This is a genomic window from Enterobacter sp. 5-4 (genome assembly GCF_000612205.1).
In the GTDB taxonomy this organism is placed as follows: domain Bacteria; phylum Pseudomonadota; class Gammaproteobacteria; order Enterobacterales; family Enterobacteriaceae; genus Enterobacter; species Enterobacter roggenkampii.
In genome coordinates, this window is record NZ_JFHW01000019.1 from 402520 (window position 1) to 633205 (window position 230686).

The following is a 230686-nucleotide window of genomic DNA, read 5'->3' on the forward strand; positions in this document are numbered from 1 at the left end:
AGAAAAAGGGCCGCTTATGCGGCCCTTTTCGGGTTATTTGTTCAGCTTAATGACCTGCTTCACGTCGATTTCAAAATCGTTCCACTCTTTATCGACCTTGCCCTGGATTTCCACTTTATCCTGCGGGGTGACGGTCACGCCGTTCCAGCGCTTGTGGTCAATTTCCACGTTCACCGTGCCGGTCTCATCGCGGAAGGTGTAGCGGTCATCGGACAGGCGCTGGGTGATGTTCCCGCGCAGCTTCACCCAGCTGTCGTCCTTCATCTCTTTTACCTTCACCGCGGTGGTGAGGTTGGCTTCGTTATCGACAAAACCGCCTGCCTGCGTCTGGGTCTGGGTTTGCGTGGCCGACGGACCGTTAAATCCGCCCTGCGCGGCAAAAACGGGGGCAGTGGCCATCATCATGATGGCGGCAATGGCAGCGAATTTTTTCATATTAACTCTCCCTTTAATCTGGTTTCGCAGTCCATTAAACAGGGTAATCCTTAACAACTTCTTAAGGGAAAAATTTATTTATTATTGCTGTACAGCAGGCGCTTACAGAGGGTTTACTGACGGCATCAAGGAGGGAATATGCGCATTTTACTGGTAGAAGACGACACGTTAATCGGCGACGGTATCAGGGCGGGTTTAAGCAAAATGGGCTTTAGCGTGGACTGGTTTACCGACGGTAAAACCGGTCAGGCCGCGCTCGCGTCTGCGCCCTATGATGCCGTGGTGCTGGATCTGACGCTGCCGGAAATCGACGGTCTGGACATCCTGCGCGCGTGGCGCGAAAGCGGGCGCAGCGAGCCGGTATTGATCCTGACCGCGCGGGATGCGCTTAACCAGCGCGTGGAAGGGCTGCGTCTTGGCGCGGATGATTATCTCTGCAAGCCGTTCGCGCTGATTGAAGTGGGTGCCCGCCTCGAGGCGCTGGTCCGCCGCAGCCACGGCCAGACGCATAGCGAGCTACGCCACGGCAAGGTCACGCTCGATCCGACCCGTCTCGTCGCCACGCAGGACGGTGAACCGCTGACGCTGAAGCCGAAAGAGTTCGCGCTGCTGGAACTGCTGATGCGCAATGCAGGCCGCGTGCTCCCTCGCAAGACGATTGAGGAAAAACTGTATACCTGGGACGACGACGTCTCCAGCAACGCGGTAGAAGTCCACGTTCATCATCTGCGCCGCAAGCTTGGCAGCGAGTTTATCCGCACCGTGCACGGCATCGGCTATACCCTGGGTGACGCATGAAGCTGACGCAACGCCTGAGCCTGAAGCTGCGCCTGACGCTCCTCTTTTTAGCGCTCTCCCTGACGGCATGGTTTGCCGCCAGCCTGGTGGCCTGGCAGCAGACCACCCACAAGCTGGATAAGCTCTTTGACACGCAGCAGATGCTGTTTGCCAAACGGCTGCTGACGATGGAGCTGGACGAGATCCGCGCCCCCGAGCGGATGCGCGAGATCCCGAAAAAAGTGAAGCATGGCCGTCTCGATGACGACGCGCTGGCTTTCGCCATTTACAGCGTCGAGGGCAAAATGCTCCTGAACGACGGCGAGAACGGGCGCGATATTCCGTACCACTATCGCCGCGACGGGTTTGCTAACGGACAGCTCCAGGACGACAACGACGAATGGCGTTTCCTGTGGCTGACCTCACCCGACGGGAAATACCGCGTGGTGGTCGGTCAGGAGTGGGAGTACCGCCAGGATATGGCGCTGGACGTGGTCAGCTCGCAGCTCACGCCCTGGCTGGTGGCGCTGCCGGTGATGCTGCTTTTGCTGGTTCTCCTCCTGAGCCGGGAGCTGAGGCCGCTCAAAAAGCTGGCGCAGACCCTGCGCTCCCGCTCGCCGGATGCGACCGATGCGCTTGTGCTTCAGGGTGTGCCCACGGAAGTGCGCCCCCTGCTCGACGCGCTGAATCACCTCTTCGCACGTACCCAGGAGATGATGACCCGCGAGCGCCGCTTTACGTCCGATGCCGCCCACGAGCTGCGCAGCCCGCTGGCGGCCCTGAAGGTGCAAACTGACGTGGCGCAGCTCTCGCAGGACGATCCGCAGGCGCGGGAAAAAGCGCTGGCACAGCTGCATGCGGGAATCGACCGCGCTTCGCGGCTGGTGGATCAGCTCCTCACCCTGTCGCGTCTGGACTCGCTGGATAACCTTGACGATGTCGAACCGATCACGCTTGCCGATTTACTGCAGTCGGCGGTGCTGGATATCTGGCATCCGGCGCAGCAGGCAGGGATTGATATTCGCCTCATCAACCATGCCCCGCAGGTCAAACGTCAGGGGCAGCCCCTGCTGCTCAGCCTGCTGGTGCGCAACCTGTTGGACAACGCCATCCGCTACAGCCCACGCGGCAGCGTGGTGGACGTGACGCTGGACGCGCGTAGCTTTAGCGTGCGCGACAACGGTCCCGGCGTTGACCCCGAGGTGCTGGCGCGCATCGGCGAGCGTTTTTATCGTCCACCGGGCCAGAACGCCACGGGCAGCGGGCTGGGGCTTTCTATCGTCAGGCGCATTGCCGCGCTGCACGGGATGCACGTCTCGCTGAGCAATGCGGCGGAAGGCGGCTTTGAGGTGAAGGTCAGCTGGTAGCGGATTATTGCATCTCCAGCAAAAGACTTTGCACATTTTGCTCATTTTTCCGCTCCGTCCTCGCGCGTAGAATACCCGGCATACTCTCATCGTCGAGGACAAAAAATGAGCAACATTCTGATTATTAACGGTGCAAAAGAATTTGCGCACTCTAAAGGCCAGCTGAATGACACCCTGACCGAGGTCGCGGACGGTTTCCTGCGCGACGCCGGGCATGATGTTAAGGTCGTGCGCGCGGACAGCGACTACGACGTGAAGGCCGAAGTACAGAACTTCCTGTGGGCTGACGTGGTGATCTGGCAGATGCCAGGCTGGTGGATGGGCGCGCCGTGGACCGTGAAAAAATACATGGACGACGTGTTCACGGAAGGTCATGGCTCGCTGTATGCCAGCGATGGCCGCACCCGCTCTGACGCGTCCAAAAAATACGGTTCAGGCGGCCTGATTCAGGGCAAAAAATATATGCTGTCACTGACCTGGAACGCCCCGCTGGAAGCCTTCACCGAGAAAGATCAGTTCTTCGAAGGCGTGGGCGTGGACGGCGCGTACCTGCCGTTCCACAAGGCTAATCAGTTCCTGGGCATGGATCCGCTGCCGACCTTTATCGTCAACGACGTGATTAAAATGCCTGATGTCCCGAGCTATATCGCAGAATATCGCAAGCATCTCGCGAAAATTTTTGCTTAACTGGTAGCCTGGAATTAAAGGAGTAGTAAACATGCTTACCGTTATCGCAGAAATCCGTACTCGTCCAGGTCAACATCACCGCCAGGCGGTGCTGGATCAGTTCGCGAAAATTATCCCGACCGTACTGAAAGAAGAAGGCTGCCACGGCTACGCGCCGATGGTGGATGCCGCCACTGATGCCAGCTTCCAGGCTACCGCGCCGGACTCGATCATCATGGTTGAGCAGTGGGAAACCGTCGCGCATCTTGAAGCGCATCTGCAGACCGCGCACATGAAAGCGTGGAGCGACGCGGTGAAGGGCGACGTGCTGGAAACCCACATCCGCATCCTGGAGCAAGGGGTTTAAGTTCGTGGAATTTGCCGGGTGGCACTGCGTTTACCCGGCCTACAAAACCTGAACCGTAGGCCCGGTAAGCGCTAGCGCCACCGGGCTTTGTTGTTTTTAGCTGCTTTTCTTCCCCGGCTTTAACCCGCGATGGAGTTCGTTGATGCGCTTCATTGACTTGATGGTGCGCTGCGGTTCGGTGGCGGCGACGGACAAAATGATCATCTCCAGACAGAGCAGCACCGTGCCGTGGAGCGGGATTTTACCCTTTTCACCGCCGCGCGGAACGTGGATCACCACGCTGGCCTCCTTACTGAAACGCGAATCAAGGGCGTTGGTCAGCAGGATGGTGGGAATGCCCAGACGTTTTGCTTCACGCAGGGTGGTTTGCCCTTCCCGGTGCGCGGATTTCTGCGCCATCATCACCAGCACGTCACCGCGCTGAAGCGCAATCAGCTGTTCGGCAAGCCCGATCCCGGTACGGTTGAGCGGCGTGGCGGGTAACCCCATACGGCTGAACAGCCTGGCAGTGTACTCGGCCAGAATGCCGGAGGCGCCAATGCCAAATATGGCAACCTGCCTTGCCTGCGCCAGCAGTGAGACCGCCTGCGCCATCGCGTAGCGGTTGTGGGGCTCGGATAACACCTCGCAGGTGTGCTGATGTCCCTCCAGCACGAAATCAATGCTCGCGTTGACGTCGCTGGCGAGCGTGTTCACCGTGGTGGACATCTTTTCGCTGGAGGTGACCACCGGGCCAAACCACTGCTCCAGCGTCTGCTTGAGATCGCGCAGCCCGGCGAACCCCAGCGCCTGTATGGCGCGGACCACCGTGGCATCCGAGGTTTTCACTACGGCGGCAATCTCCATGGCGGTCTGCTCCATCACCGCTTCGCGGTTGTCATGGATATAGCGTGCGACCTGCAGCAGACGCGGCGTCAGCTGATGCGCCCGCGCGCGAAAGCGGTCGCCATAGACATCCATGCGCCCCTTCTCTTTGCGGATCACCGTGAGGCCTCCGGCAGCGGACGCCCGGCAATCTGCGACTGCACCTGCGCGGCCATCAGCCCTAAAGACGCGAACGAATTCGAGATCGCCTCTTCACGCGAGATCAGCACATAATGCCCGGTTCGGCAGGCAGTCAGGAACTGACACCAGCCCGGCATCACCGCCTCCATCGCGGCCAGCTCGTCCTGCGGTTTACCGCCCGTATCCCCGCGCCAGGTAGCAAAGACGAAATCGGCATCCAGCTCCGGCAGGCGCTCGGCGCTGACGTCGATGCGCCCCCCTTCCGGGATGGACTCAATCAGCGGCGGGAATTTGAATCCGGCGTCGCGCAGAACGCGGCCCAGCGAGTGGTAGCTGTGCATGGCGTTGATTTTCCCCTGATTGGCCTGAATCACCGATACGGTGATTTTGCGCGTGTCGATGGTCGCCTTCAGCGCCTTGATTTGCTCCTGATATCGCCGCTCCAGAACCTTGAGCCGCGCCTGCGTTCCTGTCAGCTGAGCCAGCTTGCGGTAGATTTCCGGCGCGCCGCCGTCGAGATGATCGATGCTCACCGTCGGGGCAATTTTCGCTAATTGTTCCACCGGCGTGTTGCGGGTCGGCTCGGTAACGATCAGGTCAGGTTTGGCGGCGGCGATGGCTTCGATGTCAATATCCGCCGTGCCGATAAATTTGATATCGGAATTATCGAAGTCGACGCCGGTTAACATGCCGCTGGAGCGCAGAAAATGGCTGCCGTCCGGCCGCGTGCGGCCATGGCTCGCCACCGGCGGCACGCCAAGCTCAATCAGCGGAATGGTGATGTCCAGATCGTGTAAGGAGACAATCCGTTTCGGGTGCACCGGCACCACCACCTTGCGGTTCAGATCGTCGGTAAAGACCTGCGTCGGCTCCGCCGCGCTCACCGCGAACCCCACCAGCAACAGCATCGAAAACAGTACGCGCATCATAATCCCCTAAAATCTGTCCCGGCGCTGCCAGAGCAGCAGCAGGAAAAACGGTCCGCCAATCAATGAAATGACAATTCCCGCCGGCAGCTGCAGCGGGAGGAATGCCAGACGTCCGACGTTATCCGCCAGCAGCACCAGCAGCGCGCCCAGCACGGCGCTTCCCGTCAGGAGCGCGGTCTGACCACCGCGCAGCAGCAGGCGCGCCATATGTGGGGCAATCAGCCCCACGAAGCCAATGCTGCCCACGCAGGAGACGCAGGCCGCCGTCAGCACTACCGGGGCGAGAACCCGCAGCAGTGCCAGCCGGGTTGTGCGCACGCCAAGGCCCGCGGCGGCCTGATTGCCGAGCAGCGCCACGTCCGCTGCCCGCGCGGTAAAGAGCAGCAGCGCAAACGCGGGGGCAGCCCAGAGCGCGGCCAGCCCCACCAGCGTCCAGTTTGCCGCGTGCAGGCTGCCCGCCAGCCACAGCATCGCCGTCTGCACGTCGCGCACGTCGGCGGTGGTGATAAAAACGCCCATCGCCGCGGCAAACGCCCACGACACGCCGATGCCGATCAGAATGAACCGCGGGCGCGAGATATCGCGCGCGAGGACGATCACCAGCAGCGCGGTGAGCAGCCCACCGGCCATGCCAACCAGCGGACGCCAGGCCAGGCTCAGCGCCGGGAACTGAAAAATCAGCAGCAGTACCGCCGCGCTACAGCCCTCCTTCACGCCGATAAGCCCCGGGTCAGCCAGACCGTTGCGGGTGATGGACTGCATCGCCGCCCCCGCCATCCCGAGCATCGCGCCGCACAGCACCGCCATCAGCAGGCGCGGCAGGCGGATATCCATCACGACGTAGCGCGTCTCCGCCGTCAAAGTTTCAGGCGAAAACAGCGCCCGCCCGATGGCAGAGGCGGGAATGGGTAGAGAACCGTGCGTCAGGCCAAAGCCCAGCAGGCCTAGCGCCATCAGCGCGAAAAGCGACAGGTACGCCAGCGCCTTCGGGCGAACCAGCGCCGACAGGCGACCAACACGGATCGCGCGGAGCCCGGCCCGGTTCATTTGAACATCCTCGAGGCCATAAGGATGAACACGGGCGCGCCGACCAGGGCCGTCATGATGCCGGTTGCCAGCTCCCAGGGGGTAAACAGCGTGCGGGCAGCGATATCCGCCAGCAGCAGCACCAGCGCACCGCAGAGGGCCGACAGCGGCACCATCGCGCGTAAATCGACCGACACCAGACGGCGAATGAGCTGCGGTACCACAAGGCCGATAAAGCCAATCGGTCCGGCGAGGGAGACGGCCGCGCCGCAGAGCAGCGCGATGGCCAGCAGGGCAAGGAGGCGGGTTTTCAGCAGCGACACGCCAAGCCCCTGCGCCATTCTGTCGCCCAGCGCCAGCATGTTGAGCGAGGGCGACAGCCCGATAGCAAGAACAAAACCAGCGGCTGCAGCCCACAGGGCGCTCTGGAGCATCTGCGCGTTGATCCCGGCGATATCACCCGCCAGCCAGGTGCGCAGAGAGAGCAGCGTCTGTTCATCCAGGATTAACACCGCGGCGGTAATCGACGAGGCAAACGCCGACATCGCCACGCCGCACAGGGTGACCTTCATCGGCGTGAGCCCGGTGCGACCGGTCGAGGAGAACATCAGCACCAGCAGAAACAGCGCGGCGGCACCAGCGGCGGCAATCAGCGGGCGACCAAACGGCAGCGACAGCCCAAGTGCGCTGGCGATCACCACCGCCAGCGCTGCCCCGGCGTTGAGTCCCAGAATATGCGGCTCGCCGAGCGGGTTGCGGATCACGGACTGCAGCAGCACGCCCGCCACGCCGAGCGCGGCGCCTGTCACCATTGCGGCGCAGAGGCGCAGCAGCCGTAGTCTGATGATGATGTTATGGTCGAAATTGCGCGGTTCGAAGTGAAAGAATGCCTCCACTACCGTTCGGGGAGGGATAAACCGCGCCCCGATACCGAGATGCACAATCGCGCCCAGCGCCAGCAGCAATGTAAACATCAGGAAGGCGAGAGAAGCGCGCATCATGGCTGTTCAAGGCTCCGGCGAAACGGCATAAAGAACGGTTTGCCGGTCAAGGGGTTGATGGACATATGCACGTCCACATCAAACACCGTTTTGATCAGCTCCGGCGTGCAGGCGTCGCCTTCATGTAACACCCCCTCGACTTTTCCCTGGCGTAAAAAGACCAGGGAATCACCGTAGTTCACGGCAAAGTTAAGATCGTGCAGCACCACCACCACGGTACGCCCGTGCTGGCGGGTCAGGGCGTGCAGCAGTTCCAGGATCTCCACCTGGTAGCGAAGATCGAGGAACGTGGTGGGTTCATCCAGCAGGATATACGGCGTTTGCTGCGCCAGCGCCATGGCGATCCAGCAGCGCTGACGCTGGCCGCCGGATAAGCTTTCCACCGGCATATGGGCAAACGCTGCCGTGCCGGTCAGGCGCAGGGCCTCTTCCACCGCCAGTTCGTCCTCGTCGCTCCACTGGCGCATAACGTTTTGCCAGGGAAAGCGCCCGCGCGAGACCAGCTCAAAAACGGTTAACCCTTCCGGGAGCAGCGGGGACTGCGGGAGAATACCAAGCTGGCGGGCGACGGCTTTGGTCGGCTGCTCGTGGATCGCCTTGCCGTCGAGAACCGCCGCGCCGCCAAGCGGCTGGAGCAGCCGCGCAATGGTGCTCAACAGCGTGGATTTCCCGCAGCCGTTTGCGCCCACCAGAACGGTTATTTTCTGCTGGGGGATCGCAAGAGAGATATCATCAACGATGATTTTTTTCTGATAGCCCGCAGAGAGGTTCTCCAGAACCAGTCCCGGTTGTTTTGAGTTGTGAGCCACGTGAACGCCAACGTAATAAAAAAGCGCAACAAATATAAATAAAAATCATTCTCTTTTGAGAGTTTGACGCCACGCCATGTAGTAGTCAAGAGAAGAAACACCCTGAAAAAACCAGGGGTAACGGAGCGTTACCGTGCAGACCACAAAATTAACAAATCATTATTTTTCAATTAAATAATTCATTACCCTTGTACTTTCCCGTTGCGTTTCATGCATGTAGCCGATTTTTATCATTTTTCATTTACTACTACATTCCCGCATGATTGAATGATTCTCAATTACATGTTCGATGCCGGTTCTGGCTAACGAGCAGAGCATAAAAGGGCAATGACTCACACATTCTTCCGTGAAGGTGATTCACGGATATTTTGGGATAACAGATGTAATGGCTACGTTCACACCTTCACTCTCTGGGGTAAAAGGGCGCGCGCTCTTTTCACTGCTGTTTATGGCGCCGCTGGCCCAGGCGGCGGACACCACCGCGGCTAAAGACGGCGAAACGCTTACCGTCACTGCCGATCCAAATACGCCGGCGGAAGCCACCAACGGCTACCAGCCGCTGAACACCTCCACCGCAACGCTGACCAACATGCCGATGCTGGATATCCCGCAGGTGGTGAATACCGTCAGCGATAAAGTGCTGGAGGATCAGCACGCCACCACGCTGGATGAGGCGCTCTACAACGTTAGCAACGTGGTCCAGACGAATACCCTCGGCGGTACGCAGGATGCCTTCGTGCGCCGCGGGTTTGGCGCGAACCGGGACGGCTCGATCATGACCAACGGCCTGCGCACCGTCCTGCCGCGCAGCTTTAACGCCGCCACCGAGCGCGTGGAGGTGCTTAAAGGCCCGGCCTCAACGCTGTATGGCATTCTCGATCCGGGCGGCCTGATTAACGTCGTCACCAAACGCCCGGAGAGAACCTTCGGTGGTTCTCTGTCCGCCACCTCCTCCAGCTTTGGCGGCGGCACCGGACAGGTCGATGTGACCGGCCCGATCGACGGCACGCGTCTGGCGTATCGCCTCACGGGTGAGTATCAGGACGAGGATTACTGGCGTAATTTTGGCAACGAACGCAGCACCTTTATCGCCCCGTCGCTCACCTGGTTCGGCGATGATGCCACCGTGACCGTGCTCTATTCGCATCGCGACTATAAAACGCCGTTCGATCGCGGAACGATCTTCGATCTCAACACTAAAAAAGCCGTTGATGTCGATCGCAAAACCCGCTTTGACGAGCCGTTTAACGTGACCGATGGTCAGTCCGATCTGGCGCAGCTGAACGCGGAATACCGTCTTAACAGCCAGTGGACCGCGAAGTTCGACTACAGCTACAGCCAGGACAAATACAGCGATAACCAGGCCCGCGTGATGGCCTACGATGCAAAAACCGGCAACCTGACCCGCCGCGTGGATGCGACCCAGGGCTCGACCCAGCGCATGCACAGCACCCGCGCGGATCTGCAGGGGAATGTGGATATTGCAGGCTTTTACAATGAGATCCTAACCGGCGTGTCGTATGAGAATTACGATTTGCTGCGTACGGACATGATGCGCTGTAAGAACGTCAAAGGTTTCAACATCTACCATCCGGTTTACGGCAAACTCAACAAGTGTACAACCGTCTCCGCCGCAGACAGCGACCAGACGCTCAAACAGGAGAGTTATTCGGCCTACGCGCAGGATGCCCTGTACCTGACGGATAAGTGGATCGCCGTCGCCGGGATGCGCTATCAGTATTACACCCAGTACGCGGGTAAAGGTCGTCCGTTCAACGTCAACACCAACAGCCGCGACGAACAGTGGACGCCGAAGCTGGGGCTGGTCTATAAGCTCACGCCAGCGGTCTCGCTGTTTGCCAACTACTCGCAAACGTTTATGCCGCAGTCGTCCATTGCGAGCTACATCGGCGATCTGCCTCCGGAAACGTCGAATGCTTACGAAGTGGGCGCCAAGTTTGACCTGTTTAACGGCATTACCGCCAATATCGCGCTGTTTGATATTCACAAGCGCAACGTGCTGTACAACGAAAGCGTGGGAGGTGAAACCATCGCCAAAACGGCGGGCCGCGTGCGATCCCAGGGCGTGGAGGTGGATCTTGCCGGGTCACTGACCGAGAACACCAATATTATCGCCAGCTACGGCTATACCGACGCGAAGGTGCTGGAAGACCCGGACTACGCGGGCAAACCGCTGCCGAATGTGCCGCGCCACACCGGCTCCCTGTTCCTGACGTACGACATTCATAATGCGTTTGCCGGGAATACCCTGACGTTGGGCGGCGGCGGACACGGCGTGAGCCGTCGTTCAGCAACCAACGGCGCGGATTATTATCTGCCGGGCTATTTTGTGGCGGATGCCTTTGCGGCCTATAAGATGAAGCTGCAGTATCCGGTGACGCTGCAGGTCAACGTGAAGAACCTGTTTGATAAGACCTACTACACCTCGTCCATTGCGACCAACAACCTGGGCAACCAGATTGGCGACCCTCGCGAAGTGCAGTTTACGGTGAAGATGGAGTTTTGATGTAAAAAAGCCCGGTGGCGCTAGCGCTTACCGGGCCTACGATCCATTCCCTCTCCCTGTGGGAGAGGGTTAGGGTGAGGGCATCAAGCCTCAATATCCGCCATATCGCCTTTCTCCTGCAGCCAGTTACGACGGTCTTCCGAACGTTTTTTGGCAAGGAGCATATCCATCATGGCGTTGGTCTGCTGTTCGTCTTCATCGCTGATCGTCAGCTGCACCAGACGGCGCGTGTTCGGATCCAGCGTCGTTTCGCGCAGCTGCATCGGGTTCATCTCGCCCAGCCCTTTAAAGCGCTGCACGTTCGGCTTGCCCTTCTTGCGCTTCAGCTGTTCCAGCACGCCCGCTTTCTCTTCTTCCGTCAGGGCGTAGTAAACCTCTTTGCCGAGGTCGATACGGTACAGCGGCGGCAGCGCCACGTAGACGTGACCGTTTTTCACCAGCGTGCGGAAGTGCTTCACAAACAGCGCGCACAGCAGCGTGGCGATGTGCAGACCATCGGAGTCCGCATCCGCGAGAATGCAGATCTTGCCGTAGCGCAGCTGGCTCAGATCGTCGCTGTCCGGATCGATGCCGATCGCGACCGAGATATCGTGGACTTCCTGCGAGGCCAGCACTTCATCAGACGAGACTTCCCAGGTGTTCAGGATCTTACCCTTGAGCGGCATGATCGCCTGATATTCACGATCGCGCGCCTGCTTGGCCGACCCGCCCGCCGAGTCCCCTTCCACGAGGAACAGCTCGGTGCGGTTGAGATCCTGCGCGGTACAGTCTGCCAGCTTGCCCGGCAGCGCAGGGCCGCTGGTCAACTTTTTACGCACCACTTTTTTCGCCGCACGCAGACGACGCTGGGCGCTGGAGATGGCCATTTCAGCCAGCATTTCTGCCGCCTGAACGTTCTGGTTCAGCCACAGGGTAAACGCATCTTTCACCACGCCGGAAACGAACGCCGCACACTGGCGTGACGACAGACGTTCTTTGGTCTGACCGGCAAACTGCGGATCCTGCATCTTCACGGAGAGCACGTAGGCGCAGCGGTCCCAGATATCTTCCGCCGACAGCTTCACGCCGCGCGGCAGGATATTACGGTATTCGCAGAATTCGCGCATCGCGTCCAGCAGCCCCTGACGCAGGCCGTTGACGTGGGTCCCGCCGAGCATAGTGGGGATCAGGTTAACGTAGCTTTCGGTCAGCAGCTCGCCGCCTTCCGGCAGCCACAGCAGCGCCCAGTCCACCGCTTCGGTATCGCCGCTAAAGTTGCCGACGAACGGTTTTTCCGGCAGCGTTGGCAGGCCGTTTACCGCTTCGCACAGGTAGTCGTTCAGGCCATCGGCGTAGCACCAGGTCTGCTCGGTATTGTTAACGTGATCTTTAAAGGTGATTTCCACGCCCGGGCAAAGCACCGCTTTGGCTTTCAGCAGGTGCGTCAGGCGGGATACGGAAAAGCGCGGGCTGTCGAAGAAACTCTCGTCAGGCCAGAAGTGGACGCTTGTGCCGGTGTTGCGTTTGCCGCACGTGCCGACAACCTGCAGATCCTGCACCTTCTCGCCGTTTTCAAACGCGATGTTGTAGACCTGACCATCGCGACGGACGTTCACTTCCACGCGTTTGGACAGGGCGTTGACGACGGAAATCCCCACGCCGTGCAGGCCACCGGAGAACTGGTAGTTTTTGTTGGAGAACTTACCGCCCGCATGCAGACGACAGAGGATCAGCTCAACGGCCGGGACGCCCTCTTCCGGGTGGATATCCACCGGCATGCCGCGCCCGTCGTCAATGACTTCCAGCGACTGATCGGCATGCAGAATGACGTCAACGCGTTTGGCATGGCCCGCCAGCGCTTCGTCCACACTGTTATCAATAACTTCCTGGCCCAGATGGTTTGGGCGCGTCGTATCGGTGTACATCCCCGGGCGGCGGCGAACCGGCTCAAGCCCGGTGAGGACCTCAATGGCATCAGCGTTATAGGTTTGCGTCATGATTTAAACTAGCAATTCGCATTGATTGTCAGTGGCTGTGCAGTCCAAGAAAATCGACAATCTGGGTGAAATGATTCTCAAAGCCCGTGAAAGCATGGTTTCCGCCCTCTTCTATAGTCTGGCGGCAGGAGGCGTAATACGCCACTGCCTGGCGGTAATCCAGCACTTCATCACCCGTCTGCTGCAGCAGCCAGATGAGATCCGGCGCCTCGAGCGGGTCGACCTGCATAACTTTGAGATCGTAAATATGGCGTGACTCTAGCACATATTGCTGGCCGGTGTAGGGGTTCTCGTTTTCGCCAAGAAAGTCCCGCAGCAGCTCAAATGGCCGTACCGCCGGATTAACCACCACGGCGGGCAGCATAAAGCATTGCGAGAGCCAGGTAGCGTAATATCCCCCCAGCGATGAACCGACCACACCAAAGGTTTCGCCGCCGTGCGCAAGCACGATGGATTCCAGCATTTCCGCGGCTTCTGCCGGGTAAGGCGGCAGCTGTGGGATAATCATCTCAACGTCAGGGTGATGCTCGCTCAGCCACTGGCGAAACTGTGTCGCTTTTGCGGAGCGCGGCGAACTGTTGAATCCGTGCAGATAAAGGAGCGTAGACATCAATAGCCTTCTGAAGCGGTGTCCGGGCGGAACTGTGCGCCGGTCAAACGGCAGACTTCCGTGGTCAGCGTGCCGTCGGGATGCAGTTCCAGCCAGCGCCAGCCTGGCGCGATGGTATCCAGCGTAAAGTTGGCGCAGTGCGGCTTAAACTGAACGCAGGTCGACGGCGTCGCCAGCATGCGGCGTCCGTTCCAGTCGAGATCCTGCTCCTGGTGAATATGCCCACACAGCAGATTTTTCACCCGTGGGAACTTCGCCAGCACGCGATCCAGCGCCGCGGAGTTGCGCAGGCTGTGCTGATCGAGCCAGCTGCAGCCCGCTGGCAGAGGATGATGATGAAGCAACAGCAGCGTGTGGCGTTCAGGTTCAGCAGCCAGTTTGGTCTCCAGCCAGTCGAGCTGAAACTCACTGAGTTCACCGTGCGGGACGCCGAACACCTGGCTGTCCAGCAGGAGGATCTGCCACTGTTCACCCGCAAAAACACATTTCGCCGGAGAAATCCCCGCATCCTGGAGAGAACTGTACATTGCGGGCTGAAAATCGTGGTTACCCGGCAGCCAGACGCAGGGCGCGCTAAAGCTCGCGATGCCTTCAGCAAAATGCTGGTAGGCCGCGGAAGATTGGTCCTGCGCCAGATCGCCCGTTGCGACAATCAGATCGCATGCACGGTTTTCAGCGTGAATGGCGCTCAGTACCGCCTGATAACTCTCCCAGGTATTCACCCCCAGCAGCGTTTCATGCTTTTCGGCAAAAAGGTGGGTATCGGTGATTTGTAATATCCTGACTGGCGCCCCACCAGCAACAGTCAGGTTCAACAGGCTTTCCAAATGGTGTCCTTAGGTAGGTTTATGACGCTAACAAACCGGAATCGCCATTGCTCCATGTGCTAAACAATACCTTAGCCAGTCGGCTAAAAACTGGTTAATTTGATGCTTTTCGTCGCGTTGATGCAACTTTTTATTCGGGTAATCATACCGCGCCTTGAAGCGAAAGATCTGCTGGCTTGAACACACTTCAGCGACCATCGCGTCGTGATAGAGGCGTACCGTCATCGACGGCAGGCTCCAGTAGCTAATGCTGGGTGCCGTTTGCTCAATCTCCACCAGCGTAGTGTAGCGCGTTGATTCTGTTATCGTTAATCGATACTGCGCGTTGCTCACCTGATAGCTTACCGTTTCGCCGGGTGCGTCGTTTCTCGGCAGCAGGCGGCGCAATTGTGCGAAATTGGTTTCGCACAGGCGCATCATTTCTGGGAAGTCAGGCGTATAGCGCTTCATTTTTTCCACTCGTTTCGTAATGTCTGATAATGCAGCTGCAGCCATTGCAGGGCGATGACAGACGCTGCGTTGTCGATTTTCCCCTCTTCTACCCACTGATAAGCCTGTTCCCGGCTCACCACATGAACCCGAATATCTTCGTTTTCATCAGCCAGACCGTGAATGCCTTCTGCGGTCGTGGCGTCCACTTCGCCCACCATAATGGATAAGCGTTCGCTGGTGCCACCCGGACTCGCCAGATAGCTCAACACCGATTTGGTGCGGCCCACCACCAGCCCCGCCTCTTCCAGCGCCTCGCGCCGGGCGACGTCTTCAACCGTCTCGCCTTCTTCGATCATCCCGGCCACCATCTCCAGCAGCCACGGGCTCTCACTGACGTCATAAGCGGCGATGCGGATCTGTTCCACCAGCACGACTTCGTCACGCACTGGGTCAAAGGGTAGCAAGACTGCCGCATGCCCGCGCTCAAAAATTTCGCGTCTGATTTCGCCGCTCATTTCACCGTTAAACAGGCGATGCCTGAAACGGTAAAGATCCATTGAAAAAAAACCGCTATAAAGCGTTTCTCGTGCAATAATTTCTACATCGTTTTTGGCGAATGTCACGGGCAACTTTTCTGGTTTTTGCATGAGTCGAGTCCTGGTAGCAATGGTGATGAAATTGTGAATTTCAAGGCTGTTTGGCTGCCGTTTGTAAGGCTATATGATAGATTGGTGCAAATTACCGCCAGATGGCACGTAACGCCAACCTTTTGGTGTGGATGATTCTGTTAGAATCGGCAATTATTTTTTAATTAGATCAGCGCTAATACTGCTTCACAACAAGGAATGCAAATGAAGAAATTGCTCCCCATCCTTATCGGCCTGAGCCTGACGGGCTTCAGTGCAATGAGCCAGGCGGAAAACCTGTTACAGGTCTACCAGCAGGCACGTCTGGGCAACCCTGATTTACGTAAATCAGCGGCCGATCGTGATGCTGCGTTTGAAAAGATTAACGAAGCGCGTAGCCCCTTGCTGCCACAGTTAGGGTTAGGTGCAGATTATACCTACAGCAACGGTTTCCGCGACGCTAACGGCGTAAACTCCAATGCTACCAGTGCCTCACTGCAATTAACACAGACGCTGTTTGATATGTCCAAATGGCGTGCCCTGACCCTGCAGGAAAAAAGCGCGGGCATCCAGGATGTGACCTATCAGACCGACCAGCAGACGCTGATCCTGAATACAGCTACGGCGTACTTCAATGTGCTGAGCGCCATTGACGCGCTCTCCTACACCGAAGCGCAGAAACAGGCCATTTACCGTCAGTTAGATCAAACCACCCAGCGCTTTAACGTGGGTCTGGTGGCGATCACCGACGTGCAGAACGCCCGTTCACAGTACGACACCGTGCTGGCTAACGAAGTGACCGCGCGTAACAACCTCGACAACGCGCTGGAATCCCTGCGCCAGGTGACCGGGAACTACTATCCTGAGCTGGCCTCCCTGAACGTCGACAGCTTCAAAACGGATAAGCCGCAGGCCGTTAACGCCCTGCTGAAAGAGGCGGAAAACCGCAACCTGACGTTGCTGCAGGCGCGTCTGAACCAGGACCTGGCCCGCGAGCAAATTCGTCAGGCGCAGGACGGCCATCTGCCAACCCTGAGCCTGAGCGCCTCTACCGGCGTTTCTGACACCACCTACAGTGGCTCTAAAACCAATTCTGCCCAGTATGACGACAGCAATATGGGTCAGAACAAAGTGGGCCTGAGCTTCTCCCTGCCGCTGTATCAGGGCGGTCAGGTTAACTCCCAGGTGAAACAGGCGCAGTACAACTTTGTTGGCGCGAGCGAGCAGCTGGAAAGCGCCCATCGTAACGTGGTGCAGACCGTACGTTCATCCTTCAACAACGTGAACGCCTCAATCAGCAGCATCAACGCCTATAAACAGGCCGTTGTGTCTGCACAGAGCTCCCTGGACGCGATGGAAGCGGGTTACTCGGTCGGTACACGTACTATCGTTGACGTGCTCGACGCCACCACCACGCTGTACAACGCGAAGCAGCAGCTCTCCAGCGCGCGTTATCAGTACCTGATTAACCAGCTGAACATTAAGCAGGCTCTGGGTACGCTGAACGAGCAAGACCTGCAGATGCTGAACAGCGCACTGGGCAAGCCGGTCTCCACCTCTCCGGACAGCGTTGCACCGGAGAACCCGGAGCAGGTTGCCGCGGTTGATAACTTCAACGCTAACGGCACTCCCCCTGCTGCACAGCCTGCTGCCGCGCGCACCACAGCGCCTGCCAGCAAGGGCAACAATCCGTTCCGTAACTAAGCATTGCCCGATAGCGCTTCGCTTATCGGGCCTACTGAATCATAGGCCGGGTAAGCGCAGCGCCACCCGGCGCAAAATCCCCCTCGAACGTAAGCCAACGTAAAGATCCCCCTGATTCCGCCCCTCTTCGCTTCATTTTCAACCACTCATCCTCTATCCTGAGCGTTATTACCACTGGGTCCTGGAAGACAAACATGAAACGGACAAAAACGATCAATCACGCGTCGTTCCGCAAGAGCTGGAATGCACGTCACCTCACCCCTGTTGCGCTGGCGGTTACCGCTGTCTTTATGCTGGCAGGCTGTGAGAAAAACGATGAAACGGTTTCGCTGTATCAAAACGCGGACGACTGCTCCGCCGCCACCGGTAAAGCGGCCGAATGTAAAACGGCCTACACCAACGCGCTGAAAGAAGCGGAACGCACCGCGCCGAAATATGCCTCACGCGAAGACTGCGTAGCGGAATTTGGTGAAGGTCAGTGCCAGCAAGCACCGGCTCAGGCAGGCACGGCACCTGAAAATCAGGCACAGGCGCAGTCCAGCGGCAGCTTCTGGATGCCGCTGATGGCAGGCTACATGATGGGCCGTCTTATGGGCGGCGGTGCGGGCTACCAGCAGCAGCCGCTGTTTAGCTCGAAAAACCCGGCCAGCCCGGCTTACGGTCAATATACCGATGCCAGCGGTAAAGGCTACGGCGCAGCGACTCCGGGCCGCACCGTAACCGTACCGAAAACCGCGATGGCGCCGAAGCCTGCGACCACCAGCACCATCACCCGCGGCGGGTTCGGTGAGTCTGTGGCGAAACAGACCAGTATGCAGCGCAGTGCATCAGGCACCTCTACTCGCTCAATGGGCGGCTGATCATGGAACGAGTCAGTATTACCGAGCGCCCGGACTGGCGCGAAAAAGCCACCGAGTACGGCTTTAACTTCCACACCATGTACGGCGAGCCGTACTGGTGTGAGGACGCTTACTACAAGCTCACCCTGGCCCAGGTTGAGAAGCTGGAAGAGGTCACGGCTGAGCTGCACCAGATGTGCCTCAAGGTGGTGGAAAAAGTCATCGACAGCGACGAGCTGATGGCCAAGTTTCGCATTCCAAAGCACACCTGGAGCTTTGTCCGCCAGTCGTGGAAAACGAATCAGCCTTCGCTTTACTCTCGCCTGGATCTGGCGTGGGACGGCGTGGGTGAACCGAAGCTTTTAGAAAACAACGCCGATACGCCAACCTCCCTTTATGAAGCGGCATTCTTCCAGTGGATCTGGCTGGAAGACCAGATGAACGCCGGAAACCTGCCGGAAGGCAGCGACCAGTTCAACAGCCTGCAGGAGAAGCTGATCGAGCGCTTTGCCGAGCTGCGCGAGCAGTTTGGCTTCAACCTGCTGCATCTGGCCTGCTGCCGCGACACGGAAGAAGATCGTGGCACGGTTCAGTATCTGCAGGACTGCGCCGCCGAAGCGGAAGTGGCGACCGAGTTCCTCTATATCGAGGATATCGGCCTGGGTGAAAAAGGTCAGTTTACGGACATGCAGGATCAGGTCATCAGCAACCTGTTCAAGCTCTACCCGTGGGAGTACATGCTGCGCGAGATGTTCTCCACCAAGCTGGAAGATGCGGGCGTGCGCTGGCTGGAACCGGCCTGGAAAAGCATTATCTCCAACAAGGCCCTGCTGCCGATGCTGTGGGAGATGTTCCCGAATCACCCTAACCTACTGCCAGCGTACTTTGCGGAAGATGATTACCCGCAGATGGAGAAATACGTCGTTAAGCCGATCTTCTCCCGCGAAGGCGCTAACGTGTCGATCATCGAAAACGGTAAAACGCTGGAAGCGGTTGAAGGGCCTTACGGCGAGGAAGGGATGATCGTCCAGGCGTTCTATCAACTGCCGAAATTTGGCGACAGCTATACGCTAATTGGCAGCTGGCTCATTAACGATCAACCTGCCGGAATTGGCATTCGCGAAGATCGCGCGCTGATCACGCAGGATCTGTCGCGGTTCTACCCGCATATTTTTGTGGAGTAAGACTTGCCCGGTGGCGCTACGCTTACCGGGCCTACGCGCGACATGTAGGCCGGGTAAGGCGAAGCCGCCACCCGGCATGTTTTCACCCTACCTGCACCGACAGCATACTCAGGCTTCCCATCTCTAATCCATCGACCGGGATCGTAACCGGCTCCTCACCGTCCCACGCGCCAAGCACGTACAGCAGCGGCAGGAAATGCTCCGGCGTCGGGTTAGAGAGCGAACCGCCCTCGTGCTCCAGATAGTTCACCAGCGGATGCGCCTCAGCCGGGCCTTGCCAGGTCAGGTTCGCTTTAACGTAGTCGTTAAAAGCGGTCGCCCACGGATATGGCGTGTTTTCGCCATGCCAGCGCGCCGTACGCAGGTTGTGCACCACGTTGCCGCTTGCCACCAGCATGATGCCTTCATCACGAAGCGTCGCCAGCTTGCGCCCCATCTCCAGATGCCAGGCAGCCGGTTTGGTGCTGTCGATGCTCAGCTGCACCATCGGGATATCCGCATCAGGATACATTTTGATCAGCACGCCCCATGAGCCATGGTCAAAGCCCCAGGCTTCTTTATCCAGAGCAACCGGAACAGGCGACAGCAGATCCACCAGCCTTTGTGCCAGCTCAGGCGAGCCGGGGGCCGGATAGTGCGTGTCATACAGCGCCTGCGGGAAGCCACCAAAATCATGAATGGTTTTTGGCGCTTCCATGGCGGTCACGCCCGTGCCGCGGGTGAACCAGTGCGCAGATACCACCACAATCGCTTTTGGACGCGGCAGCGTCTCGCCCAGATGACGCCATGCGCGGGTATAGACGTTATCTTCCAGAACGTTCATTGGGCTGCCGTGGCCTAAAAACAGGGCTGGCATACGGGAAGAAGTCATGATGATATCCTTACAGAAGGTGTCAATTTAATGGTGCTACATTACGCGCAATCGGACAAAGATGAACGCTGATAAGCGTGAAGATCATCATCAGGAATTTTGAATGTAAGGAATGTGTAAAGCCGGGGGTCGCCCCTCGCTTTGCCAGAAATGAATCATTTATATTAATGATAATCATTATCATAAGGAGCAATCCATGTCAGTCCCTCTGATCCTGACCATACTGGCGGGCGCCGCGACCTTTATCGGCGCAATCCTCGGCGTGCTTGGTCAGAAGCCGTCAAACCGCGTGCTGGCCTTCTCGCTGGGCTTTGCTGCCGGGATCATGCTGCTTATCTCCCTGATGGAGATGCTCCCTGCTGCGCTGGGCACCGACGGGATGTCTCCCCTGCTGGGCTACGGCATGTTTGTCGTTGGCCTGCTGGGTTACTTTGCCCTCGACCGGATGCTACCCCACGCGCATCCCCAGGATTTAATGCAGAAAAACGTAACGCCTGTGCCGCGGAATATTAAGCGAACGGCGGTTCTGCTCACGCTGGGGATTAGCCTGCATAACTTCCCGGAAGGGGTCGCGACCTACGTGACGGCCAGCAGCAATCTGGAAATGGGCTTTGGCATCGCGCTGGCGGTGGCCTTACACAATATTCCTGAAGGACTGGCGGTCGCCGGACCGGTGTATGCCGCCACGGGCTCGAAACGTACCGCGGTATTCTGGGCAGGAATTTCCGGGATGGCTGAAATCCTCGGCGGTGTCCTGGCCTGGTTGATTCTCGGAAGCCTGGTCTCCCCTGTCGTGATGGCCGCCATTATGGCCGCTGTTGCCGGGATTATGGTGGCGCTTTCCGTCGATGAATTAATGCCGCTGGCGAAAGAGATCGATCCCAATAACAACCCAAGCTATGGCGTGCTGTGCGGAATGTCAGTCATGGGCTTAAGCCTGGTGTTATTGCAATCTGCAGGTATCGGTTAGGATTAGTCTGCCTCCGTATAATACGGAGGCAGACTTTCGAAACGTTAAGATATAGATAGAAATGATACGTTATTTTGTTGCCTACAAAGCCCTTGCAAAATATATAGCTCATAGAAATAGAATGATGAAACTTTATCAGTCAATTATCTGAGTTACTGCATATATTATGAATGTTAGCCGATGCTTACAATCAACATTAATTATATATTAATATAATCTTAAAATAGCTTTAAGATGCAGTAATCGCATCTCCCCTTCGTCCTCCCATATACTCCATTTGCGTTTTGAAACTTATATTCAGAGTATGAATTCGTTTGAAAAAGGATATTTTCATGTATATGGGTAAAAAAATTCTATTAGCTGTAACTATCGCTGCCGCAGTATCGGGTTCCGCCTTTGCTGCCGAGCAGGGGTCGGGAAAAATCAAATTCAAAGGCGTTGTGATTGATGCGCCTTGCAGCATTGCACCAGACAGCGTTGATAAAGAAGTCGATCTCGGTGAAGTGACCACAGCCGTGATCAATGCCAACAAGAAGTCTTCCGCAGTTCCGGTTGATATCAATCTGGAAAACTGCCAGCTTGACGATCCGGCCGACGAGACTGACACACCAGTGACCAAAGTCGATGTCACGTTTACCAGCTCAGCGACAGACGCGACCGACACCAGTCTGATGACCAATACCTATGCAAGTGGTGCACAGAACGTGGGCGTTCGTCTTTTAAATAACGCCGAAGCCAACATTACGCTGGGTGCTGCTAATGAGGTTGCTCTGCTGGCAGGTTCAACGACTCAAACGCTGCACTTCAAAGCATTAATGGAAGTGGTAACGGGTAAAACGGCAACTGCTGGCCAGGTGGAAGCTACGGCCAACTATATTCTGGCGTATAAATAACTACGCCATGTTTCAAATTAAACCGGCTGGCATTTAATGTCAGCCGGCGTTGAATGTGTTTATTTGAGTAACAGGGCAATGACATATAAATTACAATGCATAATTATTATGACGTCCCTGTTTATGGCGGAACTTGGCTCCGCCACCGAATTTAACATCAATGCTATCGATAAAGATCAGCGTAGCAGCGTTGATTTATCTCTTTTTAAAGATCAAATATCGATCACACCCGGCGACTATTTTGTTACCGTTTCAATTAATGATATCCCGCTGGCAAATGGCTGGCAGCTCCGCTGGCAGGAGATAGACAAGAGCGTACAAGTCTGTATTCCACCTGAACTGGCCGATACATTTGCTCTGCAGGACAATATCCGTAGCGCATTGGCGGAAAAAGACGGGTGCGTCGACTTTGCATCAAAACCGGATATTAAATTTAATTTTGAGCAATCCAGCCAGACGCTGAAGGTCACGATACCTCAGGCCTGGTTACAGTACCGTGCCGCAGACTGGATGCCCCCTTCAACCTGGGACAACGGCGTGCCGGGCGTACTACTGGATTACAATCTTTTTGCCAGTCATTACCAGCCGAACGATGGCAGCAGCACGGATAACGTCAACACTTATGGCACTGCCGGCGCGAATATAGGCGCGTGGCGACTGCGCGGTGATTATCAGTATACTCAAACCCATACCGACGCAGGTTCAGAGAATGACGGACGCTTTTCACGCCTCTATATGTTCCGTCCTCTCCCCTCGCTCGGAGCCAAACTCACACTGGGTGAAACGGATTTCCAGTCCGCTATTTTTGATGCCTTCACCTATACCGGTGCCTCCCTGATTAGCGATGAGCGCATGCTGCCATGGTCGCTGCGCGGCTACGCGCCACAAATTACCGGCCTCGCGCAAACTAACGCCACGGTAACGGTTAGCCTGGCTGACCGTGTCATTTACCAAAGCAACGTTCCGCCAGGGCCGTTTGTTATTCAGGATCTAAACCAGTCTGTACAGGGTACGCTGGACGTCAAAGTGACAGAAGAAGATGGGCGCGTAAGCACCTTCCAGGTTTCTGCGGAATCGGTGCCTTTTTTAACCCGCAAAGGTCAGGTTCGCTATAAGCTGGCGGCAGGAAAAGCGCGCAAAGACGCCTCGCATGACGTTGAAGATAACGCGTTTATGAGCGGCGAATTCTCCTGGGGGATGCTGTCACAAACCTCACTCTATGGCGGTACGCTCGCCGATGGCGATCGCTACCGGTCCGTTGCCGCCGGAATAGGTCAAAACATGGAGTACCTGGGCGCGCTCTCTTTTGACGTGACGCAGGCAACCAGCCAGTTGCCCAATCAGAATAGCCAGACAGGTTACAGCTACCGTTTCAACTACAGTAAGCGTTTCGATACCACCGGCAGCCAGCTTACGCTCGCCAGTTATCGCTATTCCGACCCGCAGTTTCTCAGCTACGCCCGTTTTCTGGATGATGACAATAACGATCGGCAGTCAGAAAAACAGACGCTCAGCGTGACGGCAAGCCAGTACATTTCGGCGCTATCGCTCAACCTCTATGTGAACATGCTGCGTCAAACCTGGTGGAACGATTCCTCCTCCACGACGGGCAGCGTGACCGCAGGCTATAACTTTGATATCGGTCGCTGGAAAAATCTGGGCGTCACCGTGTCGTGGAGTAAAACCCACTATGAAGACGAAGACGACGATACGCAGTTCTATCTCTCACTGAGCGTACCGCTCGATCCCGATCATCGTCTGAATTACGACCTGCGCAACAGCGACAGTCTGAGCCAGAACGTATCGTGGTATGACACATCAGACCGCAACAACACCTGGGGCGTTTCGGCAGGTACCGAAAGCGAGAAGTCAGATGCCGGCGCGCAGGTGAGCGGCAACTATCAACATTATTCTCCTTATGGCGACCTGAATCTCTCCGGGAGCGTTAAGGCTAACGAATACAATTCCCTGAGTGCCAGTTGGACCGGTTCATTCACCTCGACGGCTAAAGGCGCTGCGCTGCACCGCCGAAGCTACGGTAACGAGCCGCGCGTGATGGTCAGTACCGATGGCGTAGGCAACATCCCACTGAACATGTCGCGGGATGAAACCAATCGCTTCGGGATTGGCGTTTTACCGTCCATCTCCAGCTATTCGCCTTCCAGCGTGCAGGTCAATATGAACAACCTGCCCGATGGCGTAGACGTTGACACCCGCGTCGTCACCTCAACCTGGACGGAAGGCGCCATCGGGTACCGTCAGATCGCGACGCGTGCAGGCAATGATATCGCAGGCATCTTACGAACTGCCTCTGGCACGCCGCCGCTGGGCGCCATTGTTCGCCAGCTTGAAGACGATCGGCAGATTGCTATGGTCGCCGATGACGGCCACGTCTGGCTCGGCGCCGTAGAGCCAGAACAACAGTTTCGCGTGACGTGGGGAGACAATCAGCAGTGCCGCTTCACGTTACCTTCACACCTTGAAAACAGTATGCAGTTGATACTGCCATGTCAGTAAGAAATCATGATGAAATTAACCTTACTCAAAAGCCTGTGCCTGATGCTGGTCGGCACAGCATTCACCACTCACGCGGCCGTAAACCTGGACCGCACGCGCATTGTCTTTCCGGAAAGCGACAAGGCCAGCAGCCTGAAGATTGAAAACCAGAGTAAAGCGCTGCCCTATCTGGCGCTCTCCTGGATTGAAGATGAGAAAGGCCGTAAAGAAGACAGGCATTTCATGGCGCTGCCTCCGATTCAACGCATTGAAGCGGGTTCCGCATCGCAGGTCAGGATCGTTAAGCAAGCGGCCACCAGTCAGTTACCGAAAGACAGAGAATCCCTGTTTTATTTCAACCTGCGCGAAGTGCCCCCGAAAAGCACCAGCGCCAGCGATGAACGCAGCGTCATGCAGGTGGCGATGCAGAGCAGGATCAAGCTGTTCTGGCGCCCTAAAGCGATTACCAAAAAACCCGGCGAGCAGGCGGAAATGCGGATGGAAATTTCAGCTACTGCGAAAGGGCTGACCATACATAACCCGACGCCGTACTACATCACGCTGGCGTGGCTCAGTAAGAATGCCAGAACCATGCTTCCGGGCTTCGACAGCCTGATGCTTGCGCCTTTCGCGACAGCAACAACCTCTACCGGTGACTACCACGGTAACTATTACAGCATCGGTTATATCGACGATTACGGCGCGCTGAAAAAGGTCGACGTGCAGTGCGCGGGAACGGCGCAGTGCTCGCTCACCGAACGGAAGATCGAAAAAGATGCGAAATCTCGCTAACGTATTGTTCATAGTGCTGCTCTCAGTGCTGCCTTTAAGAGAAGCGCTGGCGCTCGACTGCTACCTGGGCGGTTCGGGCGGCCCCGTAGAAGAAACTAAAACGATCTCGCCGTTTGCTATCCCCAGTAATGCACAGGCAGGTGAGAAAATTTGGGAATCGGATGACATCAAAATCCCGGTGACATGCAACCACAATGTCACAAGCAGCTTTCAACCGGAGGATATTTTTGGCTGGGTGAATCCTTATCCTTCAACCTCCGATCCCTATTATGAACTGGGCGTAACCTATGAAGGGATAGACTACGATGCAAAAGGCCAGCCTAACGGCGTCGATACCCGACAGTGTCTGGACAACCAAAACATCACGATTTATACCCCCGAGCAGATCCGACAAATGGGATGGGAAAATCGTATCTGTTCCGGTAACCCAGATGATATCCACACTTCACGAACCTTCATTGCTCGTCTGCGCTTATACGTAAAAATTAAAGCCATGCCGCCTCACGGCTACGTCAGCTCGCTGAGCGATTACATCGTTGTCCAGTTTGACGGAAAAGGCGGCGTGAACCAGATGTCGGATGCGAAAAACCTCAAATATCACATCAACGGGCTGCAAAATATTACCGTTCTGGACTGCGGGGCAACGTTCAGTATTTACCCTGAGAACCAGGAGATTGATTTCGGCACCTTTAGCGCACGCGATATTGTGAATCAACAGACGCGTAAACGGACCTTTTCGGTGAAGACGACGAAAGTGCAGGATGCCCAATGTTCAGATGGCTTCAAAATGGACTCGTCGTTCTATACAAATGAAGCGCTTACCGCCAACGATACCGCACTGCTGATAGGCAATGGCCTGAAGCTGAGGATCCTTAACGGAACCGAGCCCTACACCTTTAACCACTACAACGAATACGTGGATTTTACGGGCAGCACGCTTGAGCATGAGCAGCAATACACCGCAGAGCTGTCGCCGGTCGAAGGAAAAGCGATCCAGTCCGGGCCGTTCGAAACGGTGGTGCTGTTCAAAATTAACTACCACTAGAGACAAAAAAGCCGGGTTTCCCCGGCTTTTTCACATCAGCCATTTCAGCTGGCTTTGCGCTCGTGCGCCTGGCGATACTCAATCAGATCTTCAATCGTTACCACCGGCATGTTGTGCAGACGCGCGAAGGTGATGCACTCTGGCGCACGCGCCATGGTGCCGTCATCGTTGGTCAGTTCACACAGCACGCCCGCAGGTTTGAAGCCTGCCAGCGTCACCAGGTCGATCGTCGCTTCGGTGTGACCGCCGCGGGTCAGCACGCCACCCGCCTGCGCGCGCAGTGGGAAGACGTGGCCTGGACGATGCAGATCGGATGGCTTCGCATCATCAGCAATCGCGGCACGTACGGTGGTCAGACGGTCAGCCGCAGACACACCGGTGGTCACGCCATGCGCCGCTTCAATGGTCACGGTAAATCCGGTACCAAAGGCGCTGGTGTTGTTTTCGACCATCATCGGCAGCTCGAGCTGCTTACGACGATCTTCGGTAATACACAGGCATACGATGCCGCTGCCGTGACGGATGGTCAACGCCATCTGTTCAACGGTCATGTTTTCGGCGGCGAAAATCATGTCGCCTTCGTTTTCACGGTTTTCATCGTCAAGCACCATCACACCGCGGCCTTCGCGCAGTGCATCCAGTGCATGTTCAACACGTTGAGTTGAAGTGCCAAAAGAGGAAAGTAGCGTCTGATTCATGGTAAAAAAACCTCATTAACATTATGGTTACCAGAATCAGGGCAGTCTTAGGAGCGCCGTATAAGCGGCAAAAAGATAACGTGAGCGGGCCCATGCCCGACTGGATCGTTACTCTCTCCCATCCGGACTCTAACCGTCGGCCCCGGAATTACACCGGATCTGCTGACCTTTGAGAATTCACCCAAAGCGCTCGCGGGCTTTCAGCGTTAAGCTGATTTACCGCCGGTGGGGAATTTCGCCCCGCCCTGAGAATAAGCGAGATAACTATAACGCTATTGATTATCCTGGGCAATGCATAAGCATCAAACAATTTTGTTTACCCCGGGCATGACGCGCTACAATGGACACTAACACCTTTTCATCAAGGGAAACGACAATGATTGACCCGAAGAAAATTGAGCAAATTGCGCGTCAGGTTCACGAGTCTATGCCAAAAGGCATTCGTGAATTTGGTGATGACGTTGAGAAGAAAATCCGCCAGACGCTGCAGGCGCAGTTGGTTCGCCTTGATCTCGTCAGCCGCGAAGAGTTTGACGTGCAGACCCAGGTTCTGCTGCGCACCCGCGAGAAGCTGGCACTGCTGGAACAGCGTCTGACCGAGCTGGAAAACCGCAATGCGCCGGAAGAAATGAAGCCAGCGCCAGCCATTCCGCCGGTGGATAACCAGGAGTAAGTGCGGCCTGTGAGCCCGGTGGCGGCTACGCCTTACCGGGCCTGAATGAACGCGTAGGTCGGGTAAGGCGCAGCCGCCACCCGACATAAAAAAACGGGCCAATAGGCCCGTTTTTTACTGACTGTCTTTCTGGATCTTCTTGATGATGTTGGTGGTGGAACACCCATCCTCAAAGTTAAGCACCATCACCTCGCCGCCGTTGGCCCAGACCTCTTCGCTGCCCGCGATTTGCTCCGGCTTGTAATCGCCGCCCTTCACCAGCAGGTCCGGCAGAATACCGGCAATCAGGCGCTGCGGCGTGTCTTCTTCAAACGACACCACCCAGTCCACGGCTTCCAGCGCGCCGAGCACGATCATACGCTGCTCCAGCGGGTTCACCGGACGCGTTTCACCCTTCAGGCGCTTCGTCGACGCATCGCTGTTCACCGCCACAATCAGGCGATCGCCCAGCTTACGCGCATTCGCCAGATACGACACGTGGCCCGCGTGCAGGATGTCGAACACACCGTTGGTCATCACCACTTTTTCACCGCGCTTGCGCGCGGCAGCAACGGCCACTTTCAGCTCCTCTTCGGTCATGACGCCAAAGCCGGTATCCGCACGGCCGCGCACCGCGTTTTCCAGCTCGATTGGGGACACGGTTGAGGTACCGAGTTTACCGACGACCACACCTGCCGCGGCGTTCGCGAAGTAGCACGCTTCTTCCAGGGAGTTCCCCGCCGCCAGCGTCGCCGCCAGCACGCCGATCACCGTATCACCGGCACCGGTCACGTCATACACTTCCTGCGCCTGGGTTGGCATATGCAGCGGCGCCTTGCCCGGCTGCAGCAGCGTCATCCCCTGCTCGGAGCGGGTCACCAGCAGCGCAGATAATTCGAAGTCAGCAATGATCTTCATGCCGCGCTCAACCAGCTCTTCCTCGGTTTTGCATTTGCCCGCCACCGCTTCAAACTCGGAGAGGTTTGGCGTCAGGAGGGTTGCGCCGCGATAGCGCTCAAAGTCGGTGCCCTTAGGATCGATCAGCACCGGTACGCTGGCCTTACGCGCCAGCTGGATCATCGTCTGCACGCTGGCCAGCGCGCCTTTCGCGTAGTCGGACAGCACCAGCGCGCCGATATTGCCTAACGCCTGGTTAATGCGCTCGTGCAGCGGCTCCGGATCAACGCCTTCGAACCCTTCTTCAAAGTCAAGGCGGATCAGCTGCTGGTTACGTGACAGCACGCGCAGCTTGGTGATGGTCGGGTGGGTCGGAACAGAAACGAAGTCACACTTCACGTTCACGTCCGCCAGCGACTTGCTCAGCGCGCGCGCCGCATCGTCGATACCGGTCAGGCCAACCAGACGCGAGTGCGCGCCCAGAGAGGCTATGTTCATCGCCACGTTTGCCGCGCCGCCGGGACGCTCTTCAATGGTGTCGACCTTAACCACCGGTACCGGTGCTTCCGGAGAGATGCGGCTGGTCGGCCCATACCAGTAGCGATCCAGCATCACATCCCCAACAACCATTACTCCAGCACGTTCAAACTCTGGCAGTGTTACTTTCATTCCTGACTCCAGAAAGATTCACAATTTGCGCGCGATAATATCACACTTGATTTGTTACGCACGGTTCCACCAGCCACTTCTGCCAGCTGGCCGTTACCTGAGCGCGCTCTGCGACAAAACAGTCCAGCGCCACGTGCCCCGGCTGCTCCTGTAGCGCCAGGTGATGCAGCTCGTCGCGCAGCGTGGTGTAGGCGCGGGTTAAGGCCTGCGCCTCCTGCTCGTCCATGATGTCGTTTTGCGCCAGCAGCTCCAGAATGCGCACGTTATCCGACCAGCGGGTCAGCTTCGGCTTGTCGTGCGCGTGGAGCAGCACCAGATACTGAGTAATGAACTCAATATCGGTAATCCCGCCCTCGTCGGCTTTGATATCAAAGCGATCGCGGTGTTTATTACCCAGGTGCGCGCGCATTTTCTCGCGCATCTCGCGCACTTCGGTCTGCAGCGTACTGCCCTCGCGCGGGGTGGTCATCACATCCTTACGGACGGCATCGAACTGCGTTTTGAGCTGCGGATCGCCATACACCACGCGGGCGCGCACCAGCGCCTGATGCTCCCAGGTCCAGGCTTCATTCTTCTGATAATCGGCGAAGGACTCCGTTGAGGTGACCAGCATACCCGCCGCGCCGGACGGACGCAGGCGGGCATCCACTTCATACAAAATGCCCGACGAAGTGCGGGTGCTGAACAGGTGCATGATGCGCTGGGCCAGGCGCAGATAGAACTGACGCCCGTCAATCTCGCGCTCGCCGTCGGTCATCACGTCAACCGGGCAGTCGTGCAGGAAAATTAAATCCAGATCGGAACTGTATCCCAGCTCCCAGCCTCCGAGCTTGCCATAACCGACCACGGCAAAGCCCCGCCCCTCACGGTCAGCAAGGTGCTTCGGCTGGCCATAGCGGGCCACCATCTGCACCCACGCCTGCTGCACCACCGCATCGATGATCGCTTCCGCGAGCCATGTTAAGTGATCGCTCACTTTCATTACCGGCAGCGTTCCGGCGATATCCGCCGCCGCCACGCGCAGCATCTGGGCCTGCTTAAACTGTCGCAGCGCCTCCAGCTGCTGCTCTTCGTCCTCTTCCGGCACGCGCAGCAGATACTGACGCAGCTCGTCACGGTAGGCATCCGTCGCCGTGGGTTGATACAGGGTGTTTGGGTCGAGCAGTTCATCCAGCAGCAGAGGGTAGCGCGCCAGCTTGTTGGCCACCATCGGGGAGGCGGCGCAGAGCGTAATCAGGTGCTTGAGTGCCCCCGGAAACTCGCTCAAAAGTTCAAGGTACGTGGTGCGCGTGATGATCCCGCTCAGCAGCGGCATCATGCGCGACAGCGGCACCGGCGCATCCGCCCGCGAGCAGACCTCGCTCAGCAGGTGCGGCATCAGGTGATCCAGCACCTGACGGCCGCGCGGGCCAATGGCGCGCTTGTTCAGCTCAAGACGGAAATCGGCAATCAGCGCCACCACGCGATGGCGCGCGTCGTCGGTTAGGTGCGACAGCACCGGGGTGGTGTCATCTTCCTGGAGCGCGTCCTGCCACAGCTCACGCCAGTGCTCGGAAAGGGCATCGTCCTGCGATTCACTTTCGTCATCACCGATCAGCTCGTTGAAGATGCGGCGCACGCCTGCCATATGGGCATCGAGCCGTTCGGTCAGCGTTGACCAGTCATCCACGCGCATCCCCCAGGCCAGACGCGCCCGGTTAAGGTCATCCCCCGGCAGGGTCTGGGTCTGTTCGTCGTTGATGCTTTGCAGCAGGTTTTCCAGACGGCGCAGGAAAAGATAGGCCTCGCGCAGGGTTTGCGCGTCGCCGTCCGGCAGCAGGTGAAGCTGCTCAATAGCGCTCAGCGTCGGCAGCAGCGAGCGGGACTGTAGCGACGGCTCGCGTCCGCCGCGAATCAGCTGGAAGACCTGGACGATAAATTCGATTTCGCGAATGCCGCCCGCGCCGAGCTTGATGTTGTCCTTCAGACCGCGACGGCGCACCTCACGGGCGATCATCCCTTTCATATTACGCAGGGACTGGATGACGCTGAAGTCGATATAGCGACGGAACACGAACGGGCGCAGCATGGCGCGCAGCTCGTTGGCGTAGGCGTCATCGCTGTCGCCCATGATCCGTGCCTTGACCATCGCGTAACGCTCCCAGTCGCGCCCCTGCTCCTGGTAGTAGTCTTCCAGCGCGGCAAAGCTCAGCACCAGCGGCCCGCTATCGCCGAACGGACGCAGGCGCATGTCCACGCGGTAGACAAAGCCGTCCTGCGTCGGCTGATCCAGCGCCTTAATCAGACGCTGACCGAGGCGGGTAAAGAACTGGGCGTTGTCCAGCTCGCGACGGCCGCCGCGCGTGGAGCCGTTCTCAGGCCAGGCGAAAATCAGGTCGATATCGGAGGAGAAGTTCAGCTCGCAGCCGCCCAGCTTGCCCATCCCCAGGATCAACAGCGGCTGAGGAACCCCTTCCTCGCTGCACGGCGTGCCCCACTCTTTACAGCAGGCGGCGTAGAGCCAGTCGCGCGCGGCGACAATCAACGTCTGCGCCAGCTCGCTTAACTGCTGCAGCGTACTCTCTTCACTCACCAGTTCCAGCGCCTGCGCCCAGGCAATGCGCACCATCACACGACGGCGGAACTGACGCAGGACGCGCATCAGCGTCGCCTCATCCGCGACGTCTTCAAGCGCGGCCTGCAGCCAGCCGGCATAGTGCCGCCACTCGTCCGCCTGCGGCGGTGCGTTCTCAAGCTCCGCCAGCCAGTCCGGGTAGACGGCTATGCTTTCCTGCACAAAATCACTGAAGACGAGCACGCTTTTCGCCTGCTCGCTTAACGATGACGCCGGTAATGACTCAGGCAGACGTTCGCAAACGGTCTGCCACTGCTGCTGTAACGGTGAAGAAAGCGGCATTCTAGGGGTTCCTTGCCAGAGTTAACGTTTTCCGCTGTGCAGCCAGTACGGCTCCTGCGAAATGGCCTCATTACGGAAATGCTCAATTTCAATATGCTGACGGGTTTCGATGGCATGCTTCAGCCCCTGCCAGTTTTCCAGCCATGCCTGCGCCTGTGGCCCGTCGTAGGCACCGGAAAGGAGCAGCATGCTGTCGATGTTGCGCGAAAGACGGGGAAGCTGATCGCCATACTTATCGCCGAGCGGATACGCAAAGGTGCTCTTCAGTTCAGCGGCATGACGGGAAAGATGAATGTCTGCGAAACGCTTAAAGTTTTCCGCGATTTTGGCCTCGGCTTTCGCATCCAGGAAGGCGCGCCAGCCGCGCGTCACCAGAAACTCGGTCAGCGCCAGTTTTGCCGAAGCGGCTTGCGGACTGTAGATCGCCGTTTGCGCAGATACGTCCGAGAGCATCAGCGTTTCGGTTTGCGTCAGCAGATCACGTAAGTGAGCGCTCGCTTTGCGAGGAACAATACCGCCGAAGAGCGTCAGGGTATGGCGCACCAGGGCAATGGCCGCCAGCACGTGGGATTTGGCGTTTTTCACATTTCGTACCCACAGCTCTTCATGGAACTGCCACTGAGAAAGCGCCAGCTCCAGCGCGGCTTCCAGCCCCTGCTCAACGCTGGCTTTCGGCGCAACGCGCAAAATGGTCGTCTCTTTCAGCACGCGCGGCGCATTTCCGGCGGCCAGATGGTAACCCCGCGCGGCTTTGCTCAGGCTCCCCTGGCGCAATCCGGACTGGTTCACCAGCTTGCGCGCCAGCTTCAGCACGTCATTTGCATCCCCTTCCAGCAGCTCAAGCTCCAGTTCGCAGATCGGCTCCTGGTACTCACCCGCCTTCACCTCACCCAGATCGAGGGCGATTTCGATGCGGCTTTTACCTTCCGTCACCAGCCATTTCTCGCGCCAGAAATCGGTGCTGAACAGCGGCTGCACCTGCTCCGCCAGCGTGGCAGGCAGCTCGCCTTCCGGCCAGACTTCCGCCGGAAAACGTTCCAGCTCAAGTTCTGGCTGACTGATGTCGATATTGTATTCCGGACGCTGATGTAACCCGCCGACCACGCGGCCGGCAATTTTCATCGTCATCTCGTAGCGCCCACTCGCGCCACGGATGCGCAGCCCCATATCGTGGCGGCGTAGCCAGTTATCCGGCGTTTCGTAATAAATATTAAGCAGTTGTACCGGTGCATGGTGTTCGCCGGAGAGCGTATGCAGATGCTGGCGGAGTGCGTCAACGCTGTCTTTTTCGACGATAAATTTTAATTCGATTTCCTGAGCCATAGCCTTGTACTTTTGCGGGCGTCACAGACGCGTCAATGAGGGCGAACTTCCTCGCCATTTGTTTGTCAGTACATAGTATTTTGCGCCAAATTGCCATGCAATGAGCAATTTGACGGGCGTAAATGTGTAGAGTCGTGACACAGATGATTCTGATTGCTGATGAATGCTTTGCGTAGAGACACTGTTGCCACTACTATCGTTCCACTATTTATGAAAATAACGACTAATGATGCTTAAATTACGCCTGATTGGACTTACTTTACTCGCTTTTAGCGCCGCAACCGCAGTGCACGCTGAAGAGAAGCGTTACGTTTCTGACGAACTGAACACCTGGGTACGCAGTGGCCCCGGAGATAATTATCGCCTCGTGGGTACGGTGAATGCCGGCGAGGAAGTCACCCTGTTACAGACCAACGCGGACACCAACTACGGTCAGGTTCGCGACAGTTCTGGCCGCACGTCCTGGATCCCACTGAAAGAGCTGAGCACCGTGCCAAGCCTGCGCACCCGCGTACCAGATCTGGAAAATCAGGTGAAAACCCTGACCGACAAGCTGAACAATATCGACGGAACCTGGAACCAGCGTACCGCCGAGATGCAGCAGAAAGTGGCGCAGAGCGACGGCGTGATTAACGGCCTGAAAGAAGAGAACCAGAAGCTGAAAAACGAGCTGATTGTCGCGCAGAAGAAAGTGAATGCCGCCAACCTGCAGCTCGATGACAAACAGCGCACCATCATCATGCAGTGGTTTATGTATGGCGGCGGCGTGCTGGGCGTCGGTCTGGTGCTGGGTCTGGTTCTGCCGCACCTGATCCCAAGCCGTAAACGTAAAGATCGCTGGATGAACTAATTCGTCTTCTCTGCCAGACTTACGTATCATTCTGGAAAAGAGAAAACGGGAGTGTCAGGCGTGAAGAGTTATCTGGTCGGTGGTGCGGTACGTGATGCGTTGTTAGGTCTGCCGGTCAAAGATAAAGACTGGGTGGTGGTTGGCGCCACCCCGGAAGAGATGCTCGACGCGGGCTACCAGCAGGTAGGCCGCGATTTTCCCGTCTTTTTACACCCGAAAAGCCGCGAAGAGTATGCCCTGGCGCGTACCGAGCGGAAGTCAGGTTCGGGCTATACGGGCTTCACCTGCTATGCCGCGCCGGACGTCACGCTGGAGGACGATCTCCTGCGTCGCGATCTGACCATTAACGCGCTGGCGCAGGACGAGCACGGCCAGATTATTGACGCTTATGGCGGCCAGGACGATCTGCGCAACCGTCTCTTACGTCACGTCTCCCCGGCGTTTTCTGAAGATCCGCTCCGCGTGCTGCGCGTGGCGCGTTTTGCCGCGCGTTACGCCCATCTCAGCTTCCGAATTGCCGATGAGACCATGGCGCTGATGACCGCCATGACCGAGGCGGGCGAGCTTGAACACCTGACGCCAGAGCGCGTCTGGAAAGAGACCGAGAATGCGCTCACCACGCGTAACCCGCAGGTCTTTTTCCAGGTGCTGCGCGACTGCGGCGCCCTGAAGGTGCTGTTCCCGGAAATAGACGCGCTGTTTGGCGTACCGGCTCCGGCGAAATGGCATCCGGAGATTGACACCGGCGTGCACACGCTGATGACCCTGAGCATGGCGGCCATGCTCAGCCCTGACGTGGACGTGCGCTTTTCCACCCTGTGCCACGATCTCGGCAAAGGCTTAACGCCAAAAGAGCTCTGGCCTCGGCACCACGGGCACGGTCCGGCAGGGGTGAAGCTCGTCGAAGGGCTGTGCCAGCGCCTGCGAGTGCCGAACGAAATCCGCGATCTGGCGAAACTGGTGGCCGAATTCCACGACCTGATCCACACCTTCCCGATCCTGAAACCGGCCACCATCGTTAAGCTGTTCGATAACATCGACGCCTGGCGCAAACCCCAGCGCGTGGAGCAGATCGCGCTCACCAGCGAGGCTGACGTGCGCGGGCGTACCGGGTTTGAAGCCTGTGACTACCCGCAGGGACGTTTACTGCGTAAAGCCTGGGAGGTAGCCAAAGCGGTGCCGACGAAGGACGTTGTCGAGGCGGGATTCAAAGGCCCGGACATTCGCGAAGAGCTGACGAAACGGCGGATTCAGGCGGTATCAGAGTGGAAGGAAAAGCATTGCCCTCAGCCAAAAGACTGAGGGCAGTCGGTCAGAAGAAGACCACGTAAACCGCAGCGGCAACGATAAAGCGGTAGATCGCGAACGGAATGAACGAGATACGCTTAATCAGCTGCAGGAAGGTTTTGATGGCAATCAGCGCCACGATAAACGCGGTGATGAAGCCGACGGCGAACATCGGAATGTCGCCCGTGGTGAGGAAACCGATGCTTTTATAGAGGTCAAGCGCGGTGGCCCCCATCATCATCGGCACCGCCAGCAGGAACGAGAACTCTGACGCGGCGTAACGGCTTACGCCCATCAGCATCCCACCGGAGATGGTTGCGCCTGAACGGGAAAAGCCCGGCCACAGCGCCAGACACTGGAAGCAGCCAATGATAAACGCCTGACGATACGTCATATCGTCCAGCCCTTCCGCGCGCGGCGTTTTTGGCTTCAGCACTTCCGCGGCGATCAGCAGGAAGCCGCCCACCACCAGCGCGTACATCACGTTAATCGGGTTAAACAGCGATTTGATGGCGTCGTGGAAAACCAGCCCCAGCACCACCGCCGGGATCATCCCGAGCAGAATATGGATCAGCGACAGGCGGCCTTTACTCATCCCTTCGTGCTGCGGCGGACGGCCAAAATGGATACCGATCAGGCCAAACAGACGGCGCCAGAACATCACCACCACCGCCAGAATCGAACCCAGCTGGATCACCACTTCAAACGTTTTTGCAGTATCGCCTTCAAAGCCCAGCAGATGACCAACAATGATCATATGGCCGGTACTGGAAACCGGTAAAAACTCCGTCAATCCTTCGACCACACCCAGTATTGCCGCCACCAGCAGCGAGTGCATATCGCTCATCTATAAACCCCTAAAAAAATATAAAAAAAACGGTCGCCCCAACGGCTACCGTGAAAGATACAGCTTTAAGACCGGTATAACCTAAAATGGTTTAGCTATTATGACGTTAAATCTTCCCTTTCAGATTTGTGCCACGCTCGATAATGACGCCCACGTTGGCCGCGCGCGCCACCGCGCCCGGTTTGCTCAGCTTGATGCGCACCCACGGTGAGTTGAATTTTTTCAGCAGCAATTCTGCGACCTCTTCCGCCACCCGTTCGACCAGCGCAAAACGTTGCCCTTCCACGTGGCCGATGACCGTTTCACTGATGTCGGCGTAGCTAAGACAGTCGTTCACGTCATCGCTTTTTGCCGACTTGCGGTTATCCCAGCCCATTTCGATATCGAACACCAGCTTCTGCTCGATGGTCTGTTCCCAGTCGTAAACACCAATAGTGGTGATTACCGAAAGTTGCTCTATAAATACAATATCCATCACGACCTGCCTGCTTTTTGGCTAAACCGGATACCACTTCCGGCGAATTATGCGTATTATCCACAGATGCTGAGAATACAGATACATTTTCAAAACGGAACAGCGTTATGAGTGCAATCGCGCCTGGAATGATCCTCCTCGCCTATCTTTGCGGCTCAATCTCCAGCGCCATTCTGGTCTGCCGCATCGCCGGGTTACCTGACCCGCGTGAAAGTGGTTCCGGGAATCCGGGAGCGACCAACGTACTACGAATTGGCGGCAAGGGAGCAGCCGTAGCGGTTTTGATTTTTGATGTTCTGAAAGGGATGCTACCCGTATGGGGCGCGTATGCGCTGGGCGTCACGCCGTTCTGGCTGGGCCTCATTGCCATTGCTGCCTGTGTCGGCCACATCTGGCCCGTATTCTTCGGTTTTAAAGGCGGTAAAGGCGTGGCAACCGCCTTTGGTGCCATTGCGCCTATCGGCTGGGATTTAACCGGCGTGATGGCTGGCACCTGGCTGCTCACCATTCTGCTGAGCGGCTATTCGTCGCTGGGCGCGATCGTCAGCGCGCTGATTGCCCCGTTCTACGTCTGGTGGTTCAAACCTCAGTTCACCTTCCCGGTATCAATGCTCTCCTGCCTTATCCTGCTGCGTCATCACGACAATATTCAGCGCCTGTGGCGTCGTCAGGAGACCAAAATCTGGACGAAGCTCAAGAGGAAGAAAAAAGACGCTCCGTAAGGTTAGTTATGCCTTATAGCCAAATGTGATTTTGGTCACCTTCTGCCTGTGGTAACTGTTAATGACACAATACAACCATATAAGAAGAAAATGGCAGAAATCACAGAAACAACTCCCCTTTCAACGGCAGGAAAACGTTCCGATGGCGACATCCAGTGGGTGCGCAGCGCATCGGATGTTTCACGCCTCGTTAATGATGGTTCTCAGGGCCGGGCCAATGCTCGCATCGTGATCGGTATCGCGCTGGGCGGGATTTTCCTCGATGCCTACGATCTGGGCGCGCTGGCCTTCGGCATAAAAGATATCACCCGCGAATTTAACCTGACGCCCGCCGGTACCGGCATGGTGGCGTCCGCCATTACGTTTGGCGCGATTGTCGGGGCGCTGCTAGGGGGTTATCTCACGGATAAAATCGGGCGCTATCGCGTCTTTATGGCCGACATGCTCTTCTTCGTGGTGGCCGCCATCGCCTGTGCGCTGGCCCCGAACGAATATGTGCTGGCGGGTGCCCGCTTTGTCATGGGGCTTGGCGTCGGGATCGACCTTCCCGTAGCGATGGCATTTTTAAGCGAGTTCGCCAGGCTAAAAGGCCCCGGCAATAAGGCCTCCAGCGTCGCCATGTGGTGCCCCACCTGGTATGCCGCCATCAGTATCTCCTACCTGCTGGTGCTCTTCTTCTACGCCGTGCTGCCGGAAAGCCACAGCGACTGGCTGTGGCGCCTGATCCTTGGCTTCGGCGCGGTACCCGCGCTGGTGATTATCGCCATCCGCAGCCGCTATATGAGCGAATCGCCGGTCTGGGCGGCAAATCAGGGCAACCTGAAGGAGGCGGCGTCCATTTTACGTCAGTCGTATAACATCAATGCCCACGTGCCGCAGGATGCGCTCAGCCAGCCAGCTCCCGTCGTGAATAAAACGAAATGGTCCAACTATCTGAACCTGTTCCGCGGCGTCTACTTACGCCGCACGACGCTCGCCACGCTGCTGTCCGTCGTCTCTTCGTTCGCCTATAACGCGGTGGCGTTTGGTCTGCCGGTGATCATCTCCAGCTTCTTTGTCCAGTCGATGCTGACCACCATCCTGATTTCTCTGGTGCTTAACCTGCTGTTTGCCTTCGTCGGCGGACTGCTGGCGGTACGCTACGTGCCGCGCTTCGGCGCCTGGCGGATGTCGCTGGCGGGTTACGCCTGCCAGCTGGTCGCGCTGCTGGGCCTGGGGCTGATTGGTCGTCCGGAAGGCGCCACCGAAGGCGTGCTTGCCGTGGCGATGCTGGCGCTATTCCTGTTCGGCCAGGGCTTCGGCCCGGGCGCGCATACCATGACGTTTGCCTCGCTGAGCTACCCGACCTCGCTGCGCGGCGTTGGCGTCGGCCTTAACCAGACGCTGATGCGCAGCAGCTCGACGCTGTCGCTGTTCCTGTTCCCGCTGCTGGTCGCCTCGCTGGATACCGCCGTGTTCTGGGTGATTGCGCTGGCGCCATTTATCGGCCTGGCCTCGCTGCTGGCGATCCGCTGGGAGCCGTCGGGGTATGATGTGGATGCGGAGGATTACCGCTAGCCTTTCCTGCCGGGTGGCGCTGCGCTTACCCGGCCTACATTGCGCATTCTCTTGTAGGCCCGTGCAAGCGTAGCGCCGCCGGGCGATTATCAAAAGTTTGAAACCGGCTCATATGAGCCGTTTTTTTATCCATAAGCGACTCATATGACAGCCTTCAATTCTGCCAGGGCATACTGAAACGACCCCGATGATGAGCAGATGGATGCAGCATGTTAGCAGCTCAGGTCACTGATAATTCGTACAAAGGCTGGCAGGCGTCGCTTGCCCTGCAGTTTTGTCACACCCCTGAGAAAACCCTCCTGCACTCCGCTCATCACGTCGGGCCGCTTACCGTTCAGCGTCCGTTTTACCCTGAAGGCGTGACCTGCCACCTTTACCTGCTGCACCCGCCGGGCGGGGTTGTGGGCGGCGATACGCTGGACATTTCCGTTCGGCTGGACGCCAAAAGCCACACGCTTATCACCATGCCCGGCGCCAGCAAGTTCTATCGCAGCAGCGGCCCGCAGGCTCGCCTGCATCAGCACTTTTATCTCGATGAGGGATCCACGCTGGAGTGGCTACCGCAGGACACCATTATCTTCCCTGGGGCGAATGCCGCGCTGCGCTCCGTCTTCCACCTGAAGGCCTCCAGCACGCTGCTGGCGTGGGAGCTGTACTGCCTGGGACAACCGGTAATCAATGAGACCTTCAGCCACGGCACGCTGGAGAGCCGCCTTGAGGTGTGGGTGGATGACGAACCGCGCCTGATTGAGCGTCAGCACCTCGGCGACGGCGATCTCACGCCCGTTGCCGGACACCCGTGGATCGGCACGCTGCTGTTCTATCCGGCCAATGAAGAACATCTCGACGCGGTTCGCGCGCTGCTCGCGCCTCTGGGCCATTTTGCGGGGGCAACGCTCACCGACGAGCTGCTGTCGGTGCGTTTTCTCTCCCACGATAACCTGATTTGCCAGCGGGCGATGCGCGACATCTGGCAGTCGCTTCGCCCGCTCCTCACCACCAAAACCGCCTGTTCGCCGCGTATCTGGCAGACATAAGAGAAACGTTATGGAACTGACCCCCAGAGAAAAAGACAAGCTGTTGCTGTTTACCGCCGCGCTGGTTGCCGAACGCCGCCTTGCGCGCGGGGTAAAGCTCAATTACCCGGAATCGGTCGCGCTGATCAGCGCCTTCATCATGGAAGGCGCGCGCGATGGCGAAACCGTCGCCTCGCTGATGGAGGCGGGCCGCCACGTCCTGACGCGCGACCAGGTAATGGAGGGCGTGCCGGAGATGATCCCGGATATCCAGGTGGAAGCCACCTTCCCGGACGGGTCCAAGCTCGTCACCGTCCACAACCCGATCGTCTAAGGAGCGCGTGATGATCCCAGGCGAATACCAGATCCAGCCCGGCGCGATTGCGATCAACGTCGGGCGCGAAACCCAAACCGTGATTGTCGAAAATCACGGCGACAGGCCGATCCAGGTCGGATCGCACTATCACTTTTACGAGGTCAACCCGGCGCTGAAGTTTGACCGTGAGGTCACCCGGGGCTACCGGCTGAACATCCCGGCAGGCACCGCCGTGCGCTTTGAGCCCGGCCAGAAGCGCGAAGTGACGCTGGTTCAGGTCACGGGTGCGCAGCGCATTGTCGGCTTTCGTGGCGAGGTAATGGGTGAGGTGAAACATGGCTGAGATTTCGCGCCAGGCCTATGCCGATATGTTCGGCCCCACCACCGGCGATAAAGTGCGGCTGGCCGACAGCGAGCTGTGGATTGAAGTGGAAGACGATCTCACGATCTACGGCGAAGAGGTCAAGTTCGGCGGCGGGAAGGTGATCCGCGACGGCATGGGTCAGGGGCAGATGACCGCAGACGACTGCGTGGATCTGGTGCTGACCAACGCGCTGATCGTCGATCACTGGGGGATCGTGAAAGCCGATATCGGCGTCAAGAACGGGCGGATCTTTGCCGTCGGCAAAGCCGGCAACCCGGACATTCAGCCCGGCGTGACGATCCCGATTGGTGCCGCAACCGAAGTCATCGCCGCCGAAGGGAAGATCGTCACCGCAGGTGGGATCGACACCCACATCCACTGGATCTGCCCGCAGCAGGCGGAAGAGGCGCTGGTCTCCGGCGTCACCACCATGATCGGCGGCGGCACCGGTCCGGCGGCGGGCACCAACGCCACCACCTGCACGCCGGGGCCGTGGTATATCGCCCGCATGCTGCAGGCTGCCGATACGCTTCCGGTGAATATCGGCCTGCTCGGCAAGGGGAACGGCTCCAACCCGGATGCCCTGCGCGAGCAGATTGCCGCGGGCGCCATCGGGCTGAAGATCCACGAAGACTGGGGCGCCACGCCTGCGGCGATCAACTGCTCGCTGGAGGTGGCCGAAGAGATGGACATTCAGGTGGCGCTGCACAGCGACACGCTGAACGAGTCCGGGTTTGTCGAAGATACGCTGGCCGCCATTGGCGGGCGCACCATCCACACCTTCCACACCGAAGGCGCGGGCGGCGGCCACGCGCCGGATATCATCACCGCCTGCGCGCACCCGAATATTCTGCCCTCTTCCACCAACCCGACCTTGCCCTACACGGTGAACACCATCGACGAGCATCTCGACATGCTGATGGTTTGTCATCACCTCGACCCGGATATCGCCGAGGACGTGGCGTTTGCCGAATCCCGCATTCGTCGGGAGACCATCGCCGCGGAAGACGTGCTGCACGATATCGGCGCGTTTTCGCTCACCTCGTCAGATTCGCAGGCCATGGGCCGCGTCGGGGAAGTGATTATCCGCACCTGGCAGGTCGCGCACCGCATGAAGGTTCAGCGCGGCGCGCTGCCGGAAGAGACCGGCGAGAACGACAACTTCCGCGTGAAGCGCTATGTCGCCAAGTACACCATTAACCCGGCGCTGACCCACGGTATCGCCCATGAAGTGGGCTCGATTGAGGCGGGCAAGCTGGCAGATCTGGTGGTCTGGTCCCCGGCGTTCTTCGGCGTCAAGCCCGCCACCATCGTCAAGGGCGGGATGATCGCCTGCGCGCCGATGGGCGACATCAACGCTTCAATCCCCACGCCGCAGCCGGTGCATTACCGTCCGATGTTTGGATCGCTGGGCGCCGCGCGCCACGCCACACGGCTGACGTTTATCTCGCAGGCCGCCAGTGCGAACGGCATCCCGCAGCAGCTCAACCTGCAGAGCGCCACCGCGGTGGTGAAAGGCTGCCGGACGGTGAAAAAGGCCGACATGATCCATAACGCTCTGCAGCCGAACATCACCGTCGACTCGCAAACCTACGAGGTGCGCGTCGACGGCGAACTGATAACCAGCGAACCGGCTGACGTTCTGCCGATGGCGCAACGCTATTTCCTGTTTTGAGGAGTGATGATGATTTATCTGACCCAACGTCTGGACCACGCGCACCCGACTACCGCCAGCGTCACGCTGCCGATTGACGTGCGGGTGAAAAGCCGCGCCCGCGTAGCGCTGAACGACGGGCGCGAAGCCGGGCTGATGCTGCCGCGCGGCCTGCTGCTGCGCGGGGGGGACCTGCTGACCACCGACGACGGCAGCGAAGTGATCGAAGTGATCGCCGCGGCTGAGTCCGTCTCCGTGGTGCGCTGCGCCGATCCATTCCTGCTGGCCCGCGCCTGCTACCACCTGGGCAACCGCCACGTGCCGCTGCAGGTGATGCCCGGCGAGTTGCGCTATCACCACGATCACGTTCTCGACGACATGCTGCGCCAGTTTGGGCTGGAGGTGACCTACGCCAGCCTGCCGTTTGAACCGGAAGCGGGCGCGTATGCCAGCGATGCCCACAGCCATAGCCACGCTCACGCCCATTCACATTAAGGATCCATCATGCGCAAGTTACTCCCCCTGTTACTGCTGGCTTTTTCCGTTCCCGCGCTCGCGCATCCCGGCCACGGTGCCGACAGCTTTCAGGCTGGTTTTTTCCATCCGCTGACCGGGCTCGATCACCTGCTAATGCTAGCGGGCGCTGGCGTGCTCTCGGCGCTGAGCGGCCGCAAGCTCCTGCTGCCGTTTGCCACCCTCGGGATGATGCTTGTCGGCGCCGTTGCGGGCAGCCTGCTCGGCGGCTTTAGCGGCATGGAGATGCTGATTATCGCCTCGCTGGCGGTCAGCGGCGTGATGATGTTTAAGACTGAAAACCGTCTGCTGCTGGCGGTGCCTGCCCTGGCGATGTTCCACGGCTGGGCGCACGGCGTGGAGATGTCCGGCCATAGCTTCTGGCTGTTCACCAGCGGGTTTATGTTCGCCAGCGCGACGGTGCTGTGCGCCAGTTTCGCCGCAGGCTTGCTGCTGCGCCGTCACGACGGCCTGCGTAAAACCTTCGGCGGCGGGCTGATCGTCTCCGCCCTGCTGGCGCTGATGAGCTGATGGAGCACTCCCGCCAGTGGCTGCGCCTGATGCAGCTCTCCAGCAGCAGCCTGCCGGTCGGATCGTTTACCTGGTCGCAGGGGCTGGAGTGGGCCGTGGAGGCGGGCTGGGTCACGGACGCCGACGCCTTTAAACGCTGGCAGATCCAGCAGATGGAGCAGAGTTTTTTCTGCGTCGATCTGCCGCTGTTTCACCGTCTCTGCCAGGCCTGCAATCGGAACGACCTGGCGACGGCCAGACGCTGGACGGCATACCTGCTCGCCTGTCGGGAAACGCGCGAGCTGCGCGAAGAAGAACGCAACCGCGGAGCGGCCTTTACGCGTCTCATCAAAAGCTGGGAGCCGGACTGCTCGACAGAATGGCTGGCGCTGTGCAGGCAAAGCCAGCTCTGCGGCATGGCGTGGCTCGGCGTGCGCTGGGGCATTGACGTGCGCGAGCTGGCGCTGAGCCTCGGTTACAGCTGGATTGAGAGCGCGGTCATGGCGGGCGTCAAGCTGGTGCCGTTTGGGCAGCAGGCGGCGCAGCAGCTGATTATCGAGCTGAGCGACCATTTTGCCGCCGGGCTTGAACAGGCCTTTTTACGTCGCGACGACGCGCTGGGAGCAGCTACGCCGCTGTCCGCCATCGCCTCCGCGCGCCACGAAACCCAATATTCACGACTATTCCGTTCCTGAGGAGTCAACATGGCTGATTACAAACATCCCCTGCGCGTGGGCGTGGGTGGCCCGGTAGGGTCGGGCAAAACCGCGCTGCTGGAAGCGCTCTGCAAGGCAATGCGCGACACATATCACCTGGCGGTGGTGACCAACGATATCTACACCAAAGAGGATCAGCGCATCCTGACCGAGGCGGGCGCGCTGGCGCCGGAGCGCATCGTGGGCGTGGAGACCGGCGGCTGCCCGCATACCGCCATCCGCGAGGACGCCTCGATGAACCTGGCGGCGGTGGAAGCGCTCAGCGAGAAGTTCGGCAATCTGGATCTGATCTTCGTGGAAAGCGGCGGGGACAACCTGAGCGCGACCTTCAGCCCGGAGCTGGCGGATCTGACCATCTACGTGATCGACGTGGCCGAAGGGGAAAAAATCCCGCGCAAGGGCGGGCCGGGGATCACCAAGTCCGATTTTTTGGTGATTAACAAAACCGATCTCGCGCCGTACGTGGGGGCGTCGCTGGAGGTGATGGAGCGCGACACCAACCGCATGCGTGGCGAGCGTCCATGGACCTTTACCAACCTGAAAGCGGGAGACGGTCTGGGGACGATTATTGCGTTTCTGGAAGAGAAAGGGATGCTGCGGGTGTAGTGCGGGTTATTGCCGGGTGGCGGCTTCGCCTGACCCGGCCTACGGTTTTGTAGGTCCGGTAAGCGCAGCGCCACCGGGCAAAAAAACTCACGCCTCAGGCAGTTCCGCCAGCGGCCAGCGCGGACGCACGGACACGCTCAGGTCAGACGTTGCGCCAGCGTTCAGGCGCACCATACCGGCGTAGGCAATCATCGCCCCGTTATCGGTACAGAATTCCGGACGGGCGTAGAACACTTCCCCACGACGCTTTTGCATCATCTCGGCGAGCTTCGCGCGCAGCGTGCGGTTGGCGCTGACGCCGCCCGCCATCACCAGACGCTTGAAGCCGGTCTGATCCAGCGCGCGCTTGCACTTGATCATCAGCGTATCCACCACCGCATCTTCAAACGCGCGGGCGATATCGGCGCGGGTCTGCTCGCTGTCGTCGTTATTGCGGATCGTGTTGGCCGCGAAGGTTTTCAGCCCGGAGAAGCTGAAGTCCAGCCCCGGACGGTCGGTCATCGGACGCGGGAAGACAAAGCGCCCTTCCGTTCCCTGCGCCGCCATTTTGGACAGCATCGGGCCGCCTGGGTAATCGAGTCCCAGCAGCTTGGCGGTTTTGTCGAACGCTTCACCGGCAGCGTCGTCGATTGACTCGCCCAGCAGCTCGTACTTGCCAATGCCCGTGACGCTAATCAGCTGCGTATGGCCGCCGGAGACCAGCAGCGCCACAAACGGAAATTCAGGCGGATTCTCTTCCAGCATCGGTGCCAGAAGGTGCCCTTCCATATGGTGAACCGGGATGGCTGGCACATCCCACGCGAAGGCCAGCGAACGGCCAACCGTCGCGCCGACCAGCAGCGCGCCGACCAGGCCCGGACCCGCGGTATAGGCCACGGCATCAATATCGGTTGAACTCAACCCGGCCTCTTTCAGCGCCGCCTGAATCAGGGGAACCGTTTTACGCACGTGGTCACGAGAGGCCAGTTCAGGCACGACGCCGCCGTAGTCAGCGTGCAATTTCACCTGACTATACAGTTGGTTGGCCAGAAGCCCTTTTTCGTCGTCGTAAATGGCGATGCCGGTTTCATCGCAGGATGTTTCAATACCCAGTACACGCATGACTTGTTTTACCTCGTTTCAATACCGCGCAGTGTAGAGCCTGGGCGGGTTGATGTAAAACTTTGTTCGCCCCAGGAAGAAGGCTCGTGTATACTCCTCCCCCTTATTAAAGTCCCTTTCAAAATCGCATCGGTGCTTTACAAAGCAGCAGCATTTGCAGTAAAATTCCGCACCATTTTGAAATAAGCTGGCGTTGATGCCAGCGGCAAACCGAATTTATTAAAGGTGAGAGTTACATGCCGGTAATTAAAGTACGTGAAAACGAGCCGTTCGACGTAGCACTGCGTCGCTTCAAACGTTCATGCGAGAAAGCAGGTGTTCTGGCTGAAGTTCGTCGTCGTGAGTTTTATGAAAAACCAACGACCGAACGTAAGCGCGCTAAAGCTTCCGCTGTGAAACGTCACGCGAAGAAACTGGCTCGCGAAAACGCACGCCGTACTCGTCTGTACTAATTGGTTGAGGGCCTCAGCCCTCAATTGACAGACAGAGTAGTAGTCGTAAGGCCGTGCTTCCGGAAGGAATGCGCGGCTTGTTTTCGTTTATAAGTCGCTTAAATTTTGGGGCATATGGCCGGAAGAATCCCACGCGTTTTCATCAATGACCTGCTCGCCAGAACCGACATCGTCGATCTCATCGACGCGCGGGTAAAGCTGAAGAAGCAGGGCAAGAATTACCATGCGTGCTGTCCGTTCCATAACGAAAAAACCCCCTCCTTTACCGTAAACGGTGAAAAGCAGTTTTACCATTGCTTCGGCTGTGGTGCTCACGGTAATGCCGTCGATTTTTTAATGAACTACGACAAGCTCGAGTTCGTTGAAACCGTCGAAGAGCTGGCGGCAATGCATAACCTTGAAGTGCCGTATGAAGCTGGCAGTGGGCCAAGTCAGATCGAGCGCCATCAACGGCAAACGCTGTATCAACTGATGGATGGCCTGAATTCGTTTTACCAACAGTCTCTTAAGCACTCTGCGGCTGAGCCTGCGCGTCAGTATCTGAACAAGCGCGGACTGAGCGACGATGTCATTGCGCGTTTCGCTATTGGCTACGCCCCGCCCGGCTGGGACAACGTGTTAAAGCGTTTTGGCGGCAATAGCGAAGATCGTAAGTCTCTCATCGATGCAGGCATGCTGGTCACCAACGACCAGGGACGAAGCTACGACCGCTTCCGCGAACGGGTAATGTTCCCAATCCGCGACAAGCGAGGCCGGGTAATTGGTTTTGGTGGTCGCGTGCTGGGTGATGCCCTGCCGAAGTACCTCAACTCCCCGGAAACCGATATTTTCCATAAGGGCCGCCAGCTTTACGGCCTTTATGAGGCGCAGCAGGATAACGCGGAACCTCCGCGTCTTCTGGTCGTCGAAGGCTATATGGACGTCGTTGCGCTGGCGCAGTACGACATTAACTACGCGGTTGCGTCGTTAGGAACGTCCACGACGGCGGATCACATCCAGCTGCTGTTCCGCGTGACCAACAACGTGATTTGTTGTTACGACGGAGACCGCGCCGGACGCGATGCCGCCTGGCGCGCGCTGGAAACCGCGCTACCCTATATGACCGACGGGCGTCAGTTGCGCTTTATGTTCCTGCCCGACGGTGAAGACCCGGATACGCTGGTGCGTAAAGAGGGCAAAGCGGCGTTTGAAGCGCGGATGGAGCAGGCTCAGCCGCTCTCCACGTTTTTGTTTAACAGCCTGATGCCGCAGGTTGATTTGAGTACCCCTGACGGGCGCGCGCAGCTCAGCACGCTGGCGCTGCCGTTAATCAGTCAGGTGCCCGGCGAAACGCTGCGCATCTACCTGCGTCAGGAGCTAGGCAACAAGCTCGGCATTCTGGATGACAGCCAGCTTGAACGTTTAATGCCTAAACAGGCTGAAAACGGTGCGGTTCGCCCCGCGCCTCAGCTAAAACGCACAACCATGCGTATACTGATAGGGTTACTGGTACAAAACCCCGAGCTGGCGCCACAGGTGCCGTCGCTGGCGGGTTTGAACCACGAAAAATTGCCCGGGCTTGGCTTATTTTCAGAACTGGTCAACACCTGTTTGTCTCAGCCAGGTCTGACCACCGGACAACTTTTAGAGCATTATCGCGGCACAAAAGAGGCCGCTACCCTTGAAAAATTGTCGATGTGGGACGATATAGCAGATAAGGACATTGCAGAAAAAACGTTCACCGACTCACTCAACCATATGTTTGATTCGATGCTTGAGCTGCGCCAGGAAGAGTTGATAGCTCGCGAGCGCACACACGGTTTGAGCAGCGAAGAACGCCGGGAGCTCTGGATGATTAACCAGGAACTGGCGAAGAAATAAATAAATTTAACGGCTTAAGTGCCGAATATCGATCGGGAAGCCCCCGGCAGCCGCACTGAGAGGCAGCGGCAAAAATATAAGTACGCCCTCGCTTTAAAGGTTGGCAGCCCCATCGCCGACACCAATCAAACGAATTAAGTGTGGATACCGTCTTATGGAGCAAAACCCGCAGTCACAGCTGAAACTTCTTGTCCAACGTGGTAAGGAGCAAGGCTATCTGACCTATGCCGAGGTCAATGACCATCTGCCGGAAGATATCGTCGATTCAGATCAAATCGAAGACATCATCCAAATGATCAATGACATGGGCATTCAGGTGATGGAAGAAGCACCGGATGCCGATGATCTGTTGCTGGCTGAAACCTCCAACAACACTGACGAAGATGCGGAAGAAGCTGCTGCACAGGTACTGTCCAGCGTGGAATCTGAAATCGGGCGTACCACTGACCCGGTCCGCATGTACATGCGCGAAATGGGTACCGTTGAACTGTTGACCCGCGAAGGCGAAATTGACATCGCAAAACGCATCGAAGATGGGATCAACCAGGTTCAGTGCTCTGTTGCCGAGTACCCGGAAGCGATCACCTATCTGCTGGAGCAGTACGATCGCGTTGAAGCGGAAGAAGCGCGCCTGTCTGACCTGATCACCGGTTTTGTCGACCCGAACGCTGAAGAAGATATGGCACCTACCGCCACTCACGTCGGTTCTGAACTGTCTCAGGAAGAGATGGATGATGACGAAGACGAAGATGAGGAAGAGAGCGACGACGACAGCGCCGATGATGACAACAGCATCGACCCGGAACTGGCGCGCGAGAAGTTTGCCGAGCTGCGTACTCAGTACGAAGTGACGCGTGACACCATCAAAGCGAAAGGCCGCAGCCACGCAGCCGCTCAGGAAGAGATCCTGAAACTGTCTGAAGTGTTCAAACAGTTCCGCCTGGTGCCAAAACAGTTCGACTACCTGGTGAACAGCATGCGCGTGATGATGGATCGCGTACGTACCCAGGAACGCATCATCATGAAGCTGTGCGTTGAGCAGTGCAAAATGCCGAAGAAGAACTTCATCACCCTCTTCACCGGCAACGAAACCAGCGAAACCTGGTTCAACGCGGCTATCGCGATGAACAAGCCGTGGTCTGAAAAACTGCACGACGTGAAAGAAGACGTGTATCGCGGCCTGCAGAAGCTGCAGCAGATTGAAGAAGAGACCGGCCTGACCATCGAGCAGGTTAAAGATATCAACCGTCGCATGTCCATCGGTGAAGCGAAAGCCCGCCGTGCGAAGAAAGAGATGGTTGAAGCGAACCTGCGTCTGGTTATCTCTATCGCCAAGAAATACACCAACCGCGGTCTGCAGTTCCTGGATCTGATTCAGGAAGGCAACATCGGTCTGATGAAAGCGGTAGATAAGTTTGAATACCGTCGTGGTTACAAGTTCTCCACCTACGCAACCTGGTGGATCCGTCAGGCTATCACCCGCTCTATCGCGGATCAGGCGCGCACCATCCGTATTCCGGTGCATATGATTGAGACCATCAACAAGCTCAACCGTATTTCCCGCCAGATGCTGCAGGAGATGGGTCGCGAGCCGACGCCGGAAGAGCTGGCCGAGCGCATGCTGATGCCGGAAGACAAGATCCGTAAGGTGCTGAAGATCGCCAAAGAGCCAATCTCCATGGAAACACCAATTGGTGATGATGAAGATTCGCATCTGGGTGATTTCATCGAGGATACCACCCTCGAGCTGCCGCTTGACTCTGCCACCACCGAGAGCCTGCGTGCCGCAACGCACGATGTTCTGGCTGGCCTGACCGCCCGTGAAGCGAAAGTGCTGCGTATGCGTTTCGGTATCGATATGAACACCGACCACACGCTGGAAGAAGTGGGTAAACAGTTCGACGTTACCCGCGAACGTATCCGTCAGATCGAAGCGAAGGCGCTGCGTAAGCTGCGTCACCCAAGCCGCTCTGAAGTGCTGCGTAGCTTCCTGGACGACTAATCTGTTCTGACAGTGAAAAAGCTCCCAATCGGGAGCTTTTTTTTGTTTATTCCCTCGACCTGTGGGTGAGGGCATCAGACCGCAAAGGAGCTAAAGCCCCCGCACCATCAGCGCCTCATCAAGTTCCCTGTAGGCCTCCACCAGCTTATCCAGCGTCGCCCTGTTGAGCCCGCTCGGGTTCGGCAACACCCACACCTGCGTAACGCCAATCATGATGCTCTGCTTACCCCACTTAGCCCCGCGCTGGCTGAATGCCTGCTCGTAGGCCTGCTTGCCGAGGATCGCCAGTGCGGCCGGCTGGTAGTCTTCAATCTTCTTCACCAGCTCCCGCCCGCCGCTGCGCAGTTCATGCAGGTTGACCTCGCTTGCCTGTACCGTCGGCCGCTCGACCAGCATGGTAATTCCGCAGCGCGTGTCCAGCAGATGCTGCTCCTCTTCGGGCTTGAGTAACCTGTCGGTAAACCCGGCCTGGTAGATCACCTTCCAGAAGCGATTGCCCGGATGGGCAAAGTGAAAACCGGTGTGCGCCGAGGACTTACCCGGGTTGATTCCGCAGAACACCACCCGCAGGCCAGGGGCCAGAATGTCGTTGATCATCTTTACTCCCGCTGATACATCGTTATGGAAGTATAAAGGATTGATAATGCGTTGTTTATAAAAACAGCATGCAGGTGTGAATGGCTGGATTGCTGCGGGGAGTTACTTTATAATTCACCGCCACGGCCCCTTAGCTCAGTGGTTAGAGCAGGCGACTCATAATCGCTTGGTCGCTGGTTCAAGTCCAGCAGGGGCCACCAAATTTTCCCTTTAGTATCAGCAAAATATCCATCTCAAATCCTTGTAAAACTAGCTGTTCTCTTCCGTTGTGTCGCAAAAGTGTCGCACGACTTAGCCACTGCGAGCCAACGCACCAACATTTCAAACGACGAGTTAGAGGAAAATGGAAAGAAAAATTCCGCAGCCTTTAGTGTCAGTTGTAGCCGATCACATATCATCCGTAGAAACCCACGCTAGTTTAGATAGTCTTTTTTTCTATGCCGATGCTCCGGGAGATGCTCCCGAAGGTTCAAAGCATGTAAAAGCTTTAGAATGGTTACGTAGAATTAATAAAGTATGCGAAGACCCTTTATCGGTACTCGGCAAGTTGATCGAGGGATACATGGAGAGTGAGGAATCTTACCCTACACCATCGCCGTTCAGCTTTCTTGCAGATAACAAAAACGAGCCAACCTTCAAAGAAAACGTAAATAAAATGTTGGCTAAATACGGTTTTTCTTACATGACAGGCGGCTTTATTGCTTCTGGTGGATCGAAGCCATCGCTATCATTGCAAGAGGCAATTGTAGGTAGAAACATGCCCGCGATTGAAATGGAATTCAATCGAGCCCTGGAGCACATTCAAAAAGAGCCAAAAGAATCAGTTTCGGCTGCATGTAACATTCTTGAATCTGTATGCAAAATTTATATTACAGACGAAGGTTTACAAATGCCCGCCAAACAAGACCTTCAGAGCGTCTGGAAGGTAGTGAAAGATAGTTTAGGTATGAATCCACAAGTCATTGAGGATAATGATCTGCGCAGAATCCTCACAGGATTGTTCTCTATAGTAGATGGTATTGGCGCTTTTCGTACACATGCCAGCACAGCACACGGCGCAGGAAGAAAGTCCTATAAGGTTCTGCCTCGCCATGCAAGGCTTGCAATTAACTCAGCTCATACGCTTGTTTTGTATATTCTTGAGTCATGGGACGAGAGGAAAAAGAAAGAATAGATTTCAGTTTTTATATAACAGATTACTGTCCACAAACCCGCACCCTACTTGGTTTCGCGGGTTTCTATTTCCCTCCTCGCACCAACATAACTTGATCCATTCAACTCACAAGAATCAAAAAATATTCATATTTTTCTGGATGTTAAGCTCACAATCAGATCCTGTTAAGATCCACTAAACTGAAAAATACTGAAATTCTTTTCACTCTTTTCAGTTCTGGTTTTACGCAAAAGCGCCAGCACTGGCGCGGTCTGGCGGTCTGGTTTGAAGAAAAATAAAACTGAAAAATTTTTATGATCCAAAAACCGCAGGCGGCTGCGGTAATGTTTGGGGCGCACTCACGCCGGTTGCAGCTAGTGGAGCAAACTGCATAAACCACAACAATTAAAATGATATTATGTTCTGCGCCCGGCGTGTCCATCATCACATTTTAGAGATTCATGCTGTGAACTGTTATTTGTGACGAGCGCCAGAACCTTAGCAAAACTTAACATTTCAAATTGCGAATTCGTAATTTTGACGGATCCGCGTGTCGGTTTCGTTTTTTAACGGTAATTTTCTGCGAATTCGCAGATCGTATGTGGGGGATTCTGGCTGTAATTTTTGCAGGGAAGTTCTTCCCTGACAATATCAACCGGATCTCCCCCTCGCCCCAGCCATTAACCTGCATGGGTAATACCCGGCGGGCAATCACAATGTACTTTTGATCCATGAACCGCTACGGGTACGCCGTGAAACTTACACGCGGCTCATCGAGTCATTGACACGACCGCAGGGGATTTTTAAATAAATAATTATCTATCGACTAAATTTCCCCTTGCCCCAGCCCTCGCCACGGGCCGTTAAGTCGATTGACGGCGCGGCAGCTATTCCCTCAGCATCATAAAAAAATGCGGACGTTGTAAAGCTGTACACGGTGCCATAAACAGTAAATGAGATATTGTTGCCTATGCCGTCAACTTTCGCACGGGCGGTGTTCGCGGTAAGCGTTGGGGCGATATGTTGTTTTTCGAGAGCCGCCAGCGGATCGCCGTCAATCTTGCTTGCTAAAAAATAACGATATACTTCCCCTGTGGTCATGTTCGAGCCGTCATATTCAGTTATATATAACCACGTACGGGGCGTGAGTTGGCGAACCTCATAAAGTTTGTCACTCACCGTTAAGCGCTGGATATGCTGAAAATAACAGTATCCCGCAATCACGATAGCCATGGTGAATGTAGCCACCCAATGCAACGCCTTAAACGCCTTAATAGTGGTGCTGCTTAACATAGTCTATGCCTTGCTTTATCCAAAATTGGTCCATCGGATCATCACCAAACGGCGGGGCTCCCGTAAAATTGCCCCATTCCGGCCTTGATGTGCCGGCCTTCCACTGCGCCGCGCCAGCGGCAATAAGCAAAATCTTTTCAGGGATGCACGCTGCATAACCCACAGCGCCGTAATGAAAATTTCCGAAGTCAGCGTAAGCCCGTTTTTGTTGTTTGTAATCCCACGGTCCGCCGTTCCTTACTCGCTCATAAAACCACGTATACGTAAGCGGGGTGGCCATGTCCTGAACTCCGTGACGCGCCCGCGCAAGCCTGATGTGTTCGCGCAATATCTCCAGCCCGCGGGGCGGGTAAATCGGTATACATGCCATCGTTATTCCCTTTTACCTGGCAAAACCAGCAACATAAGAGCAACAGCACGGCGCGATACTGTTTGAGATCAATCTATTAATTTTATTTGCAACATCAATAAGTAACCCGATTAAATAACACGAATCTATAACACAATTTGTATCACCTGCGATCGGTTTTTAGCCGTTAATGAGGGTTTATTCTCTTTACATAAAATGGAGTTTTAAAAATGGCTATTCCTGCTTACCTGTGGCTTAGAGACGATGGCGGCAACCCGATTTATGGATCTGTGGATGTTCAAAACCGCGAGGGAAGCATTGAGGTGCTTTCTTTTAGTCACGGCCTGTTAGTTCCTACCGATAACAACACGGGCAAAATCACCGGTACACGCTTACATGCGCCGCTCGTAATAGAAAAGGAGTTTGATAGCTCCAGCCCATATCTTTATAAGGCCGTAGCTACCGGGCAGACGCTGAAAAGCGCGGAAATTAAGTGGTATAAAATCAACGATGCGGGGCAAGAGGTAGAGTATTTCAACATGCTGTTGGAAAACGTCCGGATAGTCAGCATTAACCCCGTTATGCATAACTGCAAAGAGCCAGGTTTACAGATGCATAATCATAATGAGGGCGTACAGCTGCGCTATGAGCGGATCACCTGGAAGTATTGCGATGGGAACGTCCAATATTCAGACGCGTGGAACGAGCGTGTAACAGCGTAAAAAAAGGGCGGTTAATCCGCCCTATATTGTTTTTAGTGCCAATTCTTTCGCACCTTGGGTTTGCCAGCACGTAGCCTCCCTCGATGGCAATACCTCGCGCGATCACCCGGTGCCGGCTCTCCGCACTTCTTACACGTTTGGGGTATTTTAATCATGCTTAATGCTGTTAAGCATTCTCTGGCAGTTACCGCCTCTGATTTTTGCTGCACCCTATGCAAGCACATACGGAATCAATCACACGTAGTCCGGCCTGCCGCTCACCCTCACAAACCCTAAAAACTAAAGAAATCCCCCATCGCGCCGATCATCATCCGTGTGTATTATTTCCTGTAGCTTTTACAACAACTAACCTTAACTCAAATACTTAAGCGCCAAAGCGAAAGGCATCATGAGCACACCGATCAAACGGCTAGAAATCATTAAAAATGCCATTGAACTGGAAGATGACGACATCATCCAGAGCCAGCTGACACGCCTGAAAAATGAAGCGTTTGACGATGAGCTGCAGGCAATCGTCGTGGCGCTTGAGGAGAAGAACTATACCGCGGCCATGGCGGCCATTACCGCCTGGCTGCAGGGCCAGCGCGCCGTGACGCCGTGGCGCGATCCGCAGGTGGCGGCCAGCAAGCTGGAGCTGAAGGCGCTGGAAGAGCGTCTGCGCGATCTGATTGACCGCCGCAACGCGCGGGTGCAGCAGCTTGATGAGTTCAACGATCTCTATTTCTCCCGCCTCGGGCCGCTGATGCAGCAGATCCTCGCCCTGCGTAAAACGCTGGCGGAGCTGAACCTGCGTCGTCAGCAGGCGGAAGCGCGTCGGCGCGAGGAGGATTACCGTCGCTGCCAGCACTATATGGCGCAGGCGGTAGAGGTGCTGGCGACGCTGACCCAGCGCTGGCGCGATCTCCCGGCGGACTCCGTGCAGGCCGCCGAGGCGCGTAAGCATCTGGAGCAGCAAAGCAATCTGATTGCCAACCTGCTGGCCGAAGCGCTGGAGCTGGAGAGCGGCTTAACGCGCGAAGAGGAGCCTGCGCGTCAGGCGCGCGACGAGGCGAACGAAGAGTACGAGAAGTATCGCGAACAGCATCACGATGCCGAAGTGCGGCTGCGCAAAGGTAAGCATCTTTCACAAGAGGACCAGAACGAGCTCAAGCGTCTCTGGCGGCAGGCGAGCAAGCTCTGCCACCCGGATCTGGTGGCGGACGATTTGAAAGAAGAAGCCAACAGCATGATGGTACAGCTTAACCAGGCGAAGCAGCGCGGCGATGTGAAAGCCATTCGTTCGCTGGTGGCCCGCCTGCAGCAGGGCTTCGAGCCATTGATGGCAAGCGACAGGCTGAACGATCTGGAACGTATCCGCAAAAAAATGGCGCAGGTTCGCGAGCAAATCGACATTTTAGTGAACGAGCTGGCGGAGCTGGAGAAAGAGGAGTCCTGGCTGCTGGTCTCGTCGTTGAGCAATATGGAAGCGTATTTTGCTCAGCAGGAGAAAGCGCTGCACGAGGTCCGCGCCTCGCTCGAACATCAGGTGAGCGAAGCGCAGCTGGATTCCGCCGCCTGATTATTTGGCGTGCCAGTATGCGCTGGCACGCACCAGCTGTGGGTCAATCGCGTCGGTTTCAAACTGACGGCTCAGGCGTTTCACCACCTTCCCTTCCCCGGTCAGCCAGATAAAGTAATCGTTCTCCGGAACGGTCAGCGCCGCCAGATGGTCAGCGACTGCCTGCGCGTTGTGGCCCACCACCCAGGTGATGTCGAACCCGCTCAGGTGCGCCAGATAGTCCTTATACGATTCATCCCCAACCGTCACGACCGCATGCACGTCCGGGCGAACCGGCAGTTGAGCAATGCTCTCTAAGCGTCGGCGCAGCGCGGGCATGCCGGATTCATCGCACACGTACAGCTGCCAGGCGTAATCCTCCGGCACAACCAGCGAACCGCGCGGGCCGCCAATGGTCAGCGTGTCTCCCGCTTTCGCCTCAACCGCCCAGCTGCTGGCAATGCCGCCGTCATGAATGAAGAAATCGAGCATCAGCTCATGACGGACCTCATCATAGAGCGGCGTATAGTCGCGCGCCTGCGGACGCACGCCGTCACCCCAGTCGATGCCTTCATCGGTGACCACCGGCGGCGTAAACGTTGTCCCGGGTGCCGGGAAAAAGACTTTGGTATGGTCGTCGAAACCGCGGGAGCTAAAGCCCTCCAGCGCCTCGCCGCCTAAAACAATGCGCTGGAAACCCGCGCTTACGCGCTCAACGCGGAGCACCGTCAGCTCGCGAAAACGCAGGTCATTACGAACACGCTGTGGATAACGAGTAGATGCCATTTTTAGACCCTTTTCTGGTGAATACGATATATCTAAATCAATTTTCAAATGATAATGATTACTAATAAGGAAAAATGCAAGATCTTTTAGATTGCATCTGAATATATCTTAGATATAGTTTAGATATATCAAAAAAAAAGGGAATACTATGCGACACGAACACGAGGGCGGTGGACGTCGGCCGCGCTTTTTCGGCCACGGCGATTTGCGGCTGGTGATTCTGGATATCCTGACCCGCAACGCGAGCCACGGCTATGAGCTGATTAAAGAGATCGAGAACCTGACCCAGGGGAACTACACCCCGAGCCCGGGCGTCATCTATCCAACCCTGGATTATTTGCAGGATCAGGCGTTTATCACCATTACAGAAGAAGAGAACGGGCGTAAGCGCATTGCGATTACCGCTGAAGGACAACGCTGGCTGGACGAAAACCGGGAACAGCTGGAACAGATCCAGGTGCGTATCAAAGCGCGCAGCGTCGGCTTTCAGCTGCGCAAAAACCCGCAGATGAAGCGGGCGCTAGATAACTTCAAGGCGGTATTAGACCTGAAGGTGAATCAGGGAGAGCTCAGCGACGCGCAGCTTAAGCAGATTATCGGCGTAATCGACCGCGCGGCGCTGGAGATCTCCCAGCTGGATTAAGCCGGTGCGTGCTCGCTCACGCGGAAGACGCGTACCAGCTCTTTCAGGTGCATCGCCTGTTCGTTAAGTGATGCCGCCGCCGCGACGGATTCCTCCACCAGCGCGGAGTTTTGCTGGGTAGTGGCATCAATCAGGCCAATCGCGCTGTTGATCTGCGAGATCCCCTCCGTCTGCTCATGGCTGGCCTGACGGATCTCGCGCAGGATCGCATCCATCTCCTCCACGTTGCCAACCATGCCGTTGATCAGCCCACTCGCTTTTTCGACCAGGTTCATCCCGTCCTGGGTCTGGCTGGTGGAGCTCTCAATCAGCTCGCGGATTTCGCTGGCAGACGACGCGCTCTTCTGGGCAAGCTGGCGCACCTCTCCGGCCACCACCGCAAAGCCGCGGCCGTGCTCACCGGCGCGCGCCGCTTCCACCGCCGCGTTCAGCGCCAGAATATTGGTCTGGAACGCAATAGCGTCGATCAGGTCGATAATGTCGGACATCCGGTTGGAGGTCTCGTTAATCAGGCGCATTTTGCTGGTCACCTGCTTCATCATCTCACCGTTGTTTTTGACCACCGTGGCGGCATCGGCAGAAAGGTTGGTCGCTTCACCGGTATGCGAGGCGGTATTTTTCACCGTCGCGGTGATCTGCTCCATCGAGGCGGCAGTCTGTTCAACGGAGCTGGCCTGCTCTTCCGTGCGTGCGGCCAGATCCTGGTTCCCGGCGACAATCTGCGCGGCAGCGCTGGAGATATTCTCCGAGCCGGTTTGCACCTGCTGCACAATGTCCAGCAGACGCGTCTTCATCTCCATCAGGGCATGCAGCAGCAGGCCCGTTTCGTCTTTGCCGTGTGGCGTAATGCTGCCCGTCAGATCGCCCTCTGCAATGGCCTTTGCAAAATTCACCGCCTCACCGAGCGGGCGGGTGATGGCGCGCACGATAAACCAGCCAATCAGGCTGCCTGCCGCAACGCTAAAGAGCGTGAGCAGGATCAGCAGCAGACGGTTAGACCTGAAATCTCCTTCCACCTGCGTGCCCGCACGCTGCATCTCGCTGTTCTGAATGGCGATCAGCTCCTTCACCTTCGCTTTATAAGCCTGCTGCACGGCGAGGGTGGTAGTCATCATTTCCTGTATGGCGCCCGCACGGTTGTTGTTCTGCACCGCCTGCAGAATGCGGTAGCGTGAATCCAGGTACTGCTGGCGCACGCTTCGGATATCCGCCAGCACCTGCTGAGACTGTTGATCCTGCAACGCGGTGTTCAGCTCGCCCAGAATCACCGTGATATGCTCGCTGATCTCTTTGAGGCGCTGCTGAGATTGCCCCGTGTAGGTACCCTGCTCGTCCAGCAGCATCAGCTGTTGAGTGCTAATAAATTCCTGGAAGTTATCAATTAACTGGTTCGCTTTTACCGTGGTCGGATAGTCATGGGTAACAATGGACTGCATCCCATTATTTGCCCGGTTCAGGCTCAGCAAAGACACACTTGCGCTGATCGCCATCAGGACAATAAAGAACCCAAACGCCAGAAATAATTTCGTGCCGATCTTTACGTCATGAAAGAACATATTTTCTCCATCGATGTGATTATTTCTCAGACGATCGCTGTTATCGGTAACGATTTCGCTAACTTTATGAGTTTGATCGTTTTTTTATTTCATAATCCTCACAATACATAGGTGCAGGCTATTAATATGGCCTCATCGATCGTTACCAGACCGCCAAACGGGGTATTTTCGAAATAGCATTCTGAAGAACTGACTTAGGCAGGAATAAATAACTGACGCACTTTCTTTAGTTATTTAATATTAAATTAACAACAAACCCCATTAATAGTCACAATCAGAAAAATAAAAAACCGTTTATTCCCTACGGTATAAACGGTTTTTTTGGAACATGACTGACTCAATGGAGCACGGTCACCGCATCCTTAAGGCGTCCGGCGCGGTGCTTCACCATGGCCGAAATGTGCGCGCTCTCCTCGACCAGATCGGCGTTTTTCTGCGTGATGCTGTCGAGTTCAGCTACCGCGCGGGTTAGCTCTGATAAGCCGGTTGCCTGCTCGGAGGTCGCGTGGCTGATCTGGGCGATAAGCTGGGTCACGTTTTTCACCTGCACAACGATATCATCCATCGTACGGCCCGCGGCGTGAACCTGCTCAGAGCCGGACTGCACCTTGCTGGCGCTGGCATCAATGAGTTTACGAATATCGTTAGCGGCACTGGCGCTGCGGCTGGCGAGATGACGGACTTCGCCCGCGACCACGGCAAACCCTTTGCCCTGCTCCCCTGCCCTTGCCGCTTCAACCGCCGCGTTCAGCGCCAGAATGTTGGTCTGGAACGCGATATCGTTAATCAGGGAAGTGATCGAGCCAATGCGCTGCGTGCTGTCGGCAATGTCATCCATCGTTTTAACGACGGTCTGCATCGCGTTGCCCCCTTTCGTCGCCGCGCTGCTGGCGGCCACGGAGAGTTTGTCCACCTCGGCGGCGGTTTCGGAGTTACTCTGAACGGACGCGGCCATCTGGTTCATTGTCGCGACGGTCTGCTGCACGTTCGCGACGGTCTGACGGGTCCGATCGTTCAAATCTTCATTCCCCTGCGCCAGCCTGTCGCTGCCGTCACGGACGCTCACCACCTGGCTCGACACGTCATTGATCAACCAGCGGCACATCAGGCCAAGTTGTCCTACCGCGCGCAGCGTCAGGCCCAGCTCATCGCTGCGGCTAAGATGCTGCACGCTGTTGCGCTCGCCGGTGGCGACCTTCAGCGCCTGTCGCGCCACATTCTCTATCGGGCGGACAATCTGTTGCTCAAACAGCAGCGTTCCCATCAGCATCACCACCGCAGCGGCGGCAAGCGGTAACCAGCCTGCGGAGGTGGCGGCCAGCGTGGCGGCGAGCCCAGCAAAGAGCACCGCCATCACGCTGCGCACGCGCCAGCGCAGCGGCATGGCCGGCAGCTTGCCCAGCCAGCCCTTTCCCACCACCAGCCCTTTGTGAATACGTTTTTTACAGCGCCCGTCGTTCAGCGCCCGGTAGAGCGGCTCCACGGCGGCGATCTCTTCCGCTGTGGCTCTGGTGCGAATCGACATATAGCCCGTCACCTGCCCGCGGCGCACCATCGGCACCGCGTTAGCACGCACCCAGTAGTGGTCACCGTTTTTGCGCCGGTTTTTGACAATCCCGCTCCACGGCTCGCCCTGCTGCAGCGTGTACCACATATCGGCAAACGCAGCTTTTGGCATATCGGGATGGCGCACCATATTGTGCGGCTGGCCCGTCAGCTCATCGAGCTGATAGCCGCTCACCTGCACAAAGGTGTCGTTGGCGTGGGTGATGTAGCTGTGGACGTCTGTGGTAGACATTAAGGTGGTGTCATCGTCCAGAGGATATTCATTCTGGGTGACATAGGTTGGAGAGGACATCGTGAGCATCCCTTGCAGGTTATTTGAATGTTAATTTTGTGGGTCAATGTTTTTTCGGCGGTAAACAATTTATCTTTAGTTGTTAAACTTGATGAAGATCGCAGATTTGACTTAAACCATACTTTTTGTACGATATTTTAATTCATTGATTTCAAATACTTTCGCAAAGAAATTACCGACAAAGTATGACCTGTTAATGCCCGCTTAAGTTGCAGCGTATGCACCTCTTTAGTGCAGCGACGCTCTTCCCCCCTTTCTTTATACTTGCTGCCCCGTACCGCTAAATCCCGTTTGGCTTCTTTCGGCATGATTAAATATTGTGCAACATTATTTTAACCTGGCGTTTATCCCGATTTTCGTTAAGGCCTCTGAAGTGGCGTAATCCCTGCAATACTTAAACCAGTATCATGTGATACGCGATCCCCGGGAGCACATTTTGAACAGGTTACCTTCCAGCGCCTCGGCTCTTGCCTGTACCGCGCACGCACTGAATCTCATTGAGAAGCGAACGCTTGATCATGAGGAGATGAAACAACTTAACCGTGAGGTCATCGATTACTTTAAAGAGCACGTCAATCCAGGGTTTCTGGAGTATCGCAAATCTGTTACCGCCGGCGGGGATTACGGAGCCGTAGAGTGGCAAGCGGGAAGTCTCAACACGCTTGTCGACACCCAGGGACAGGAGTTTATCGATTGCCTGGGAGGTTTTGGAATTTTCAACGTGGGGCACCGTAATCCAGTTGTGGTTTCCGCCGTACAGAATCAACTTGCGAAACAACCTCTCCATAGCCAGGAACTGCTCGACCCGCTTCGCGCCATGCTCGCGAAAACGCTGGCGGCCTTAACGCCCGGCAAACTGAAATACAGCTTCTTCAGCAACAGCGGCACAGAATCGGTCGAAGCGGCGATTAAGCTCGCCAAAGCGTACCAGTCGCCGCGCGGGAAATTCACCTTTATCGCCACCAGCGGCGCGTTCCACGGTAAATCCCTCGGCGCACTGTCGGCGACCGCTAAATCCACTTTCCGTAAACCGTTTATGCCGCTGCTGCCGGGCTTCCGCCACGTGCCGTTCGGCGACATTAACGCCATGCGCACCGTGCTGAGTGAATGCCGTAAAACCGGCGATGACGTGGCGGCGGTGATCCTGGAGCCCATTCAGGGTGAAGGCGGCGTCATCCTCCCTCCGCAGGGCTATCTGCCTGCCGTGCGTCAGCTGTGCGACGAGTTTGGCGCGCTGCTGATCCTCGACGAAGTCCAGACCGGCATGGGGCGTACCGGCAAGATGTTCGCCTGCGAGCATGAAAACGTGCAGCCGGACATTCTGTGCCTGGCGAAAGCGCTCGGCGGCGGCGTGATGCCGATTGGCGCGACGGTCGCCACCGAAGAAGTCTTCTCGGTGCTGTTCGACAATCCGTTCCTGCATACCACCACCTTTGGCGGTAACCCGCTGGCCTGTGCGGCGGCGCTGGCGACCATCAACGTGCTGCTGGAGCAAAACCTGCCTGCGCAGGCGGAGCAAAAAGGCGACATGCTGCTGGACGGCTTCCGCCAGCTGGGCCGGGAATACCCTGACCTTGTGCAGGAAGCGCGCGGCAAAGGGATGCTGATGGCGATTGAGTTCGTTGATAACGAAATCGGCTACAGCTTCGCGAGCGAGATGTTCAGGCAGCGAGTGCTGGTGGCCGGAACGCTTAATAACGCAAAAACCATTCGTATTGAACCGCCGCTTACGCTGACCATTGAGCAGTGTGAGCAGGTGCTAAAAGCGGCACGTAAAGCGCTGGCAGCACTCAGAGTGCGCGTAGAAGAGATCTGATCAATCCCCCCTCTTAACTGAGGGGGATTTCATTTTTCTGGTATAAATATTACAAATTGAAATAATAGTATTATATTTCAGACATACATTTATACTTTTAAAATTATAAAGTTCCTTTTCTCTTACATGATTTTTTTGCAACCAAACCGATATCCATACACCACCTTTATCTATTTGACCGCAAACAGGGCGCCCATTGTTAAAATCCGGTAAAAACACCACCACTCACATCATTCAAAAATATTAATTAATTCTAATATTATACCTAAAAAAAACTAACGGCATATTATACCACCATACATTGAAATAATATTTCACGACTCCTAGAATACCTGCCGCGGAACATCATAAACATGATGAAAAGAGCTTTTCAATAAGCCCGTCCATTATGCGAAATGCATATTCTAAATAACGGAACTTGTTAAACGTTATTCAAGTTCACGCTGTGAAAGCATATAGCTTTTACTCAATTTCAATTTGACAGAAAGATGTTTATTTAAAAGGATTTGTATGAAAAAGCACGTTTTAGCAATGGTCATTGCAACGGCAATGGTAAGTGGCGTAGCGATGAACGCACAGGCAGACACCGTCACGGTTTCTGGCGGTACGGTTAACTTCGTTGGCCAGGTTGTTAATGCTGCATGTTCGGTCGCAGCTGACTCCGTAGATCAGACTGTAACGCTGAGCCAGGTTCGTACTGTGAAATTGACGACAAAAGGAATGCAGGCGAACCAGAAAGAAGATTTCAAAATCGTTCTGGAAGATTGTGACACCACGGTAAGCCAGAACGCCGCTGTGATTTTCAACGGTCAGCAAGACGCAGCACTGGCAGGTTCACTGGCTAACACAGCGGGAGCTGGCTCAGCAACTAACGTCGCACTGCAACTGTTCGGACCGGATGGTAACGTACTCAATATCGGTGATACCTCCTCCAACGTGAAGCTGATCAATGGCGAGAACACCATCCCGCTGAGCGTTGACTACATCGCTACCGGTGCGGCCACGCCGGGTAACGTATCCTCGACTGCAACATTCCAGATGGTTTACTCCTGATTCGTTAGCTGCAGTAACACCCTCGGAATCTGATTCGGGGGTGTTTTGCCGATCCATCGAAACGGAGTCACTATGCGACAGGTCACCAGGCAATCAGTGCTGTTTTTCAGCGTATTGCTGTGCGTTGCACTGCCCGCCTCGGCAATTGACGACGGAAGCGTGCATTTTCAGGGGCAAGTCGTCAACACCGGCTGTTCCGTCAGTGCAGAAAGTCAGGACCAGATTGTGCGTATGGGCCAAATACGCAATAACGAATTTGCCGCAACGGGCGATTGGGCAGCACCAACAGCCTTTCAGATAACGCTAGAAGACTGCGATACCAGCGTCAGTCAACGTGCGGGCGTACTGTTCAGCGGCGAGTCCGATGCAAAAGACCCGCAAATTTTTCGCGCAGGTTATGGCGCAGGCGCAGCGCAGGGGATTGGTGTGGGAATATTTGACGCAACCGGCCATCTACTTATTCCGGATACAGCCCCGCCCTGGTACGCCCCCTTGCAGAACGGCGCCAATGTTCTGCGTTTTATGGCGAAATACCGCTCCACACAACCGCACGTTCAGGCTGGTACGGCCGACGCCCAGGTATGGTTTAACGTCGTCTACCAGTAAAACACTCAGAGGCCCGAGTGCCTCGTCATGAGAATTGAGGGAACAATGCAAATGAACACATCACCTACGTCTTTGTCTCGCCTGATGATGGCTGGTACGTTGCTGCTGACAATGGGTCTGGCAACGAATGCCTCTGCAGGTGGAATTGCTTTAGGGGCTACCCGCGTCATTTATCCGCAGGGGGATAAACAGGTTTCATTACCGGTGATCAATTCGTCGGCAGACAATACGTTCTTAATACAATCATGGGTAGCCAACGTTGAGGGTATCAAGTCACCAGACTTTATCCTTACGCCACCGTTGTTTGTTATCCACCCCAAGAAAGAGAACACGCTGCGTATTATGTATATCGGCCCCGACCTTCCTGCCGATCGCGAAACTGTTTTCTATCTGAACAGCAAGGCTATTCCGTCTGTCGATAAAAATAAGCTTCAGGGCAATACGCTGCAAATAGCAACACAGAGTGTGATTAAGTTATTCATTCGCCCTAAGAAATTAACATCCCTTTCCGTGGATGCGCCCAAAACGCTGACGTGTCGGACAGAAAATGGAAAAGTCATCATAACGAATCCATCACCGTATTACGTATCGTTGGTGCAGTTCTTTGTTGGGGGAACCCGTCTTCCCAATTCAATGGTCGCACCTAAAAACACGTTGACGGTGGATATCCCCGGCGGCGGTTCCGGCAGTGTGAAATTCCAGACAGTGAATGATTTCGGCGCAAATACCCCTACGCAGATTTGTTCCCATTAACAACCTGAAATGAAATAGCAGACCTGCATTTTGTCTTCAAGGAAGGAAGTACTTAGCATTTACTGCAGGGAAAAGAGATGAAACGTAATACATCACTGATTTTTAGCACATTTTCTTTAACATCCCTTACGCCAGTGGCGATGGCGATAGCAGGATTGCTATCGCCATCAGATGCAAGTGCAGAATATTTTTTCAACCCGGCATTTTTGTCTAGCGATCCCTCTGCCGTTGCTGACCTGTCGCGGTTTTCCACCAATGGCCAGGCACCTGGCGTCTATCGTGTCGATCTCTGGCTTAACGGGGCGTTTGTGGCGACTCGCGATATCACCTTTACGGCAAGAAATACGGCGTCGACGGCACAACCGCAGGCGGATGATACCGGTCTGACCGCCTGTTTATCAGCAAAAGCACTGGAAAACCTGGGCGTTAACCTTCAGGCGTTTCCTGCCCTGACGGCGGAAAAGACGGACAGCTGTATTGATATTGCGTCAATCATTCCCGCCTCATCAACTACCTTTGATTTTGAGCATCAGCGGCTGGATATCAGTATCCCGCAAGCCGCCCTGAGGAATAGCGTACGCGGATACATTCCGCCTGAACAATGGGATGAAGGCATTAATGCCCTCCTGCTGAATTATAACTTCACCGGCTCTCGTAGCCGCGATCGGGGGGAGAGCAACTCAACCAGTAAAAGCTATTTCCTCGGGCTTAACAGCGGGTTGAACCTTGGCCCGTGGCGGTTAAGGGATTACTCAAGCTGGAATTATCACAACAGCGATGACTCACGCAGCGACAACTGGCAGCACATTAATACCTATGTTGAACGCGCGGTCATTCCGCTGAAAGGAAGACTGACGCTGGGCGACAGCTACACCCCATCAGACGTATTTGACAGCCTCCCTTTTCGCGGTGCGCAAATCGCCTCTGATGACAATATGCTGCCCGATAGCCTGAAGGGTTTCGCGCCCACGATCCGGGGTATCGCAAAAAGCAATGCTCAGGTAACCATTAAGCAAAATGGCTACACCATTTATCAAAGCTATGTTCCACCGGGTGCATTTGCGATTAGCGACCTGTTTCCCACGTCCTCAAGCGGTGACCTCAGTGTTGAGGTAAAAGAATCTGACGGTAGCATCAACAGCTATTCCGTGCCTTATTCCACCGTTCCCGTACTCCAGCGTGAAGGCCGCGTAAAGTACGCATTAACAGCAGCCGAATACCGCAGCAGCAGCGATCAACAGGACGAGGTTAATTTCGTTCAGGGATCTCTAATCTGGGGGCTTTCGCATGGCTTCACGCTGTATAGCGGATCGCAGATAACCAACAATTACCACTCGCTGGCATTCGGCACCGGCCTGAATATGGGTGAACTGGGCGCTATCTCTGCGGATGTGACTCACGCGAAGAGCACGCTGGCGGATGACAGCACGCATTCAGGGCAATCGATCCGTTTTCTGTATGCAAAATCCCTTAACGGCCTCGGCACTAACTTTCAGCTGCTGGGCTACCGGTACTCGACATCGGGATTCTATTCACTGGATGAAACAGCCTATAAGCAAATGCGCGGCTACACAGGTGACCACGAGGACAACGATACCGAACAGCAAAATCCCTGGATGGATTATTACAATCTGTACTACACCAAGCGAGGAAAGGTTCAGTTCAACATCTCTCAGCAGCTTGGTCATGCAGGTTCGCTCTTTGTCACGGGCAGCCAACAGACCTACTGGCATACCGATGAAAAAAATACGCTACTCCAGGTAGGCTTTAGCGGGACCATTAAAGATGTGTCCTACAGCCTGTCCTACAACTACAACAAATCACCGGGCATGTCGAAAAGCGACGAGATTTACGCGCTGAATTTGTCGCTGCCATTGCGCCTGTGGCTGCGTCCACAAAACGATGTCAGCCAGAAGCATAACTATGCTTATGCCACCTACAACATCAGCACCGACAAAAAGGGTGAAACCTCGCAAAATGCCGGGATCAACGGCACATTGCTTGAGGATAACAACCTGAGCTACAGCGTTCAGGAAGGGTATTCAAGCCAGGGGACAAAATCACAAGGCTCCAGCAGCCTTGAATACGATAGCGCCTATGGCAATGCGAACGTGGGCTATAACTACAGCGGAAACGGCGACTACCAGCAGGTGAACTACGGTTTGAGCGGCGGCGTCATTGCTCACCGGAACGGCATCACCCTTAGCCAGCCGCTGGGTGATACCAATGTGCTGATTGCCGCTCCGGGCGCGAGTAACGTCAAGGTCGAGAACGAGCCGGGTATTCATACCGACTGGAGAGGCTATGCCGTGGTTCCCTACGCGTCCTCGTATCATCTCAACCGCATGGCACTGGACATCAACTCACTGGCTGACGATATGGATATCGATGATGCCGTAACCAATGTGGTCCCAACCCGTGGCGCGGTTGTGCGGGCAACCTTCAAAGCCCGGCCTGGTACGCGTGCGTTAATGACCTTAACCCATCGGGGCAAACCCGTTCCTTTCGGTGCCATGGTGTCACGTGATGACAATGGCAGCGATACGATTGTGGGTGAAGACGGAGAGGTCTATCTCTCTGGCCTGAGCCCGGCGGGAACGCTGAAAATTCAGTGGGGTGAAGGGTCAGACAAGCAATGTAGCGTGAAGTATCAATTACCTGAAAGTAAACAGCCGCTGCTGCGGTTGAAAATGGAGTGTATATAAATGAAATTATGGATGATTTTATTTTATGTGGTCGGGCTGGCATTCTCACCTTATGGAATAGCCGATATTTGTAAAAATGCTAACGGTGGCATCTCGATTGTTAACTATGATTTGACCACCACGCTGAACACCAATCAGAACATTAAAGGTGGCTCCACAGAGCTGGAAAAAAATCAGGATGTGCAGGTTAACGCCACCTGTCCACCGGGTGAGTGGGAAAAACGCACCTATCGCTCCTATTTGAGCCCTTTTCCGGTCGTCAAAACGGATGGTGAATGGAAATATCTCCAGCTTGACCCGGATTATATTATTGGCGCCATGAAAATAAATGACGCAACCATTGGTGAGTTTTATCCCCCCATTGAGTACGTTCACATGGGCGGCCACGATGAAGTGGATACCGGCGGCGTTTTCCCGGTCAACGATAATGACCTGATCTTTAAATTACAAATTGTCAGGCCTTTTATCGGCACCGTGGTTATCCCGCCAAAATTGATGTTCAATGTGTACGTCACCACGACGAATAACGATCGCCTGACCAATATTGTCTACCAGATTACCTACAGTGGCGTCATTACCGTGCCGCAAAACTGCGTCATTAATGCCGGGCAAACCGTAACGGTGGATCTGGGTTCTCTTTATCACGGTGATTTTACGCGCGCCGGGCAGATGCCGGACAACGCTCAACCCAAAACCTTTAATGTGCCCATTGAATGTAATGCTGATGTGAACTCGCCGGCACAATTAACCTTGCGCGTTATGGGCACATCGGACCCTCGCTACCCGGAAGCGCTGGCATCGGATAATCCTGATGTTGCCGTCGTGGTTACCAGTGAGCAAGACAACATATTGAAACCGAATGTCTTTTCAAGTAGCGCACCTTTTACGACTGATGAGGCGGGCAAGGCCAACGTGACGCTGAAAGCATATCCTATCAGCACAACGGGCAATTCCCCGGAACTGGGCGTGTTCACCGCTCTGGCCTTGTTACGCGTTGATTTCGCATAAGGATTGGGTGATGAAAAAGCGCAATTTTCTCCTGTTTCTGCTGGCAAATCTGGCGTTGTCCTTACAGACCGCCAGAGCAGATAATGACAGTTTCAATGTTCAGTTTATCGGCACCATCGTGGGGGAGTCCTGCAACGTCGACACAGGCAGCGTTGAGCAGACGGTCGAACTCGGTGACTTTACCGCGGATGATTTCCCGTCGGTTGGCACCACAACGCCGGATACAAAGTTTGATATCACGTTGAAAGGTTGCACCCGCGCCATTACCGGCACCAAAGTTTGGTTTACCGGGAATGTGGATGCGAACAACCCGACATTGCTGGCACTTTCAGATAACGGAAAGGGAACGCCTGGCAGGATGGCAACGGGCCTCGGCGTTGAGCTACTGGATTCCAATCGCACCCCAATACCGATCAATAATACGGAGTCCTCGCTTTATCCGCTGCTGCCGGGGGATAACACGCTCACGTTTTATTTGCACTATAAATCCACGCTGCCCGTTGTGACGTCAGGAAATGCGACTGCCGTTATGTATTTTGACCTGCTTTATCAGTAAGGAATATGAATGAAACCGTTTCTCCGGTTATTTTTCTTCTGCATTATTCTGATGCACCTGGGCAGTGCGAGTACAATGGCACACGACGGGACCGTTTATATTGTAGGCACCGTAAAAAGCAAAACCTGCATCATATCGCCTGATTCGGAAAATCTTATCGTTCATATGAGCGACGTCGCCACAGGGCAATTTACGAACCAGAAAAATAATACGCCATGGGAACATTTTGCTATCAATCTTGAAAACTGCGGCGCAGGGTTGAATAACATCAGTACCCATTTTGAAGGCACACCCAATCAGGGCAATGCAGATTTGCTTTCGCTGACAGGCGGTCCGGGTTATGCCAGCGGCGTGGCTATCGGTATTTATAATCCGGACAAAACGCTTATACCGCTGGGCGATGAAAGCCAGCTGTTTACGCTGTCAAATAACCAGCTTACTGCCACCCTTGATTTTTATGCCCGTTATCTTGCTGACGGGGGCGCTGTATCGCCCGGAACAGCCAATGCTGCAGCAACCTTTATTTTGACTTATGCCTGATGACACCGTGATGAAACTGCGCATCCTGATCCCTGTTTTAGCACTCTTAACGTTCATCTCTTTTGCGCATGCAGGCGTCGTGATAGGGGGGACACGCTTCGTCTATCCTGAAAAACAGCACTCCATTACCGTTTCAGTGCGCAATAAATCCACGCTTCCCTGGCTGGTCAGCGCAAAAATTTATGCTGGCGGAAACTGGCCAGGGGCAACCTCTGTCCCCCAGGCGACCTCGGCGCTTGTTGCAACGCCCGCGCTTTTTGCACTACAGGGCGGACGCGAAAATAGCATCAGGATTTTTCGTGCCGATGAGGGGTTGCCTGCTGACCGTGAAACGCTTTTCACCCTCAGCATCTCAACCATTCCAGCCAGTAAGACCAGCAGCGACAACGTGCAAATGGCCGTACGTTCGAGCTTCAAAGTGTTCTATCGCCCTGAGGGATTAAACGGCAATCCAGAAAACGCGTATCGGGAAATCCTCTGGTCATATTCAGCAAACCAGCTCGTGGTGAAGAACCCGACCCCCTACTACGTGACACTCTTCCAGACGCGTATTAACAACCAATCCATTGATAACGCGGGCATCATTGCCCCTTTTAGCCAGCGAACAATGGACGAGTGCCAGAAGGCGCCTCGCTGCGAAATACGCTGGCAAACCATAAACGACTATGGCCGGGTTATGCCGCCCGTGGTTAACATCCTTAATCTGAAATGAGTACCCATCATGTTTTTCATAAAGCACCCCTTCCTCGTTCTGACCGTTTTCGTCACACTGACCGCACCGGCGCTGAGCCAGGCCGCTGAGTTTACCGCTGAGCAGAAGACGGAAATCGGCAAAATCGCCGAGGATTACTTTACCGCCCATCCGGAAAAAATGGGTGAAGCGATATCTATCTACCTGGCTAATCATCCTGAGTTTCTGGTTGCCGCGAGCGAAAACCTACGCCAAAGCCAGCAAGCGGCCGCACAAAAAATGAAAGAGATGCAGGACGCAGCCAAAAAAGCGCAGTAAAGCAAAATCAAAAGCCGGGCGGGCTACGCTCATCCGGCCTACAAAACCATTCCACCTTTTCCCCAAAAGCCCGGTAAGCGCAGCGCCACCGGGCAAGACCATTACTCCGGCAATAACCCGACAAAGCTGCGTTTTTTGCGTGGCTCCGACATCAGCTCCTCCAGCTTATCCACGCACGCGAGATAGTGCGGGGTTTGCTTATGCGCCAGCACCGCCTCTTCGTCTTTATAGGCTTCGTAGATAAAGAACCGGGTTTTCACCCTCGGGTCCTGCAATACGTCAAAACGCAGGTTCCCCGGCTCCTGGATTGCGCCCTCGTGGTTGGCGCGAAACACCTCCAGAAACTCGTCCACCCGCTCGGGCTTAATGTTGATCTCTACCAGCGTCACGTTCATTTTGCTTCTCCCTGTTTCTCTTCCTGCCAGAACTGGAACGCATCACGGGCATTCCAGCTATCGTGCACCACTTTCTTCACCGCCTTCAGCATGGCGAGCGGCGCGCTGGACTGGAAGATGTTGCGCCCCATGTCCACGCCGGACGCGCCCTGGTCTATCGCGCGCCAGCACATCTCCAGCGCCTCGTGCTCCGGCAGCTTTTTGCCCCCTGCGATAACGATCGGCACCGGGCAGCTGGCGGTCACTTTTTCAAAACCCTCATCCACGTAGTAGGTTTTGACGAACTGCGCCCCCATTTCGGCGGCGATGCGGCTTGCCAGCGAGAAATACCGAGCGTCACGCGCCATCTCTTTCCCCACGCCCGTCACCGCCAGCGTCGGCATGCCGTAGCGCGCCCCTGCATCGACAAGCTTGATGATGTTGTTGATCGACTGATGTTCAAACTCGCTTCCGATGTACACCTGCGCCGCCACCGCGCAGACGTTCAGGCGCAGGGCATCTTCCATCGCCACCGCCACGCACTCGTTGGAAAGTTCGCCCAGAATCGAGTTACCGCCGGAGGCGCGCAGCACCACCGGTTTGTTCGTCGCGGCGGGCACCTGGCTCCTGAGGATGCCGCGGGTACACATCAGCACGTCGGTTTCACCAAACAGCGGCGCGATAGAGAGGTCGATACGCTCAAGGCCGGTAGTCGGCCCCTGAAAGTAGCCGTGGTCAAAGGCCAGCATCACCGTACGGTTGCTCTGCGGATTGAAGATGCGCGCCAGCCGCGACTGCATGCCCCAGTCCAGCGAGCCGCAGCCCTTCAGGGTGAACGGCACATTTTGCTGCGGCGTGCCGATGCCAAAATCCTTGCCGTCTTTGATGTCGTCTAAATCAGCCATTTGCTCCCCCGTCAGAAATCGTATTTGCTGATGTTCTCTTTGGTGAACACCACGCGTTCCGGCAGCAGCACGATGCCGTTGCCCTTCGCCTCATACTGGTAGCCCTGCACGCTGTTCGGCTCGACCTTCAGCGTCCCGATATTTTTCACGTCCACGCTGTCGCCGACGTTAAGATCGCCTTTTTTCAGCAAACGATCGGCGACATTGACCGCAATTTTGCCCTGTTGCACCACGTCCCACAGGCCGAAGGCCTTCACCGTGCCGCGCTCAACGTACGGGCGCATCACGTTCGGCGTGCTGAACCCGACAATCGCCACCCCTTCCCGCTTCAGGTTTTCTGCCGCCTGCGCGGCAGCAGGAAGCGCGTTGGCGTCCGGGGCGATGACCGCATCCAGATCCGGATAGGCTTTTAAGATCCCTTCGGCGGTCTGCAACGATTTGGTGGCGTCGTTATAGCCAAACTGGGTGGTGACGATCTGCCACTGGGGATGGTCTTTCTCGATTTTGGCCTTCGCCTCTTTCACCCACTGGTTCTGATCGGTAACGGTCGGGCTGGAGTAGAAGAACGCCACTTTCGCGTTCGGTTTGGTGACCTGCTTGCCCGCCATCTCCACCAGCAGGCCGCCCAGCTGTTCCGGCGTGCCCTGGTTGATGTAGATGCTGCGGCACTCCGGTTTGGTGTCGGAATCCCAGGTCAGGACCTTGACGCCGCGCTGCATCGCGCGCTTCAGCGCCGGACACAACCCATCCGGCGACACGGCGGAGACGATAATGGCGTTATAGCCCTGGTTGACGAAGTTATTGATGAGCTGCACCTGGCCGGAGACGCTCGGCTCGGTTGGGCCGTCGTAGGTCACGTCCACGCCAAGATCTTTCCCCGCCTCTTTCGCACCGTTGCCGCCGCTGGTGAAGAAGCCGACGCCCACCAGCTTCGGGATAAAGGCAATGCGGTCCGCCGCCTGCGCCGAAGCGAAGCTGAGGGCCATTGCCAGGACGAGCAGTTTTGTTTTCATCTTACGCTCCGGATAGTTTTCTAAAGAGAGATCGCACCCATTCGCGGTGCAGACTCAGCGAACGCCCCATCACCACCACAACCAGCAGCGCCCCCGACAGCGCGCTCGACACCTGGTTGGGGATGCCGACCATCTGTAAACCCTGTTGCAGGTACCCCACCAGCAGCGCCGCCAGCGCCGTACCGACAACCGAACCTGACCCGCCGTAGATATTGGCTCCGCCGAGCACGGCGGCGGTGAGCGCAGGCATTAAAAGATCGCGCCCCAGATCCGAACGCGCGGAGCCGAAATAGGAGACCATCACCAGCGCGGCAATCGCCGAGGCCACGCCCACCAGGCCGTACAGCATGTAGGGCATGCCGTTCACCGGCAGCGCCGCATAGCGCGCCGCGCGCGGGTTCTGCCCAATCAAAAACAGATGACGGCCAAAGCGCCCGCGGTGGGTAATAAGCCAGAAGAAGACGGTGATTACCGCGAACAAGACCAATGGGATCGGCAGACCCAACACCGTGAGGTTAGCGAACGCCGTGAAGCTGTCCGGGAAGCCGCCGATGCCCTCGTAGCCCGTCGCGCCCGCCATGCCGGAAAGCAGCAGCGCGCCGCCGCCGTAGAGGTAGAGCGTGCCGAGGGTAATGACCAGCGGGCTGATGCCGGTGTAGTGGATCAGCGCCGCGTTTACCAGCCCGCACAGCAGTCCCAGCAGCAGCGTCAGCGGAACGGCGACCGCCATCGGCCACCCGGCCTGCATCATCACCCCCAGCGCAATCGCGCACAGGCCGATGGTCGAGCCGAGGGAGATGTCGATCCCGCCGCTAATGATCACCAGCGTCAGCGGCAGCGCCACGATACCGATGCAGATGAAGTCGCTGGTGCTGAACAGCAGCATGTTGACGTCGAGCATGCGCGGGTTGATGGCGCCAAAGAGCAGGATCTCCAGCACCAGTAAAATGAGCAGCGCGCTTTCCCAGTTAAGCCTCATTTACGCCACCTCTTTTTTACGTTTGGGAAAGGGGGTGACGTGCTTTCCCCCTCTGTTGCCCGGCTGGAAACGACCGTACTTCAGCGCCCGCTGATGCCGCGCCAGCGCCTGACGCAGACGCCCGTCGAGCACCAGCACGCCCAGCAGCACCAGCCCGGCGATAAAGTCGTTCCACCAGGCCGGAAGCCTGAACAGCACCAGCACGGTGTCGATTTGCGTCAGGAAGAAGGCGCCGAGCAGCGCGCCGATCAGCGTGCCCGTGCCGCCCAGCAGTGAAATGCCCCCCAGTACGCAGGCGGCGATGGCCTTCATCTCCAGCCCGCTGCCGGTCTGGTTGGGCACGAAGCCAATCTGTGCGGCAAAGACAATCCCGGCGCAGGCCGCCAGCATGCCGTTGAGGGTAAAGGCGATCATGCGGGTGCGATTCACCGCCACGCCCAGCTGGCGCGCGGCAGCGAGGTTATCCCCCACCGCGTAGAAATCACGCCCGAACGCGGTGCGCGACAGCGTCCACGCGCCGGTGACCACGATAATCAACACCACCATGCCAAGGGGCGACACGCCGATGGCCGCAGGCTCAGAGAGGGATTTCAACCCCGGCGGCAGCCCTTCAATCCACTTTCCGCCCGTCCAGAGCAGCATCGCTCCACGGTACAGCCCCAGCGTGCCGAGGGTGGCGACAATCGCCGGGATGCGTAATCCCACCACCAGAAAACCGTTGAATGCCCCCGCCAGCGCGCCAACTGACAGCGCGAAGAGAATGGAAACGGGCAGGCTGTAGCCACTGTTCAGCGCCACGCCGACGGCGATGGCGGACAGCCCGACGGTCGACCCCACGGAGACGTCGATATTGCGGGTCAGCATCACCAGCGCCGCGCCGATCGCCAACAGGATCAGGATCTGCGAGCTGGCGAAGATCATCCCCAGCGTCTGCAAACTCAGGTACGACGGATTGAGCGCCACCAGCACGGCGAACAGCGCCAGAATGGCGAGAAACGCGCTCAGCTCGCGGTTTTTCAGTAAGATCTTCATGATTGCCCTCCAAACGCCAGCGCCATCATGCGATCGAGGCTGACGGCATGGCGCGGCAGCTCGCCGCTGAGTACGCCCTGATGCATCACCAGCACGCGATCGGCAAGGCCGGGAAACTCATCGAGATCGCTTGAGATCATCAGCACCGCCACGTTCTGCGCCGCCACGCTTTTGATAAGCTGGTAGATATCGGCGCGCGCCGAGACGTCCACGCCGCGCGTCGGTTCATCGACGATCAGCAGTAACGGGTTGGCCTCCAGACAGCGTGCCAGCAGCACCTTCTGCTGGTTGCCGCCGGAGAGCGTGCGCACGGTTTGATCCGCATGGTTGAGCTTGATCCCCAGCGCCCGGTGATAGCGCTCCACCACCGCGGACTCTCTTTTCCGCTGCTGCCAGAGCGACGGCTCGTTCAGCGCCACGGTGTTCCAGCGGATCGGCGCGTCGAGGAACAGGCCGGACACCTGCCTGTCTTCCGGCAGGTAGACCAGGCCTTTGTCCAGACGTGAACTTACCGGTGCGGCGGTGATGTCCTGGTTCTCCAGCCAGACGCGCCCCCCGCGCACAGGCCGCAGGCCATAGAGCGTTTCGGCAAACTCGGTGCGCCCGGAGCCTACCAACCCGGCCAGGCCGACGATCTCCCCGGCGTAGATCTCAAGGCTGAGATCGATAAACCCTTCCCCGGTAAGATCCTCCACCCGCAGCACCGGAAAGTCCTGCGGCTGGGTGCGACGGTTGCCCGGCAGCGCCAGCCACAGCTTTTGCGTATCGCTGAGGGATTTCTCGCGGCTTACCGGCGTCATGGCGGCGATCAGGGCGCTATCGTCAAACTGCGCGGTTTCACCGCTGAGCACCACCGCGCCGTCGCGCATCACCGAGACGTGGCTCGACAGCATGCGAATTTCCGGCAGCTTATGCGAGATAAACACGATCCCGACGCCGAGCGCCTGCAGAGCGCGGATCTGACGAAACAGCCGTTCGGTTTCGCCCGGCGTGAGGGAGGCCGTGGGCTCGTCGAGGATCAGGATCCTGGCGTTGCGCATTAATCCGCGCAGAATCTCCACCATCTGCTGATCCGCCACTTCCAGGGTGCTGGCGGCGGCGTCGAGGTTCAGCCGGCACTGCAGCTGCTCAAGTTTCTCCGCCAGCCGCTTTTCCAGACCGCGCTCGCGCGGCAGGCGGAACAGGATGTTTTCCCGCACCGTCAGGTTGGGGAACAGCAGCGGCTCCTGCGGCACGAGGTAAATGCCGAGCCTGTGCGCCTGCACGGGCGTCAGCCGCGCATATGACTGCCCCTCGACGGAAAGTTCACCCTCATCCGGCGTCTCGACTCCGGCGATGATCTTCATCAGCGTCGATTTTCCCGCGCCGTTCCCGCCCATCAGCGCGTGCACCTGGCCCGCAAGCAGCGTGAAATCAATGCCTTTTAGAACCGGCACGCCTGAGAACTGCTTGCTGATACTTCGCGCGTCGAGAAGTGGGATCATCATCGCTCCGCTATTGAACAAATGATTTTTAGATTTAATAATGTTCAAAAGCGTAGACGGTGAACTATATTTACAACCGTGCAGGGATCACAGTTTTATCGATTGAGATTCAGATAAACCAGAAACGATCGAAATGATCCGTTTTGTCGCGTGGCTCACACTTTCCCTCCGCGTCATCACGAACATATGATCTAAATTTTTATAAGAGTTCAACTATGAGCGATAAACGCACTGCGGAAGAAGGACGGTTTGCCGGGCTGGCGCTGGCGGAAGAGGAGCTGGTGGCGCGCGTGGCCTGGTGCTACTACCACGACGGGCTGACCCAGAACGATATCGGCGAGCGGCTCGGGCTGCCGCGATTAAAAATCTCCCGCCTGCTGGAGAAAGGCCGCCAGTCCGGGGTGATCCGCGTGCAGATTAACTCCCGGTACGAGGGCTGCCTGTCGCTGGAGACCGAGCTACAGCAGCGCTTTGGCCTGAAGCTGGTGCGCGTGATGCCTGCCCTAAATACGCCGCCGATGAACGTGCGGTTAGGTATTGGCGCGGCGCAGTCGCTGATGGGCGTGCTGGAACCCGGCCAGCTGCTGGCGGTGGGGTTCGGTGAAACCACCATGAGCAGCCTGCAGCACCTGAGCGGGTTTATCAGCTCGCAGCAGATCCGCCTCGTGACGCTGTCCGGCGGCGTCGGGCCGTATATGACCGGTATCGGCCAGCTGGACGCGGCCTGCAGCGTCAGCATGATCCCCGCCCCGCTTCGCGTGTCTTCCGCCGAAGTGGCCGGGATCTTAAAACGCGAGACCAGCGTGCGGGACGTGATCCTCGCCGCCACCGCAGCCGACGTGGCGGTAGTTGGTATTGGTTCAGTAAACCAGCGCCGTGACGCCACGATCCTGCGCTCCGGCTATATCAGCGAAGGCGAGCAGCTGATGTACGCCCGCAAAGGCGCGGTCGGCGACATTCTCGGCTATTTCCTCAATGCCGAAGGGGAGTGCGTTGAGGAGCTGGAGATCCACAAAGAATTACTCGGCGTCTCGCTTGATGAGCTGGCGCAGCTGCCCACCATCGTTGGCGTGGCCGGCGGGGAAGAGAAAGCCGATGCGATTTATGCCGCACTGAAGGGTCGCCGTATCAATGGCCTGGTGACGGAAGAGACGACAGCCCGCGCGGTGCTGGCTCTGGCCAAATAAGAGCCCGCCCTGCGCTAACAGCGAGGCAAGCTCATGAGTTACCTTTTAGCGTTAGATGCAGGGACCGGCAGCGTTCGCGCCGTGATTTTCGATTTGCAGGGCAACCAGATTGCCGTCGGCCAGGCCGAGTGGAAGCACCTGAGCGTGGAGAACGTGCCGGGCTCGATGGAGTTCGACCTCGACACCAACTGGCGGCTGGCCTGCCGGTGCATTCAGCAGGCGCTGGAGCGCGCACGGCTTAGCGCGGCGGATATTCAGTCCGTCGCCTGCTGCTCGATGCGCGAAGGGATTGTGCTGTACGACCGCAACGGCGAGGCCATCTGGGCCTGCGCCAACGTCGACGCCCGCGCCAGCCGCGAGGTGGCCGAACTCAAAGAGATCCACGACAACCGTTTTGAATCCGAAGTGTATGACGTCTCCGGCCAGACGCTGGCGCTGAGCGCCATGCCGCGCCTGCTGTGGCTGGCGCACCACCGTCCGGATATTTACCGCAGGGCCGCGACTATCACCATGATCAGCGACTGGCTGGCGGCGAAGCTCTCCGGCGAGCTGGCGGTCGACCCGTCCAATGCGGGCACCACCGGTATGCTGGATCTCTTCTCCCGCGACTGGCGTCCGGCGCTTCTCGACATGGCCGGGCTGCGCGCCGATATTCTCTCTCCGGTAAAAGAGACCGGCACCGTACTGGGTGCTATAACCCGGGAGGCCGCGCAGCAGTGCGGCCTGCGTGAAGGCACGCCGGTGGTGATGGGCGGCGGCGACGTGCAGCTGGGCTGTCTGGGGCTGGGCGTGGTTCGCGCCGGACAAACGGCGGTGCTGGGCGGCACCTTCTGGCAGCAGGTGGTCAATCTGCCGCAGGTACGCACCGACCCCGACATGAACATCCGCGTGAATCCGCACGTCATCCCCGGCATGGTGCAGGCGGAGTCGATCAGCTTCTTTACCGGGCTGACCATGCGCTGGTTCCGCGACGCCTTCTGCGCGGAGGAAAAGCTGATTGCCGAGCGGATGGGGATGGACACCTATTCCCTGCTGGAAGAGATGGCCAGCCGGGTGCCAGCGGGCTCCCACGGGGTAATGCCAATCTTCTCCGACGCAATGCATTTCAAGCAGTGGTACCACGCCGCGCCGTCGTTTATTAACCTCTCCATCGACCCGGAAAAATGCAATAAAGCGACGCTGTTCCGCGCCCTGGAAGAGAACGCGGCGATTGTTTCGGCCTGCAACCTGGCGCAGATTTCACGCTTTTCCGGCGTGACGTTTGAGAGCCTGGTGTTTGCGGGCGGCGGGTCAAAAGGTGCCCTGTGGAGCCAGATTTTAAGCGACGTCACGGGCCTGCCGGTGCGCGTGCCGGAAGTGAAAGAAGCCACGGCGCTGGGCTGCGCGATTGCTGCGGGTACGGGCGCGGGGCTGTTTGCCGATATGGCCTCGACGGGCGAGCGGCTGGTGAAATGGAGCCGCGAGTTCACGCCAAACCCGGCGCACCGCGAGCTGTACGACGGCATGATGCAGAAATGGCAGGCGGTATATGCGGACCAGCTCGGGCTGGTGGACAGCGGACTGACCACGTCGATGTGGCAGGCGCCGGGGCTGGTGCGGGCAGCAGCGCCGTAAATAACGCCGGATGGCGCTACGCTTATCTGTCCCGGGGATTTGTAGACCCGGTAAGCGCAGCGCCACCGGGGAAGTTCTTTGAGATCTATCACAATCATTCGATCCCGCTTTTACCTTTCCGCTACCGCTGGCTAAATTAGTAACTCATCCGACCACATAACAATAATTTTACACTGGAAGAGACTATGAGCCGCTACCCGTCGTTATTCGCCCCTCTCGATCTGGGGTTCACCACACTCAAAAACCGCGTGTTGATGGGCTCGATGCACACCGGGCTCGAGGAGCATCCGGACGGGGCCGAGCGTCTGGCAGCTTTCTATGCCGAGCGCGCGCGCCACGGGGTGGCGCTGATTGTCACCGGCGGCGTGGCCCCTGCCCCTTCCGGCGTCGGCATGGAGGGCGGTGCGGTGCTGAACGATGCAGCACAACTGCCGCATCACCGCATTGTGACCGACGCGGTACACAACGAGGGCGGTAAAATCGCCCTGCAAATTCTGCACACCGGACGCTACAGCTACCAGCCGAATCTGGTTGCGCCATCGGCCATTCAGGCGCCGATTAACCGCTTCACTCCGCATGCTCTGAGCCACGACGAGATCCTGGCGCTGATTGACGACTTCGCCCGCTGCGCCGCGCTGGCGCGTGAAGCGGGCTATGACGGCGTTGAGGTGATGGGCTCCGAAGGCTACCTGATTAACGAGTTCCTCGCCGCCCGCACCAACCAGCGCGACGACGAATGGGGCGGCGACTATGCCCGCCGGATGCGCTTTGCCGTGGAGGTGGTGCGCGCGGTACGTAAACGTGCGGGTGCGGACTTTATCATCATCTTCCGCCTGTCGATGCTCGACCTGGTGGAGGGCGGCGGGACGTTTGACGAAACCGTGCAGCTGGCGCAGGCGATAGAAGCCGCGGGGGCCACCATTATCAACACCGGCATCGGCTGGCACGAGGCGCGCATCCCGACCATCGCCACGCCGGTGCCGCGCGCGGCGTTCAGCTGGGTAACGCGCAGGCTGAAAGGCAAAGTGTCCGTTCCGCTGGTCACCACCAACCGCATTAACGATCCGCAGGTGGCGGACGATGTGATTTCGCGCGGCGATGCCGACATGGTCTCGATGGCGCGCCCGTTCCTGGCCGATGCCGAGCTGCTGTCCAAAGCGCAAAGCGGCCGTGCGGATGAGATCAACACCTGCATCGGCTGTAATCAGGCCTGTCTGGATCAGATCTTCGTCGGGAAGGTCACCTCCTGCCTGGTTAACCCCCGCGCCTGCCATGAAACCAAAATGCCGATCGTTCCGGCGGTCAATAAAAAACACCTGGCCGTCGTGGGTGCTGGCCCGGCAGGCCTGGCGTTTGCGGTCAATGCCGCCTCGCGCGGGCACGGCGTGACGCTGTTTGATGCGTTGGGAGAGATTGGCGGGCAGTTTAATATCGCCAAACTGATCCCCGGCAAAGAGGAGTTCTACGAAACGCTGCGCTACTACCGCCGGATGATCGAGCTGACGGGCGTCGAGCTGCGGCTTAACCAGTTTGTCCGCGCGGCGGATCTGACTGATTTCGATGAGGTGATCCTGGCGAGCGGGATCGTACCGCGCACGCCTGCGATCGAGGGTATCGATCATCCAAAAGTGCTGAGCTATCTCGACGTGCTGCGTGACAAAGCGCCGGTTGGCGAGAAGGTGGCGATTATCGGCTGCGGCGGGATCGGTTTTGACACCGCGATGTATTTAAGCCAGCCGGGCGAAGCCACCAGCCAGAACATTGCCGAATTCTGCGTGGAATGGGGTATCGACACCAGCCTCAGCCAGTCCGGCGGCCTGCGACCCGAAGGGCCACAGCTGCCGAAAAGCCCGCGCCAGATCGTGATGCTGCAGCGTAAAGCCAGCAAACCGGGCGAAGGGCTGGGGAAAACCACCGGCTGGATCCACCGCGCCACCCTGCTCTCGCGCGGGGTGAAGATGATCCCGGCGGTGAGCTACCAGAAGATCGACGACGACGGGCTGCACGTCACGATCGGCGGCGAGCCGCAGCTGCTGCGCGTGGATCATGTGATTTTGTGTGCCGGGCAGGAGCCGAAGCGGGATCTGGCGGATCCGCTGCGCGAGGCCGGTAAAACGGTGCATCTGATTGGCGGGTGCGACGTGGCGATGGAGCTGGATGCGCGGCGGGCAATTGCGCAGGGGACGAAGTTAGCTCTGGCGATCTAGGGCATTGCCGGGCGGCGCTTCGCTTGCCCGGCCTACGGGTTCGAGGCCACTGTAGGCCCGGTAAGCGCAGCGCCACCGGGCAAAACCATCTTAACGACGACGTCCCAGCTTCACCGACTTCAGCACCACAAACTTATTGTTCGTCGCAATGGTGACGCAGTTACCGAAAATCTTCTTCAGCTTGTGGAAGTAGTCCAGGTGGCGGTTCGCCACGATATACAGCTCGCCGTTAATCTTCAGGCAGCGGCGCGCGTGGTGGAACATCTCCCACGCGACGTTATCCGTCAGAGCGTGCTTCTGGTGGAACGGCGGGTTACAGAACACGGCGTTGAAGCGGAACGGCTCTACCCCCGACAGCGCGTTGTTGATCATAAACTCGCAGCGGTCCAGCGCGTCCGGCATGTTCGTTTCAACGTTCAGACGGCTGGAGGCCACTGCCATCGGCGATTCGTCGCTGAACACCACGCTGGCCTCCGGGTTCTTCGCCAGCAGCGTCAGGCCAATCACGCCGTTGCCGCAGCCCAGATCGACAATTTCCCCTTCCAGATTTTCCGGCAGGTGTTCCATAAAGAAACGCGCCCCGATATCCAGACCGGTACGGGAGAAGACGTTCGCATGGTTGTGGATGGTCCAGTCGGTCCCTTCCAGTTTCCAGCTCAGCGTGTCCGGCGCGTCGGCCAGCTCGGGTGCGGCGAACGTACAGTTGATCAGGCGCGCTTTTTTCCAGGCCAGCGTCGTGGTGGTTGGGCCAAGGACCTTCTCAAACAGCTCCAGCGTCGAAGTGTGAATATCACGCGCTTTGGCACCCGCGATGATGCGGGTTTCTGGCGTGACGACCTTACGCAGCGCGCGCAGCTGTTGCTCCAGCAGCGCCATGGTTTTTGGCACTTTGATGAGCACCACGCCCGGCGCCTGTGGGTAGTCCGCGGTGCTGTCGAGGAACTTCACGCTGGATTCGTCGATGTCGTTATGGCGCAGGTTTTCACGCGTCGCCAGCTCGCTTAAGTAGGAATCGCCGATGCTGTATGGCGTGTGCTCCGCCAGGGCGCAGCCCAGCGCGCCGAAGGCGTCATTCAGGATCAAAACCGGGCCGCGGATTTCAGTCTCATCCAACTGCTGCAGCAGATATTCATCCGCCGCTTCCCACGCCTGAAGCGGGTTAACGTCGTCCGTTTCCGGGAAACGTTTAAGGTTGAGTGAACGGAAACCGTTGTCTAAGTGGCTCATCGGCCCTCCTGAATGGTAAAATTTGGCGTATCCCTGAAAAGGGTGCGTGAGTATACCCGTTTTATTGTCGATTTGGGGCGTTGATGAACCAACTTACTTATCTCCAGGGCTACCCGGAGCATTTACTTTCTCAGGTTCGCAGCCTGATTGCCGAGCAGAAGCTCGGCGCGGTGCTGGAAAAACGCTACCCCGGCACCCACGATTTCGCGACCGATAAAGCCCTCTGGCAGTATACGCAGGATCTGAAAAACCGGTATTTGAAGAGCGCGCCGCCGATCAACAAGGTGATGTACGACAACAAGATCCACGTGCTGAAAAACGCGCTCGGCCTGCACACCGCCGTCTCCCGCGTGCAGGGCGGCAAGCTGAAGGCCAAGGCGGAGATCCGCGTCGCGACGGTTTTTCGTAACGCGCCGGAAGCCTTTCTGCGGATGATTGTGGTGCACGAACTCGCACACCTGAAAGAGAAAGAGCACGACAAAGCGTTCTATTCTCTGTGCTGCCATATGGAGCCGCAGTACCACCAGCTGGAGTTTGATACCCGGCTGTGGCTTACGCATTTATCGTTAAAAGGTAATGCGGAATAGCGCACGCGAATTGTCATGATGACGTGCTACAGTGGCTAAAGGTTCCCCGCTACGGAGTACGTAAACGTTTATGATACGTTTCGCAGTCATTGGAACGAACTGGATCACGCGCCAGTTCGTCGACGCCGCCCACGAAACCGGCAAACTGAAACTTACCGCAGTCTATTCCCGCAGCCTTGAGCAGGCGCAGAGTTTTGCCAACGATTACCTCGTCGAGCATCTCTTCACCTCGCTTGATGACATGGCGCAAAGCGACGCCATTGACGCGGTCTATATCGCCAGCCCGAACGCCCTGCACTTCCCGCAAACGAAGCTGTTCCTCAGCCATAAAAAGCATGTGATTTGCGAGAAGCCGCTGGCGTCGAACATCGAAGAAGTGGAAGCCGCCATCGCGCTTGCCCGCGAAAACCAGGTGGTGCTGTTCGAAGCGTTCAAAACCGCCAGCCTGCCGAACTTCCTGCTGCTGCAGCAGTCCCTCCCGAAGGTGGGCAAAGTGCGCAAAGCGTTTATCAACTACTGCCAGTACTCGTCGCGCTACCAGCGCTATCTCGACGGCGAGAACCCGAACACCTTTAACCCGGCCTTCTCGAACGGCTCGATTATGGATATCGGTTTCTACTGCCTGGCCTCTGCCGTGGCCCTGTGGGGCGAGCCGCACGGCGTCACGGCCACCGCCAGCCTGCTGGAGAGCGGCGTGGATGCGCACGGTGTCGCGGTGCTGGATTACGGTGATTTCAGCGTGACGCTGCAGCACTCCAAGGTGAGCGATTCTGTCCTGCCGAGCGAAATTCAGGGCGAAGCGGGCTCGCTGGTTATCGAGAAGATCGCCGAGTGCCAGAAGGTGAGCTTTGTCCCGCGCGGCGGCAAAGCGCAGGAGCTGACGCAGCCTCAGCATATTAACACTATGCTCTATGAGGCAGAGGTCTTCGCCCGTCTGGTGGAAGACAACGAAGTGAATCACCCAGGCCTTGCGGTGAGCCGCACCACGGCGAAGCTGCAAACGGAGATCCGCCGTCAGACCGGCGTGGTGTTCCCGGCAGACGGCGTGAGCGCGGAAGTTATCGCGTAAAGCTGTGTAATGAAACGGCGCAGACCATTGACGAAACCGATGGTCTGACATATTTTGTTACCTGCAAAGGGGAGTAACTTCTTCGCCGGTGGATCGTCATTACGATGCGTGCAATACCGCATCCGGTCGCCGGGCAACCCTCGTGGTTGTAAGTGAGACCTTGCCGGAAGGCGAGGTCTATGCATAAAAAGCTAACGGCTATCGTCTTCTGACCATGGCCGTTTTTGTTTTTTATGTGTAAGGAAAATAGTATGCATTCTGTCGGCACTCCAATGTTGTGGGGCGGATTCGCGGTTGTCGTGCTCATCATGCTGGCGATCGACCTCTTTTTGCAGGGCCGTCGCGGCGCGCACGGCATGACCATGAAACAGGCCGCCGCCTGGTCGCTGGTCTGGGTTACTCTCTCCCTGCTCTTCTGCGCCGCCTTCTGGTGGTATCTGGCCTCGACCGAAGGCCGCGCGGTGGCCGATCCTCAGGCGCTCGCCTTCCTCACCGGCTATCTGATTGAAAAAGCCCTGGCGGTTGATAACGTCTTCGTCTGGCTGATGCTGTTCAGCTACTTCGCCGTGCCTGCGGCTCTGCAGCGTCGCGTGCTGGTGTACGGCGTGCTGGGCGCAATTATCCTGCGTACCATCATGATCTTCGCTGGCAGCTGGCTGATTACCCAGTTCGAGTGGCTGCTATACGTCTTCGGCGCGTTCCTGCTGTTCACCGGGGTCAAAATGGCGCTGGCGAAAGAGGACGGCTCCGCGATTGGCGATCGCCCGCTGGTGAAGTGGATCCGCGGCCATCTGCGCATGACCGACAAGATCGAGAGCGAGCACTTCTTCGTGCGCAAGAACGGCCTGCTGTTTGCCACCCCGCTGCTGCTGGTGCTGATTCTGGTTGAGCTGAGCGACGTGATTTTCGCCGTGGACAGCATTCCGGCCATTTTCGCGGTGACCACCGACCCGTTCATCGTCCTGACCTCTAACCTGTTCGCCATCCTCGGCCTGCGCGCGATGTACTTCCTGCTGGCGGGCGCGGCGGAGCGCTTCTCCATGCTGAAGTACGGCCTGTCGGTGATCCTGGTGTTTATCGGTATCAAGATGCTGATCGTCGATTTCTACCATATCCCGATCGCCATTTCGCTCGGCGTGGTGTTTGGCATTCTGATCGTGACGCTGATTATCAATACCTGGGTTAACCGCCAGCACGATAAGAAGCAGCAGGCTTAATGCGTTTTGCCCGGTGGCGCTGCGCTTACCGGGCCTACAACGTCACCCCGTAGGCCGGGTAAGCGCAGCGCCACCCGGCACTTTCGTTAATCAATAGTTAAAAAACATGACGCAACACGTAAAATCCAGCATTTTACGCTTCCCTCCTTTCGCGCATTCCCTATACTCGACCAGGCAAACATTTACTTACATCCGGACATAAATGTGACTAAGAGCACATTCGGAATGGAACGCAATTTCACTCAGGAATAATGTATGAGCACACAATCGACGGGTCTTTTTGCGCGCCTGGCGCAGGGAAGTCTGGTTAAACAAATTCTGGTAGGACTGGTGCTGGGTATTCTGCTGGCCATGGTGTCAAAACCTGCTGCGGAGGCCACGGGGCTGCTCGGGACGCTGTTTGTGGGCGCCCTGAAAGCCGTCGCGCCGGTACTGGTTCTGATGCTGGTCATGGCATCGATTGCCAACCACCAGCACGGACAAAAAACCAACATTCGCCCTATTCTGTTCCTGTATCTTCTGGGAACCTTCTCTGCAGCCTTAACGGCCGTGGTGTTTAGCTTCCTGTTCCCGTCCACGCTGCACCTGACCAGCGCGGCCGGTGATATCACGCCGCCGTCCGGGATTGTGGAAGTCCTTCGCGGTCTGCTGATGAGCATGGTCTCTAACCCCATCACCGCGCTGATGAGCGGAAACTACATTGGCATCCTGGTCTGGGCGATTGGTCTGGGCTTCGCGCTGCGTCACGGCAACGAGACCACGAAAAACCTGGTCAACGATTTGTCCAACGCTGTCACCTTTATGGTGAAGCTGGTGATTCGCTTTGCGCCAATCGGTATTTTCGGCCTGGTCTCCTCCACGCTGGCAACCACCGGTTTTGACGCGCTGTGGGGCTACGCGCAACTGCTGGTTGTGCTGGTCGGCTGTATGCTGCTGGTGGCGCTGGTGATCAACCCGCTGCTGGTGTTCTGGCAGATCCGCCGCAATCCGTATCCGCTGGTGCTGACCTGCCTGCGTGAGAGCGGCGTGTATGCCTTCTTCACCCGCAGCTCTGCGGCGAACATACCGGTGAACATGGCGCTGGCGGAGAAGCTGAACCTGGATCGCGATACCTATTCCGTGTCGATCCCACTGGGTGCGACCGTGAACATGGCGGGTGCGGCGATTACGATCACTGTACTGACCCTGGCGGCGGTGCATACGCTGGGTATTCCGGTGGATCTGCCAACCGCGCTGCTGCTGAGCGTGGTGGCATCGCTGTGCGCCTGCGGCGCATCCGGCGTGGCGGGCGGTTCGCTGCTGCTGATCCCGCTGGCGTGTAATATGTTCGGTATCCCGAACGAAATCGCCATGCAGGTGGTTGCCGTCGGCTTTATCATCGGCGTGCTGCAGGACTCCTGCGAAACCGCGCTGAACTCCTCTACCGACGTGCTGTTTACCGCGGCGGCCTGTCAGGCGGAAGACGCGCGTTTAGCGAAGAACGCCCTCCGCAGTTAAAAAGAAAAGCCCGGTGGCGGCTACGCCTTACCGGGCCTACAGGGTTTAGTAGGTCGGGTAAGCGCTAGCGCCACCCGACAAAGTACTTATAGCGTCACACCGCTCTTAAAGATTGCCAGCTCGCGGAAATCGTTCTTCTCGTTGCAGGTCTGCTTGCCGCTGGCAATTTCCACAATCGCATCCACGAATTCCGTCAGCAGCTGCGGCATCGCCTTGCCGTGGATAAGCTGCCCGGCATCAAAGTCAATCCAGTGTTTTTTCTTCGCCGCCAGCTCGCTGTTGGTGGCGATTTTCACCGTCGGCACAAAACCGCCGTACGGCGTGCCGCGACCGGTGCTGAACAGCACCATATGGCAGCCGGCTCCCGCCAGCGCGCTGGTGGCGACCGCATCGTTACCGGGCGCGCTCAGCAGGTTCAGACCGTGCGTTTTCAGGCGCTCGCCGTAGCGCAGAACGTCAACCACCTGGCTCGCGCCCGCTTTCTGGGTGCAGCCGAGGGATTTCTCTTCCAGCGTGGTGATCCCCCCCGCTTTGTTACCCGGCGACGGGTTCTCGTAAATGGGCTGATTGTGGGCAATGAAGTACTGCTTGAAGTCGTTCACCATGGTGACGGTCTTCTCAAACGTCTCTTCGTCGCGGCAGTGGCTCATCAGAATACGTTCCGCACCGAACATCTCCGGCACCTCGGTCAATACCGTCGTGCCGCCGTTGGCGATCACATAGTCCGAGAAGCGCCCCAGCATCGGGTTGGCGGTGATACCGGACAGGCCATCAGACCCGCCGCACTCCAGACCAAACTTCAGCTCGCTCAGCTTGCCCGGCTCGCGCTTGTCGTGGCGCATCACCTCATACAGCTGATGAAGCTGTTCGACGCCCGCTTCCACTTCGTCGTCCTGATGCTGGCACACCATAAAGTGCACGCGCTCAGGGTCAAACTCACCGAGCGTCTCGCGGAAGGCGTCCACCTGATTGTTCTCACAGCCCAGGCCAATCACCAGCACCGCGCCCGCGTTCGGGTGGTGCACCATGTTTTGCAGCATGGTTCGGGTGTTGATGTGGTCGTCACCCAGCTGGGAGCAGCCGTAGGTGTGGCTGAACAGATGCACGCCGTCAGTGCCTTCGGCATCGTTGGTCTCTTTCAGGAAGCGCGTCTGGATCTGACGCGCAATCCCGTTCACGCAGCCGACGGTCGGGAGGATCCACAGCTCGTTGCGGATCCCCACGTCGCCGTTTGCGCGGCGGTAGATCTGCACCTCACGATCCGCCGCCTGCTCTTGTGCCGCAGGTAAATCAGGTTGATAGCTGTACTCGTCCAGATCGCTCAGATTTGTGCGGGCATTGTGGGAATGGATGTATTCACCCGGCGCGATATCCGCCAGCGCATGACCGATGGGCAGACCGTACTTCACCACGTTCTCCCCTTTGGCAATGGGGATCAGGGCAAACTTGTGTCCACGTCCAACGGACTGGCGTAACGTCACCGACTGGTTGTCGAAGGTGAGTTCCGTCCCTTCGGTTAAATCTGCCAGCGCGACGGCCACGTTATCCAGCGAATGGATTTTGATGTATTGCATATCAACCTCAAACGGCCCTAGTTCAGTTCAATGGCGAAGTAGTCACGCGCATTGTTAAAGCAGATGTTTTTCACCATGTCGCCCAGCAGCTGGATATCCGCCGGCGCTTCGCCTGCGTGCACCCAGCGGCCAATCATCTGGCACAGAATGCGGCGGAAGTATTCATGACGGGTATAGGACAGGAAGCTGCGGCTGTCGGTCAGCATGCCGACAAAGCGGCTCAGCAGGCCAAGCTGCGCCAGCTGCGTCATCTGACGCTCCATGCCGTCTTTCTGATCGTTGAACCACCAGCCGGAGCCGAACTGCATCTTGCCCGGCATCCCTTCGCCCTGGAAGTTGCCGATCATCGTGCCCAGCACTTCGTTATCGCGCGGGTTCAGGCAGTAGAGAATGGTTTTAGGCAGCAGGTTTTGTTCGTTCTGTTTGCTCAGCAGTTTTGACAGCTCTTCCGCCAGCGGACGGTCGTTGATCGAGTCAAAGCCCACGTCCGCACCCAGCAGTTTAAACTGGCGCTGGTTGTTATTGCGCAGCGCACCGATGTGGTACTGCTGTACCCAGCCGCGACGTGCATATTCGGCACCGAGGAACACCAGTACCGCCGTTTTGAACTGCGCCACTTCGTGCTCGCTAAGCGATTCACCGGAGAGGCGACGCGCCAGAATGCTGTCCAGCTCGGCCTCGTTTGATTCCGCAAACAGCACCACGTCCAGCGCGTGGTCAGAGACTTTACAGCCGTGCGCCGCGAAGTGATCCAGACGTTTGGTCAGCGCGGTTTGCAGATCGGCGAAACGACGGATGTCGGTATCGGACACTTCCGCCAGCTTCGCCATGTAGTCGTTGAACGTGGCCTGCTCAATGTTGAAGGCTTTGTCCGGGCGCCAGCTTGGCAGCACTTTGATATCAAAAGAGGTGTCTTTGGCGACAACGGCATGATGCTCCAGGGAGTCAATCGGATCGTCGGTGGTGCCGACCATCTTCACGTTCATCTGCTTCATGATGCCGCGCGCGGAGAAGTTATCCTGCGCCAGGAGCGCATTGCACTGGTCCCAGATTTCATCAGCGGTCGTTGGAGAGAGCAGTTTGCCGGTGATGCCAAACGGGCGACGCAGCTCAAGGTGCGTCCAGTGATAGAGCGGGTTACCGATGGTGTGCGGGACGGTCGCCGCCCAGGCGTCAAACTTCTCGCGATCGGTCGCATCGCCGGTGCACAGGCGCTCAGCCACGCCGTTGGTGCGCATCGCACGCCATTTGTAATGGTCACCCTTCAGCCAGATGTCATACAGGTTTTTGAAACGGTAATTTTCGGCAACCTGCTGCGGCGGCAGATGGCAGTGGTAGTCGAAAATCGGCTGATCTTTTGCATAGTCGTGGTACAGGCGGCGAGCAAATTCGGTATCTAACAGAAAATCGTCGGTCATAAACGGCGTCATTATCGTCTTCCTCATTACGGGAGCGTCAGAAAGCGTATGTTCATATGCTGCAAAGTTATCACACCAATTTCCACCATCCGACGTTTTTTTCGTGAGTGAGATCAATAAACGCAGACAAATACATTACCCAAATTGGAGTAAATCCTTCTCCAAGCCGCGCCAGTACTGGCTTGAAGCGACACGAATAATGTCCCCACAAAGAATCATACATTTGTGATGTCACTCACCTTTTAAAGCTGTATGACAAGTTATCTTTTCGCCGTCGCAAACTATAAGCCGACGGAATGCATTCCTGGTGTCAGTTACACCAGATTTAACGGTACGGAAACCGACTTATGCAGATGACTTTTGGCAAGGTTCGGGCCGTTCCGGGACATTTCCCGGTTACGCCCCTCCCGTTACTGAACGGCTCCCGGCAACGGTCGAGCGGTTACCGTGTCCCGGCACGGCAATACTATAACGATGAGGTTTTACATGCGTAAAATTAAAGGGTTACGTTGGTACATGATCGCACTGGTGACGTTAGGCACCGTGCTGGGCTACCTGACGCGTAACACCGTCGCAGCCGCAGCGCCGACGTTAATGGAAGAGCTGCATATCTCCACGCAGCAATACTCCTACATCATTGCTGCCTATTCCGCGGCGTATACCATCATGCAGCCTGTTGCAGGCTACGTGCTGGATATCCTCGGTACCAAAATCGGCTATGCCTTCTTCGCCATCGCCTGGGCGGTGTTCTGCGGAGCCACCGCGCTGGCGGGCAGCTGGGGCGGCCTGGCGCTGGCGCGCGGTGCGGTCGGTGCGGCAGAAGCCGCGATGATCCCGGCAGGACTGAAGGCCAGTTCCGAGTGGTTCCCGGCAAAAGAGCGCTCTATTGCTGTCGGCTACTTCAACGTGGGTTCGTCCATCGGGGCGATGATTGCGCCGCCGCTGGTGGTGTGGGCTATCGTGATGCACAGCTGGCAGATGGCTTTCATCATTTCCGGCGTGCTGAGCTTCGCCTGGGCAATCGCGTGGCTGGTTTTCTATAAGCACCCGCGCGATCAGAAAAAACTCTCCGAAGAAGAACGCGAGTACATCATTGGTGGTCAGGAAGCGCAGCATCAGACCAACAACGGCAAAAAAATGACCGTCTGGCAGATCCTGGGCACCCGTCAGTTCTGGGGTATCGCCCTGCCGCGTTTCCTGGCGGAACCGGCCTGGGGGACCTTCAACGCGTGGATCCCACTGTTCATGTTTAAAGTCTACGGCTTTAACCTGAAAGAGATCGCAATGTTCGCCTGGATGCCGATGCTGTTCGCTGACCTGGGCTGTATCGTGGGCGGCTACCTGCCACCGCTGTTCCAGCGCTGGTTTGGCGTGAACCTGATCGTTTCCCGTAAGATGGTGGTCACCATGGGCGCACTGCTGATGATTGGCCCGGGCATGATCGGCCTGTTCACCAGCCCGTACGTGGCCATCGCCCTGCTGTGCATCGGTGGTTTTGCGCACCAGTCCCTGTCCGGCGCGCTGATTACGCTCTCGTCTGACGTCTTCGGTCGCAACGAAGTGGCCACCGCCAACGGCCTGACCGGGATGGCCGCCTGGACCGCGAGTACGATGTTCGCGCTGGTCGTCGGCGCGCTGGCGGATACCATCGGCTTCAGCCCGCTGTTTGCGGTACTGGCGGTCTTCGACCTGCTGGGCGCGGTGGTGATCTGGACGGTGCTGAAAAGCAAATCGGCAGAGGAGCTGGCAAAAGAGTCACTCGGGAAACCGGCCACGCAGAGTTAGCCTTGCTGTGCCGGGTGGCGCTACGCTTACCCGGCCTACAAACCCCGTAGGCCCGTGCAAGCGAAGCGTCGCCGGGCATTTAAAGGCCACTCAGTAGTGGCTTTTTTAATGGCAAAATCTGGAGAGTGGCACGCAAAAGTGGTATAACAAATCATCTGCCGTACCCTGTCTGGAGCGCATATGGAAATCACCGAACCACGTCGTTTATATCAACAACTTGCTGCGGAGCTGAAAGATCGCATCGAGCAGGGTGTCTATCTTGTCGGTGATAAACTGCCCGCCGAGCGCTTTATCGCGGATGAAAAAAGCGTCAGCCGCACCGTGGTGCGCGAAGCGATCATCATGCTGGAAGTCGAAGGCTACGTTGAGGTACGCAAAGGCTCCGGCATTCACGTCATTTCCAATCTGCCGAAACACTCTCCCGTCGCGGACGAAAGTCTGGAATTCGCCAGCTACGGTCCGTTTGAGCTGCTCCAGGCTCGCCAGCTGATTGAAAGCAACATTGCTGAATTTGCGGCGACGCAGGTGACCAAGCAGGACATCATGAAGCTGATGGAAATCCAGGAGAATGCCCGCAAGGAAAAATGTTTCCGCGATTCTGAGTGGGATCTGCAGTTCCACGTCCAGGTCGCCCTGGCAACCCAAAATACGGCGCTGGCGGCAATCGTAGAGAAAATGTGGACTCAGCGCGTTCACAACCCGTACTGGAAAAAACTGCACGACCATATCGATTCCCGTACCGTCGACAACTGGTGTGACGATCACGATCAAATTCTCAAGGCGCTGATTCGTAAAGATCCGCACGCCGCTAAGCTGGCGATGTGGCAGCACCTGGAAAACACTAAGCAGATGCTGTTCAATGAAACCAGCGATGACTTCGAATTTAACGCTGACCGCTATCTTTTCGCCGATAATCCCGTTGTTCATCTCGATACGGTCCCCAGTGCCGCAAAATAGATGACCTTCCCGCTGGCAGGCGCTTCGCTGCGCCTTCCGGCGAACGTGGGTAAGCAAAACATATATAGTGTCAGCCTTTGTAAATCCCCTCGCTCACTTTCTGGGCTTACGCCAAAATCAACTCACGCCTGCAAATTCTGTGACGCAGAACGTTGGGCTTTGTTACAATTGGATTCACTTCGTTATTTTGTAAGTTAGTGCTTGCTAACCAGCCAATTAACAGGGAACAGTGTTGGCCACACCGCAATGTGTCTGCGAGCGACCATAATGAAATCACAACCATGTCGCCGTGCTGTTTGTCCCGGATAACAGGCATGACGTTAACCGATTTCCAGGAACACTGAATGGAACTTTTGACCCAACTACTGCATGCCCTCTGGGCGCAGGATTTTGAAACGCTGGCCAACCCTTCCATGATTGGCATGCTCTATTTCGTCTTGTTTATGATCCTGTTCCTTGAGAACGGCTTGCTGCCTGCTGCTTTCCTGCCCGGTGACAGTTTACTGGTGCTTGTCGGCGTGCTGTGCGCTAAAGGGGCGATGGCATTCCCGCAAACTATTTTGTTACTGACCGTCGCTGCGAGTCTCGGCTGCTGGGTCAGCTACATCCAGGGAAGATGGCTGGGCAATACCCGGATCGTCCAGAACTGGCTCTCGCACCTGCCTGCACATTATCACCAGCGGGCGCACCACCTTTTCCATAAGCACGGGCTTTCTGCGCTGCTGATTGGCCGCTTTATCGCCTTTGTACGCACCCTGTTGCCGACCATTGCCGGTCTGTCGGGGCTGAGCAGCGCGCGCTTCCAGTTCTTTAACTGGATGAGCGGCCTGCTGTGGGTACTGATTCTGACGACGCTCGGCTATGCGTTGGGGAAAACGCCAGTCTTTATGAAATATGAAGACCAGCTGATGTCCTGCCTGATGCTGCTGCCTGTGGTGCTGCTGGTCTTCGGTCTGATCGGCTCGCTGGTCGTCCTGTGGAAAAAGAAATACGGAGCCAGAGGCTAACGATGGCTATCTCACCGCTCGCCCTGCGCCGTTTTGCCTGCGCCGTGATGACACTGGTGGTGCTCAGCGCCATGCTGCTGGCATGGAGCGCGCTTTCGCACCAGGAATCCACGCTGGCCATTCGCCCGGTGAACCAGGGTGCCAGCGTGCCTGACGGTTTTTCTGTCTGGCACCATCTGGACGCGAACGGGATCCGCTTTAAAAGCATCACCCCGCAGGACGATGTTTTACTGATCAAGTTTGATTCCCGTGCGCAAAGTGCCGCCGCGAAAGTGGTTCTCGACCGTACGCTGCCGCACGGGTATATCATTGCTCAGCAGGAAGATGAGAGCCAGCCTGCTGCCTGGCTGTCGCTGATTCGCGATACGTCGCATCGGTTTGGATAATTACCAGGATTCCGAATCTTTTCACTCACTTTGGTGAATCCCCCGTTTACTTACTATGCTTAAGTACGCGGAGCACCCCTCGACTGTACTCCGCATAACTTTGGATAGCGGCTTACGCCGCAACACAATGGAAGGTTTCGATAATGAAATTCCGCATGACTCTGGCTCTGGCCCTTTTTTCTTTAAGCACAGCATCCTTCGCAAATTCTCTCTGTCAGGAGAAAGAACAGGATATTCAGCGTGAGATCGGTTATGCCGAAAAGCATAACAATCAGCACCGTGTTGATGGTCTTAAAAAAGCGCTGAGCGAAGTGAAAGCGAACTGTTCAGACAGCAAGCTGCGTGCCGACCACCAGAAGAAAATCGCTGAACAGAAGGACGAGATAGCCGAGCGCCGTCGCGACCTGCAGGAAGCGAAAGAGAAAGGGGATGCGGAAAAAATTGCTAAGCGCGAGAAGAAGTTGAAAGAAGCGCAGGACGACCTGAAAGCGCTGGAAGCTCGCGATTATTGAGTTAACGGAAATCTCAACAGGAGAGAATCATGTCAAAAGATACGACGTCTGAACATCTGCGCGCTGAACTGAAATCCCTGGCCGATACCCTGGAAGAGGTGCTGAACTCCTCTGCTGACAAGTCAAAAGAAGAGGTCAGCAAGCTGCGCAGCAAGGCGGAGCAGGCGCTGAAAGAGAGCCGCTATCGCCTGGGTGAAACCGGCGATGCGCTGGCAAAACAGACCCGCGAAGCGGCCGCGCGTGCGGACGAATATGTGCGTGATAATCCATGGACGGGTGTCGGGATTGGTGCCGCAGTCGGTGTGGTACTGGGTGTCCTGCTGACGCGTCGTTGATATGGAAGATCCTCGTCACGCACAAGGGCCTGCTAACAACGTCCTCGGCATCGGCCAGCGTATTTTGACGACGCTGGTCGGGATTGCCGAAACGCGCGTCCGGCTGGCAGTGGTCGAACTGGAGGAGGAGAAAGCGAACCTCTTCCAGATGCTGCTGATGCTTGGACTGACCATGCTCTTCGCCGCGTTTGGTCTGATGAGCCTGATGGTGTTAATCATCTGGGCCATTGACCCGCAGTATCGTCTTAACGCCATGATTGCCACGACCGTCGTTCTGCTGGTCGCGGCGCTGATTGGCGGCATATGGACGCTGCGTAAAGCGCGTAAGTCCACGTTCCTGCGCCATACGCGTCAGGAGCTGGCTAACGATCGCGCCCTGCTGGAGGATGACAAGCCGTGAGCGGTAAAGCCGAACGTCAAAAGCGAAAAGCGTACCTGCTAAGCCAGATCCAGCAGCAACGGCTGGATCTGTCGGCCAGCCGTCGCGACTGGATTGACGCGACGCGACGGTTTGACCGTGGCTGGAACACCTTCCTGAGCCTGCGTTCATGGGCGCTGGTCGGCAGCAGCGTGATGGCTATCTGGACGGTTCGTCATCCAAATATGCTCATCCGCTGGGCGCGCCGTGGTTTTGGTGCCTGGAGCGCCTGGCGTCTGGTGAAAGCCACGATCCGTCAGCAGCAATTACGCTAGCCTTCTCGCCGGGTGGCGGCTACGCCTTACCCGGCCTATTTACACTCGTAGGACGGGTAAGCGCAGCGCCACCCGGCAAAATCCTCCCCCTCCCTTACTCAATATCTTTGAAGAAGATTGACAGTTTTCCTTGCTAACAATCGCCCACCGTCACGTTTATGATGCTCTCCATCGACAGCAACGACGCGGTATCTACCCGGAATTGCAGACAAATAACGTTCAGCCGCTGATGTGGTTTCCTGGAGAGTAAAATGAAAAAATTAGAAGATGTTGGTGTACTGGTCGCGCGTATTCTGATGCCAATTCTGTTCATCGTGGCAGGTTGGGGCAAAATCACCGGTTATGCGGGTACCCAGCAGTATATGGAAGCCATGGGCGTTCCGGGGTTCCTGTTGCCACTGACCATTCTTCTTGAGTTCGGCGGCGGCCTGGCAGTGCTGTTCGGCTTCCTGACCCGCACCACCGCGCTGTTTACCGCAGGCTTCACCCTGCTGACCGCGTTCATCTTCCACAGCAACTTTGCGGAAGGCGTGAACTCACTGATGTTCATGAAAAACCTGACCATCGCGGGTGGCTTCCTGCTGCTGGCCGTCACTGGCCCGGGCGCATACAGCATCGACCGCGTTCTGAATAAGAAATGGTAAGCACGCTATACTGAATAAACACAAAGCGAGGAGACATCTCCTCGCTTTTGCTATCTGACGGAGGAGAAAAAATGGGACAACTCGTAGACGGCGTCTGGCAGGATGTCTGGTATGACACCAAATCCACCGGAGGTCGCTTTAAGCGCTCTGTTTCGGCCTTCCGTAACTGGCTGACCGCCGACGGCGCACCAGGCCCGAGCGGCGAAGGCGGCTTCGCGGCTGAGAAAGATCGTTATCATCTTTATGTTTCCCTCGCCTGCCCGTGGGCCCACCGCACGCTGATCGTGCGCAAGCTTAAAGGTCTCGAATCCTTCATTCCGGTTTCCGTGGTCAACCCGCTGATGCTGGAAAATGGCTGGACGTTTGACAGTGATTTCCCTGCAGCGACCGGCGACGATCTTTATCACCACGATTTCCTGTACCAGCTCTATCTGCGCGCCGATCCGCACTACACCGGGCGCGTGACCGTGCCGGTACTGTGGGACAAGAAAAACCAGACGATTGTCAGCAATGAGTCTGCGGAAATCATCCGCATGTTCAATACCGCGTTTGACGCGCACGGCGCCCGTGCCGGAGATTACTATCCGGTGGAGCTGCGCGAGAAAATTGATGAGCTGAACGGCTGGATTTACGACAACGTCAATAACGGTGTCTATAAGGCCGGTTTCGCCACCAGCCAGGAAGCGTATGACGAAGCGGTCGGAAAGGTGTTTGAATCGCTGGAACGCCTGGAACAGATCCTGGGCCAGCATCGCTACCTGACGGGCGATCGCCTGACGGAAGCGGACATTCGCCTGTGGACCACGCTGGTTCGCTTTGATCCGGTCTATGTCACCCACTTTAAGTGCGACAAGCACCGCATCAGCGACTACCTGAACCTGCATGGTTTCCTGCGCGACATCTACCAGATGCCGGGCATCGCGGAGACGGTCGACTTCGACCATATTCGCACCCACTATTTCCGCAGCCACAAGACCATCAACCCGACGGGTATTATCTCCATCGGTCCGTGGCAGGATCTGGATGAACCGCACGGGCGCGACGTCCGTTTTGGATAAATATTAAGGGCATCACCAGATGCCCTTTTTTAATTCACAATCTCCATCTATTCTTACCTCGATCGCTTAGAAAACAAGTGATTGACTGACTAATGAGGCAAGGAAAATGGACTGGTATTTAAAAGTACTGCGCAACTACATTGGATTTGGTGGCCGCGCCCGCCGCAAAGAGTACTGGATGTTCGTTCTGGTGAACTTCATCCTCATCATGGTGCTGGGTATTGTGGATAAAATTCTTGGCTGGGAGCGGGCTGGCGGTGAAGGCGTGCTGACCACCATTTATGGCCTGTTAGTCCTGCTGCCATCGTGGGCGGTATTGTTCCGTCGGCTGCACGACACCGATCGTTCGGCGTGGTGGTTATTGCTGCTGTTGATCCCGATCGTGGGCTGGATCGTGATTCTTATCTTCAACTGCCAGAGCGGCACCCCAGGTGAAAACCGCTTTGGTCCGGATCCTAAGATCGTCGCGTAAATTACTGCCCGGTGGCGCTTACGCTTACCGGGCCTACTCGTTTATTTATTGTGGTGGGCGAAGAGTTTGGGTATTTCGCGCAGGCACCATGATTTGGCTTCGCCCATGCTGTCGCGACGCCACGCCATAATGATATCCACTTCGCTGGTGTACTCCGGACTCACGACCCGCAGCCGCCCTTCCGCAATATCTTTCTCCACAAACGGGTACGGCATCGTCGCCACGCCCAGACCGGCCAGCAGCGCCTGCCGTTTGTCTTCCAGTGAGGTCACCGTCAGACGTGGCTGTTTATCCAGCAGCTGCACCGTCAGTACCGGACGCTCGCGCGCGGTATCCGCGACCGCGACGCCGCGATATTTCACGCGCGTCACTTCAGAGAGCGGCTCCGGCTCCTGGTGAATCGGATGGTTGGGGGCGGCAACGTAGACGTTCATGACGCTGTAGAGTTTGCGCGAGTTGATTTCCGATGAGGAACGGAAGTGCATGTCCGGCGCAATAACGATATCCGCCCTGCCCGTCTCCAGGCGCTCCCACGCCCCTGCCAGCACCTCGGTGATGATCGACAGCTGCGTATTAGCCTTCGCCGCCAGGCGGTCCACCAGCGGAAACAGCGCTTCGGTCGGCACCAGCGCTTCGGTCACGAGCGTCAGATGGGTTTCCCAACCGCGCGCCAGCGCTTCGGCGTCAGTCGTCAGCTTATCCGCCGCTTCCAGCAGCACGCGGCCGCGCTCCAGCAGCATTCGGCCGACATTGGTGAATTTTGTTCGATGACCGGAGCGGTCAAAAAGCACCACGTCCAGCTCTTCCTCCAGCTTCTGCATGGTGTAGCTCAGCGCAGACGGAACGCGCCCCAGTTCATCGGCCGCTGCCGCAAAACTGCCGCGTCGGTCAATCGCGTCCATGACGCGAAGCGCCTCAAGCGTCAATGCTCTCTCTTTAGCCATCTCGTTCTCATTCAGGAAATTTGAACATACCAGGCAGAATATCTGGCTAACAATGAAGCGTCCATACCTTTACCATTGTTTTAGTGTAAAGAGAGGTCAAGTTTATGATTACGACAAGAACAGCTAAACAGTGCGGACAAGCCGATTTCGGTTGGCTGCAGGCCCGCTACACCTTTTCCTTTGGACACTACTTTGACCCTAAACTCCTCGGTTACGCTTCACTGCGCGTGTTGAACCAGGAAGTGCTCGCCCCGGGCGCATCCTTCCAGCCGCGTACGTACCCGAAAGTCGATATCCTGAACCTGATCCTGGAAGGCGAGGCAGAATACCGCGATAGCGAGGGCAATCATGTCCAGGCAAAGGCTGGCGAAGCGCTGTTAATTTCCACGCAGCCGGGCATCAGCTACAGCGAGCATAACCTCAGCAAAGACAAAACGCTGACCCGCATGCAGCTGTGGCTCGACGCCTGCCCTGAGCGGGAAAATCCGCTGGTACAGAAGTTAGATTTAACGGGCGATAAGCAACAGCTGATTGCATCCCCTGATGGCAGTAAAGAGAGCCTGCAGCTGCGTCAGCAGGTGTGGCTGCACCATATCGAGCTGAAGAAAGGTGAGCAGGCAAGCTTCCAGCTTCACGGCCCGCGCGCCTATCTGCAGTCGATTCACGGTACGGTGCATGCGGTGACGCACGCGGAAGAGAAAGAAGCGCTCACCTGCGGCGACGGCGCGTTTATTCGTGATGAAGCGAATATCACCCTTGTGGCGGATACGCCGCTGCGCGCGCTGCTGATTGATTTGCCGGTTTAAAGAACGCCCTCACCCTAACCCTCTCCCACAGGGAGAGGGAACCGATAGAGCCCTGAACTCGCTACACCTTACTCGCCATGATCTCAATAATCTGCCGGTCCGTTGCCTGCATCGAGCGGCACGCCAGTGCGCACAGGTTCGCGATCGACTGCTCCACATCGTGCGCGACAATCCCCTCGTTGCCCGTCACGCCCGACTCATCCAGCGCCATCATCACCGCTTTCCAGGCGCTGCTGACGCTGGTGGAAACCTTCATGGCGCAGCTGTTTGACGCCCCGTCGCAAATCATCCCGCTGACGTCACCGATCATACTGCCGATCGCCATTGCGATGGTCTGGTAACGGCCACCCATCAGCCACGCCATGCCCGCCGCAGCGCCCATCGCCGCCGTTGTCGCCGCACACAGTGCGGACAGGCGCGGAAGCTGATAATGGATATAGATCGCCGACAGATGCGACAGCATCAGCGCCCGCGCCAGCCGTTCGTCACCGGCCTGAAGGTGCTCAGCCACAACAACGACGGGCATGGTGGCGGTGATCCCCTGGTTACCGGAGCCCGAATTGCTCATCGCCGGCAGCGTTGCGCCCCCCATCCGGGCATCCGAGGCGGCGCTGGTGCGAATAACAATGTCTGAACCCAGATCCTGCGCCAGCCATCCGCGCGAGCGCTGCTTCTCAAGCGTTGCGCCAATATGCAGCCCCCACTTCCCGCTGAGCCCTTCGCGGGAGAGCGCATCGTTCAGTTGCCCTGCTTCCAGGATGAAGCGAATGGCCTCAAACGGCACCTGCTCGACAAATTCCAGGATCTGCGACAGCGTAGCGTGCGACAGTACTGCCAGCGGGTCGTCATCCACCTCGGTCACGGGCTTATCCAGCGTAAAGCGCGTTTCCCCCTGGCAAACCACTTCCACCACCCGGGTATGCCCGCCCGCGATGGTCACCATTGCCGAGAGTTCCCCGGCATAAACGCAGGCGCGGGAATAGAGGATCTCATCGCAGGGCTCCTGCAGTTTTACCTGCACTTGCCCTGCCTCAAGCAGGGCTTTGGCGCGGACCAGTGCATCGGCTGTGGCATCTTTCAACACCTCCAGTCCGGCGTGCGCATTACCGCCAATTGCGCCCAGCGCCGCCGCAATCGGTAATCCGACCATGCCGGTACCCGGTACCGTCACGCCCAGCCCGTTTTTCATCAGGTTCGGCGAGACCCACGCCTCAATCCGTGTGACCTCCCCCGGCAGGAGGTCTGCGGCAATCGCACAGGCCAGTGCCAGAGAGACGGGCTCGGTGCACCCAAGGGCAGGCTTCACTTCTTCCTGCACCGCGCGAATAAATTGATTCCATAAAGGATGAGTTTGCTCAGACATCGTTACGACCTTAATTACCCTCAGGAGAATGCGAGGAAAGGAGAAACACAAAGCAGCAGTCCGGTGATGACAATAATCACCAGCGATACGCCTTTATATTTATGCAGCGCCGGTACCTTGTAGACCAGCCATGCCGGGATCAGGCAACCCACCATGCCGAAGATGGGGCTGCAAATGGAGGTGAAGCTCAACACCGGCGCGTTCAGGACTATCGCGCTCCAGGCCAGCAGAATGGCGAACAGCATAATCCCGCGCTGGACGGCGTTTTCATTGATTCTTTCTGCCGGCATTTTGCGGCGCAGGATGTTCATGACGATACCCTGCGTGGCCTCGCGGAAGCCGAGGTAGACGCCGAAGAACGCGGTCATCACGGCGAAGATATTGAGGATCACGCTGACGATTTTGACCCAGCCCGCGCCGTCGCCGCTGATAAACTGCGCCGCAATCGCCAGGGCAGAGATATTCTGCTCGTAGGCTTTGACCGCCTCATCGTGCCCCATCGCCAGGGTGAAGGAGACAGCGTAGAAGAAGACCGTCACAAACAGGATGCCAAAGGCAATGTTCATTGCCCGGAGCGCCTTATGACGCGCCACCTCTACCGATTTTTCACGTGAACGGTACGAGATCACCATCGGGCTGAGGGTCTGAATAAAGAGAATGGAGGTTAAGGTAAAGGGCAGCGTAATGATGGCGTTTTTAATCAGCAGCCCCAGCGGCGGCAGCATGCCCACGTTGGCTAAATGCCAGAGGCCGATCATCGACAGGCCCAGCGCGGCAACTACGAATAATTTGGTCAGCACCATCAGGCTGGACACTTTAAACAGCAGCTTTTCACCGCGTGAAGAAATCGCGACCAGAATGCAAATCAGGAATAAACCGTAGAACGGATTTTCCGAGAGCAAACCGTCGGTCACGCCGAAGGTGTGCAAATACGAGGCGCTGTCGTTGGTAATGGCCGTGGAATAGACAAACATCCAGATCACCAGCATCACGAAATAGAGCGCACCTAATAAAATTCCCCAGTTCTTACCCAAATACCCGCTAATTACGCTCGGGTAGTCTTTGCATTCCGGGGATTCTGCCAGCGTGTTAATAAACAACCGTTGGAATAAATACATGGCGGGATAACCAATAATGGACGAGAGCAAAAAGACCCACAGCCCCATTAATCCGACCTGCACGGGGAGAAAAACTATCCCCGCACCGATAGCCATCCCGATACTCATGATGACCCAGCCCGTGTCGGTGCTGTCGAATTTGATCGCCTCTCGCCACTCGCTTTCACTCATTCCCGCCCGCCTTGCCGCGGGGGAATCATTCACAATGACACTGCTGTTTGTTGCCGTATCCATGGGGCACTCGCTTATTTTGTAGGGTAAACAGTTGTTTTTATAAGGTTCCGATCGCCAGCGATGGCGATTCAGATGGCAGCAGGTGCTTGTTATTGATGTGAGAAAATCTTAACCGGAGCGAGGGAGAAAAAAGTCACAACTTTTATGAGGATTTTCGAATGATAGAGGAAAATTTGCTTTGTTAATGGGTTGATAGACGGTATTTTTCTAAAAGTGACGCCGATCAAGAAATAAAAACCCGCGCGGTGCGCGGGCAGGAAATCAGTTAGCCAGCGCGTTAGCCATATCCGTTCTAATCTGTTTGCGCTGTTCCGGCGTCAATACCTGACTGACGTCGAAGTAATATTTCACGCGGTAATAGCGGGTCTGCTCTTCAATTTTGCTGAATGCACTAAGCTGGCTTTTCACCGTGCTTTCGTCCCATTTGCCCGCCTGGAACATGTCGATCAGCGCACCGTCCTTCACGCCCGTCATCGGGATCTTGCTGACATTTTGTTCCAGCTGCTTATGCAGATCTTCAATCTTTTTCACCTGCTCATTGCTGAGCTTCAGGTGCTGTACCAGAGGATCCTGGGACGGTGACGGGGCAGCCTCAACGTTCGCGGCCTGCGCCGTAAAACTGCACACCACCAGTGAAGCAGCAGCCAACGCAATGCGGGTCATTTTCATCATCTTACAGTCCTTACATGCTGTTATAGGAAAAAGCAGGAGCATTGTTTTTCAAGAGCGGATGAATATGTGTGAGTAATTATATAAACAATTTTGTATGTTTAGCGGGCAAAAAAATGCCCCCTGCAGTGAGGGGGCATGAGAGTAGGTTTTCGTCAAATCGCCTGTGTAAACGTCCTCGAAATCACGTCCTGCTGCTGCTCGCGCGTCAGCGCATTAAAGCGCACCGCATAGCCCGAAACGCGGATCGTCAGGTTCGGGTAATTCTCCGGATGCGCAATGGCATCGAGGAGCATCTCCCGGTTCATCACGTTAACGTTCAGGTGCTGCCCACCCTCAATAGACGCTTCGTGATGGAAGTATCCGTCCAGCAGCCCTACCAGGTTGGTTTTGCGCACCAGCTCGTCTTTGCCCAGCGCCTGCGGCACGATGGAGAAGGTGTAAGAGATCCCGTCTTTGGCATAGGTGAACGGCAGCTTGGCGACCGACGTTAACGAGGCCACCGCCCCTTTTCTGTCGCGGCCGTGCATTGGGTTCGCGCCTGGGGCAAACGGCGTGCCGCCGCGTCGTCCGTCCGGCGTGTTCCCGGTCTTCTGCCCGTAAACCACGTTGGAGGTGATGGTCAGGATCGACTGGGTCGGTACCGCGTTGCGGTAGGTTGGCAGCGCCTGAATTTTCTTCATAAAGCGCTCCACCAGGTCGCAGGCGATGCTGTCCACGCGGTCATCGTTGTTGCCGTACTGCGGGTAATCCCCTTCTATCACGAAATCGACCGCCAGACCGGTATGGTCGCGCACCGGCTTCACCGTGGCGTATTTAATGGCGGACAGGGAATCTGCCGCTACCGACAACCCGGCAATGCCGCAGGCCATGGTGCGGTAAACGTCCCGGTCGTGAAGCGCCATCAGCGAGGCTTCGTAGCTGTACTTATCATGCATGTAGTGAATGAGATTCAGCGCGCTGATGTACTGCACCGCCAGCCAGTCCATAAAGTGATCGAGGCTCGCCATTACGGTGTCGTAATCCAGTACCTCATCCAGCAGCGGATCGGTTTTCGGGCCGACCTGGATCTTCAGCTTCTCGTCCACCCCGCCGTTGATCGCGTACAGCAGCGTTTTGGCGAGGTTGGCGCGCGCGCCAAAGAACTGCATCTGCTTGCCGATCACCATCGGGCTGACGCAGCAGGCAATGGCGTAGTCGTCGCTGTTGAAGTCCGCACGCATCAGATCGTCGTTCTCATACTGCAGCGACGAGGTAACGATCGACACCTGCGCGGCGTATTTCTTGAACGCGATCGGCAGTTGTTCAGACCAGAGGATCGTCAGGTTCGGCTCCGGCGCGGGCCCCATGGTGTGCAGGGTGTGCAGATAGCGGAAGCTGTTTTTGGTCACCAGCGTGCGGCCGTCCAGCCCCATGCCGCCGATCACTTCCGTGGCCCAGATCGGATCGCCGGAGAAGAGCGTGTCGAATTCCGGCGTGCGCAGGAAGCGCACCATGCGGATCTTCATGATGAAGTGGTCGATCAGCTCCTGCGCCTGCACCTCGTTCAGCCGCCCCGCCTGCATGTCGCGTTCGATGTAGATATCGAGGAACGAGGCCGTGCGCCCCAGCGACATCGCTCCGCCGTTCTGGGATTTCACTGCGGCCAGGTAGGCGAAATAGAGCCACTGCACCGCTTCCTGGGCATTCATCGCTGGACGCGAGATATCAAAGCCATAGTTCGCCGCCATCTGCTGGATCTGCAGCAGCGCGCGCTTGTGCTCCGCCAGCTCTTCGCGCAGGCGGATCGTCGCCTCCAGATCTTCGCCGCGTTCCAGCCTGCCCTGCAGATCGGCGAACTGAAGCTCACGCTCGCGCACCAGATAGCGGATGCCGTAGAGCGCCACGCGGCGGTAATCGCCGATGATGCGCCCGCGCCCGTAGCCGTCCGGCAAACCGGTCACCACGCCGGATTTGCGGCAGCGCATCATCTCCGGCGAATAGACGTCAAACACGCCCTGGTTGTGGGTTTTGCGCAGGTCGGTAAACAGGTATTCAAACTGCGGATCCATCTCCCGGCCATAGGCTTCGAACGAGCTGCGGATCATGTTGATCCCGCCGTACGGATGCAGGGCGCGCTTGAGCGGCTTGTCGGTTTGCAGGCCGACGATCGTCTCCAGATCCTGGTCGATGTAGCCCGGCCCGTGGGCCGTAATGGTGGTGGCAATGTTGGTGTCAAAATCCACCGGGGCGTGGGTGGCATTCTCCTGACGAATGCCGACCATCACCTTCTGCCACAGCGCCGTCGTTGCTGGCGTCGCCTGCGCGAGGAAAGCTTCATCGCCTTCATAAGGGGTGTAGTTATGCTGAATAAAATCGCGGACGTTGACGGCGTTTTTCCATTCTTCACCGCGAAACCCGGCCCATGCGTCGCTGTAGGGCGCGACGCCCGTTTCGATTGTTACTTTCATCAGATTCTCGCTTTATCAGGCGTAAGCCGCAGCCGGGGTAACCTTCCCAAGACGGAGGGCGTCCAGCGCGATCATTTTTTCTTCGTTGGTAGGGATCACCGCGCAGATCACGCGGGAGGTATCAGTGGAGATGACGCGCTCACCCGCGCTGCCCGGCAGGGCATTTTTGGCGTCGTCGAGGCGGATGCCGAACACTTTCAGATGTTCCGCCACCAGCGCGCGGACAAGCGTTGAGTTTTCGCCGATGCCGCCGGTAAAGACCACCCCATCGAGGCGGTGCAGCGACGCCGCATGCCCGGCGATATGTCGCGCTATACGGTGAACGAAGGTCTGGATAGCCAACTGCGCCCGCTCATTGCCAGCGTGCCAGGCTTTCTCCAGCGCCCGTAAATCGGAGGAGATGCCGGAGATCCCCAGCAACCCGGACTCTTTGTTGACCACGCGCTCAAGATCCTCAAACGACTGGCCGGTCTGCTGGGCAATCCACGCCATCGCGCCAAAATCCACATCGCCGCAGCGCGTGCCCATCATCAGTCCTTCCAGGGGGGTCATCCCCATCGAGGTATCCACGCTTTGGCCGTTGCGCACCGCGCAGATGGACGCTCCGTTGCCGAGGTGGGCAACCACCAGGCCGCTGTCATCGGGGGACAGCCCGAGGAGCGAATGCGCCTGCGCGGCCACGTAGCGGTGAGAGGTGCCGTGGAAGCCGTAGCGGCGCACGCCCAGCGCTTCAAAATAGCGGTACGGCAAACCGTACAGGTACGCCTGCGGCGGCAGCGTCTGGTGGAAGCTGGTATCAAATACCGCGACCTGCTGCACGCCCGGAAACAGGCGCTCTGCGGCTTCCACGCCGCTCAGGTTGGCGTAGTTATGCAGCGGCGCCAGCGGGGAGACCTGGCGGATCTGCTCAATCACCTCTTCCGTAATCAGGGTCGACTCGCTGAAGAGGTCACCACCGTGCGCAATGCGGTGGCCAATTAAGGCCACGCTGCTCATCAGGTCACGCTTCTCCAGCTCCAGGGCGATGGCAGCCAGCGCCCCTTCGTAGTCCTGGTGAGCCAGTCTGGCTGGCTCACCCCCGTTCACGGAAATAAAGGCTTTATCCGTGTTGATGCCGTCTGCAATGCCCGTCATCAGGGCGTCGCAGCTGCTGGCATCGAGCACCGAAAACTTAACAGAGGACGAACCGCAGTTAATTACCAGTACAACCGGAAACTCAATCATCATGTGACTCCGCTCTTCCTGAGCAATGGTTTAGAACAGTTTGTAAACGATATTCAGAATGGTCAGCAGGCCCACAACCGTGACGAAGATGTTCTCGGGTTTGCCCTTATATTTCGCCATGGCCGGTGCTTTGCGGATGGCGTACATCGGCAGCAGGCACAGCAGAGAGGCGATGATTGGCGCGCCCATGGCTTCGATAAGGTCGAGAATGTTCGGGTTGGCGTACGCGACAACCCAGGTGGAGCCCATGATGAACACCAAGCTGATGGTGTTCAGTTTGCCGACAGAGACCTTCTTCTTATCGCCTTTGTAGCCGAACTTGAGGATCAGGCCATTCAGCCCTTCCAGCGTGCCCAGGTAATGACCGAAGAAAGATTTGAAGATAGCGACCAGGGCAATAATGGAAGCGCCATATTCCAGTACCGTCGCGAACGTCGATTTAGTGCCGGACATGGAGGCAAAGTGGTTCGCCAGGTAAGAGAGCACCGGAATGTTCTGCGCTTTGGCGTCCGCCATATTCTGCGGAGAGAGCGTAAACAGGCAGCTAAAGGCGAAGAACATCACCACGGCGACCATCAGCATGCTGGCGCGACCGATGATTTTGGAACATTTCTGCTCGGTGAATTCTTTACCGAACTCCGGCTCGTACTCTTCGCGCTTGGAGACCACAAACGAGGAGACGATAGGCGAGAAGTTGAAGGAGAAGACCATGATGGAGATCCCCAGCCACACCGTGACCAGAATACCGTCATGGCCGGTGAAGGCGATATCGCTCAGGTTGACCTGGTCGATCACCGCGGAGTTCCAGTAAGGGATCAGCGACAGGGAAATCAGCACCAGACTGGCAATAAACGGGAACACCAGGAAGCTCATCACCTTCACCATCAGGTCTTTACCAAACCAGATAACAAAAGCCATCAGCAGCAGCAGGAACAGCGCCACCACGCCGCGGTTTAGCGCAGGCAGCTGGAGCTGGTTTTCCCAGAAGGTCATGAACGTGTTAGTAATAGTGACGCCGTAAATCCACAGCAGCGGGCAAATGGCAAAGAAGTAGAGGAACGTGATCACCACCCCGCCGGTTTTACCGAAATGCTCTTCTACCGTTTCGGTGATGTTGCCGGAGACGTTGCTGCCGGACAGGCAGAGGCGCGCCAGCGCGCGGTGGCAGTAAAACGCAATCGGGAACGCGAGAACCAGCATCAGCAGGATAGGGATTAAGCCCCCAAAGCCTGCGCGAATGGGGAAGAACAGCACGCCTGCGCCAATGGCGGTACCAAACAGGCCAAGCGTCCAGGTGGTATCAGACTTACGCCAGGAGGACGTTTTTGTCTGGCCAACGATAATGCTTTCTGTGTTGCTCATAGGTCACCTTTATGCGTCAACGAAGCCGGTAATTTGGGAAACACGGGAGAGATCGATATTGCCGCCGGAAATAATGCAAACGGTTTTGCGGCCCTGAATATAGTGGTCAAGCTTGCCGCTTAATAACGCGGCACAGGCCAGCGCGCCGGCGCCTTCCGTCACCACTTTATTTCGCTGAATAAGGGCAATCATGCTGTTGCGAATATCGTCTTCGCTCACCAGAACAATGTCATCGACCAGTTCACGAACGATTTCGAAGGTTAATTTACCCGGACGAGAGACGTCGCAGCCGTCGGCTAACGTGCCGGTAACGCGATGGTTGGTTATTTCTCCTGCCTGCCAGGAAGCTGCCATTCCGTGCACGTTTTCAGACTGTACGCCGATAATATTAATGGTCGGGTTGATGGATTTAATCGCCGTTGCAATCCCGGCAATTAATCCGCCGCCGCCGATAGGGACAATGACGTTATCCACGTCGTATAAATCTTCGAGAATTTCCAGACCGATGGTGCCCTGCCCGGCGATCACTTTGGCGTCATCGTAAGGCGGAATAAAAATGCGCCCTTCCATCTCGACGATTTCGCTCACTTTAGCGATGGTGTCGTTGAAGTTCTCACCGTGGAGCACCACTTCCGCCGAGTAGTCGCGGGTCGCGGCCACTTTAGATTTTGGTGCGCCCATCGGCATCACCACTTTACCGTCGATGCCGAGCATGGCGCAGGAGAGCGACACTCCCTGCGCGTGGTTTCCCGCAGAGCAGGCGACCACGCCTTTGCGCTTTTCAGCATCGGTCAGCGAGCTTAATTTATTAAACGCGCCGCGAATTTTGAACGAACCGGTACGCTGCATGTTCTCAAACTTAAGGAATATTTCGCCCTTACACCGTTCGCTGAGATAATTCGAGCGCGGCATACCGGTTTTATATATCTTGCCTGCCAGTCGTTTTCTGGCGTCCTGAATATCTTCAATGGTTACCGGGAGATCGTAGGTAATATGCATAATATCCTCGTTATAATAATTCATTCTTTTCAGGCAAAGTCAGGGTATCAGAGCGTTAATACGTTAAGCTCTGGGTATTTTTAAAATTAAAACTTATTATTCATCGTCGTCTTTCGATATTCATCGACGAATATTGTTTAGCCAGCTCAACTAATACTGACGCCGATTTTTTAATCCTGTAATTTTTAGACCACACGGCGGCATAACGCGCCACGGGTAATTCGTCTTCCACGGGCAGCACAATAAATTGATCCGAACCGAATGGGGCAATCATGTCGCGGGGAATCACCGTCAGATAATCGGCATTCAGGACAAGGTTATAAATGGTGACGACGGAATCGGTCTGGACGATGTTTTCGATGCTGATGTGGTTGTCTTGCAGAGTGGTCAGAAGTTCTTTGTAGTAGCCCATATCGGTTTGCGGCATCACCCACTGCTCGTGCGTAAGCGATGCCAGTGTCGTCGGGCCGGTGCACGTTCGCGTTTTGCTGGCGACCAGCACAAACTCAGACTCAAACAGCGGTTCGACGTGCAGATCCTGAAGCAGCATTTCATCGCTCAGCGTGCCGATAGCGAAATCCAGACGACCATCGCGAATGGCCGGGAGGAAAGAGGAGAGCTGAGCTTCATACATTGAGACGCGCGCTTTCGGGAACACTTCCTTGAATTTTTTGATCATCTCAGACAGGAAGGTAAAACCAATCAGCGACGGATAGCCAAAGGAGACATCCATAACGGTGCTAAAACTGAGACTGTTGATTTCGCTCACCATGTTTTTCATTTCACGGGTGATCGACTCGGAGTACGAGAGCAGAACCTGGCCTGCAGCCGTCAGTTTTACGCCCGTATTTTTACGTACCATCACTTCCACACCGAAGTAAGATTCGATATCGCTGATGATTTTGCTGACGGCGGGTTGCGTCAGGCCCAGTTGTCTTGCAGCAGAACCTATGGAGCCACTTTTAATGACTTCCTGAAATACCACGAGGTGCTGTGTTTTCGGTAGAATAATAGTGTTCATAATATTCTGCGCTTATTTCCCTATGACGGGGTGAATTCTACTCAATAATGTTTAAAGGGGTATGTGCTGTTACTCACAATTTGCTTTGAGCAACCCTTAACTCACGCTTCAAAAACTCATCAAAAACCTTATAAATCAATATATTGAAGGCAATTAAATACGCTACAACGCTGATATTGATCAACAAAAATAGCGCTAATAAATTTATTTTATGGCGATAACCCTGATTTATTTCACCGTTCTTAAAAAAACAATAAAGACGATATTTCAGGCAATTAAAGGCTAATAAATAACCGTCATTTGTTTGAAACATACTTTCATTTAAGCCATTTTTTACGACGTAAATTTTCAAATTGCAGGAAAAGAGTGGAATACGTCACATATTCACGGAGGAAATGTATTTGATTTCAATAAGCGCACATCAAACGAGAAAAGATTTACGAACATTAAGCTAACAATCATAACAAATTATCAATACTACAGATCGCCGGTTTTTTAGATTTAAATTTTGTGATGGCGATCGTCTGCAGATGCCGAGGCGGAACCGGCGAGTAAAAAACAGTGAAATGTGCTTAATGTCGCAAATATGAGAATTGATGTCGTTTGTGTGGTGCCGGATGGCGCTGCGCTTACCCATTCGTAGTGGTTGTCCGCCGGGGTAATTCCCGGCGACTTATCCAGCCCCTCGTCACAATGATTGCCGTATTAAACTACTATTTCCAGACACCACAACGACTCTTGTCGTTTGTACGCATCAGAACTTTTTGTTCCGGAAGCGGGTATACATCATCAGATAGCGTTTCAGATTGCGTAGCGTCATCAGTTTCATCAGGGTTTGCGGGCGCATCTTTTTGTTGCGAATGTAGTATAGAGTGAAGAGCTGATATTTTTTACTCGATACGTCTAATTTGGCTTTGTGTTTCCGGTAAAAACGTAGATAACCTGAAAACTTTCGTCCTGAGCAGGTAATGCGGGCTTCGCCGTGATTGACATAAAGCACCTGTGTGATGTCATCCAGTTTGAAAGGTTCACCAAAGGTTTCTGCAAGCCGATAAAAAGCATCATAATCCTGAGCAGCCGGCAAGGCGTCGTCGAACAGGATCTGCTGCATTCTACTGGTTAAGGTCAGCATTTGGTTGCCTATAATATTCCGTTTATCAAACAGGCTTTTTTTATAAGCCGGTTTCGGATACACCTGTAATTCATCAGGATGATGATATCCGGTACCGTCACAGAGATAATCATTTGCGTACAAAAAACTGTGCAACTGAAGTTTATGTTGCCAGGTAAGAAAAGAGGACAGGCGTGTCGGCAGCCATTCATCATCATCATCCAGACCCGTAATAAGGTCACCACGGGCCATTCGTATAGCCTGATTTCGGACTGCACAAGCGCCAGAGTTAAATTCATTGCGAATATAGGTAATGCGTGGGTCATTCAGCTCGGAGATATACGTCAAGAGTTGGTCAAATGACGATGAGAAATCGTCAATGATAATGAGTTCCCAGTTCACATAGTCTTGATTCAGTACCGATTGTATGGCTCTGATCGTCAATGCCTGGCGGTTCCAGGTTGGCATATAGATGGAGATGAGTGGTCGGGATAGTGGCGTGTCACTTTCATTTTGTTCATGTTCCGTCAATAACCCGACATCATGGATATCACTTCCAGTAAAATCCACGCAAGTACAATCAGCGTGACTAAAAATTGTACCTTCCGTTTTACAGTAGCTAAGATTAGCGCCTGCAAGGTTGGCACAGGAGAAATCGGCTCCTCGAAGATCACAAAACGAAATATCGCATCCCGATAAATTAATATTGCGTAAATAGAGCCCCCTGAGATCCATAAACCTCAGATCTGCACCAGCTAAACCAGGCTGATATCGGTGATTTTTAAGTATATTTTTATGATATTGGATTAGTTTTTTTAGTTTGTTTTTTCTGTCCATGCTCAACCGAATACCGATGAAAAAATTAGGCATTGAGTTAAGCGTTCTTATCATTCTATAGCAATAGCCCCCCTTCATTTTCAGAAATTAATTAGGGACAAACTGTATTTATTAACGTTTTATTTATTTTTCTCATACATTGTAGTGAGCCAGGGTGGTCTGTAGAGCCAATATTGTCAGTAAATAAATATGAATCGCAATCCAGAGACATACATATAAACTGAAGGCAGACGGAAATGAAGGCTGTCGCGGTTGCAAGGTTTCAGGATAGTCGGGATGGAACAGCCGTTGGTGTGCCTCGTTTGTATCACAGTCTGTGTCACATTTTCACCAGGGAAAGCCTGAGACACACCAACGTATTGTTTTAGAAGAAGTTGAAGCTGACCGATAAGCCGGGTTCTGTCGTGGACAGTCATTCATCTAGGCCAGCAATCGCTCACTGGCTCAAGCAGCCTACCCGGGTTCAGTACGGGCCGTACCATGTGAACCCCTATTTGGCCTTGCTCCGGGTGGAGTTTACCGTGCCACGGACTGTTACCAGCCGCGCGGTGCGCTCTTACCGCACCCTTTCACCCTTACCTGATCCCGCTTGCGCGGGCCATCGGCGGTTTGCTCTCTGTTGCACTGGTCGTGGGTTTTCCCCCCAGGCGTTACCTGGCACCCTGCCCTATGGAGCCCGGACTTTCCTCCCCTCCGCCCGTCTCCCCCGAAAGGGACGACGACGAAGCGGCGACTGTCTGGTCAGCTTCGGCGCTCAGTATAGAGGGTTTGCGCGCCGCTGTCACCCTCGGCTGTGGGTAAGCCGTGATTAACGCGCCACTTCCACCTTCGCCAGTTTTTCGTAGTAGCATGCAATTGCGCTGTGATCGGCCGTGCCCAGGCCATCGGCACGCAGCGCCTGCATCATCTCCATGACCGCCGCGGTCAGCGGCAGCTGTGCGCCCACGCCGTGGGAAGTGTCCAGCGCGTTCGCCAGATCTTTAATATGCAGGTCGATGCGGAAACCGGGTTTGAAATTGCGCTCCATGACCATGGGCGCTTTGGCGTCCAGCACGGTGCTGCCCGCCAGACCGCCGCGAATAGCCTGGTAGACCAGGTCCGGATTGACGCCCGCTTTGGTTGCCAGCGTCAGCGCTTCAGACATGGCGGCAATGTTGAGTGCCACAATCACCTGGTTTGCCAGCTTGGTCACGTTACCCGCCCCGATCTCCCCGGTGTGTACCACGGAGCCCGCCATGGCTTTCATCAGGTCGTAAAATTTATCGAAAATAGCTTTATCGCCGCCGACCATGACCGACAGCGTGCCGTCGATGGCTTTCGGCTCGCCGCCGCTGACCGGTGCATCCAGCATATCGACGCCCTTCGCCTTCAACGCCTCGCTGATTTCACGGCTCGCGAGCGGTGCGATAGAGCTCATATCGATCAGCACCAGGCCCGGTTTCGCGCCGTCGATAATGCCGTTTTCACCCAGCGCGACTTCTTTGACGTGCGGGGAGTTTGGCAGCATGGTGATGATGACATCGCACTGCTCGGCAATGGCTTTCGCGGTGGTGGCTGCTTCTGCGCCAGCCGCTATCACCTCAGCCACGGCCTGTGGATTATGATCGGAGACCACCAGCGAGTAACCTGCTTTGATGAGGTTCTTACTCATTGGTTTACCCATGATCCCCAGGCCAATAAAACCCACTTTCAGCGTCATAATCTGTTTCCTCAATGATGGTTATTTTTTAAAAGCGTCCGCTAATTTCTGCGTAGCCGAGCGGAAAACGCCGAGGTCGCTGCCGACGGCAACAAACGTGGCTCCCCACTCCAGGTAGCGGCGGGCGTCAGCCTCAACCGGCGCCAGAATGCCGCACGGCTTGCCGTGTGCTTTGGCGCGGGCAAAGATGTGCTGGATCGCGCGCTGCACGTCAGGGTGGCTGGCGTTACCCAGATGGCCAAAGGCCGCAGCCAGATCGCTTGGGCCGACGAAGATCCCGTCCACGCCGCTTGTGGCGGCAATCGCGTCGACGTTATCGACGCCCTGCTGGCTCTCGATCTGAACCAGAATGGTGATGTTGCTGTTGGACTGCGCGAAATAGTCCGGGACGGTGCCAAACATATTGGCGCGGTGCGAAACGGAAACGCCGCGGATCCCTTCGGGAGGATAGCGCGTTGACGCCACGGCCAGCGCCGCTTGCTCTTCCGTCTCCACAAACGGGATCAGGAAGTTGTAGAAGCCGATATCCAGCAGACGCTTAATAATCACCGGTTCGTTGGTGGGGACACGCACCACCGGGGCACTGTTGCTGCCTTTCAGCGCCATCAGCTGCGGAATAAACGTGCTGATATCGTTTGGTGCATGTTCGCCGTCCAGCACCAGCCAGTCGAAACCGGCCAGGCCCAGCACTTCGGTGCTGATAGGGTTTGCCAGCGCGGACCAGCAGCCAATCTGAATCTGGTGCGCCGCGAGGGCCGCTTTAAATTTATTCGGGAAGATAGCGTTATTCATCGTATTTACCTTTTTAATTCCGCAGCCTTTTTCAGTACCGTTTTATTTATTCAGACACCGCGCCAGCATGATATTTATTATTCGGACATATTCTGGCGTAATAAAATCGTCATTCAGTATAAGATGCAATCCACGACCGCACATTGTTTTAATGCTCAGGCATTACGCTATTTTTCGATAAAAATTTTTGCATATGCACAAAGCACTGGGCGCTAATGCACAGAATCAAGGATTACGGGCTCGCGAGCGATCGGGATCACATTTTGATATTGAATCTGCTGACATGCTTTATTTCTGAAAGTCGCGTATTTATTTCTACCATCAGAAAAATGGCTGAACCTATTATCAGAATTTTGCTGGAGAATACTGACCAATGGCCGACATTGAAATTCGACAGGCACCCCCGACGGCGTTTTATATAAAAGTGCACGATGCCGATAACGTGGCGATTATCGTCAACGACAATGGCTTAAAAGCAGGAACCCGCTTCCCGGACGGGCTGGAACTGACTGAGCATGTTCCGCAGGGACATAAAGTCGCCCTGGTGGATATCCCTGCTGAAAGCGAAATTGTGCGTTACGGTGAAGTCATCGGCTATGCCGTCCGTCCTATTCCGCAGGGAAGCTGGGTGGAGGAGTCGCTGGTGGCGCTGCCAGAAGCGCCGCCGCTGAACACGCTCCCGCTAGCAACCCGCGTGCCGGAACCGCTTCCCCCGCTGGAAGGCTATACCTTTGAAGGGTATCGCAATGCGGACGGCAGCGTCGGCACCAAAAATCTGCTCGGCATTACCACCAGCGTGCACTGCGTGGCGGGCGTTGTGGATTACGTGGTGAAAATCATCGAACGCGATCTGCTGCCAAAATACCCGAACGTCGACGGCGTGGTGGGCCTGAACCACCTCTACGGCTGCGGCGTGGCGATTAACGCGCCCGCTGCGGTGGTGCCTATCCGCACCATCCACAATATCGCCCTGAACCCCAACTTTGGCGGCGAAGTGATGGTTATTGGCCTGGGATGTGAAAAGCTCCAGCCCGAGCGCCTGCTGCAAGGCACGGAAGATGTCAAAGCCATTCCGGCAGACGAGGCCAGTATCGTGCGCCTGCAGGACGAACGCCACGTCGGTTTCCGCTCAATGGTCGACGATATTTTGCAGGTAGCAGAACGCCATCTGGACAAGCTCAACCGCCGCCAGCGCGAAACGTGCCCGGCGTCGGAGCTGGTGGTCGGAACCCAGTGCGGCGGCAGCGATGCCTTCTCCGGCGTGACGGCCAACCCGGCGGTGGGCTATGCGTCCGATCTGCTTGTTCGCTGCGGCGCCACGGTGATGTTCTCCGAGGTGACTGAAGTGCGTGACGCCATCCATCTGCTGACGCCGCGCGCCGTTAATAAAGAGGTCGGCAAGCGACTGCTTGAGGAGATGGCCTGGTACGATAACTATCTCGATATGGGCAAAACCGACCGCAGCGCCAACCCGTCTCCGGGCAACAAGAAAGGCGGCCTGGCAAACGTGGTGGAAAAAGCCCTCGGCTCTATTGCCAAATCCGGGCAGAGCGCCATTGCAGAAGTGCTCTCTCCGGGCCAGCGCCCGACGAAACGCGGCCTGATCTACGCGGCAACGCCGGCCAGCGATTTTGTGTGCGGCACGCAGCAGGTAGCATCCGGCATTACGGTACAGGTCTTTACCACCGGGCGCGGCACGCCGTACGGCCTGATGGCGGTGCCGGTGATCAAGATGGCGACTCGCACCGAGCTGGCAAACCGCTGGTATGACTTAATGGATATTAACGCGGGCACCATCGCCACCGGAGAAGAGAGCATTGAGGACGTGGGCTGGAAGCTGTTCCACTTCATTCTGGATGTCGCCAGCGGGCGAAAGAAAACCTTCTCGGACCAATGGGGATTGCATAATCAGCTGGCGGTGTTTAACCCGGCACCGGTGACGTGATTTTCCGTCCCACATCTATCCCGCATTTAGGTAACCCGTCGGACACGCCGCAAACCTTCCAGGTTGAGGCGATACCTGCTAGCTAAAAGACACATAACGATCCGTAGGCCGGATAAGGCGTAGCCGCCACCCGGCAAAAACCGGCAGGGGATGCCTTACTCCCCCTGCTGCTCCAGCGCATACTTATACAACGCATTTTTCTTCACGCCGTGAATTTCTGCCGCCAGCGCAGCGGCTTTCTTCAGCGGCAATTCCGACTGCAGCAGCGCCAGCGTGCGCAGCGCGTCGGCAGGAAGGGCGTCTTCTTCCGCCCTGTGCCCTTCGACGATCAGCACCATTTCACCCTTGCGGCGGTTTTCGTCTTCCTTCACCCACGCCAGCAGCTCGCCCACCGGTGCGCCGTGGATGGTTTCCCAGGTTTTGGTCAGCTCGCGCGCCAGCACCACGTAGCGGCCTTCCCCCCAGACGGTCACCATATCTTCCAGGCTCTCCAGCAGGCGGTGCGTGGATTCGTAGAAAATCAGGGTGCGCGGTTCCGCTTCCAGCTCTTTTAAGACGTCGCGGCGGCCTTTGGATTTAGCAGGCAGAAAGCCTTCATAGCAGAAACGGTCAGACGGCAGACCTGCGGCGCTTAACGCAGCAATCGCGGCGCACGGTCCCGGCAGGGGCACAACGCGAATACCGGCTTCGCGACAGGTACGCACCAGGTGATAGCCCGGATCGTTGATCAGCGGCGTACCGGCATCGGAGACCAGGGCAATGTTCTGCCCCTCTTTCAGCTTCGCCACCAGCGTTTCGGCTTTTTGTTGCTCATTGTGATCGTGCAGCGCAAACAAACGGGCGTTAATCGCGAAATGTTGCAGCAGCAGGCCGGTGTGGCGGGTGTCTTCAGCAGCAATTAAATCAACAGCTTGCAGTACGGTGAGCGCACGTTGGGTAATATCAGACAAATTCCCGATAGGAGTAGGTACAATATAAAGCTGGCCTTGAGAATTATCTGCCGTTTCGTGTTGTTTCATTGTTTCGTCCGTATTGCCGATTTAATATTGAGCATTGCGTAAAAAAAATCACTGGATACAGTATGGTACCGTTAACGTTTCTTCGAAAAAAAGCCACGCGCAGCGTGCCGCTTCTGCTGGCAGCCCTGATCTTTGCAGGCTGTGGCACTCAGGCACCTGACCAGAGCACCGCCCATCTCCAGGGTTCTGCTCAGGCTGATTCTGGCTTTTATCTGCAACAAATGTCGCAGAGTTCAAATGATACCAAGACCAACTGGCAATTACTCGCCATTCGTGCACTGCTGAAAGAGGGTAAAACCCAGCGGGCAGCCGAACTGTTTAACCAGTTGCCAAAAGATCTTAACGACGCACAGCGTCGCGAGCAGAGCCTGCTCTCTGCCGAGCTGAAAGTCGCGCTGAAAGATTACGCCGCCGCGAAGAAGATCCTCGGTGATATCGACGTAAGCGCGCTGGATAAAAACCAGCAGGCGCGCTTCTGGCAGGCGGGTATTACCGCTGAGCAGGGACGCCCTTCCCTGACGCTGCTCCGCGCGCTCGTCGCGCAAGAGCCGCTGCTTGGCGGTGCTGATAAGCAGAAAAATATTGATGCCACCTGGCAAGCGCTGGCGTCGATGACGCAGGAACAGGCGCAGGCGCTGGTCATCAACGCCGATGAAAACGTCCTGCAGGGCTGGCTGGATCTGCAGCAGATGTGGTTTAACAACCGCAGCGATCCAAAAATGTTGAAAGCCGGCATTACGGACTGGCAGACGCGCTACCCGCAAAACCCGGGCGCGAAAATGCTGCCAACCCAGCTGGTGAACGTGCAGAACTTTAAGCCAGCTTCCACCAGCAAAATCGCCCTGCTTCTGCCGCTCAACGGCCAGGCGGCGGTGTTTGGACGTACCATTCAGCAGGGTTTTGAAGCGGCGAAAAACGGCACGACGTCGGTAGCCGGCAGCGCCGTTCCCGCACAGGCAGCCCAGGCGGCTAATGTGAATAATGATGTTGTCAGCCCATCCGCCGCAGAGACCAGCGACCTGACCACGGCGCAAACGCCAGCGCAGGGCACGATGCAAAACCCTGTGACGGCCCCGACGACGCCTCCAGCTGAAGCTGCACCGGCTACAGCAGCACCTGCGGCCCAGGCTCCGGCCGAGACGCAAACGGCGCCAGCTCCTGCCACAACAGCAGAACAGCCTCAACAGCAGCCTGCACAACCCGCGGCTCAACCTGCCACGCAGCCGCAGGCCGTGGCAACCACCAGCGCCAACCCGGGCGCTGAATTGAAAATCTACGACACCAGCTCGCAGCCGCTTGACCAGGTGCTGGCGCAGGTACAGCAGGACGGGGCGAGCATCGTTGTCGGTCCGCTGCTGAAGAACAACGTGGAAGAGCTGATGAAGAGCAATACCACGCTGAACGTGCTGGCGCTCAACCAGCCAGAGCAGGTTCAGAACCGGGCCAATATCTGCTACTTCGCGCTCTCTCCAGAAGATGAAGCCCGCGATGCGGCGCGTCATATTCATGAGCAGGGTAAGCAGGCTCCGCTGCTGCTCATCCCACGCAGCACGCTGGGCGATCGCGTGGCCAATGCCTTTGCCGATGAGTGGCAGAAGCTGGGCGGCGGCGTGGTGCTGCAGCAGAAATTCGGTTCCGTCTCTGAACTGCGCGCAGGCGTCAACGGCGGGGCGGGTATCGCACTTAACGGTAGCCCGGTCACCGCGAGCCTGCCACAGCAGCAGGGCGTGACGATTGGCGGCCTGACGATCCCTGCGCCGCCAACCGACGCGCAGATTAGCGGTGGCGGTAAAGTGGATGCGGCCTATATCGTTGCCACGCCGCAGGAGATCGCCTTTATCAAACCGATGATTGCGATGCGTAACGGCAGCCAGAGCGGCGCAACGCTCTACGCCAGCTCCCGCAGCGCACAGGGCACCGCAGGCCCGGATTTCCGTCTGGAAATGGACGGTCTGCAGTACAGCGAAATCCCGATGCTGGCCGGCAGCAATCCATCCCTGATGCAGCAGGCGCTGAGCGCGGTGCGTAACGATTACTCTCTGGCGCGTCTGTATGCGATGGGGGTTGATGCGTGGGCGCTGGCAAACCACTTTACCCAGATGCGTCAGGTGCCGGGCTTCGAGCTTAACGGCAACACCGGCGATCTGACCGCGACCCAGGATTGTGTGATTAACAGGAAGTTATCATGGCTCAAATACCAGCAGGGGCAGATCGTCCCGGCCAGTTAAGCCGCAAACAAACCGGCGATGCGTGGGAGTTAAAGGCGCGTCGCTGGCTTGAAGGCAAAGGACTGCGTTTTATCGCCGCCAACGTCCGTGGACGTGGTGGCGAAATCGACCTGATCATGAAAGACGGTCAGGTCATTGTGTTTGTAGAAGTGCGCTTTCGACAGTCCTCCCGTTTTGGCGGTGCTGCCGCCAGCGTGACGCTCGCCAAACAACATAAATTATTACAGACTGCCCACTTGTGGCTTGCCCGCCATAATGGGAGTTTTGATACTGTGGATTGCCGGTTCGATGTGATAGCCTTCACCGGAAATGAGATCGAATGGCTTAAAAACGCTTTTGGCGAAGACGCATAATTAAGATTTAAAAGGGATAACGTGCTCGAAAGAATTAAAGTGTGCTTCACAGAAAGCATCCAGACTCAGATTGCCGCGGCGGAAGCCCTTCCGGATGCTATCTCGCGTGCCGCAATGACGCTGGTGCAATCCCTGCTAAACGGCAACAAAATCCTCTGTTGTGGCAACGGCACGTCAGCCGCCAACGCACAGCATTTTGCTGCCAGCATGATCAATCGTTTTGAAACAGAACGTCCCAGTTTACCTGCCATTGCACTTAATACCGATAATGTGGTCTTAACGGCGATTGCTAACGATCGTCTGCATGACGAAATTTACGCAAAGCAGGTGCGAGCCCTGGGTCATGCCGGAGATGTGCTGCTGGCTATCTCCACGCGCGGCAATAGCCGGGATATAGTCAAAGCTGTTGAAGCCGCCGTCACCCGCGACATGACTATCGTGGCCTTAACCGGCTATGACGGGGGTGAGCTGGCGGGTCTGCTTGGGCCGCAGGATGTGGAAATCCGCATTCCGTCTCACCGGAGCGCGCGTATTCAGGAAATGCATATGCTCACGGTGAACTGCTTATGTGACTTGATCGATAACACGCTTTTCCCTCACCAGGATGATTAAGGAGTTCTTATGAAGGCTTTATCGACCCTCGCAGTCCTTATGTCTGCATTACTGCTTCAGGGATGTATCGCTGCGGCCGTTGTGGGTACTGCCGCAGTAGGCACCAAAGCGGCAACCGATCCGCGCACTGTGGGAACACAGGTGGATGACGGTACGCTGGAGCTGCGCGTCAACAGTGCGCTGTCGAAAGACGAACAGATCAAGAAAGAGGCGCGTATCAACGTGACGGCTTATCAGGGCAAAGTGCTGCTGGCAGGCCAGGCGCCGAATATGGAGCTCGCCTCGCGTGCGAAACAGATTGCGATGGGCGTTGAAGGGACCACAGAGGTGTTTAACGAAGTGCGTCAGGGCAAGCCAATTGGTTTGGGTGATGCCTCTTCCGATACCTGGATCACCACCAAAGTACGTTCCCAGCTGCTGGGCTCGGACCAGGTGAAATCTTCCAACGTGAAGGTGACAACGGAAAACGGTGAAGTGTTCCTGCTGGGTCTGGTGACCGAACGTGAAGGGAAAGCGGCGGCCGATATCGCCAGCCGGGTGAGCGGCGTGAAGCACGTCACCACCGCGTTTACTTACATTAAATAAAAAAATCCCCTCAAGTGAGGGGATTTTTTTGTAGGCCCGGTAAGCGTAGCGCCACCGGGCGTTTTTCACAGAAGCGCAATACTTCCCACCATCACCCCGCTCAACGCCACCAGCCCCGCGGTGAGCCACAGCGCTTTCGCCGGGAATGACTTACGCAGCATAATCAGCGACGGCAGGCTGATGGCCGGTAACGTGATGAGCAATGCCAGTGCCGGTGCGGTGCCCATGCCGGCCAGCATCATGGTCTGAACAATAGGAATTTCTGCGGCGGTAGGGATCACAAACAGGCAGCCTGCAACGGCCATCGCAATGACCCACAACAGCGTGTTGTCGATAGCGCCATCCGCATGCGGGAAGAGCCAGACGCGCGCCGCCCCGAGAACCAGCACCGCCAGGATATAGACCGGGATGGTGCTCCAGAAAAGCTGCCATAGCGCCCTGCCCCAGCGCGCAAAGAACCCGCCCTGCGGCTCGCTGACGTCCAGCTCAACAGACGCGGACTCTGGCGCCTTATCCTTCACCAGATTCTGCACCAGCGTCGCCACCACCAGCACGGTCAGCAGTCCGGCCACCAGACGAATGAACGCGAAATGCCAGCCCAGGACAAAGCCCATAAACACCAGCGTCGCCGGATTGAGCAGCGGGTTGCCCATCCAGAACGCCAGCGCGCCGCCCATCGACACGCGCTGGCGGCGCATCCCTGCCGCCACGGGCGCAGCGCAGCAGGAGCACATCATGCCCGGCAGGGAGAAGATCGTTCCCAGCAGCGTCCCCTGAAAGCGCGGCTGTCCGAGGGTTTTCACCAGCCAGTTGCGCGGGATCAGCACCTGAATCAGTGAGCCCAGGATCACGCCTAAGACGGCGGCCTTCCAGACGGCAAGGAAGTAGACCATGGCATAGTCCCACGCCGCCTGAAGCGGGCTGGCATCCGCCTGAGCGAGAATAGATTTACCGATGCTGTGCGTTTCGGCGGCGGTGAAGGCTTTGCCGTAGTACGGCTGCCATTTCACGTACCAAAGGCCAACGATGACCACGAGAAAGAAGAGTGCGGGCTTCCACCATTGAACAGGTGTTGCCGCCTGAGATGAAGACTGACCAGTCATAGCATTCCCCGGAGAGTATGAGTAATTAGCCGGGGGAGTTTACGCCTCGCCCTGCGCGATTTCACGCAGTTTTGCCGAAGGGATAATGTTTACGCCCGCTTTCGACGGAGCCAGTCCCTCTTTTAACAGCGCACGCGCGACGTCCCGCGCCTCGATAGATTTCCAGTTGCCGGGCAGGATCCGAAACAGCGGGGCAAATATCGACTCGTTAAAGCGGCGCTCGTCCCGGTGGCCGATCAGCATTGAGGGGCGCACAATCGTCAGCTGCTCCCATTTCTGCGCAATCAGCGCATCCTCCATCTTGCCCTTCACCTTGTTGTAGAAGAAAGGCGATCCGGCACTGGCGCCCAGCGCGCTGACCACCAGAAAATGTCTGGCTCCCAGCTTTTTCGCCGCAAGCGCGGTGTCCACCACCAGCGTATAGTCGGCGTGGATAAATGCCTCTTTGCTACCCGCCTCCCGACGCGTGGTGCCCAGACAGCAAAAGGCGATATCAATCGGGTCCTGGACCTGCGCCAGCGCATCCGTCAGCTGGGGATCGTGCGGATTAAAGACCCCGGAGATGTCCACCAGCGGTCGACGCGTCGGGGCGGCGATGTAGTTCACGCGGCGATCCTGAATCAGCAGCCGCAGCAGATGATCGCCCACTAGCCCGGTAGCCCCGGTAATCAGTACCTGACTCATCGTATCCCCTTTACAGAATTGTCCGTTTGCGAACTCAGCGTCGTCGACCACACTTAGAAGTCTGTTACAGGTAAGTATTTACCACAAGCGGAGAAAAATCAGTCTGAAGCCAAAACAACGGAGGAAGCATGGGCAAGAAAATCGCAGTCTTGATTACCGACGAGTTTGAAGATTCAGAATTCACCTCTCCTGCAGAGGCGTTCCGCAAGGCGGGACATGAGGTCATCACCATCGAGAAAGAGGCGGGCAAAACGGTGAAAGGCCATAAGGGCGAGGCCAGCGTGACCATCGACGAGACTATCGATAACGTGAGCCCCTCAGATTTTGACGCCCTGCTTTTACCCGGCGGCCATTCACCGGATTCCCTGCGCGGAGACGAGCGCTTCGTAACCTTCACCCGGGACTTTGTCTCTACCGGCAAACCGGTCTTTGCCATCTGTCACGGGCCGCAGTTGCTCATCAGCGCGGAGGTTGTACGCGGGCGTAAGCTCACGGCGGTGAAACCGATCGTTATCGATCTGAAAAATGCGGGGGCCGAGTTTTACGATCAGGAGGTGGTCAACGACAAAGACCAGCTGATCACCAGCCGGACCCCGGACGATCTCCCGGCGTTTAACCGCGAAGCGCTACGCCTGCTCGGCGCGTAACCAGTGCAGCTTCTTGCCAAAGCCCAGGGTGTTGTCGGTAAATTTCAGCTCATCGAGGCGGATTTCCCACACCGGGGCTTTTAGCGCAGCGGCGACCGGAAAGCGGCGCGTGTAGTGCTTGCGACGCGCGTCGCTCTCTTCTCCGTCCAGTCGACGGATTTCCCCCTTAAACTGTACCCCACGGATCAGCGCGACTGTCTTCGGCTGGCCATTTACCGTGCCCGCGACTTTTGCCTGCTGGCCGGTCATCTGCGCATGACGCGTTTTGTCTTCGCTCATGACGTAAAACGCGACGCGCTCCGGATCGTAGTAGTAAAACGCGTTTGCGCACCACATCTCACCCTCGCTGTAGACGCACCAGGTGACGACGTGCTGCTTCGCCAGCCAGCGGTTAATGGCGGCCAGTGTTTCCATTTTCGTTCTCTCTCATGCTATGGTGCGTTCACCTTAACATACTGAATCTGTTTACCGTGTGCTGGTTTCTCTATCTTGTCCGAACCGCTGATAACGCACTCTACACCGGGATCACCACCGATGTGGCGCGGCGTTTTTTACAACATCAAACGGGGAAAGGGGCAAAAGCGCTGCGGGGGAAAGGAGAATTACAGCTCGCCTTTTCGGCGCCCGTCGGTGACCGATCGTTGGCGCTCAGGCTGGAATACCGCATCAAACAGCTGACGAAGCGCCAGAAAGAGCGCCTCGTGACCGGAGACGGCTCCTTTGAGGCGCTACGCGAGAGCCTGATTAAAAGCGATTGAAATGGTCGTGGTATTCGACCAGACCATTGACGCCGTTGAGCGCGTCGTCCGCAAGACGGTGCACCTGGAAAGCGGATTCCGTACCCGGCCAGCGGCAGCGCAGATCGTAATGCGCGGCCTGCTCGAAGCCCAAACGGCCATAGAATGCCGGATCGCCCAGCGTTACAACGGCCGCATAACCGAACTCATTGAGCGAATCCAGCCCTTCATAGACCAGCTGGCGCGCTAGCCCCTGCCCGCGATAGTTTTCATCCACCGCCAGCGGTGCCATACCGACCCACTGCAGATCTTCGCCCTGAACGATGACCGGACTGAAGGCAACATAGCCCACCACCTGACCTTCATCATCGGTGGCAACCAGCCCCAGCGTGATCAGGCCGTCTTCACGGAGATCGTGGACCAGTTGGGCTTCCGCATCGCTCTCAAAAGCGCGGCGTAATAACGCATCGATACCCGGTGCATCAATCCCAATTTCGACTCGAATCAGCATGGCTCACCTACTGAAGTGTGTTTACTGTCCGGCGGGGTTTTCAGCCCGGCCTCAACGAAATCTGCCATTTGCATTAACATTACGCGCAGCGCTTTCGGCATCTGCTCCAGCTCAATGGCATCCATTAAATTCTTAACGTACAGGCCCAGCTCCGTGTCGCCTTCAATCACCAGACGGCGCTGGAAGAAGAGCGTATCCGGATCCTGCTTGCGCGCGGCGATCATCAGCAGATCGCTGGCGTTGGCGCTAAAGCTCACGTCCGCCTCGGCGGTTTCGCGGACGATCAGCTGGTCATTCTCAACGGAGGTAAACCAGCGCAGCCCGATGTCACGTACCTCAATGCTCAACCAGCGGCCTTCCAGGAATTCCAGCTCGCCATCCTGCAGCGCCTGGCGGAACTGCCAGCTCAGGACCTGCTCCAGCACCTGACGTTTAAGCGCGAACGGCGCCAGCTTTACCGGCACGCTCAGCATTGATGGGCCAAATTGTACGAGACGTGAACGCAGTTTATCCAGCACGAGCTTTACTCCCTGATATCTATAGTCCTGCTATTTTGCCATATCCGACGCATAACATAGCGGCGTAAATCAACAAACCGTCGTCCGGACAACCTCATTATTGGTGCCATCAATACGCCATTAGCTGCCTTAAATCAAAAATTGTCGCGTATGGGTTAATTAAAATCCCAGCTCGTTAACATTTTTGCGATCGACAACATCAGGATAAATTATGGAGCTGCTCTGCCCTGCCGGAAACCTTCCGGCGCTTAAGGCGGCCATCGAAAATGGGGCCGATGCGGTCTATATCGGGCTGAAAGATGACACCAATGCCCGCCATTTTGCTGGCCTCAACTTTACGGAGAAAAAGCTTCAGGAAGCCGTTAACTTCGTTCACCAGCACCGCCGCAAGCTGCACATCGCCATCAATACCTTTGCTCATCCTGACGGCTACGCCCGCTGGCAGCGCGCGGTGGATATGGCGGCACAGCTGGGTGCCGATGCACTGATTCTGGCCGACCTCGCCATGCTTGAGTATGCGGCAGAACGCTATCCCCATATTGAGCGCCACGTCTCTGTTCAGGCATCTGCCACCAACGAAGAGGCCGTGCGTTTTTATCACCGAAACTTTGACGTGGCCCGCGTGGTGCTGCCGCGCGTACTCTCTATTCATCAGGTTAAGCAACTCGCGCGCGTCACGCCAGTGCCGCTGGAAGTTTTTGCCTTTGGTAGCCTGTGCATTATGGCCGAAGGCCGTTGCTATCTTTCCTCCTATTTGACCGGCGAGTCGCCAAATACCGTCGGGGCCTGCTCCCCTGCCCGCTTCGTTCGCTGGCAGCAAACGCCGCAGGGGCTGGAATCTCGCCTGAATGAGGTGCTGATCGACCGCTATCAGGACGGTGAAAACGCCGGTTATCCTACCCTGTGTAAAGGCCGCTATTTGGTGGACGGCGAGCGTTACCACGCGCTGGAAGAGCCCACCAGTCTTAACACGCTGGAGCTGCTGCCGGAACTGCTGGCGGCCAATATCGCCTCGGTGAAAATTGAAGGTCGCCAGCGCAGCCCGGCGTACGTGAGCCAGGTGGCGAAAGTGTGGCGTCAGGCTATCGACCGCTGCATGGCGGACCCGCAGAACTACGCGCCGCAGCAGGCCTGGATGGAGACGCTCGGATCGATGTCCGAAGGCACGCAAACCACGCTGGGCGCGTATCACCGTAAATGGCAGTGAGAAAATCATGAAATATTCATTAGGGCCGGTGCTTTACTACTGGCCAAAAGAGACGCTGGAAGATTTTTACCAACAGGCCGCCACCAGCAGCGCCGATGTGATTTACCTCGGCGAAGCGGTGTGCAGCAAACGCCGGGCGACGAAAGTGGGCGACTGGCTGGAGATGGCGAAAAGCCTGGCGGGAAGCGGCAAACAGGTGGTGCTTTCCACGCTCGCGCTGGTGCAGGCCTCTTCTGAACTGGGCGAGCTGAAACGCTACGTTGAGAACGGCGATTTCCTGCTGGAAGCGAGCGATCTCGGCGTGGTGAACATGTGTGCCGAGCGCAAGCTGCCGTTTGTCGCGGGTCATGCCCTGAACTGCTACAACGCGGTGACCCTGCGCCTGCTGCTCAAACAGGGGATGACGCGCTGGTGCATGCCGGTGGAACTCTCCCGCGACTGGCTGGCAAACCTGCTCACGCAGTGTGAAGAGCTGGGCATTCGCAACAAGTTTGAAGTGGAAGTGCTGAGCTACGGACATCTGCCGCTGGCCTATTCCGCCCGCTGCTTTACCGCACGCTCGGAAGACCGTCCGAAAGACGAGTGCGAAACCTGCTGTATTAAGTATCCGAACGGGCGCAGCATGCTGTCCCAGGAGAATCAGCAGGTGTTTGTTCTCAACGGTATTCAGACCATGAGCGGCTATGTCTATAACCTGGGCAACGAGCTGGCGTCGATGGACGGGCTGGTCGATATGGTGCGCCTGTCGCCGCTGGATACCGGCGTGTTCGCGATGCTGGATGCCTTCCGCGCTAACGAAAATGGAGCTGCTCCGCTGCCGCTGACGGCAAACAGCGACTGTAACGGCTACTGGAAGCGTCTGGCCGGGCTGGAACTTCAGGCTTAAAAAAGGCTCACTTTGTTAACAACGGTTATCATTTTTTAATGCAGTATTAAAGATTCACCGTCGACAAAGTGAGCTGTTATGACTGACAAAACCCTTCCGTTTTCGGTGCTGGATCTGGCGCCGATCCCACAAGGCTCCTCGGCAAGAGAAGCCTTTTCGCACTCTCTGGATCTGGCTCAGCTGGCCGAAAAGCGTGGCTATCACCGCTACTGGCTGGCCGAACACCACAACATGGTGGGCATTGCCAGCGCCGCTACCTCGGTACTGATTGGTTATCTGGCGGCAAACACCACCACGCTGCACCTGGGCTCCGGCGGCGTGATGTTGCCGAACCACGCCCCGCTGGTGATCGCCGAGCAGTTCGGCACGCTGAATACCCTCTATCCGGGCCGTATTGATTTAGGGCTTGGCCGTGCGCCGGGCAGCGATCAGCCGACCATGCGCGCCCTGCGCCGCCATATGAGCGGCGATATCGACAACTTCCCGCGCGACGTGGCCGAACTGGTGGACTGGTTCGACGCGCGTGACCCGAACCCGCACGTGCGCCCGGTACCGGGTTACGGCGAGAAGATCCCGGTCTGGCTGCTGGGCTCAAGCCTCTACAGCGCGCAGCTTGCCGCCCAGCTGGGGCTGCCGTTTGCGTTTGCCTCGCATTTCGCACCGGATATGCTGCATCAGGCACTGCATCTCTACCGCACGCACTTCAAACCGTCCGAGCGTCTGGAGAAACCGTACGCGATGGTCTGTATCAACATTATTGCCGCCGACAGCAATCGCGACGCGGAATTCCTGTTCACCTCCATGCAGCAGGCGTTTGTGAAGCTGCGTCGCGGTGAGACGGGCCAGCTTCCGCCGCCGGTGGAGAATATGCATCAGCTGTGGTCAGCTTCAGAGCAGTATGGCGTACAGCAGGCGCTGAGCATGTCGCTGGTGGGTGATAAAGCGAAAGTGCGTCACGGGCTGGAAGCAGTGCTGCGCGAAACGCAGGCGGATGAAATTATGGTTAACGGCCAGATTTTCGATCACCAGGCACGTTTGCACTCGTTTGATTTGGCCATGCAGGTGAAAGAGGAGTTGGTGGGGTAGCCTTTTTGCCAGGTGGCGCTTCGCTTACCTGGCCTACGGGGACGCGTAGGCCGGATAAGGCGTAGCCGCCATCCGGCACAAAATGTTTACTGGTACACCGGCAACAGATTAAAACTCGACAGGACATGTACCAGGGCATTGCCCGCGCCAAACACCAGGATCAGCGCAATCATCGGCTTGCCGCCCCAGACGCGGAATTTCGGGCTGCCGAAGCGTTTACGTGATTTGCGGGCCAACAGCGCCGGCACAATCGCCGCCCAGATGGTTGCCGCCAGACCGGCATAGCCGATGGCGTACAGGAAACCGTTCGGCCACAGCAGGCCGCCCACAATCGGCGGCAGGAAGGTCAGCAGCGCGGTTTTGAAGCGCCCCATCGCGGAATCATCAAAGCCAAACAGATCCGCCAGGTAGTCAAACAGGCCCAGCGTCACGCCGAGGAAAGAGCTCGCCACCGCGAAGTTAGAGAAGATCACCAGCAGTAAATCCAGGCTGCGGCTGTTCAGCACGCCGCTCAGGGCCTGCACCAGCACATCAATGTTACCGCCCTTCTGCGCAATACCGATAAACTCCGGGCGCGGGATATTGCCCATCGTCCCGAGCAGCCAGATGACGTACAGCGCCAGCGCCAGCAGCGTGCCGTAGACCAGACACTTCACAATCGTGCGCGGATCCTTGCCGTAGTACTTCATCAGGCTCGGCACGTTACCGTGGTAGCCAAACGACGCCAGGCAGAACGGCAGGGTCATCAGCAGGTAAGGCGTATAGGAGGTATTCACTTCGGCAACGTTAAACAGCGTGGCAGGCGTCACGTGCCCCAGCAGGCTGCCGAAGGTCAGGAAGAAGGTGATGACCTTCGCGCCCAGCACGATCGCCGTCATCCGGCTCACCGCTTTGGTACTCATCCAGACGATAAACGCCACGCCCAGCGCAAAGCACAGCCCGGCCAGACGCGCCGGTACGTTCAGCGACATCTCCGAGAAGGTGTGATGCAGAATCGAACCACTTGCCGAGATATACGCGTAGGTCAGAATATAGAGCACAAACGCGATGGACAGCCCGTTCACCAGGTTCCAGCCTTTGCCCAGCAGGTCTTTGGTGATGGTGTCGAAGCTCGCGCCAATGCGGTAGTTCAGGTTGGCTTCGAGGATCATTAGCCCGGAATGGAGCATACAGAACCAGGTAAAGACCAGCGCGGCCAGCGACCAGAAGAACCACGCACCGGACATGACCACGGGCAGGGAGAACATCCCGGCACCTATAATGGTTCCGCCGATGATCACCACGCCGCCAAGCAGCGAAGGTGACGTTTGGGTGGTGGTTAGTGTCGCCATACAGCCTTTTCTCCAGTCAATCATGCGGTTCTGCATTTTAATGTGACGCACTGTACCAGTACAAGAGTACAAAGGGAATAAAAAAAGCCCCGATAGCATGTATCGGGGCTGTATATTTTACTTTACGTCAGAAGCGTAAGGCTTACGCGTCACCGAAACGACGACGGCTGGTGCCTTCTTCACGACGCGGGCCACGGCTTTCACGGCGCTCGCCGGAGAAACGACGACCTTCACCACCGCGACCTTCGCTGCGACCGCCTTCACGACGCTCGCCGCCGAAACCGCGACCACCGCCACGACGTTCGCCGCCACGGTCAGGGCGTGGCTGTGCATCGCCCAACAGCTGCATGTTCATCGGCTTGTTCAGGATGCGGGTACGCGTAAAGTGCTGCAGTACTTCACCCGGCATGCCTTTCGGCAGCTCGATGGTAGAGTGGGAGGCGAACAGCTTGATGTTACCAATGTAACGGCTGCTGATGTCGCCTTCGTTAGCGATAGCGCCAACGATGTGACGAACTTCAACGCCATCATCACGGCCCACTTCAATGCGGTACAGTTCCATATCGCCTGCGTCGCGACGTTCGCGACGAGGACGGTCTTCACCACCACGCTCTGGACGGTCACCACGTGGGCCACGATCGTTACGGTCGCCACGACGTTCGAAGCGGTCGTCACGGTCACGGAATTCACGCTTAGGACGCATCGGTGCATCTGGTGGCACGATCAGGCTACGTTCGCCCTGAGCCATTTTCAGCAGTGCTGCAGCCAGGGTTTCCATGTCCAGCTCTTCGCCTTCAGCAACAGGCTGAATCTGCGACAGCAGCGCACGGTACTGATCCAGATCGCTGCTTTCCAGCTGCTGCTGTACTTTGGCGGCGAATTTTTCCAGACGGCGTTTGCCCAGCAGCTCTGCGTTTGGCAGGTCCGCTTCTGGAATGGTCAGCTTCATGGTGCGTTCGATGTTACGCAGCAGACGACGCTCGCGGTTCTCAACGAACAGCAGCGCACGGCCAGCACGACCCGCACGACCGGTACGGCCGATACGGTGAACGTAAGACTCGGAATCCATCGGGATGTCGTAGTTAACAACCAGGCTGATACGCTCAACGTCCAGACCACGTGCTGCCACGTCGGTTGCAATCAGGATATCCAGACGACCGTCTTTCAGACGCTCCAGAGTCTGCTCACGCAGGGCCTGGTTCATGTCGCCGTTCAGCGCTGCGCTGTTGTAGCCGCTACGCTCCAGGGCTTCAGCCACTTCCAGGGTCGCATTTTTGGTACGAACGAAGATAATCGCCGCATCAAAATCTTCCGCTTCCAGGAAACGTACCAGCGCTTCGTTTTTACGCATGCCGTATACAGACCAGTAGCTCTGGCTGATGTCCGGGCGAGTGGTTACGCTGGACTGAATACGCACTTCCTGAGGTTCTTTCATGAAGCGTTTGGTGATACGACGAATCGCTTCCGGCATGGTGGCAGAGAACAGCGCGGTCTGATGACCGTCCGGGATCTGCGCCATGATGGTTTCAACGTCTTCGATGAAGCCCATACGCAGCATTTCATCTGCTTCATCCAGTACCAGACCGCTCAGTTTAGAGAGGTCCAGGGTACCGCGCTTCAGGTGATCCAGCAGACGGCCCGGCGTACCGACAACAATCTGTGGGCCCTGGCGCAGGGCGCGTAACTGCACGTCATAACGCTGGCCGCCGTACAGGGCAACCACGTTTACGCCGCGCATATGTTTAGAGAATTCCGTCATGGCTTCTGCAACCTGAACAGCCAGTTCACGGGTTGGAGCCAGAACGAGGATCTGCGGTGCACGCAGGTCCGGATCAATGTTGTTCAGCAGCGGCAGCGAGAACGCTGCAGTTTTACCGCTACCAGTCTGGGCCATGCCCAGCACGTCACGACCAGAAAGCAGGTGTGGGATACACTCAGCCTGGATCGGAGATGGTTTTTCGTAACCCAGATCGTTAAGGGCTTCAAGGATAGGAGCCTTCAGGCCCAGATCTGCAAAAGTGGTTTCGAATTCAGCCATGTAGTACGAGTGCCTCAATGTCAATGGCGGCCAGTCTACTTAGCTCATCGTGAAAATGATTAGCAATTTTCATTGAAAAGTGTGAACCGGCTCAAAGTAGGTGTATTGACGAACAACAACGCCCTCACCAGTTAAGGTGATGGCAATCAAAAGATTACGGGCTGATGTTTATGTCGTCAGCTATTGCTGGTCCGATTCTGCCAGGTCGTCTTGCTCCTGGCCCAAGAGCGATAATTCCAACAATGCATAACGGTGCTCAACGAAGTTGTGTACGTTGTTAGCAACCGCTAATTTGAACAGTGCCGTAGCGCTGTCCTTATCCCCCAGACTTAGGTAGTACTTACCTAAATAGAAGTTGGTTTCACTGAGATGCTCAGCGAGCGAGGTGTTATCCGTTGCGTCCGCCTTGAGGCGTTCCATCAGCGTTGCTTCGCTAATGTTGCCCAGGTAGAACTCGACAATGTTCCATCCCCACTGTTCCTTGTCCGATTTATCGAAGCGCTGTTTCAGTGCTTCTTTTGCCTGCTTCTCATCGAGCTTCCGCTCAACGATGTAAAGCCACAGGCTACGGAAAGGATCATTAGGATCGTCTTGATAAAACGCCAGCAGATCATCTTGCGCTAACTTGTCACGACCGCCGTAATACAATGCGATACCGCGATTCAAGTGCGCGTAGTTGTAAGTTGGATCAAGCTCAAGTACAGAATCAAACGCTTCATAGGCAGCATCAAAATTGCCTGCCTGCGTTAAATAAATGCCTAAGTAATTGAATACTTCAGGCATATCAGGTCGGATAGCCAGCGCTTGTGAAAAATCATTTCGCGCCAATGCCCTCAGACCGAGACTATCATACAACACTCCGCGCTCATATAAAAGCTGTGCGCGTTCGTCATCGGTTAAAGCCCGACTGGCAAGTATTTGTTCCATGCGTGCCAGGATCACTTCCTGCTGCAAAGTCGGTTGCAATGGCACTGCGAGGACTTCGCTCTTACGCCAGGCAGAGTTGCTGCATCCTGCCAGCGTTAAAGCTGTCGCAACGAAACACCAGCGCAAAAAAGGCTTCATTTCCCACTCCCGAAGACAACTATTGGATGAACGTCCTGTCCCCCGGCGGCTTAACAAGGCGTCCTGCCTGATAATAGGCCCTCCGCAAAGCGGAGGGCAAATGGCAACTTACTCGCCTTGCTGTTCTGCTGCCTGTGCTTCTGGCGCAGCAGCTGGCTGAGACTGCTCGGTTGCTTCTTTAATGCTCAGACGGATACGGCCCTGGCGATCGACTTCCAGAACTTTAACCGGCACTTCCTGACCCATCTGCAGGTAATCGGTCACTTTCTCAACGCGCTTGTCAGCGATCTGAGAGATGTGAACCAGACCTTCTTTACCGCCGCCGATGGCAACGAACGCACCAAAGTCAACGATACGGGTCACTTTACCTGCATAGACGCGGCCCACTTCGATTTCTGCAGTGATTTCTTCGATGCGACGGATCGCGAATTTCGCTTTCTCGCCGTCGGTTGCTGCGATCTTCACGGTACCGTCATCTTCGATTTCGATGGTGGTGCCGGTCTCTTCGGTCAGCGCACGGATTACGGAACCGCCCTTACCGATAACATCTTTGATCTTGTCTGGATTGATCTTGATGGTGTGAATACGCGGTGCGAATTCAGAGATATCACCGCGTGGCGCGTTAATCGCCTGTTCCATCACGCCCAGGATGTGCAGACGTGCACCTTTAGCCTGGTTCAGCGCAACCTGCATGATCTCTTTGGTGATACCTTCAATTTTGATATCCATCTGCAGCGCAGAGATACCGTCGCGGGAACCCGCCACTTTGAAGTCCATATCGCCGAGGTGATCTTCGTCGCCCAGAATGTCAGACAGAACAACATAGTTGTCGCCTTCTTTCACCAGGCCCATTGCGATACCCGCAACGGCGGCTTTGATTGGCACGCCTGCATCCATCAGCGCCAGAGAGGCACCGCACACGGAAGCCATGGAAGAAGAACCGTTAGATTCGGTGATTTCAGACACCACACGTACGGTGTACGGGAATTTGTCTGCTTCTGGCATCACTGCCAGCACGCCGCGCTTCGCCAGACGACCGTGACCAATTTCACGACGCTTCGGTGAGCCAACCATGCCGGTTTCACCTACGGAGTACGGAGGGAAGTTGTAGTGGAACAGGAAGCTGTCAGTGCGCTCGCCCATCAGTTCGTCGATGATCTGCGCGTCACGGGCTGTACCCAGGGTCGCGGTAACCAGCGCCTGCGTTTCACCACGGGTGAACAGCGCAGAACCGTGAGTACGTGGCAGCACGCCAGTACGCACGTCCAGACCACGGATCATGTCTTTTTCACGGCCATCGATACGCGGCTCGCCAGCCAGAACGCGGCTACGAACAACGTTTTTCTCGATAGCGTGCAGGATTTCGCCAATTTCGTTAGCGTCCAGCGTTTCGTCTTCGGCAACCAGGGTCGCGGTTACTTCAGATTTGATCACATCAACCTGAGCGTAACGCTCCTGTTTGTCGGTGATGCGGTATGCATCGCTCAGACGAGATTCTGCCAGAGCTGCAACGCGTGCATTCAGCGCATCGTTAGCTGCTTCAGGCTGCCAGTCCCAACGTGGTTTACCGGCTTCTTTCACCAGGTCGTTGATGTTCTGGATAACAACCTGCTGCTGGTCATGGCCGAAGACCACAGCACCCAGCATCTGATCTTCGCTCAGCAGTTCAGCTTCGGATTCAACCATCAGCACAGCGGCTTCGGTACCCGCAACCACCAGGTCCAGCTTACTTTCTTTCAGCTCTTCCTGAGTTGGGTTCAGCACGTACTGGTCGTTGATGTAACCGACGCGCGCGGCACCGATTGGGCCATTGAATGGAATACCAGACAGTGACAGGGCTGCGGACGCACCGATCATCGCCACGATGTCCGGGTTAACCTGTGGGTTAACGGAAACAACGGTCGCGATAACCTGCACTTCGTTGACGAAGCCTTCCGGGAACAGCGGGCGAACCGGGCGGTCAATCAGACGCGCGATCAGGGTTTCGCCTTCGCTTGGACGGCCTTCACGACGGAAGAAACCACCCGGGATTTTACCGGCAGCGTAGGTACGCTCCTGGTAGTTAACGGTCAGCGGGAAGAAGTCCTGACCTGGTTTAGCTTTTTTCTGGCCAACAACGGTAACGAATACCGCGGTGTCATCCATGCTTACCATAACGGCAGCAGTCGCCTGACGTGCCATCATGCCGGTTTCCAGCGTGACGGTATGTTGACCATACTGGAATTTACGAACGATCGGATTCAGCAAAGTTCTGTCCTTTCTTAAATGTTTGACAGCACACCACCGGTGTGCTGTCGATTTGACCCGACCTTCTTCGCATCCTCGCGACTAATGACAACCAACACCCCCCTGGGTGAAGCCTCTCATTAGCCGCGCGAACCTCTGCAATGAAGATCATTTATAGCAACAATACAATAGTTTCCAGTGAATTGCTGCCGTCTGCTTGAAAAAAGGGGCCATCAGGCCCCCTTTTCTGAAACTCGCAAGACTTAGCGACGCAGACCCAGACGCTCGATCAGCGCGGTGTAGCGTGCAACATCTTTACGTTTCAGGTAGTCGAGCAGTTTACGACGCTGAGAAACCATACGCAGCAGACCACGACGGCTGTGGTGATCTTTTTTGTGCTCTGCAAAGTGACCCTGCAGGTGGTTAATCTGTGCAGTCAGCAGTGCAACCTGAACTTCGGTAGAACCGCTGTCGTTAGTACCACGACCAAACTCAGAAACGATTTTAGCTTTAGCTTCAACGCTTAGAGACATTTTCAAACTCCAAAGTATAAAGAATGTAAGGATGCCGATCTCTAATTCAGCAATCCCATGTACGCCCCGCAGATTGTTAAACAATTTACCAGGCGTTAAGCGGCGATATTCTACTCGTCTCCCCTGCTTATCGCAAGGTGAGCCGTTATTACCGTCACGCGTCGACCGGATATTCGACGACCAGACGACGCGGCGCAACGCGCCCTTCGCCATCCATTTCGCCCATGCCGATGAATTTCCCTTCGTCACCTTCAGTCACGCGTACCAGGCCTTCCAGCGGCGCATCTGACGTACGAACCGGGTTGCCGTTCTTAAAGTAAACGGACGATGTTAAAGGAAGATTAACAACCGGGAAGTCCGCAGCCGGACTGTCCATCGGCATCAGCAACGGATCCAGCAAATCTGCCGGCGCGATCCCCTGCGCTTCAGCCTGTTCAACCAGCTCGCGCAGATGTTCCAGGGTCACCATTCGCTCCACCGGGTACTTGCTCACCGCAAGGCGACGCAGGTAAATCACATGCGCGCCGCAGCCCAGCTTTTCACCGAGGTCATCAATGATGGTGCGAATATAGGTCCCTTTCGAACAGTGCACTTCCAGCTCCAGCTCATCACCTTCGTGGCGAATAAAGAGCAGCTCATACACGGTAATCGGACGGGCTTCACGCGGGACGTCAATGCCCTGGCGCGCATATTCGTAGAGTTTTTTGCCCTGATACTTTAGCGCCGAATACATCGACGGCACCTGCATCGTCTCCCCACGGAAGCTCTCCAGCGCCGCATCAAGCTGCTCCGCACTGAAGGTCACCGGACGCTCTTCCACGACCTGACCATCCGCGTCGGAGGTATCCGTGCGCTGACCCAGCTTAGCGATAACGCGGTAACGCTTATCGGAGTCGAGCAGATACTGGGAAAACTTTGTCGCCTCTCCCAGGCAGATCGGCAGCATGCCGGTTGCCAGCGGATCGAGCGCGCCGGTGTGGCCCGCTCGGTTGGCGTTAAAAATACGCTTCACTTTTTGCAGCACGTCGTTGCTGGAAGCGCCCTGGGGTTTATCCAGCAGCAGCACACCATGCACGTCGCGACCACGACGACGAGGACGACTCATCAGTCCTCCTTGCTGTCGTCCGCCGGGTTAACACGACGCTCATCGTCATGTTTCACCACGCTGGTCACCAGGTTGGACATACGCATACCTTCGACCAGCGAGTTGTCGTAGAAGAAGGTCAGTTCAGGCACGATACGCAGGCGCATCGCTTTGCCGAGCAGAGAGCGGATGAAACCAGAGGCTTCCTGCAGCGCTTTAATGCCGTTTTTCACTGCGGCTTCGTCCTGATCGTTCAGGAAGGTGACGAACACTTTTGCATAGGCCAGGTCGCGGGACATTTCCACACCGGAAACGGTGGTCATCATGCCGACGCGCGGGTCTTTGATTTCACGTTGCAGAATGAGTGCGATCTCTTTCTGCATTTCCTGCGCTACGCGCTGAGGGCGACCAAATTCTTTCGCCATAATAAATTCTCCAGACAAAAAAGGGGCTAAAGCCCCTTTTTGAAATTATTGCCGGGTGGCGCGAGGCGATCCCGGCTTACAATCGGAAATTAAGCGATGGTACGCTGAATTTCGATGATCTCGAACACTTCGATCATATCGCCAACGCGAACGTCGTTGTAGTTCTTCACGCCGATACCACATTCCATGCCGTTACGGACTTCGTTAACGTCATCTTTGAAGCGGCGCAGGGATTCCAGCTCGCCTTCATAGATAACCACGTTGTCACGCAGTACGCGGATTGGGTTGTGACGCTTGATGTTACCTTCGGTAACCATACAGCCCGCGATCGCACCGAATTTCGGTGATTTGAACACGTCACGTACTTCAGCCAGACCGATGATCTGCTGTTTCAGCTCAGGAGACAGCATGCCGCTCATCGCTGCTTTCACTTCGTCGATCAGGTTATAGATGACGGAGTAGTAACGCAGATCCAGGCTTTCGGATTCAATCACTTTACGCGCAGAGGCATCCGCACGAACGTTGAAGCCAACCAGGATAGCGTTGGAGGCAGCAGCCAGGGTCGCGTCGGTTTCGGTGATACCACCTACGCCAGAACCGATGATCTTCACTTTCACTTCGTCGGTAGACAGTTTCAGCAAGGAGTCGGAGATCGCTTCCACAGAACCCTGAACGTCGGCTTTCAGAACGATGTTCACTTCGTGAACTTCGCCATCGGTCATGTTGGCAAACATGTTCTCGAGTTTAGATTTCTGCTGACGAGCCAGTTTAACTTCACGGAATTTGCCCTGACGATACAGTGCCACTTCACGCGCTTTCTTCTCGTCACGCACAACGGTCACTTCGTCACCAGCAGCCGGAACGCCGGACAGACCCAGGATTTCCACTGGAATGGACGGACCTGCTTCCAGCACTTCCTGACCCAGTTCGTTACGCATCGCACGAACGCGACCGTATTCGAAACCGCACAGAACGATATCGCCTTTATGCAGCGTACCTTCACGAACCAGAACGGTAGCAACAGGGCCACGTCCTTTATCCAGGAAGGATTCGATAACCGCACCGCTCGCCATACCGTTACGGATGGCTTTCAGCTCCAGAACTTCGGCCTGCAGCAGGATCGCGTCCAGCAGTTCGTCGATACCGGTACCCGCTTTCGCAGACACGTGTACGAACTGGCTTTCGCCGCCCCACTCTTCCGGCAGGATACCGTACTGGGAAAGTTCGTTTTTAACACGATCGGGATCCGCTTCTGGCTTATCGATCTTGTTCACTGCAACCACAACCGGCACACCCGCTGCTTTCGCGTGCTGGATAGCTTCGATGGTCTGCGGCATGACGCCGTCGTCTGCAGCAACAACCAGAACAACGATATCCGTCGCCTGAGCACCACGAGCACGCATGGAGGTAAACGCGGCGTGGCCTGGGGTATCCAGGAAGGTGATCATACCGTTGTCAGTTTCTACGTGGTATGCACCGATGTGCTGAGTAATACCACCCGCTTCGCCAGAGGCAACCTTGGTAGAGCGAATGTAGTCAAGCAGCGAGGTTTTACCGTGGTCAACGTGACCCATGATGGTCACTACCGGTGCGCGCGGTTCTGCCGCAGCACCTGTGTCACGGTCGCTCATTACTGCTTCTTCCAGCTCGTTTTCACGACGCAGGATAACTTTGTGGCCCATCTCTTCCGCAACCAGCTGCGCAGTTTCCTGATCGATCACCTGGTTGATGGTTGCCATCGCGCCCAGCTTCATCATTGCTTTGATGACCTGAGAGCCTTTAACCGCCATCTTGTTCGCCAGTTCGCCAACGGTAATGGTTTCGCCGATCACAACGTCACGGTTAACGGCCTGAGCAGGCTTCTGGAAGCCCTGCTGCAGAGCGGAACCTTTACGCTTGCCGCCTTTACCACCGCGAACAGCCGCACGTGCTTCTTCACGGTCAGCTTTGGATTCCGCGTGCTTGTTGCCTTTTTTCGCCGGACGCGCTGCTTTTGCATTACGACCACGGCCACGGCCGCCTTCTACTTCACGGTCGTTATCATCTTCAGCCTGACGTGCGTGCTGAGAAGTGGTCACGTGATAGTCGCTGGTGTCTTCAGACTGCTCAGCGGTATCAACACCGTTCTTCTCATTTTCTTCTGCCATGCGACGCGCTTCTTCGGCGACGCGGCGAGCTTCTTCTTCCAGCTTACGGCGGGCTTCTTCTTCCGCTTTACGCTTCAGCTCGGCAGCTTCATTTTCACGGCGGGCTTTTTCAGCCTGGGCGGTTTTGGTCATTTCGTCTGTCTGTTGATTGCTCACTTTGTCTTTTTCCGCAGCGTCACGCTTCACTTTATCACTTGCGTCGCGTTTCGCTTTTTCTGCGGCCTCACGTTCAGCTTTTAATTCTGCTTCACGTTTAGCGGCTGCTTCCGCCTCACGCTGAGCTTGTTCTTCCGCTTCACGCTGTGCCTGCTCTTCCGCGGCAAGGCGTTCTGCCTCTTGCGGATCACGTTTTACAAAGGTGCGCGTCTTGCGGACTTCAATTTGTACCGATTTGCTTTTGCCACCGGTACCAGGGATGTTTAACGTGCTACGCGTTTTGCGCTGCAGCGTTAACTTGTCAGGCGTAGAGCCGTGTTCACGGTTCAGGTGCGTTAACAAGGTTTGTTTTTCTTGCGCGGTCACCGAGTCATCAGCGGACTTCGGGATCCCTGCATCAGCAAATTGCTGTACCAGGCGGTCCACGGAGGTCTGAATCTCAGCAGCCAGCGATTTTACAGTTACATCAGTCATGCTGTTCCTTCCTGCTACAGTTTATTACGCTTCGTCGCCGAACCAGCAAATATTACGTGCGGCCATGATGAGCTCGCCGGCTTTCTCGTCGGTTAAACCTTCGATATCAGCCAGGTCATCAACGCCTTGCTCAGCGAGATCTTCCAGCGTACAAACACCACGGGCAGCCAGCTTGAACGCAATCGCACGATCAAGACCTTCCAGATTCAGCAGGTCATCAGCCGGCTTCTTATCGCCAAGGCTTTCTTCCTGAGCCAGTGCCAGGGTGGTCAGTGCGTTTTTAGCGCGTTCACGCAGGGCTTCAACGGTTGGTTCATCCAGACCGTCAATTTCCAGCAGCTCTTTCATTGGCACATAGGCCAGTTCTTCCAGCGTAGAGAAACCTTCTTCAACCAGAACAGTGGCGAAATCTTCGTCAATATCCAGGTATTTGGTGAAGGTATCGATCGCCGCATGGGCTTCAGCCTGATGCTTAGCCTGCAGGTCATCAACGGTCATGACGTTGAGTTCCCAGCCGCTCAGCTGTGACGCCAGGCGTACGTTCTGACCGTTACGGCCGATTGCCTGCGCCAGGTTGCCCGCTTCAACAGCGATATCCATGGTGTGTTTGTCTTCGTCAACAACGATAGACGCCACATCAGCCGGAGCCATTGCGTTGATCACGAACTGCGCCGGGTTGTCATCCCACAGAACGATATCAATACGTTCGCCGCCCAGCTCAGTAGAAACTGCCTGGACACGCGCACCGCGCATACCGACGCAAGCACCGACCGGGTCGATACGCTTGTCGTTGGTTTTCACCGCAATTTTCGCACGGGAGCCCGGATCGCGAGCCGCCGCTTTAATTTCGATAACTTCTTCACCGATTTCCGGTACTTCGATACGGAACAGTTCTACCAGCATTTCTGGTTTAGAACGGGTCACGAACAGCTGCGCACCGCGAGCTTCTGGACGCACAGCGTACAGAACACCACGAATACGGTCGCCCGGACGGAAGTTTTCACGCGGCAGCATATCTTCACGCAGGATCACGGCTTCAGCGTTACCCGGCAACCCTTCGGATTTGATCTCCAGGGAGATGTTGTCGCGGTTCACTTTCTTCACCACGCCAGTGATGATTTCGCCTTCCTGATCGCGGAACTGATCGACAACCAGCGCGCGCTCGGCTTCGCGCACTTTCTGCACGATAACCTGTTTAGCGGTCTGGGTAGTGATACGGTCGAAGGTCACAGACTCAATCTGATCTTCAACGTAGTCACCCACGTTCAGACTTTCGTCTTCAAAACGGGCGGCTTCCAGCGTGATCTCTTTAGTCGGCTGGGTCACTTCTTCAACGATTACCCAACGACGGAATGTATCGAAGTCACCGCTTTTACGATCGATTTCTACGCGAACATCGATCTCTTGTTCGTATTTTTTCTTGGTTGCTGTAGCCAGTGCACTTTCCAGCGCTTCAAAAATCTTCTCACGCGGCAGTGATTTCTCGTTGGAGACGGCTTCAACAACAGCCAAAATTTCTTTGTTCATCGCGGGCTTTTCACCTCAATCCAGACTGTTAAAAGTGGGGAACCAGGTTCGCCTTCTGGATATTACTCAGCGCGAACACTTCATCTTTGCCTTCGACTGTCACCGTGATCATTTCACCATCAACGGCTTTGATAATTCCCTGCCATTTACGGCGGTTCTGTACGGCCATACGCAGAACGAGAGCCACTTCTTCACCGGTAAAGCGCACATAGTGCTCGGCCGTGAACATCGGGCGATCGAGGCCAGGTGAGGAAACTTCCAGGTTGTACGCAACGGTAATTGGGTCTTCAACATCAAGAACCGCACTCACCTGGTGGCTGACATCAGCACAATCATCAACATTGATGCCATCTTCACTATCAATATAGATGCGCAGCGTCGATGTACGGCCGCGAACGAATTCGATGCCGACCAGTTCGTAGCCCAGTGCTTCGACCGGTGCAGTAATCATCTCTGTTAATTTTTGCTCTAATGTGGACAAGCCCACCCCCAAGACATAAAAAAAGGGCGTAAAGCCCAGTTATTCTGTAGTCAGATAACAAAAAACCCCGATAAATCGGGGCTTTAGATAACTGAACCCTATAGCCACAACTGTGGCCTGGAGCACTCTCCGAAAGAATTTTTTCAAATCCAGCTACGAAGGCTCTAAGTCTTCACAGTATATTTGAAAAAGAACTTTATGGGAAAGTGGTTGCGGGGGCCGGATTTGAACCGACGACCTTCGGGTTATGAGCCCGACGAGCTACCAGGCTGCTCCACCCCGCGCCTGAAACGTGGCAAATTCTACGCGTTTTGGACAGAATTTGCAAATAATGCTGGGATTTGGTACCGAAGACGGGACGTAAAATCGGCGTTTAGTATATTGATAGTTGACCCCACCTGTCAAGGCGACTTCCGCCAGATCGATCAGACCAAAATTTTTACAAAAAACGCACGAGTCTCTTCCGGTCTTCGCCAAAAGATGATTAAATGAATACTCACTTATTTTGCATAAAAATGCACAAGAGAGCGAAAGCGGTCTCTAATCAGTCAATCAAGCAGGGTTTTATTCTATGACGACGATTCTCAAGCATCTTCCGGTAGGACAACGTATTGGCATCGCTTTCTCAGGTGGCCTGGATACCAGCGCTGCACTGCTGTGGATGCGCCAGAAGGGAGCGGTTCCGTATGCTTATACTGCGAACCTGGGTCAGCCGGATGAGGACGACTATGATGCCATTCCTCGTCGCGCGAAAGAGTATGGTGCAGAGAACGCGCGCCTGATTGACTGCCGTAAGCAACTGGTCGCGGAAGGTATCGCGGCGATTCAGTGTGGTGCATTCCATAACACCACCGGCGGCCTGACCTATTTCAACACCACCCCGCTGGGCCGTGCGGTCACCGGTACCATGCTGGTTGCCGCCATGAAAGAAGACGGCGTCAACATCTGGGGTGATGGCAGCACCTATAAAGGAAACGATATTGAACGTTTCTATCGTTATGGCCTGCTGACCAACGCCGAATTGCAGATCTACAAACCGTGGCTGGATACCGACTTCATCGACGAGCTGGGTGGTCGTCATGAGATGTCCGAGTTTATGATCGCCTGCGGCTTTGACTATAAGATGTCCGTCGAGAAAGCCTACTCCACCGACTCCAACATGCTGGGTGCGACGCACGAAGCAAAAGACCTGGAATTCCTGAACTCCAGCGTGAAGATCGTTAACCCAATCATGGGCGTGAAGTTCTGGGATGAGAACGTGAAGATCCCGGCAGAAGAAGTGACCGTGCGTTTCGAACGTGGTCATCCGGTTGCGCTGAACGGCAAAACCTTCTCTGATGACGTTGAGCTGATGCTGGAAGCTAACCGTATTGGTGGTCGTCACGGCCTGGGCATGAGCGATCAGATTGAAAACCGTATCATCGAAGCGAAAAGCCGTGGCATCTATGAAGCCCCGGGAATGGCGCTGCTGCATATTGCTTACGAGCGTCTGCTGACTGGTATTCACAACGAAGACACCATTGAGCAGTATCACTCTCATGGCCGTCAGCTGGGCAAACTGCTGTATCAGGGCCGCTGGTTCGATCCGCAGGCGCTGATGCTGCGTGATGCGCTTCAGCGTTGGGTGGCGAGTGCAATTACCGGTGAAGTGACCCTGGAACTGCGTCGCGGTAACGACTACTCCATCCTGAACACCGTGTCTGATAACCTGACCTATAAAGCAGAGCGTCTGACCATGGAGAAAGGTGAGTCAGTGTTCTCACCGGACGATCGTATTGGCCAGCTGACCATGCGTAACCTGGACATCACCGATACCCGTGAGAAGCTGTTCAACTATGTTGAGAATGGCCTGCTCTCTGCGAATTCAGGTAACGGCCTGCCGCAGGTTGAAAACCTGGAACACAGCGATAAGAAATAATCGATAATGAAACATGCAAAAGGCGCCCAATGGGCGCCTTTTTGTTCGGCTTTTGTAGGGCGGGTAAGCGCAGCGCCACCCGCCATTTTGCCCGGTGGCGCTGCGCTTACCGGGCCTACGAACGGCAAAAGCTACAGACGAAAAAAAAGACGTCTTTCGACGTCTTTCTTCTGGAATATTGGTACCGAGGATGGGACTCGAACCCACAAGCCCGTTAGGGCACTACCACCTCAAGGTAGCGTGTCTACCAATTCCACCACCTCGGTACGGAATACTTACTGCGGGATATCGCTGGTTGGCTTAGCCGGTGCAGCTGGCTGAGTCTGCTCAGTTTTTGCTGGCGCGCTCAGGTTTTCCCACTCGCTTCCTTTGCTGGTCTTGTTGCTGTTGATATTGCCAAGCACCAGACTGATGATGAAGAACAGCGTCGCCAGAATCGCCGTCGTGCGGGTCATGAAGTTCGCAGAACCACTTGAACCGAACAGCGTACCGGAAGCGCCTGCTCCGAAGGAGGCTCCCATATCAGCGCCTTTACCTTGCTGCAGCATAATCAGCGCTACGAGAGCGATGGCTACAATAAGGAAAACAACTAAAAGAGCTTCGTACATAATCAACCTGTTCCTTGCGGATTTGCCGCATACCAATGCTTCGACCAATTAGCAGGATTTCTGTTTCCCACTGAAGCGGGTGTGAATACTAACCAAAGCGAATCACCTTCGCAAGGGCATTTTCGACGCATTGTATCAACTGCGGAAAAAAACAGCAAAAAGCCATTAATTGCTTAAAACAAAGGCGGCAAACGCCGCCTTTTTAAACATTTAGCGTGCAAGATTATGCAGCTTTAACAGCATCCGCAATACGGTGCGCAAATTCGGTTACCTGCGCTTCGTCTTCGCCTTCCACCATCACGCGGATCAGCGGTTCAGTACCAGACTTACGCAGCAGCACGCGTCCACGGCTGCCCAGGGCCGCTTCAACGTCAGCCATTACCGCTTTCACGTTCTCATTTTCCAGCGGATCGCCTTTGCCGGCAGTGAAACGTACGTTTACCAGGATCTGTGGGAACATTTTCATGCCGCTACACAGATCGTGCAGGCTCATATGGTTTCGCGCCATGGCGGCAACCACCTGCAACGCGGCCACAATACCGTCACCGGTGGTGGTTTTGTCGAGCAGGATCACGTGACCTGAATTCTCAGCGCCGATACGCCAGCCCTTCTCCTGCAATTTTTCCAACACATAGCGGTCACCCACTTTCGCGCGAACGAACGGAATACCGAGCTGTTTCAGCGCCAGTTCCAGGCCCATGTTACTCATCAGCGTCCCGACCGCACCGCCGCGCAGCTGACCCTGACGCAGACCTTCACGCGCAATAATGTAGAGGATCTGGTCGCCGTCGACCTTGTTACCTTCGTGATCAACCATGATCACGCGGTCACCATCGCCGTCCAGCGCAATACCCAGATCGGCTTTTTCTGCCAGCACGCGCGCCTGCAGGGCACGAACGTCCGTCGCACCGACCTGCTCGTTGATGTTCAGACCATCCGGCTCACAGCCGATGGCGATTACTTTCGCACCCAGTTCGCGGAAGACATTCGGGGCGATGTGATAGGTCGCGCCATTTGCACAGTCCACCACAATTTTGAGGTGGGCCAGGCTCAGCTCATTCGGGAAGGTGCCTTTACAGAATTCGATATAGCGACCCGCCGCATCAACGATACGGTTCGCTTTACCCAGCTCGGCGGAATCAACACAGGTGATCTCTTTTTCCATTTCAGCTTCAATGGCTTCTTCCACCTCATCCGGCAGCTTGGTGCCATCAATAGAGAAGAACTTAATGCCGTTGTCGTAGAACGGGTTGTGAGAGGCCGAGATAACAATCCCCGCTTCCGCACGGAAGGTGCGCGTCAGATACGCGACCGCAGGCGTTGGCATTGGGCCTGTAAAAGAGGCGGACAGTCCAGCCGCCGCCAGTCCCGCTTCCAGCGCGGACTCCAGCATATAGCCGGAAATACGAGTGTCTTTACCGATGATAATTTTACGTGAGCCATGACGCGCCAGAACCTTGCCGGCAGCCCAGCCGAGCTTCAGGACAAAATCAGGGGTGATGGGAGCATCGCCTACGCGCCCACGGATACCGTCGGTACCAAAATATTTACGATTACTCATAGCGTTTGTTTTCCTTCGCTGCCAGTGTGGCTTCCACCACACGCATGGCTTCTACTGTTTCTTTGACGTCATGGACACGAATGATGTGCGCACCCTGCATCGCCGCAATCACCGCGCAGGCCAGGCTGCCGCTCAGGCGTTCGCTCGGGCCTACATTCAGCAACTGGCCAATCATCGACTTTCTCGACATCCCCACCAGCAGCGGCAGGCCAAAATGATGAAATTCCGATAAGCGCGCAAGCAGCGCATAGTTGTGTGAGAGATTTTTACCGAAACCGAACCCCGGGTCGAGCAGCAATTTCTCTTTTGGGATACCGGCACGTTCACAACGTTCGATATGCTCAATAAAGAAGCGATTTACGTCGGCAAAGACATCGTCATACTTCGGCGCGTCCTGCATGGTTTTCGGTTGCCCCTGCATATGCATCAGGCAAACCGGCAGCCCGGTTTCCGCAGCCGCCTCAATCGCTCCCGGCTCGGTAAGTGAACGAATATCATTGATAATGTGAGCGCCCACTTTCGCAACTTCTCGGATCACTTCCGGTTTGGAGGTATCTACTGAGATCCACACTTCAAACCGCTGCGCGATTGCTTCAACGACCGGCACCACGCGCGCCAGCTCTTCTTCCACAGACACGTCCGCCGCACCGGGGCGCGTCGATTCGCCGCCAACATCAATGATGGTGGCACCTGCATTAATCATTAAATTCGCATGCTTAACCGCCTCGATAAGCGTGTTATGCGTGCCGCCGTCAGAGAAGGAGTCAGGGGTAACATTCAGGATCCCCATCACATGGGGATGTGAAAGATCGAGATGCGAGTCCTGAGCGAATAATTTCATGGCGAAATCCCTGATATCTAAATGGTTAAACAGAAATGAAAAACCCCGGAGCAAGCTCCAGGGTTTGAGGTACAAACAAACGCTTCAACAGCAGTGACTTACTTATCGCCCAACTGTTCTGACATGGTGTTGCCCGGGTTTGGCGTACGCGGTTCATCAACCGGACGCGGCGCACGCGGGGTGCCATTGTTGTCAGAGTTATTGGAAGCGCCTGGGTCTTCCCAGCCTGCTGGCGGACGCACTTCGCGGCGCGCCATCAGGTCGTCAATCTGCGGTGCATCGATGGTCTCATATTTCATGAGCGCATCTTTCATGGAATGCAGAATGTCCATGTTGTCATTCAGGATCTGACGCGCGCGACCGTAGTTACGTTCAATCAGCGCTTTCACTTCCTGGTCGATGATACGAGCCGTTTCATCGGACATATGTTTCGCTTTCGCGACGGAGCGGCCCAGGAACACCTCACCCTCTTCCTCTGCATACAGCAGCGGACCGAGTTTGTCGGAGAAGCCCCACTGCGTCACCATGTTACGCGCCAGGTTTGTCGCCACTTTAATGTCGTTCGACGCACCGGTAGAAACATGTTCCGGACCGTAAATAATCTCTTCCGCCAGACGACCGCCGTACAGGGTTGAGATCTGGCTTTCCAGCTTCTGACGGCTGGCGCTGATCGCGTCGCCTTCAGGCAGGAAGAAGGTCACACCCAGCGCACGACCGCGCGGAATAATCGTCACTTTATGCACCGGATCGTGTTCCGGCACCAGGCGACCGATAATCGCGTGACCCGCTTCGTGGTAAGCCGTGGACTCTTTCTGCGCTTCCGTCATCACCATGGAGCGACGTTCCGCACCCATCATGATCTTATCTTTCGCTTTCTCGAACTCCACCATCGACACGACGCGCTTGTTACCGCGAGCGGCAAACAGTGCAGCTTCGTTGACCAGGTTAGCGAGATCCGCACCGGAGAAGCCCGGAGTACCGCGCGCAATGATTGCCGCGTCGATATCTGGCGCCAGCGGTACGCGACGCATGTGGACTTTCAGAATCTGTTCACGACCGCGAACATCCGGCAGACCGACAACAACCTGACGGTCGAAACGGCCTGGACGCAGCAGCGCCGGGTCAAGTACGTCCGGACGGTTAGTTGCCGCGATAACGATGATACCTTCGTTACCTTCGAAGCCGTCCATCTCAACCAGCATCTGGTTCAGCGTCTGTTCACGTTCATCGTGACCACCGCCCAGGCCTGCGCCACGCTGGCGGCCTACGGCGTCGATTTCATCGATGAAGATAATGCACGGTGCTGCCTTCTTGGCCTGCTCGAACATGTCACGCACACGAGATGCACCGACACCCACGAACATTTCGACGAAGTCAGAACCTGAAATAGTAAAGAACGGCACCTTCGCTTCACCCGCGATGGCTTTCGCCAGCAGGGTTTTACCGGTACCCGGAGGGCCAACCATCAGCACGCCTTTCGGGATTTTACCGCCCAGCTTCTGGAAACGGCTCGGCTCGCGCAGGTATTCAACCAGTTCACCGACCTCTTCTTTCGCTTCGTCACACCCGGCAACGTCCGCAAAAGTGGTCTTGATCTGATCTTCCGTCAACATACGCGCCTTGCTCTTACCGAACGACATGGCACCTTTGCCACCGCCGCCCTGCATCTGGCGCATAAAGAAGATCCAGACGCCGATAAGAAGCAGCATCGGGAACCAGGAAATGAAGATAGAAGCCAACAGGCTTGGTTCTTCTGGCGGCTCGCCTACCACTTTGACGTTTTTGGTCAGAAGGTTATCAAGCAGCTTAGGATCGTTCACCGGGATGTAAGTCGTGTAACGGTTACTATCTTTCTTGGTAACGTTGATCTCACGTCCGTTGATACGCGCTTCGCGAACCTGGTCCTGATTGACCTCCTGCAGGAAGGTAGAATAATCCACCTTGCGGCCATTCGACTCGCTGGGCCCAAAGCTCTGGAATACTGACATCAGCACAACGGCAATGACCAGCCAGAGTATTAGGTTTTTCGCCATGTCACTCAAGGGATTAACCTCATATTACAACTGTGTTAAAAACAGCGTCAGGATACTCTATATCCAGTTTCATTCAAACTTTCGTCTGAAATCTCCCGGTTATCATTTTCGCCCGGTCGCTACAATATACACTTCACGGGAACGGGCCCGGGAAGAGTCCGGCTTACGAACTTTGACCTTCGCAAACAGGGAGCGAATTTCCTTAAGATACTCCTCGAAACCTTCGCCCTGAAACACCTTCACAACAAAACTACCACCAGGCGCTAGTACATCACGACACATTTCTAACGCTAGCTCCACCAGATACATGGCGCGGGGGATATCCACCGCCGGTGTTCCGCACATATTTGGTGCCATATCTGACATGACAACCTGGACCTTACTGTCACCTACACGATCAAGTAACGCTTTCAGCACTAATTCATCACGAAAGTCGCCCTGAAGGAAGTCGACACCGACGATGGGATCCATTGGTAAAAGATCGCACGCGATGATTCGGCCCGTTCCGCCGATCTGCGTTACCGCATACTGGGACCATCCTCCAGGTGCCGCACCGAGGTCAACAACCGTCATCCCCGGCTTAAAAAGTTTGTCACTTTGCTGTATTTCATCAAGTTTAAACCAGGCACGGGAACGCAACCCCTTTTTCTGTGCCTGTTGAACATATTTATCGCTAAAGTGTTCCTGAAGCCAGCGGCTGGAGCTGGCAGAACGCTTTTTACCTGTCATTTAACATTTCCGTCCTGGTTCATCGTTACTTGCCTGTGACGTAAATTTCTACGCAGCTATTTGGCGATATTAGGGAGATGGCGGTAGAATGAACCGTTTTCAATCCCAACGTAAGCAAAAATATACGATGAATCTGAGTACTAAACAAAAACAGCACCTTAAAGGTCTGGCACATCCGCTCAAGCCTGTAGTGATGCTTGGCAACAATGGTTTGACCGAAGGGGTGCTTGCCGAGATTGAACAAGCGCTGGAACACCACGAGCTGATCAAGGTGAAAATCGCCTCTGAAGACAGAGACACTAAAAACCTGATCGTGGAAGCCATCGTGCGCGAAACCGGCGCCTGTAATGTACAGGTCATCGGTAAAACGCTGGTGCTCTACCGCCCATCTAAAGAGCGTAAAATCTCGCTGCCACGTTAAGGATATCCTGAATTAAACACATTTTCTGTGTGAAACGAGGGATTTCTGTCAGCAGGCGAGCAAAATGCCATGCTCCTTGAGTTGATAAAAGGCCGCTACGCGGCCTTTTTCTTTTCTTTACAATGTATCAACATCTTAGTAGAGAAGCGAATTACAGGTATTCGACCTTAATAATTTCGTATTCCACTTCACCGCCCGGGGTGCGGATGGTGACAACATCGTCCTGCTCTTTGCCAATCAGGCCGCGAGCAATCGGTGAGTTCACCGAAATCAGGTTCTGTTTGAAGTCAGCTTCATCATCACCCACGATGCGATAGGTCTGCTCTTCGTCGTTGTCCAGGTTCAGCACGGTAACGGTTGAACCAAAAATCACACGGCCATTATTCGGCATTTTGGTGATATCGATAACCTGTGCATTGGACAGTTTTGCTTCGATATCTTTAATACGCCCTTCACAGAAGCCCTGCTGCTCACGCGCGGCGTGGTATTCAGCGTTCTCTTTCAGGTCGCCATGCTCACGCGCTTCCGCGATAGCGGCGATGATTTCAGGGCGACGTACGGATTTCAGAAAATCCAGCTCTTCGCGCAGTTTTTCGGCACCACGTAAGGTCATCGGAATAGCTTGCATTTGTTATACCTCTTAAACATTCCTGTTGGGAGCAGTGTTCCCTGCTCCAGCCCACCTGAACAGGCCAGAAGCAAAAAGAAAACCGACCCGGGAGCAACGCCCCAGGTCAGCAGCAATTTTTCAATTTGATACGCATTTTACCGCGAAGTTCACTATGGGTCATCGTTTACTTTGCAGTGCCATGCACCGTAGTATGACGGTTTGTTTTCGGGTTGTTAGCGCGAGATTATGCGATTTTCCAGTTTTATCATCGGATTGACTACCAGTATAACGTTCACCGCCCAGGCCGCGAATGTTGATGAGTACATTAATCAGCTTCCCGCAGGCGCGAACCTTGCCCTGATGGTGCAGAAGGTTGGCGCACAGGCTCCCGAGATTGACTATCACAGTCAACAGATGGCGCTGCCTGCCAGTACCCAAAAGGTGATCACCGCCCTCGCCGCTCTGCTCCAGCTCGGGCCTGACTTCCGTTTTACGACCACCCTTGAAACCAAAGGTAACGTTGAGGGTGGCGAACTGAAAGGCGATCTTATCGCCCGTTTTGGCGGCGATCCAACCTTTAAACGCCAGGATATCCGCAATATGGTTGCGGCGCTGAAAAAAACCGGCGTGCAGAAAATTGATGGCAATGTGCTGATCGACACGTCCATCTTTGCCAGCCACGACAAAGCCCCGGGCTGGCCGTGGAACGATATGACGCAGTGCTTTAGCGCCCCGCCCGCCGCCGCGATTGTTGACCGCAACTGCTTCTCGGTTTCGCTTTACAGTGCGCCAAAGCCGGATGATTTAGCATTTATCCGCATCGCGTCCTACTACCCGGTCACCATGTTTAGCCAGGTTCGCACGCTGGCCAAGGGTTCCCCCGATGCCCAGTATTGCGAACTGGATGTGGTGCCAGGCGACCTTAACCGCTTCACGCTCACCGGCTGCCTGACGCAGCGCGCCGATCCGCTGCCGCTGGCCTTTGCAATACAGGATGGCGCAAGCTATGCAGGCGCCATCCTGAAAGATGAGCTGAAACAAGCGGGAATAACCTATTCCGGTACCCTGCTTCGTCAGACGCAGGTCAACCAGCCCGGCACGGTCATCGCCAGCAAACAGTCTGCGCCGCTGCACGATTTACTGCGAATTATGCTGAAAAAGTCGGACAACATGATTGCCGATACGGTGTTCCGCATGATTGGCCACGCCCGTTTCGGCGTGCCGGGAACCTGGCGCGCGGGCTCAGACGCGGTGCGTCAGATTCTGCGCCAGCAGGCGGGGATCGACCTGGGTAATACCATCGCCGTCGATGGCTCCGGCCTGTCGCGCCATAATTTGATCTCTCCGGCCACGATGATGCAGGTGCTTCAGTACATTGCACAGCATGACACTGAGCTAAACTTTATTTCAATGCTGCCGCTGGCCGGACATGACGGTTCACTGCAGTACCGCGCAGGGCTTCACGCTGCCGGCGTGGATGGCAAAGTCTCCGCGAAAACAGGCTCACTGCAGGGGGTTTACAACCTTGCAGGCTTCATCACTACCGCCAGCGGACAGCGTATGGCATTCGTGCAGTATCTTTCCGGCTATGCCGTCGAACCGACCGATCAGCGCAATCGTCGTATTCCGCTGGTTCGCTTCGAAAGCAGGCTTTATAAGGACATCTACCAGAATAACTAGCGATGAAACTACTTATAGTTGAAGACGATCTGTTATTGCAGGAAGGGCTGGCGCTGGGGCTGGCCAATGAAGGGTATGCTCTCGACTGTGCAGGCACCGCAGCAGAGGCGGATGCCCTGATCCAGAGCGGCGAATACAGCCTGGTGATCCTCGATTTGGGCTTGCCGGATAAAGACGGCGCCACGCTGCTCAGCCAGTGGCGACGTCGCGGCATCAACAATCCCGTCCTGATCCTGACGGCACGTGATGCCATTGAAGATCGTATCACCGGCCTCGATGCAGGCGCAGATGATTATCTGGTGAAGCCTTTCGCGCTCGCGGAGCTGCAGGCACGGGTGCGAGCGTTGATTCGCCGTTATCAGGGCCATAGTGATAACTTACTGACCGACGGCGACATTACGCTGAATTTGCAAACCCAGCAGGTGCTGCAACAGGATCAGGCCGTAGAGGTCACGCCAAAAGAGTTCGCCTTGCTTACGCGTCTGATCATGCGCAGCGGGCAAACGGTACACAGAGAAACGCTCCAGCAGGATATCTACTCCTGGCAGGACGATCCCGGGTCAAATACCCTTGAGGTCCACATCCATAATCTGCGGCGTAAGCTCGGCAAAGACAGGATCAAAACCGTTCGCGGCGTCGGCTATCGTCTGGAGAGCCAGAAATGAACAGCATGCGTCGGCGTCTGATGGTACTGCTGGCGGTCATTCTCCTGTTTTTCCAGCTGATAAGCGTCATCTGGCTATGGCATGAAAGCCGTGAACAGATTGGTTTTCTGGTCAACGAAACGCTGTCAGCGAAAGCGCGCAATAATCACGTTGAGAAAGAGATACGCGAAGCGATTGCCTCGCTGCTGGTCCCTTCTCTGGTGATGGTTGGCTTTACCCTGCTCTTCTCTTTCTGGGCGGTCACCTGGATAACCCGGCCGCTGAATAAACTCCGCGCCAGCCTCGCTAATCGTTCAGCCGATAACTTAACCCCGCTTCCCATGTATTCCGACATGGAAGAAATTGGCGCGGTGACGACCTCCCTGAACCAGCTGCTGGCCCGGCTGGATAGCACCATTCAGCAGGAACGTCTCTTCACTGCAGACGCCGCTCACGAGCTGAGAACGCCTCTTGCTGGCATCCGGCTCCATCTGGAGCTGATGTCGCAGTCAGGTGCGCCACAGGCCGCCACGCTGATTAGCCGTATCGATCAGCTCATGCATACCGTCGAACAGCTGCTGATGCTGGCCCGGGCCGGACAGGCCATGGCGAGCGGACACTACGAAACCGTGAACTGGACGGAAAATATCATTGAACCTCTCGGCCTGGGGCATGAAGCCAAAGAGCATACGGTGATTTGGCCCGCTAAAAGCGCGCTCACGGTTCAGGGAGACGCCGTTCTCCTGCGCCTCATGCTGCGCAACCTGCTGGAGAATGCCGGGCGCTACAGCCCGGCAGGGACAACGATTACAGTGACATTAACCGAGGTCGACGGCGGGACGCAGATTAGCGTTATCGATCAGGGTCCTGGAATTGATGAAGCGCACCGACAGTCAATTACCGAGCCGTTCCGCCGTCTTGACCAGCGCTACGGAGGCAGTGGGCTGGGCCTGAGCATCGTGCAGCGCATCCTCCAGCTCCACCACGGCAGGCTAACGCTTGAGAATGGCGCTGAAGGTGGCTTAATCGCCAGCTGCTGGCTGCCCGCAACGCTGGAATAAAAAAAGCCCCCATAACGGGGGCTTTGAACAGCAATTAGTGCTTGTAGATGAACTCGACGCCTTCTTCGTCGTCTTCATCCCAGTCATCATCCCAGTCTTCATCGTCTTCTTCCGCTTCCAGCTCTTCGAGCTGCTGGCGGTGGTAGTCATCCCACATGAATTCGACTTTTTCAGGCTGTTTGACTTCTTCCGCCTGAACAATTGGGTTCTCAATGATGAAGGTCATCACATCCCAGCACAGATCTTTCACGCCAACCTGGCTTGCCGCAGAGATCAGGTAGTATTTATCTTCCCAACCCATTGCTTCAGCAATGGCTTTCGCTTTTGCTTCCGCTTCGGCTTTGTCCATCAGGTCGATCTTGTTGAAGACCAGCCAGCGTGGTTTGTTCGCCAGTTTCTCGCTGTATTTCTCCAGCTCGCCAACAATGATGCGGGCGTTTTCAACCGGATCGGAACCGTCGATAGGATCGATATCAATGAGGTGCAGCAGCACGCGGCAGCGCTCAAGGTGTTTCAGGAAGCGAATACCCAGACCCGCCCCTTCCGCGGCGCCTTCAATCAGGCCCGGAATATCGGCGACCACGAAGCTCTTCTCGTTATCCATACGGACAACGCCCAGGCTTGGTACCAGCGTGGTAAACGGATAGTCAGCCACTTTTGGCTTCGCCGCAGAAACCGCGCGAATAAACGTCGATTTACCTGCGTTTGGCATACCCAGCATGCCCACGTCAGCCAGAAGCATCAGTTCCAGCTGCAGGTCGCGCTTATCGCCCGGCGTACCCATCGTTTTCTGACGCGGCGTACGGTTAACGGAAGATTTGAAACGGCTGTTACCCAGACCGTGCCAGCCGCCTTTCGCCACCATCAGGCGCTGACCGTGTTTGGTCATGTCGCCCATGGTTTCACCCGTCCCCTGGTCAATCACACGCGTACCGACCGGAACTTTAATGGTGACGTCTTTACCGCGTTTCCCGGTACAGTCACGGCTCTGGCCGTTCTGGCCACGTTCAGCGCGGAAGGATTTTTCGAAACGGTAGTCGATCAGCGTGTTGAGGTTCTCATCCGCCTCCAGCCACACGTCACCACCATCCCCACCGTCGCCGCCATCAGGACCGCCACGAGGGATATACTTTTCACGGCGGAAGCTCACGCAACCGTTGCCGCCATCACCAGCCACGACCAGGATCGTCGCTTCATCAACAAACTTCATTTTACTCTCCGTAACTCATTCGCCTGAGCGGGGGACTACTACAACCGCTTCATTTTTGCGCCAACGTCCCCAAAGACGATGACCAATGGCGGAATACATCGCGCCCGCAACCACGACAAACGCACCGAGATAACCCAACAGGTTGAGCATCGGTCTGACGAAGACATCGGGCCAGGCCATTGATAACAAATCTGAAAATAACAGCGTAAACAGCGGGGTAAGCGTGATCAACGCGCTCACCTGTGCTGCCTGCCAGCGCGCCATCGCTTCGGCCAGCGCGCCATAACCGACCAGCGTGTTCAGCCCACAAAAAATGAGGCACGCCAGTTGCCAGTCGCTAAGCTGGGTAATCACGCCCGGCTTCGCTAATGGCAGCAATGCCATTGTACACAAAGTGTACAGCAAAAAGAGGATCTGCTGTGAGGCAAGCCGACGCAATAACACCTTTTGCGCGACGCCATAGCTCACCCAGACCGTTGCTGCCCCCACACCGAAAATGACACCCCATGTGTAATCCGTCAGGCGGGTAAAAATCTCGATCAGACTGGTGTTGAAGAACATCACCAGACCGCACAACAGCATGCTCGCCCCGATAATCTGCGTACCGCGCATCTTCTCCTTGAGGATAAAGACGCTGGCGACCATCATGCCCACCGGCGAAAGCTGACCAATCACCTGCGACGCCGTGGGGCTGAGATATTGCAGGGAAGAGCTGAACAGGATGAAGTTACCGAACAGACCGCCCGTCGCGATAGCCAGCAATACCAGCCAGCGCGGTTTACGGAAGAGCCGCAAGGGTGGAAGCTTACCTTTGATGGCCAGAATCGCCCCGAGGCCGATGCTTGCCATCAGAAAGCGATAAAAGACCACCGTAGGCGGCTCCATCACTTCCAGTACCTGCTTCATTGCAATTGGCAGCGCACCCCAGCACATTGCGGTTGTGAGCGCCAAAAGAATTCCTATGCCGGCCTGCTGCTTCATGCCCGTTTTCCCTACAGAAAAAATTACCGGGTTTCCAATGTAAAAAGCCCCGCAACAGGTTGCGGGGCTTTAATCCGTTACCGGACCGAGAAAACCTTACTCAGCAACGATGCTGATGTATTTACGGTTGTTCGGGCCTTTAACTTCAAATTTCACTTTACCGTCTGCTTTAGCAAACAGAGTGTGGTCACGACCGCAACCTACGTTGTTGCCAGCGTGGAATTTGGTACCACGTTGACGAACGATGATGCTACCCGCCAGAACGGATTCGCCACCGAAACGCTTAACGCCCAGGCGTTTAGCTTCTGAATCGCGACCGTTACGTGTGGAGCCGCCAGCCTTTTTATGTGCCATTTAAATCTCTCCTCAGGTCTTAGGCGCTGATGCCAGTAATTTTCACATCAGTGAACCACTGACGGTGGCCCTGCTGCTTACGGTAGTGCTTACGACGACGAAACTTAACGATTTTAACTTTCTCGCCACGACCGTGTGCAACAACTTCAGCTTTGATAACGCCGCCATCAACGAAAGGAACGCCGATTTTGACTTCTTCACCGTTTGCGATCATCAGAACTTCTGCGAACTCAACAGATTCGCCAGTTGCGATGTCCAGCTTTTCCAGGCGAACGGTCTGACCTTCGCTTACTCGGTGTTGTTTACCACCACTTTGGAAAACCGCGTACATATAAACTCCGCTTCCGCGCACGTCCTCGTATGAATCAGAGTGCGCTATAAATATTCACAATAGGGCGCGAATATTACGCAAAACGCGAGCCTTTGACAAGTGCTACCGTCAATACATGAAGAAAAAAAACACAACACGTACGGTAACGTTTATCTGAGCCGTTTTTTCAGTACAATCAGCACTACTATTGATAAACCGAAACCCTTCGTTACCCCATTGAAGATGGGATCAACAGGATAAAAAGCCCGGCTTTTGCGATGAATTTAGAAAAAATCAACGAGTTAACCGCGCAAGATATGGCGGGTGTGAATGCAGCAATCCTGGAGCAACTCAACTCTGACGTTCAGCTGATCAATCAGTTGGGCTATTACATTGTCAGCGGCGGCGGTAAACGCATTCGTCCGATGATTGCTATTCTGGCTGCCAGAGCCGTTGGCTATCAGGGAAATGCCCACATCACTATCGCCGCGCTCATCGAATTTATCCACACGGCGACGCTTCTGCACGACGATGTGGTGGATGAATCGGATATGCGTCGTGGCAAAGCCACGGCTAACGCCGCGTTCGGGAACGCAGCCAGCGTCCTGGTGGGGGATTTTATCTATACCCGCGCCTTCCAGATGATGACCAGCCTGGGTTCCCTGAAAGTGCTGGAAGTGATGTCCGAAGCCGTAAACGTCATTGCTGAAGGCGAAGTGCTCCAGCTGATGAACGTCAACGACCCGGACATCACTGAAGAAAACTACATGCGCGTCATCTACAGCAAAACCGCGCGCCTGTTTGAAGCGGCGGCCCAGTGTTCCGGCATTTTGGCGGGCTGTACCGAAGCGCAGGAAAAAGGCCTGCAGGACTATGGCCGCTATCTGGGCACAGCCTTCCAGCTGATTGACGATCTGCTGGATTACAGTGCGGACGGCGAGACGCTCGGCAAAAACGTTGGCGATGACCTGAACGAAGGCAAACCGACCCTGCCGCTGCTCCACGCCATGCGTAACGGAACGGCCGACCAGGCGAAGATGATCCGTGAAGCGATTGAGCAGGGAAATGGCCGCCATCTTCTGGAACCTGTACTGGAAACCATGGCAATCTGCGGATCGCTCGAATGGACGCGTCAGCGTGCAGAAGAAGAAGCCGACAAGGCCATCGAGGCCCTTCAGGTCATTCCAGACAGCCCATGGCGCGAAGCACTGATTGGCCTTGCCCACATCGCCGTTCAGCGCGACCGTTAATCTCCCTTTTTCTCCCCGCGAACCTGGCGGGGAGATTCCAGTACACACCAGTAAATTCCGCGTTCATGTAAATTCATCGGTTTAGAGACCGCATGAATAAAGCCATGTCTTATTCTGAATATTCCTTCAAGTAACGCGAACTTTTTAGAACAAGAGTTCGAAATGGGTATAGTAAACCCGTCGTTTCAGAAGAAACGGCGTAGGTGAATCCGAACTTAAGGACGGCGTTATGGATACGAAATTTATCGACTGGCACACGGCTGATATTATTGCCGCACTGCGCAAAAAAGGCACTTCACTGGCAGCAGAGTCCCGCCGCCATGGACTGAGTTCTTCAACTCTGGCAAACGCCCTCACCCGCCCCTGGCCAAAAGGAGAATTAATTATCGCAACGGCGCTGGACACGCATCCGTGGGTGATTTGGCCTTCGCGCTACCACGATCCTGTCACCCATGAATTTATCGACAGATCGCGCATGATTCGCCAGAGAAAAGTAAAAAAAGAATCGCAGGAATAAGGTTTTTTTGACAGGAACAGCAACCCCCCGGTCATTTCTGGCAGGGGGCTGCCGGAACGATTACTCGCCCTTCACACGCTCGATATTGGCACCCAGCGCGCGCAGTTTATCTTCGATACGCTCATAGCCACGATCGATGTGATAAATACGATCCACGATCGTTGTGCCTTCCGCGATACAACCCGCCAACACCAGGCTGGCAGACGCACGCAGATCGGTTGCCATCACCTGAGCACCGGACAGTTTCTCAACGCCGTGGCAAATCACGGTATTACTTTCGATCTCGGCACGTGCCCCCATACGGATCAGCTCCGGTACGTGCATAAAGCGGTTCTCGAAAATGGTTTCCGTGATAAAGCCGGTCCCTTCGGCGACCAGGTTCAACAAGGTGAACTGTGCCTGCATGTCAGTTGGGAACGCCGGATGCGGTGCCGTACGCACATTGACCGCTTTTGGACGCTGTCCATGCATATCAAGGCTGATCCAGTCTTCACCGATTTCGATATCCGCGCCCGCATCGCGCAGTTTCGCCAGCACCGCATCCAGGGTATCTGGCTGCGCGTTGCGACAAACAATTTTCCCGCCAGAGATCGCAGCAGCGATCAGGAAGGTACCGGTTTCGATACGGTCCGGCAGTACGCGATAGACACCCCCGCCCAGACGCTCAACGCCTTCGATGGTGATGCGGTCGGTACCCTGACCGGAGATCTTCGCACCCAGCGCCACGAGGAAGTTGGCAGTATCCACAATCTCCGGTTCACGCGCGGCGTTTTCGATGATCGTGGTCCCTTCTGCCAGCGTTGCCGCAGACATAATGGTCACCGTTGCACCCACGCTCACTTTGTCCATAACAATGTGCGCGCCTTTCAGACGACCATTGACGGACGCTTTAACGTAGCCTTCTTCCAGCTTGATCTCTGCGCCCAGTTTTTCCAGGCCAAAGATGTGCAGGTCAACCGGACGCGCACCGATAGCGCAACCGCCCGGCAGCGAAACCTGACCCTGACCGAAACGCGCCACCAGCGGGCCAAGCGCCCAGATGGAAGCACGCATGGTTTTCACCAGATCGTAAGGGGCAGAGAAGTTATTCACCTTGCTGGCGTCGATCCAGACGGAACCGTTACGCTCGACTTTCGTGCCCAACTGGGTGAGCAGCTTCATGGTGGTGTCGATATCTTTCAGCTTCGGTACGTTCTGAATCTCTACCGGCTCTTCCGCGAGCAGTGCAGCAAAGAGGATGGGCAGCGCGGCGTTTTTCGCGCCAGAAATTGTGACTTCGCCCTGGAGACGCGTTGGCCCCTGTACACGAAATTTATCCATGGTGTGCTCTCTTATAAATTCAACCGTGCTGCGGGCCTGTCGCCCTCAGCTCAAAAACCGTTTAGTTTGCGATCGCGTGCCCACTCTTGCGGGGTGAACGCTTTAATCGACAGGGCGTGGATGCGGTTATCCGCAATATATTCCATCAGCGGCGCGTACACAGCCTGCTGTTTCTTCACACGGCTCATACCGTCGAACATCTCACCCACAGCAATAACCTGGAAGTGACTGCCATCGCCTGTGACGTGGGCTTCCTGAAGGGAGAGTGCATTCATCAGCACTGTCTGGATTTCATGATTTTCCATGGGCTCTTAATCATCTGATAGTGAAAACAAGCCCAACATCTTAGAGCAAAGTGGCGTCGTCTTAAACAAGCAAAAAGCCCCGACGATGAAACTGTCAGGGCTTTCGGAAGTAACGCACTGAAAATATTAACGAGGCAGTACGTCCTGAGGGAGATTGTAGAGCTGCGCCAGGGTCACGACATTCTCGCTCGCGCCGCGAAGCGTGACGCTCGCCCCCTGCTTTTTCCCCACCGCAACCAGATGGGCAAGCAGTGCAACGCCTGCCGTATCTACCCGCGTGACGTTGGTTAAGTCAATAACCGTCACGCCCTGCATGGCCTCATGGCGTTTATCCCATAAGGGGTTCAGCAGATCCTGATCCAGCTCACCGGACAGCTTTAATGTCTCGCCTTCACGCGACCAGCTGAGTTGCTGTGACATTACTTCTTCTCGTCCAGACTAATTTTCTGACGAGCGATGGACTGCAGCTGCGCGGTCAGGCCATCAATCCCCTTGGTGCGCAGCAGGTCGCTCCACTCGTTCTGTTTGGTGGTGATCATGCTTACGCCTTCGGCGATCATGTCATACGCCTGCCAGTGGCCGGTCTGGCTGTTTTTACGCCACTGGAAATCCAGACGCACCGGCGGACGGCCGTTAGGATCGTTGATCGTTACGCGAATAGGGACGATGGTCGCATCACCCAGCGGCTGCTCCGGGGCGATCTGATAGGTCTGACCGTGGTACATCGCCAGCGCCTGACCATACGCCTGCTTCAGGTATTCACGGAAAGCGGCAAAATAGGCCTCACGCTGAGCCGGGGTTGCGTCTTTGTAATAGCGGCCCAGCACCAGGGCTCCCGCATATTTGATCTGCACGTACGGCAGCAGCTCCTGGTCAACCACGTCACGCAGGTAATCAGGATTAGCACGAATCTTAGGCTGCTCGTTTTTAAGACGATCGAAGGTTTTCTTCGCGGCTTCGTCCATCAGTTTGTACGGGTTACTCTGATCCGCCGCGTGCACCGCGGTGAGAGGGGCAATAACCAGCATGGCAACCATTAACAGTCGTTTAAACATGAATGACTTCTCCTGATATTAATTCGTAGCACCTGGGGTCGGCGCAGCATTGGTATGGTCTTCACTCTGCGCAGGGGCATTGTCAGACTTTTTATCATCCCCTTTACTGTTGTAAAGGAACTGACCAATCATATCTTCCAGCACCATGGCGGACTTGGTGTCCTGGATCACGCTCCCGTCCTTAAGGATAGTCGTTCCCAGCTCGGGGTCTTCAAAACCGACGTTAAGCGCCAGATATTGTTCGCCCAGCAGACCGGAAGTCCGGATAGAAAGGGAGCTGGTGTCCGGAATGTGGTTGTAACGCTCTTCGATATCCATCGCGACACGTGGCAGATAGGTCTTCTCATCCAGCGTAATGTCAGATACGCGTCCGATCACCACGCCGCCAATACGGACCGGTGAACGCGCCTTCAGCCCGCCGATGTTATCGAAGGTGGCATAGATGCGATACGTCGGCTCGGTGCGCACAGACGTGATATCCGCCGCTCTCAGGCAGATAAACAGCGCGGCCAGCAGCGCCAGCAGCAGGAATACACCGACCCAAATTTCATTTTTTCTCGTTTGCATGAACTCAATTCCCAAACATCAGTGCGGTGAGCACAAAATCCAGACCCAGTACGGCCAGCGACGAATGAACGACTGTACGTGTAGTTGCGCGGCTAATGCCCGCCGACGTCGGGATGGCATCGTAACCATTGAACAATGCAATCCAGGTGACCGTAATGGCAAATACCACGCTCTTAATCAGGCAGTTAATCAGATCCATTCGCAGATCAATGGCGTCCTGCATGGCAGACCAGAAGAAACCGGCATCAATGCCTTTCCAGTGCACGCCAACCAGCGAACCGCCCCAGATCCCCACGGCGACAAACAGAATCGTCAGCAGCGGTAAAGAGATGACCCCGGCCCAGAAACGCGGCGAGATCACGCGACGCAGCGGATCGACCGCCATCATTTCCATGCTGGAGAGCTGCTCGGTCGCGCGCATCAGGCCAATTTCAGCCGTTAAGGCCGACCCCGCGCGCCCGGCGAAAAGCAGCGCCGCCACAACGGGCCCCAGTTCACGCAGCAGCGAGAGCGCCACCAGCATCCCGAGGCTGGTTTCCGCACTGTAGGTTGTCAGCACCAGGTAGCCCTGCAGACCCAGCACCATACCGATAAACAGACCGGAGACAATGATGATGAGCATCGACAGCACGCCGACGTTATAAAGCTGACGCACCAATAGCGGCGCGTGCTTGCGGAATTCCGGCTTGCCGACCAGCGCGTTGAATAACATCAATCCGGCACGCCCGAACGTCCTGATGGTTTTTATGCCACGGTGTCCGAGAGCGGCCAACGCATTTAACAGCATGAGTGGCTTAACTCCCTATTCCCAGTAAATCGTCACGATAGTCGCCCGCCGGGTAGCGGAACGGCACAGGGCCATCGGCAATACCGTCGAGGAACTGCCGCACGCGCGGATCGCAATTTTCCTGCAGCGCCTGGGCGCTACCGTGTGCGACGATCTTTTTGTCCGCTACGATGTAGGCGTAATCGGCAATGCTCAACACTTCAGGTACATCGTGAGACACCACAATGCAGGTGACGCCAAGCGCGCTGTTCAGCTCAGAGATGAGCTTCACCAGCACGCCCATCGTGATGGGATCCTGCCCGACAAACGGTTCGTCGAACATGATTAAATCAGGTTCTAATGCAATGGCTCGCGCCAGCGCGGCACGACGCGCCATCCCGCCGGACAGCTCCGAAGGCATCAGCTTCGCGGCGCCCCGCAGCCCGACGGCTTCTAGCTTCATCATCACCGTGCTTTTCAGCAGCGCAGGCGGCAGGCTGGTATGCTCGCGCAGCGGATAGGCAACGTTATCAAAGACGTTCATGTCGGTGAACAAAGCCCCCGACTGAAAGAGCATGCTCATGCGTTTGCGAACAGTATACAGGCGCGAGCGCGACATCTCCGGGATGTTTTCGCCGTCAAAGAGGATTTCACCGCTATCCGGTGGGATCTGCCCACCAATAAGGCGGAGCAGGGTCGTTTTACCGATCCCGGACGGCCCCATGATGGCAGTAATTTTGCCACGCGGCACGGTCAACGAAATATCATCAAATATCAATCTGTTGGCGCGAGAAAAACTCACCCCGCGGACATCGACTAAATTCGCCATGGTTTGGCTCATTTATGGTTCCTTTCTTATCCTGCTCACGTTAAGGCATGTAGCCTGAATCAGCCCTAAACTCCGCATTTTTACAGAATAATAACCGTAGAGGTTAGCGAAAGCTGGCATTTGTTTTACTTTTCCGGCGCATAAAGTCAAAATTAGGAATTCGTTACGCCTCAGACTGTATGCAGTCCAGCCATTCCCGAGCAATGGACCGACGAGTATACCTGAAGAAAGGACTTTTGATGCTTTTAGCAACAGCACTGTTAATAATTGGTTTACTGTTGGTGGTCTACAGTGCTGACCGTTTAGTGTTTGCTGCATCTATCCTGTGTCGCCTGAGTGGCGTACCGCCTGTTGTCATCGGGATGACTGTGGTCAGCGTAGGAACGTCGCTTCCTGAAATCATCGTCTCTGTCTCCGCCTCGCTGCATGGTCAGGTAGACCTGGCAGTCGGCACCGCCATTGGCTCTAACATCGTCAATATTTTATTGATTTTAGGCCTGGCCGCGCTGCTCCATCCTTTTCGCGTGCATTCTGATGTTCTGCGCCGTGAATTGCCGCTAATGTTACTCGTAAGCCTGCTGGCAGGGTGCGTATTTTACGATGGCGTACTGAGCTACTGCGACGGCATTTTCCTGCTGGCGCTGGCCGTTATTTGGCTGCTGTATAGTGTTAAGATCGCCCGTCTGGCTGAAAAGCAGGGTCAGGATAGCCTCACGCGCGAGCAGGTCGCCGAGCTTCCGCGAGAAGGCACGCTGCCTGTTGCCCTGCTCTGGCTGGGCGTCGCGCTGATCATCATGCCGATGGCAACGCGCATGGTCGTGGATAACGCGACGGTGCTGGCGAACTATTTTGCCATCAGCGAGCTGACTATAGGCCTGACGGTGATTGCCATCGGCACCAGCCTGCCGGAGCTGGCCACCGCCATTGCGGGTGCACGTAAAGGTGAGGATGACATTGCCATTGGTAATATCATCGGTTCTAACATTTTTAATATCGCCATTGTGATGGGACTGCCGGCCCTGATTTCGCCAGGGCCCTTTAATCCTCTGGCGTTCTCACGTGATTACGGCGTGATGTTGCTGGTCAGCGTGATTTTTGCCCTGCTCTGCTGGCGGCGGCAACGACAGATCGGCAAAGGCGCAGGCGCGCTGCTGACGGGTGGATTTATCGTATGGATGGCGATGCTGTACTGGCTCTCGCCTCTTCTCTCTGGGTAAACGGAAACGCATTATGTCGCAAATAGAATTGCAGCCGGGTTTTGACTTTCAGAAAGCAGGCAAAGACGTTCTGGAGATTGAACGTGAAGGTCTGGCGCAGTTAGATCAGTACATTAATCAGGATTTTAGTCTGGCATGTGAGAAGATATTCTACTGCGCCGGCAAAGTCGTGGTGATGGGGATGGGCAAGTCCGGTCACATTGGACGCAAAATGGCGGCAACCTTTGCCAGTACCGGCACCTCTTCCTTCTTTGTCCACCCGGGGGAAGCCGCGCACGGGGACCTGGGTATGGTCACGCCGCAGGATATCGTCATCGCGCTCTCCAACTCCGGTGAGTCCAATGAAATCCTGGCGCTCATCCCGGTCCTGAAGCGGCTGCAGGTGCCGCTGATTTGCATGACCAGCCGTCCGGAAAGCAGCATGGCGCGTGCAGCCGATATTCACCTGTGCGTGAAGGTTCCCAAGGAGGCCTGTCCGCTCGGTCTGGCGCCGACCTCCAGCACCACCGCTGCACTGGTCATGGGCGATGCGCTTGCCGTGGCGCTGCTTGAAGCCCGTGGCTTTACGCCGGAAGATTTCGCGCTTTCCCACCCGGGCGGCGCGCTGGGGCGCAAGCTCCTGCTGCGGGTAAACGATATTATGCACACCGGGGATGAGATCCCTCACGTCAGTAAAGAAGCCTCCCTGCGTGATGCGCTGCTGGAAATCACCCGCAAGAATCTGGGGATGACGGTCGTGTGCGACGATCTGATGAAAATTCAGGGGATCTTCACCGATGGCGACCTGCGTCGCGTGTTCGATATGGGTGTCGATGTCCGCACGCTCGGCATTGCCGACGTGATGACGCCGGGCGGTATCCGCGTGCGTCCGGGTACGCTGGCCGTGGATGTGCTGAACCTGATGCAGTCCCGCCATATCACCTCCGTTATGGTTGCCGATGGCGACCAGTTGCTGGGTGTGGTACATATGCATGATCTGCTGCGCGCAGGCGTAGTGTAATGAAGGATAAGACAATGAGTAATGCGGGTGCATCCCTTGCAACCTGTTATGGTCCGGTCAGTACGCAGATGATGGCAAAGGCGGAAAACATTCGTCTGCTCATCCTCGATGTGGATGGGGTTCTCTCCGACGGCCTGATTTACATGGGCAATAATGGTGAAGAGCTGAAGGCGTTTAACGTTCGCGACGGCTACGGTATCCGCTGTGCGCTCACCTCGGGGATTGAGGTGGCGATCATCACCGGACGAAACGCTAAACTGGTAGAAGACCGCTGTGAAACTTTAGGTATTACCCATCTGTATCAGGGTCAATCCGATAAGATGGCGGCGTTCAATGATTTACTGGGTAAACTGGCTATCGCACCGGAAAACGTGGCCTACGTCGGGGACGACCTGATTGACTGGCCGGTGATGGCTGAAGTTGGGCTGAGCATCGCCGTTGCCGATGCGCATCCGCTGCTGATCCCGCGCGCCGACTACGTTACCCACATCAACGGTGGCCGCGGCGCTGTCCGTGAAGTCTGCGATCTGCTTCTGCTGGCGCAGGGCAAGCTTGATGAGGCCAAAGGGCAATCGATATGAGTAAAACCAGACGTTGGATTATCATTTTGCTTTCGCTTGTCGCACTGGTATTGATTGGCGTGAACCTTGCCGATCGCGACGATACGCAAACGGAAGTGATCAACAATACCGATCCAACCTATAAAAGCGATCACAGCGACACCGTGGTCTACAGCCCGGAAGGCGCGCTGAACTATCGCCTGATTGCCCAGCATGTTGAATATTTTTCCGATGATGGCGTTTCATGGTTTACCCAACCTGTGATGACCACATTTGATAAAGACAAAGTGCCGACGTGGTCAATTAAGTCAGATCGGGCCAAACTGACAAATGACCGTATGCTTTATCTGTATGGCCACGTTGAAGTCAACGCCCTGACCGCTGACTCGCAACTGCGAAAAATTACGACGGATAATGCCCAGATCAACCTGGTAACCCAGGACGTGACGTCGCAGGATCTGGTCACACTGTATGGCACAACATTTAATTCCAGCGGTTTAAGAATGCGCGGGAACTTACGCAGCAAGAACGCCGAGCTGATTGAAAAGGTTAGAACCTCCTATGAAATTCAAAACAAACAAACTCAGCCTTAAAGTAATTATCGCCAGCGCGATGCTGGCGGCCAGTCTCCCCGCGCTTGCTGTAACGGGCGATACCGACCAGCCGATCCATATTGAGTCCGACACCCAGTCTCTCGATATGCAGGGTAACGTCGTCACCTTCACGGGTAACGTCGTCATGACTCAGGGCACCATCAAAATCAACGCCGACAAAGTAGTCGTGACCCGTCCGGGTGGCGAGCAGGGCAAAGAGATTATCGATGGCTATGGTAATCCGGCGACCTTCTACCAGATGCAGGACAACGGCAAGCCGGTGAAAGGCCGCGCTACGCACATGCACTATGAGCTGGCGAAGGATCTGGTCATCCTGACCGGGAATGCGTATCTGGAACAGCTGGACAGCAACATTACCGGCGACCAGATTACCTATCTGGTTAAAGAGCAAAAAATGCAGGCCTCCAGCGAGAAAGGCAAACGCGTGACCACCGTACTGGTTCCGTCGCAGCTGCAGGACAAAGGCAAGGGCCAGGCCCCGGCACAGAAGAAGAGTAACTAATTCGTTATGGCAACATTAACTGCAAAAAACCTCGCGAAGGCCTATAAGGGCCGCCGTGTCGTAGAAGATGTCAGTCTGACCGTCAACTCCGGCGAAATCGTGGGGCTGCTTGGCCCGAACGGTGCGGGTAAAACGACAACCTTCTACATGGTGGTGGGTATTGTGCCGCGCGATGCCGGCAACATTATCATTGACGATGAAGACATCAGTCTTCTGCCGTTGCACGCGCGCGCGCGTCGCGGGATCGGCTATCTGCCGCAGGAAGCCTCCATTTTCCGTCGTCTCAGCGTTTACGACAACCTGATGGCGGTCCTGCAAATTCGTAACGACCTGACCAACGAACAGCGTCAGGATCGTGCCAACGAGCTGATGGAAGAGTTCCACATTGAGCATCTGCGCGACAGCCTCGGTCAGGCACTCTCCGGGGGCGAACGCCGTCGCGTTGAGATTGCGCGTGCGCTGGCCGCAAACCCGAAATTTATCCTTCTGGATGAACCGTTTGCGGGCGTTGACCCCATCTCCGTTATCGACATTAAACGTATCATTGAGCACCTGCGCGACAGCGGGCTTGGCGTACTGATCACCGACCACAACGTGCGTGAAACGCTGGCCGTGTGTGAACGCGCCTATATTGTCAGCCAGGGCAATCTGATCGCCCACGGTACGCCGCAGCAGATCCTCGAAGACGATCATGTTAAGCGCGTCTATCTTGGGGAAGACTTCAGACTCTGATAGGGTAGAGGTAACGTAACGCCGAACCGGAGAAAAATGCTCTGAACATGAAGCAAGGTTTGCAATTAAGGCTCAGCCAACAACTGGCGATGACGCCGCAGCTACAGCAGGCAATTCGCCTGTTGCAACTGTCCACGTTAGAACTTCAGCAGGAGCTCCAGCAGGCGCTGGACAGTAACCCCCTGCTGGAACAAACCGATCTTCATGACGAGGTAGATACCCAGCAATCGCAGGATACTGAAGCGCTCGATACCGCGGATGCACTCGAACAAAAAGAGATGCCCGACGAGCTTCCGCTTGATGCCAGCTGGGATGAAATCTACACCGCCGGAACGCCTTCCGGTACGCGTGCAGACTACCAGGACGATGAGCTACCGGTCTATCAGGGCGAAACCACCCAGTCGCTGCAGGATTACCTGATGTGGCAGGTGGAACTCACCCCCTTCTCCGATACCGACCGCGCGATTGCCACGTCGATTGTCGATGCCGTTGACGACACCGGCTATTTGACCGTCACCCTCGACGATATACTGGAAAGCATGGGCGACGACGAGATTGAGCTTGAGGAAGTCGAAGCCGTTCTGAAGCGCATCCAGCGTTTCGATCCGGTAGGCGTAGCCGCAAAAGATCTGCGCGACTGCCTGCTGATTCAGCTTTCTCAGTTCAGTAAAGAGACGGCATGGCTCGAGGAGGCGCGCGCGATCATCAGCGATCATCTGGATCTGCTGGCGAACCACGATTTCCGCACCCTGATGCGCGTCACGCGCCTGAAAGAAGAGGTGCTGAAAGAAGCGGTGAATCTGATCCAGTCGCTCGATCCGCGCCCCGGCCAGTCGATCCAGACCAGCGAGCCCGAGTACGTGATCCCGGATGTGCTGGTCAGAAAACACAACGGCCGCTGGGTCGTTGAACTGAATTCAGACAGCATCCCTCGCCTGCAAATCAACCAGCAGTATGCCTCCATGTGCACCAGCGTGCGTAACGACGCCGACAATCAATATATTCGTAGCAATTTGCAAGAAGCGCGATGGCTGATCAAAAGTCTGGAGAGCCGAAATGATACGCTGCTACGCGTCAGCCGCTGTATTGTCGAACAGCAGCAGGCTTTCTTTGAGCAGGGCGAAGAGTATATGAAACCGATGGTGCTGGCGGATATCGCCCAGGCCGTCGAGATGCATGAATCAACCATTTCCCGTGTCACCACGCAGAAGTATCTGCACAGTCCACGCGGTATTTTTGAGCTTAAGTATTTCTTCTCCAGCCATGTGAATACCGAGGGCGGCGGCGAAGCGTCGTCAACGGCCATTCGTGCTCTGGTGAAGAAGTTGATCGCCGCGGAGAATCCCGCGAAGCCACTAAGCGACAGTAAGTTAACCACCATGCTGTCCGATCAGGGTATTATGGTGGCACGTCGTACTGTTGCGAAGTATCGAGAGTCTTTATCCATTCCGCCGTCCAACCAGCGTAAACAGCTGGTCTGACACAACCGATAAGGAAGACACTATGCAGCTCAACATCACTGGACAAAACGTCGAAATTACTGAGGCTTTACGCGACTTTGTGAACGCGAAGTTTGCAAAACTCGAGCAGTATTTCGAAAGGATCAATCAGGTCTACATTGTGTTGAAAGTGGAGAAAGTGACTCATATCTCGGATGCCACCCTGCATGTTAACGGGGGGGAACTGCATGCCAGTGCGGAAGGGCAAGACATGTACGCTGCTATCGACGGCTTGATTGATAAGCTTGCGCGACAGCTCAATAAACATAAAGATAAACTGAAACAACACTAATTGTCCGGGCAGTTAACGGGTGCAGGACGGCCTGTTGTGAAACACAACAGGCCATTTGTACAGTTAGCGCTTAGGTGAAATTATGATGAACAACGATTCCGCTCTTCAACTGAGCAATGTCCTTAACCAGGAATGTACCCGCAGTGCGGTTCACTGCCAGAGCAAAAAACGTGCGCTGGAAATCATCAGTGAACTGGCCGCAAAACAGCTGGGCCTGCCGCCGCAGGTGGTGTTCGAAGCGATTCTGACCCGTGAAAAGATGGGCAGTACCGGTATCGGCAACGGCATCGCAATCCCGCACGGCAAGCTGGAAGAGGACACCCTGCGTGCCGTCGGTGTGTTTGTGCAGCTTGAAACACCGATCGCCTTTGATGCCATTGATAACCAGCCCGTCGATCTCCTCTTCGCGCTGCTGGTGCCTGCTGACCAGACGAAAACCCATCTGCATACGCTGTCGCTGGTCGCCAAACGTCTGGCTGATAAAACCATTTGCCGTCGACTGCGCTCGGCTCAAAGTGATGAAGAGCTCTATCAAATTATCACCGAAGCAGAAGGCAATCAGGATGATGCATAACCAGGAGATGGCCTTCACATCTGTTGTCCTGAGGAGAAACGGAACATGGTGCTGATGATTGTCAGCGGTCGTTCAGGGTCGGGGAAATCCGTGGCTCTGCGCGCGCTGGAAGACATGGGTTTTTACTGCGTCGATAACCTGCCGGTCGTGTTGTTGCCCGACCTGGCCCGTACGCTTGCGGAGAGACAGACCTCGGCCGCCGTCAGTATCGACGTTCGTAACATGCCGGAATCGCCAGAGATCTTCGAGCAGGCAATGAGTAACCTGCCTGACACGTTCTCGCCTCAGCTGCTGTTCCTCGATGCAGACCGTAATACCCTGATTCGCCGCTACAGCGACACCCGTCGTTTGCACCCGCTTTCCAGTAAGAACCTCTCCCTGGAGAGCGCAATCGATGAAGAGAGCGATCTGCTGGAGCCGCTGCGTTCTCGCGCCGACCTGATTGTCGACACCTCTGAGATGTCCGTTCACGAGCTGGCAGAAATGCTGCGTACCCGCTTGCTGGGAAAACGCGAACGCGAACTGACGATGGTGTTCGAATCCTTTGGCTTCAAGCACGGTATCCCGATTGATGCGGATTATGTTTTCGACGTGCGCTTCCTGCCGAACCCGCACTGGGATCCGAAACTGCGTCCCATGACCGGTCTGGATAAACCCGTTGCGGCCTTCCTCGACAGGCACACAGAAGTTCACAATTTTATCTACCAGACGCGAAGCTACCTTGAGCTATGGTTACCTATGCTGGAGACAAACAATCGTAGCTATCTGACGGTAGCGATTGGCTGTACCGGCGGTAAACATCGTTCGGTCTACATCGCCGAACAGCTGGCCGACTACTTCCGCTCACGCGGAAAGAACGTTCAGTCCCGTCATCGCACGCTGGAAAAACGTAAAACATGACCGTAAAACAGACCGTTGAGATCACCAATAAGCTGGGCATGCATGCGCGCCCGGCGATGAAGCTGTTTGAGCTGATGCAGGGTTTCGATGCAGAAGTTCTGCTGCGGAATGACGAAGGTACCGAAGCGGAGGCGAACAGCGTCATTGCGCTGCTGATGCTGGATTCCGCCAAAGGGCGTCAGATTGAAGTCGAAGCCACCGGCCCCCAGGAAGAGGAAGCGCTGGCGGCGGTGATTGCGCTGTTTAACGCAGGGTTCGACGAAGATTAAGGTCTCTGCCCTTCAGGCGGGTGGCGCTGCGCTTACCCGCCCTACATAAGTTTGTTGCTCTCCATAAACCCTTCTCCTCCCAACTGACGCATCTGGCGCATAATCCACGCCTGACGGCTTCGCACGTACCCTGAGGGGGCACTGGCTTTAAAACGGATGGGATTAGGCAGAACAGCCGCGAGCAGCGCCGCCTCAGACATGCTCAGCTTGCTGGCGGGTTTATTAAAATAGCGTTGTGATGCAGCTTCGACACCAAATACCCCGTCGCCAAACTCGGCAACGTTGAGATACACGGTCAGAATGCGCTTTTTGCTCCAGACCGTTTCCATGCCCAGGGTGAGCCCCGCTTCCAGCCCCTTTCGCACCCAGCTGCGGCCGTCCCACAGAAACAGATTTTTGGCCGTCTGCTGCGACAACGTTGACGCGCCGCGCACGCGGTTTTCATGGCGTTCGTTATGGGCCAGCGCCTTCTCAATGGCCGCAACGTCGAACCCCCAGTGCTCCGGGAATTTCTGATCCTCCGCTGCGATGACCGCCAGCCCCATAAACGGAGAGATCTCGTCCATGCTTACCCAGTCAGAATGGGCAACATAGCCGAAATCGCCGCTGAGCCACGCGCCGAGCTGACGCTCAACCATCACGGCAGAGAACGGGACCGGCATAATGCTGAACACGGCCAGCCCGCCTCCCCAGAACACCGCCATGACGAGAACAATGCGTAGAAGAAGGCGTTTCACCCATGCGCCTGCGGAAAACGGACGCCTCATTCCGTCAGCACCAGCACGCGGGCGACCAGTTTTTCAATGCCCACGGCGGCTTCCGCGATATTCTTCGCCAGCATATACGCAGGCGTGGTGACAATCTTGTTATCTTCATCAACCACAATGTCATCCACCGGGCACGGAACGTGTTCGCCCCCCATTTCCTCGACGATCTCTGCGGTATCAATATCCGTCCCGATAGTCAGGCGCAGCGGGAAATCAAAAATTTTAGGCAACATCGCCGGTGCGATACAGATAAAGCCCAGCGGTTTCCCTGCCGCATGCATGGCCTGCGACAGCGCTTTGAGATGAGGATCAATCTGACACTCCGCGCCCTGCGCGGCAAAGGTACTGAGATTTTTGGCTGCGCCAAACCCACCCGGCACAATGAGCGCATCAAGCTCTGCAGGGTCTGCCTGAATAAGAGGATGGATGTCACCTCGCGCAATGCGCGCGGCTTCAATCAGCACGTTACGGGTTTCCGCCATCGGCTCACCGGTCAGATGGTTAATCACATCCGCCTGATTTTTGTCTGGCGCAAAACAAATCACCTCGGCTCCCTGCTTAGCCAGGGCCAGCAGCGTGATGACGGCTTCATGTATCTCAGAGCCATCGTAAACACCGCATCCGCTTAGCACGACACCAATCTTTTTCATCATGACAATCCTTTTCTGCAACTTGCTGAAGCACATTAATAATTTTGATTAAAACGCTATGCTTCACACATTTCACTGATTCATGTAACAAACCATTTAAGATTTGCTATCTTATCTGCGTGCGGCCTAAATTTTTCAGGCAGCGCCCTTTCAAAAATAACGTTTAAAAACAGGCGCAGCCACGATTTCCCTGGTGTTGGCGCAGTATTCGCGCACCCCGGTTAATCCGGGGTCATTTTTTTCTGGCGTCAACCCAGGCTTTTAGCACCGCCACATCGTTTTGCCATTCCTGTTTCATCTCTTCAACCCAATCACCCACGTTATCTTCCCATGCAGGTAAATCAGGCGACTGAATCTGTTGCCCCAACTGCTGCAGATGGCGTAAGCCAACCGAGCCGGCGGCACCTTTGATTTTATGTCCTTCTTCCACGATACCCTTCTGGTCACGGGCCGTCAGGTTTGATTCCAGCACGCTCAGATAGCCCGGCATCATTTTTTCGAACACCGCCAGACCGTCGGTAATCAGTTTCGGCCCCACCAGATCGATGTACTGCTCCAGCATCGCGGTATCGAGTATCGTTTGGGCTTTTGCGCTATCAACAGACGTCATGGTGCTCTCCTCTTCATCATGGGTATCCCAGAACTTTTTGATCATAGCGGTCAGAGCAGGCACCGCCAGCGGCTTGCTGAGTACATCGTCCATACCGGCATCGAGATACTCTTTTTTATCTTTCAGCACGTTCGCCGTCAGGGCAACCAGCGGCGGCAGTTCGTCGGCCGCGTACTGACGCGTCAACTCGCGCGAGATATCCAGCCCGGTCATATCCGGTAATTGAATATCCAGCAGAACAAGATCGTATTCGCCTGGTTTAAACATCTCCAGCGCGGCTTTACCGGTCATCGCGACATCCACGCTGTTGCCCAGTTTTTCCAGCACAGAGCGCGCCACAATTACGTTCAGCTCAATATCTTCCACCAGCAGGACGTGCAGGGCAGGCAGCGGCATATCGTCATTTTCAAAGGTATCCTCTACCTCTTCCGCCACCGCAGGGGCATGGACCGTCAGCGTGAAGGTTGACCCTTTGCCCGGCTGGCTGGCAACGGTGATATCGCCGCCCATACTCTTCGCCAGACGTTTAGAGACCGCCAGGCCAATGCCCGTACCGGTGGCCGGTTTCCCACCGTTGCTGTCCTTCACCTGATAGTACATGGCGAAGATTTTGTCCTGCTCCTCCAGCGGAATACCCATCCCGGAGTCTTCCACCTCGAAGTGCAGCATGTCCCCTTCGTCATAGCGGATACGCACCGCCACCTTACCTTTCTGGGTAAATTTCACCGCGTTGCTGATCAGGTTCCACAGGATCTGGCGCAGTCGCGTGCCGTCCGTCACCACTTTATGCGGCAGCGGCAGGGTTGGCTCCATGACAAAGCTCAGTCCCTTCTGCTGCGCCTGCAGACCAGAGAGGTTTTCCAGATCGGCAAGGAAGCTGGTGAAATCCACAGGCTGGTTATCAAGCTGAACTTTACGGCGCTCCATCTTATCCATATCAATAATATCGTTGAAGATATTACCCAGCGTGACCGCTGAAACATGGATAGTCTTGAGGTATTTTTCCTGCTCTGCGGTCAGATCGGTATCCAGCAGAATACGGCTCAACCCGACGATGCCGTTAAGCGGCGTGCGCAGCTCGTGGCTGATGGTGGAGATAAAGGTGGTCTTGTCGCGGCTGGCGCGCTCCAGGGCATCCTGATAGCGCTTACGCTCGGTAATATCGCGGCCAAAGCCCATCAGGCCGTGGCGTTTCCCCACGCGGTCATAGTAGGGTACCTTACGGATCTCAAAGCAGGCTTTGCGCCCGTCCGGGTAATCCAGCCACTGTTCATAGGTCAGCGAGACGTTATGACGGAAGACTTTTTCGTCGGTCTCCATGACCTTGGCCGCCGCCTCTTCAGAGTAAACGTCCTGCGGCTTCAGGTGTATCAGCTGCTTCTCGCTTTTCCCGGTGAGCAACTCCATCGCCCGGTTACAGCCGGAAAACTCTTTATCTTCATTACGGTAGAACACCAGATCCGGCGACGCATCCAGGAACGATCGCAGGAAAGAAGATTGCTGCTCAAGCTGGATCTGCGTGACCTCGCGCTCTTTCATTTCGATTTTCAGCTGCTCCAGGGTGGCCTGACGCTCGGCCTCCGCTTTCTCACGATCTGAAATCTCCTGATTCAGCTGCGCAATGTTGTCTTTGAGCTGGACGTTGAGCTTCAGGTCGCGCTCGCGCATCTCTTCCAGCTTATCCACCAGCTTAGACAAACGCTGACGGGACTCTTCCAGCTGTTCAACCACCACGGAAAGGAAATAGACCGCCCAGGGAGTAATAAGCAAGCCAAAGAAGATAGAGCGGATGACGTCGATACTCTCGACCTGACCATGCAGAACCATGGTAACCGCCATTTGCACGACAATGGCCAGAACGACCAGCGCCAGCGCAAGCAGCATGGAAAAACGCACCAGCCCAAGCTTCATCATCAGGTCGACGTAATACTGGGCAAGCATTCGAATTTGCTTCATAGAGGATCCCTTCACGACGTTATCGCTCAATAATACTCAAATTCGCGGCGGGACGTTGAAGGTTGTGAGAAAAAGTGCGGGGTGAAACAGGAGATTAGCCTCGCTCCCGGGTAACCGGAAGCGAGGCGAGGTCAATCAGGAGCGTTTCAACAGCAGCCAGAGACTGATCAGGAGGAAGCTGGCGCTTGGCAGCAGCGCACCGATAATCGGCGGAATGCCATAAACCAGCGTCAGCGGACCGAAGATCTGATCGAGCACGTAGAACACAAAGCCGAAGCTGATGCCGGTCACGACGCGGACCCCCATCGGCACGCTGCGCAACGGACCGAAGATAAACGACAGCGCCATCAGCATCATTACCGCCACGGACATCGGCTGGAAGATTTTGCTCCACATGTTGAGCTGATAGCGTCCCGCATCCTGTCCGCTCGACTTCAGGTATTTCACATAGTTGTGTAAACCGCTGATGGAGAGCGCGTCAGGATCCAGCGCCACGACGCCGAGCTTATCGGGCGTCAGGTTGGTTTTCCACGTACCGGTTACCGTCTGAGAACCCGTAATCTGTTTCGGATCGGTCAGGTCAGATTCATCAACCTGGGACAACCGCCACTGCTTATGTTCGGCGTCAAACTTCGCCGAAGAGGCGTGGCGAACGGACTGCAGACGGCGCTGGTCATCGAAAGCGTAGATGCTCACTCCGCCCAGTTCATCATTCCCCTTCACCCGTTCGATGTAGACGAAGTTTTTACCGTCTTTCGCCCATAAACCTTGCTGAGTCGAGAGCAGTGAGCCGCCGTACATCGCCTGAGCACGGTAGTTACGCGCCATCTGTTCGCCCTGCGGCGCGACCCACTCGCCAATCGCCATGGTCAACAGCACCAGGGGGATGGCGGTTTTCATTACCGACAGCGCGACCTGCATACGGGTAAAACCCGAAGCCTGCATAACGACCAGCTCACTGCGCTGCGCCAGCATCCCCAGCCCCAGCAGCGCCCCCAGCAGGGCCGCCATCGGGAAGAAGATCTGCACATCTTTCGGCACGCTGAGCAGGGTATACATCCCCGCGCCCAGCGCGTCATAGCTCCCCTGCCCGGCTTTTTTCAGCTGATCGACAAATTTGATAATGCCGGAGAGGGACACCAGCATGAACAACGTCATCATGATGGTGGTAAAAATGGTTTTACCGATATAGCGATCAAGAACGCCAAACGCCTGCATTAGATGGCTCCTTTACGCGAGAATCGGGCACGTATGCGGCGCACAGGCACCGTATCCCACAGGTTTAACCCCAGCGCCAGTAAGATGTACAGGCTGTTAACGAACCATGTCCAGACCATAGGGTCCAGCTTACCCTTCGCGCCGTTGGAACGAATCGAGGTTTGCAGCAGGAAATAGATCAGGTAAAGCAGCATCGCTGGCAGCATAGAGAGCACGCGTCCCTGACGCGGGTTCACCACGCTCAGCGGAACGACAATCAGCGCCATCATAAACACGGTGAAGACGAGCGTAACACGCCAGTGGAACTCAGCACGCGCTCGGTTGGTATCGGTATTCCAGAGGGTACGCATGTCCATTTGCTCGGTATCCGTTGGATCGAGCGCCACGGTCTGATGGCCGATAATGGCCTGATAGTTCTGGAAATCCGTAATGCGGAAGTCACGCAGCATCGCGGTGCCTTCGAAACGGGTGCCTTTGTTCAGCGTCACAACCTGAGAACCATCTTTGCGCTGAGCAAGCTGACCGGAGTCGGCAACCACCACAGAAGGACGCGCGTTACCTTTAGGACGCAGCTGCGCCAGGAAGACATCGTTGAATTTGCTGCCGTCAACGCTCTCAATAAACAGCACGGAGTTTCCGTCGGTTGCCTGCTGGAACTGTCCCTGGGCTAACGCCGCCATGCCGGGGTTGGCTTTCGCTTCGGCCAGCACTTCGTCCTGATGGCGAGAAGACAGAGGACCCGCCCACATCACATTCACCGCCGCAACGATACCCGTGAACAGCGCCAGTATCATGGCGGCTTTGACCAGCACCGCTTTGCTCAGGCCACAGGCATGCATCACCGTGATTTCACTCTCGGTGTAGAGTTTCCCAAGCGTCATGAGCAGGCCAAGGAAAAGACTTAGCGGCAGGATAAGCTGCGCCATTTCCGGGATCCCTAAACCAAGCAGGGAAAGCACCAGATTTGTTGGAATTTCGCCGTCAACGGCCGCACCGAGGATCTTAACCAGCTTCTGACAGAAAAAAATCAGCAGCAGGATGAAGAGGATCGCCAGTTGGCTTTTGAGCGTCTCCCGCACCAGATATCTTATGATTATCACTTTAAATACGCCCGTAAAAACCCGTCTCTTTGCTGGAAAATCGCTTGTTTCATGGCTTAAACGTCATTTATTCTCTTGAGTCGTCGAAATCATCGCTAAGATTAAAACATCCGGCGGATTCACGCTTCAGGACTTTTTCTGACGTGTCGAAACCGTAGTAACGTAAGATTAACACGAAGTCACCACAACAGCGGACATGAGTTACGAAAGGTTTCAATTCTATCCGTAGCCGCCGCCGTTGTCTTTAAGATTCAGGAGCGTAGTGCATGGAGTTCAGTGTAAAAAGCGGTAGCCCGGAGAAACAGCGGAGTGCCTGCATCGTTGTGGGCGTCTTTGAACCACGCCGACTCTCCCCGATCGCCGAACAACTCGATAAAATCAGTGACGGCTATATTAGCGCCCTGCTGCGCCGTGGCGAACTGGAAGGCAAACCTGGGCAGACGCTGTTACTGCACCATGTTCCGAACGTACTGTCAGAGCGCATTCTGCTGATTGGCTGCGGCAAAGAACGCGAGCTGGATGAACGTCAGTACAAGCAGGTGATTCAGAAAACCATCAATACGCTGAATGATACCGGTTCAATGGAAGCGGTATGCTTCCTGACCGAGCTGCACGTTAAAGGGCGTAACACCTACTGGAAAGTGCGTCAGGCAGTCGAAACGGCAAAAGAGAGTCTGTACAGCTTCGATCAGCTGAAGACCAATAAAAGCGAGCCGCGTCGTCCGCTGCGTAAAATGGTCTTTAACGTGCCAACCCGTCGCGAGCTGACCAGCGGCGAGCGCGCCATCCAGCACGGTCTGGCGATTGCCGCCGGTATTAAAGCGGCAAAAGATCTCGGCAACATGCCGCCGAACATCTGTAACGCCGCTTACCTCGCCTCTCAGGCGCGCCAGCTGGCCGACGCCTACAGCAAAAACGTGATTACCCGCGTCATCGGCGAACAGCAGATGAAAGAGCTGGGAATGCACTCTTACCTGGCGGTGGGTAACGGCTCTCAGAACGAATCCCTGATGTCGGTTATCGAGTACAAGGGCAACCCGGCCGAAGACGCGCGCCCTGTCGTGCTGGTCGGTAAAGGCCTGACCTTCGATTCCGGCGGTATCTCCATCAAGCCTGCCGAAGGCATGGATGAGATGAAATACGACATGTGCGGCGCGGCGGCGGTTTACGGCGTGATGCGCATGGTCGCGGAACTTCAGCTGCCGATCAACGTGATCGGGGTCCTGGCGGGCTGCGAAAACATGCCCGGCGGTCGCGCGTATCGCCCGGGTGACGTCCTGACCACCATGTCTGGCCAGACGGTAGAAGTGCTGAACACCGACGCCGAAGGCCGTCTGGTACTCTGTGACGTGTTGACCTACGTTGAGCGCTTCGAGCCAGAAGCGGTCATTGACGTCGCCACCCTGACCGGCGCCTGTGTGATTGCCCTTGGCCACCACATTACCGGCCTGATGTCGAACCACAACCCGCTGGCGCACGAGCTGATTAGCGCCTCGGAGCAGGCCGGTGACCGCGCATGGCGTCTGCCGCTGGGTGACGAATATCAGGAGCAGCTGGAGTCTAACTTCGCGGATATGGCGAACATTGGCGGACGTCCTGGCGGGGCGATCACCGCGGGATGCTTCCTGGCGCGCTTCACCCGCAAGTACAACTGGGCGCACCTGGATATCGCGGGCACCGCATGGCGCTCCGGTAAGGCAAAGGGCGCAACCGGTCGTCCGGTGGCGCTGCTGTCGCAGTTCCTGCTCAATCGTGCGGGTTTTAACGGCGACGAGTGATATAAAGTGCCGGGTGGCGGCTTCGCCTTACCCGGCCTACACGCCACTCAACCGTAGGCCGGGTAAGCGAAGCACCACCCGGCTTTGCATTTAAATCCACGACAAGAAGCCCCATATATGAAGAATGCAACGTTCTACCTTCTGGACAACGACACCCATCAGGAGGGCCTCAGCGCCGTCGAACAGCTGGTGTGTGAAATTGCCGCAGAACGTTGGCGCGCAGGCAAACGCGTGTTGATAGCCTGTGAAGATGAGCAGCAGGCGATTCGTCTCGATGAAGCGCTGTGGGCCCGCCCGCCTGAGAGCTTTGTTCCGCATAACCTGTCAGGCGAAGGGCCACGCGGCGGGGCGCCGGTGGAAATTGCCTGGCCGCAAAAGCGCAACAGCAGCGCGCGCGACATTCTGATTAGCCTGCGGATAGATTTTGCAGATTTTGCCACCGCTTTCACAGAAGTGGTAGACTTTGTCCCTTACGAAGAATCCTTGAAACAACTGGCGCGCGAACGCTATAAAGCGTACCGCCTGGCTGGTTTTAACCTGAATACGGCAACCTGGAAATAATGGAAAAGACATATAACCCACGCGATATCGAACAGCCGCTTTACGAGCACTGGGAACAGCAGGGCTATTTCAAGCCTAACGGCGACGAAAGCAAAGAGTCCTTCTGCATCATGATCCCGCCGCCGAACGTCACCGGCAGTTTGCATATGGGTCATGCTTTCCAGCAGACCATCATGGACACCATGATCCGCTACCAGCGCATGCAGGGCAAAAACACCCTGTGGCAGGCGGGGACTGACCACGCGGGTATCGCGACCCAGATGGTGGTTGAGCGTAAAATTGCCGCTGAAGAAGGGAAAACCCGCCACGACTACGGTCGCGACGCGTTCATCGACAAAATCTGGCAGTGGAAAGCGGAATCTGGCGGCACCATTACCCGTCAGATGCGCCGTCTCGGCAACTCCGTGGACTGGGAGCGCGAGCGCTTCACCATGGATGAAGGCCTTTCCAACGCCGTGAAAGAAGTCTTCGTCCGCCTGTACAAAGAAGACCTGATTTACCGCGGCAAACGCCTGGTTAACTGGGACCCGAAACTGCGCACCGCGATTTCCGATCTGGAAGTGGAAAACCGCGAGTCCAAGGGCTCCATGTGGCACATCCGCTATCCGCTGGCCGACGGCGCAAAAACCGCTGACGGTAAAGATTACCTGGTGGTCGCGACCACCCGTCCGGAAACCCTGCTGGGCGATACCGGTGTGGCCGTTAACCCGGAAGATCCGCGTTATAAAGATCTGATTGGCAAATTCGTGGTGCTGCCGCTGGTAAACCGCCGTATTCCGATTGTGGGCGACGAACACGCCGACATGGAAAAAGGCACCGGCTGCGTGAAAATCACCCCGGCGCACGACTTCAACGACTATGAAGTGGGCCGTCGTCACGCCCTGCCGATGATCAACATTCTGACCTTCGACGGCGATATCCGTGAAAGCGCAGAAGTGTACGACACCAAAGGCAACGAATCCGACGTCTATTCCAGCGACATCCCGGCTGAGTTCCAGAAGCTGGAACGTTTTGCCGCGCGTAAAGCCATCGTGGCTGCTGTTGACGCACTCGGCCTGCTGGAAGAGATCAAACCTCACGACCTGACCGTGCCATACGGCGACCGTGGTGGCGTGGTTATCGAGCCAATGCTGACCGACCAGTGGTACGTGCGTGCCGACGTGCTGGCGAAACCGGCAGTGGAAGCGGTTGAAAACGGCAGCATTCAGTTCGTGCCGAAGCAGTACGAAAACATGTACTTCTCCTGGATGCGCGATATTCAGGACTGGTGTATCTCCCGTCAGCTGTGGTGGGGTCACCGTATCCCGGCATGGTACGACAACGAAGGCAACGTGTACGTTGGCCGCAGCGAAGATGAAGTGCGCCAGGAAAACAACCTGAGCGCTGACGTTGCCCTGCGTCAGGACGAAGACGTGCTGGATACCTGGTTCTCCTCCGCGCTGTGGACCTTCTCCACCCTCGGCTGGCCAGAAAACACCGACGCGCTGCGTCAGTTCCACCCAACCAGCGTGATGGTGTCCGGCTTCGACATTATCTTCTTCTGGATTGCCCGCATGATCATGATGACCATGCACTTCATCAAAGACGAAGACGGCAAGCCGCAGGTTCCGTTCCATACCGTCTACATGACCGGTCTGATCCGCGACGACGAAGGCCAGAAGATGTCCAAATCCAAGGGTAACGTCATCGACCCGCTGGATATGGTTGATGGTATCTCTCTGGAAGAGCTGCTGGAAAAACGCACCGGCAACATGATGCAGCCGCAGCTGGCGGAGAAAATCCGCAAGCGCACCGAGAAACAGTTCCCGAACGGGATTGAGGCTCACGGTACCGACGCCCTGCGCTTCACCCTGGCAGCGCTGGCCTCGACCGGCCGTGACATCAACTGGGACATGAAGCGTCTGGAAGGTTACCGTAACTTCTGTAACAAGCTGTGGAACGCCAGCCGCTTTGTGCTGATGAACACCGAAGATCAGGATTGCGGCTTCAACGGCGGCGAGATGACCCTCTCCCTGGCCGACCGCTGGATCCTGGCGGAATTCAACCAGACCGTGAAAGCGTTCCGCGAGGCGCTGGACAGCTACCGCTTCGATATCGCGGCGGGCATTCTGTATGAATTCACCTGGAACCAGTTCTGTGACTGGTATCTGGAGCTGGCGAAGCCGGTCATGAACGGCGGCACTGAGGCGGAACTGCGCGGCACGCGCAACACGCTGATTACCGTTCTGGAAGGCCTGCTGCGCCTGGCGCATCCGGTTATTCCATTCATCACCGAGACCATCTGGCAGCGCGTGAAGGTGATTGCAGGCATCAACGCCGACACCATCATGCTGCAGCCGTTCCCGGCATTCGATGCGGCTAAGGTTGATGAAGCGGCGTCTGCGGATACCGAGTGGCTGAAGCAGGCGATCGTGGCGGTACGTAACATTCGTGCTGAAATGAACATCGCACCGGGCAAACCGCTGGAGCTGCTGCTGCGCGGCTGTAGCGAAGCGGCCGTTCGTCGCGTCACCGAGAACAACACCTTCCTGAAAACCATGGCGCGTCTGGAAAGCATCACCGTGCTGCCTGCTGATGACAAAGGTCCGGTTTCCGTGACCAAAATCATCGACGGCGCCGAGCTGCTGATCCCGATGGCGGGTCTGATCGACAAAGACGCTGAGCTGGCTCGTCTGGCGAAAGAAGTGGCGAAAGTCGACGTGGAAATTGGCAAAATCGAAAGCAAGCTGGCGAACGAAGGCTTTGTTGCCCGCGCGCCGGAAGCGGTCATCGCGAAAGAGCGTGAGCGTCTGGTTGCCTTCGCCGATGCGAAGACCAAGCTGATTGAGCAGCAGGCGGTTATCGCTGCCCTGTAATGCTTTTACCCCTTACGCTTCAGGGCGTAAGGGGTAACCTTCCTGAAAACTCCTCGCTTGCACTCCCCTTTCTGCGGTGCTATTAACAGCAGTTATGTGTCAATTTTTGTAATGAGTAATGCTATGAGCGTGATTACCCCCGTCGCGACGACGATGCGCCGGATCGCTGAGCAGGATAACCCGGCTATCGCCGCCGTTATTCGCACCGTTTCTGCCGAATATGGACTGACGGCTGACAAGGGCTACACGGTTGCCGACCCGAATCTGGACGCGCTTTTCCAGCTCTACAGCCAGCCTGGTCATGCCTACTGGGTCATCGAGCAGAACGGCCAGGTCGTGGGCGGCGGCGGCGTGGCGCCCCTCAGCTGCAGCGAGCCGGATATCTGCGAACTGCAGAAAATGTATTTCCTGCCAACGGCACGCGGACAAGGACTGGCAAAAAAGCTGGCGCTGATGGCGCTGGACCACGCGCGCAAGCAGGGTTTTACCCGCTGCTACCTTGAAACGACCGCCTTCCTCAAAGAGGCCATCGGCCTGTATGAACATCTGGGCTTTGAGCATATCGATGCGCCGCTGGGCTGTACCGGCCACGTTGATTGCGAAGTCAGAATGCTGAAAAGTCTGTAACTTTCGTTCCTGCCCTCTTCTGTTAAGCGGCTGTAAACTGAATGCTCTACACTCTCAGTTCACACCACAACGGGGGAAACACGATGTCGAAGATAAAAAGCTACGCCGCACCGCAGGCGGGTGCAGAACTTGAGCTGTACGAGTACGATGCGGGCGAACTAAAAGCAGAAGACGTCGAAGTACAGGTTGATTACTGCGGGATCTGCCACTCGGATCTCTCGATGATCGACAACGAATGGGGCTTCTCCAGCTATCCGCTGGTTGCCGGGCACGAAGTTATTGGTCGCGTCGTGGCGCTCGGTAGCGCCGCGCAGGACAAAGGGCTCAAAGTGGGCCAGCGCGTGGGCATTGGCTGGACGGCACGCAGCTGCGGTCACTGCGATGCCTGTATCAGCGGCAATCAAATCAACTGCCTCGAGGGCGCCGTTCCCACCATTCTCAACAAAGGTGGTTTTGCCGATAAACTGCGCGCCGACTGGCAATGGGTTATCCCGCTACCGGACAGCATTGATATCGAATCCGCCGGTCCGCTGCTGTGTGGCGGCATCACCGTCTTCAAGCCGCTGCTGATGCACCATATCACCGCTACCAGCCGCGTCGGCGTCATCGGTATCGGCGGACTGGGGCATATTGCCATTAAGCTGCTGCACGCGATGGGCTGTGAAGTCACGGCGTTCAGCTCGAACCCGGCGAAAGAGAAAGAAGTGCTGGCGATGGGGGCGGATAAAGTGGTGAACAGCCGCGATCCGCAGGCGCTGAACGCGCTGGCGGGCCAGTTTGACCTGATCATCAACACCGTTAACGTCGATCTCGACTGGCAGCCGTACTTTGAAGCGCTGGCCTACGGCGGTAACTTCCACACCGTGGGTGCGGTAATGAAGCCGCTGCCGGTTCCGGCGTTTACCCTGATCGGCGGAGATCGCAGCATCTCCGGTTCTGCAACCGGTACGCCTTACGAGCTGCGCAAACTGATGAAATTCGCCGGACGCACCAAAGTGGCGCCGACCACCGAACTGTATCCGATGTCAAAAATCAACGAAGCGATCCAGCACGTGCGCGACGGCAAAGCCCGCTACCGCGTGGTGCTGAAAGCAGATTTCTGATGTGAGTTTGCCGGGTGGCGGCTTCGCCTTACCCGGCCTACTTTCACTGCTGCGCCAATACGTTAAATACTTCCGCTACCGCGACCGCTCCCGGATCCATCACTCCATCCAGGTTATCTTTATTGACATACGACGAGCGTCCCGCGCCGGCTTTCGCCATCTTCGACGTTGCTTCTGCGCCCTGCTGCGCGGCCTGCGCTGCCGCCTGAATATTGCCTTTCTGTAACGCCTCCAGCGCCGGTTGCAGCGCATCGATCAGCGTGCGATCGCCGAGATCTGCCCCGCCGTACTGCTTCATCTGCGTAAGTCCACTGAGCAAGGCCTCCGGGAGCGTCTGACCATCGTGAAGCTTTTGCCCGGCCGCGGTAAAGAAGATCGACATCAGCACGCCGCTCGACCCGCCCATTACCGTAGCCAGCCGCTCGCCAACCAGTAACAGCAGCTTAGGCACGTCATTAAGCGGGAGCGCGTTCTCCTCCAGGCGCTGCGCAATATCCCACGCCCCTTGCGCAAAGGTAGAGCCGGTATCGCCATCCCCCACTTTAGCATCCAGCGCGTTCAGGCGGTTTTCGAGCTGGAGCAGCGTTGTCGACACGGAGGAGACAAACGCACGCACCTGTGGATTGTCAGACGGGGTATACTCCACACGGTCATGAATGGCGCTATGCGCCACGGTGCGCAGTGGCGCAAACGCGACGGGCTTCTGCCAGCCCAGCGTCTCGACGTCGGCGTGAATCGCCTTTTCAAAGAAATCGTTGAGCTTCAGCAGCGTCAGAGAAAAGCCTTTCATATCCAGCGCGCTGACCAGCGGCGCAGGGCCAATCAGGTACGCGATATTCTCTTTCAGCGCCGAGTGCGCCAGCTCTTTGGTCAGCAGCGCCATCTCCAGCGCCGATACGCCGCCAAGATTGTTAATCAGCACCGCAAAACGCCCCTCCCCCGCCTGCGCGCGTAACGGCGTCACCAGGGTGTCGATAATGGCTTTGCTGTTTTGCGTATCCACCACGGAAGCCCCGGGCTCGCCGTGAATGCCCAGGCCCAGCTCGACATGGCCTTGCTTAATGCGCCCCTCTTCATCGTCGCTGCCCGGCAGGTTGCACGTTTGCATCGCTACGCCCAGGCTCCAGAGGTTATCGCAGGCCTGTTGCGCAATATCCCGCACCTCGCTCAGGGATTTCCCCTGTTCCGCCGCATAGCCCGCAATCTTGTGCACCAGCGCCGTGCCGGCAATACCGCGCGGCTGCTTGTTATCCGGCAGCGCGATATCGTCCGCCACAATCACCATCTCCACCTTCAGGCCGTAGCGTTTGGCCTTTTCAGCGGCCAGGCCGAAGTTCAGGCGGTCGCCGGTGTAGTTTTTGACGATCAGCAGACAGCCGCGATCGCCCGTGACCGCGACGATGGCATTCAGTACCGCATCCACGCTCGGCGAGGCAAACAGATCGCCGCACACTGCCGCCGTCAGCATCCCTTTGCCAACAAACCCGGCGTGTGCGGGTTCATGGCCTGAGCCGCCGCCGGAAATTACCGCCACGCGGCTTTTATCCCAGTCGCCGCGCGCGACGATCCGGATGGCCGGATCGATATCAAGCTTGACGAGATTGGCATGTGGCGCAGAGAGCAGTATGCCTTCAATGGCATCGTTGACCAGCTGTTTGCGATCGTTAAAGAAGAATCTGGACATAGTTTCCCACTATTTTGTGAACCGTATGCAAAAGCATAGTCCGCGCTGGATAATGCGCCGCAAAGTCAGCAATTTACTCAGCCGTTTTACCGTCAGGTTGCCTATACTCCACCCAGGACTACGAGAGGAAGCGCATCATGAGTACACCATTGTTAATTGCCCGGACGCTGGAAAAAGAGCTCTATTTACTGCCCACGATGGCGAACCGCCACGGTCTGATCACCGGCGCGACCGGGACGGGGAAAACCGTCACCCTGCAAAAGCTGGCGGAGTCGCTTTCAGAGATTGGCGTACCGGTCTTTATGGCTGACGTAAAAGGCGATTTAACCGGTGTGGCTCAGGAAGGGACCGCCTCTGAAAAACTGCTCGAACGGTTGAAGAATATCGGCATCACGGACTGGACGCCGCACGGTAACCCGGTGGTGGTATGGGACATCTTCGGTGAAAAAGGCCACCCGGTGCGCGCCACCGTCTCCGATCTCGGTCCCTTGCTGCTGGCCCGTTTGCTTAACCTCAACGACGTGCAGTCCGGCGTATTGAATATCATCTTCCGTATTGCCGATGACCAGGGGTTGCTGCTGCTTGATTTCAAAGATCTGCGCGCCATTACGCAGTACATCGGCGATAACGCCAAATCCTTCCAGAACCAGTACGGCAACATCAGCAGCGCCTCGGTGGGCGCAATTCAGCGTGGCCTACTGACGCTGGAGCAACAGGGTGCCGAGCACTTCTTCGGCGAGCCGATGCTGGAGATCAAAGACTGGATGCGCACCGACAGCAGCGGCAAAGGGATTATTAACATCCTGAGCTCCGAGAAGCTCTACCAGATGCCGAAACTCTACGCCGCCAGCCTGCTGTGGATGCTCTCTGAACTTTACGAACAGCTGCCAGAGGCGGGCGACCTTGAGAAGCCGAAGCTGGTGTTCTTCTTTGATGAAGCGCACCTGCTGTTTAACGATGCACCGCAGGTGCTGCTGGACAAGATCGAGCAGGTTATCCGCCTGATCCGTTCCAAAGGCGTCGGCGTCTGGTTTGTCTCGCAAAACCCGTCGGATATCCCCGATAACGTACTGGGACAACTCGGTAACCGCGTACAGCACGCCCTGCGCGCCTTCACGCCGAAAGATCAAAAAGCGGTAAAAGCCGCCGCGCAAACCATGCGCGCCAATCCGGCCTTTGATACCGAAGCCGCCATTCAGGCGCTGGGCACCGGTGAAGCGCTGATCTCGTTCCTGGATGCGAAGGGCAGCCCGTCCGTAGTGGAACGCGCCATGGTCATTGCGCCTTGCTCGCGCATGGGGCCGGTGACCGACGATGAACGCAACGGCCTGATTAACCACTCACCGGTTTACGGGAAGTACGAAGACGAGGTGGATCGCGAATCTGCGTTCGAGATGCTGCAAAAAGGAGTCCAGGCGACAACGGAATCGCAGGATGCGCCTGCCGCTAAAGGGCAGTCTGTCGCCGTGGATGACGGCATTCTTGGCGGACTCAAAGACATCCTGTTCGGCAGCACCGGGCCGCGCGGCGGCAAACGCGACGGCGTAGTGCAGACGATGGCGAAAAGCGCCGCGCGACAGGTCACCAATCAGATCGTGCGCGGCATGCTGGGGAGTTTGTTAGGCGGCCGTCGCCGGTAGACGCGGAACCCACGGGCGGCCCAGCGCCGAACCCTGTACGCCGTTCTCCTGCAGGTAGCGGTCAATTTCCACCATCCCCGTCCAGCGGTTCTCACACCACAGCGGTGCCAGAAGCGTTGGACGGCGGGCGCTGGCCGAGATGCGGTGGTAGACAATCTCCGCTGGCGTGTGGCGAATCATCTCCCCCGCCGTCACCGTATAGTCCTCAAGCTCGATACCGCTTAACCGCCCGGCCTCCCAGGCTTTCGCCATAATGCTGCCCTTCACGATATGCAGCGGATGAAGCTTGATGCCGTCCACGCCGGTTTCAACGACTTTTTCCAGCGTTTCAAGGGCATGCTGTTGACCTTCTCCGGGCAGACCGACAATCAGATGTGAACAGACCTTCAGCCCGCGCTCGCGTGCCAGCCGCGTGGTGCGCTGGTAGCAGGCGAAATCATGGCCACGGTTGATACGGTGCAGCGTTTTATCATGTGCCGTTTGCAAGCCCAGCTCCAGCCAGATCTCGTAGCCTTGTTCTTTGTACTCGCTGAGCAGGTCCAGCACCGCGTCCGGTACGCAGTCCGGGCGGGTTCCCACGCACAGCCCAACGATGTTGGCCTGGCTGACGGCCTGCTGATACATCGATCGCAATACCTGCACCTCCGCCCACGTGCTGGTGTAAGCCTGAAAATAGGCCAGATACTGCTTCGCACGGTTCACCAGGCTGGCCTGATGAGCAAGCTGTTCAGCGATAGAGTTATGTTGCTGTGCTTCATCGGCAAACGACGCAACGTTACAGAAGGTGCAGCCTCCGCGCCCGATGGTGCCGTCGCGATTCGGGCAGCTAAACCCGCCGTGCAGCGTCAGCTTATGAACCTTTTGCCCGTACCGCTGCAAAAGATCCCCACCAAACATATTGACTAATTTCTGTAACTGCATAATCTGATAGACCGTCCCGGAGAAAGGGGACAAGCCTGCCATTTTTAGCCTCTGTCGGCGATGACCTGGATCAATCGCCCCGGACGGCCTTTATCTATATGAATAAATACTCAGGATTACTGCAATTTCATTCACGCCGCATGTGATTACTTTTCCTTATGTTCTGATTGTTTTTTTCATTTATAGCGCCATCACTGAAAAACAGTGTGTTTATGCGGGTTTGCGGCCAATGCCAGATTATTGTTCTGCTATAAAACCGCTATTCAGCACGCTACATGGATAATACCGCTTTCATATAGTGAGTCAGATCACACTCCGCTGCGCTCTTTCAGGGCAATCAATCAATGTAAAATTAGTTAAATACCCTTTAAATACAGGTAGATAAACTCTCTTTAGCACATTTTTGTATAAATAAGATTGCCATTTGACCTGTGTACCAATTCCCGATAAGTTGGAAATCCGCTGGAAGCTTTCTGGATGAGCGGCCTGCTCATCATATTTATGCAGTAATTGAGATTCCCTCTGAAGCAAGTCCTCAAACTTGTTTACCTGCGCGAAAGGATGAAAAAGAGGGCGAATGCGAGGTCCGCGTATGAAACGCAAACCCCGTCGCCATGCTCTTTCTGTGCCTGTGCGCCACGGTAAAGTTCAGTGGGAAGCCCGACGAGCCTGGGGAGGTTCACTGATATGTTGTACGATAAATCCCTTGAGAAGGATAACTGTGGTTTCGGCCTGATCGCCCACATAGAAGGCGAACCTAGCCACAAGGTGGTGCGTACCGCTATTCACGCACTGGCCCGTATGCAGCACCGTGGCGCCATTCTTGCCGATGGTAAAACCGGCGACGGTTGCGGCCTGCTGCTGCAAAAACCGGATCGTTTCTTCCGCATCGTGGCGGAAGAGCGCGGCTGGCGTTTAGCCAAAAACTACGCTGTCGGCATGCTGTTCCTGAACCAGGATCCTGAAAAGGCTGCCGCCTCACGCCGCATCGTCGAAGAAGAACTTCAGCGTGAAACCCTGTCGATTGTCGGCTGGCGCGATGTGCCAACCAACGAAGGGGTGCTCGGTGAAATCGCCCTCTCCTCGCTGCCTCGTATTGAACAGATTTTCGTCAACGCGCCTGCGGGCTGGCGTCCGCGTGATATGGAACGCCGTCTGTTTATTGCCCGCCGCCGCATTGAAAAACGTCTCCAGGACGATAAAGAGTTCTACGTCTGTAGCCTCTCTAATCTGGTAAACATCTATAAAGGTCTGTGTATGCCGGCTGACCTGCCGCGCTTCTACCTGGACCTGGCGGACCTGCGTCTGGAATCGGCCATTTGCCTGTTCCACCAGCGATTCTCCACCAACACCGTTCCACGCTGGCCGCTGGCGCAGCCGTTCCGCTACCTGGCGCATAACGGCGAGATCAACACCATCACCGGTAACCGCCAGTGGGCCCGCGCCCGTACCTACAAGTTCCAGACGCCACTGATCCCTGACCTGCACGATGCCGCGCCGTTCGTGAACGAAACCGGCTCGGACTCCAGCTCGATGGATAACATGCTGGAACTGCTGCTGGCGGGCGGGATGGATATCGTGCGCGCCATGCGTCTGCTCGTGCCGCCGGCCTGGCAGAACAACCCGGATATGGACCCTGAGCTGCGCGCGTTCTTCGACTTTAACTCCATGCACATGGAACCGTGGGACGGCCCGGCGGGCATCGTCATGTCCGACGGTCGTTTCGCTGCCTGTAACTTGGACCGTAACGGTCTGCGTCCGGCGCGCTACGTCATCACCAAAGATAAGCTCATCACCTGCGCCTCTGAAGTCGGCATCTGGGATTACCAGCCTGACGAAGTGGTCGAGAAAGGCCGCGTCGGTCCGGGCGAGCTGATGGTGATCGACACCCGCAGTGGACGCATCCTGCACTCCGCCGAAACCGACAACGATCTGAAGAGCCGCCATCCGTACAAAGAGTGGATGGAGAAAAACGTGCGTCGTCTGGTGCCGTTTGAAGATCTATCGGATGAAGAAGTGGGCAGCCGCGAGCTGGACGATGACACCCTCGCCAGCTACCAGAAGCAGTTTAACTACAGCGCGGAAGAGCTGGACTCCGTCATCCGCGTGCTCGGTGAGAACGGCCAGGAAGCGGTCGGCTCGATGGGTGACGATACCCCGTTTGCCGTGCTCTCCAGCCAGCCGCGCATCATTTACGACTACTTCCGCCAGCAGTTTGCGCAGGTCACCAACCCGCCAATCGATCCGCTGCGTGAAGCCCACGTGATGTCGCTGGCCACCAGCATCGGTCGCGAGATGAACGTCTTCTGCGAGGCCGAAGGCCAGGCGCACCGTCTGACCTTTAAATCGCCGATCCTGCTGTACTCCGATTTCAAACAGCTCACCACCATGAAAGAGGAGCACTACCGCGCCGACACGCTCGATATTACCTTCGACGTGAACGACGCGAGCCTCGAAGAGACGGTGAATGCGCTGTGCGACAAAGCCGAACAGATGGTGCGTAACGGTACCGTGCTGCTGGTATTGTCCGACCGCAACATCGCGAAAAACCGTCTGCCGGTGCCTGCACCAATGGCGGTGGGCGCTATCCAGACGCGTCTGGTGGATAAGAGCCTGCGCTGCGATGCCAACATCATTGTTGAAACCGCCAGCGCGCGCGACCCGCACCACTTTGCCGTGCTGTTAGGCTTTGGCGCGACGGCGATCTACCCGTACCTGGCCTATGAAACGCTGGCCCGTCTGGTGGATACCCGCGCGATCGACAAAGATTACCGCGCGGTGATGCTGAACTACCGTAACGGCATCAACAAAGGTCTGTACAAGATCATGTCCAAAATGGGCATCTCGACCATTGCCTCCTACCGCTGCTCGAAGCTGTTTGAAGCGGTCGGCCTGCACGATGAGGTCGCCAACCTTTGCTTCCAGGGCGTGGTCAGCCGCATCGGCGGCGCCGGTTTTGCTGACTTCCAGCAGGATCTGGTGAACCTGTCCAAGCGCGCCTGGCTGGCACGTAAGCCGCTGGATCAGGGCGGTCTGCTGAAATACGTTCACGGCGGCGAGTATCATGCCTACAACCCTGACGTGGTGCGCACGCTGCAGCAGGCGGTTCAGAGCGGCGAATACAGTGATTATCAGCAGTACGCTGAACTGGTGAACAACCGTCCGGCGGCGACGCTGCGCGACCTCATTGCCCTGAATCCGGGTGATGAAGCGGTCAGCATTGACGAAGTCGAACCGGCATCCGAACTGTTCAAACGCTTCGATACCGCGGCGATGTCCATCGGCGCGCTGAGCCCGGAAGCCCACGAGGCGCTGGCAGAAGCCATGAACAGCATCGGTGGCAACTCTAACTCCGGCGAAGGCGGTGAAGATCCTGCCCGTTACGGCACCAACAAAGTGTCCCGTATCAAGCAGGTGGCATCCGGCCGCTTTGGCGTGACGCCAGCGTACCTGGTCAACGCCGACGTGATTCAGATTAAAGTCGCTCAGGGTGCGAAACCGGGCGAAGGCGGTCAGCTGCCGGGTGATAAAGTTACCCCGTACATCGCCAAACTGCGCTACTCGGTACCGGGCGTGACGCTGATCTCCCCGCCGCCGCACCACGATATCTACTCTATCGAGGACCTGGCGCAGCTGATTTTCGACCTGAAGCAGGTCAACCCGAAAGCAATGATCTCCGTGAAGCTGGTTTCCGAACCGGGCGTCGGCACCATTGCCACCGGCGTGGCGAAGGCCTATGCGGACCTTATCACCATCGCCGGTTATGACGGTGGTACCGGCGCAAGCCCGCTCTCCTCCGTGAAATATGCGGGCTGCCCGTGGGAACTTGGACTGGTGGAAACCCAGCAGGCGCTGGTCGCTAACGGTCTGCGTCACAAGATCCGTCTGCAGGTGGACGGTGGCCTGAAAACCGGCCTCGACATCATCAAGGCGGCGATTCTGGGTGCGGAAAGCTTCGGCTTCGGTACAGGCCCAATGGTTGCACTCGGCTGTAAATACCTGCGTATTTGCCACCTGAACAACTGCGCAACCGGCGTTGCAACCCAGGACGAGAAGCTGCGTAAGAACCACTACCACGGCCTGCCGTTCAAAGTGACCAACTACTTTGAGTTCATCGCCCGTGAAACCCGCGAGCTGATGGCGCAGCTGGGCGTGAAGCGTCTGGTGGACCTGATTGGCCGTACCGACCTGCTGAAAGAGCTGGAAGGCTTCACGGCGAAGCAGCAGAAGCTGGAGCTGTCTAAGCTGCTGGAAACCGCGCAGCCGCATCCTGGCAAAGCGGTCTACTGCACCGAGAACAACCCGCCATTTGATAACGGCGTGCTGAACGCGCAGCTGCTGCAGCAGGCGAAACCGTATGTGGACGACAAGCAGAGCAAAACGTTCTGGTTTGATATCCGCAACACCGACCGTTCCGTGGGTGCCTCCCTCTCCGGCTACATCGCGCAGACGCACGGTGACCAGGGGTTGGCAGCCGATCCGATTACCGCGCACTTCAGCGGTACTGCGGGTCAGAGCTTCGGCGTGTGGAACGCTGGCGGCGTTGAGCTGTACCTGACCGGCGACGCCAACGACTACGTCGGTAAAGGCATGGCGGGCGGTCTTCTGGCGGTACGTCCTCCGGTCGGCTCAGCCTTCCGCAGCCATGAAGCCAGCATTATCGGTAACACCTGCCTGTACGGCGCAACCGGCGGTCGTCTTTTTGCCGCGGGCCGTGCGGGCGAGCGTTTTGCGGTGCGTAACTCCGGTGCTATCACCGTGGTGGAAGGCATTGGCGATAACGGTTGTGAATACATGACGGGCGGGATTGTTTGCGTTCTGGGTAAAACCGGCGTGAACTTCGGCGCAGGCATGACGGGCGGTTTTGCCTACGTCCTGGATGAAGACGGTGAGTTCCGTAAACGCGTAAACCCTGAACTGGTAGAAGTGCTGGACGTTGACACGCTGGCCATTCACGAAGAACACCTGCGCGGTTTGATTACCGAACACGTGCAGCATACCGGTTCTTCGCGCGGCGAAGAGATCCTGGCGAACTGGCCGGCGTTCTCTGCGAAATTCGCGCTGGTTAAGCCGAAGTCCAGCGATGTTAAAGCCCTGTTGGGTCACCGTAGTCGTAGCGCAGCAGAGCTGCGCGTGCAGGCGCAGTAAGGAATTCAGATGAGCCAGAACGTATACCAGTTTATCGACCTGCAGCGTGTTGATCCGCCAAAGAAACCGCTGAAGATCCGCAAAATTGAATTTGTTGAAATCTACGAGCCGTTTTCAGAAGGCCAGGCCAAAGCACAGGCAGACCGCTGCCTGTCCTGCGGTAACCCTTACTGCGAATGGAAATGTCCGGTACACAACTACATCCCGAACTGGCTGAAGCTGGCCAACGAAGGGCGTATTTTTGAAGCCGCCGAGCTGTCTCACCAGACCAACACCCTGCCGGAAGTGTGCGGCCGCGTGTGTCCTCAGGATCGTCTGTGCGAAGGTTCCTGTACGCTGAACGACGAGTTTGGCGCGGTGACCATCGGCAACATCGAGCGCTATATCAACGATAAAGCGTTTGAGATGGGCTGGCGTCCGGACATGACCGGCGTGAAGCAAACCGACAAGCGCGTGGCGATCATCGGCGCGGGCCCGGCGGGCCTGGCCTGCGCGGACGTGCTGACCCGCAACGGCGTGAAGGCGGTGGTCTTTGACCGTCATCCGGAGATCGGCGGTCTGCTGACCTTCGGTATCCCGGCCTTCAAGCTGGAAAAAGAGGTCATGACCCGTCGCCGTGAAATCTTCGCCGGCATGGGCATTGAGTTCAAACTGAACACAGAAGTGGGCCGCGACGTACAGCTCGACGATCTGCTGAAGGATTACGACGCCGTGTTCCTGGGCGTGGGTACCTATCAGTCCATGCGCGGTGGTCTGGAAAACGAAGACGCGCCGGGCGTTTATGACGCGCTGCCGTTCCTGATTGCCAACACCAAGCAGATTATGGGTTATGGTGAAACCGCCGATGAGCCGTTCGTCAGCATGGAAGGCAAACGCGTGGTGGTGCTGGGCGGCGGTGATACCGCGATGGACTGCGTGCGAACCTCCATTCGTCAGAATGCGGCGCACGTTATCTGTGCTTACCGTCGTGACGAAGAGAACATGCCGGGCTCTAAGCGTGAAGTGAAAAACGCACGTGAAGAGGGCGTGGAATTCCAGTTCAACATCCAGCCTCTGGGTATTGAAGTGAATGCCAACGGTAAAGTGAGCGGCGTGAAGATGGCGCGCACTGAGATGGGCGCACCGGATGCAAAAGGCCGTCGTCGCGCCGAGATCGTGGCCGGTTCTGAACACGTGATCCCGGCCGACGCCGTGGTGATGGCGTTCGGTTTCCGCCCTCACAGCATGGAATGGCTGGCGAAGCACAGCGTTGAGCTGGACTCGCAGGGCCGTATTATTGCGCCAGAAGGCAGCGATAATGCCTTCCAGACCAGCAACCCGAAAATCTTCGCCGGTGGCGATATCGTTCGCGGTTCCGACCTGGTGGTGACGGCGATTGCCGAAGGGCGCAAAGCGGCTGACGGGATACTGAACTACCTGGAAGTGTAAGAAAAAAGGGAATAAACCTTCCGGTTTATTCCCTTTGTTACCTACAGCGTAATCAAAAAAATTTCAGATATTTCAGCATGAAGGTTGCCAGCCTATCATTGCTTGAGTCAGCTGCAAGAAAAAAACAGGCATTTCATTGACGATAGAAATAATGAAGAGCTATTTTTTACTCTCCGAAATGCTACCTCGTCAGCAGAGTCCAGGTTAAGTCACTTTCCAGTACGGTTTGATCGGTGATGCGGCTAAACGCATTGTCATCCAGCACAGGTGATAGCGTGACACGGAAATTCATCTGCTGGCCTGAAGGCACCTGATTATTATCAACCGCAATAACCGCTTCATTATTACGCACATAAAACGGCGAAGGCGTGCCGCTTTGCGGAGTAAAACCGAGCTGATCGACCGTTTTGCCGACGGTGTAATTTTTACCGTCGATGGTCATATCATCGATTTTAACCGCCATCCCGCCAGACTGGCCGAATGTGAAGCGCCCTTTATCGCCTGCCGTCCCCTGTAACAACACCGCCATTTGCTGCGGCTGCGGGCAGTAAACATTAACGTTGAGGGTACGGTCCGCCATTTTGTGCCAGTTCTGCTGGGTTTTATCGATATTATCTCGACGCATTTCATGGTAATCCACCACCGGCTGCGAAAGCGATATTTGGCAATCTTCCGCATTTGCAGTCGCCACGAAGAAAAGTATCCCCAGCGCTGTTAATCCTACTGTTTGTTGATAATTCATCGGCATACTCCGTTTACTTCTTCATAGAAGGCGTCTTCATTGCGTTTCTCAGGAAGAGCGAAATCGAGTTTGCACAAACGATTGTTGTTGGCGTCCATGGCGTACAGCGCCGGTAACTGATCCGCATCGTTGATAAAGACATGACCATCATCAACGACCGTCACAATGTAGTTGCCCTTCTCATCCACGATTGCCAGCCCTTTTCTCAGCGGCTGACCATCGGTTTGCTTCATACGCAGCATCACACGTCGGCTGTTCAGCACCTTGAAGTCAAGCTCGCTGACTGAAGCGTGACCTGCGGCGATATATCGGGTGCCGTTTGCCAGCGTCATATTCTGCGGCAGCTTGTTGGCATCCACTTCTATACGCGAATTGCGCCACTCGTTTAGCGAAGGTACAACCGCCTGTCCCCAGGCATCGGTCCAGACCGTACCCTGTGGCGTAGCGATTTCTACCCCGCTTTTCTTCTCGCTCAGTCTGGCAATCGCAAAGGTATCGCGAATCGCATACGGCGAGAACGTCACGCCATTTTTGTGCATAGCGATGCCGCCCGCCAGGGTGGCGTTATAGTTACGCTGGTGATCACCGTTGCTGCCACCACCCACGCTCAGCTGGGTGTAATGCAGGTTGGTGTTAAGGTTACCGTTGAAGCTATTATCGCTGGACGACTGGTCACGATCGGCGGCGATATAGTAGTGTGTGTTTTCGCCCAGCGAACCGCTGTTGGCCACACCGTAAGTGGTATTGTCGCCCTGTTTGCGCATGTAAGTGCTGACAGACTGCCCCGGACTCAGCGGAATGCTGACGTTGATGTACAGCATTTCATCATCCTGGTCGTCATCGACGTTGCCCACAGCGCTTTGCCAGTTGGCGGTAACGCTGGCATATTTAAATGTCTTACCCCACGACAGAAGCAGATAGCGGGAATCCTCAGAGTTCCCGCTGCTCTGGTTATAGTTGAAGCCTGCTGAGAAAACGCCTGCCAGACCGGATGAGAAACGTATGCTGCCGGAGTAGGCGTTATCGTACCCCTGATAGTCATCGTCCATCGCTTCTGCCATCTCACGGTAGCCGCCGCTGTAGTGCGTCGCGCTGGTGGAAAGCGATACATGAGAGGAAAGCGTAAGATCGCTTCCTAGCTCGGTTTTAAGTCCACTGCTGCTGTCACCAAACGACTCTTTGCTTGCCGCAACCGTCGTGGAAACAGACCAAAGATCGCTGATAAGAAAATCGGTACGACCGCCAGCTGCCTGGTAATCTTGAGCGGCAGTACCGGAGGCCAGAAGGTTCATCCACGGGAAAATGCGCCAGCCGTCGGAAACGTTCATCACCAGCGGATCGCTGTAGTCGCTATCGATGCTGCGTACCTGACCGGCAGACACGGTAAGCCCCTGCGGGCGAGAAAGATTTCGCTGCTTCACTGCGGCAGCAGGAACAATAAAGTTATTCGTGGAGCCGTCCGACTCTACGACGGAAACGTCTAAATCGACGTTGTTACGCGCAACCGGCACGTCATCCAGCGTAAATGGTCCCGCGGGCACGAGCGTACTGAAGATCAGCTGATTGTTCTGGCGAATCTCCACGCGAGCCTGGGAGGAACGGGCAATGCCTGACACGCTGACGCCGCTGCCGTCTTTTGTCAGCCCACTAGTCGGCATAAGCTGGATACCGGTAATGGGTATGCCGCTCAGCACATTAGACATGGCATTAATTTCACCGACCTGCATGGTTAACTTCTGCGGGACAAAAACATGCTCTGCGTAGGTGTAAATGCTTTCGGCATTTTTCTTGCCATTGTCATCCGTCAGGATGTAATTACTGCGAAGCGACCAGTCAAATGCGTTAAAACCCGCTTCCAGATTGGCCTGCGAATAGCGGGTTTTGTCGCTACCGCCATATTCGTTACGGGTGCTGAAAAGCGAATAGTTGAGCATCCCGGCGGCACCGCCGTGCTGGAAGTTTCGGATATCCGACGACAGGCTGTTTACCGCTTCAGGCGGCAGATACAACTCAACGGCTTCCTGGTTTGGCAACGCGTTGATTACCGCTTTCGGGTAGTCGTCGCGGATGTTGTGGCACGCCTCGCCTGCCTTCAGGGGGACTGGCATGAGGCCTGCGAAATCAAGCAGATCGTTATCAAAACACAGCACGCCGTCCTTATTGAAACGGACGGCGGCCATTCCGCGATCTTCACCATTCACTTTAACGTTTACGGAATGGGTTCCGGGCAGAAAACGCGGTGCTTTAGCGAAATAATGGTTCAAGTCGCTCGATAACCCCAGCGTTTTCATTACCCCCGTATCAAACGTCACTTCCCTTGCGAGTACGGAGGCGGAGTCAAACATCATCAGAGGCAAGGTGCCGCAGAGAACTGCGCGGACACAAAGTGCAATACGGCTTTTTTTATTCACCGTTTGATCCCTATATTATTTATTTAATTCTGAGGTAAAACTCGGCACTTCAATGCCATAACGGCTGGCCGGGAAAAATTTAACGTGGCTGTCACCGCTGCTCGTTTTGTTCAACGCAGCCGTCATCGTCTCACCTGGCAGAAGGTAAGTTTTGGAAAGCGTGGCGTTTGCGCCTGAAGGTTGTAATACGACTTTTTGTGCCAGACGAACAACGTACTTACTTGGGTTGGTTACTTTTACAGAAGATCCGACCGTAGACCATTTGAGGTATTTCCACGCATCCGTCACGACCCCCAGCGTAGCCGGGCGTATTAGCACTGGAATATCCTGGCGAATATTAATGCCAATTTTAATTTTTTTATCGTCATTTTTTGGTGGAATACCGTCAAATGTGACGCGTTTTAAATGCTCAACATCCAGCGGCTGCTTGCTTTGCAAAATAAAACGAAGCTGCTGCGTTTGGCCCGGCTCAAGGCGAACCACAGGCTGCGTGACGATCAACTTAAGCCCCTGGTCGTCCGGCAGGTCTACAACGTTCGTATATAATAAGGATGGGTGTGAATCCGTATTTTTTACGTTAATGGTACCGCTGTGTGTGGCTTCATCAATAATTAGCAGGCTGGTTTCTGGCACCATACCTTCTGCATGCACCGCAAAATTGGCGGAAAATAAAGCGACAGTAAAAAGTGTTTTAAATATATTCGACCTTATGCATTGCATAATATTATCTCCTTGATAGCCCAACAGAACATTCCATGTTTATCGTGCTGTTAAAAAGAGAGTAAATGCAGAACATTCACTCTCTGGATTATTTTAAAATTACTTTTACTCAATAAAGTCTTACAGATAACGCAGGCTGATGGTCAACTGACCGTCAAGCTGAGTATCGTCCGTAATCGCCAGAGTTGTGGTGTCCTGAAGAGCCAGTGAAGTTGCCAGCGGGAAGGTCGCGGTCTGGAAGGCCAGCGGATCCAGAGAACCTGCAGACGCAACGGTGAAGTCACGAATATGGCTGCCCTGAGAAGAACCGTTGGTGGATTTGGTCCAGGTACCCGTCGCGTTCTGCTGATAGATTGGATCTACCGCAGCACCATCAGCCGTTACGCTGTCTACTTTAACTAGCAGAGCGTAAGAGCCAATGTTAACGCCACCCGCGGTTTTGCCCACACCGTAAGTTTGGCTAGCGCCTTTAATAATACCACCACCAAACATACCGTTTTCTACGGTCAGACCCGCGTTAGTATCAGCGCGATCGTCAACCATATTCCAGGACACTTTTGTTGCTGCGGTGCAGTTAATGGTCAGATCGATATTCTTCTGTCCCAACTGGTTGACAGCAGAAGCGTTCAGACTGCCCAAATTAATTGTACCGTAGTCAACAGTACCGCCGTTGCTTAATACTGGCGTACATGCTGCATTCGTCAGCGTACCTTTAACCTTCAGTACAGCTGAAGGGTCTGCAGCAAATGCTGAAGTCACACACAGAGAAAGCGCAGTAGCGAGTAAAACTTTTTTCACTTGTTAATCCTTAACATATGAGTAATTGCAATATTTAACCCAGTAATGATAAATACCTTTACCAGTTACTGATTGTCGTCATGCTTGTCAGCATGTGCACATAGTATTGTTTTTATAAATACATGCAATTTAGCAAAATTAACTATTCTATTAAGGATAACCACAAAATGATTTTTTCCTTATTTTATTAAGGAATTACCCAATCAAAAAAGAGATCAACATCAAAAAAATAATATTACTCAGAATTCCTCTTTACTTTTCTCATCGTTTTGATATTAGTTCACACCTCATTTATTCATGGAGTTTATAAATCTATTTAATTATTAATCAAGCAATGAAGAAACAAGAGATATAAACAATGCTTATTTAAAAATATTACAACGGTAGATTGATATAGAAATAAAAAAAGCCAGTGATATCACTGGCTTTTTACAAACGGCGCAAGCGGATTTATTTCACAACGCGTAGCGCTGGACGACCACCGCGCGGAGGCGGATCGTCATCAGGGTCATTGTCATCTTGATGATCGGGTTTGTCGCCATCGATAATTGACATCACCGTGTCGCTTTCACGCTCATCAGATGCGTTGTCATCATTCAGGCTGGCAACGTCTTCATCATATGCCGCTTCCGGCTCGAACATGGTACCCGCACCGTTTTCACGCGCGTAGATAGCCAGCACAGCAGCCAGCGGTACGGAAACCTGGCGCGGTACGCCGCCGAAACGCGCGTTGAAGCGCACTTCATCGTTTGCCAGCTCCAGGTTGCCCACCGCGCGCGGGGCGATGTTCAGTACAATCTGTCCGTCACGTGCGTATTCCATTGGAACCAGCACGCCCGGCAACGTCACATCCACAACCAGGTGCGGCGTGAGCTGGTTATCCAGCAGCCATTCATAGAAGGCGCGCAGCAGATACGGACGGCGTGGGGTTAGTTGTGACATTTCCACAGTCATTAGCCTCGGCCGAGACGCATTTCACGTTCCGGTTCAGTTAAAGATGCCAGGAAAGAGTCGCGCTCAAAGACGCGAGTCATGTAGCCCTTCAGCTCTTTCGCGCCAGGACCGCTGAATTCTACGCCCAGGATTGGCAGACGCCACAGCAGCGGTGCCAGGTAGCAGTCTACCAGGCTGAACTCATCGCTCAGGAAGAACGGTTTCTGACCAAACACCGGGGCGATTGCCAGCAGCTCTTCACGCAGTTGCTTACGCGCAGCGTCGGCTTCCGCAGCGGATCCGCTGGTAATCACGTTCATCAGCGAATACCAGTCTTTTTCGATACGCTGCATGTACAGGCGGCTTTCACCACGCGCAACAGGGTAAACAGGCATCAGCGGCGGATGCGGGAAACGCTCATCCAGGTATTCCATAATGATACGGGATTCCCACAGGGTCAGCTCGCGATCCACCAGCGTCGGTACGCTTTGGCTCGGGTTGAGATCGATCAGATCCTGAGGCGGGTTATCCTTTTCCACATGCTCGATCTCAAAACTGACACCCTTCTCGGCCAGCACGATACGAACCTGATGGCTATAAATGTCAGTAGGACCAGAAAACAGCGTCATTACCGAACGTTTGTTGGCAGCGACAGCCATGAAAACCTCCAGGTATATTCAGAATTTTTACTGCTACCAGCCCAACAGGGGCCAGCCAGATGTTGTATCGCCCATCCCAGAGAAGACACATTGTTCAAGAATCGAACAAAAATCGAGTATTCACCGATATTTGGGCAGAAAATTGGATGATAGTTTACCAGATTTTGATGGCTTTGTGGTGAGGGGATTCTGGAAATGTGGAAAAAGAGAAGATATATGCATGGATATTGTGGATAACCTGCGCATTATCCATAAAAAAACCCGCCGAAGCGGGTTTTTCGCCAATCGTTCTGCGTAAGCAGAATGGATTAACGTTTGGAGAACTGTGGACGACGACGTGCTTTACGCAGACCCACTTTCTTACGTTCAACCTGACGCGCGTCACGAGTAACGAAGCCAGCTTTACGCAGTTCAGAACGCAGGGATTCGTCGTACTCCATCAGAGCGCGGGTGATACCGTGACGGATCGCACCTGCCTGACCGGAGATACCACCACCTTTAACGGTGATGTACAGATCCAGTTTTTCTACCATATCAACCAGTTCCAGCGGCTGGCGAACTACCATGCGGGCAGTTTCGCGACCGAAGTACTGTTCCAGAGAACGCTGGTTGATTACGATTTTACCACTGCCCGGTTTGATGAAAACGCGAGCTGCGGAACTTTTGCGGCGACCAGTGCCGTAGTATTGATTTTCAGCCATTGCCTATAATCCCGATTAGATGTCAAGAACTTGCGGTTGCTGTGCCGCGTGGTTGTGCTCGTTGCCTGCGTAAACTTTCAGTTTACGGAACATAGCACGACCCAGCGGGCCTTTTGGCAGCATGCCTTTAACCGCGATTTCAATCACACGCTCAGGACGGCGAGCAATCATCTCTTCAAAGGTCGCTTCTTTGATACCACCGATGTGGCCGGTGTGGTGGTAGTACATTTTGTCAGTACGCTTGTTGCCGGTAACAGCAACTTTGTCAGCGTTCAGAACGATGATGTAATCACCGGTATCAACGTGCGGAGTGTATTCCGCTTTGTGCTTACCGCGCAGGCGACGAGCCAGTTCAGTAGCCAGACGGCCCAGAGTTTTACCGGTCGCGTCAACAACATACCAGTCGCGCTGTACGGTTTCTGGTTTAGCTGTAAAAGTTTTCATTAAAAGCTTACCCAAATAATAAGTTACACGTTGGTGAACACCCAAACGTTTAGTCAGTTGAGGTTCACACGACAAAGTCCGGCAAACCTACCCCTTCGAATAGCACATGCCGACACATAGAAAGTTTCGGGAAAAAAACCTTCTCGTAACGTGGGGTCGCAAGATTATAGAGAAGTTGAGGTCAAAGATCGACCCTTAAATGTGATTCAAATTGGGTTTTTCGAGGCGGTGGAAAATGCCGGGTGGCGGCTGCGCCTCACCCGGCCTACAAGTCCCCCTTCACAGGGAGAGGGTGGCATTTATGGCATATGCTCCAGCTTCAGGTATTCCTCGCTCTGCATCTCCTGCAGGCGAGACAGGCAGCGCTGGAACTCAAACTTTAGCCGCTCCCCCTGGTAGATCTCATATAAAGGAACCTCGGCGCTAATCACCAGCTTAACGTGGCGCTCGTAAAACTCGTCCACCATCGCGATGAAGCGCCGCGCCTCGCTCTCCATCAGCCGCGTCATCACCGGCACATCCAGCACCATCACGGTGTGGAACAGACGTGAAAGCGCAATGTAGTCGTGCTGGCTGCGGGCATCAACGCACAGCGTCGTAAAGGAGACCGCCAGCGTTTGGTTTTCAACGCCGAGCGTTGGCAGCGGGCGATGGTTAATCTCGAGTTCCGGGGCATGCTCGCGTTTTGCCCCCGCCAGCGCCAGCCAGAGTTTATCCATCTCGCGGGTGGTCTCTGCATTTAACGGCGAGAGCCACAGGTGCGCCTGGGTTAAGGTGCGCAGGCGATAATCGACACCGGCATCAACGTTCATAATGTCACAATGCTGCTTAATGGCGTCGATGGCAGGCAGGAAGCGTGCCCGCTGCAGGCCGTTGCGGTAAAGCTCATCCGGCGGAATATTCGACGTGGCCACCAGCGTGATCCCGCGGGCAAAAAGCGCTTTCATCAGGCCGCCTAACAGCATGGCATCGGTGATGTCAGACACAAAAAATTCATCGAAGCAGAGCACGTCCGTTTCCGCCTTGAACCTGTCGGCCACAATCTCCAGCGGATCGCTTTTACCCTGCAGCGCAGTCAGCTCTTCATGCACACGCAGCATAAAGCGGTGGAAGTGCAGACGCTGTTTACGCGCCCCCGGCAGGCTCTGGTAGAACATGTCCATCAGCCAGGTTTTTCCGCGACCGACCCCGCCCCACATATAAAGACCGCGCACCGGCGCGTGGGCCTGTGGCGTTTTTTTTCCGAGCAACCGTCCAAATGCCGCCTTTAGCCCGCCATTCTGTTCGGTTTCAGCGGGTTTGGCCGTGAGTTCCTGATAAATCATCTCCAGACGACTTACCGCCTCACGCTGTACGTCATCCGGCTGATGAGTGCCCTCGTTTAGGGCCAGTTGATATCGCGATGCAGGGGACAGGTTTTGCATAATCTTATTGTTATTCCTTCAATTAACGCTCACCAGCAGACGTGACTGATGAAAAAAAGGCCGTTCTACACTACGCGATGATACGTCAGGATTCCACTTCTACGGAAATAGCGGTTATAGTGGCATTATCAGGCACAGGCAGGAGCCGAGCCAACACCCTACGGAACAACAAGACAACGGGAGAAGTTCATGACCTGGGAATATGCGCTAATCGGTTTAGTCGTCGGCATCGTCATCGGTGCTGTGGCCATGCGTTTCGGTAATCGCAAATTGCGTCAGCAGCAGTCACTGCAGTACGAACTGGAAAAGAACAAAGCCGAGCTGGAAGAGTATCGTGAAGAGCTGGTCAGCCATTTTGCCCGTAGCGCCGAGCTGCTGGACAACATGGCGACCGACTATCGTCAGCTGTATCAGCATATGGCAAAAAGCTCCAGCAGCCTGCTGCCGGAAATGACGGCGGAAACCAATCCGTTCCGCAACCGTCTGGCAGACTCTGAAGCCGGTAACGACCAGGCGCCTGTTCAGATGCCTCGCGACTATTCAGACGGCGCGTCCGGCCTGCTGCGCGGCGGTGTAAAACGCGATTAATCGCACAACCTGAATTTATTTTACGGGCGCAGCGATTGCGCCCGTCCTTTCTTCCTGACCCCAGCTATCATTTAGTTAAACACCTCATTGTTCAGCGGTTTAAAATTCAATAACATCAACGTGTTTTTGGGGCCGTTTTTCCTTTATTCCAGGTTACGAGAGTCAACATCGATGAAGAAAAAAAACCAGCTGTTGAGCGCTATCGCGTTAAGTGTCGGGTTATCTCTCTCGGCGTCCGTCCCTGTATTTGCCGTCCTTCCCTCCCAGGTGCCTGGCCAGGCGGCCATTCCAAGCCTTGCCCCCATGCTGGAAAAAGTGTTGCCTGCGGTGGTCAGCGTTCAGGTTGAGGGCACGGCGGTACAAAGCCAACGCGTCCCTGAAGAACTGAAAAAATATTTTGGCGATGAGTCTCCCGACCAGCAGGCCCAGCCTTTTGAAGGCCTGGGTTCCGGCGTCATTATTGATGCGGCAAAAGGCTACATTCTGACTAACAATCATGTCATCAGCCAGGCCGATAAAATCAGCGTCCAGCTAAACGATGGCCGCGAATTTGATGCCAAACTGATTGGCGGTGATGACCAGAGCGACATTGCGCTGTTGCAGGTACAAAACCCGAGTAACCTGACCCAGATTGCCATCGCGGACTCCGACAAACTGCGCGTCGGTGATTTTGCCGTCGCCGTGGGTAACCCCTTTGGCTTAGGGCAAACCGCCACTTCCGGGATCGTCTCCGCGCTGGGACGCAGCGGCCTCAATCTGGAAGGGCTGGAAAACTTTATCCAGACCGATGCCTCAATCAACCGCGGGAACTCCGGCGGGGCGTTACTTAACCTTAACGGTGAGCTGATTGGGATCAACACAGCCATTCTGGCCCCGGGTGGCGGCAGCATCGGGATCGGTTTTGCGATTCCCAGCAATATGGCCAAAACCCTGGCGCAGCAGCTCATTCAGTTCGGCGAAATCAAACGCGGGCTGCTGGGTATTAAAGGTATGGAGATGAGCGCCGATATCGCCAAAGCATTCAACATCAACGTACAGCGCGGGGCGTTTGTCAGTGAAGTGCTGCCTAACTCCGGCTCGGCAAAAGCAGGTATCAAATCGGGCGATGTGATCGTCAGCCTCAACGACAAGCCGCTGAGCAGCTTTGCCGAGCTGCGCTCGCGGATAGCGACCACCGAACCCGGCGCCAAAGTGAAGCTGGGTCTGATCCGTGACGGTAAGCCGCTGGACGTTGAAGTGACGCTGGATAAGAGCACCTCCTCCTCTGCCAGTGCGGAGCTGATCGCCCCGGCGCTGCAGGGTGCGACGCTGAGCGATGGACAGCTGAAAGACGGTACGAAAGGCATTCGCATCGACACCGTTGAGAAGAGCAGCCCTGCCGCACAGGCCGGATTGCATCAGGAAGATGTGATCATTGGGGTAAACCGCAATCGCGTGCAGTCCATTGCCGAACTGCGCAAGGTGATGGAGAGTAAACCGGCGGTTATTGCCCTGCAGGTCATGCGCGGCAATGAGTCTATCTATATTCTGTTGCGCTAAGCATTTGCGACCCGGACATCACCGCTGCGTGTGATGTCCGGATAACTCATGTTATGCTGCAAATCGTTCCATTTTTAACGACACGCGCATCATGCTTTTAAAGCTCTTACGTTCTATTGTCATCGGTTTGATTGTCGCTGGCCTGCTGCTGCTGGCGCTGCCGTCTTTACGTCAGTTCAATAAACTGTCGGCCCCTCAGTTCGATAGCACGGATGAAACGCCGGCCACCTATAACCAGGCCGTTCGCCGTGCCGCACCTGCCGTAGTTAACGTCTATAACCGTGGCCTGAATACCTCAGCCCACAACCAGCTGGAGATCCGCACTCTCGGCTCCGGGGTAATCATGGACGAGCGCGGCTACATTATTACCAACAAGCACGTGATAAACGATGCCGACCAGATCATCGTCGCCCTACAGGATGGCCGCGTGTTTGAGGCATTACTCGTTGGCTCTGACAGCCTGACTGACCTTGCCGTCCTGAAGATTAACGCCACGGGCGGTTTGCCGGTCATCCCGATCAACCGTAAACGTACCCCGCATATTGGTGACGTCGTCCTGGCGATTGGTAACCCTTACAACCTGGGCCAGACCATCACCCAGGGGATTATCAGCGCGACCGGGCGTATTGGCCTCAACCCATCCGGACGGCAGAACTTCCTGCAAACCGATGCCTCCATCAACCACGGTAACTCCGGCGGTGCGCTGGTCAACTCGCTGGGCGAACTGATGGGCATCAACACCCTCTCGTTCGATAAGAGTAACGACGGCGAGACGCCGGAAGGCATCGGCTTTGCCATTCCGTTCCAGCTGGCGACCAAAATTATGGATAAGCTGATCCGCGACGGACGCGTGATCCGCGGCTATATCGGTATCGGTGGCCGTGAAATTGCGCCGATGCATACCCAGGGTGGCGGGATCGATCAGATCCAGGGCATCGTGGTGAACGAGGTGGCGCCAGGGGGTCCGGCGGCCAACGCGGGGATTCAGGTCAATGACGTCATTGTGTCGGTCAACGGCACGCCGGCGGTTTCTGCGCTGGAGACGATGGATCAGGTGGCAGAAATTCGCCCGGGCTCTATCATCCCTGTTGAAGTCATGCGCAACGATAAGAAACTGACGCTGCAGGTCACCATTCAGGAATACCCGGCAACGAACTGACAGGCATAAAAAAACGGAGCGATAAGCTCCGTTTTTTTGCCGGGAGACGGTTCGTATTACTTGTTAACGAACTCTTCACCCAGGGTGATATCTTTCTTCAGCGTATCCAGCATGCCTTCCATCGCGTGTTGTTCAAACGCGCTCAGCGTACCAATGGATTTACGCTCTTCGATACCATTTTTGCCCAGCAGCAGCGGCTGAGAGAAGAAGCGAGCGTGTTCGCCATCGCCTTCAACGTAAGCGCATTCAACAACGCCTTTCTCGCCCTGCAGGGCGCGAACCAGTGACAGACCGAAACGTGCAGCCGCCTGGCCCATAGACAGGGTTGCAGAACCGCCACCCGCCTTCGCTTCCACCACTTCGGTGCCCGCGTTCTGGATGCGTTTAGTCAGGTCAGCCACTTCCTGCTCGGTGAAGCTCACGCCTGGGATCTGCGACAGCAGAGGCAGGATGGTAACGCCAGAGTGACCGCCGATGACCGGCACTTCCACTTCTGTTGGCTGTTTGCCCTTCAGCTCAGCAACAAAGGTGTTGGAGCGAATAATATCCAGCGTGGTTACGCCGAACAGTTTGTTTTTGTCGTAAACACCTGCTTTCTTCAGCACTTCTGCCGCGATAGCAACGGTGGTGTTCACCGGGTTAGTGATGATACCGATGCACGCTTTCGGGCACACTTCAGCAATCTGCTGCACCAGGTTTTTCACGATGCCCGCGTTGACGTTGAACAGGTCTGAACGATCCATGCCTGGCTTACGCGCCACGCCTGCAGAAATCAGCACCACGTCGGCACCCTGCAGAGCAGGACGCGCATCTTCACCGGAGAAGCCTTTGATTTTTACAGCAGTTGGGATGTGGCTCAGGTCAACCGCCACGCCTGGGGTTACCGGAGCAATATCGTACAGGGAGAGTTCTGAGCCTGAAGGCAGTTGGGTTTTCAGTAGTAGGGCAAGCGCCTGGCCGATACCACCAGCAGCGCCGAGGACTGCGACTTTCATCCTAAACTCCTTATTATGGTTAACTTAAGTATCTGTAAATCCGTTGCGGCGACCATAATTCAGCAAGTGTTTAATTACAATTTTCGTAGCTAAAGAATTTGAGGTCGCGCGACTTTATCTCTCTTCAGAAGGCTATCTGACGACAGACGGCAACGAATTAAGAGGTGGTTACAATACACCCTGCCCCGCCACCAAAACAACATCATTTTGATAACATTTAATTTACTTTTAAGCTTATTTGCGCGGCGTGACCCAGGCATGTTTTCTGATAACGAATTCTGATAAAATCACTCCCTTTCATAACATTATTTCAGCCTGGCGCTGAGTAGATAATTTGCATAAAAATTCATCCACATGCATAATAATGTTGTTTCTATCGTCATATTCCGGGTGACTTATGCGAAGCTCGTCTAAGCAAGAAGAATTAGTAAAGGCGTTTAAAGCGCTACTTAAAGAAGAGAAATTCAGTTCTCAGGGAGAAATTGTTCAGGCGCTGCAGGAACAGGGCTTCGACAACATCAATCAGTCGAAGGTCTCCCGCATGTTAACGAAATTTGGCGCGGTACGTACCCGTAACGCCAAGATGGAGATGGTCTATTGCCTGCCGGCTGAACTTGGCGTGCCGACCACCTCCAGCCCGCTCAAGAATCTGGTTCTGGATATCGACTACAACGATGCCGTTGTGGTGATCCACACAAGCCCAGGTGCCGCACAGCTGATTGCCCGCATGCTGGACTCATTGGGTAAAACGGAAGGTATCCTCGGGACTATCGCCGGTGATGACACCATCTTTACCACGCCAGCCAGCGGTTTCTCCGTTAAAGATCTCCACGAAGCGATTCTGGTTCTGTTCGAACAGGAACTCTAATCCCCTTTCCCCGTGGCGCCGCTGCGGGGAACGTTCTGCTTCCACACCGTTTCCCCCTCTTTTTCACTGCCTCTGCCTTTGACAAATAGTGCTTTTTACCACCCATTAACATTCACCTAGTGAATGCTAAATCAAAAAATCGCACAAAAAATCAAAAGCTGATATCCATATGATTTCATTAGATATAACCAACTAAAATGTGCAAAAAACACCCAATATTATGCAATTTGGTTATAAAAAAAAGACTGGTTAACACGTAATAACAATAGAAACCATTAGTCTGGTATTAATTTTTTCCGTTATTAGTGTATACTTGATTTTGTGATGAGGGTCACGAAACAAGACCCCACTAAAAAATTCGACGAGGTAAAAATCATGAAAATCAAATCAACTGTAGCGGCGCTGAGCGTCCTGTCTGTCCTGTCATTCGGTGCCTTCGCGGCTGACGCTATCAATGCTGACCAGGCGCAATCCCGCCAGGCCATCGGTACGGTTTCTGTCGGCGCGGTCGGCACATCGCCAATGGACATGCATGAGATGCTGAACAAAAAAGCGGAAGAAAAGGGTGCGTCATCCTATCGCATCATCGAAGCGCGCTCTGGTGCACACTGGCACGCCACCGCTGAGCTGTACAAATAAGTTTGAGCAATAACTGAACACGTAAATCTCCACTCAACGGCACCAGGCATAAAAATAGCTTTTCAACCCTTCTCGCCGTTGAGCAAAAACCCTATTCAGGAGTAAAGACTATGAAAACCAAATTGATCATCGCAACCCTCGGTCTGGCATCTGTTCTCTCTTTCGGCGCAAGCGCAGCCGTACAGCAGGTGAATGCCGACCAGGCACAAAATCTGCAGCCTATGGGCAGCATCTCCGTGACGTCTGTTACCGGCTCTCCGATGGATATCCGTCACGAACTGGCTGCCAAAGCTGAAAAAGCAGGTGCCAGCAGCTATCGCGTCACCGAACTGAATCAGGGTGACCACTGGCATGCAACTGCAGAACTGTATAAATAAACCCTCGTCGTATCTCATCATACGACTTGCCCCTGGCCTGATGGTCAGGGGCTTTTTTCATTCAGTGCCGCGCGTTAAAACGCAGCTGCCCTTCCAGCTCTTCTTCCGCTTCATCGAACAGTAATATCAATGCGCCAAAACGTCTGCGCAGCTTATCGGGCAAATGGATGAACTCAATTTCCAGCGGTAGCGGCAGCAGGCTACCGGTCACCACGTCCCACAGCGTATCCAGATTTGTCACGCTTTCCCGTTCAAGATCAAACACCCGGATAAATTCACGGTAGAAGTCTTCCTGACTGTCGATCTCGTCAAAATCAAAGGTATAGGTTTTCATTGCCAGCCACCCAGTCCAGGCGAGCGGCAGATGCCGCCCTGTCTATTATAATCCCCCAATGTGAAGGGTTTTCACTTCAAGATACTCTTCCAGGCCCAGCACGGAGCCCTCACGACCCAGGCCTGACTCTTTTACGCCGCCAAAGGGCCCCAGCTCCGTGGAGACGGCACACTCGTTAATACCAATCATCCCGCTCTCGATCGCCTGCGAAACGCGGAAAACACGTGAGAGATTCTGGGTATAGAAGTAAGCCGCCAGACCGTAGGGTGTGTTGTTGGCACGCTGGATCACTTCATCTTCCGAGGTGAAACGGAAACACGCCGCAACCGGGCCAAACGTCTCTTCCTCTGCCAGCTTCATGCCTTCATGGCAGTCGCCCAGCACGGTTGGCATCCAGAAATTCCCGCCAAGCGTATGGGGCTTACCCCCTGCCAGTACGGTTGCTCCCCGTGAGACGGCATCGTCGACATGCTCACGCACCTTGTCGACCGCAGCAGATTCAATCAGCGGTCCGACAACGACGCCCTCGTCAAGGCCATTCCCCACCTTGAGCGTCTTCACGGCATCGGCAAGTTTATTCACAAACTTGTCGTAGACGGTTTCCTGAATATAAAAACGGTTCACGCTGACGCAGACCTGCCCGGCATTGCGGAACTTGTTGGCAATCGCCCCCTTCACCGCCGCGTCGATATCTGCATCCTCAAAAACGATATACGGGGCATTTCCCCCCAGCTCCATCGAGACTTTTTTCATGGTTTCGGCAGCATTACGCACCAGCGTTTTGCCGACGGAGGTCGAGCCGGTAAAGGAGATTTTACGCACGTCTCGGCTTGCCATAATCGCATCGCTGATTTCATGGGTATTCCCGGCCACGGCGTTGAGCACGCCGTCGGGTACGCCGGCCTGTTTTGCCAGGGTGAGCAGCGCAAAGGCACTGAGCGGCGTGTTATTGGCCGGTTTGATCACTCCGGTGCACCCCGCAGCCAGCGCCGGGCCTAATTTGCGGGTGAGCATGGCCATTGGGAAGTTCCACGGCGTTATCGCCGCCACCACGCCTATGGGTTCGCGGGTCGCCAGAATGCGCGAGCCGGGTTTGATCGGCGGAATAATTTCACCGTTGGCGCGCTTGGCCTCTTCGGCAAACCACTGGATAAAGCTGGCAGCGTACTCCACCTCACCTTCCGCTTCTTTCAGCGGCTTGCCCTGCTCGGTGGTCATTAACTGCCCGAGCCAGCTTTTATTCTCAATAATCAGTTCGTACCAGCGATAAAGAATCGCCGAGCGCTCTTTCGCGGTTTTGGCACGCCAGGCCGGGAAGGCTTTGGTGGCCGCTGCGATAGCCTCTTCGGTTTGTGCTTTACCCGCTTTCGCGACTTTCGCGATGACTTCCCCGGTAGCGGGGTTAAGCACATCGAAGGTCGTGTCCAGCGTTTTCCAGATCCCGTTGACCAGATAACCGGTCTGAAAAAGGATGTGATCCTGAAGCGCCTGGGTCGTCATGTGTCCTCCCTTCCTGAAATGTAAGAACGTGCTGGAATAAGTATAGCCACAAAAAAACCGACGCTTTTGGCGTCGGTTTTTTTACTTCAGTCAGCTATCCGTGAGGGCATTCTGGTAGCGATGCAGCATCAACACCAGCCGTCCTACCGGCTCGGTCACCTGAGGTGGCGCTTCCCAGGTTTTAAGCTTCTCCTGGTAGATATCAAGCTCTGCAAGCAGCTGCGTAAAGTAGCGACGTCGTTTGTCATCACTGCTGGCGGAAAGCACGTGGTCCGCGGTACGACGCAGCTGGCGGTGCCAGGCCGACAGATCGTCGTTGATCGGCACCGGCGCATTGCGCAGACGCTGGTGTGCAATGATCATGGTCAGCGCCAGGCGGAACTTGGCAATGTCGCCCGGGAACTTGTTCAGCAGTAAAAACAGCTGCTGGTAGAGCGCGGGCAGATGGTTCTCTTTTCGACGCGCGGTGTTGGTTGTCATCGACGACACGGCGGCCGACACAAACTGGTTCAACAGCACGCGGCCCGTTCTTGCCTGCGAATTATCGCGGACCAGCAGAATCACCATCATCGCCAGGAAACAGCCCACCAGCTGACCTAACGCGCTGTCGAGGAACTGGCTGAAATGGAAGGTCATCGGGTTATCCAGCACGATGATGTTAATCGTACTCGCCAACGCCCCCAGCGATCCCAGACGCCGCTTTTGCACTTCTATACCGATAAAGAACGCCATCACTGCCAGGCTAATACAGAGCAGCAGCATGCTCTGCTGCGTCGACGGGATGATGACCAGAAAATAGAGCGCGCCGATCGGCAGGGCGGCAAGGGTGCCGTACAGGAAATCGATGGCGACCATACGCGGGTTAGGCAGACGCATCGCCAGTGCGGTCACGACGGCAATCATCACCATCGCGCCGCTGCCGGACGTCCAGCCCGTCCACAGCCAGAACAGCGTGCCGAGCATACAGGCAAGCGTCGTACGCCAGAAGTTGACCATCGCGTGATGGCGCTCGGCGGATTCCGGCTTGATCACCACTTCGCCCTGCAGTACCTCTTCTTCCGCCGCGCTGATTTTGGTATTCCCGATCACGCCGCGTTTCAGCAGCAGGTAGCGCGTCGCGGCGCCGACCCAGGTGTAGATCGTTACCGGCGTGTCACGTTCCCCTGTCCAGGCAATAACCCTGCGCATACGCTTAAGCTGCTTGTGCACGTCCTGCACCGTTTCCACTGGCTCAGCGAACAGTTCGCGGAACGTATCGGTGACCACTTCCGGGCGCGTGTTCTGAATCAGGTAGGTTTCACATGCCTGGGTAATCAGCGTTAACGAGACCGTATTAAGGGCTTTCAGACGACGGTTAGCGCGAGCCCAGCGTGACGACTCCATATTGAGATTGCTGCGCATCCCTTCCAGCGCCTGCGTGCGGCGAACCAGCCCGCTCCAGGCTTTATCCACCTCTTCGCTATCGCCGTGCTTAATGCAGAGCTGCATCAGCTGGTACTGGGCGACAATCAGCGCATCAAGCTCACGGTCGACTTCCTGCTTGATGGAGCGCGGGGAGAACAGCAGGTCCGCGACAATTGCACTCACGATACCAATGACAATCTCACTGCATCGCTCCACCGCAAACTGCGGAGCCAGCAGCGGCTCGGACTGGATGGTGATGATAATAATCAGCGCGGTATAGCCCGCCAGACCCCAGGCATAGGAGTTCTCCACTTTCACCAGGGATGAGATCCAGGTGCAGAAGCCCGCCCAGATACAGCACACCATCAGCATCAGCAGCGGCGTGCGGATCATCAGGATAATAATGGTGAGCGCCGCGATACAGCCGATGAACGTCCCGATGATACGCAGCATTCCGCGATAGCGGATCGCGCCTGAATAGGGTTCCCCACCCGCGGCAAAGGCGGGACCCGCCGCGACAATCGCGGCCGTCAGCACTGCCCAGCGCGGGGTTTCAAGCTGGAAGTGAAAGCCAACAAACAGCGCCAGCACAATGGCACACGCCAGCTTCACGGCGAAGCGAATGTGCTGGCTGGCGATGGAAAAGATGCCCATAGCGATTAACCAAACTCGCGCAGACGGTGGGCGATTTTACGGAAGAACGAGTCCTGGCTGGCATCCCGATCTTTTTCACCAGTAATCACCACCGTCGCCGTGGTACCGGCAGGCCACAGATTGCCCTGCTGTTCGTCCAGGTGGATACGGACCGGCACGCGCTGGGCCAGACGCACCCACTCGAGGTTGGAATCCACCGTTGCCATCCCTTTTGCATCACGCGAACTGCTGGAGTTGGTGACCCCTGCGGCGACGCTGTCGACGGTACCTTTAAAGACGCGGTTGCTGCCCAGCGGCGTGATTTCTGCCCGATAGCCGGGACGTACGCCTTCCAGCTTGGTCTCTTCCATATAGGCGAGTACATAGAAAGAGTTCTGTTTCACCAGCGCCACGGCGGTTGAGCCACGGGTAATGAATTCCCCGGTATAGACGTTAAGGTTGGTCACCCAGCCATCAGACGGCGCGCGGATCACGGTACGCTCCAGATCGAGCTTCGCCAGATCGCGCGTTGCTTCTGCTTTCGCCAGCTGGTGCAGCACGGTTTGCAGCACGTTGTTGGACTGGTCAATCTCTTCACGGGACATTGCCTGAACGCCAAGCTGATTACGGCGGCCCGCCTCACGGCGTTTCTCCGCAGCCAGCGCCTGGTAATAGGCCACGTCCGCTTCCGCCTCTTCCAGCGCTTTCTGGTATCGAGGCTGGTCGATGGTGAACAGAACCTGATCTTTTTTCACCAGCTGGTTATCGTGAACGTTAACCGCCGTGATAAGACCGGCCACGTCAGGGGCGATGGCCACCACATCGGCGCTGAAGCGTGCATCACGCGTCCACGGTGATTCGGTGTAATAGACCCAGGCGCGGAAAATGGCAATGAAGGCGAGGATAACCAGCGCCATGGTGATGGCAGTGCGGGAGATTTTTCTTGTTAGCGTTTTCACATCAACCTCAGACAAACATGCGCGATATCAGGTAAAACAGGCAGCAATACAGCGCGGTATTGAACAATGCAGGGTGCCAGACGAAATCGTAGATCCCGGTAGGGACCAGCACCTTGCGCACCAGCCAGAAGATCGCCAGTGATAAAAGAAGCTCGAAAAATATCGGTGGGAACGACAGACCGAACACCACGATAACGGGAAACAGACTCATGTTGACCTTGATAAGAGAGAGTGCAGGCTTCAGAATTTTTTAGCGCACGCCACCGCAGGAGAGCAAGAAACGCCGGGCGAGAATGGCGCAGCCGTTATGTAATTAATAATATATTAACGTAACTGTTATGCTGTTATCTATAATATGTGATCTAAATCACTTTTAAGCCAGAGTGAACAATGGAACGTTTAAAACGCATGTCAGTCTTCGCCAAAGTGGTTGAGCTGGGCTCCTTTACCGCCGCTGCACGCCAGCTTCAGATGAGCGTCTCCTCTATCAGCCAGACGGTGTCCAAACTGGAAGATGAGCTTCAGGTCAAGCTGCTCAACCGCAGTACCCGCAGCATTGGTCTGACGGAAGCGGGTAAAATTTACTATCAGGGCTGTCGTCGCATGCTTCTGGAAGTGCGGGATGTTCACGAACAGCTCTACGCCTTCAACAACACCCCCATCGGCACGCTGCGCATCGGGTGTTCTTCAACTATGGCACAAAATGTTCTCGCTGCCATGACGGCGGATATGCTGAAAGAGTACCCCGGGCTTACCGTCAATCTGGTGACGGGTATCCCGGCGCCGGATCTGATTGCCGACGGCCTGGACGTGGTGATCCGCGTCGGCGCGCTGCAGGATTCCAGCCTGTTCTCGCGTCGGCTGGGCAGCATGCCGATGGTCGTCTGCGCTTCGAAGAGCTATCTGGCCCAGTACGGTGTGCCGGAGAAACCCGCCGATCTCACCAACCACTCGTGGCTGGAGTACAGCGTGCGGCCCGACAATGAATTTGAGCTGATTGCCCCGGAAGGGATCTCCACCAAACTGCTGCCGGAGGGGCGGTTTGTCACTAACGACCCCATGACCATTTCGCGCTGGCTGGTGGCTGGCGCCGGGATCGCCTACGTGCCGCTGATGTGGGTGATCAACGAAATTAACAGCGGCGTGCTGGAGATCCTCTTCCCGCGCTACCAATCCGATCCGCGTCCGGTGTACGCCCTGTATACCGAAAAAGACAAGCTCCCGCTGAAAGTCCAGGTGTGTATTAACTATCTGACCGAGTATTTTGTGGACGTGGCGGAGCTGTTTCAGGGGATGCGGGGAAGACGAAAGGAATAATCCATTTATTCCTGAACGTATAGGACCGATGAATATTCCCAGGATGAATCCCGTATTCATTCAGGAATATTCCTTCGCCACTATCAGGAATAGCTAATTGACACTACCGCCATCAGCCCATTACTTTATATGCAGTCTGCTCGTCAGACTGTTATTAATTTGTTGCTGATATGAATAATAAAATGTATTTCGCAGGATGACGTTAAACAAGGAAAAGAAATGAATCTATTTGAACAAACACCGCCTTCACGCAGGCGCTATGGACTCGCCGCGTTCATCGGTTTAATTGCAGGGATCGTCTCCGCTTTTGTCAAATGGGGAGCCGAAGTGCCGCTTCCGCCACGCAGCCCCGCCGACTTATTCACCGGCGCATGCGGACCTGAGCACTTAATAAGAGCCGCAGGTCAGATTGACTGCTCCCGCAATTTTTTAAACCCTCCCTATGTATTTTTACGTGACTGGCTTGGCGTTGTCGATCCTAACGCAGCAGTTTATACATTTGCCGGACATATATTTAACTGGGTCGGCGTAACGCATATTATTTTCTCCATCGTCTTCGCTGTTGGCTATTGTATCGTTGCTGAAGTCTTCCCGAAAATTAAACTCTGGCAGGGTTTGCTGGCGGGTGCGTTAGCTCAGCTCTTTGTGCATATGATCTCCTTCCCGCTGATGGGGCTTACGCCGCCGCTGTTTGAGCTGCCGTGGTATGAACACGTGTCAGAGATCGTGGGCCATCTGGTCTGGTTCTGGTCGATCGAAATTATTCGTCGTGACTTGCGTAACCGCATCACTCACGAGCCGGATCCGGAGATACCGCTGGGTAACTTACGTTAAAAAAAAGGCGCTACATCTGTAGCGCCTTTTTTATGTTTGCTCAGGTCAGGCTGTGCCGCCCACCGTCAGGTTGTCTACTTTCAGCGTTGGCTGGCCCACGCCCACCGGCAGGCTCTGGCCCTCTTTACCGCAGACGCCCACGCCGTTATCCAGCTTCAGATCGTTACCGACCATGGAGATCTGCTGCATGGCTTCAATACCGGAGCCGATCAGCGTTGCACCTTTCACCGCTTTGGTCACTTTGCCCTTCTCGATCAGGTACGCTTCTGAGGCTGAGAAGACAAACTTACCGGAGGTGATATCCACCTGGCCGCCGCCAAAGTTAGGCGCAAAGATACCGTAATCAACGGATTCGATAATCTCCTGCGGCGTGGATTTGCCCGGCAGCATGTAGGTATTGGTCATGCGCGGCATCGGCAGGTGCGCGTAGGATTCACGACGGCCGTTACCCGTTGGCGCAACGCCCATCAGGCGCGCGTTGAGTTTGTCCTGCATGTAGCCTTTCAGCACGCCGTTTTCGATCAGCACGTTGTACTGGCCGGGCGTACCTTCATCGTCGATAGCCACCGAGCCGCGACGATCGCGCATGGTGCCATCATCCACCACGGTGCACAGTTCAGAGGAGACAAGTTGACCAATCTGACCGCTGAATACCGACGTTCCGCGACGGTTAAAGTCGCCTTCCAGACCATGGCCTACCGCCTCATGCAGCAGCACGCCCGGCCAGCCGGCACCCAGCACCACCGGGAATGAACCCGCCGGCGCCGCGACGGCATTGAGATTCACCAGCGCCATGCGCACGGCTTCTTTTGCCCACGCGTCAGCGCGCGCTTCACCGTCAACGTCGCCCAGGAACCAGTCATAGCCAAAACGACCGCCGCCGCCGCTTGAACCGCGCTCGCGTTTGCCGTCCTCATCGACCTGCACGCTGATAGAGAGACGCACCAGCGGACGGACATCTGCCGCCAGGGTACCGTCCGTTGCCGCCACCAGAATCAGTTCATACACACCGCTCAGGCTGGCTGAAACTTCCTGCACGCGTTTATCTGCCGCGCGCGCCACTTTGTCCACGCGGCGCAGGATATCCAGCTTCTCTTCACGGCTCATGCTCTGCAGCGGATCGATGCTGGTATAGAGCGCAGAGTGCTGCACTTCTCCCAGGGTTTTCACGCGACCGTCGCCGGCATCGCGCACAATGGTGCGCGCGGCCTGCGCGCTCTGCTCAAGTGCGGCGAGGCTAATCTGATCGGCATACGCAAAACCGGTTTTCTCCCCGCTGACGGCGCGGACGCCAACGCCCTGGTCGATGTTGTAAGAGCCATCTTTAATGATGCTGTCTTCTAAAACCCAGGATTCGTGATAGCTCGACTGGAAATAAAGGTCGCCGTAGTCGAGACGGCGTTCGGTCAGTTGACCAAGAATGGAGAACAGGTCCTGATGGTTCAGGCCGTTCGCTGCGAGCAAATGTTCACTTACCAGGTTCAGACTCATCGTATTGCTACTCGTTCGTTGCCGCCCGTGGCGGTATAAAGATCGTATTTATTGAGAGTGAGGCAATTACCTGCCCACGTCAAATCATTGCTGTGCATCTTTGCGCGGCTGGCGCAGCACCTCGTTGATCTGCGGTTTATCGACCGGACCGGTAATGCGGTAGCGCAGAATGGAGACCTTGCTCCACAGCGGCCCCAGCACTTTGCTGGCGGCAAACACCGCCGCACCGACAATCGGGTTCACCACAAAGGCCGCCGCAACGCCCACGCTCGCGGAAATTTCCGGCGCCACCACGGCTTCCATATCCAGCTCGCGGCGCACGAGGTTGACCGAGCCTTTCATGGCGATATCCGCTTCCAGGCCATCCACCAGCGTATCGTCCGTATGCAGAACGCCGTCCTTGATCCACGCCGTACTGCGGATGGAATCGTAGTAGAACCCTTCGCTGAAGGTATCGCTGAAATCGAAGCGCAGCTTGCGCAGCAGCGCATCAAAACTCAGCAGGCGCAGGATCTGCCCGGCGCGACCCGTGCTCACGTCGGCGATTTCACCTTTGCCGAAGCGGGTTTTCAGAATGCCGTTCAGCGAGGCCTCATCCGGCTTCCACGGGGCGTCGCGCCAGTGAAGATCGTAATCGACGTCAAATGACGAACCGCGCAGCGGCGTGCTGATGCCAAAGAAATTGGCTGCCGCATCCAGTTTGTTGCCTTTAATGTCGCCCTTGAGGGACGTTCGCTGCTCGCCCGGATTATTCACCCATTCCCCGCCTGCCGTCATGCGGCCAAAGCCGGTGTCGATCAATCCACCGGTGAGCGTAAGCGTATTTCCCTGAATGACAAAATCACCGTCGATACGACCATATTTCTGTCCCCACAGCCAGCACTCCGCGCAGCGCAGCTGGAGATCGGGCCAGCCGCTAAAGTCGACGCGGGAGGTTTGACTCAGCGGCGAGGTATCCGCCGGTTTATCTTTACTCGCGGCGGCCGGGTTGTAGTAGAGATAGCGGATCGCCGCCTGCCACGGCGCGTGATTGCGCATGGTCAGCGTGCCGTTGATCTCCCGGCCCTGGGCCTCCACTTTCGTACCGTTAGCAGCGGGCTGCGAGACAATACTCAGGTTGTTCCACTGCTGCCCACCCAGCATCAGCGACGGCGTGCGTACGGTAATGGTTTGCGGGAACTGGGCGGTTTCATCAACGTTTTGCCCAACGCCTTTCTGGAACAACGCCAGCCACTCTGCACCGTCCATCGGCGGCAGATTCAGCTCAACGCCCGTCTGCTCTGGCAGCGGCGGCGTGGAGCGGCTATCCGTCGTCCAGATGGCCCTGTCGAGAGTGAGCTTGCGGTTAAGCAGCCAGCGGCTGTTGAAGTGGTTCGTCCCGCCCGCGTTTCCGGTCAACGCGAAGCTGTTCAGGTTGCCCTCGACGTTCAGCTTCACCGGCAGCGGCTGTCCGGCCTGTTTATCCAGCGGCGCAGGCAGCTGGCTTCGAATATTCTTCAGATCACCCGTGATGTCGACCTTGTACTGGGCACCCGCGTGATAAGGCAGGTCGATTGCCACTTTACCCTGCCAGGCGACCGCCCCCTCCACCGACGCCTCAATCGGCTTCGGCAGGACATCCATTCGCGCTGGCTGCCAGTTACCGTCCAGATTGACGGCCACCTGATACGCCTTTTCACCTTCTGTGGTCGTGAAGTCGATATTCACGGGCTGATTAAACCAGCTGGCGGTCAGCGGCTCGCTCTTCAGGTTACCGTTCTCAAAGCTGAACTGCCCGCTGAGATTTTTCAGGGTGCTCTCAAGGGGTTTAATGTACAGACTGTTGTTCTTCAGACGGACGTCGCCTTTCGCGGTGGTCATCTCACCGTCCAGCGGGATATCAAGATGTAAGCGAGCATTCACATCGCCATCAAGCTGCAGCTGCTGAAGCGTCGCCGCCAGCGACTCCTTCAGGGGGGTCTCCTCAAAGTACGGTCCCACCGCCTTGCCGGGACCGTTGATGTCGGCATCAATCAGCAGCTTCTCTTTTGAGTAGTCCGGAATGTTGGCCGTCAGGTTGCTGGCCGTCACGCCGCCCAGCGCCACGCTGTCGGACTTCATCCACAGGCCGTCATTGAGGAAGTTAAGTTCGATATCCAGGTTTTTCAGCGCGGGCCAGCCCGGCTGGAACGCGAAGGTGGCGTCATGCAGCGGCACCAGCACCTGGAACTGACCTTCATTATGTTTGTACGGGAACAGATGGGGGTTACCGCCGTAGACCAGCGTGGCGTTTTCCGCCTGACCACCCTGAATCGCCCCGCTCAGATAGTCGACCAGCGCTTTACCCATCAGGTTTTCCGGGAAATAGCGCCAGGCCTGCGAGCCATCATCGGTACTGATTCCGGCCAGAATACCCAGCCACGGCTCGTCCCCCTGCGGTTGCAGATAGCGGAAGTCACCCCGCGCGTGTACCGCTTTGGCTTTGATGTCGATATGGCGACCATCGAGCTGGAAGCCCTTATCGTTACGGAGCCAGTTAAGCACTGCGTTGCCCTGTTCGATTTCCAGCGGCGCGCGGAAGACCGTCTCGTACGGCATTCTGGCGTCGTGCATATCAACCGTCAGCCTGCCGTTCTCCACGCTGCCTTCCAGCTTGCCGCTAAAGTGCTCCGCACCCGGCAGCAGCTTCCACTGCTTCCAGGCAAGATCTTTCCATGTTGCCTGGAAACGGGTTTTTTCCGTCGCCTGAAGCGGGATATCCAGCGCCAGAGAATCGATCTTTCCGCTCGGCTGCGTAGCCAGCCAGATCTCGCCCAGGTCTGGAGAGAGCTTTGCCGCCATTGAGCGCAGCCCTTCAATGGCGGCCAAATCCAGGTTGCTGGCGCGGATGCGCAGCTCGTCGCTGCGTTTACTGGCCGTGCCGCCAACGTCCTGCTCCGGCATCCAGGCCAGCGTCAGCGCACCGCGCGGCCACGGCTTGCCGTCCATCGCGATCCGCGTATCGGGAATGGCAAACTGCCAGCCCTCTTTCTCCTGCGTCACGTGGGCGGTGAGGTTATCGACGGAAAGCTGATGCTGTTGTTTTTCGCCTTTCCAGCTCGCGCCCCCCTGCTTGAGCCAGATATCACCGCTGGCAAATTCGCCTTTCGTCAGGGTCAGCCAGCCTTCAAGGCTGAATCGGGCCGTTTCCAGCTGCATATTCTGCTGGAGCCAGTCGCCCAGCCACGGTTTGACGTCCACATCGTCGGCCTGCAGCCAGACTTTGCCGTTATTTAGCAGACCGTCATCGTCACGCAGATCCATGCGCACCTGCATCACGCCGTGCTGACCGTTCAGGCTGGAGAGACTCACCTGCCCCTCAGCGCGGTGCCGGTTCCTGCCGTTGAGCCAGGTCAGCTGGGGGATCGCCAGTTCCGCACGCTGGCCGGAAAGGGTAATAAAGCTCATTTCGCTGTCGCGCAGATCGAAATGATCGAACTGGCGCAGGAAAAGATCGCTAAAACGGTTGGCCTCAAGCCCCTGGCTGCTGTCGCCGCCCGAGATGGGCGTATTGGTCAGAAACTGAAGCTGATAAAAGGTGAGATCGCGAAACTGCCAGCGCAGATGCAGCAGGCTTTGCCAGACGTCCAGCGCCAGGGTCACGCGTTTGATTTTGAGGTGGCCGCCATCTTTCAGGCTGGCGTTGATATCCCGCACATCGAGCGTCGGGCCAAAATTCTGCCAGCTGGCGCTTACCTGGCTGACGTTCACCGGCACGCCGGTGGTGGATTCGATTTTTGCCAGCAGCTGCGGACGCCAGCTGTCCAGATGCGGTAAAACGAGGCGTAGCCCGCTCACGAGCAACGCGACAATCACGACCAGCGTTGCCCCTGTAAGCAATAAAATCCCCGGCAATCGCCTCACGCATCTCTCCTTGTCAGCTTTGGTCACGCAGCGTACTGCGCTTACATCATCACGACGTCAAACTGCTCCTGGTTATAGAGCGGTTCAATTTGTACTTTTACCTGTTTGCCGACAAAGATTTCCACTTCCGCCAGCGCGTGTGACTCTTCGCCTTTCAGCGCTTCAGCCACCGCAGGGGAAGCATAGACCAGAAAACGATCGGAGTCGTAGGCATGATGAACACGGACGATTTCACGCATGATCTCGTAGCAGACGGTCTCAACCGTCTTTACCGTTCCGCGTCCATGGCAGGTCGGGCATTCATTACACAGCACATGCTCCACGCTCTCGCGGGTACGCTTACGCGTCATTTCCACCAGCCCCAGCTGTGAGAAGCCGTTGATGCTGGTTTTCACGCGATCTTTACTCAGGGCCTGCTCAAGCGAGTGCAGCACGCGGCGGCGATGGTCTTCATTACTCATATCGATGAAGTCGATGATGATAATGCCGCCCAGATTGCGCAGACGAAGCTGGCGCGCAATGGCCTGCGTGGCTTCGATGTTGGTGTTGAAGATGGTGTCGTCCAGATTGCGATGACCGACAAACGCGCCGGTGTTGATATCGACGGTGGTCATCGCTTCGGTCTGATCGATGATCAGATAGCCGCCGGACTTCAGTTCAACCTTACGCTCCAGGGCACGCTGGATCTCGTTTTCGACATCATAGAGATCGAAGATCGGCTGACGCCCGGTGTAGTGCTCCAGCAGGCCAGGCATCTCCGGGATATATTCAGCGGTAAACTCCAGCAGCGCTTCATACGTCAGGCGGGAATCCACGCGAATGCGGTCGAGCTGCGCGTCGGCAAAGTCACGCAGCACGCGCTGCGCCAGCGCCAGCTCACCATAGAGCTGATAGCGGGTCTGGTTGCGTTTTTTACGCTCCATCACTTTTGTCCAGACGCGCTTCAGGTAAGCCGCATCTGACGCCAGGTCTTCCTCGCTGATCCCTTCCGCGGCGGTGCGGATAATAAATCCGCCCTGTTCGTCGCAGTAGGCGCTGACGACTTTCTTCAGGCGCTCGCGCTCGCTTTCGCTCTCAATACGCTGCGAAACGCCCACGTGCGACGCGCCGGGCATAAAGACCAGATAGCGGGAAGGTAAGGTGATATCGGTGGTCAGACGGGCGCCTTTGGTACCAAGAGGATCTTTCACCACCTGCACCATTAAGTCCTGGCCCTGACGCACCAGTTCAGAAATGTCGCGCACGGCAAACTGCTTTTGCTCTTCGCCCGCGACGCACTCGGTGTGCGGCATGATGTCGGAGGCATGTAAAAATGCCGCCTTATCCAGTCCAATATCTACAAAAGCCGCCTGCATACCCGGCAGTACACGACTGACACGACCTTTGTAGATATTGCCTACTATTCCGCGCCGCGCTTCACGCTCAATATGTATTTCCTGAAGAATGCCACCGTCAATATAGGCCACACGGGTTTCCGATGGCGTTACGTTTACCAACAATTCAGCCGTCATAATTATCCCTTCCCTCACGCAGTGAGTTAAAATTGCTCAGCAACTCATACGTTTCCACCAGCGGTAAGCCGACTACGGCGTGATAGCTGCCATGAATCTTCCTGACAAAACAGCCACCCAGCCCCTGAATACCGTATGCACCTGCTTTATCCATCGGTTCACCGCTGGCAATATAAGCGGCGATCTCGTCGTCGGTAAGTACTCTGAACGTGACATCCGTCACCACCAGGCAATCCAGCACGTGCTGGCGGTCCGCCAGCGCGACGGCCGTCATCACCTGATGCGTTTGCCCGGACATTTTGCGCAGCATGCGCGCCGCGTGTTCGGCGTCATGCGGTTTCTCCAGCACTTCACCGTTAAGGATAACGATGGTATCAGCTCCCAGCACGGGCAGATCGCGCGGCACGCAGGCCACGCCCGCCTGCGCTTTCTCGCGCGCCAGACGTGACACGTACTGTTGAGCACTTTCGCCCTCAGCACGTTTTTCTTCAATGCCGGTCACGATGCGTTCAAAAGAGACCCCAAGCTGCGTCAGGAGTTCCTGACGGCGCGGGGAGCCGGAAGCGAGATACAAAGACGTCATAGAAACCTTTTATTGCACAGCAAACTGCTGGCGAACCTTACGCATCAGCAGGAATAGCCACGGCCAGAGCACACCGTTTACTACACTACTCCAGAACACTTCCGGTCGGAAAGAGACGTTGATCACTAAAAACTCTGCCCAGAAAACAACGATATCCGCAGCAAGCGACAACAGCATCACGACCAGGGCCTGTTGCCAGAGCGCGAGGTTACGGAAGAGCTGGAATTTCAGTGCGACGAGGTACGCAATAATGCTCATGGACAAGGCGCGTACGCCCAGCGTAGAGCCACTAATGAGATCCAGTATGGCACCCATCACAAAACCCGTGCCGACATTTACGCGATGCGGCAGGGCAAGGATCCAGTAGAGCAAAATGAGCAAGACCCAGTTTGGCCGGAAAACGAGAATGTTATCCGGCCAGGGCATAATCTGCAGCAACAGTGCAATGAGGAACGAGAGCCAGATGACCCAGCGTCCCTGGCTACGATAGCTTGCCACTACTGCCCTCCCGAAGAGAGTTTAGGCAGTGGCGGCGCATCCGGCAGCGGCTGCGTTAACCCCGTTGCCGGTGCCGGGACTGGCGCAGGCGGCCCCATAGAGTCCGCTGGCGGCAGAACCTGCGGCATCATCTGCATCAGGCGTTCATTTGCCACACGATGGACCTCTTCAGGCGTCATCGGGTTAGTACCGTTACGATCGGCGCCCCACAGCAGCAGCAGGTAGCGCAGACGCTGTAAACCGGCGGTTGGACGCGCCTGAATCACGGTATAGGCACGCTGCGTATCCAGCTTCACCGAAGAGACCACCGCAACCGGATAGCCTTCAGGGAAGCGGCCACCCAGACCGGAGGTCACCAGCACGTCGCCCACGCGGATATCCGTGTTGGCCGGCAGGTGTTCCAGCTGCAGATCGTCCGTACAGCCGTTCCCGGCCGCAATCACGCGGATATCGTTACGCAAGACCTGGATCGGCAGCGCATGCGTGGCGTCACAAATCAGCAGCACGCGGCTGGTCAGTTTGGCGACGGCAACAACCTGGCCTACTACGCCTTTATCACTGATGACGGGCTGACCTTCATACACCCCGTTGACGCTCCCTTTGTCGATCACAACCTGATCGCTGTAAGGGTCGTTCACGGTGGAGATCACCTGGGTAACCATCTTCTGCTCATCCTGACGCAGCGGCGAGCCGAGCAGCTCACGCAGACGCGCGTTTTCCTGCTTGTATTGCCCCAGCATCAGAAGTTCGCTGTTTTTCAGCAGCAGTTCCTGGCGTAATGCCCGGTTTTCAAGTTCGAGCTGGTCTCGTGAAGACAGCGTTTGAGAAACGGAGTCGAGCAGTTCACGGGGACCATTTGATATAAAGTAGAAAGGACTGACGGCGGTATCCATGTACGTTCGGATCTGGCTGAACGTACCGAGGCGGCTATCGGCAATAATGACCCCAAGCGCAACCAGAACCGCCAGAATGAGGCGAAACTGTAGCGATGGGCCACGGCTAAAAATTGGCTTCATAGGCTATGCGTATTCTCGCGTCAGAGAGAAAGGGTAGCAAATTGCTACCCTCTCAAACTCGACTACTCTTCGCTGAACAAATCGCCGCCGTGCATGTCGATCATTTCCAGCGCCTTGCCACCACCACGGGCGACGCAAGTCAGTGGATCTTCTGCAACTACGACAGGAATACCTGTCTCTTCCATTAACAGGCGGTCGAGGTTACGCAGCAGCGCACCACCACCGGTCAGAACCATACCGCGCTCGGAGATATCGGACGCCAGCTCTGGTGGGCACTGTTCCAGCGCGACCATTACCGCACTCACGATACCCGTCAGTGGCTCCTGCAGTGCTTCCAGAATTTCGTTGGAGTTCAGGGTGAAACCGCGTGGAACACCTTCAGCCAGGTTGCGACCACGTACTTCGATCTCGCGCACTTCATCGCCCGGATATGCAGAGCCGATTTCGTGTTTGATACGCTCTGCGGTGGCTTCACCGATCAGAGAGCCGTAGTTACGGCGCACATAATTAATGATGGCTTCGTCGAAGCGGTCACCACCGATACGTACGGAAGAGGAGTACACCACGCCGTTCAGAGAGATAACGGCCACTTCAGTGGTACCACCACCGATATCCACCACCATGGAACCGGTCGCTTCAGACACAGGCAGACCTGCACCGATTGCCGCCGCCATTGGCTCTTCAATCAGGAACACTTCACGCGCACCTGCGCCCTGAGCAGATTCACGGATTGCGCGACGCTCGACCTGGGTTGCGCCAACCGGCACACACACCAGAACACGCGGGCTTGGACGCATGAAGCTGTTGCTGTGAACCTGCTTGATGAAGTGCTGAAGCATTTTTTCAGTCACGAAGAAGTCAGCGATAACGCCGTCTTTCATTGGGCGAATAGCGGCGATGTTGCCAGGGGTACGACCCAGCATCTGCTTCGCGTCATGACCCACTGCGGCTACGCTTTTCGGCGAGCCTGCACGATCCTGACGAATGGCCACAACGGAAGGCTCATTCAATACGATGCCTTGTCCTTTTACATAAATAAGGGTATTCGCAGTACCCAGGTCAATGGACAGGTCATTGGAAAACATGCCACGAAATTTTTTCAACATACTAAGGGATAATCCTGAAAGCTGGGGCGGAAAACAAAATCCGCTTACTTTACCAACCACACGCAGCAGCGACAAGGCGCAAAAATCATCTGCAACGGTGAAAATTTGTGCAGTACGTTTCCTGATGTTACAAAATCATCCCCTGACTCCCTCAGGGCTGAGTAAACAGCAGCATTCCTTACTGACCTTTGTAACCCGTTAAAGGTCGTTCACTGGCTTTTTGCTCGACATACTCAAAGCTACAGGCGCGATATTCTACGTGAAAACAGCGTAAACGGCAGGTCAAACCGAGTATCTTTGCAAATATTTTTTCACATTGGTGTCAAGCGGCTGAGAGGCAGCAAAAAAATCCCCCTGACCACCCATTACACCGCGCTCTGTTAACATTTGCCATTCGCCTCTGGCGCGCACGCCCGCGGCAAATACCTGTGTTCGCGTTCCTTTACACGCCTCAACCAGGCTCTGTACCAGCAGCTGGTTTTCCGTGCGCTTTTCAATATTCCTTACCAGCCCCGGATGTAGCTTTAATAGCTCCACATCCAGCTCCTTGATCCAGTTGGTGCTGACCAGCGTCAAACCTGCCTGCGTCACCGCGACGCGCGCGCCGAGCGCGTTGATCAAACGAACCACCGGACGTAACCGGCTGATGTGTTGACCTACATCAGCCTCAGCAAGTTCAAAAATAATGCGTTTGCGTTGCGATTTTTCACATTGCATTAATGTATCACGCAGCCAGCGCTGAAAACGCGGGCGTATTAATGACTCCACGGTGACCTGTAACGCCAGGCTCTCTTCAGGCCAGAATGATAAAAACGGAATCAAGCGGCTAATTTGCTGACGGTCATACTCTTCGGACAGCCCAAATTGCAGCACCATTGGCAGATATTCCGCAGAAATAACCTCTTCCGTACCGTCAAAAATACGACACATCAGTTCACGGTGATGAACGTTGCCGTTTTTCATGACCGCGGGTTTTTGATAAATACGCGGTCCGCCGCGACTTAGCATTTGCTCAATCAACGTACGCCAGCGCACGTTACCGCGCCCTTTTTCCGGCAGCGAATCATCATAGACCGCCCATCCGTTCGCGCCCTGCAGCACGGCGTTGCGGGTGGCCGCTTCCGCATGCTCCATCACCTGTTCTGTCGATTGTCCGCCACGCCAGGCGCAGATCCCCATGTGGACCATATCGTCCCTGTCGAGCATTTTGCTCTGCGGCAGCGCATCAACCGCCTTCAGCAGCTGGCTGGCGATGCTTTCCGACTCCTTCAGCGTCCGATGCGGCAGCAACACGGCAAAGTCGCTGCGGTGGTAGCGGGCCAGCAGCGCGCCCGGGTAGCGCATAATAAAGGTGGAGAGCAGGTTGATCAGCGTAAAGAGATTTTCTTCCGCGGCCCGCTGTCCCCAGGTGTCGCGCAGGAGATCGAAATCAGGCAGGCGAATCATCATCACCACCCCGTGCGTCCCCACTTTTTCCGAATCGTCGAGCAGCGTGGCGAGCTGATTATCAAAGAAAAGGCGGTTGTTGAGGCCGGTTTTGTTATCCTGGGCGGCATAGGAGCGGATCAGCGTATCCATTCGGCTGCGCTGGTCGCTGGCAAACTGGATTTCCGAGAGCAGCGTATCCAGGGCGCTGCTGGCGCGTGAAGGCCACTCGTGGACTGAACCACGGACCTGCGGGCCGCGTTCACCGTTAAGGATCCGCACGGAGCGCATCTCCAGCAGCTCCTGGCCGGAGAGCTGGCGGCGCAGCCAGCGGACCGCGAGAAAGATCAGCAGGACGATAAACGCCACCGCGACGGTGAGCGGCGCAGTGGTCATCATGGAACGAAAATAGCTGGCCATCGGATCGAGATAGACCATGCGTATGGTCATCCCCGGATTTTTAAGGGAATGTACGGTCACTTCCCGATACTGGCTCACCACGCCCGCAGGCCGATAGCTTCCCGGGCGTTCGTGGCTTAACACACGATGCTTTCCCTGCTGAATGTCGATCTGAACAATATCAACAGGTACCATCAGCTCATCGAGCTCCCTGGAGAGTGCCGGTAGCGGCGTCGTCAGCAGACGCGTATCAATTACCGACGCGACAGACTGTACCCGGTTAACCAGTTTGTCCTGAATGGCGTTGTAAAAGCTCAGAGAGCAGCCCAGAAGGGTGACAAAAATGGTAAGCCCCGTCAGCAAGGTGATAAAAGCTGAGAACTTCGTCGTTAATCGCATCCTTGAGATTACTCCGTGGGTTGATGGGGTAGCGAGTAAGCGCTAACTTGCATGTCAAATGCGGCATACTACCAAATCGGGTGTATCTGGCAATTTATTGCGTTAAATCGGCACTGCGTTTCCCTGAGCGAGTATAGTCTTCAGAAATTATTTTCCAATCAAATGAGTCGAGAGGACCCCGTATGCAGGCTTTGATCTTAGAACAGCAGGACGGCAAAACGCTTGCCTCAGTGCAGGCGGTAGAAGAGAGTCGTCTGCCGGAAGGCGAAGTAACCGTCGACATCGACTGGTCCAGTTTAAATTATAAAGATGCGCTGGCGATTACCGGGAAGGGTAAAATCATCCGAAATTTCCCTATGGTGCCGGGTATTGATTTCGCTGGCCGGGTACATACCAGCGAGGATCCGCGCTTCCATCCGGGCCAGCAGGTCCTGCTCACCGGCTGGGGCGTAGGTG

218 protein-coding genes, 3 tRNA genes, 1 other RNA gene, 1 pseudogene and 1 riboswitch (1 of these 224 cut by a window edge) are annotated in these 230686 nt (G+C 56.0%); of the genes and pseudogenes, 109 read left to right on the plus strand and 114 right to left on the minus strand.

The genetic code is table 11. The features are described from left to right. Positions 1-33: 33 nt before the first annotated feature. Positions 34-435: a YgiW/YdeI family stress tolerance OB fold protein gene (locus AA74_RS0112290; RefSeq protein ID WP_025912495.1), complete on the minus strand. Its 402-nt coding sequence runs from the start codon at positions 433-435 to the stop codon at positions 34-36. A gap of 138 nt (positions 436-573) precedes the next feature. Between AA74_RS0112290 and qseB the strand changes: the two genes are divergently transcribed. From qseB to AA74_RS0112310, 4 genes are all read left to right on the plus strand, one after another. Next, a complete protein-coding gene (gene qseB / locus AA74_RS0112295; RefSeq protein WP_025912496.1) occupies positions 574-1233 on the plus strand; it encodes a quorum sensing response regulator transcription factor QseB in 660 nt (219 codons plus the stop codon). Beyond that, positions 1230-2579, plus strand: a complete 1350-nt coding sequence (gene qseC, locus AA74_RS0112300; protein ID WP_025912497.1) for a quorum sensing histidine kinase QseC — start codon at positions 1230-1232, stop codon at positions 2577-2579. The genes qseB and qseC overlap by 4 nt, the downstream gene beginning before the upstream one ends. Before the next feature lie 105 nt (positions 2580-2684). Then, positions 2685-3266, plus strand: coding sequence for an NAD(P)H-dependent oxidoreductase (locus tag AA74_RS0112305; RefSeq protein WP_025912498.1), 582 nt, complete (start codon positions 2685-2687; stop codon positions 3264-3266). A gap of 31 nt (positions 3267-3297) precedes the next feature. Continuing rightward, positions 3298-3612, plus strand: a complete 315-nt coding sequence (locus AA74_RS0112310; protein ID WP_008502984.1) for a putative quinol monooxygenase — start codon at positions 3298-3300, stop codon at positions 3610-3612. Between the two features lie 96 nt (positions 3613-3708). On the opposite strand, the gene AA74_RS0112315 is transcribed toward AA74_RS0112310, so the two are convergent. The 5 genes from AA74_RS0112315 to AA74_RS0112335 are packed head-to-tail and all read right to left on the minus strand — an operon-like array spanning position 3709 to position 8382. Then, a complete protein-coding gene (locus AA74_RS0112315) occupies positions 3709-4596 on the minus strand; it encodes a MurR/RpiR family transcriptional regulator (RefSeq protein ID WP_025912499.1) in 888 nt (295 codons plus the stop codon). Then, complete coding sequence (locus AA74_RS0112320) at positions 4593-5543, minus strand: iron-siderophore ABC transporter substrate-binding protein (protein ID WP_025912500.1); 951 nt, start codon at positions 5541-5543, stop codon at positions 4593-4595. The genes AA74_RS0112315 and AA74_RS0112320 overlap by 4 nt, the downstream gene beginning before the upstream one ends. A 9-nt stretch (positions 5544-5552) precedes the next feature. Then, entirely contained in the window at positions 5553-6593 is a 1041-nt protein-coding gene (locus AA74_RS0112325; protein WP_025912501.1) for an iron ABC transporter permease, read from the minus strand. Next, positions 6590-7573 carry an iron ABC transporter permease gene (locus tag AA74_RS0112330; RefSeq protein ID WP_025912502.1) on the minus strand — a complete coding sequence of 328 codons (984 nt, stop codon included), beginning with the start codon at positions 7571-7573 and terminating at the stop codon, positions 6590-6592. The genes AA74_RS0112325 and AA74_RS0112330 overlap by 4 nt, the downstream gene beginning before the upstream one ends. Further along, the gene (locus AA74_RS0112335; protein ID WP_025912503.1) at positions 7570-8382 is read right to left on the minus strand and encodes an ABC transporter ATP-binding protein; all 813 of its coding nucleotides are present in this window, start codon (positions 8380-8382) and stop codon (positions 7570-7572) included. Before AA74_RS0112335 ends, AA74_RS0112330 begins: the two co-directional genes overlap by 4 nt. A gap of 385 nt (positions 8383-8767) precedes the next feature. Here AA74_RS0112335 and AA74_RS0112340 point away from each other — a divergent pair, with 385 nt between their 5' ends. Next, positions 8768-10909, plus strand: a complete 2142-nt coding sequence (locus AA74_RS0112340; RefSeq protein WP_025912504.1) for a TonB-dependent siderophore receptor — start codon at positions 8768-8770, stop codon at positions 10907-10909. 83 nt (positions 10910-10992) lie between these two features. On the opposite strand, the gene parE is transcribed toward AA74_RS0112340, so the two are convergent. The 5 genes from parE to nudF are packed head-to-tail and all read right to left on the minus strand — an operon-like array spanning position 10993 to position 15401. Then, entirely contained in the window at positions 10993-12885 is a 1893-nt protein-coding gene (parE, locus tag AA74_RS0112345; protein WP_008502977.1) for a DNA topoisomerase IV subunit B, read from the minus strand. A gap of 28 nt (positions 12886-12913) precedes the next feature. After that, positions 12914-13495 (minus strand): esterase YqiA, encoded by a 582-nt coding sequence (yqiA, locus tag AA74_RS0112350; protein WP_008502976.1) that lies wholly within the window; start codon positions 13493-13495, stop codon positions 12914-12916. Further along, a complete protein-coding gene (gene cpdA / locus AA74_RS0112355; RefSeq protein ID WP_008502975.1) occupies positions 13495-14322 on the minus strand; it encodes a 3',5'-cyclic-AMP phosphodiesterase in 828 nt (275 codons plus the stop codon). The genes yqiA and cpdA overlap by 1 nt, the downstream gene beginning before the upstream one ends. A 27-nt stretch (positions 14323-14349) precedes the next feature. Beyond that, positions 14350-14772 carry a DUF1249 family protein gene (locus AA74_RS0112360; protein ID WP_003862516.1) on the minus strand — a complete coding sequence of 141 codons (423 nt, stop codon included), beginning with the start codon at positions 14770-14772 and terminating at the stop codon, positions 14350-14352. Next, a complete protein-coding gene (nudF, locus tag AA74_RS0112365; RefSeq protein WP_025912505.1) occupies positions 14769-15401 on the minus strand; it encodes an ADP-ribose diphosphatase in 633 nt (210 codons plus the stop codon). The genes AA74_RS0112360 and nudF overlap by 4 nt, the downstream gene beginning before the upstream one ends. A gap of 204 nt (positions 15402-15605) precedes the next feature. Between nudF and tolC the strand changes: the two genes are divergently transcribed. The 3 genes from tolC to AA74_RS0112385 all read left to right on the plus strand — a co-directional run bounded on the left by tolC (position 15606) and on the right by AA74_RS0112385 (position 19107). Beyond that, the gene (gene tolC, locus AA74_RS0112370) at positions 15606-17084 is read left to right on the plus strand and encodes an outer membrane channel protein TolC (RefSeq protein WP_025912506.1); all 1479 of its coding nucleotides are present in this window, start codon (positions 15606-15608) and stop codon (positions 17082-17084) included. Positions 17085-17278: 194 nt separating this feature from the next. Continuing rightward, on the plus strand, positions 17279-17944 hold the full coding sequence (locus AA74_RS0112380) for a DUF1190 family protein (protein WP_008502972.1): 666 nt from the start codon (positions 17279-17281) through the stop codon (positions 17942-17944). A 2-nt stretch (positions 17945-17946) separates the two neighbouring features. Then, complete coding sequence (locus tag AA74_RS0112385) at positions 17947-19107, plus strand: glutathionylspermidine synthase family protein (protein ID WP_021242309.1); 1161 nt, start codon at positions 17947-17949, stop codon at positions 19105-19107. An 82-nt stretch (positions 19108-19189) separates the two neighbouring features. Here AA74_RS0112385 and ygiD read toward each other — a convergent pair whose 3' ends face one another. After that, the gene (gene ygiD, locus AA74_RS0112390) at positions 19190-19978 is read right to left on the minus strand and encodes a 4,5-DOPA dioxygenase extradiol (RefSeq protein ID WP_025912507.1); all 789 of its coding nucleotides are present in this window, start codon (positions 19976-19978) and stop codon (positions 19190-19192) included. 196 nt (positions 19979-20174) lie between these two features. On the opposite strand from ygiD, the gene zupT reads away from it, so the two are divergent. The 5 genes from zupT to AA74_RS0112415 all read left to right on the plus strand — a co-directional run bounded on the left by zupT (position 20175) and on the right by AA74_RS0112415 (position 26174). After that, entirely contained in the window at positions 20175-20948 is a 774-nt protein-coding gene (gene zupT, locus AA74_RS0112395; RefSeq protein WP_025912508.1) for a zinc transporter ZupT, read from the plus strand. 332 nt (positions 20949-21280) lie between these two features. Then, complete coding sequence (locus tag AA74_RS0112400) at positions 21281-21841, plus strand: fimbrial protein (RefSeq protein ID WP_021242311.1); 561 nt, start codon at positions 21281-21283, stop codon at positions 21839-21841. 108 nt (positions 21842-21949) lie between these two features. Continuing rightward, positions 21950-24358, plus strand: a complete 2409-nt coding sequence (locus AA74_RS0112405; RefSeq protein ID WP_172644126.1) for a fimbria/pilus outer membrane usher protein — start codon at positions 21950-21952, stop codon at positions 24356-24358. Between the two features lie 9 nt (positions 24359-24367). Next, positions 24368-25129 carry a molecular chaperone gene (locus AA74_RS0112410; RefSeq protein ID WP_025912510.1) on the plus strand — a complete coding sequence of 254 codons (762 nt, stop codon included), beginning with the start codon at positions 24368-24370 and terminating at the stop codon, positions 25127-25129. Then, positions 25113-26174: a type 1 fimbrial protein gene (locus AA74_RS0112415; RefSeq protein ID WP_021242314.1), complete on the plus strand. Its 1062-nt coding sequence runs from the start codon at positions 25113-25115 to the stop codon at positions 26172-26174. Before AA74_RS0112410 ends, AA74_RS0112415 begins: the two co-directional genes overlap by 17 nt. A gap of 44 nt (positions 26175-26218) precedes the next feature. Here AA74_RS0112415 and ribB read toward each other — a convergent pair whose 3' ends face one another. Continuing rightward, positions 26219-26872 (minus strand): 3,4-dihydroxy-2-butanone-4-phosphate synthase, encoded by a 654-nt coding sequence (gene ribB, locus AA74_RS0112420; protein WP_008502964.1) that lies wholly within the window; start codon positions 26870-26872, stop codon positions 26219-26221. Positions 26873-26978: 106 nt separating this feature from the next. Further along, positions 26979-27129, minus strand: a riboswitch (FMN riboswitch). Between the two features lie 119 nt (positions 27130-27248). On the opposite strand from ribB, the gene ubiK reads away from it, so the two are divergent. Continuing rightward, positions 27249-27545 (plus strand): ubiquinone biosynthesis accessory factor UbiK, encoded by a 297-nt coding sequence (gene ubiK / locus AA74_RS0112425; protein ID WP_025912511.1) that lies wholly within the window; start codon positions 27249-27251, stop codon positions 27543-27545. A gap of 114 nt (positions 27546-27659) precedes the next feature. On the opposite strand, the gene hldE is transcribed toward ubiK, so the two are convergent. The 3 genes from hldE to AA74_RS0112440 are packed head-to-tail and all read right to left on the minus strand — an operon-like array spanning position 27660 to position 33309. Continuing rightward, positions 27660-29090: a bifunctional D-glycero-beta-D-manno-heptose-7-phosphate kinase/D-glycero-beta-D-manno-heptose 1-phosphate adenylyltransferase HldE gene (gene hldE / locus AA74_RS0112430; RefSeq protein WP_008502962.1), complete on the minus strand. Its 1431-nt coding sequence runs from the start codon at positions 29088-29090 to the stop codon at positions 27660-27662. Positions 29091-29130: 40 nt separating this feature from the next. Continuing rightward, positions 29131-31986: a bifunctional [glutamate--ammonia ligase]-adenylyl-L-tyrosine phosphorylase/[glutamate--ammonia-ligase] adenylyltransferase gene (gene glnE, locus AA74_RS0112435; RefSeq protein WP_025912512.1), complete on the minus strand. Its 2856-nt coding sequence runs from the start codon at positions 31984-31986 to the stop codon at positions 29131-29133. A gap of 21 nt (positions 31987-32007) precedes the next feature. After that, positions 32008-33309 carry an inorganic triphosphatase gene (locus AA74_RS0112440; protein ID WP_025912513.1) on the minus strand — a complete coding sequence of 434 codons (1302 nt, stop codon included), beginning with the start codon at positions 33307-33309 and terminating at the stop codon, positions 32008-32010. A 229-nt stretch (positions 33310-33538) separates the two neighbouring features. Here AA74_RS0112440 and AA74_RS0112445 point away from each other — a divergent pair, with 229 nt between their 5' ends. Both AA74_RS0112445 and AA74_RS0112450 read left to right on the plus strand, forming a co-directional pair. Beyond that, a complete protein-coding gene (locus AA74_RS0112445; RefSeq protein ID WP_025912514.1) occupies positions 33539-34159 on the plus strand; it encodes a TIGR04211 family SH3 domain-containing protein in 621 nt (206 codons plus the stop codon). 60 nt (positions 34160-34219) lie between these two features. After that, entirely contained in the window at positions 34220-35461 is a 1242-nt protein-coding gene (locus AA74_RS0112450; protein WP_008502958.1) for a multifunctional CCA addition/repair protein, read from the plus strand. A gap of 10 nt (positions 35462-35471) precedes the next feature. On the opposite strand, the gene bacA is transcribed toward AA74_RS0112450, so the two are convergent. Both bacA and folB read right to left on the minus strand, forming a co-directional pair. Then, positions 35472-36293 carry an undecaprenyl-diphosphate phosphatase gene (gene bacA / locus AA74_RS0112455; RefSeq protein WP_008502957.1) on the minus strand — a complete coding sequence of 274 codons (822 nt, stop codon included), beginning with the start codon at positions 36291-36293 and terminating at the stop codon, positions 35472-35474. A 106-nt stretch (positions 36294-36399) separates the two neighbouring features. Continuing rightward, complete coding sequence (gene folB / locus AA74_RS0112460; protein ID WP_008502956.1) at positions 36400-36768, minus strand: bifunctional dihydroneopterin aldolase/7,8-dihydroneopterin epimerase; 369 nt, start codon at positions 36766-36768, stop codon at positions 36400-36402. Positions 36769-36875: 107 nt separating this feature from the next. On the opposite strand from folB, the gene plsY reads away from it, so the two are divergent. From plsY to ureG, 10 genes are all read left to right on the plus strand, one after another. Beyond that, complete coding sequence (plsY, locus tag AA74_RS0112465; RefSeq protein WP_008502955.1) at positions 36876-37490, plus strand: glycerol-3-phosphate 1-O-acyltransferase PlsY; 615 nt, start codon at positions 36876-36878, stop codon at positions 37488-37490. A gap of 90 nt (positions 37491-37580) precedes the next feature. Then, positions 37581-39047: an MFS transporter gene (locus tag AA74_RS0112470; protein WP_025912516.1), complete on the plus strand. Its 1467-nt coding sequence runs from the start codon at positions 37581-37583 to the stop codon at positions 39045-39047. A gap of 209 nt (positions 39048-39256) precedes the next feature. Beyond that, positions 39257-40084 (plus strand): urease accessory protein UreD, encoded by an 828-nt coding sequence (locus AA74_RS0112475; RefSeq protein WP_025912517.1) that lies wholly within the window; start codon positions 39257-39259, stop codon positions 40082-40084. Positions 40085-40094: 10 nt separating this feature from the next. Continuing rightward, complete coding sequence (locus AA74_RS0112480) at positions 40095-40397, plus strand: urease subunit gamma (RefSeq protein WP_003862556.1); 303 nt, start codon at positions 40095-40097, stop codon at positions 40395-40397. Between the two features lie 10 nt (positions 40398-40407). Further along, positions 40408-40722, plus strand: coding sequence for an urease subunit beta (locus AA74_RS0112485; protein WP_024906478.1), 315 nt, complete (start codon positions 40408-40410; stop codon positions 40720-40722). Next, positions 40715-42418: an urease subunit alpha gene (ureC, locus tag AA74_RS0112490; RefSeq protein ID WP_025912518.1), complete on the plus strand. Its 1704-nt coding sequence runs from the start codon at positions 40715-40717 to the stop codon at positions 42416-42418. The genes AA74_RS0112485 and ureC overlap by 8 nt, the downstream gene beginning before the upstream one ends. Positions 42419-42427: 9 nt before the next feature. Next, complete coding sequence (gene ureE / locus AA74_RS0112495) at positions 42428-42892, plus strand: urease accessory protein UreE (RefSeq protein ID WP_023294583.1); 465 nt, start codon at positions 42428-42430, stop codon at positions 42890-42892. Positions 42893-42901: 9 nt separating this feature from the next. Next, positions 42902-43441 carry a HupE/UreJ family protein gene (locus AA74_RS0112500; protein WP_023326096.1) on the plus strand — a complete coding sequence of 180 codons (540 nt, stop codon included), beginning with the start codon at positions 42902-42904 and terminating at the stop codon, positions 43439-43441. Continuing rightward, positions 43441-44115 carry an urease accessory protein UreF gene (locus AA74_RS0112505; RefSeq protein WP_025912519.1) on the plus strand — a complete coding sequence of 225 codons (675 nt, stop codon included), beginning with the start codon at positions 43441-43443 and terminating at the stop codon, positions 44113-44115. Before AA74_RS0112500 ends, AA74_RS0112505 begins: the two co-directional genes overlap by 1 nt. Before the next feature lie 9 nt (positions 44116-44124). Further along, complete coding sequence (gene ureG / locus AA74_RS0112510) at positions 44125-44742, plus strand: urease accessory protein UreG (RefSeq protein WP_008503187.1); 618 nt, start codon at positions 44125-44127, stop codon at positions 44740-44742. Between the two features lie 87 nt (positions 44743-44829). On the opposite strand, the gene tsaD is transcribed toward ureG, so the two are convergent. Next, positions 44830-45843: a tRNA (adenosine(37)-N6)-threonylcarbamoyltransferase complex transferase subunit TsaD gene (gene tsaD / locus AA74_RS0112515; RefSeq protein WP_008503186.1), complete on the minus strand. Its 1014-nt coding sequence runs from the start codon at positions 45841-45843 to the stop codon at positions 44830-44832. Between the two features lie 236 nt (positions 45844-46079). On the opposite strand from tsaD, the gene rpsU reads away from it, so the two are divergent. From rpsU to rpoD, 3 genes are all read left to right on the plus strand, one after another. Then, entirely contained in the window at positions 46080-46295 is a 216-nt protein-coding gene (gene rpsU, locus AA74_RS0112520; RefSeq protein ID WP_001144069.1) for a 30S ribosomal protein S21, read from the plus strand. 114 nt (positions 46296-46409) lie between these two features. Beyond that, positions 46410-48155: a DNA primase gene (gene dnaG / locus AA74_RS0112525; protein WP_023294585.1), complete on the plus strand. Its 1746-nt coding sequence runs from the start codon at positions 46410-46412 to the stop codon at positions 48153-48155. 154 nt (positions 48156-48309) lie between these two features. Further along, complete coding sequence (gene rpoD / locus AA74_RS0112530) at positions 48310-50157, plus strand: RNA polymerase sigma factor RpoD (protein ID WP_008503184.1); 1848 nt, start codon at positions 48310-48312, stop codon at positions 50155-50157. A 90-nt stretch (positions 50158-50247) separates the two neighbouring features. Here the strand turns inward: rpoD and mug are convergent, their stop codons facing one another. Beyond that, positions 50248-50754 (minus strand): G/U mismatch-specific DNA glycosylase, encoded by a 507-nt coding sequence (gene mug, locus AA74_RS0112535; RefSeq protein WP_008503183.1) that lies wholly within the window; start codon positions 50752-50754, stop codon positions 50248-50250. Between the two features lie 124 nt (positions 50755-50878). On the opposite strand from mug, the gene AA74_RS0112540 reads away from it, so the two are divergent. Both AA74_RS0112540 and AA74_RS0112545 read left to right on the plus strand, forming a co-directional pair. After that, positions 50879-50954 (plus strand) — tRNA-Ile (locus tag AA74_RS0112540). A 143-nt stretch (positions 50955-51097) separates the two neighbouring features. Further along, the gene (locus tag AA74_RS0112545) at positions 51098-51928 is read left to right on the plus strand and encodes an abortive infection family protein (protein ID WP_023294610.1); all 831 of its coding nucleotides are present in this window, start codon (positions 51098-51100) and stop codon (positions 51926-51928) included. A 798-nt stretch (positions 51929-52726) separates the two neighbouring features. Here AA74_RS0112545 and AA74_RS0112550 read toward each other — a convergent pair. Beyond that, complete coding sequence (locus AA74_RS0112550; protein ID WP_008503181.1) at positions 52727-53200, minus strand: hypothetical protein; 474 nt, start codon at positions 53198-53200, stop codon at positions 52727-52729. Then, entirely contained in the window at positions 53178-53480 is a 303-nt protein-coding gene (locus tag AA74_RS0112555; protein ID WP_008503179.1) for a polymorphic toxin type 44 domain-containing protein, read from the minus strand. The genes AA74_RS0112550 and AA74_RS0112555 overlap by 23 nt, the downstream gene beginning before the upstream one ends. A gap of 299 nt (positions 53481-53779) precedes the next feature. Here AA74_RS0112555 and AA74_RS0112560 point away from each other — a divergent pair, with 299 nt between their 5' ends. Beyond that, positions 53780-54271, plus strand: coding sequence for an Hcp family type VI secretion system effector (locus AA74_RS0112560; protein ID WP_023294612.1), 492 nt, complete (start codon positions 53780-53782; stop codon positions 54269-54271). Between the two features lie 388 nt (positions 54272-54659). Further along, complete coding sequence (locus AA74_RS0112565) at positions 54660-55829, plus strand: DNA repair ATPase (RefSeq protein WP_021242347.1); 1170 nt, start codon at positions 54660-54662, stop codon at positions 55827-55829. Here AA74_RS0112565 and AA74_RS0112570 read toward each other — a convergent pair whose 3' ends face one another. Beyond that, positions 55830-56594, minus strand: a complete 765-nt coding sequence (locus AA74_RS0112570) for a siderophore-interacting protein (RefSeq protein ID WP_025912521.1) — start codon at positions 56592-56594, stop codon at positions 55830-55832. A gap of 148 nt (positions 56595-56742) precedes the next feature. On the opposite strand from AA74_RS0112570, the gene AA74_RS0112575 reads away from it, so the two are divergent. Continuing rightward, positions 56743-57237: a PadR family transcriptional regulator gene (locus AA74_RS0112575; protein WP_008503175.1), complete on the plus strand. Its 495-nt coding sequence runs from the start codon at positions 56743-56745 to the stop codon at positions 57235-57237. Here the strand turns inward: AA74_RS0112575 and AA74_RS0112580 are convergent. Then, positions 57234-58793 carry a methyl-accepting chemotaxis protein gene (locus AA74_RS0112580; RefSeq protein ID WP_025912522.1) on the minus strand — a complete coding sequence of 520 codons (1560 nt, stop codon included), beginning with the start codon at positions 58791-58793 and terminating at the stop codon, positions 57234-57236. The two genes, AA74_RS0112575 and AA74_RS0112580, sit on opposite strands and share 4 nt — an antisense overlap. Before the next feature lie 337 nt (positions 58794-59130). Then, positions 59131-60651: a PAS domain-containing methyl-accepting chemotaxis protein gene (locus tag AA74_RS0112585; protein ID WP_025912523.1), complete on the minus strand. Its 1521-nt coding sequence runs from the start codon at positions 60649-60651 to the stop codon at positions 59131-59133. Between the two features lie 436 nt (positions 60652-61087). Here AA74_RS0112585 and ygjG point away from each other — a divergent pair, with 436 nt between their 5' ends. The 10 genes from ygjG to AA74_RS0112635 all read left to right on the plus strand — a co-directional run bounded on the left by ygjG (position 61088) and on the right by AA74_RS0112635 (position 70697). Beyond that, entirely contained in the window at positions 61088-62467 is a 1380-nt protein-coding gene (gene ygjG, locus AA74_RS0112590; protein WP_008503172.1) for a putrescine aminotransferase, read from the plus strand. 510 nt (positions 62468-62977) lie between these two features. Next, entirely contained in the window at positions 62978-63520 is a 543-nt protein-coding gene (locus AA74_RS0112595) for a fimbrial protein BcfA (protein ID WP_008503171.1), read from the plus strand. 72 nt (positions 63521-63592) lie between these two features. Continuing rightward, complete coding sequence (locus AA74_RS0112600; RefSeq protein ID WP_021242352.1) at positions 63593-64126, plus strand: fimbrial protein; 534 nt, start codon at positions 63593-63595, stop codon at positions 64124-64126. 45 nt (positions 64127-64171) lie between these two features. Then, entirely contained in the window at positions 64172-64879 is a 708-nt protein-coding gene (locus AA74_RS0112605) for a fimbria/pilus periplasmic chaperone (RefSeq protein ID WP_008503169.1), read from the plus strand. A gap of 77 nt (positions 64880-64956) precedes the next feature. Further along, positions 64957-67584, plus strand: coding sequence for a fimbrial biogenesis usher protein (locus tag AA74_RS0112610; RefSeq protein ID WP_025912526.1), 2628 nt, complete (start codon positions 64957-64959; stop codon positions 67582-67584). Then, positions 67585-68592: a fimbrial protein gene (locus tag AA74_RS0112615; RefSeq protein WP_008503167.1), complete on the plus strand. Its 1008-nt coding sequence runs from the start codon at positions 67585-67587 to the stop codon at positions 68590-68592. Positions 68593-68602: 10 nt separating this feature from the next. Beyond that, a complete protein-coding gene (locus tag AA74_RS0112620; RefSeq protein WP_008503166.1) occupies positions 68603-69148 on the plus strand; it encodes a fimbrial protein in 546 nt (181 codons plus the stop codon). 9 nt (positions 69149-69157) lie between these two features. Then, positions 69158-69688, plus strand: a complete 531-nt coding sequence (locus AA74_RS0112625) for a fimbrial protein (protein WP_025912527.1) — start codon at positions 69158-69160, stop codon at positions 69686-69688. A gap of 10 nt (positions 69689-69698) precedes the next feature. Next, the gene (locus AA74_RS0112630) at positions 69699-70400 is read left to right on the plus strand and encodes a fimbria/pilus periplasmic chaperone (RefSeq protein WP_025912528.1); all 702 of its coding nucleotides are present in this window, start codon (positions 69699-69701) and stop codon (positions 70398-70400) included. A gap of 9 nt (positions 70401-70409) precedes the next feature. Then, entirely contained in the window at positions 70410-70697 is a 288-nt protein-coding gene (locus AA74_RS0112635) for a hypothetical protein (protein WP_021242358.1), read from the plus strand. A gap of 101 nt (positions 70698-70798) precedes the next feature. Here the strand turns inward: AA74_RS0112635 and lsrG are convergent, their stop codons facing one another. Genes lsrG through lsrA form a run of 6 tightly spaced genes read right to left on the minus strand, consistent with a single transcriptional unit; the run spans position 70799 to position 76484 of the window. Then, positions 70799-71092 carry a (4S)-4-hydroxy-5-phosphonooxypentane-2,3-dione isomerase gene (gene lsrG / locus AA74_RS0112640; protein ID WP_008503162.1) on the minus strand — a complete coding sequence of 98 codons (294 nt, stop codon included), beginning with the start codon at positions 71090-71092 and terminating at the stop codon, positions 70799-70801. Continuing rightward, positions 71089-71976 carry a 3-hydroxy-5-phosphonooxypentane-2,4-dione thiolase gene (lsrF, locus tag AA74_RS0112645; protein ID WP_023344950.1) on the minus strand — a complete coding sequence of 296 codons (888 nt, stop codon included), beginning with the start codon at positions 71974-71976 and terminating at the stop codon, positions 71089-71091. The genes lsrG and lsrF overlap by 4 nt, the downstream gene beginning before the upstream one ends. Before the next feature lie 11 nt (positions 71977-71987). After that, the gene (lsrB, locus tag AA74_RS0112650) at positions 71988-72989 is read right to left on the minus strand and encodes an autoinducer 2 ABC transporter substrate-binding protein LsrB (RefSeq protein ID WP_025912529.1); all 1002 of its coding nucleotides are present in this window, start codon (positions 72987-72989) and stop codon (positions 71988-71990) included. A gap of 1 nt (position 72990) precedes the next feature. After that, positions 72991-73968 (minus strand): autoinducer 2 ABC transporter permease LsrD, encoded by a 978-nt coding sequence (gene lsrD / locus AA74_RS0112655; protein WP_025912530.1) that lies wholly within the window; start codon positions 73966-73968, stop codon positions 72991-72993. Next, a complete protein-coding gene (lsrC, locus tag AA74_RS0112660; protein WP_023326139.1) occupies positions 73969-75000 on the minus strand; it encodes an autoinducer 2 ABC transporter permease LsrC in 1032 nt (343 codons plus the stop codon). Beyond that, complete coding sequence (gene lsrA / locus AA74_RS0112665; protein WP_025912532.1) at positions 74997-76484, minus strand: autoinducer 2 ABC transporter ATP-binding protein LsrA; 1488 nt, start codon at positions 76482-76484, stop codon at positions 74997-74999. The genes lsrC and lsrA overlap by 4 nt, the downstream gene beginning before the upstream one ends. Positions 76485-76699: 215 nt before the next feature. Here lsrA and lsrR point away from each other — a divergent pair, with 215 nt between their 5' ends. The 3 genes from lsrR (at position 76700) to AA74_RS0112680 (ending at position 81492) form a co-directional block, all read left to right on the plus strand. Further along, positions 76700-77671: a transcriptional regulator LsrR gene (lsrR, locus tag AA74_RS0112670; RefSeq protein WP_008503156.1), complete on the plus strand. Its 972-nt coding sequence runs from the start codon at positions 76700-76702 to the stop codon at positions 77669-77671. 33 nt (positions 77672-77704) lie between these two features. Next, the gene (lsrK, locus tag AA74_RS0112675) at positions 77705-79285 is read left to right on the plus strand and encodes an autoinducer-2 kinase (RefSeq protein WP_025912533.1); all 1581 of its coding nucleotides are present in this window, start codon (positions 77705-77707) and stop codon (positions 79283-79285) included. 185 nt (positions 79286-79470) lie between these two features. Beyond that, entirely contained in the window at positions 79471-81492 is a 2022-nt protein-coding gene (locus AA74_RS0112680) for an NADPH-dependent 2,4-dienoyl-CoA reductase (RefSeq protein ID WP_025912534.1), read from the plus strand. 90 nt (positions 81493-81582) lie between these two features. On the opposite strand, the gene rlmG is transcribed toward AA74_RS0112680, so the two are convergent. Beyond that, positions 81583-82719, minus strand: coding sequence for a 23S rRNA (guanine(1835)-N(2))-methyltransferase RlmG (gene rlmG, locus AA74_RS0112685; protein ID WP_008503153.1), 1137 nt, complete (start codon positions 82717-82719; stop codon positions 81583-81585). An 83-nt stretch (positions 82720-82802) separates the two neighbouring features. Here rlmG and AA74_RS0112690 point away from each other — a divergent pair, with 83 nt between their 5' ends. The 4 genes from AA74_RS0112690 to sstT all read left to right on the plus strand — a co-directional run bounded on the left by AA74_RS0112690 (position 82803) and on the right by sstT (position 87089). Continuing rightward, positions 82803-83306: a YgjP-like metallopeptidase domain-containing protein gene (locus AA74_RS0112690; RefSeq protein WP_008503152.1), complete on the plus strand. Its 504-nt coding sequence runs from the start codon at positions 82803-82805 to the stop codon at positions 83304-83306. A gap of 70 nt (positions 83307-83376) precedes the next feature. Further along, positions 83377-84375 carry a Gfo/Idh/MocA family protein gene (locus tag AA74_RS0112695; RefSeq protein ID WP_008503151.1) on the plus strand — a complete coding sequence of 333 codons (999 nt, stop codon included), beginning with the start codon at positions 83377-83379 and terminating at the stop codon, positions 84373-84375. Positions 84376-84626: 251 nt separating this feature from the next. Beyond that, positions 84627-85592 carry a TerC family protein gene (locus AA74_RS0112700; protein WP_021242367.1) on the plus strand — a complete coding sequence of 322 codons (966 nt, stop codon included), beginning with the start codon at positions 84627-84629 and terminating at the stop codon, positions 85590-85592. A 255-nt stretch (positions 85593-85847) separates the two neighbouring features. Then, positions 85848-87089, plus strand: coding sequence for a serine/threonine transporter SstT (sstT, locus tag AA74_RS0112705; RefSeq protein ID WP_008503149.1), 1242 nt, complete (start codon positions 85848-85850; stop codon positions 87087-87089). An 86-nt stretch (positions 87090-87175) separates the two neighbouring features. Here the strand turns inward: sstT and AA74_RS0112710 are convergent, their stop codons facing one another. Then, entirely contained in the window at positions 87176-88663 is a 1488-nt protein-coding gene (locus tag AA74_RS0112710) for a UxaA family hydrolase (protein ID WP_025912535.1), read from the minus strand. A gap of 17 nt (positions 88664-88680) precedes the next feature. Next, positions 88681-90093 (minus strand): glucuronate isomerase, encoded by a 1413-nt coding sequence (gene uxaC, locus AA74_RS0112715; protein WP_023326145.1) that lies wholly within the window; start codon positions 90091-90093, stop codon positions 88681-88683. A gap of 474 nt (positions 90094-90567) precedes the next feature. Between uxaC and AA74_RS0112720 the strand changes: the two genes are divergently transcribed. The 11 genes from AA74_RS0112720 to AA74_RS0112770 all read left to right on the plus strand — a co-directional run bounded on the left by AA74_RS0112720 (position 90568) and on the right by AA74_RS0112770 (position 97930). Further along, the gene (locus AA74_RS0112720; protein WP_008503146.1) at positions 90568-91866 is read left to right on the plus strand and encodes an MFS transporter; all 1299 of its coding nucleotides are present in this window, start codon (positions 90568-90570) and stop codon (positions 91864-91866) included. Positions 91867-92046: 180 nt separating this feature from the next. Continuing rightward, a complete protein-coding gene (exuR, locus tag AA74_RS0112725) occupies positions 92047-92823 on the plus strand; it encodes a transcriptional regulator ExuR (protein WP_008503145.1) in 777 nt (258 codons plus the stop codon). Positions 92824-93167: 344 nt separating this feature from the next. Further along, positions 93168-93830: a DedA family general envelope maintenance protein YqjA gene (yqjA, locus tag AA74_RS0112730; protein WP_008503144.1), complete on the plus strand. Its 663-nt coding sequence runs from the start codon at positions 93168-93170 to the stop codon at positions 93828-93830. A gap of 2 nt (positions 93831-93832) precedes the next feature. Further along, complete coding sequence (gene mzrA / locus AA74_RS0112735; protein WP_023344960.1) at positions 93833-94216, plus strand: EnvZ/OmpR regulon moderator MzrA; 384 nt, start codon at positions 93833-93835, stop codon at positions 94214-94216. A 143-nt stretch (positions 94217-94359) separates the two neighbouring features. Then, entirely contained in the window at positions 94360-94728 is a 369-nt protein-coding gene (locus AA74_RS0112740) for a DUF1090 domain-containing protein (protein WP_008503142.1), read from the plus strand. 29 nt (positions 94729-94757) lie between these two features. Then, positions 94758-95063, plus strand: a complete 306-nt coding sequence (locus tag AA74_RS0112745; protein ID WP_008503141.1) for a YqjD family protein — start codon at positions 94758-94760, stop codon at positions 95061-95063. A gap of 1 nt (position 95064) precedes the next feature. Beyond that, positions 95065-95463: a phage holin family protein gene (locus AA74_RS0112750; protein WP_014885329.1), complete on the plus strand. Its 399-nt coding sequence runs from the start codon at positions 95065-95067 to the stop codon at positions 95461-95463. Next, positions 95460-95756 carry a YqjK-like family protein gene (locus AA74_RS0112755; RefSeq protein WP_008503139.1) on the plus strand — a complete coding sequence of 99 codons (297 nt, stop codon included), beginning with the start codon at positions 95460-95462 and terminating at the stop codon, positions 95754-95756. Before AA74_RS0112750 ends, AA74_RS0112755 begins: the two co-directional genes overlap by 4 nt. Before the next feature lie 251 nt (positions 95757-96007). After that, positions 96008-96400 (plus strand): DoxX family protein, encoded by a 393-nt coding sequence (locus tag AA74_RS0112760; RefSeq protein ID WP_023294633.1) that lies wholly within the window; start codon positions 96008-96010, stop codon positions 96398-96400. 71 nt (positions 96401-96471) lie between these two features. Continuing rightward, positions 96472-97458, plus strand: coding sequence for a glutathione S-transferase family protein (locus tag AA74_RS0112765; RefSeq protein ID WP_023326148.1), 987 nt, complete (start codon positions 96472-96474; stop codon positions 97456-97458). A 106-nt stretch (positions 97459-97564) separates the two neighbouring features. Next, positions 97565-97930, plus strand: coding sequence for a DUF805 domain-containing protein (locus tag AA74_RS0112770; RefSeq protein WP_008503136.1), 366 nt, complete (start codon positions 97565-97567; stop codon positions 97928-97930). A 41-nt stretch (positions 97931-97971) separates the two neighbouring features. Here AA74_RS0112770 and yhaJ read toward each other — a convergent pair whose 3' ends face one another. Continuing rightward, the gene (gene yhaJ / locus AA74_RS0112775) at positions 97972-98874 is read right to left on the minus strand and encodes a DNA-binding transcriptional regulator YhaJ (protein WP_008503135.1); all 903 of its coding nucleotides are present in this window, start codon (positions 98872-98874) and stop codon (positions 97972-97974) included. 104 nt (positions 98875-98978) lie between these two features. On the opposite strand from yhaJ, the gene AA74_RS0112780 reads away from it, so the two are divergent. Further along, complete coding sequence (locus AA74_RS0112780; RefSeq protein ID WP_008503134.1) at positions 98979-99680, plus strand: pirin family protein; 702 nt, start codon at positions 98979-98981, stop codon at positions 99678-99680. A 61-nt stretch (positions 99681-99741) separates the two neighbouring features. Here AA74_RS0112780 and AA74_RS0112785 read toward each other — a convergent pair whose 3' ends face one another. From AA74_RS0112785 to garL, 13 genes and pseudogenes are all read right to left on the minus strand, one after another. Continuing rightward, positions 99742-101043 (minus strand): serine dehydratase subunit alpha family protein, encoded by a 1302-nt coding sequence (locus AA74_RS0112785; RefSeq protein WP_025912536.1) that lies wholly within the window; start codon positions 101041-101043, stop codon positions 99742-99744. Between the two features lie 20 nt (positions 101044-101063). After that, complete coding sequence (locus tag AA74_RS0112790) at positions 101064-102395, minus strand: amino acid permease (RefSeq protein ID WP_025912537.1); 1332 nt, start codon at positions 102393-102395, stop codon at positions 101064-101066. Positions 102396-102656: 261 nt separating this feature from the next. Next, on the minus strand, positions 102657-103067 hold the full coding sequence (locus AA74_RS0112795) for a Spy/CpxP family protein refolding chaperone (RefSeq protein WP_008503131.1): 411 nt from the start codon (positions 103065-103067) through the stop codon (positions 102657-102659). A gap of 152 nt (positions 103068-103219) precedes the next feature. Then, positions 103220-105514, minus strand: coding sequence for a formate C-acetyltransferase (gene pflB / locus AA74_RS0112800; RefSeq protein WP_025912538.1), 2295 nt, complete (start codon positions 105512-105514; stop codon positions 103220-103222). Positions 105515-105529: 15 nt separating this feature from the next. Further along, positions 105530-106738, minus strand: a complete 1209-nt coding sequence (tdcD, locus tag AA74_RS0112805) for a propionate kinase (protein WP_025912539.1) — start codon at positions 106736-106738, stop codon at positions 105530-105532. Positions 106739-106768: 30 nt separating this feature from the next. Then, positions 106769-108100: a threonine/serine transporter TdcC gene (gene tdcC, locus AA74_RS0112810; RefSeq protein ID WP_025912540.1), complete on the minus strand. Its 1332-nt coding sequence runs from the start codon at positions 108098-108100 to the stop codon at positions 106769-106771. 9 nt (positions 108101-108109) lie between these two features. Next, positions 108110-109099: a bifunctional threonine ammonia-lyase/L-serine ammonia-lyase TdcB gene (tdcB, locus tag AA74_RS0112815; RefSeq protein ID WP_023326154.1), complete on the minus strand. Its 990-nt coding sequence runs from the start codon at positions 109097-109099 to the stop codon at positions 108110-108112. Between the two features lie 100 nt (positions 109100-109199). Beyond that, complete coding sequence (gene tdcA, locus AA74_RS0112820; protein ID WP_008501504.1) at positions 109200-110120, minus strand: transcriptional regulator TdcA; 921 nt, start codon at positions 110118-110120, stop codon at positions 109200-109202. A gap of 754 nt (positions 110121-110874) precedes the next feature. After that, complete coding sequence (wcaA, locus tag AA74_RS1000000123260) at positions 110875-111762, minus strand: colanic acid biosynthesis glycosyltransferase WcaA (protein ID WP_227009871.1); 888 nt, start codon at positions 111760-111762, stop codon at positions 110875-110877. Between the two features lie 24 nt (positions 111763-111786). Beyond that, positions 111787-112146 (minus strand): annotated as a pseudogene (locus tag AA74_RS1000000123770) (pentapeptide repeat-containing protein); the annotation flags it as partial. A gap of 294 nt (positions 112147-112440) precedes the next feature. Next, positions 112441-112817: RNase P RNA component class A (gene rnpB / locus AA74_RS1000000122470), an RNA gene on the minus strand. A 59-nt stretch (positions 112818-112876) separates the two neighbouring features. After that, on the minus strand, positions 112877-113767 hold the full coding sequence (garR, locus tag AA74_RS0112835) for a 2-hydroxy-3-oxopropionate reductase (protein WP_025912543.1): 891 nt from the start codon (positions 113765-113767) through the stop codon (positions 112877-112879). A 21-nt stretch (positions 113768-113788) separates the two neighbouring features. Next, positions 113789-114559, minus strand: coding sequence for a 2-dehydro-3-deoxyglucarate aldolase (gene garL / locus AA74_RS0112840; protein ID WP_023294648.1), 771 nt, complete (start codon positions 114557-114559; stop codon positions 113789-113791). A gap of 373 nt (positions 114560-114932) precedes the next feature. Between garL and garD the strand changes: the two genes are divergently transcribed. After that, a complete protein-coding gene (garD, locus tag AA74_RS0112845) occupies positions 114933-116504 on the plus strand; it encodes a galactarate dehydratase (RefSeq protein WP_025912544.1) in 1572 nt (523 codons plus the stop codon). Positions 116505-116659: 155 nt separating this feature from the next. On the opposite strand, the gene rsmI is transcribed toward garD, so the two are convergent. After that, complete coding sequence (gene rsmI / locus AA74_RS0112850; RefSeq protein WP_025912545.1) at positions 116660-117523, minus strand: 16S rRNA (cytidine(1402)-2'-O)-methyltransferase; 864 nt, start codon at positions 117521-117523, stop codon at positions 116660-116662. Between the two features lie 62 nt (positions 117524-117585). On the opposite strand from rsmI, the gene AA74_RS0112855 reads away from it, so the two are divergent. The 4 genes from AA74_RS0112855 to dolP are packed head-to-tail and all read left to right on the plus strand — an operon-like array spanning position 117586 to position 121301. Next, the gene (locus AA74_RS0112855; protein ID WP_025912546.1) at positions 117586-119751 is read left to right on the plus strand and encodes a penicillin-binding protein activator; all 2166 of its coding nucleotides are present in this window, start codon (positions 117586-117588) and stop codon (positions 119749-119751) included. Continuing rightward, entirely contained in the window at positions 119709-120104 is a 396-nt protein-coding gene (locus tag AA74_RS0112860; protein ID WP_021242244.1) for a YraN family protein, read from the plus strand. The genes AA74_RS0112855 and AA74_RS0112860 overlap by 43 nt, the downstream gene beginning before the upstream one ends. A gap of 21 nt (positions 120105-120125) precedes the next feature. Further along, positions 120126-120716, plus strand: a complete 591-nt coding sequence (gene diaA, locus AA74_RS0112865; RefSeq protein WP_003861754.1) for a DnaA initiator-associating protein DiaA — start codon at positions 120126-120128, stop codon at positions 120714-120716. A 9-nt stretch (positions 120717-120725) separates the two neighbouring features. Continuing rightward, on the plus strand, positions 120726-121301 hold the full coding sequence (gene dolP, locus AA74_RS0112870) for a division/outer membrane stress-associated lipid-binding lipoprotein (protein ID WP_008501489.1): 576 nt from the start codon (positions 120726-120728) through the stop codon (positions 121299-121301). A 65-nt stretch (positions 121302-121366) separates the two neighbouring features. Here dolP and AA74_RS0112875 read toward each other — a convergent pair whose 3' ends face one another. Both AA74_RS0112875 and AA74_RS0112880 read right to left on the minus strand, forming a co-directional pair. Beyond that, positions 121367-122404 carry a permease gene (locus tag AA74_RS0112875; protein ID WP_023344975.1) on the minus strand — a complete coding sequence of 346 codons (1038 nt, stop codon included), beginning with the start codon at positions 122402-122404 and terminating at the stop codon, positions 121367-121369. A 39-nt stretch (positions 122405-122443) separates the two neighbouring features. Next, positions 122444-123088 carry an NAD(P)H-binding protein gene (locus AA74_RS0112880; RefSeq protein ID WP_023344976.1) on the minus strand — a complete coding sequence of 215 codons (645 nt, stop codon included), beginning with the start codon at positions 123086-123088 and terminating at the stop codon, positions 122444-122446. 128 nt (positions 123089-123216) lie between these two features. On the opposite strand from AA74_RS0112880, the gene AA74_RS0112885 reads away from it, so the two are divergent. Next, complete coding sequence (locus AA74_RS0112885; protein WP_008501486.1) at positions 123217-123735, plus strand: type 1 glutamine amidotransferase domain-containing protein; 519 nt, start codon at positions 123217-123219, stop codon at positions 123733-123735. On the opposite strand, the gene AA74_RS0112890 is transcribed toward AA74_RS0112885, so the two are convergent. After that, complete coding sequence (locus AA74_RS0112890; RefSeq protein ID WP_008501485.1) at positions 123715-124149, minus strand: YhbP family protein; 435 nt, start codon at positions 124147-124149, stop codon at positions 123715-123717. The genes AA74_RS0112885 and AA74_RS0112890 overlap by 21 nt on opposite strands. A 14-nt stretch (positions 124150-124163) precedes the next feature. Here AA74_RS0112890 and AA74_RS0112895 point away from each other — a divergent pair, with 14 nt between their 5' ends. Beyond that, entirely contained in the window at positions 124164-124493 is a 330-nt protein-coding gene (locus AA74_RS0112895; protein ID WP_008501484.1) for a GIY-YIG nuclease family protein, read from the plus strand. On the opposite strand, the gene AA74_RS0112900 is transcribed toward AA74_RS0112895, so the two are convergent. Then, a complete protein-coding gene (locus AA74_RS0112900; protein ID WP_023344977.1) occupies positions 124480-124983 on the minus strand; it encodes a GNAT family N-acetyltransferase in 504 nt (167 codons plus the stop codon). The genes AA74_RS0112895 and AA74_RS0112900 overlap by 14 nt on opposite strands. Beyond that, entirely contained in the window at positions 124977-125501 is a 525-nt protein-coding gene (locus tag AA74_RS0112905; protein ID WP_008501482.1) for an SCP2 domain-containing protein, read from the minus strand. The genes AA74_RS0112900 and AA74_RS0112905 overlap by 7 nt, the downstream gene beginning before the upstream one ends. 211 nt (positions 125502-125712) lie before the next feature. Between AA74_RS0112905 and AA74_RS0112910 the strand changes: the two genes are divergently transcribed. The 3 genes from AA74_RS0112910 to AA74_RS0112920 all read left to right on the plus strand — a co-directional run bounded on the left by AA74_RS0112910 (position 125713) and on the right by AA74_RS0112920 (position 128680). Continuing rightward, positions 125713-126708, plus strand: a complete 996-nt coding sequence (locus AA74_RS0112910; RefSeq protein WP_021242249.1) for a peptidase U32 family protein — start codon at positions 125713-125715, stop codon at positions 126706-126708. Positions 126709-126715: 7 nt separating this feature from the next. Further along, entirely contained in the window at positions 126716-127594 is an 879-nt protein-coding gene (locus AA74_RS0112915) for a U32 family peptidase (protein WP_025912548.1), read from the plus strand. A gap of 78 nt (positions 127595-127672) precedes the next feature. Then, positions 127673-128680, plus strand: a complete 1008-nt coding sequence (locus AA74_RS0112920) for an LLM class flavin-dependent oxidoreductase (protein ID WP_023326163.1) — start codon at positions 127673-127675, stop codon at positions 128678-128680. A gap of 86 nt (positions 128681-128766) precedes the next feature. On the opposite strand, the gene mtr is transcribed toward AA74_RS0112920, so the two are convergent. From mtr to AA74_RS0112975, 12 genes are all read right to left on the minus strand, one after another. Then, a complete protein-coding gene (gene mtr / locus AA74_RS0112925; RefSeq protein WP_008501478.1) occupies positions 128767-130011 on the minus strand; it encodes a tryptophan permease in 1245 nt (414 codons plus the stop codon). Positions 130012-130153: 142 nt separating this feature from the next. Continuing rightward, on the minus strand, positions 130154-132049 hold the full coding sequence (locus AA74_RS0112930; RefSeq protein WP_021242253.1) for a DEAD/DEAH family ATP-dependent RNA helicase: 1896 nt from the start codon (positions 132047-132049) through the stop codon (positions 130154-130156). Beyond that, positions 132042-132122, minus strand: a complete 81-nt coding sequence (gene yrbN, locus AA74_RS1000000123795; RefSeq protein WP_100122156.1) for a protein YrbN — start codon at positions 132120-132122, stop codon at positions 132042-132044. Before yrbN ends, AA74_RS0112930 begins: the two co-directional genes overlap by 8 nt. A gap of 107 nt (positions 132123-132229) precedes the next feature. Next, the gene (gene nlpI, locus AA74_RS0112935) at positions 132230-133114 is read right to left on the minus strand and encodes a lipoprotein NlpI (protein WP_008501476.1); all 885 of its coding nucleotides are present in this window, start codon (positions 133112-133114) and stop codon (positions 132230-132232) included. A 108-nt stretch (positions 133115-133222) separates the two neighbouring features. Next, positions 133223-135361: a polyribonucleotide nucleotidyltransferase gene (gene pnp / locus AA74_RS0112940; RefSeq protein WP_008501475.1), complete on the minus strand. Its 2139-nt coding sequence runs from the start codon at positions 135359-135361 to the stop codon at positions 133223-133225. Positions 135362-135603: 242 nt separating this feature from the next. After that, positions 135604-135873, minus strand: a complete 270-nt coding sequence (rpsO, locus tag AA74_RS0112945) for a 30S ribosomal protein S15 (RefSeq protein WP_003861789.1) — start codon at positions 135871-135873, stop codon at positions 135604-135606. Positions 135874-136027: 154 nt separating this feature from the next. Continuing rightward, positions 136028-136978, minus strand: coding sequence for a tRNA pseudouridine(55) synthase TruB (gene truB, locus AA74_RS0112950; protein ID WP_025912549.1), 951 nt, complete (start codon positions 136976-136978; stop codon positions 136028-136030). Continuing rightward, the gene (rbfA, locus tag AA74_RS0112955; RefSeq protein WP_003024988.1) at positions 136978-137382 is read right to left on the minus strand and encodes a 30S ribosome-binding factor RbfA; all 405 of its coding nucleotides are present in this window, start codon (positions 137380-137382) and stop codon (positions 136978-136980) included. Before rbfA ends, truB begins: the two co-directional genes overlap by 1 nt. Positions 137383-137471: 89 nt before the next feature. Further along, positions 137472-140159, minus strand: a complete 2688-nt coding sequence (infB, locus tag AA74_RS0112960; RefSeq protein WP_008501472.1) for a translation initiation factor IF-2 — start codon at positions 140157-140159, stop codon at positions 137472-137474. Between the two features lie 24 nt (positions 140160-140183). Beyond that, positions 140184-141686 carry a transcription termination factor NusA gene (gene nusA / locus AA74_RS0112965; RefSeq protein WP_003861798.1) on the minus strand — a complete coding sequence of 501 codons (1503 nt, stop codon included), beginning with the start codon at positions 141684-141686 and terminating at the stop codon, positions 140184-140186. 28 nt (positions 141687-141714) lie between these two features. Beyond that, on the minus strand, positions 141715-142167 hold the full coding sequence (rimP, locus tag AA74_RS0112970; protein WP_014833432.1) for a ribosome maturation factor RimP: 453 nt from the start codon (positions 142165-142167) through the stop codon (positions 141715-141717). Between the two features lie 207 nt (positions 142168-142374). Further along, positions 142375-142451: transfer RNA gene (locus AA74_RS0112975), tRNA-Met, on the minus strand. Positions 142452-142738: 287 nt separating this feature from the next. Here AA74_RS0112975 and argG point away from each other — a divergent pair. Next, positions 142739-144085, plus strand: coding sequence for an argininosuccinate synthase (gene argG / locus AA74_RS0112980; protein WP_023294661.1), 1347 nt, complete (start codon positions 142739-142741; stop codon positions 144083-144085). Between the two features lie 179 nt (positions 144086-144264). Here argG and AA74_RS0112985 read toward each other — a convergent pair. From AA74_RS0112985 to rlmE, 6 genes are all read right to left on the minus strand, one after another. Further along, a tRNA-Leu gene (locus AA74_RS0112985) sits at positions 144265-144351 on the minus strand. A 9-nt stretch (positions 144352-144360) separates the two neighbouring features. Further along, on the minus strand, positions 144361-144693 hold the full coding sequence (gene secG, locus AA74_RS0112990; protein WP_021242256.1) for a preprotein translocase subunit SecG: 333 nt from the start codon (positions 144691-144693) through the stop codon (positions 144361-144363). 223 nt (positions 144694-144916) lie between these two features. Continuing rightward, on the minus strand, positions 144917-146254 hold the full coding sequence (glmM, locus tag AA74_RS0112995) for a phosphoglucosamine mutase (protein ID WP_021242257.1): 1338 nt from the start codon (positions 146252-146254) through the stop codon (positions 144917-144919). Continuing rightward, entirely contained in the window at positions 146247-147095 is an 849-nt protein-coding gene (gene folP, locus AA74_RS0113000) for a dihydropteroate synthase (RefSeq protein WP_008501468.1), read from the minus strand. The genes glmM and folP overlap by 8 nt, the downstream gene beginning before the upstream one ends. 98 nt (positions 147096-147193) lie before the next feature. After that, positions 147194-149128 (minus strand): ATP-dependent zinc metalloprotease FtsH, encoded by a 1935-nt coding sequence (gene ftsH, locus AA74_RS0113005; RefSeq protein WP_013098921.1) that lies wholly within the window; start codon positions 149126-149128, stop codon positions 147194-147196. Between the two features lie 102 nt (positions 149129-149230). Further along, positions 149231-149857, minus strand: coding sequence for a 23S rRNA (uridine(2552)-2'-O)-methyltransferase RlmE (gene rlmE / locus AA74_RS0113010; protein ID WP_003861812.1), 627 nt, complete (start codon positions 149855-149857; stop codon positions 149231-149233). Positions 149858-149984: 127 nt separating this feature from the next. Here rlmE and yhbY point away from each other — a divergent pair, with 127 nt between their 5' ends. After that, on the plus strand, positions 149985-150278 hold the full coding sequence (yhbY, locus tag AA74_RS0113015) for a ribosome assembly RNA-binding protein YhbY (protein ID WP_003861814.1): 294 nt from the start codon (positions 149985-149987) through the stop codon (positions 150276-150278). Positions 150279-150429: 151 nt separating this feature from the next. Here the strand turns inward: yhbY and greA are convergent, their stop codons facing one another. After that, complete coding sequence (greA, locus tag AA74_RS0113020; RefSeq protein WP_003861815.1) at positions 150430-150906, minus strand: transcription elongation factor GreA; 477 nt, start codon at positions 150904-150906, stop codon at positions 150430-150432. 228 nt (positions 150907-151134) lie between these two features. On the opposite strand from greA, the gene dacB reads away from it, so the two are divergent. Genes dacB through pmrB form a run of 3 tightly spaced genes read left to right on the plus strand, consistent with a single transcriptional unit; the run spans position 151135 to position 154273 of the window. Then, positions 151135-152568 carry a serine-type D-Ala-D-Ala carboxypeptidase gene (dacB, locus tag AA74_RS0113025; protein WP_023344983.1) on the plus strand — a complete coding sequence of 478 codons (1434 nt, stop codon included), beginning with the start codon at positions 151135-151137 and terminating at the stop codon, positions 152566-152568. Positions 152569-152570: 2 nt separating this feature from the next. Then, positions 152571-153233 (plus strand): two-component system response regulator PmrA, encoded by a 663-nt coding sequence (pmrA, locus tag AA74_RS0113030; RefSeq protein ID WP_008501465.1) that lies wholly within the window; start codon positions 152571-152573, stop codon positions 153231-153233. Next, on the plus strand, positions 153230-154273 hold the full coding sequence (gene pmrB, locus AA74_RS0113035) for a two-component system sensor histidine kinase PmrB (protein WP_025912550.1): 1044 nt from the start codon (positions 153230-153232) through the stop codon (positions 154271-154273). The genes pmrA and pmrB overlap by 4 nt, the downstream gene beginning before the upstream one ends. Positions 154274-154307: 34 nt before the next feature. Here pmrB and cgtA read toward each other — a convergent pair whose 3' ends face one another. From cgtA to rplU, 4 genes are all read right to left on the minus strand, one after another. Then, positions 154308-155483, minus strand: coding sequence for an Obg family GTPase CgtA (gene cgtA, locus AA74_RS0113040; protein ID WP_021242261.1), 1176 nt, complete (start codon positions 155481-155483; stop codon positions 154308-154310). 15 nt (positions 155484-155498) lie between these two features. Next, positions 155499-156464, minus strand: coding sequence for a DMT family transporter (locus AA74_RS0113045; protein WP_025912551.1), 966 nt, complete (start codon positions 156462-156464; stop codon positions 155499-155501). Positions 156465-156560: 96 nt separating this feature from the next. Continuing rightward, a complete protein-coding gene (rpmA, locus tag AA74_RS0113050; protein ID WP_004385076.1) occupies positions 156561-156818 on the minus strand; it encodes a 50S ribosomal protein L27 in 258 nt (85 codons plus the stop codon). Positions 156819-156837: 19 nt separating this feature from the next. Next, positions 156838-157149: a 50S ribosomal protein L21 gene (rplU, locus tag AA74_RS0113055; protein ID WP_003025032.1), complete on the minus strand. Its 312-nt coding sequence runs from the start codon at positions 157147-157149 to the stop codon at positions 156838-156840. Positions 157150-157406: 257 nt separating this feature from the next. On the opposite strand from rplU, the gene ispB reads away from it, so the two are divergent. Continuing rightward, positions 157407-158378, plus strand: coding sequence for an octaprenyl diphosphate synthase (gene ispB, locus AA74_RS0113060; RefSeq protein ID WP_008501461.1), 972 nt, complete (start codon positions 157407-157409; stop codon positions 158376-158378). A 229-nt stretch (positions 158379-158607) separates the two neighbouring features. Then, positions 158608-158895, plus strand: a complete 288-nt coding sequence (gene sfsB / locus AA74_RS0113065) for a DNA-binding transcriptional regulator SfsB (RefSeq protein WP_008501460.1) — start codon at positions 158608-158610, stop codon at positions 158893-158895. 60 nt (positions 158896-158955) lie between these two features. Here the strand turns inward: sfsB and murA are convergent, their stop codons facing one another. The 7 genes from murA to mlaF all read right to left on the minus strand — a co-directional run bounded on the left by murA (position 158956) and on the right by mlaF (position 163749). After that, entirely contained in the window at positions 158956-160215 is a 1260-nt protein-coding gene (murA, locus tag AA74_RS0113070) for a UDP-N-acetylglucosamine 1-carboxyvinyltransferase (RefSeq protein WP_008501459.1), read from the minus strand. 50 nt (positions 160216-160265) lie between these two features. Next, positions 160266-160520: a BolA family iron metabolism protein IbaG gene (ibaG, locus tag AA74_RS0113075; protein ID WP_008501458.1), complete on the minus strand. Its 255-nt coding sequence runs from the start codon at positions 160518-160520 to the stop codon at positions 160266-160268. A 126-nt stretch (positions 160521-160646) separates the two neighbouring features. After that, positions 160647-160940 carry a lipid asymmetry maintenance protein MlaB gene (gene mlaB / locus AA74_RS0113080; protein ID WP_025912552.1) on the minus strand — a complete coding sequence of 98 codons (294 nt, stop codon included), beginning with the start codon at positions 160938-160940 and terminating at the stop codon, positions 160647-160649. After that, complete coding sequence (mlaC, locus tag AA74_RS0113085) at positions 160940-161575, minus strand: phospholipid-binding protein MlaC (protein ID WP_021242263.1); 636 nt, start codon at positions 161573-161575, stop codon at positions 160940-160942. Before mlaC ends, mlaB begins: the two co-directional genes overlap by 1 nt. Positions 161576-161593: 18 nt before the next feature. Continuing rightward, positions 161594-162142: an outer membrane lipid asymmetry maintenance protein MlaD gene (gene mlaD / locus AA74_RS0113090; protein WP_025912553.1), complete on the minus strand. Its 549-nt coding sequence runs from the start codon at positions 162140-162142 to the stop codon at positions 161594-161596. Positions 162143-162146: 4 nt separating this feature from the next. Continuing rightward, positions 162147-162929, minus strand: coding sequence for a lipid asymmetry maintenance ABC transporter permease subunit MlaE (gene mlaE / locus AA74_RS0113095; RefSeq protein WP_008501454.1), 783 nt, complete (start codon positions 162927-162929; stop codon positions 162147-162149). Positions 162930-162936: 7 nt separating this feature from the next. Continuing rightward, positions 162937-163749 carry a phospholipid ABC transporter ATP-binding protein MlaF gene (gene mlaF, locus AA74_RS0113100; protein WP_008501452.1) on the minus strand — a complete coding sequence of 271 codons (813 nt, stop codon included), beginning with the start codon at positions 163747-163749 and terminating at the stop codon, positions 162937-162939. Between the two features lie 227 nt (positions 163750-163976). Here mlaF and AA74_RS0113105 point away from each other — a divergent pair, with 227 nt between their 5' ends. The 11 genes from AA74_RS0113105 to npr all read left to right on the plus strand — a co-directional run bounded on the left by AA74_RS0113105 (position 163977) and on the right by npr (position 171896). Next, on the plus strand, positions 163977-164954 hold the full coding sequence (locus AA74_RS0113105; protein ID WP_025912554.1) for a calcium/sodium antiporter: 978 nt from the start codon (positions 163977-163979) through the stop codon (positions 164952-164954). A gap of 13 nt (positions 164955-164967) precedes the next feature. Beyond that, complete coding sequence (gene kdsD, locus AA74_RS0113110) at positions 164968-165954, plus strand: arabinose-5-phosphate isomerase KdsD (RefSeq protein WP_008501450.1); 987 nt, start codon at positions 164968-164970, stop codon at positions 165952-165954. A 14-nt stretch (positions 165955-165968) separates the two neighbouring features. Next, positions 165969-166535 (plus strand): 3-deoxy-manno-octulosonate-8-phosphatase KdsC, encoded by a 567-nt coding sequence (gene kdsC, locus AA74_RS0113115; protein WP_008501449.1) that lies wholly within the window; start codon positions 165969-165971, stop codon positions 166533-166535. Next, positions 166532-167107: an LPS export ABC transporter periplasmic protein LptC gene (gene lptC, locus AA74_RS0113120; RefSeq protein WP_021242266.1), complete on the plus strand. Its 576-nt coding sequence runs from the start codon at positions 166532-166534 to the stop codon at positions 167105-167107. The genes kdsC and lptC overlap by 4 nt, the downstream gene beginning before the upstream one ends. Continuing rightward, the gene (gene lptA / locus AA74_RS0113125; RefSeq protein ID WP_008501447.1) at positions 167076-167630 is read left to right on the plus strand and encodes a lipopolysaccharide ABC transporter substrate-binding protein LptA; all 555 of its coding nucleotides are present in this window, start codon (positions 167076-167078) and stop codon (positions 167628-167630) included. The genes lptC and lptA overlap by 32 nt, the downstream gene beginning before the upstream one ends. A 6-nt stretch (positions 167631-167636) precedes the next feature. After that, on the plus strand, positions 167637-168362 hold the full coding sequence (gene lptB / locus AA74_RS0113130) for an LPS export ABC transporter ATP-binding protein (RefSeq protein ID WP_008501446.1): 726 nt from the start codon (positions 167637-167639) through the stop codon (positions 168360-168362). 47 nt (positions 168363-168409) lie between these two features. Next, complete coding sequence (gene rpoN, locus AA74_RS0113135) at positions 168410-169843, plus strand: RNA polymerase factor sigma-54 (protein WP_025912555.1); 1434 nt, start codon at positions 168410-168412, stop codon at positions 169841-169843. A gap of 22 nt (positions 169844-169865) precedes the next feature. Then, a complete protein-coding gene (gene hpf / locus AA74_RS0113140; protein ID WP_008501444.1) occupies positions 169866-170153 on the plus strand; it encodes a ribosome hibernation promoting factor in 288 nt (95 codons plus the stop codon). Between the two features lie 82 nt (positions 170154-170235). Beyond that, positions 170236-170727, plus strand: coding sequence for a PTS IIA-like nitrogen regulatory protein PtsN (ptsN, locus tag AA74_RS0113145; protein ID WP_008501443.1), 492 nt, complete (start codon positions 170236-170238; stop codon positions 170725-170727). Between the two features lie 45 nt (positions 170728-170772). Further along, positions 170773-171627 (plus strand): RNase adapter RapZ, encoded by an 855-nt coding sequence (gene rapZ / locus AA74_RS0113150; protein WP_008501442.1) that lies wholly within the window; start codon positions 170773-170775, stop codon positions 171625-171627. Then, positions 171624-171896: a PTS phosphocarrier protein NPr gene (gene npr, locus AA74_RS0113155; RefSeq protein ID WP_003861872.1), complete on the plus strand. Its 273-nt coding sequence runs from the start codon at positions 171624-171626 to the stop codon at positions 171894-171896. Before rapZ ends, npr begins: the two co-directional genes overlap by 4 nt. Before the next feature lie 41 nt (positions 171897-171937). On the opposite strand, the gene mtgA is transcribed toward npr, so the two are convergent. The 5 genes from mtgA to lptF all read right to left on the minus strand — a co-directional run bounded on the left by mtgA (position 171938) and on the right by lptF (position 178197). After that, positions 171938-172663, minus strand: coding sequence for a monofunctional biosynthetic peptidoglycan transglycosylase (gene mtgA / locus AA74_RS0113160; RefSeq protein WP_023326169.1), 726 nt, complete (start codon positions 172661-172663; stop codon positions 171938-171940). Beyond that, positions 172660-173313, minus strand: a complete 654-nt coding sequence (elbB, locus tag AA74_RS0113165; protein ID WP_032653621.1) for an isoprenoid biosynthesis glyoxalase ElbB — start codon at positions 173311-173313, stop codon at positions 172660-172662. The genes mtgA and elbB overlap by 4 nt, the downstream gene beginning before the upstream one ends. Positions 173314-173545: 232 nt before the next feature. Continuing rightward, positions 173546-175879, minus strand: a complete 2334-nt coding sequence (gene arcB / locus AA74_RS0113170; RefSeq protein ID WP_008501438.1) for an aerobic respiration two-component sensor histidine kinase ArcB — start codon at positions 175877-175879, stop codon at positions 173546-173548. A 135-nt stretch (positions 175880-176014) separates the two neighbouring features. Further along, positions 176015-177097 carry an LPS export ABC transporter permease LptG gene (gene lptG, locus AA74_RS0113175; RefSeq protein WP_008501437.1) on the minus strand — a complete coding sequence of 361 codons (1083 nt, stop codon included), beginning with the start codon at positions 177095-177097 and terminating at the stop codon, positions 176015-176017. After that, positions 177097-178197, minus strand: a complete 1101-nt coding sequence (gene lptF / locus AA74_RS0113180; protein WP_023344989.1) for an LPS export ABC transporter permease LptF — start codon at positions 178195-178197, stop codon at positions 177097-177099. Before lptF ends, lptG begins: the two co-directional genes overlap by 1 nt. Positions 178198-178463: 266 nt before the next feature. On the opposite strand from lptF, the gene pepA reads away from it, so the two are divergent. From pepA to AA74_RS0113205, 5 genes are all read left to right on the plus strand, one after another. Next, positions 178464-179975, plus strand: a complete 1512-nt coding sequence (gene pepA, locus AA74_RS0113185) for a leucyl aminopeptidase (protein WP_008501434.1) — start codon at positions 178464-178466, stop codon at positions 179973-179975. 117 nt (positions 179976-180092) lie between these two features. Continuing rightward, positions 180093-180536: a DNA polymerase III subunit chi gene (holC, locus tag AA74_RS0113190; RefSeq protein WP_025912557.1), complete on the plus strand. Its 444-nt coding sequence runs from the start codon at positions 180093-180095 to the stop codon at positions 180534-180536. Beyond that, positions 180536-183391 carry a valine--tRNA ligase gene (locus AA74_RS0113195; RefSeq protein WP_023294670.1) on the plus strand — a complete coding sequence of 952 codons (2856 nt, stop codon included), beginning with the start codon at positions 180536-180538 and terminating at the stop codon, positions 183389-183391. The genes holC and AA74_RS0113195 overlap by 1 nt, the downstream gene beginning before the upstream one ends. 123 nt (positions 183392-183514) lie before the next feature. Further along, positions 183515-184018 (plus strand): GNAT family N-acetyltransferase, encoded by a 504-nt coding sequence (locus tag AA74_RS0113200; protein WP_008502817.1) that lies wholly within the window; start codon positions 183515-183517, stop codon positions 184016-184018. Between the two features lie 83 nt (positions 184019-184101). Continuing rightward, entirely contained in the window at positions 184102-185121 is a 1020-nt protein-coding gene (locus AA74_RS0113205) for an NAD(P)-dependent alcohol dehydrogenase (RefSeq protein ID WP_021242270.1), read from the plus strand. Between the two features lie 43 nt (positions 185122-185164). Here AA74_RS0113205 and AA74_RS0113210 read toward each other — a convergent pair whose 3' ends face one another. Beyond that, complete coding sequence (locus AA74_RS0113210; RefSeq protein ID WP_025912558.1) at positions 185165-186805, minus strand: dihydroxyacetone kinase subunit DhaK; 1641 nt, start codon at positions 186803-186805, stop codon at positions 185165-185167. A 137-nt stretch (positions 186806-186942) separates the two neighbouring features. On the opposite strand from AA74_RS0113210, the gene AA74_RS0113215 reads away from it, so the two are divergent. After that, positions 186943-188445, plus strand: coding sequence for a helicase HerA-like C-terminal domain-containing protein (locus AA74_RS0113215; RefSeq protein ID WP_023294672.1), 1503 nt, complete (start codon positions 186943-186945; stop codon positions 188443-188445). Here AA74_RS0113215 and AA74_RS0113220 read toward each other — a convergent pair. Next, the gene (locus AA74_RS0113220) at positions 188425-189366 is read right to left on the minus strand and encodes a TIGR01212 family radical SAM protein (protein ID WP_100122167.1); all 942 of its coding nucleotides are present in this window, start codon (positions 189364-189366) and stop codon (positions 188425-188427) included. The genes AA74_RS0113215 and AA74_RS0113220 overlap by 21 nt on opposite strands. A 687-nt stretch (positions 189367-190053) precedes the next feature. Here AA74_RS0113220 and gltB point away from each other — a divergent pair. Together gltB and gltD are read left to right on the plus strand one after the other, a co-directional pair. Further along, complete coding sequence (gltB, locus tag AA74_RS01000000122170) at positions 190054-194514, plus strand: glutamate synthase large subunit (RefSeq protein ID WP_032667513.1); 4461 nt, start codon at positions 190054-190056, stop codon at positions 194512-194514. A gap of 9 nt (positions 194515-194523) precedes the next feature. Then, positions 194524-195942: a glutamate synthase subunit GltD gene (gene gltD, locus AA74_RS0113230; RefSeq protein ID WP_025912560.1), complete on the plus strand. Its 1419-nt coding sequence runs from the start codon at positions 194524-194526 to the stop codon at positions 195940-195942. Between the two features lie 181 nt (positions 195943-196123). Here the strand turns inward: gltD and AA74_RS0113235 are convergent, their stop codons facing one another. The 9 genes from AA74_RS0113235 to zapE all read right to left on the minus strand — a co-directional run bounded on the left by AA74_RS0113235 (position 196124) and on the right by zapE (position 204774). Beyond that, positions 196124-196684, minus strand: coding sequence for an outer membrane protein (locus AA74_RS0113235; protein ID WP_023294675.1), 561 nt, complete (start codon positions 196682-196684; stop codon positions 196124-196126). After that, entirely contained in the window at positions 196681-199032 is a 2352-nt protein-coding gene (locus tag AA74_RS0113240) for a fimbrial biogenesis usher protein (protein WP_371258264.1), read from the minus strand. Before AA74_RS0113240 ends, AA74_RS0113235 begins: the two co-directional genes overlap by 4 nt. A 78-nt stretch (positions 199033-199110) precedes the next feature. Beyond that, positions 199111-199815 (minus strand): fimbria/pilus chaperone family protein, encoded by a 705-nt coding sequence (locus AA74_RS0113245; protein ID WP_008502827.1) that lies wholly within the window; start codon positions 199813-199815, stop codon positions 199111-199113. Between the two features lie 120 nt (positions 199816-199935). Further along, positions 199936-200613: a DUF1120 domain-containing protein gene (locus AA74_RS0113250; RefSeq protein ID WP_008502828.1), complete on the minus strand. Its 678-nt coding sequence runs from the start codon at positions 200611-200613 to the stop codon at positions 199936-199938. A 450-nt stretch (positions 200614-201063) separates the two neighbouring features. After that, entirely contained in the window at positions 201064-201561 is a 498-nt protein-coding gene (sspB, locus tag AA74_RS0113255; protein WP_025912562.1) for a ClpXP protease specificity-enhancing factor, read from the minus strand. Between the two features lie 5 nt (positions 201562-201566). After that, positions 201567-202205, minus strand: a complete 639-nt coding sequence (sspA, locus tag AA74_RS0113260; protein ID WP_008502830.1) for a stringent starvation protein SspA — start codon at positions 202203-202205, stop codon at positions 201567-201569. A gap of 308 nt (positions 202206-202513) precedes the next feature. Then, the gene (gene rpsI / locus AA74_RS0113265) at positions 202514-202906 is read right to left on the minus strand and encodes a 30S ribosomal protein S9 (RefSeq protein WP_003860436.1); all 393 of its coding nucleotides are present in this window, start codon (positions 202904-202906) and stop codon (positions 202514-202516) included. A 15-nt stretch (positions 202907-202921) separates the two neighbouring features. After that, positions 202922-203350, minus strand: a complete 429-nt coding sequence (gene rplM, locus AA74_RS0113270) for a 50S ribosomal protein L13 (protein WP_003860434.1) — start codon at positions 203348-203350, stop codon at positions 202922-202924. 299 nt (positions 203351-203649) lie between these two features. Beyond that, positions 203650-204774: a cell division protein ZapE gene (gene zapE, locus AA74_RS0113275; protein WP_008502831.1), complete on the minus strand. Its 1125-nt coding sequence runs from the start codon at positions 204772-204774 to the stop codon at positions 203650-203652. A gap of 189 nt (positions 204775-204963) precedes the next feature. Here zapE and zapG point away from each other — a divergent pair, with 189 nt between their 5' ends. The 3 genes from zapG to degS all read left to right on the plus strand — a co-directional run bounded on the left by zapG (position 204964) and on the right by degS (position 208060). Further along, positions 204964-205362 carry a Z-ring associated protein ZapG gene (gene zapG / locus AA74_RS0113280; protein WP_008502832.1) on the plus strand — a complete coding sequence of 133 codons (399 nt, stop codon included), beginning with the start codon at positions 204964-204966 and terminating at the stop codon, positions 205360-205362. 171 nt (positions 205363-205533) lie between these two features. Then, the gene (degQ, locus tag AA74_RS0113285; RefSeq protein WP_025912563.1) at positions 205534-206901 is read left to right on the plus strand and encodes a serine endoprotease DegQ; all 1368 of its coding nucleotides are present in this window, start codon (positions 205534-205536) and stop codon (positions 206899-206901) included. A 91-nt stretch (positions 206902-206992) separates the two neighbouring features. Next, positions 206993-208060 carry an outer membrane-stress sensor serine endopeptidase DegS gene (degS, locus tag AA74_RS0113290; RefSeq protein ID WP_008502834.1) on the plus strand — a complete coding sequence of 356 codons (1068 nt, stop codon included), beginning with the start codon at positions 206993-206995 and terminating at the stop codon, positions 208058-208060. Positions 208061-208116: 56 nt separating this feature from the next. Here degS and mdh read toward each other — a convergent pair whose 3' ends face one another. Continuing rightward, positions 208117-209055 (minus strand): malate dehydrogenase, encoded by a 939-nt coding sequence (gene mdh, locus AA74_RS0113295; RefSeq protein ID WP_008502835.1) that lies wholly within the window; start codon positions 209053-209055, stop codon positions 208117-208119. A gap of 397 nt (positions 209056-209452) precedes the next feature. Here mdh and argR point away from each other — a divergent pair, with 397 nt between their 5' ends. The 3 genes from argR (at position 209453) to yhcN (AA74_RS0113310) (ending at position 210939) form a co-directional block, all read left to right on the plus strand. After that, complete coding sequence (argR, locus tag AA74_RS0113300; protein WP_008502836.1) at positions 209453-209923, plus strand: transcriptional regulator ArgR; 471 nt, start codon at positions 209453-209455, stop codon at positions 209921-209923. 375 nt (positions 209924-210298) lie between these two features. Next, complete coding sequence (gene yhcN, locus AA74_RS0113305; protein WP_008502837.1) at positions 210299-210562, plus strand: peroxide/acid stress response protein YhcN; 264 nt, start codon at positions 210299-210301, stop codon at positions 210560-210562. Between the two features lie 110 nt (positions 210563-210672). Beyond that, positions 210673-210939 carry a peroxide/acid stress response protein YhcN gene (yhcN, locus tag AA74_RS0113310; protein WP_008502838.1) on the plus strand — a complete coding sequence of 89 codons (267 nt, stop codon included), beginning with the start codon at positions 210673-210675 and terminating at the stop codon, positions 210937-210939. Positions 210940-211000: 61 nt separating this feature from the next. Here yhcN (AA74_RS0113310) and AA74_RS0113315 read toward each other — a convergent pair whose 3' ends face one another. From AA74_RS0113315 to aaeX, 5 genes are all read right to left on the minus strand, one after another. Next, the gene (locus tag AA74_RS0113315; RefSeq protein ID WP_008502839.1) at positions 211001-211273 is read right to left on the minus strand and encodes a barstar family protein; all 273 of its coding nucleotides are present in this window, start codon (positions 211271-211273) and stop codon (positions 211001-211003) included. Between the two features lie 45 nt (positions 211274-211318). Then, positions 211319-212773, minus strand: a complete 1455-nt coding sequence (locus AA74_RS0113320; RefSeq protein ID WP_025912564.1) for an NAD-dependent succinate-semialdehyde dehydrogenase — start codon at positions 212771-212773, stop codon at positions 211319-211321. Between the two features lie 90 nt (positions 212774-212863). Further along, entirely contained in the window at positions 212864-214831 is a 1968-nt protein-coding gene (gene aaeB, locus AA74_RS0113325; RefSeq protein WP_008502841.1) for a p-hydroxybenzoic acid efflux pump subunit AaeB, read from the minus strand. 5 nt (positions 214832-214836) lie between these two features. Next, a complete protein-coding gene (gene aaeA / locus AA74_RS0113330; RefSeq protein WP_008502842.1) occupies positions 214837-215769 on the minus strand; it encodes a p-hydroxybenzoic acid efflux pump subunit AaeA in 933 nt (310 codons plus the stop codon). Positions 215770-215776: 7 nt separating this feature from the next. Continuing rightward, a complete protein-coding gene (gene aaeX, locus AA74_RS0113335) occupies positions 215777-215980 on the minus strand; it encodes a p-hydroxybenzoic acid efflux pump operon protein AaeX (protein ID WP_003860416.1) in 204 nt (67 codons plus the stop codon). Positions 215981-216159: 179 nt separating this feature from the next. On the opposite strand from aaeX, the gene aaeR reads away from it, so the two are divergent. Beyond that, a complete protein-coding gene (aaeR, locus tag AA74_RS0113340) occupies positions 216160-217086 on the plus strand; it encodes an HTH-type transcriptional activator AaeR (protein ID WP_008502843.1) in 927 nt (308 codons plus the stop codon). 219 nt (positions 217087-217305) lie between these two features. Continuing rightward, a complete protein-coding gene (locus AA74_RS0113345) occupies positions 217306-217920 on the plus strand; it encodes a YagU family protein (protein ID WP_023326181.1) in 615 nt (204 codons plus the stop codon). Between the two features lie 45 nt (positions 217921-217965). On the opposite strand, the gene tldD is transcribed toward AA74_RS0113345, so the two are convergent. From tldD to mreB, 7 genes are all read right to left on the minus strand, one after another. After that, positions 217966-219411 (minus strand): metalloprotease TldD, encoded by a 1446-nt coding sequence (gene tldD, locus AA74_RS0113350; protein WP_025912565.1) that lies wholly within the window; start codon positions 219409-219411, stop codon positions 217966-217968. Between the two features lie 84 nt (positions 219412-219495). Then, on the minus strand, positions 219496-223293 hold the full coding sequence (gene yhdP, locus AA74_RS0113355) for an AsmA2 domain-containing protein YhdP (RefSeq protein WP_025912566.1): 3798 nt from the start codon (positions 223291-223293) through the stop codon (positions 219496-219498). Positions 223294-223334: 41 nt separating this feature from the next. Further along, positions 223335-224804: a ribonuclease G gene (gene rng / locus AA74_RS0113360; protein WP_008502847.1), complete on the minus strand. Its 1470-nt coding sequence runs from the start codon at positions 224802-224804 to the stop codon at positions 223335-223337. Further along, on the minus strand, positions 224794-225387 hold the full coding sequence (locus AA74_RS0113365; RefSeq protein WP_021242285.1) for a nucleoside triphosphate pyrophosphatase: 594 nt from the start codon (positions 225385-225387) through the stop codon (positions 224794-224796). The genes rng and AA74_RS0113365 overlap by 11 nt, the downstream gene beginning before the upstream one ends. 9 nt (positions 225388-225396) lie before the next feature. Continuing rightward, entirely contained in the window at positions 225397-225885 is a 489-nt protein-coding gene (mreD, locus tag AA74_RS0113370; RefSeq protein ID WP_008502849.1) for a rod shape-determining protein MreD, read from the minus strand. Then, positions 225885-226901, minus strand: coding sequence for a rod shape-determining protein MreC (gene mreC / locus AA74_RS0113375; RefSeq protein WP_025912567.1), 1017 nt, complete (start codon positions 226899-226901; stop codon positions 225885-225887). The genes mreD and mreC overlap by 1 nt, the downstream gene beginning before the upstream one ends. Before the next feature lie 62 nt (positions 226902-226963). Beyond that, the gene (mreB, locus tag AA74_RS0113380; protein ID WP_000913396.1) at positions 226964-228007 is read right to left on the minus strand and encodes a rod shape-determining protein MreB; all 1044 of its coding nucleotides are present in this window, start codon (positions 228005-228007) and stop codon (positions 226964-226966) included. Between mreB and AA74_RS1000000123580 the strand changes: the two genes are divergently transcribed. Next, entirely contained in the window at positions 227976-228209 is a 234-nt protein-coding gene (locus AA74_RS1000000123580; RefSeq protein ID WP_162230876.1) for a hypothetical protein, read from the plus strand. The two genes, mreB and AA74_RS1000000123580, sit on opposite strands and share 32 nt — an antisense overlap. Before the next feature lie 80 nt (positions 228210-228289). Here AA74_RS1000000123580 and csrD read toward each other — a convergent pair whose 3' ends face one another. Continuing rightward, positions 228290-230230: an RNase E specificity factor CsrD gene (gene csrD, locus AA74_RS0113385; protein ID WP_025912568.1), complete on the minus strand. Its 1941-nt coding sequence runs from the start codon at positions 230228-230230 to the stop codon at positions 228290-228292. 182 nt (positions 230231-230412) lie between these two features. Here csrD and AA74_RS0113390 point away from each other — a divergent pair, with 182 nt between their 5' ends. Beyond that, positions 230413-230686 carry the beginning of an MDR family oxidoreductase gene (locus tag AA74_RS0113390; protein ID WP_025912569.1) on the plus strand. 701 nt of this gene lie beyond the right edge of the window, so the window shows 274 of its 975 coding nt (coding positions 1-274); its start codon is at positions 230413-230415; its stop codon lies beyond the right edge, outside the window.

Coding starts and splice junctions, on each gene's coding strand:
- AA74_RS0112290 (WP_025912495.1), bottom strand. CDS start 435: ATGAAAAAATTCGCTGCCATTGCCGCCATCATGATGATGGCCACTGCC.
- qseB (WP_025912496.1), top strand. CDS start 574: ATGCGCATTTTACTGGTAGAAGACGACACGTTAATCGGCGACGGTATC.
- qseC (WP_025912497.1), top strand. CDS start 1,230: ATGAAGCTGACGCAACGCCTGAGCCTGAAGCTGCGCCTGACGCTCCTC.
- AA74_RS0112305 (WP_025912498.1), top strand. CDS start 2,685: ATGAGCAACATTCTGATTATTAACGGTGCAAAAGAATTTGCGCACTCT.
- AA74_RS0112310 (WP_008502984.1), top strand. CDS start 3,298: ATGCTTACCGTTATCGCAGAAATCCGTACTCGTCCAGGTCAACATCAC.
- AA74_RS0112320 (WP_025912500.1), bottom strand. CDS start 5,543: ATGCGCGTACTGTTTTCGATGCTGTTGCTGGTGGGGTTCGCGGTGAGC.
- AA74_RS0112325 (WP_025912501.1), bottom strand. CDS start 6,593: ATGAACCGGGCCGGGCTCCGCGCGATCCGTGTTGGTCGCCTGTCGGCG.
- AA74_RS0112330 (WP_025912502.1), bottom strand. CDS start 7,573: ATGATGCGCGCTTCTCTCGCCTTCCTGATGTTTACATTGCTGCTGGCG.
- AA74_RS0112340 (WP_025912504.1), top strand. CDS start 8,768: ATGGCTACGTTCACACCTTCACTCTCTGGGGTAAAAGGGCGCGCGCTC.
- parE (WP_008502977.1), bottom strand. CDS start 12,885: ATGACGCAAACCTATAACGCTGATGCCATTGAGGTCCTCACCGGGCTT.
- yqiA (WP_008502976.1), bottom strand. CDS start 13,495: ATGTCTACGCTCCTTTATCTGCACGGATTCAACAGTTCGCCGCGCTCC.
- AA74_RS0112360 (WP_003862516.1), bottom strand. CDS start 14,772: ATGAAGCGCTATACGCCTGACTTCCCAGAAATGATGCGCCTGTGCGAA.
- nudF (WP_025912505.1), bottom strand. CDS start 15,401: ATGCAAAAACCAGAAAAGTTGCCCGTGACATTCGCCAAAAACGATGTA.
- tolC (WP_025912506.1), top strand. CDS start 15,606: ATGAAGAAATTGCTCCCCATCCTTATCGGCCTGAGCCTGACGGGCTTC.
- AA74_RS0112380 (WP_008502972.1), top strand. CDS start 17,279: ATGAAACGGACAAAAACGATCAATCACGCGTCGTTCCGCAAGAGCTGG.
- AA74_RS0112385 (WP_021242309.1), top strand. CDS start 17,947: ATGGAACGAGTCAGTATTACCGAGCGCCCGGACTGGCGCGAAAAAGCC.
- ygiD (WP_025912507.1), bottom strand. CDS start 19,978: ATGACTTCTTCCCGTATGCCAGCCCTGTTTTTAGGCCACGGCAGCCCA.
- zupT (WP_025912508.1), top strand. CDS start 20,175: ATGTCAGTCCCTCTGATCCTGACCATACTGGCGGGCGCCGCGACCTTT.
- AA74_RS0112400 (WP_021242311.1), top strand. CDS start 21,281: ATGTATATGGGTAAAAAAATTCTATTAGCTGTAACTATCGCTGCCGCA.
- AA74_RS0112405 (WP_172644126.1), top strand. CDS start 21,950: ATGACGTCCCTGTTTATGGCGGAACTTGGCTCCGCCACCGAATTTAAC.
- AA74_RS0112410 (WP_025912510.1), top strand. CDS start 24,368: ATGAAATTAACCTTACTCAAAAGCCTGTGCCTGATGCTGGTCGGCACA.
- AA74_RS0112415 (WP_021242314.1), top strand. CDS start 25,113: ATGCGAAATCTCGCTAACGTATTGTTCATAGTGCTGCTCTCAGTGCTG.
- ribB (WP_008502964.1), bottom strand. CDS start 26,872: ATGAATCAGACGCTACTTTCCTCTTTTGGCACTTCAACTCAACGTGTT.
- ubiK (WP_025912511.1), top strand. CDS start 27,249: ATGATTGACCCGAAGAAAATTGAGCAAATTGCGCGTCAGGTTCACGAG.
- hldE (WP_008502962.1), bottom strand. CDS start 29,090: ATGAAAGTAACACTGCCAGAGTTTGAACGTGCTGGAGTAATGGTTGTT.
- glnE (WP_025912512.1), bottom strand. CDS start 31,986: ATGCCGCTTTCTTCACCGTTACAGCAGCAGTGGCAGACCGTTTGCGAA.
- AA74_RS0112440 (WP_025912513.1), bottom strand. CDS start 33,309: ATGGCTCAGGAAATCGAATTAAAATTTATCGTCGAAAAAGACAGCGTT.
- AA74_RS0112445 (WP_025912514.1), top strand. CDS start 33,539: ATGCTTAAATTACGCCTGATTGGACTTACTTTACTCGCTTTTAGCGCC.
- bacA (WP_008502957.1), bottom strand. CDS start 36,293: ATGAGCGATATGCACTCGCTGCTGGTGGCGGCAATACTGGGTGTGGTC.
- folB (WP_008502956.1), bottom strand. CDS start 36,768: ATGGATATTGTATTTATAGAGCAACTTTCGGTAATCACCACTATTGGT.
- plsY (WP_008502955.1), top strand. CDS start 36,876: ATGAGTGCAATCGCGCCTGGAATGATCCTCCTCGCCTATCTTTGCGGC.
- AA74_RS0112470 (WP_025912516.1), top strand. CDS start 37,581: ATGGCAGAAATCACAGAAACAACTCCCCTTTCAACGGCAGGAAAACGT.
- AA74_RS0112475 (WP_025912517.1), top strand. CDS start 39,257: ATGTTAGCAGCTCAGGTCACTGATAATTCGTACAAAGGCTGGCAGGCG.
- AA74_RS0112480 (WP_003862556.1), top strand. CDS start 40,095: ATGGAACTGACCCCCAGAGAAAAAGACAAGCTGTTGCTGTTTACCGCC.
- AA74_RS0112485 (WP_024906478.1), top strand. CDS start 40,408: ATGATCCCAGGCGAATACCAGATCCAGCCCGGCGCGATTGCGATCAAC.
- ureC (WP_025912518.1), top strand. CDS start 40,715: ATGGCTGAGATTTCGCGCCAGGCCTATGCCGATATGTTCGGCCCCACC.
- ureE (WP_023294583.1), top strand. CDS start 42,428: ATGATTTATCTGACCCAACGTCTGGACCACGCGCACCCGACTACCGCC.
- AA74_RS0112500 (WP_023326096.1), top strand. CDS start 42,902: ATGCGCAAGTTACTCCCCCTGTTACTGCTGGCTTTTTCCGTTCCCGCG.
- AA74_RS0112505 (WP_025912519.1), top strand. CDS start 43,441: ATGGAGCACTCCCGCCAGTGGCTGCGCCTGATGCAGCTCTCCAGCAGC.
- ureG (WP_008503187.1), top strand. CDS start 44,125: ATGGCTGATTACAAACATCCCCTGCGCGTGGGCGTGGGTGGCCCGGTA.
- tsaD (WP_008503186.1), bottom strand. CDS start 45,843: ATGCGTGTACTGGGTATTGAAACATCCTGCGATGAAACCGGCATCGCC.
- rpsU (WP_001144069.1), top strand. CDS start 46,080: ATGCCGGTAATTAAAGTACGTGAAAACGAGCCGTTCGACGTAGCACTG.
- dnaG (WP_023294585.1), top strand. CDS start 46,410: ATGGCCGGAAGAATCCCACGCGTTTTCATCAATGACCTGCTCGCCAGA.
- rpoD (WP_008503184.1), top strand. CDS start 48,310: ATGGAGCAAAACCCGCAGTCACAGCTGAAACTTCTTGTCCAACGTGGT.
- mug (WP_008503183.1), bottom strand. CDS start 50,754: ATGATCAACGACATTCTGGCCCCTGGCCTGCGGGTGGTGTTCTGCGGA.
- AA74_RS0112545 (WP_023294610.1), top strand. CDS start 51,098: ATGGAAAGAAAAATTCCGCAGCCTTTAGTGTCAGTTGTAGCCGATCAC.
- AA74_RS0112550 (WP_008503181.1), bottom strand. CDS start 53,200: ATGTTAAGCAGCACCACTATTAAGGCGTTTAAGGCGTTGCATTGGGTG.
- AA74_RS0112555 (WP_008503179.1), bottom strand. CDS start 53,480: ATGGCCACCCCGCTTACGTATACGTGGTTTTATGAGCGAGTAAGGAAC.
- AA74_RS0112560 (WP_023294612.1), top strand. CDS start 53,780: ATGGCTATTCCTGCTTACCTGTGGCTTAGAGACGATGGCGGCAACCCG.
- AA74_RS0112565 (WP_021242347.1), top strand. CDS start 54,660: ATGAGCACACCGATCAAACGGCTAGAAATCATTAAAAATGCCATTGAA.
- AA74_RS0112570 (WP_025912521.1), bottom strand. CDS start 56,594: ATGGCATCTACTCGTTATCCACAGCGTGTTCGTAATGACCTGCGTTTT.
- AA74_RS0112575 (WP_008503175.1), top strand. CDS start 56,743: ATGCGACACGAACACGAGGGCGGTGGACGTCGGCCGCGCTTTTTCGGC.
- AA74_RS0112580 (WP_025912522.1), bottom strand. CDS start 58,793: ATGTTCTTTCATGACGTAAAGATCGGCACGAAATTATTTCTGGCGTTT.
- AA74_RS0112585 (WP_025912523.1), bottom strand. CDS start 60,651: ATGTCCTCTCCAACCTATGTCACCCAGAATGAATATCCTCTGGACGAT.
- AA74_RS0112595 (WP_008503171.1), top strand. CDS start 62,978: ATGAAAAAGCACGTTTTAGCAATGGTCATTGCAACGGCAATGGTAAGT.
- AA74_RS0112600 (WP_021242352.1), top strand. CDS start 63,593: ATGCGACAGGTCACCAGGCAATCAGTGCTGTTTTTCAGCGTATTGCTG.
- AA74_RS0112605 (WP_008503169.1), top strand. CDS start 64,172: ATGCAAATGAACACATCACCTACGTCTTTGTCTCGCCTGATGATGGCT.
- AA74_RS0112610 (WP_025912526.1), top strand. CDS start 64,957: ATGAAACGTAATACATCACTGATTTTTAGCACATTTTCTTTAACATCC.
- AA74_RS0112615 (WP_008503167.1), top strand. CDS start 67,585: ATGAAATTATGGATGATTTTATTTTATGTGGTCGGGCTGGCATTCTCA.
- AA74_RS0112620 (WP_008503166.1), top strand. CDS start 68,603: ATGAAAAAGCGCAATTTTCTCCTGTTTCTGCTGGCAAATCTGGCGTTG.
- AA74_RS0112625 (WP_025912527.1), top strand. CDS start 69,158: ATGAAACCGTTTCTCCGGTTATTTTTCTTCTGCATTATTCTGATGCAC.
- AA74_RS0112630 (WP_025912528.1), top strand. CDS start 69,699: ATGAAACTGCGCATCCTGATCCCTGTTTTAGCACTCTTAACGTTCATC.
- AA74_RS0112635 (WP_021242358.1), top strand. CDS start 70,410: ATGTTTTTCATAAAGCACCCCTTCCTCGTTCTGACCGTTTTCGTCACA.
- lsrG (WP_008503162.1), bottom strand. CDS start 71,092: ATGAACGTGACGCTGGTAGAGATCAACATTAAGCCCGAGCGGGTGGAC.
- lsrF (WP_023344950.1), bottom strand. CDS start 71,976: ATGGCTGATTTAGACGACATCAAAGACGGCAAGGATTTTGGCATCGGC.
- lsrB (WP_025912529.1), bottom strand. CDS start 72,989: ATGAAAACAAAACTGCTCGTCCTGGCAATGGCCCTCAGCTTCGCTTCG.
- lsrD (WP_025912530.1), bottom strand. CDS start 73,968: ATGAGGCTTAACTGGGAAAGCGCGCTGCTCATTTTACTGGTGCTGGAG.
- lsrC (WP_023326139.1), bottom strand. CDS start 75,000: ATGAAGATCTTACTGAAAAACCGCGAGCTGAGCGCGTTTCTCGCCATT.
- lsrA (WP_025912532.1), bottom strand. CDS start 76,484: ATGATCCCACTTCTCGACGCGCGAAGTATCAGCAAGCAGTTCTCAGGC.
- lsrR (WP_008503156.1), top strand. CDS start 76,700: ATGAGCGATAAACGCACTGCGGAAGAAGGACGGTTTGCCGGGCTGGCG.
- lsrK (WP_025912533.1), top strand. CDS start 77,705: ATGAGTTACCTTTTAGCGTTAGATGCAGGGACCGGCAGCGTTCGCGCC.
- AA74_RS0112680 (WP_025912534.1), top strand. CDS start 79,471: ATGAGCCGCTACCCGTCGTTATTCGCCCCTCTCGATCTGGGGTTCACC.
- rlmG (WP_008503153.1), bottom strand. CDS start 82,719: ATGAGCCACTTAGACAACGGTTTCCGTTCACTCAACCTTAAACGTTTC.
- AA74_RS0112690 (WP_008503152.1), top strand. CDS start 82,803: ATGAACCAACTTACTTATCTCCAGGGCTACCCGGAGCATTTACTTTCT.
- AA74_RS0112695 (WP_008503151.1), top strand. CDS start 83,377: ATGATACGTTTCGCAGTCATTGGAACGAACTGGATCACGCGCCAGTTC.
- AA74_RS0112700 (WP_021242367.1), top strand. CDS start 84,627: ATGCATTCTGTCGGCACTCCAATGTTGTGGGGCGGATTCGCGGTTGTC.
- sstT (WP_008503149.1), top strand. CDS start 85,848: ATGAGCACACAATCGACGGGTCTTTTTGCGCGCCTGGCGCAGGGAAGT.
- AA74_RS0112710 (WP_025912535.1), bottom strand. CDS start 88,663: ATGCAATACATCAAAATCCATTCGCTGGATAACGTGGCCGTCGCGCTG.
- uxaC (WP_023326145.1), bottom strand. CDS start 90,093: ATGACGCCGTTTATGACCGACGATTTTCTGTTAGATACCGAATTTGCT.
- AA74_RS0112720 (WP_008503146.1), top strand. CDS start 90,568: ATGCGTAAAATTAAAGGGTTACGTTGGTACATGATCGCACTGGTGACG.
- exuR (WP_008503145.1), top strand. CDS start 92,047: ATGGAAATCACCGAACCACGTCGTTTATATCAACAACTTGCTGCGGAG.
- yqjA (WP_008503144.1), top strand. CDS start 93,168: ATGGAACTTTTGACCCAACTACTGCATGCCCTCTGGGCGCAGGATTTT.
- mzrA (WP_023344960.1), top strand. CDS start 93,833: ATGGCTATCTCACCGCTCGCCCTGCGCCGTTTTGCCTGCGCCGTGATG.
- AA74_RS0112740 (WP_008503142.1), top strand. CDS start 94,360: ATGAAATTCCGCATGACTCTGGCTCTGGCCCTTTTTTCTTTAAGCACA.
- AA74_RS0112745 (WP_008503141.1), top strand. CDS start 94,758: ATGTCAAAAGATACGACGTCTGAACATCTGCGCGCTGAACTGAAATCC.
- AA74_RS0112750 (WP_014885329.1), top strand. CDS start 95,065: ATGGAAGATCCTCGTCACGCACAAGGGCCTGCTAACAACGTCCTCGGC.
- AA74_RS0112760 (WP_023294633.1), top strand. CDS start 96,008: ATGAAAAAATTAGAAGATGTTGGTGTACTGGTCGCGCGTATTCTGATG.
- AA74_RS0112765 (WP_023326148.1), top strand. CDS start 96,472: ATGGGACAACTCGTAGACGGCGTCTGGCAGGATGTCTGGTATGACACC.
- AA74_RS0112770 (WP_008503136.1), top strand. CDS start 97,565: ATGGACTGGTATTTAAAAGTACTGCGCAACTACATTGGATTTGGTGGC.
- yhaJ (WP_008503135.1), bottom strand. CDS start 98,874: ATGGCTAAAGAGAGAGCATTGACGCTTGAGGCGCTTCGCGTCATGGAC.
- AA74_RS0112780 (WP_008503134.1), top strand. CDS start 98,979: ATGATTACGACAAGAACAGCTAAACAGTGCGGACAAGCCGATTTCGGT.
- AA74_RS0112785 (WP_025912536.1), bottom strand. CDS start 101,043: ATGTCTGAGCAAACTCATCCTTTATGGAATCAATTTATTCGCGCGGTG.
- AA74_RS0112790 (WP_025912537.1), bottom strand. CDS start 102,395: ATGGATACGGCAACAAACAGCAGTGTCATTGTGAATGATTCCCCCGCG.
- AA74_RS0112795 (WP_008503131.1), bottom strand. CDS start 103,067: ATGATGAAAATGACCCGCATTGCGTTGGCTGCTGCTTCACTGGTGGTG.
- pflB (WP_025912538.1), bottom strand. CDS start 105,514: ATGAAAGTAACAATCGAAACGGGCGTCGCGCCCTACAGCGACGCATGG.
- tdcD (WP_025912539.1), bottom strand. CDS start 106,738: ATGATTGAGTTTCCGGTTGTACTGGTAATTAACTGCGGTTCGTCCTCT.
- tdcC (WP_025912540.1), bottom strand. CDS start 108,100: ATGAGCAACACAGAAAGCATTATCGTTGGCCAGACAAAAACGTCCTCC.
- tdcB (WP_023326154.1), bottom strand. CDS start 109,099: ATGCATATTACCTACGATCTCCCGGTAACCATTGAAGATATTCAGGAC.
- tdcA (WP_008501504.1), bottom strand. CDS start 110,120: ATGAACACTATTATTCTACCGAAAACACAGCACCTCGTGGTATTTCAG.
- garR (WP_025912543.1), bottom strand. CDS start 113,767: ATGACGCTGAAAGTGGGTTTTATTGGCCTGGGGATCATGGGTAAACCA.
- garL (WP_023294648.1), bottom strand. CDS start 114,559: ATGAATAACGCTATCTTCCCGAATAAATTTAAAGCGGCCCTCGCGGCG.
- garD (WP_025912544.1), top strand. CDS start 114,933: ATGGCCGACATTGAAATTCGACAGGCACCCCCGACGGCGTTTTATATA.
- rsmI (WP_025912545.1), bottom strand. CDS start 117,523: ATGAAACAACACGAAACGGCAGATAATTCTCAAGGCCAGCTTTATATT.
- AA74_RS0112855 (WP_025912546.1), top strand. CDS start 117,586: ATGGTACCGTTAACGTTTCTTCGAAAAAAAGCCACGCGCAGCGTGCCG.
- AA74_RS0112860 (WP_021242244.1), top strand. CDS start 119,709: ATGGCTCAAATACCAGCAGGGGCAGATCGTCCCGGCCAGTTAAGCCGC.
- dolP (WP_008501489.1), top strand. CDS start 120,726: ATGAAGGCTTTATCGACCCTCGCAGTCCTTATGTCTGCATTACTGCTT.
- AA74_RS0112875 (WP_023344975.1), bottom strand. CDS start 122,404: ATGACTGGTCAGTCTTCATCTCAGGCGGCAACACCTGTTCAATGGTGG.
- AA74_RS0112880 (WP_023344976.1), bottom strand. CDS start 123,088: ATGAGTCAGGTACTGATTACCGGGGCTACCGGGCTAGTGGGCGATCAT.
- AA74_RS0112885 (WP_008501486.1), top strand. CDS start 123,217: ATGGGCAAGAAAATCGCAGTCTTGATTACCGACGAGTTTGAAGATTCA.
- AA74_RS0112890 (WP_008501485.1), bottom strand. CDS start 124,149: ATGGAAACACTGGCCGCCATTAACCGCTGGCTGGCGAAGCAGCACGTC.
- AA74_RS0112895 (WP_008501484.1), top strand. CDS start 124,164: ATGCTATGGTGCGTTCACCTTAACATACTGAATCTGTTTACCGTGTGC.
- AA74_RS0112900 (WP_023344977.1), bottom strand. CDS start 124,983: ATGCTGATTCGAGTCGAAATTGGGATTGATGCACCGGGTATCGATGCG.
- AA74_RS0112910 (WP_021242249.1), top strand. CDS start 125,713: ATGGAGCTGCTCTGCCCTGCCGGAAACCTTCCGGCGCTTAAGGCGGCC.
- AA74_RS0112915 (WP_025912548.1), top strand. CDS start 126,716: ATGAAATATTCATTAGGGCCGGTGCTTTACTACTGGCCAAAAGAGACG.
- AA74_RS0112920 (WP_023326163.1), top strand. CDS start 127,673: ATGACTGACAAAACCCTTCCGTTTTCGGTGCTGGATCTGGCGCCGATC.
- mtr (WP_008501478.1), bottom strand. CDS start 130,011: ATGGCGACACTAACCACCACCCAAACGTCACCTTCGCTGCTTGGCGGC.
- AA74_RS0112930 (WP_021242253.1), bottom strand. CDS start 132,049: ATGGCTGAATTCGAAACCACTTTTGCAGATCTGGGCCTGAAGGCTCCT.
- yrbN (WP_100122156.1), bottom strand. CDS start 132,122: ATGAAAATTGCTAATCATTTTCACGATGAGCTAAGTAGACTGGCCGCC.
- nlpI (WP_008501476.1), bottom strand. CDS start 133,114: ATGAAGCCTTTTTTGCGCTGGTGTTTCGTTGCGACAGCTTTAACGCTG.
- rpsO (WP_003861789.1), bottom strand. CDS start 135,873: ATGTCTCTAAGCGTTGAAGCTAAAGCTAAAATCGTTTCTGAGTTTGGT.
- truB (WP_025912549.1), bottom strand. CDS start 136,978: ATGAGTCGTCCTCGTCGTCGTGGTCGCGACGTGCATGGTGTGCTGCTG.
- rbfA (WP_003024988.1), bottom strand. CDS start 137,382: ATGGCGAAAGAATTTGGTCGCCCTCAGCGCGTAGCGCAGGAAATGCAG.
- infB (WP_008501472.1), bottom strand. CDS start 140,159: ATGACTGATGTAACTGTAAAATCGCTGGCTGCTGAGATTCAGACCTCC.
- nusA (WP_003861798.1), bottom strand. CDS start 141,686: ATGAACAAAGAAATTTTGGCTGTTGTTGAAGCCGTCTCCAACGAGAAA.
- argG (WP_023294661.1), top strand. CDS start 142,739: ATGACGACGATTCTCAAGCATCTTCCGGTAGGACAACGTATTGGCATC.
- secG (WP_021242256.1), bottom strand. CDS start 144,693: ATGTACGAAGCTCTTTTAGTTGTTTTCCTTATTGTAGCCATCGCTCTC.
- glmM (WP_021242257.1), bottom strand. CDS start 146,254: ATGAGTAATCGTAAATATTTTGGTACCGACGGTATCCGTGGGCGCGTA.
- folP (WP_008501468.1), bottom strand. CDS start 147,095: ATGAAATTATTCGCTCAGGACTCGCATCTCGATCTTTCACATCCCCAT.
- ftsH (WP_013098921.1), bottom strand. CDS start 149,128: ATGGCGAAAAACCTAATACTCTGGCTGGTCATTGCCGTTGTGCTGATG.
- rlmE (WP_003861812.1), bottom strand. CDS start 149,857: ATGACAGGTAAAAAGCGTTCTGCCAGCTCCAGCCGCTGGCTTCAGGAA.
- yhbY (WP_003861814.1), top strand. CDS start 149,985: ATGAATCTGAGTACTAAACAAAAACAGCACCTTAAAGGTCTGGCACAT.
- greA (WP_003861815.1), bottom strand. CDS start 150,906: ATGCAAGCTATTCCGATGACCTTACGTGGTGCCGAAAAACTGCGCGAA.
- dacB (WP_023344983.1), top strand. CDS start 151,135: ATGCGATTTTCCAGTTTTATCATCGGATTGACTACCAGTATAACGTTC.
- pmrA (WP_008501465.1), top strand. CDS start 152,571: ATGAAACTACTTATAGTTGAAGACGATCTGTTATTGCAGGAAGGGCTG.
- pmrB (WP_025912550.1), top strand. CDS start 153,230: ATGAACAGCATGCGTCGGCGTCTGATGGTACTGCTGGCGGTCATTCTC.
- cgtA (WP_021242261.1), bottom strand. CDS start 155,483: ATGAAGTTTGTTGATGAAGCGACGATCCTGGTCGTGGCTGGTGATGGC.
- AA74_RS0113045 (WP_025912551.1), bottom strand. CDS start 156,464: ATGAAGCAGCAGGCCGGCATAGGAATTCTTTTGGCGCTCACAACCGCA.
- rpmA (WP_004385076.1), bottom strand. CDS start 156,818: ATGGCACATAAAAAGGCTGGCGGCTCCACACGTAACGGTCGCGATTCA.
- rplU (WP_003025032.1), bottom strand. CDS start 157,149: ATGTACGCGGTTTTCCAAAGTGGTGGTAAACAACACCGAGTAAGCGAA.
- ispB (WP_008501461.1), top strand. CDS start 157,407: ATGAATTTAGAAAAAATCAACGAGTTAACCGCGCAAGATATGGCGGGT.
- sfsB (WP_008501460.1), top strand. CDS start 158,608: ATGGATACGAAATTTATCGACTGGCACACGGCTGATATTATTGCCGCA.
- murA (WP_008501459.1), bottom strand. CDS start 160,215: ATGGATAAATTTCGTGTACAGGGGCCAACGCGTCTCCAGGGCGAAGTC.
- ibaG (WP_008501458.1), bottom strand. CDS start 160,520: ATGGAAAATCATGAAATCCAGACAGTGCTGATGAATGCACTCTCCCTT.
- mlaB (WP_025912552.1), bottom strand. CDS start 160,940: ATGTCACAGCAACTCAGCTGGTCGCGTGAAGGCGAGACATTAAAGCTG.
- mlaC (WP_021242263.1), bottom strand. CDS start 161,575: ATGTTTAAACGACTGTTAATGGTTGCCATGCTGGTTATTGCCCCTCTC.
- mlaD (WP_025912553.1), bottom strand. CDS start 162,142: ATGCAAACGAGAAAAAATGAAATTTGGGTCGGTGTATTCCTGCTGCTG.
- mlaE (WP_008501454.1), bottom strand. CDS start 162,929: ATGCTGTTAAATGCGTTGGCCGCTCTCGGACACCGTGGCATAAAAACC.
- mlaF (WP_008501452.1), bottom strand. CDS start 163,749: ATGAGCCAAACCATGGCGAATTTAGTCGATGTCCGCGGGGTGAGTTTT.
- AA74_RS0113105 (WP_025912554.1), top strand. CDS start 163,977: ATGCTTTTAGCAACAGCACTGTTAATAATTGGTTTACTGTTGGTGGTC.
- kdsD (WP_008501450.1), top strand. CDS start 164,968: ATGTCGCAAATAGAATTGCAGCCGGGTTTTGACTTTCAGAAAGCAGGC.
- kdsC (WP_008501449.1), top strand. CDS start 165,969: ATGAGTAATGCGGGTGCATCCCTTGCAACCTGTTATGGTCCGGTCAGT.
- lptC (WP_021242266.1), top strand. CDS start 166,532: ATGAGTAAAACCAGACGTTGGATTATCATTTTGCTTTCGCTTGTCGCA.
- lptA (WP_008501447.1), top strand. CDS start 167,076: ATGAAATTCAAAACAAACAAACTCAGCCTTAAAGTAATTATCGCCAGC.
- lptB (WP_008501446.1), top strand. CDS start 167,637: ATGGCAACATTAACTGCAAAAAACCTCGCGAAGGCCTATAAGGGCCGC.
- rpoN (WP_025912555.1), top strand. CDS start 168,410: ATGAAGCAAGGTTTGCAATTAAGGCTCAGCCAACAACTGGCGATGACG.
- hpf (WP_008501444.1), top strand. CDS start 169,866: ATGCAGCTCAACATCACTGGACAAAACGTCGAAATTACTGAGGCTTTA.
- ptsN (WP_008501443.1), top strand. CDS start 170,236: ATGATGAACAACGATTCCGCTCTTCAACTGAGCAATGTCCTTAACCAG.
- rapZ (WP_008501442.1), top strand. CDS start 170,773: ATGGTGCTGATGATTGTCAGCGGTCGTTCAGGGTCGGGGAAATCCGTG.
- npr (WP_003861872.1), top strand. CDS start 171,624: ATGACCGTAAAACAGACCGTTGAGATCACCAATAAGCTGGGCATGCAT.
- mtgA (WP_023326169.1), bottom strand. CDS start 172,663: ATGAGGCGTCCGTTTTCCGCAGGCGCATGGGTGAAACGCCTTCTTCTA.
- elbB (WP_032653621.1), bottom strand. CDS start 173,313: ATGAAAAAGATTGGTGTCGTGCTAAGCGGATGCGGTGTTTACGATGGC.
- arcB (WP_008501438.1), bottom strand. CDS start 175,879: ATGAAGCAAATTCGAATGCTTGCCCAGTATTACGTCGACCTGATGATG.
- lptG (WP_008501437.1), bottom strand. CDS start 177,097: ATGCAGGCGTTTGGCGTTCTTGATCGCTATATCGGTAAAACCATTTTT.
- pepA (WP_008501434.1), top strand. CDS start 178,464: ATGGAGTTCAGTGTAAAAAGCGGTAGCCCGGAGAAACAGCGGAGTGCC.
- holC (WP_025912557.1), top strand. CDS start 180,093: ATGAAGAATGCAACGTTCTACCTTCTGGACAACGACACCCATCAGGAG.
- AA74_RS0113195 (WP_023294670.1), top strand. CDS start 180,536: ATGGAAAAGACATATAACCCACGCGATATCGAACAGCCGCTTTACGAG.
- AA74_RS0113200 (WP_008502817.1), top strand. CDS start 183,515: ATGAGCGTGATTACCCCCGTCGCGACGACGATGCGCCGGATCGCTGAG.
- AA74_RS0113205 (WP_021242270.1), top strand. CDS start 184,102: ATGTCGAAGATAAAAAGCTACGCCGCACCGCAGGCGGGTGCAGAACTT.
- AA74_RS0113210 (WP_025912558.1), bottom strand. CDS start 186,805: ATGTCCAGATTCTTCTTTAACGATCGCAAACAGCTGGTCAACGATGCC.
- AA74_RS0113215 (WP_023294672.1), top strand. CDS start 186,943: ATGAGTACACCATTGTTAATTGCCCGGACGCTGGAAAAAGAGCTCTAT.
- AA74_RS0113220 (WP_100122167.1), bottom strand. CDS start 189,366: ATGCAGTTACAGAAATTAGTCAATATGTTTGGTGGGGATCTTTTGCAG.
- gltB (WP_032667513.1), top strand. CDS start 190,054: ATGTTGTACGATAAATCCCTTGAGAAGGATAACTGTGGTTTCGGCCTG.
- gltD (WP_025912560.1), top strand. CDS start 194,524: ATGAGCCAGAACGTATACCAGTTTATCGACCTGCAGCGTGTTGATCCG.
- AA74_RS0113235 (WP_023294675.1), bottom strand. CDS start 196,684: ATGAATTATCAACAAACAGTAGGATTAACAGCGCTGGGGATACTTTTC.
- AA74_RS0113240 (WP_371258264.1), bottom strand. CDS start 199,032: ATGATGTTTGACTCCGCCTCCGTACTCGCAAGGGAAGTGACGTTTGAT.
- AA74_RS0113245 (WP_008502827.1), bottom strand. CDS start 199,815: ATGCAATGCATAAGGTCGAATATATTTAAAACACTTTTTACTGTCGCT.
- sspA (WP_008502830.1), bottom strand. CDS start 202,205: ATGGCTGTCGCTGCCAACAAACGTTCGGTAATGACGCTGTTTTCTGGT.
- rpsI (WP_003860436.1), bottom strand. CDS start 202,906: ATGGCTGAAAATCAATACTACGGCACTGGTCGCCGCAAAAGTTCCGCA.
- rplM (WP_003860434.1), bottom strand. CDS start 203,350: ATGAAAACTTTTACAGCTAAACCAGAAACCGTACAGCGCGACTGGTAT.
- zapE (WP_008502831.1), bottom strand. CDS start 204,774: ATGCAAAACCTGTCCCCTGCATCGCGATATCAACTGGCCCTAAACGAG.
- zapG (WP_008502832.1), top strand. CDS start 204,964: ATGACCTGGGAATATGCGCTAATCGGTTTAGTCGTCGGCATCGTCATC.
- degQ (WP_025912563.1), top strand. CDS start 205,534: ATGAAGAAAAAAAACCAGCTGTTGAGCGCTATCGCGTTAAGTGTCGGG.
- degS (WP_008502834.1), top strand. CDS start 206,993: ATGCTTTTAAAGCTCTTACGTTCTATTGTCATCGGTTTGATTGTCGCT.
- mdh (WP_008502835.1), bottom strand. CDS start 209,055: ATGAAAGTCGCAGTCCTCGGCGCTGCTGGTGGTATCGGCCAGGCGCTT.
- argR (WP_008502836.1), top strand. CDS start 209,453: ATGCGAAGCTCGTCTAAGCAAGAAGAATTAGTAAAGGCGTTTAAAGCG.
- yhcN (WP_008502837.1), top strand. CDS start 210,299: ATGAAAATCAAATCAACTGTAGCGGCGCTGAGCGTCCTGTCTGTCCTG.
- yhcN (WP_008502838.1), top strand. CDS start 210,673: ATGAAAACCAAATTGATCATCGCAACCCTCGGTCTGGCATCTGTTCTC.
- AA74_RS0113315 (WP_008502839.1), bottom strand. CDS start 211,273: ATGAAAACCTATACCTTTGATTTTGACGAGATCGACAGTCAGGAAGAC.
- AA74_RS0113320 (WP_025912564.1), bottom strand. CDS start 212,773: ATGACGACCCAGGCGCTTCAGGATCACATCCTTTTTCAGACCGGTTAT.
- aaeB (WP_008502841.1), bottom strand. CDS start 214,831: ATGGGCATCTTTTCCATCGCCAGCCAGCACATTCGCTTCGCCGTGAAG.
- aaeX (WP_003860416.1), bottom strand. CDS start 215,980: ATGAGTCTGTTTCCCGTTATCGTGGTGTTCGGTCTGTCGTTCCCACCG.
- aaeR (WP_008502843.1), top strand. CDS start 216,160: ATGGAACGTTTAAAACGCATGTCAGTCTTCGCCAAAGTGGTTGAGCTG.
- AA74_RS0113345 (WP_023326181.1), top strand. CDS start 217,306: ATGAATCTATTTGAACAAACACCGCCTTCACGCAGGCGCTATGGACTC.
- tldD (WP_025912565.1), bottom strand. CDS start 219,411: ATGAGTCTGAACCTGGTAAGTGAACATTTGCTCGCAGCGAACGGCCTG.
- rng (WP_008502847.1), bottom strand. CDS start 224,804: ATGACGGCTGAATTGTTGGTAAACGTAACGCCATCGGAAACCCGTGTG.
- AA74_RS0113365 (WP_021242285.1), bottom strand. CDS start 225,387: ATGACGTCTTTGTATCTCGCTTCCGGCTCCCCGCGCCGTCAGGAACTC.
- mreC (WP_025912567.1), bottom strand. CDS start 226,901: ATGAAGCCAATTTTTAGCCGTGGCCCATCGCTACAGTTTCGCCTCATT.
- mreB (WP_000913396.1), bottom strand. CDS start 228,007: ATGTTGAAAAAATTTCGTGGCATGTTTTCCAATGACCTGTCCATTGAC.
- csrD (WP_025912568.1), bottom strand. CDS start 230,230: ATGCGATTAACGACGAAGTTCTCAGCTTTTATCACCTTGCTGACGGGG.